Consider the following 230,686-nt stretch of genomic DNA (forward strand, 5'->3'; position numbering starts at 1 on the left):
TGGTATCTTCATCAATACACCAATGCAGACACCTTTCCGGTCGTGATGGGAAGTTTTTGGTATTTAAAAGTCTATTTTATCCTGACTGTTTTCGGCGTTTTAATTTTAAGATTCTTCCCGAAACATATCAATTGGCTCATTGGAATTTGTGTTGCTTTAACCTTGGTATTTAATCTTTTTCCTGAAATCTATCCGACAGGACAAGTGGGATACGTTTCATTTTACCTGGCCATTTTCCTGATTGCGAACAGAATGAGAGGTAAAAAAATCCCGAAGAAAATAATTCCCGTTTTATATGGAATTGTGGCAGCAGCTTTAATCTGGATGTTCTGGTATTATGGCAGTGAAATTTTCTTTAAAATCAATAAAAATAAATTTCCGCCGAAGATCCCTTATATTATATGGACCTTATTTTCACTGGTTACTTTATTTGTTTTTTACAACCGATTAAAGATCACCAAAGATAACTTCGTCACCTACATCGGTAAAAATGCCATCTTTTTCTATTTTGCACAGGGAATAAGTTCTTCTTTAGTCTATTTTCTGGTGGTTCCTCTGAAAGAACATATGCCTTGGTGGCTTTTGATGGTTTTAATTTATATCATTAATATCCTTTTAGCCTTCGTTATTTCATCCGTATTGAAGAAAATTGATGATCTGGGCTGGAATATTCTTGAGTTTTTAAGAAAAAAAACCGCTAATAACCAATCCTAAACTTACAGATCGAATTTTTTATTGAAAGGATGTGAAATATCAATCCGAAGTCCTAATGTAAAAACACTTTTTTCCCTTTCTCCAAGAGAATTTTTTCCCATGGAAATCCTCTGCTCACTATACATTTGAGCAAACCTGAACGGATGGTAACTGAGACCTAGGATAATGTCACTCCTTTTAAATCCAGGATCTAAACGGTAAGGTGTAGAAGTATTTTCATTTTTATGAAGATCCGGAATATAGAGGTTATAACCTGCCAGCACAGAAAATTTCTGAAACTTATACTTTCCCGACAATTCAACTCCTTTGGCATCAAAAACCATAGTGGACACAATTATTCCGAAGCTTGGATCAACATAGGAACTAGGCGAAAAATCACCGTTTTTCTTTAAAACCCCCAACACACTGAGGTCAAAGATTTTCCCGGTATATTTTGCACCGATAGAAAAATAAGTGGGCTGTCCACTGATTCCTATAGTAGCACCGTTGTTAACCAGTTTTTCACTTAAAAATGCCCTATTGAAAGCAGCCCCTATAATAATTCGTACTGAAGAGAAGCCCCAAATCCATCGATGAAATGATCATTATTACCTCCCCTCGCCTGAATTTGACCTCCAACGTAAAAATTTCCCATTCGATTTCTGTAAATTCGAGACTGATCCGCACGCCCTGTTCCGGTTTCTCCTCCATCCGTACCTCCGATAAAAGTAGCAGAGGCTCGCGCGCCGAATACGTTAAACCGATCTGTATAGGCGGTCACATCTCTGTAAACACTCCACTGCTTTCCAATGGTGACAACTCCAAATCTTCCGAAATCAATTCCCAGATATCCCAGTCTGTTTCCAAATACCTGTCTGTCTTGCGTAGATTCCACGGTAACAAATCCTCTGGAAAGATTTCCATCAACATTAAACGAGGTGCTGCCTCGAAACATATTCAGCTGTACTTCTCCACCTGCGATAAAGCTTAGCTCACCCTTTTTTATTTTCAGCTCCACCCCGATTCTCGACGCATTTTCCTGTAGCTCCATTTTATCATCAAAAAAAGCCATATTTCCGCGCAGACTTCCGTAAGGCTTCAACAAAACCTCGAGAGAATCGTTTACCTGCTGCCCACATACCGAAATAGTAAAAAAACTAAAAAATAAAACGTATGATGCTAAGAAATAGAGTGATCTGTTCATCATCATTAAGGATATTAGTTTTTAATTAAAGAAAGTAGCGTTCTGATTATACAAAAAACAACAGAAAATAAATTCTGTATCATCAGAAGTACAAAATATGTCTAATTTGTTTTAAATTTACAAAAATTTTATAAAATGTTCAAGTTGAAACTTCCTACTGATCCAAGGTGGGCCAATATTGCAGAAGGAAATCTTCAGGAAATTTTAACGGATCATGCGTGGTGCGAACAGAAAGCCGCTACAAACGCTATCGGGCTCATCACCATGCTACCTGAATATCCGGAAATCGTGACCGAACTTTTACTGATTGCCCAGGAAGAATTGGAACACTTTCAGCAGGTGCACGAGATCATCAAGAAAAGAGGCTATACTTTCGGACGTACCCGAAAAGATGATTACGTAAACGAGCTTGTCAATTTCATCCAAAAAGGGGGCAACAGGGATACTTTGATTATCGACAAAATGCTTTTCGCAGCAATGATTGAAGCAAGAAGCTGTGAAAGATTTAAAGTTTTAACCGAAAATATTAAAGACGAAGAACTGAAGACCTTTTACAGGGAGCTGATGATCTCAGAAGCCAATCATTACACCACTTTCATCAGTTTTGCAAGACAGCTTGGAGACGAAGAACAAGTGAATAAACGTTGGGAAGAATGGCTGGAATATGAAGCAAAAATTATTCAGTCTTACGGAAAAGGGGAATCTATCCACGGATAAAATAAAAAATAACAGATAAAATCGCAGTGAAAAAACTGACTTTTGAAAATATTGCCAACTTCTTTCTGAAAAATTTCTTTCAGGGCCTGGTAATTATTGGCCCCATCGGGTTAACCATTTTTGTCATTTATTATGTTGTCACTTCTATCGACAACATCATTCCTTCGGTGGCAAAGGAAATTCCGGGGCTGGTTTTTATTTCTACGATTTTAATAACGGCAATTTTAGGGTTTTTAGGAAACAAATTTGTAGTCGGAAAATTCTTTTTCGATTCTATGGATCGTTTGCTCGAAAAAACTCCCGGTGTAAAACATATTTACACCCCGACAAAAGACGTCATGTCTTCCTTTGTCGGCGATAAGAAAAAATTCAATGATCCGGTTTGGGTAAAGACGAATGAAAATCCGGAGATCTGGAGAATTGGATTTTTAACTCAGAAAGAAATGGCAGATGTTGATAAGCACAATTATGTGGCTGTTTATCTTCCTCATTCTTATGCAATTTCTGGCTGGGTGATTGTAACTGAAGAAAAAAACATCAAACCTGTAGTGGGAATGACCGCAGCTTCAGCAATGAAATTTGCTGTGAGTGGTGGTGTAGCAGGCTTCCATTCAGACGATAATATTTTTAAGGCACCTGAGTAATTCTTTAACTGCCTGATTCTTATTCACCGCAAAATAAACAAAAGACTATTAGAACATGTAAGTAAGTTTAAACGCTCATAAAAGCGTATTCGAAAATATACATTTACTTTTTGTGCCCTTTTAATGAACTATTTACCTGTTACAACTTTTGTGGTTAAAATAAAGCATTATCACGCATTACATTATTCCTTTTAAAAATACTTGATGAAATTTGAATGTATTTCAAATTAAGTTTTCTTTAAACAATCTAAAAAAAATATCATGAATTTACCGTACGCGGAACCTTTCCGTATTAAAATGGTGGAAGAAATCCACCAGTCTACAAGAGAACAAAGAGAAGAATGGCTAAAACAAGCGAACTATAATTTATTTAATCTAAAATCTTCACAGGTTTTCATCGACCTTTTAACCGATTCCGGAACCGGTGCCATGTCCGACAGACAATGGGGAGCCTTGATGATGGGAGATGAAAGCTACGCTGGATCTCGTTCATTCGAACAGTTACAAAATACCGTTGAGAAAATCACAGGTTTCAAATATTTATTACCAACTCACCAGGGAAGAGCTGCTGAAAACGTATTATTTTCAGTATTGGTTAAAGAAGGTGACGTAGTTCCGGGGAACTCTCACTTCGACACGACAAAAGGTCATATTGAGTTCAGAAAAGCACACGCCATCGACTGTACCATCGATGAAGCTTTTGACATCAATGATCTTCACCCTTTCAAAGGAAACATCAACCTTGAAAAATTAGAGGAAGTTTATAAAAGTCATCCAAAAGAAAGCATCCCTTTTTGCTTGATTACGATTACCTGCAACTCTTCAGGAGGACAGCCTGTTTCTTTGGAAAACATGAAAGCGGTAAGAGAATTATCTAATAAATACGGAGTTCCTGTATTTTTCGACTCTGCAAGATTCGCTGAAAATGCGTATTTCATCAAAAAAAGAGAAGCCGGACAGGAAAACAGAAGCATTAAAGATATCTGTAAAGAAATTTTCTCTTACGGAGACGGGATGACGATGAGCTCTAAAAAGGACGGACTGGTAAATATCGGTGGTTTCATCGCTTTGAATAGCGAGGAAGTTTTCAGAAAGGCATCTAATTTCACCATTATCTACGAAGGTTTCATTACTTACGGAGGTATGGCCGGAAGAGACATGGCTGCTTTGGCGGTTGGTCTTGATGAAGCGACTGACTTCGCTTATCTGGAAAGCAGAATTTCTCAGGTTGAATATTTAGGTCATAAATTAATTGAATACGGAATTCCGGTTCAGAAACCTATCGGAGGACACGCTGTTTTCATCGATTCCCTGAATTTCTTACCAAAAGTTGACCGTTCAGAATTTCCTGCGCAGACTTTAGGTCTTGAGATCTACAAAGAAGCTGGAATCAGAACGGTGGAAATCGGAACTTTATTGGCCGACAGAGACCCTGAAACGAGAGAAAACCGTTATCCTAAGTTGGAATTGGTACGTTTGGCGATTCCAAGAAGAACCTACACCAACAACCACATGGATTATATTGCAGCAGCCATCAAAAACGTTTACGAAAGACGTGAGGAAATTGCGAAAGGCTATAAAATCACATGGGAACCGGATTTATTGAGACACTTCACGGTTCAGCTGGAAGAAGCATAAAACAAACAAAAGGATTCAAATTAATTTTTGGATCCTTTTTTTATAAACATTTTCGATAATCGATGAATGGCCTTTTACATTTTTCAGGAGCTGTTTCCTGCTTTCCACTGTATCTTTTTCGCCAGCGCTTTTTTCAAGCCATTTCAGAAAAAGGATGCCGTTGCAATCAGGGCTAAGAATTTCAGACCTTCACAATCGAAGAAACCGACCAGAATCCTTGGAACCTTGTCAAGGTTTAAAACCTTGACAAGGATTATTAATTAAAATTTTATTCAAGACTTAATGATTCAATTTAAATTTTAAATAAAACTATGCCCTACATCTAATTATCATATTATTTATTAAATAAAAGTCAATTTTATTGATTATTTAAAAACAAAATTTAATATTTTTGATTAATCCATCAATTTACAAACCGATTAATATGAAAATTAAATACCTGAGCATTATTTTTCTTGGCACTTCCTCCATTTTATATTCACAGCAGATCAACGATACGATTTCTAAAGAAGCCAAAATTGAAGAAGTGTCCATTACAGGAAGCCGAAATAAGAAAAGAACCGTTGTGGATACTCCCGTCCCGATTGATGTCATCGATATCAAGCAGGTCAGTCAGTCGACCGGTCAGGTGGAAGTCAACCAGCTTTTACAATTTGCGGCCCCTTCTTTCAATTCCAATAAACAATCCGGTTCCGATGGTGCGGACGCGGTAGATCCCGCCACGTTGAGAGGTTTAGGTCCGGATCAGACCTTGCTGTTATTAAATGGAAAAAGGTATCACCAATCTTCATTAATTAATCTGTTCGGAACAAAAGGCCGTGGCAATACCGGTTCGGACATGAACACCATCCCGATTGGTGCCATAAAAAGAGTTGAAGTTCTTCGTGACGGCGCATCGGCACAATATGGTTCAGACGCCATTGCCGGCGTTATTAATGTAATTTTAAACGACCGTAATCACGGCTTTGAAGGAAATGCTTTTTACGGAGTTAATTTATTTAAAAGCCCCGGAGACCATGATGTGGTTTCAGACCGAAAAATAGACGGAAATACTTTTGATTTTTACGGAAATTACGGAACTAAAATAGGTTCTCAAGGAGGTTTTGGAAACTTTACCGCCGAATTCATTAATAAAGAATTCGCTATCCGAAATGCCAATCCTGAAAAATATGAGGCTCCAAGACAGAGATTTGGAGATGCAAAATCTCAGAATTTTTATTTCTTCGGAAATATTGAAGTTCCGTTATCCGATCAGATAAAGTTTTATTCAAGACAAGGATTTTCTCAAAGAAATACAGACGCTTATGCGTGGACGAGAAGTGCTGATGCAGACGGAAATATTCCTCAGGTTTACCCCAATGGTTTCAACCCGCTACAAGACACCAGCATTACCGATTTTACGTTTGATAATGGTTTAAAATTCAAAGTGGCAGATTGGGATGTCGATTTTTACAACGCTTTCGGAAATAATAGGTTTACCTACCAGATAGACAATACCATTAATGCAACATTGGGTATCAATTCTCCGACAAGCTTCAATGCGGGAGGCCATTCTTTATTGCAAAATACCACAGGTTTTAATGCTTCAAAACAGTTCAAAGTATTGGAAGGTTTAAATATTGCTTTCGGATCCGAATTCAGATATGAAAAATTCGACATTATTAAAGGAGAAGAAGCTTCTTACGCGATGTATGATATCAATGGAAATCTTGTAACGGCGAATACCAATCAGAATTTACTGGTGACCAATCCTTTAAGCGGAGAAATACGGCCGGGCGGATCTCAGGGATTTCCGGGATATTCTCAGGGAGTCAACAAAAGCAGAAATAATTTTGCGGCTTATATTGATACCGAACTCGATATTACCAAAAACTGGATGATCAGCATTGCCGGAAGATTCGAAAATTATAATGATTTCGGAAGTACCATGAACGGTAAATTTGCCACAAGATATAAAATAACGCCTCAGTTAGCTTTCCGGGGTTCTGTTTCTACAGGGTTCCGTGCGCCTTCTCTGGCTCAGAAATATTACAGTCTGCAGTTTACCAATTTTCAGGCAGGAAATCTGGTTACCATTCAGCTGGCTTCCAATGACAGTGATTTGGCAAAAGCAGTGGGCATTCCTCAACTGAAACAGGAGACTTCTCTTAATGGAAGTGCCGGATTTACTTTTAATACAGGAAAATTTACAGCTACCATTGATGGATATTATATTAAAGTGAAAGACAGAATCGTCTTAACAGGAAATTTCTCACAGGATGACGATGCCATCGGACAGATTTTAATTGATAATCATATCGATCAGGCGCAGTTTTTCACCAATGCTATTGACACCAAAACAAAAGGAGTTGATATTATTTTAAGTTATAATCAGAATATCGGAAAAGGAAAATTAACCACCACTCTGGCCGGAAATTATAATGAAATGGAAATTACCAAAGTCAATACTTCTGAAAGGCTGAAAGGAAAAGAAGACGTCTATCTGAGTCCTCGGGAAAGGGCTTTCATCTTAGCTTCAGCACCAAAAACCAAGATCAATTTAAATGTAAACTATAAGATCAGTAAATTCAATGCCAACCTACAATTGGTAAGATTCGACCGACTTACTTTAATTGGCTACAACGGCGCCGATGATTACCAGAATTACAGTCCGAAAGTAACGACAGACCTTTCTTTCGGTTATGAATTTTCAAAAAGTGTTACCTTAACGATTGGAAGTAAAAACATCTTCAACCGATATCCGACTTTACAAAAATCTGCCGTATCCGATGGGAATACCGAAGCCGGAGGTATTTTCGACCCTGTACAAATGGGATTTGCAGGAAGACAGGCTTTTGCAAGATTTAATTTTAGATTCTAAAAATGCAAACTCCTCAAATTTTTTTGACGCAAAGATTTTTACATTTTTCAATTCTAATTTTAAGGAGCATAGAATTAAAAGATAAATTTTTCTGATGAAGTAACTTCCTTACTATTGAAAAGCGAATCGGGCTCAAAACAATGTCTTGAGCCCGATTCTAATATAAAAGACTATTTTTTCGATATTTTATACAGTTTTCCGCTGTCCGTCACAGCATACAAATTTCCGTCGCTTCCATTCAGAACATCGCGGAATCTTTCTTTCTGGTCTGCCAGAAGCCGTTCCTCTCCTACCACTCTATTATCTTTCATTACAATCCTGTTGATGTGCTCGCCACTCAGGCAACCAATCATTAAATTACCTTTCCATTCCTCCATATTTCCGGTGTAGAAGGTAACTCCGCTTGGAGAAATTACCGGATCCCAGTAGTAGACAGGCTGTTCTGTGCCTTCTTTTTGAGTGGTTCCGTTATTTATTTTATCTCCTGAATATTCAATTCCATAAGTTACATCACCCCAACCGTAATTTTTTCCGGCTTGAATAAGATTAATTTCATCTCCTCCCCGCGGGCCCATTTCCACATCCCAAAGCGTACCGTTGGGATCAATCGCCAAACCTTGAGGATTTCTGATGCCATAAGCATAAATTTCAGGCTTAAATCCTGCCTTTCCAATAAAAGGATTTCCGGGAGCCGGCTTTCCGTCTTTAGTAATTTTTAAAATTTTCCCTAAATAATTATCTGTTTTTTGAGCATATACCCTTGTCTGTTTATCGGATCTCTCTCCGGTGCTCACGAATAAATTACCGTCTTTATCAAAAGCCAGTCGACTTCCGTAATGTTTGTCGCCATCATAAGTCGGGGTTGCTCTGAAAATCACGTTGACTTCAGAAATATTTTTTAAGTCGGCAGAAAGCTTTGCTTTGGCAACAGCCGTATGATTTCCTTTTTCGTAAGGTTCAGAAAAGCTGAAATAAATAATATTATTGGATTTAAAATCCGGATCTAAGGCAACATCCAGCATTCCTCCCTGGCCTTTCGAATCCACTTTCGGGAAGCCTTCTATTTTTGAAACTTGTTTTCCGTCTGCAGAAACCACATTCATGTGACCTCTTTTATCGGTAATTAAAAACTTTCCGTCCGGTAAATTGATGATTCCCCAAGGCCTACCTAAATCTTTATTTAAAATTTCAACATTGTAAGCTGTTGTTGTTTTTACTGCTTTAATTCTTGTCTGTCCGGCAAAAGCAGGTTTGTATTCAGGAGAGTTTGGTTTTTCTGTTTCCACGCTTCCATCTTTACCCACTTGCGCATGAGCCGTATTTTTTTGGCAAGATGAAAGAATTAAGAATAAACTGAAAGCTGAAATGTAAAAAGTATTGAATTTCATAGAAGTGCAATTTGGTGATTTTATAATGGAATGGAAAAATAATGCCATAAAATTTGCGGGTTCAAATTTTTATTCTACATTTGTAGAAACGAATAACAAAACGTAGAGCATGAAAGAAATAAAACTCACAGATTCTGAAAAAATGGTCATGGAAATTATCTGGGAAAAAGAAAAGGTTTTCATGAAAGATATTCTGGAATCTTATCCTGAGCCCAAACCTGCCACCACAACCATCGCCACGCTCCTGAAACGCATGCAGAATAAAGATTTGGTAGGTTATAAATTGTATGGAAATTCCCGCGAATACTTTGCAAAAGTAGCCAAAGGCGAATATTTCAAGGAAGAAATGACTTCTATGATTGACCGTTTTTTCAACAGTTCAGTAGCACAGTTTGCCTCTTTTTTTACATCCAATGCTAAACTATCTCAAAAGCAACTGAAAGAACTTCGTGAAATTATTGATGAACAGATAAAAGAATAAACCATGATTTTAATTCTTATTAAAATAATTCTCTGCTCCTCATTGCTCATCGCATTATATTATGCCTTTCTGGAAAAAGAGAAAATGTATCAGTTTAATCGGTTTTTCCTGATCTCAGCATTGATATTTTCCTGTCTTGCACCGTTGATATCCATTAAAACAGAAAGTCCGAAACCTACCGGTAATTCAAGAATTTTTTTTGAAAATGCAACTCAGCAGGTTTTAGATTTAAGTCAAAAAGAGGAAAATTTCAACTGGATAAATTTCATGTGGATTATTTATGGATTAGTAACCTTCATCTTTTTACTAAAAGCATTGAATTCAATCTTAATTATAAAAAGAATAAAAGGGAAAAAAATACTTTATCATAACCATCAGGTAATAGTGACCAAAGATCAACTTTCACCTTTTACATTTTGGAAAACAATTTATTTAAGTGAAAATTATCTGGTCGACAATACGATAGATTCGAGAGTGTTTCTTCATGAAAAGAGTCATTTAGAACAAAAACACAGTGTTGATCTTCTTTTTATTGAGTTTCTAAAAGTGATAATGTGGTGTAATCCTGCTTTTTATTTCTTCAAAAAAGCAATTATTACCAATCACGAATTTTTGGCGGATGAAGCTGTTTTGAAAAACGATTTTAATATAAAAGAATATCAGGAGCTGATTTTAGACGAAATTATTTCCGGACAAAACTATAACCTTACGCATACATTTAATTTTAACAACACCAAAAAACGATTTATTATGATGAACAGAAAAAAATCAAAACTAACGGGTTTCAAAAAAGTCATTAGCATTCCTATGTTAATCGTGGCTTTCGGATTATTTGTGCAAAAAATATACGCCAATGATCCCAAACCTAATCATGAATCCATTATTCAAAAAACGGAGCCTGAAAAAACACAACAGCCAACAGCATTTCAGCAAATTGTTGGCGACACCAAAGAACTGCTTGAAAACAAGATGGTAAACAACACAAATGACGAAAAAATGATTGCAGATACAATTCGTCCCAAAAGCAAAAGTTCTTCACAAGAAACCACTCTGCCTAAGCAGGAAATTGCAACAGCAGACACAGAGAATATTATTAATCCTGTTTATCCCGGCGGAATGAATCAGCTAAGATCTAAAGTTGCAAATACTTTTGATGGTTCAAAACTTGGATCAAGCAAAGCAACCCTGAGAACAGACATTGAATATGTTATTAACGAAGAAGGAACAGTTGAACATTTAATGGTGACAGGAGATAATGAAATCTTTAACAACGAAGCAAAAGCAGCCTTTATAAAGGCAAATGAAGGCATCAAATGGCAGCCGGCAACAAAAGACGGTGTTGCGGTTCGCTATACCTTAAGGCTTCCTTTAACCATGACCTTTCATTAGTTTTTATGAATAAATTTAACAAGAGTCCGATTCAGGACTCTTTTTTATTTCATAAATTTGATATATGGATTTTAAACTTCAATCAGAATATCAACCGACCGGCGATCAGCCACAAGCCATAAAAAAACTTACCGAGGGAATCGAAATTGGTGAAAAATACCAGACTTTATTGGGGGTAACGGGTTCCGGAAAAACATTTACCGTCGCTAATGTTGTTAACAACGTTCAGCGTCCAACATTGGTTTTGGCACATAACAAAACCCTGGCGGCTCAGCTTTTCATGGAGTTTAAAGAATTTTTTCCGGATAATGCCGTAGAATATTTTGTCAGTTACTACGACTATTACCAGCCGGAAGCCTATATTGCGACCACAGGAACTTATATTGAAAAAGACCTGAGCATCAACGAAGAAGTAGAAAAGCTCCGTCTATCTGCAACCGCAAGTTTGTTATCAGGAAGAAGAGATGTATTGATCGTTGCCTCAGTTTCCTGTATTTACGGTATCGGAAATCCTACAGAGTTTCATAAATCCTTAATCTCCCTTGCTATTGGTGAGAAAGTGACACGCACGGCACTCCTCCATTCTTTAGTAAGCGCACTGTATTCCAGAACCTTAAATGAATTCCAAAGAGGAACATTTCGTGTGAAAGGAGATGTAATCGATGTATTTCCTGCGTACGCCGACAATGCCGTCCGAATTCAGTTTTTTGGGGATGAAATTGAAAAAATCCAAACCTTTGATCCGGTTTCAGGAAATGTAACGGGATCTTTTGATCATATTCAAATTTATCCAGCGAATCTTTTTGTAACTTCCAAAGAGACTTTGAATAATGCGATTAAAGATATTCAGGATGATTTGGTAAATCAGGTTGATTTTTTCAGTGAAATAGGCAAACCTTTAGAAGCTAAAAGATTACAGGAACGAACAGAGCTCGACCTAGAAATGATTAAAGAATTGGGATATTGCTCTGGAATTGAAAATTACTCACGATATTTGGATGGAAGACTACCCGGATCCCGATCTTTCTGCCTTTTAGACTATTTCCCGAAAGATTTTTTAATGGTGATTGATGAGAGCCACGTAACCGTTCCTCAGGTTCACGCGATGTACGGAGGAGACAGAAGCAGAAAAGAAGCATTGGTAGAATACGGCTTCAGACTTCCTGCCGCGATGGACAACAGGCCTTTAAAATTCAATGAATTTGAGGATCTTCAGAATCAAGTCATCTATGTTTCTGCAACCCCTGCCGACTATGAAATGGAAAAAACTGGAGGTGACTATGTTGAACAGATCATTCGTCCTACCGGGCTTTTAGATCCAATCATTGAAATCAGGCCTTCATTGAATCAAATTGATGATCTGATGGAAGAAATTCAGAAAAGATCGGATGCTGACGAAAGGGTATTGGTGACCACTTTAACGAAGAAAATGGCGGAAGAGCTGACCAAATATTTTACAAAATTCGGAATCAGAACAAGATACATTCACTCGGATGTTGAAACGTTGGAGCGTATCCAGATCATGCAGGATCTGCGTGTGGGATTGTTCGATGTTCTGATTGGGGTAAACTTGTTGAGAGAAGGTCTCGATTTACCGGAAGTTTCTCTGGTTGCCATTTTGGATGCCGATAAAGAGGGAATGCTAAGAAGCAGAAGATCAATGATTCAGACAGTTGGTCGTGCAGCAAGAAACTTAAATGGAAAAGCGATTCTGTATGCTGATAAAATGACTAAATCTATGCAGGCAACGATTGATGAAACAGAATATCGTAGGGCAAAACAGATGAAATACAATGAAGACCATGGCAAAGTTCCTATGGCCTTAAATAAAAAAATATCTGAAAACTTAGTCGGAAGAAGTAAAGATTTTCCTGATGAAAAATATACTCAGAAACAAATTTTACAGCAGGTTGCAGAAACAAAAGCCACCTATGCCACAGAAGACATTGAAAAAATGATTGTGGAAAAGCAAAAACAAATGGAAGCGGCGGCAAAAAATCTGGATTTCATTAAAGCTGCTAAACTGAGAGATGAAATTGAGGCACTGAAAAGTTAATTTTAAAAACAAGCATAAAATGAAAAGAGTAACCGGCATCGGAGGTATTTTCTTCAAATGTAAAGATCCAAAAGCCTTAAAAGAATGGTACAAATCCCATCTCGGAATAGATGTAAATGAATACGGAGCAACATTCGACTGGCAGGAAATAGCAGATTCAAATCCAAAAGGTTCACTGACATGGAGCCCTTCTCCTGAAACAACAAAATATTTTGAACCTTCTGAGAGAGAATTTATGATCAACTATACTGTTGATAATCTCGAAGCTTTGGTGGGGGAATTAAATAAAGAAGGCGTTACCATTTTAGATGAAATAGCCACGTATGATTTCGGTAAATTCATCCATATTCTGGACCTGGAAGGAAATAAAGTTGAACTTTGGGAACCAAAATAATGATAAATATTTTCGGGGACCAATAAGCGTTCCCGAAAATTCCAAAATTTTATTTTTCCTTATCAGCAAGGTTTTCTTTATTGCATCATGATACAGAAATTGCTGTATTTCTTCTTTGTGCATTACCTTTATAAATAAACTGATAACGTGAGGTCTCTGATTCGCTCCAAACCATATTTCCGCTATCTGAAGTTAAAGTCTTTCAACGAAATTCTGCCATAAAGCATTACCCTCATCATTAGAACAAGGAAGCTGCTCAGAAAGACCTATACATTCAATCATTTTTTCATCATGAATCTTAGCTGTCATTTTCACCGCTTCATCCCAGCTAACACTCCTTTCACGCTGTACGGCTGATTGCCGATTACATGAAAAATAAAAAGCCTCCTTTATCCACGAAAACAGATCATTAGAGATACACATCAGATAAGCCCCTAATTCTTCCAGATTCTGCCTTATTTTCTTTCTTTTATAGAAGCTGGTATTATGTTTCAGAAAACAAATTAATGAGGCTAAATGCCGCCATAATTTTTCTTATACTATTTTCTTTTTGAATTTACCTTAACAAACCCTGAAGGGGTTAAATATCAGTAGCGTCGGGCTTCACCCGACGAACAAGTATTTAATGATGGTATAACCCCGTAGGGGTTGAATAATTTAAAGGAAATTTCAAAGATAAATGGTATTACATTATCTATTTTTACTTTTCTTTATAGTAACAGTTCGCTCCTACGGAGCTTTTTTGCCGGGGTCAACATCTGGAGCTATTAACAGATCGCCCCTCCGGGGCTTTCCCGCTTCTGGCTTCTAGCTTCTAGCTTCTAGCTTCTAGCTTCTAGCTTCTAGCTTCTAGCTTCTAGCAAAAATACAAGTATCAATGGGAAACAAAACAATTTTTTATCGCCACGAATTTTATATCGATGCTGATTTTTTATCTCCCACAAATTCCACGGATTTTCACAGATGATGCGGTTTTTGAGAGCCGCTAATGCACGAATTTTAAAATATTGATGTAGGCTTTATTTTTCTTGCTATTAACAGATCGCCCCTCCGGGGCTCTCCCGCTTCTAGCGTCTGGCATCTGGCATCTGGCATCTGGCATCTGGCATCTGGCATCTGGCATCTGGCATCTGGCATCTGGCAAAGGTAACTTTGTTTGAGTTTCGAGCAAAAAAAAAGTCTCATACTAATTAAAGTATGAGACTTTTTAATAAAAACTGGCGGCGACCTACTCTCCCGCGTTAGCAGTACCATCGGCGCTGGTGGGCTTAACTTCTGTGTTCGGAATGGGAACAGGTGAGCCCCACCGCTAAAACCACCCTAAATATGGTTTAATATAACAATGTAGTTAATGTAACAGTGTAACAATTAATTTTATTTCTTACAATTATTGTTACATTGGTTAAATGGTACATTCTTAAATTATATGTATCGGTAAATTTCATCACAAAGGCAAAACCAGTGGCGCACTTATAAGGCTTGTTTAATAGCAACCAATAGGCTATAAATCTACGGGTAATTAGTACTACTCGGCTATGCTGTTACCAACTTTACACCTGTAGCCTATCAACGTGGTCATCTCCCACGACCCTTAAAAGATGTCTCATCTTGAGGCGAGTTTCGCACTTATATGCTTTCAGTGCTTATCTCTTCCAAACGTAGCTACTCAGCGGTGCACCTGGCGGTACAACTGATACACCAGAGGTTTGTTCAATTCGGTCCTCTCGTACTAGAATCAAGCCCTCTCAAACATCTAACGCCCGCAATAGATAGAGACCGAACTGTCTCACGACGTTCTGAACCCAGCTCGCGTGCCACTTTAATGGGCGAACAGCCCAACCCTTGGGACCTTCTCCAGCCCCAGGATGTGACGAGCCGACATCGAGGTGCCGAACCTCCCCGTCGATGTGAGCTCTTGGGGGAGACTAGCCTGTTATCCCCGGAGTACCTTTTATCCTATGAGCGATGGCCCTTCCATACGGAACCACCGGATCACTATGTCCTGCTTTCGCACCTGATCGACTTGTTGGTCTCACAGTCAAGCACCCTTATGCCATTACACTCTACGCACGGTTACCAAGCGTGCTGAGGGTACCTTTGAAAGCCTCCGTTACTCTTTTGGAGGCGACCACCCCAGTCAAACTACCCACCACGCAATGTCCTTCTAAAAGAAGTTAGGCTCCAAGTAAGTAAAGGGTGGTATTTCAACGTTGACTCCACAAACACTAGCGTGCCTGCTTCAAAGTCTCCCACCTATCCTACACATTACTTACTCAAAGTCAATACGAAGTTATAGTAAAGGTTCACAGGGTCTTTTCGTCCCATTGCGGGTAATCGGCATCTTCACCGATACTACAATTTCACCGAGCTCGTGGCTGAGACAGTGCCCAGATCGTTACACCATTCGTGCAGGTCGGAACTTACCCGACAAGGAATTTCGCTACCTTAGGACCGTTATAGTTACGGCCGCCGTTTACTGGGGCTTCAGTCAAACGCTTCGCTTACGCTAACGCCCTTCCTTAACCTTCCAGCACCGGGCAGGTGTCAGACCCTATACAGCATCTTTCGATTTAGCAGAGTCCTGTGTTTTTGATAAACAGTCGCCTGGGCCTCTTCACTGCGGCCACCATTGCTGATGGCGTCTCTTCTTCCGAAGTTACGAGACTATTTTGCCTAGTTCCTTAGCCACGACTCACTCGAGCACCTTAGGATTCTCTCCTCGACTACCTGTGTCGGTTTTGGTACGGGTTGCTTCACTTCGGCTTTTCTTGGATCCGAGTTCACTACAGCAGCTTCGCCCGAAGGCTAGGCCTTGACTATTCCGTCAGTCTCCAGTAGCTACATCGAACCGTCCCCTTTTTAATGTGAGCAAGTATGGGAATATTAACCCATTGTCCATCCACTACCCCTTTCGGGTTCGCGTTAGGTCCCGACTAACCCTCAGCTGATTAGCATGGCTGAGGAAACCTTAGTCTTTCGGTGAGGGGGTTTCTCGCCCCCTTTATCGTTACTTATGCCTACATTTTCTTTTCTGTCCGCTCCACAATACCTCACGATACTGCTTCGGCGCAAACAGAATGCTCTCCTACCAGATGTAATAAATTACAAATCCATAGCTTCGGTAATATGTTTATGCCCGATTATTATCCATGCCGGACCGCTCGACTAGTGAGCTGTTACGCACTCTTTAAATGAATGGCTGCTTCCAAGCCAACATCCTAGCTGTCAATGCAGTCCAACCGCGTTGCTTCAACTTAACATATATTTGGGGACCTTAGCTGTTGGTCTGGGTTCTTTCCCTCTCGGACATGGACCTTAGCACCCATGCCCTCACTGCCGCAGAACATTTATTAGCATTCGGAGTTTGTCAGGAATTGGTAGGATTTGACTCCCCCGCATCCAATCAGTCGCTCTACCTCTAATAAACTTTTTTACGACGCTGCACCTAAATGCATTTCGGAGAGTACGAGCTATCTCCCAGTTTGATTGGCCTTTCACCCCTACCCACAGGTCATCCGAAGACTTTTCAACGTCAACCGGTTCGGTCCTCCACTTTGTGTTACCAAAGCTTCAACCTGCCCATGGGTAGATCACAAGGTTTCGCGTCTAATCCTACTAACTATGCGCCCTATTCAGACTCGCTTTCGCTCCGGCTCCGTAACTTAATTACTTAACCTCGCTAGTAAAATTAACTCGTAGGCTCATTATGCAAAAGGCACGCCGTCACCCAACTTGTGGGCTCCGACCGCTTGTAGGCGTACGGTTTCAGGTTCTATTTCACCCTTCTATTCGAAGTGCTTTTCACCTTTCCTTCACAGTACTTGTTCACTATCGGTCTTTCAGGAGTATTTAGCCTTGGAGGATGGTCCCCCCATATTCAGACAGGATTTCACGTGTCCCGCCATACTCATTTATCATCTTAATATACCTTTCGAATACCGGGCTATCACCGTCTATGGCTGTTCTTTCCAGAACATTCTTCTAAATATATAAAAACTTTTGGGCTAATCCGCTTTCGCTCGCCACTACTTACGGAATCTCTTCGATTTCTTTTCCTCAGGGTACTTAGATGTTTCAGTTCTCCTGGTTTGCTCCTCTTACGAGGTGACAGGTCTTCAACCTGCCGGGTTGCCCCATTCGGACATCTGCGGATCTATTCGTGTGTGCCAATCCCCGCAGCTTTTCGCAGCTTACCACGTCCTTCTTCGCCTCTGAAAGCCTAGGCATCCGCCATACGCCCTTAACGATTTCTTTCCTATTTTTAGGTTACTCAAGCACTTATAAGTGCTCGGTTTTCTCTTTGTGATGTCTTTACCGTTAATGTCAATGATCTTAATTTCTTCTCTTCCGTTTGATGAACAATTGTTGTTTTTGGCTCCAATCGTAACTTTTAAATCAAACTTCCAAAACTGTGGAGAATAAGGGAGTCGAACCCTTGACCTCCTGCGTGCAAGGCAGGCGCTCTAGCCAGCTGAGCTAATTCCCCCTCTAGTTGAGTGTATGAGTAGTAGTGTGGGAGAGTTTGAGCGTTAAACTCATATTCCCTTATACTCTAAAACTCTTATACTCAAAATTAGTAGTCTCGGGCAGGCTCGAACTGCCGACCTCTACATTATCAGTGTAGCGCTCTAACCAGCTGAGCTACGAGACTTCGTTATAATTTTAAATTTTAAATTGAAAATTTTAAATGCTTTTTAAATCTAAAATCTATAATTTATAATCTAAAATCTCTCTATCCCTATACTAATTTCTAGTGGGTTTTATATTTTTTATATAATCAACCAAACAAAAAACTAAAGCTTTACTTTAAGTAAGTACTTGTGTATCTTGCGATACTAATTTTGTTTAACGTCTAAAGACGCTCTAAAATGAGATGTTCCAGCCGCACCTTCCGGTACGGCTACCTTGTTACGACTTAGCCCTAGTTACCTGTTTTACCCTAGGCAGCTCCTGTTACGGTCACCGACTTCAGGTACCCCAGACTTCCATGGCTTGACGGGCGGTGTGTACAAGGCCCGGGAACGTATTCACCGCGCCATGGCTGATGCGCGATTACTAGCGATTCCAGCTTCATAGAGTCGAGTTGCAGACTCCAATCCGAACTGAGACCGGCTTTCGAGATTTGCATCCTATCGCTAGGTAGCTGCCCTCTGTACCGGCCATTGTATTACGTGTGTGGCCCAAGGCGTAAGGGCCGTGATGATTTGACGTCATCCCCACCTTCCTCTCTACTTGCGTAGGCAGTCTCACTAGAGTCCCCAACTTAATGATGGCAACTAGTGACAGGGGTTGCGCTCGTTGCAGGACTTAACCTAACACCTCACGGCACGAGCTGACGACAACCATGCAGCACCTTGAAAATTGTCCGAAGAAAAACACATTTCTGCGTCTGTCAATTCCCATTTAAGCCTTGGTAAGGTTCCTCGCGTATCATCGAATTAAACCACATAATCCACCGCTTGTGCGGGCCCCCGTCAATTCCTTTGAGTTTCAAACTTGCGTTCGTACTCCCCAGGTGGCTAACTTATCACTTTCGCTTAGTCTCTGAATCCGAAGACCCAAAAACGAGTTAGCATCGTTTACGGCGTGGACTACCAGGGTATCTAATCCTGTTCGCTCCCCACGCTTTCGTCCATCAGCGTCAGTTAAGACATAGTGACCTGCCTTCGCAATTGGTGTTCTAAGTAATATCTATGCATTTCACCGCTACACTACTTATTCCAGCCACTTCTACCTTACTCAAGAACTGCAGTATCAATGGCAGTTTCACAGTTAAGCTGTGAGATTTCACCACTGACTTACAGATCCGCCTACGGACCCTTTAAACCCAATAAATCCGGATAACGCTTGCACCCTCCGTATTACCGCGGCTGCTGGCACGGAGTTAGCCGGTGCTTATTCGTATAGTACCTTCAGCTACTCTCACGAGAGTAGGTTTATCCCTATACAAAAGAAGTTTACAACCCATAGGGCCGTCGTCCTTCACGCGGGATGGCTGGATCAGGCGCTAACCCATTGTCCAATATTCCTCACTGCTGCCTCCCGTAGGAGTCTGGTCCGTGTCTCAGTACCAGTGTGGGGGATCACCCTCTCAGGCCCCCTAAAGATCAATGACTTGGTAGGCCGTTACCCTACCAACTATCTAATCTTGCGCGTGCCCATCTCTATCCACCGGAGTTTTCAATATTAATTGATGCCAATCAATATATTATGGGGTATTAATCTTCCTTTCGAAAGGCTATCCCCCTGATAAAGGCAGGTTGCACACGTGTTCCGCACCCGTACGCCGCTCTCTCTGTCCCGAAAGACAAATACCGCTCGGCTTGCATGTGTTAGGCCTCCCGCTAGCGTTCATCCTGAGCCAGGATCAAACTCTCCATTGTATGTTTGTTCTGACTCACTCAAAGTTTTGACGCTTTAGTTTTTCCTTACTTGGTTGTTATATTATATTTCAATGAACTTCGTTCTTTCGCTTTTTTACCAGGACAATCTTTCTGTCAGTGTCGTCCCGTATTTGCGAGTGCAAAAGTAATAACTTATTTCTTATTGACCAAATTTTTATGAAGAAAATTTTAAAGTTTTTTGATGACCTTAACTCTTCGTTTATTATTTATCAACCTCACTCCTGCTCCCCGTTTTACCGGACTGCAAAGATACAAACTTTTTCTAAACTCGCAAGCTTTTATCTAATTTAATTTTGAAATTATTTTAAATTAAAAACTGGTAGTTTTTATTTGTTTATCTTAAAGTGATCTTTAATTTATTGCTTATTCAAAAGCTCTTCTGCGCTTACTGACATACTCTCGTTTTCAGTGGGGCAAAGATAAGGGCTTTGGACAATACAATCCTAATTTATTTAACATAATGTTTACTTTGAGTTCATATTTGAGCGTAACGAGCTGATTGATTGGGAGATTTTTTTTTGATTGAAAGGGTTTTCTGTGCGAGGATTTTGTATGCGTGGGTTGTAGAGTTTGAGGGGTCGGTGGGTTTGGGGGGAGTGGAGACCATGAAGTTGAAGATATGTAGAATGGGATTATGTTCTATTAGATAAGAAAAACTTATAGGTTTTGAAAACCTATAAGGTTGGGGGTTAAATGGTGGATGATGGCAAGGTTATGTTATCATATAGATGGGAGCAGCTTCGGAAGAACCACCTCGTCAAAAATTCTTTGAATTTTTGACACTCCTCCAGAGGAGGAGAATTTTTTAGAGTGGGGATCTGAGGGTGGGATATGCTTCAATTGAAAGTTTTTTTAGCTGATGTGAACTTGAAGGGCAATTCGGGTAAATCAGTACTCTGTCTTGTTGGATCTTTTTACTTCTTACTGTTTGCTTCCTGCTTCCTGCATTGCCTCATGTGAAAAAAGGGAGACTCCCCTAGCCCCGATTGCAGCGGCATCCTTTTTTGGCGAAGGATTGAAAAAAGAAGGGGGAAAAAAGATACAGTGGAAAGCGGGAAAAAGCTAATGAAAAAAATTCGAGAGGAAAGGCATTTGAGAGTTGGAGAGTTGGAGTTTATTAATTGAGAATTATGGCAAAAAAAATTCTGCAACATAAAAATGTTGCAGAAAATTATCTTAGAATTTATAAGTCTTGGGCTTGGGCTTCTCGTAATGCACAGCTCCACCGCGAATTGGAGTTAGCAAATCCATCAAACCATTTAACTTTATTTCATAAATCGTTGATAGCTGCATTCCCAATTTTCCGGGAGGCATCCCTTTTCGGTAGAACCATTCGAGATAGCTTATCGGTAAATCTGCCAAAACAGTGCCTTGGTATTTTCCAAAAGGCATTTTTACGACACAGATTTCATTTAATATTTCCGGGTTTATTCCTTCCACTTTTATACTATTATATCAATTTTATTTTCAAGATCGTCATCTTCTTTGTTTGGTAATGCTAAATCGGGCGTTTCATCATCAGAAAATTCATTTCTGTAAACCTGAATTAACAGAAGCGTAAGAGAAATCAGAATCGGACCGAAGATCAATCCCATGAAGCCGAACAAATTCATTCCCATAATAATTCCGAAAACGGTATTTAAAGGATGGATATCTTCCAATTTTTTCAAAAGCGTAAAACGCAAAACATTATCTGTTAAACCAACAACGATAATACAATACGCAGCCAATCCCAATCCTGTTCCAGTGTCGCCACTCGCTATCATATAAATACAAACCGGAACGTAGATAATCGCCGCTCCTACAACCGGAATCATAGATGCCGCCGCCGTTAATGCAAAAAGCAAAACCGGACTTGGTGCTCCAAAGATAAAATATCCGACAAGACCAACAAGACCCTGTCCAAGCGCCACGACAGGAATACCAATTGCATTGGCCATGATCAGTTTTCTCATCTTCTCTCCTATTAAAGAAACATTTGATCTTTTTAAAGGTGCTGAAGAAGCCAGAATTCTTTCAAAAAATCGTGGTCTTTCCAACATGAAGTAAAGAATAAAATACATGGACATGATTACCGTAAGCGTATTGAAAGTACTGCTTAAAGCTCTGGTAGAAAATTGCCCAACAGAACTTTTCAGCTTATCCATATTTTCTTTGCTGAGAATATCGAAACCAACTTTAGAATAAATATAGGTATGAATTTTTTCAAGAAATACATTAAACTTATCCATATAAGCCTGAGCATTTCCTAATTTTTCAATAATAAGATCGGCAATGAAATAAATCGGTAAAATAAGTATGATCAAACTGGCAAGCATTAAGATCAATGAGGACGCCCAAGGTTTCCATTTTTTTTCTTCCTGTAAATAGAAATTGTATTTTCGGCAGACCACATAAATTGTGATAGCTCCTAAAACCGATGGAATAAAAAGGGCTAGATTAAAACAGATCAATCCCGCCAACACTAAAATGATGGCAAGCAGAGAAACCTGTTTTATTTTAACGCTGCTAATTTGTTCTCCTTTGTTCATTATTGTTTATATAATATTTGTCTTGGTTTTCCTAAAAAGGCGCAGTAAAGAGAATACATTACTACCATGATGAATGGGGCGGTTACGATAATTCCGATTCCGCAAAGAATGATTCCTGCGAAGGAAATTAACAGACCTAAAAATGTTGCACCCAAAAACGTTCCATAATTTTCTTTAGCGATATTATAAGACTTCCCTAAAGCTTCGGTTGCTGAAGCATTTTCAAACAACAGAATAGGATATCCCAACATCAATAAAGGGAAAACGAAAAAGAACGGGATAAAGCACAACCACATTGAAATGGTTGAAATAATTCCCGAAAGAAGGCTATAAACCAAAATATTAACAAAATTCTGACGGTATCCTACAAACAAATCTGAAAACTCGATGGTATTTTTTGTGTTGAATTTATTGACAATAAAAATCAATCCTACATATAACGGCGCCAATAAAATATTCAACAAACCGGATAAAGTAAGATAGGTTGAAAATCCAGGTGCATTCCAATAACTGAAATCGGTAAAATCGCCTCCCGCATCTCTAATTTCTTCAGCAAAGCTAGCAGAATTAAAACCGCTGATGGTTTGTATTAAAAATCCGCCGACGAGATAAATAATCATCGCTACAATAGCATACAGAAAGATGCCTTTATACATCTCGAAAGCATGCGAAATAATAGAACCTGCATCTCTTGAAGGTACAGATCCCTGTTGATCGAATTCGTTAAAGTCAGACATAGTTTATATTTTAGTGATTTTACCAAATTTAGCTTTTTTTGATAAAATATTCAATAACCAGTCTGAAATTTAACTTTTCTCTGAAAAAACGGTTTTATATAATGAATAAATCATCGCATTCCAAAACGGAAAAGTAAATAATCCGCCTATTAAAAATAAGGCAAAACCGATATATTTAAAGAAAAAAGCCACCATTACACACACCAAAACTTCAACAAAGAACATTTTCAATGCTTTAAAGCTTAATGCGATGGCTTCAAAAGTCCCTTTTCCTGTATAAAACATCAAAGGCGCTGCAAAGACGGTTACCACAACCCAAACGACTGCCAAAATAATGGTTTGAGCCACTAAAAGGTAAGTAAACATCCAGAAAATATAGAATCCGATGTATTTGAAGAAATTAATTCCGTTGTAACCCGCAAAAATATCACCCAATTCCAACTTCTCCTTTAGATCAATCTTTCTGAAAATCTGGAAAAAGCCAAGATTTAAAGGATATAAAAAAATCAATGTTGCTAAAATTCCGTACGTAAAACTCTGATAACTTTCTGTGGCGCTTACTTCAGCAATCTGCTTCATATACTCCGTTGTGCTTATCTTGAAAGCGTCTGCCAATTGCTGATTCATCTCCCAAATTCCGTATCGGGAAGCGAGAAAGAAAAATGCTGTAAAAAATACCGCAAAATAGATGATGGAAAACACCAGTTGATAAACCAACGTCTTATTCCAGTAAAAAAAAGCCTGCTTTAGTATAAAATCAATTCCCGGTTTCTGAGGATATTTGTTCTGCATTAAAAAAAATTTATGCAAAAGTAAACATCTAATAATTATTTTTGCCGAATGTTTTCAGTGAATCATCAAAAATTTATGGAAATGGACGAACTTTCTCTTCAGAAGGTTCCCTATTTCTTCATCGTGGACTTCCTTACGGAGAATGTAGAGATCTTTAAAGAAGATGAAATAGAAAAATCAGGCTTATTAATTGATTTTCAAAACTTTTCAAGCTTAAAAAAGGAAGAAAAACTCCATAAAAATATCGAATGGAAATCGTTTCCGGAAACTATGGAAAGTTTTAAAACAGGTTTTGATGAAGTACAGAAAAATATTCGCTTAGGAAATTCTTATCTTGTAAATTATACTAGAAAAACGAAAATTGAGACAAATTTAACACTTGAGGAAATTTTTTATCATTCTACTGCAAAATACAAGGTTTTTTATAAAGATTTTTTTGTATTTTTTTCTCCTGAAACTTTTGTGAAAATCGTAGACGGCAAAATTTTGACTTATCCAATGAAAGGAACCATAGATGCGTCTTTGGAAAATGCAGCAGAAATTTTGAAGAACGACAAAAAGGAAAAAGCAGAACACTACACGGTGGTAGATTTGCTTCGAAACGATTTGAGCATGGTGGCAGATGATGTGAAGGTTGATCAATTTCAACACATCGACTTCATCAAAACACAGCAAAAAGATTTGTATGCCATGAGTTCTGAGATTTCAGGAACATTAAAACCTGAATTTGACGGAAAAGTGGGAAGCATTATGCAAAAACTGCTTCCTGCGGGCTCTATTTTAGGAGCTCCCAAGCCAAAAACGTTGGAAATAATCCTTAATGCCGAAGGATATGACAGAGGTTATTACACGGGAGTTTGCGGTTGGTTTGATGGTAAAAACGTAGACAGCTGTGTTATGATTCGTTTTATTGAAAAGGAAGGCGAAGATCTTTATTTCAAAAGCGGCGGCGGCATCACGCACATGAGTAAATTAGAAGACGAGTATCAGGAAATGAAAAATAAAATTTATGTCCCAATTCATTGAAAGCATTAAAGTAGAAGATCAGGAAATTTACCTGTTAGATTTTCATCAGAAGCGTGTAAATCAAACCTTTGCCCATTTTGGGAAGGAAGGTTCTATTGATTTAAAAAAAATATTTGAACATCTTGAGCATGATGAAGATGGGCTTTTCAAATTCAGAATTGTGTATGATCTGGATAAAAAAGTGCGTACCCAGATGATTCCTTATGCGATTCCGGAGATACAAGATTTTCAGCTAGTTGAAAACAACAGTTTTGATTATTCCTTCAAATTTGAAGACAGAAAAGAACTGGAAAAGATGAAAATGAAATCTAAAGCAGAGGAAATTATCATCGTGAAAAATAATCACATTACCGATACTTCTTTTTCTAATCTTTTATTTTTGAAAGGTAAAGAATGGTTTACACCCAACACTTATCTTTTGAATGGAGTTCAGAGACAGGATCTTTTAAAATCGAAAGATATTAAAGAAACTGAAATAACGCTGCAAAATCTGAAACAATTTTCACATTTTCAGCTTATTAACTCTTTAAATGATTTTGATGAAAACTTCATTTACCCAATAGCCCGAATTATCAACCTACCGGGTAATGAAGAATATTTAGATCTTTAATTTTCTTTCATGAATTCAAAATAACCTTTTAGAACGTCAGCACTATTTTTACCATAGGTGTTGACTTCTAATATTTTAGGCTGTGCATCTGGCTTGAAGAAATTTTCCAGCACTCTGTCCAGCGTTGGTTCGTCTTCCACTTTTGTGTAAGCAAAGCCGAAATGCTTGGCAATATGTTCTGCGTTTTTCTTATGCTTGGTCGCGATAAATTCGTCTAAAGTATTTGGATTTGCATTTCCTGGTCCCGGAATAATTTTGAAAATATTTCCTTCTCCATTGTTGAAAATAATAATTCTCACAAATGGCGGAATATATTGATTCCAAAGTCCGTTTACGTCATAGAAAAAGCTTAAATCACCTGTAATTAACAAAGTTGGGCTGGCATTTTTTATCGCAAAACCCATCGCTGTTGAAGTAGAACCGTCAATTCCGCTTGTTCCTCGGTTGCAATACATTTTTCTTTTCCCGAAATCGAACAACTGCGCATATCGAATTGCCGAACTGTTGCTGAAATGAATATTGTAGTTTTCAGGAATAGTTTGAGACGCTTTATTAAAAAAATAGAAATCTGAAAATTCAACTCTATTCAAATATAATTCGTGTTTCGCATCTTTTTTATCCCTCAAAACATCCCAAAGATTGAAATAAGGTTTAGGCTCAAGAGTTACGAAGTTTAATAATTTTGAAAAGAAAACTTCAGGCTTTACTTCAATTTTCTCCGTTAAAGCGAAATATGTATCCGGCTGCCAGACCTCATCCAAATGCCAATGTTGCTTTGGTCGTGCTTTTCTCAAAAACTGTTTTACTTTTTTAGAAACTACGTTTTGCCCAACAGTAATCAACAAATCGGGTGCATAGGTTTTAAAATCTTCTTCCGTGAAATTGTAAATATAACGGTCAATATGCTTAAAGAACTTTTCGTAATGCAAATTAGAATTCGCTTCACTCAAAACAACAACCGAATGATTTTTAACCAATTGAGTTAATTGATTTTCAAGTTCCGGACTGTAATTTCTGGTTCCGACTAACAATAAAATTCTTTGTGAAGTATTCCAATCTGCTACTAAATTAGACGGAATTTCATATTCTTTATTCTTGATCGTTTTTTCAACGCTTGGGAAAGTTGGAAGTTCTGAAACCAATTCATACAAAGGTTCTTCCAACGGAATATTAATATGTACCGGACCTTGTTTTTCAATACAGAGTTCGATCGCTTTTTTAATAATATCAAAATTGATGTCTTCTGCATTTTCCTTACTGTCTTCCAGCAACTGGAAATCTCCGTAAGAATGCTGATGAAAAAGTTGATTCTGTCTAATCGTCTGCCCATCAAAAATATCCACATAATCTGTCGGGCGGTCTGCCGTTAGCACCAAAAGCGGAATATTTGAATAAAATGCTTCTGTGATCGCCGGATAATAATTGGCCGCCGCCGAACCGCTGGTACACGTTATGGCCACAGGTTTTTTCTCACTAATCGACATTCCGAGGGCAACGAAAGCAGCACTTCTTTCATCCACAATACTAAAAGAATTGAAAACGCCTGCCATTTCCGAAAAATGAATCGCCAAAGGAGCATTTCGGGATCCCGGAGAGATCACTACATCTGAAATTCCATATTGCTGAAGAAGATGCGCAAGTATCTGAATACTTCTTTTAGAAGAATATTTTTTCATATCACAAATTTAGTTTATAAATACTTAATTCTAAAAACATTTAATTTAAAAAAAATGTAATTTTGCAGTCACGTTAAATTTCTAAAATGGACAAAATACCTAGTGTAGACCTGCGTGATTTCCTTTCGGGTACCCCGGAACGCAAACAGAAATTTGTAAATGAAATCGGAAAAGCTTATGAAGAAATTGGTTTTGTAGCCTTAAAAGGCCATTTTCTTGATGACAACCTTGTAGAAGATTTGTATGGAGAGGTGAAAAACTTTTTTGAACTTCCAACGGAAACGAAACTTAAGTATGAAATTCCCGGAATTGGTGGCCAAAGAGGTTATGTAGGATTTGGTAAAGAAACTGCAAAGGGTTTCAAAAAAGGAGATTTGAAGGAGTTTTGGCATTTCGGACAATATGTGTCTGATGATTCCCAATACAAAAGCGAATATCCTGACAACGTAATCGTGGATGAACTTCCAAAATTCAATGAAGTAGGCAAGGAAGCTTACCAGATGCTTGAAAAAACAGGACAGTATGTTTTAAGAGCATTGGCCATTTATCTTGGTCTGGATGAATTTTATTTTGACGACAAAATCGCAGAAGGAAATTCTATTCTTAGACCTATTCATTATCCGCCAATCACAGAAGAGCCTAATGATGCGGTAAGAGCAGCAGCTCACGGAGATATTAACCTCATTACTCTTTTAATGGGTTCTCAGGGGAAAGGTCTTCAGGTTCAGAATCACAACGGAGACTGGATCGATGCGATTGCAGAACCGGATGAATTGATGATCAACGTTGGAGATATGTTGTCGAGACATACCAACAACAGATTGAAATCTACGATTCACAGAGTGGTAAATCCGCCAAGAGAATTGTGGGGAACTTCAAGATATTCGATTCCTTTCTTTATGCACCCTGTAAGTTCAATGTCGTTAAATGCGCTTGAAAACTGTGTGGATGAAAACAATCCTAAATTGTATTCTGATACTACAGCCGGAGAATTTTTGCATGAAAGATTGGTAGAATTGGGATTGATAAAAATTTAACTGTAAAATATACCACAGTTATTTGAGTTAATCAAAAATTAATTATCTTTACTTAAGTATCAAATTTCTAATTAAAACATTATGAAAAATTTAAAAAAACTAAGTAAAGGCCAATTAAAATCTATTACCGGCGCAGGAGGTGTAAAACTTCCGGAACCAGAACTTTGTCTGTATGCCTGCAACGGCATTGTTGTATGTGTAGCTTGCAGCGACGATTTCAAATGTCCGGTAGATGATATGTAAGATCAAAAATCATACATGATAAAAAAGAACCGTTCCTTTGGGAGCGGTTTTTTGTTTTTGAAATCATTACAATAAATCTATTTCCAGCATATTATTATCTTTTTTAATTCTGTTTTTAAAAAGCTTCTCTTCATCTCTAAAAACCTGTTCGCCTGTCCTGAAATTTCCGTCACTATCTGTTTGATCCGGATATCTTCCGCGTAAATGCTTTAATGGATCTTTTCGATATTCAGTCAAAAGCTTTTTATATTCTTCCTGAGTAATCTGTTTAGTAGGTTTTGAATTTTCAGTTGATGGATATTCTTCATTATTTTTAGACTTTACAATCTGTATCGCAGTGAAAACATGATTTTTTTTATCATCTTCAATTTTTAGGATTAAACCCGGAAGCCCTTTAAATTTATAAGGTCCGTCCTGAATAGAAATATCGGAAGCAAACCACGCCGTCCAGTTTCTACCTCCAAAATTGGTTTCTGCGCTGGTAACAGAATGCCCTAAAATACTGCCTTTTCGATTGGTTATTTTCCAGTTTATTTTTCTTTTGTCTGAAACACCGTAAACTGTAGAACTAATTTTCGTCATCATATTCACTTCATTATTCTGAAGGTTTTTAATAATCCTGAAATTAATATATTCCCGATTGGGCGGCATATAAAACAAACCTTTCTTTTTATAAGCAACAGCAGTAGAATCTACATTATAATTTCTATAGCTGTAAAATTGCGATTCTTTTGGATGAATATCCAGAAACATATATTCCTTACTTATGACTTTTGGAAGTGTAGTGTCTGGCACAAATTCATATTGATAAATAAACCTTGTGGTCTGTGCTAATGAATAATTAAAAACAAAAAGTAAAATAATTAATAGTCTCATCAGGAATTATTTAGTACTAAAATACCAAAGAAATGAGAAAAATAAAAATTAATCAAACAATCTCAGCTGCTGATCTCTACTTCCCGTAAAATCTTTTACAGACAATTTCGGAAACTCTTTACCCTCAAAAAACTTCTTTTTCCCGATTTTGAAAGTTGTATGAATCATCTCTGCTATATTCCCCTCCCCTCTTTGTCGTTCAAAATATCTTTTGTCGCCCAATTTTCCGCCTCGCATCGAGCGAATAAGGTTAAGTACTTTTTGAGCGCGATCCGGAAAAGCCGCTTCAATCCATTTCACAAAAACAGGCTCCACTGTATCATTTAGCCTCACCAGCGTGTAACCAAAACTTTGGGCACCAGCTTCTGAAATAGACTTCAGAATATTCAGTGGCTCATCACTATTCAATCCGGGAATAACAGGTGCCACCATCACGTGAACAGGGATATTGTTTTCAGATAAGACCTCTATGGCTTTCATTTTATTTTTTGCGGAACTCGTGCGCGGCTCCATTTTTCTTCTGAGATCTTCATTAATTGTGGGAATGCTTAACGAAACGGAAACAAGATTCTTTTCCGCCATAGGTTTCAGAATATCAAGATCTCTTAAAACCATTGCATTTTTTGTCAGAATATTGACAGGATGTCTGTAGTCGAGACAAACTTGCAGTAATTTTCTGGTGATCTCAAACTGTCGTTCTGCAGGCTGATAACAATCCGTATTCCCGGAAAGTAAAATCGGTGCAGGCTGATAACCTCTTTTTTGAAAAAATTTTTCCAGCAATTCCGGTGCATTTTTCTTTACCATGATCTTTCTTTCGAAATCAATCCCGGCACTGTAGCCCCAATATTCGTGCGTGGGTCTGGCAAAACAGTAAGAACATCCATGCTCACACCCCTGATAAGGGTTCATGGAATATTCCATTGGAAGATCCTCACTTTTCACCTGGTTTACAATTGATTTTGGAAATACTTCCGTGAAAGAAGTTTTCACAGTTTCGAAATCTTCATCTTCAGGCTCATGAGTATATTTATCGAAACGGTTAATGACATTTCGTAGCGCTCCCTGACCTTTTATGATATTTTCGTTCTGCATTTCAGATGTAAAATTAGAGCGGAAATTTTGTAAAATAATGAGTTTTAACATTAAATTTTTCCACAAAAAAAATCCAACACCGTCACAGTGCTGGATTTAAACATAATTAATATATTTTTTTACTACTTCAGTGCGTAAAATTCCACTCCGTGATATTCATCCTCGTGGTTTTTTTCATCAAAGTGTCTGTGATAGTCTGAATAGCTATCACTATATTTTTTGTCTTTTTTGTGTAATATTTTCTTAATGCCTATGATACTTAATACTGCCAAAAGACCAACTCCTCCTGCCAGTAAAACTCCAACTTCTTTTTTCATATTTTGTCCGATTTATTAAAATGACTACTGCAAAAAGCATACCTATTTATTCCATGTCAATTATAATTTTTGTTAATATGCCCCGCCTTGCCAAGTAAAATGATTTAAATTTTCAAAACAAAAAATTTTAAAGCAAATTCGGATTATTATTTCTTTTCGAGTATCATTTTAATGAAAACAGAAAGTAGTAGGCATCCGGCTGCATAACAGAGAATATCGATCAGGGAAAATGAATTTCCGATTACAATATACATCAGACTACCTGGCTTGAAGCCAAGTTTTTCAGCGACATTAAGATATTGTGCAAACTCTACGAGGCAGGAGAAAACAAAAATACCGAGAATCAGTTGTAAGTTATTTTTTATTTCAAAAAAACATTTGATGAAAGTATAAATCAGCATCACCACAATTACATCGCCTAAATAGGCTCTTACGAAGAAAATATTTTTGAGTTTTGTGGCTATTAAAACTTCAATTAAGAAAATTATTATTGTTACAACGAAATATTTTAGATTGAATTTGAATTTCATCATTATTAATTTTTAGACATAAAAAATCGGTATTCAGACAAACACCGATTTTGTATGCACAAATATATTATTTCTTTACTTTCACGGTGCATCCAATAGCAACTGTTTTCGTCATTTTTATCGGTTCATTTTTAATCAAAGCATTTACCGCATCCTGCACATAATATTCAGAAACATCATTCGGGTTTTCGTAGTTATTGTCGATGGCACCAATGTATTTCACTATATTTTTACCATTCTCTTTCTGCAAAAGAAACACATGAGGCGTTTTTGTGGCTCCGTATTGAGGGAAAATTTTCTGTCTATCATCCACCAGATACGGAAAAGTAAAATTCTTCTGCTTGGCTCTTTCGATCATTTCCTTGTAACCGTCTTCAGGCTGCACATTGGGGTCATTTGGATTGATCGCAATTACCGGATAACCCTGAGATTTGAATTTCTTATCTAATTCAATAATTCGGTTTTCGTACTTTTTCGCATACGGACAATGGTTGCAGGTAAAAACAACGATAAACCCTTTTGCGGTTTTAAAATCTGCCAGTGATACCATTTTCCCATCTACATTTTTCAGTTTAAAATCTGTCGCTTCATCCCCAACTTCATAGCCTTTTACAGAAGATTTATCTCCCGATTCCGTTTCATTTTTATGATGATTTCCTGTTGTGAAACTCAATAAACCAAGCCCAAGAACAAAGGCAGTCAATATAACTTTAAAATTTTTCATAAATATTTGTTTATACGTTTTTTGCAATTACAGATTCCAGTTCATCTTTACTCATTTCACCATCATTAAAATGAACCTTCACTCCATTTTTATAGAAAATCGTTACCGGAATATTTCCATCCCAGTCTTTTTCAAATGTTGGAATCCAGGTATTCATCCTTTTAATATCATCCAGTAAAATGACTTCGGCAGTCAGGTTTTTATTTTTAATAAATTTAATCACTCTCTCTTTATCCATCAATCTGTCCAAAGAAACCAAGATCATTTTAAATTTCGGATTATCAGAATACTTTTTATTGATTTCCATAAAATGAGGAAGCTCTTTTACGCAGGGCGCACAGGTAGTTGACCAGAAATTAACTACTACAAGCTTCTCTTTTTCCTGTTGAATTCTCTTTTCAAGCTCTTCATATTTCACAGAAGGTAAGGTTGCTTGCTGAGCATTAACTATAGAAATAGAAAGGAGGATTAAAAAAAGGGCGATTAATTTTTTCATAGTCAAATTTAACTAAAATGAATATTTATACCTGACTATCAAAATGTTAAAATTTATTAAATTCCATAATTTTTTAATCACAATTAATTGATTTAATAAAAATAAGTGTACTTTAGCGGTCAATCAAATAAAAATTATCACTATGAAATCCACAAAAAATTTAAAAAAGAAGCTTACAAAAAATGAATTAAAAAACATTAAAGGAGCAGCAAAAGGACCTTGTTATGAGGGATTTTGTCGTAATGGTGCAGATGAAGAATGGAGATTGGGTGCAGGGGACAGAAATGGCTTCTGCTGCTAATTTCAATGTCATAAAATAATGAATGATTGAGGAGAAATCTTCAATCATTTTTTTATTCTTTCTTTAGGCTCCTTTTTTGCATGCATACATCTACCGTCAAATCCGTTTTATCATGAAAAAAGTACTTATTTTTCTGGTACTCCAGTTCAGTATCTTAGCATTCACGCAAACCGCTGAAACTTATATTCCTGAATTCAGTAGTGTAAAAAACATTCCCGACTATGGAATTCTTAGAACAAAAATGAAACTCAGTGATGTGGTTACTAAAGCAGAGATATCCCCCGAATTTCCCGGAGGCACAGAAGCATTCAAAAGGCAGTTTGCCGAAAAAATGGATGTTATAGATGTTAAATCAGATCAGATCAATACCCGTGTTTATTTTATTGTAGAAAAAAATGGTTATGTAAGGTTTGTGGCAGCCACCGGAGATAATAAAAAGCATTCCCAGGCCGCCGAAGTAGCAGTAAGAAGGCTATTCGTACGATGGAAACCAGCTACAAACAATGGAGAGCCTGTCCGCTTTTTATATACTTTCCCTTTGACCTTAAAGAAGTATGATTAAGCTTTAATAAGTTTATCTTTGTTAAAAATTTTCACCATGAAAAAAATCGCAAACTGTTATTGCCTGTTATTTTACTGTTTCATTTCGGCCCAGGAAGCCATAGCAGGATCTACCGATTTGAACGAATTGGTTTTAATAGAAAAAAATAACAACGTGACAGGAGACATTGAAAAAGCAGCCGAATTTCCTAAAGGGATTAATGTTTTTAGGCAAATGCTTTTAAAAAACTTTAGAGGCAAAAAAATAAAAGGAACTGAAAATATGAGTTGCGAACTTCTTTTTATTATTGACAAAACAGGCTCAATGACAGATATAAAAGCCACAGGAAACAATCAAAGCTTTAATGAAGAAGTGATTCGATCGGTTTCAAAAATTAAAGACAAATGGGTTCCTGCTGAAATTAATGGTCAAAAAGTCCGTTACAGAGTGAGGATTCCGTTACACTTCAACTTTGATTCACCAAAAAAATAGAATATATTACTTCCCAATCATCTTTTTAATCGCATTCAGCTTCATCAAAGCTTCAATCGGGGTCAGTGTATTAATATCAATTTTCGTCAGTTCTTCCCGAATACTTTCCAAAACGGGATCGTCCAACTGAAAGAAAGACAATTGCATATTTTCCTCAGTCACTTTTTTGATGCTTTCGGAAGAGCTTCCCTGAGTTCGGCTTGCTTCCAGTGTTTTCAGAATTTCGTTCGCTCTGTTCACTACTTTAGAAGGCATTCCCGCCAGTTTGGCCACGTGAATACCGAAGCTATGCTCACTGCCTCCCGGCACCAGTTTTCTAAGGAAAATAATATTTCCTTTGTTCTCCTGAATCGAAACATGGAAATTTTTTACCCGTTCAAAATTCACGGTCATTTCATTCAATTCATGATAATGTGTTGCAAATAAGGTCTTTGCCTGAGTCGGGTGCTGATGAAGATATTCCGCAATCGCCCAAGCGATAGAAACCCCGTCATAGGTTGAAGTTCCACGACCGATTTCATCTAATAAAATTAAACTTCGATCAGAAATATTATTCAGAATATTTGCTGCTTCATTCATTTCCACCATAAAAGTAGATTCGCCCGAAGAAATATTGTCTGTTGCCCCTACCCTTGTGAAAATTTTATCCAAAACACCGATTTCAGCGTGCTTTGCAGGCACAAAACTTCCAATTTGCGCTAAAAGACAAACAATCGCGGTCTGACGGAGAATTGCCGATTTACCTGCCATGTTCGGTCCGGTCACCATGATAATCTGTTGAGAATCTTTATCTAAGAAGATATCATTCGGGATATATTTTTCACCTAAAGGAAGTGCATTTTCGATAATCGGATGTCTTGCTTCTTTTAAATCGATCGCAAAAGTTTCCGTTAAAACAGGTTTTGTATAACTCTCAGAGACAGCTAATTCAGATAAACCAACCGCAACATCTAACTGAGCGATAATATTTGAATTTTCCTGAATCTGGTCGATGTAAATCATCGTTTCAGCACAAACATTTCTGTACAGCTGATTTTCTAAAACGCCGATTTTTTCTTCCGCTCCAAGAATCTGGCTTTCATACTCTTTCAGCTCTTCCGTAATGTAACGTTCGGCATTTACCAACGTCTGCTTTCGCAACCAGTCACCTGGAACTTTATCTTTATGGGTATTTCGAACCTCAATATAATATCCGAAAACATTGTTAAAATCAATTTTAAGGCTTGTAATTCCGGTTCTTTCAATTTCTCTTTGGCACATTTCATCCAGGAAACCGCGACCTTTGGATTGAAGCCCTCTTAATCTATCCAATTCTTCGGAAATCCCTTCTTTAATGACATTTCCTTTTGATAAATTAACCGGAAGTTCTTCATTTAAATGATTTTGAAGACATTTTATCAATTCATCCTGATCGTATAGAGGTTCCAGCCAAGCCAAAATATCGGCGTGAGGATGAAGCAATCCTTTAATCGTATGAATATTAATCAGACTCTGGCGAAGATATCCCAATTCTTTTGGAGAAATTTTTTCTGCCGCCAGTTTTCCCATTAATCGATCCAAATCAGAAATCGATTTTAATAATTGGAAAATTTCATATTTAAGATGATCGTTTTCGTTTAAAAAATCAATTAAAGAAAGCCTTCTGTTGATTTCGTTAACCGATTTTAAAGGTAAAATAATTCTTCGTCTCAACAATCTTCCTCCCATCGGAGTTGAAGTTTTGTCGATAATATCCAACAAAGATTTTCCCTGTGCATTGCTTGGATACACAATTTCAAGGTTTCTCAATGTGAAATTATCCATCATCAGAAAATCTTCCTGCGGAATCGTCTGAATTTTAGTGATGTGAGCCAATAAATTATGATGCGTATCTTCAACTAAATAGGCAAAAATTGCTCCTGCCGCCGTAATCGCCAATGGCTGATTTTCAACACCAAAACCCTTTAATGAATTGGTTTTAAAATGATTCGTCAGTTTTTCGTAGGCAAAATTATATTGATAAGCCCAATCTTCAAGCTTGAAAGCATTTTTATTTTTAATCTGTTCCGGAATCTGCACGCTTCGCTGATAAATAATTTCACTCGGATCAAAAGTATGAATGATGTGAAGCAATTTTTCTAAATTTCCCTCACTCACTAAAAATTCTCCCGTAGAAATATCAACCAAAGCAATCCCAAACTTCTCCTTTTCTTTATGAAGAGACAGCAGGAAATTATTCTTTTTTGAGTTTAAAACCTGATCGTTGAACGTAACTCCGGGCGTCACCAATTCGGTGACTCCCCTTTTTACGATTCCTTTCACCATTTTCGGATCTTCCAACTGGTCGCAAATCGCGACTCTCATTCCAGCTCTTACCAATTTTGGCAGGTAAGAATCTACCGAGTGATGCGGAAATCCGGCCAATTCGATATGACCTTCACCGTTGGCTCTTTTCGTTAAAACGATTCCTAAAATCTGAGAAGTTCTCACGGCATCCTGCCCGAAAGTTTCGTAAAAATCCCCCACTCTGAATAGTAAAAGTGCATCCGGGTACTTCGCCTTGATAGTGTTGTACTGTGTCATTAACGGGGTTTCTTTCTTTTCTTTCGTCGCCTTTGCCATTAAAAATCGGTCTTTAAAATTTAGGATGGTAAAAATATGAAATAAAGATGAGAAAGTATCCCGATTTAAAAAGTGTCATTTAACATTAAAGCGTTTAGCGGAAAGCCGGAAGAGTGAGGCTGGAAGTTCTTTATGATGTGATGATCATAAAAATTCAGAGAAAAATGGGCCGATTTTGATGTTATCACTTTACATAACCTCCAGCTTCCCAACTTCATTAAATAAACAAGTCTGTTATCCCGAATTCAGGTTAAACACAAACTTTGGTAGATTTTAACGTTAAATCTCGTTTTGAATCTTTCGCTTAACACATATTTAACTATAAATCAATCTATAAGGCTTACTATTTAGTCGCTCCTTAAAAAGCTGTTTTTTGACTTTGAAAATTATATTTGCCTAAAAAGATTCGGAGAACAAGTTCGAGCCAAAGAAGAATTTGTTGTTTGATTTGATTCAATCTCATCTTCAAATTGTATCCAATCCCTGCTAATAATGCATTATTAATATCTCCAGCCACTCCTTTCAGGAAGTTTAATCCTAAGGAGTGGTTTCTTTTTAAATGAGAGATACAAGGTTCTATGGCTGCTCTTGCCCGGAATCTTAATCTGGCTACTTGTTGCCCATATTTTGTTTTTTCTTTTTTTGCGGGAAGCAAAATTGCTGTTCCTTCCACTTCTTTGATTCCTTTAAATCCTCTGTCTGTAGTGGCTTTCGTAGGTCTTGTTCCGCCAACGGATTTTCTTACCCTCTCACTCTGTGCCAATGATTCTTCAAGAGTTTTACTATCGTGAGGATTGCCAGAAAATCTCTTTACCGAGCTGATGATCCCTGTTTTCCGACCTCTTACTACTGCTACTTTTGTCCCAAACTCGTATGCTTTTCCCGATTTTCCTTTCGCAATACACGCAACTTGTGGCTCGTGAAGACTGTAAATTTTATCTTTCGTGGTACGTTCTTGGGTGAGTGCTTTAAGGTAAATTTTAAAAACGTCTTCGTAGCCTTTCAAAACATCTTTAGGAAGTTTTCTTTCCAATTCCCGAAGAACTCTTTTACCAATCGTCCTGAGCTTTTTCCTCGCCATTTTTGCCTTCTTCTGTCTTCTGGGATGATGTCCAAAAAAAGCGTCCCGCAATAATTGTTTGCTCACTCTTCTGTAGCTTTGTCTTTGTACAACGCTCTCTTTTTCTGCTATTTTTCTACAATTGTCGATTACTTTTTTTGCTAATTTGGCATCGGTAGGAAAGGTAATGTTCTTCTCCTGAACCGTCGTATCTACCTGAACTTCATCTTCTGTTTTGGCTTTGGGATGGAGAGAAACGCTTTGTCCCAAAAGAAATTCCAAACCCTTATCTCCAATTCTTTTTCTGAAGTGTACAAAATTGCTCGGATCGAAAGGCTGCTCTGTCTGGAAAAAGGTTTCTCCGGTAAAATATTGCCAATACGCATTCTCAATCCATCTCTCTATTACACTTTCATCACTTTCTTTAAACATTTCCTTGAGCAAAAGCATTCCTGCTATTTTACGGATAGCAATAGAAGGTCTTCCGTTTTCTGAAAATAATTTCTCAAACTCTGACTCCATTTTATCCCAGGAAATCTCCCCAGCTAATTTTACCACCGGATGCTCCATATTAATAAGCTCCGTAAGCCTGGTCTTGAATAAATTCTGCTGTAAATCCTCTCTTATTTTGCCTAACATTTTGCCACTTTTTATATCCTAAAAATACAATTTATTGCAATTTTTTACAACGATTTTTTACGAAATATAAGTGCATAAAACTGATAATCAAAATATTACTTGGTTTTTAAGGAATGACTATTTAACAGAATTTAAAATCAAAATTCTGAAGCGATTATCTATTTTTGTGTCGTTAATAACACACTCTGATGAAAAAAAATTTTGGATACTAATTTCTGTACTAGTGTTAACTTCATGTTCCCAAGACAGTATGAACCACCAAGTGTTAATCATAGAAAATAGCCGTAAATTACCTACCCTCGTTGTTACTTTTGAGCTTGAAGACGGAAAAAAACCGCAAAAAACACTTTATTATCACGAACACAAGGACAATGGTGTAGAACTTCTGTATCAGCCGGACTTAGGCAAATATACCTATCTGGGAACTCCCGTAAAAAAAATTAATCTGGGCCATACTTCGGAGATCTCCTTTACCCCAAATAATGTGATTTATAAAGGTCTCGGACAGAAAGCTTATACGCTGATAAGGGACTATAATACCAACACCTGGGGATTATTCAATACCGTTGATCTTAAAGGAATAAACGACGGAGGTCCTTTACGTATCGAAACCATACGGGACGCCAATAATAAAAAAATAATCAAACTCCGAAGTTATCGCTAACAATTCCTATTCGCACCATTATTGTACAAACAAGAATCTCCGGGTTCTTGTTTACTTTTCTTTATTTAAAAACTGTTGCAATGCGGCTGTGCTTTTCTTAAACGCCCATTTTTGTTTATATGTTACCCATTTTGCTTTGAATATTTTTCGCATTAATTTATCTGTATATCGCATGATAAAAACGTGATACAGCATATTGGCAAATACATTCGGTTTATTGGGAAGTGCACGAAGCGACATCGAAAACCCAGGTTCTAAATAGCGGTTAAAATGCCAGAAAGCACCCGGAATAAAAAGTGCATCACCATGTTCCATGAAAATTTCAAATCCTTTGGCATGTTTCAGGGCAGGAAATTTTTCATAATCAGGATTTTCATAATCGATATCATAAATTGTATGAACCGACAACGGAACTTTATACAGAAAAGCAGACTGCTTTTGGTCGAACAATAAAATTCTTTTTTTTCCTTCAAAATGAATATGAAGAAAATCTCCCAGATCAACATCATAATGCATCAGGACGTGTGCTTCACTTCCTCCAAAAAACAAGGTTGGAAGACGCTTGAAAAATTTCATTCCTAAGTCAGGATATGTGAAGTTTTTCAGCAATTCAGGAAGCCGGTCGGTGATAATATAAAAGAAAATACGAAGGTCGGAGGGCTTGCTTTTAATGGTGTCGATATAATCCTTCATCTTCATTTTAATAACCGGAGCATCGCTACTTTTATTGGCATCCGCAGGTTTGTTATCATATAAAGGAACTTCCTGCTCACCTGCCTTCTCACGAATAAAATCAAAATTCCATTGATCAAAGGCTTCCCAGCGGCCGGCGAAATTCTTAATCAGAAGAGGTTTATGCTTTCTGAAATAGTTCTTCTGAAAATCTTCTTTGGTAATATCCGTTACAACATCTACGTTTTCGAGAATCATTTTGATTTGGTATTTAAAATGAGGACTAAAAATAGTCTTTTTTTGAATTTTGAGGAAATTTTAAAGTTAAATAATCTTTCACGGATTTTGAAAACAATTTTACTCCCAATAGCTATTATTTTATTTAAATGCAAAGCTTAATTTTCAATCCTTATTTCATTTCAGAAAGCAAAGGTAAATAAAATTTGCTCCACGAAGCTTGAAAATAATGCTTCATCAAATCAACTTGTTGATTATTCTTGACTCACTTAAATATTAAGAGTTTAAATAATACTTTGCGTCAAAAAAATAATCCTAATTTCAGATTTAAATCTAATTTAAAAAGCCCTTCAATCTTCAGATCAAAATGAAAATTTTATCTTTGTAACACCAAAAACATTTATGAGAGTTTACAACACCAAACATTTCCTGAAAATCCTTTTCAGTTTACATAAAAGTGATACTTTAAAGATCTTATTTCCGAGTATGGTTCTTGTAGGATTATATTCATGGGGGATTGAATATCTGGAACTGGAATATTTTCATTTAACTTCCAAATCAGGGATCAGCAATGTGGGAATGATCCATTCTTTATTAGGCTTTGTCCTTTCTTTGTTATTGGTTTTCAGAACCAATACAGCGTATGACCGATGGTGGGAAGGCAGAAAACTATGGGGGAAATTAGTGAATGACACCCGAAATTTTGCCATAAAAGTCAATACTATTCTTGGCGATGACAGACAGACTGCTGATCAGATGGCAAGATATCTTAAATTCTTTCCGCACTTTTTAGCAAAACATTTATCCAAAGAATCCACTAGGCTGGCTTTGGATGAAGATTATTCTGAACTGGAAAAAAAATTAACCAATCACGGGCCCAGCGAAATTGTCATTTTGATGAGTCATAAACTGAATCAATTAAAAAAAGAGGGGAAAATTTCGGATATTGAAATGCTGTATCTGGACAATCAGCTTTCAGGTTTTCTTGAAGTTTGCGGTGGTTGTGAAAGAATTAAAAATACACCTATTCCGTATTCTTATTCTTCGTTTATCAAGAAGTTCATTATTCTGTATGTCTTTGCTCTACCTATTGCCTACGTGATTAATATCGGGAACTTTATCATTCCGCTGACAGTTTTTATTTATTATGTTTTAATGAGTCTTGAACTCATTGCCGAGGAAATTGAAGATCCCTTCAACAATGACGAAAATGATATTCCCATGGAAACGATCGCTCAGAATATTGAGCGAAATGTGCATCAGATTATAAACGAAAAAAATAAAATCAAGCCTTAGAGCTTGATTTCTTTTATTTCGCCGTCCTGCTTTATTTCCACAAACTTACTTTCGCGATTTCCTGCGTTGTAACCATAGAAAAACGTTTGATAAATAGGGGTAGAATATAAATAACCACCATACGCATTATAAGCATCCGATTGTCCGGTTTGTTTCTGATAACTTGCGGTTGCTGTGAAATTAATGATGGTTTCCAGATAATATTTTCCGGGTTTTAGTTTTTCGAATTTAAATCTTCCGCGGTCGTCTGTTAAGGCTTCAATTCTGTATTTAAAAGCTTCTTCAGACATATAAACCGTTGTTTTTTTATTTTCATACTTCTTCCTCATGTCATAAAACTCCTCAAAATAAGGCGTTACCGGAAAAAGCATAATCACAGTTCCTTTTTTAGCATAATGTTTTTCTGCCAGCAAAGGTTTGATTCCCCAATTGTTTTTCTGTTTCGTGGAAGCCACCCCTTCAATGGTTGAGTTCCCGAAACCAATCATATTCTGAGCTAATTTTTTATCGAAAAAAGCTTGCGGATAGTATGTATTTTGTGCTTTGGTAAAAGTAAAAGCAGATACCATAGTCATTAAAACGAGTACATTTTTCATAGCTGATATTTTAGCCAAATATAGGTATTTTGTAAAATCGAATAAATACCCATATTTGGGGATAGAAATGTTAAAATTCTTCATGTATTCATGAACATGAATTTATATTATTTCAACAAATATTAATTTTAAACAAAAAAGAATTATGAAATATTCATTATTAATTGCATTGTGTACATTCGGAATCATGTCTGCCCAAAAACCATGCGGCTTCAAAGACGGATTACAGGAAGGAAGTTGTAAACAGTTTTACGAAAACGGACAGGTAAAAGAAATTGCAGAATGGAAAAAAGGAAAATTAGAAGGCGATGCTGTTTTCTATTATGATAACGGAAAAGTGCAGGCCAAAGGAGAATATAAGAAAGATTATAAGGTTAAAGAATGGTCTTACTTCAATAAAGAAGGTATTTTAACCTCAAAGGAAGTTTTTAGAAATGGCGAGAAAAATATTTATGACAACAGTTTGGTTGCCACTTTTTATAATTCTTCCGGAATTATTACTGAAATTTCAAATTTTAAATTTGGTAAATTGCAGGGCGAAAGTAAACTTTTTTATGATAATGGAAAATCTGTAAAGCAAATCGGATATTACGATAACGGAATTGCCACAGGAAAATGGAAAATGCTTTACCCGTCTGGAAAAATCCAAAGGGAAACGGAATTCGTAAATGATAAATGGAACGGAACCAGAGTTCATTACCGCGAAAACGGAAGCATAGAGAAAACAGAAGTTTACAAAGACGGAAAATTAATCTCAACAAAATAAGACATTGGTACACAAATTAAAACTGGAAAAACTCAACAGAATAGATGTAGAAACTTTTAAATCGGTTGAAAAAATTCCTTTGGTCGTGGTTTTAGACAACATCAGAAGTATGCATAATGTAGGGGCAACCTTCAGAACGGCAGATGCATTTTTGGTTCAGAAAATTATTCTTTGCGGAATTACGCCTCAGCCGCCACACCGTGAAATTCACAAAGCCGCTTTGGGAGCAACGGAAAGTGTAGACTGGAGCCACGAGAGTGATATTAATACAACCATTGCCGATTTAAAATCGCAGGGTTTTGAAGTTGTGGGTATTGAACAAACAACAAGCAGCCAAATGATTACTGATTTTACGATCGATAAATCGAAGAAATATGCGGTTATTTTAGGAAATGAAGTAGAAGGAATCAGCGATGAAGCGTTACCGAATATTGATTCTTTTATTGAAATTCCTCAATTGGGAACCAAGCATTCTTTGAATGTAAGCGTTTGCGGTGGAATTGTAATGTGGGAATTTGCGAAGGTTTTGGGAATAAAATAAAAAAGATTTCTAATTAGATCTCATGTGATCTTTGTTGAGTGAAACGCCTTTGTGAACTTACACGCATTTAGTAGTCAAAAAAAATACTTTGCGAACTTTGTGTTAAAATAAAATTGAAAAAGCTTTAAAATAAAAAAACTGCATGTGTCTAACAGACAGTGCAGTTTGAAATAAATCTAATAAAAAGTAAAAATGAAAGGCGACAAAGATACTTCTTTTTTCGACACGAACAAATTTTAATTTCTGTTTTTTAAAAATTCAAGAAAAAAAGTTTCATTTTCAGAAAAAGTTTCATTTAATTTTTTATAAATTAGCACCATGTTTATCAAGGACTATATCTCAAAAGACTTCCCATGCTTTAGCCTTACTGACTCGATAGAATCAGCAAGGAACATGTTAGAAGACTTTGGATATTCTCATATTTTCATTAAAAAATCCCACCACTTTTACGGTGCCCTTGCACAGGACTTTCTTTACGAAGAAGAAGGAACACTGAAGGATCTGGAACGCCAAATCGAACGTTTTGCCATTCCGGAAGATAATAATATTATGGACAGCATCCGGCTGTTTCATACCTTCAATGCCAACGTAGTCCCTGTGATCAATAAAGCGGAAAAGTATCTGGGATACATCAGTTGTGAAGATATTTTCCAGGATTTATCGAAATATGCATTATTTTCAGAATCGGGAGCTATTCTTACGGTGGAAACGCCTTCCAGAAAATACTCGATGACGGAGATCGCCAATATTGTGGAGAGCAACAACTCGAAATTTTATGGTGCGTTTATCAGTTTCATGTCCGATGAGGTGATCCATGTAACGATAAAGATCAGCAATGAAAATCTGAGCTCCATTGATGAAACATTCGACCGATATGATTACAGAATTGTAGAAAAATATTATTCTGATGAAAAGTCGGATTTGTTGAATGACAGATTCGGATTTTTCCAGAAATTTATAGAAATATAAACTAATGAAGGCAGCCATATATTCTCAGAAAAAAGATCTTGATACTTTTTTATATTTAAGCAAATTTATTTCCGAACTGGAAAACAGAGGCGTAAAATCTGTTTTGTATGATGAGATGGCTGAAGCCCTTCAGTTTTCAAAAATTTTCGAAACCTTTAACAGCAAAAAGGATCTTGTAGATAAAGAGGTCGATCTTTTCTTCACTTTTGGTGGTGACGGAACGATCGTAAATTCTTTAACTTTTATTGAAGATCTTGAAATCCCAATCGTTGGTGTAAATACCGGAAGATTAGGATTTTTGGCGAGTTTTACCAAAGAAGAAGCTTTTAAAGAGCTTGATTCTATTTTGAAAGGTGATGTAAAAACCAGCCGCCGATCTGTTATTCAAGTAGTTTCACCTGTTTTAGAAGATTTTTTTCCGTATGCTTTAAATGATGTTACCGTTTCCAGAAAAGAAACGACATCGATGGTAACGGTGGATTCTTATATTAATGATGAATTTTTAAATGTATTCTGGGGAGACGGTGTTATTGTTTCAACGCCTACCGGTTCTACGGCTTATTCATTAAGCTGTGGCGGCCCGATCATTTCTCCGAACAACGAAAACTTCGTCATCACACCTATCGCTCCTCACAATCTGAATGTAAGACCTTTGGTGGTGAACGATAGCGTGGAAATTAAATTCAGAGTTGAAAGCAGGGTTTCACAGTATTCCCTATCGCTGGATTCACGATTGATACATATAGAAACCGATAAAGAAATTGTAATTAAAAAGGCAGATTTCCAGATTTTACTGGTGCAGCCAAACAATTTGAGTTTCTACGAAACCATCCGCCAGAAGCTACTTTGGGGAAGGGATAAAAGAAATTAAGAATATTTTAAAAATTATTACCTTTACAGGAATTTTACAAACCCTAATAATTTATATTAAAACGTAAAACATGAGCAGAATTTTCCCGGCAGGAGTTGCCACAGGTCAGTTAGTGACTGATATTTTTCAGCACGCTAAAGAAAACAAATATGCATTGCCTGCAGTAAACGTAATTGGTTCAAGCAACACAAATGCAGTTTTGGAAACGGCAGCAAAATTAAACTCACCTGTTATTATTCAGTTCTCTAATGGTGGAGCTGCTTACAACGCAGGAAAAGGATTAAGCAATGATGGGCAAAAGTCTGCAATCTTAGGAGCTATTGCTGGTGCAAAACATATCCACACGCTTGCAGAAGCTTACGGAGCAACTGTAATTCTTCACACAGACCACGCGGCAAAGAAATTATTGCCTTGGATCGACGGATTGATGGATGCTAACGAAGAGTTCTTTAAACAAACAGGAAAATCTCTTTATTCTTCTCACATGCTGGATCTTTCTGAAGAATCTTTAGAAGAAAACTTAGAAATTTCTGCTAAATATTTCGAAAGAATGGCTAAAATCCAAATGACTCTTGAAGTAGAAATCGGAGTAACTGGAGGTGAAGAAGATGGTGTTGACAATTCTGATGTTGACAATTCAAAATTATATACTCAACCGGAAGATATCGCTTACACATACGAAAAGTTAAAAGCTATTTCTGATAACTTTACAATCGCTGCAGCTTTCGGAAACGTACACGGAGTTTACAAGCCAGGAAACGTGGTTCTTACACCAAAAATCCTTGATAATTCTCAGAAATATGTTCAGGAGAAATTCGGAACTGTTGAGAAGCCAATCAACTTCGTATTCCACGGAGGTTCTGGATCTACTGTAGAGGAGATCAGAGAGGCAATCGACTACGGTGTAATTAAAATGAACATTGATACTGACCTTCAGTTTGCTTACACAGAAGGTATCAGAGATTATATGGTAAACAATGTAGATTATTTAAGAACTCAAATCGGAAACCCTGAAGGTGAAGAAAAACCGAACAAAAAATTCTATGATCCAAGAGTTTGGGTAAGAAAAGGTGAGGAAACTTTCGCAGCAAGATTAGTTCAGGCATTTGAAGATTTAAATAACGTAAATACGCTTAAATAAATTATAATTGATAAGAGATGAATGATAGCTGATTTCTAAATCGCTTCTTTTATCTCTTATCATTTATCACACATCAATTATATACAATATGGCATTCGAGTGGTTTAAAAGAAAAGCACAAAATATTACGACATCTACTGATGAGAAAAAAGATGTTCCCAAAGGTCTTTGGCATCAGACTCCTTCAGGAAAAATTGTTGAGCATGACGAACTAAAGAGAAATAACTATGTTTCTCCGGAAGACGGATTTCATGTAAGAATAGGAAGTGCAGAGTTTTTTGATATCCTTTTTGATGAAGGTAAATTCACTGAATTGGATGCTAATGTTGAAAGTATTGACATCCTGAATTTCAAGGATACAAAACCTTATGCAGACCGTCTGAAAGAGGTAAAAGCAAAAACAAAACTGACAGATTCTATCAGAAATGCAGTAGGAACTGTAAAAGGAACTGAAATGGTAGTTTCTTGTATGGATTTCGCTTTTATCGGAGGTTCTCTAGGATCTGTAATGGGTGAAAAAATCAGAAGAGCGGTAGATTACTGTATCAAAAACAAACTTCCTTACATGATCATCTGCCAGTCTGGTGGAGCGAGAATGCAGGAAGCAACGTATTCTTTGATGCAGTTGGCAAAAGTTCAGGCTAAATTGGCTCAGCTTTCAGAAGCAGGACTTTTATATATCGCTTACCTTTGTGACCCTACTTTTGGTGGAATTACCGCTTCTTTCGCAATGACAGCCGATATTATTATGGCTGAACCAAAAGCATTGATCGGTTTTGCAGGACCAAGAGTTATCCGTGAAACGATCGGTAGAGACTTACCGGAAGGTTTCCAGACTTCGGAATTCCTTCAGGAAAAAGGTTTTGTAGATTTCATCGTGAAAAGAACTGAAATACAGGAAACCGTTGCTAAAACAGTAAAATTATTAGCAGTAAATGCTTAACGATTTGTAACAAAATACTACAATCTCTCTCTAATTAGGGAGAGATTTTTATTGATGAGAACTTTTAAAATATTTTTTAATACGATCCGAAGCATGAGCTTTAAAAAGATTTGTCGTCTTTTAGGGCTTGTTCTCCCCCATCCTATTTTCGCCATATTAAGTTTTCATGCTACCGTCCAGGCTTTTACCATTGCTCAGAAAAAGTTCCCGAAAACGGCTTCTAATAACGGAATAGGTAATGCTTTCAGACACGCACTTTGGTGCTGTTTTATTACGATGTACTGCTCAAAAGTTTCCTCTCCTGAGAAAGCTCTTGATTTCTGCAAAAAAATCACCGATATGCACGAAGAATTATTTCCCAACAAACCTTTGGAAACCAAAATGGATCTTCATAACAACGCATTCGGAATGAATTTTTACAGAGAATTATTGCCCGGAATTCACCGCCAGTTTTTTGAAAAAAGTTTTTTCATTGATGGATTGGAAAAGAAAATGAAAGAAGCCAAAGTTTTGAAAAATCTGGATGATAATTTTGAAGGATTTTTGGTTTATCTTGATGAAAAATAACCTATTTTCATATTCAATTATTCCTTTTCTTTCAACGTTTGTCTTTTCGGAGGAATCTAAGCTTTCCAATATTTATCATTTATTTTTGTTAGGTTTTGGCTAAAGCCAATTCTGATCCTCTATACTTGTTAAACGGGCTAAAGCCCGTTCCAATTGATATTAAAAGACAGCTTCATCATTTCATTCCTCGCAATAACTTAAAAATTCACCGTCTCTTTGTAATCTGAAGTTTTTTTGATAAGTTTAAACAATCTTAATTCAAACAAATGGTTCTCAGCAGAATTTGGTCGGCATTTATCATTATTGCCATTGCCATTGCCAGTATAAAATACGTCTCATCAAGCAACTACAAAACTATTTTCAATGATATGGTGGTAGGAAAAGGCGGCGATACGGTGAAAATTGCAACACAAAAAATGAATGTTGTTGCACCTATCGTGCGAGACAGTTTGATGAAAAAAAACAGTTTTGAAGACAACCGAATTTATTATAAAACCGATTCTTTAAAACAGGAAGTAAATGTCTACCGCGTTCAGGAAACAGACGGCGTGATCGGAACTTCCGAAACCGCAGTGAAAATCTGTCTGGGGCTGATTGGGATTATGGCTTTGTTCATGGGTTTCATGAGCATTGCAGAAAAAGCGGGCGGAATTAATCTTTTAAGTCGATTAATTCAACCATTTTTCTCAAAATTATTCCCTGAAATTCCGAAAAACCATCCCGCTTTTGGACATATGCTGATGAACTTCAGTGCCAATCTTCTGGGCTTGGATAATGCGGCAACTCCTTTTGGATTAAAAGCGATGGAAAGTCTTCAAAGTTTAAACCCGAATAAAGATACGGCGAGTAATTCTCAGATTATGTTTCTCTGCCTTCATGCCGGAGGAATGACGTTAATTCCGGTTTCGATCATTGCATTGAGATCTTCTGCAGGTTCTAAAAACCCGACGGATATTTTCCTGTACTGCATGATCGCTACTTTTGCAGCAACTTTAGCTGCGATGATTATCGTTTCAATTTATCAAAAAATAAATCTTTTAAAACCTGTTCTTTTAGCCTATATCGGAGGAATTTCGGCATTGATTGGTCTTCTCGTTTGGTATCTTACCGGTTTGAGTAAAGAAGCGTTGGATATATTCAGTCAGGTTTTAAGTAACGGACTTATTCTTTTTATTTTCGTGGCAATTGTATTGGGTGCAGTTTATAAAAAGATCAATGTTTTTGAAGCATTTGTGGACGGTGCAAAGGAAGGTTTTACAACAAGTGTGAAGATCATTCCTTATTTGGTGGGAATGTTGATCGCGATTTCACTTTTAAGAACTTCCGGCGTTTTTGAAGTCATTATTGACGGAATGAAATGGGTTGCCAATGCATCCAATTTAGATGCAAGATTTGTGGACGGACTTCCGACTGCTTTGATCAAACCATTATCTGGCTCAGGAGCCCGTGGAATGATGATGGATACGATGGCCACTTTCGGTCCGGATAGTTTTCAGGGGAAGTTGGCGGCAGTTCTTCAGGGAAGCTCAGATACGACGTTTTACGTGATTGCCGTTTATTTCGGAGCCGTAGCCGTCAAAAACACGAGATATACGGTAATTGCCATGCTTTTGGCTGATTTGGTAGGCGTTATTACTGCGATTGTGCTGGCGCATCTTTTCTTTGCTTAAAAGTGGGTGATGCTAGTTAATTGCTAGCTGGTGATGGATTATTCTAAATTAAAAACATAAAAATGGCGAAAAAATTATTTATAAAGGTACAAGATATTGAAATAGGAATAAAGAATATTGATAATCAAGATTATATTTGTCTTACTGACATTGCAAAAGGACAGGAAGGAGATGATCATATAAGGAATTGGATGCGAAATCGTAATACTCTTGAATATCTTGGAGTTTGGGAAGGTTTACATAATCCAGATTTTAAAGGTGTCGAATTCGACACCTTTAGGAAACAGTCTGGTTTAAACAGCTTTAACATGACTCCAAAAAAATGGGCTGATAGTACTGATGCTATTGGAATTATTTCAACCGCTGGAAAATATGGAGGAACCTATGCTCATAAAGATATTGCATTCAACTTCGCCATGTGGATCAGTCCGGTGTTTCAACTTTATATTATTAAAGAATATCAACGGTTAAAAGAAATTGAAAGTAATGAACATGGATTAGAATGGAATGTAAGACGAATTTTAACAAAAGCTAATTATACAATACATACAGACGCAGTAAAAAATTATATTATCCCAAAAACAAATTTCTCCAAAGCAAAAGAGTGGCTATTGTACGCCGGAGAAGCAGATCTACTGAATATCGCATTATTTGGATGTACAGCAAAAGAATGGCAAGAGGCAAACCCCGCCAGAGCATTGCAGGGTGAAAATATTAGAGATATGGCAAGTATCAATGAATTAGCGATCTTGTCTACAATAGAAAGCTTAAATGCAGCATTAATTAAAAATGGATTGGATAGAAAATCAAGGTTTCAAGTTTTACTTGAAACAGTTAAAGATCAAAAAGCTACGTTAGATAAAATCGACGTACTGAAATCTATCAAAAAAATATCCGAAACGACCTTTCTAGATTATAAAAAAAATAAAAACAATAATGATGAGAAGTAATTGAAGTCTCCGAATACACCTTCGCGATTTTATATACAACTCATTATAAAAATTAAACAAGCAAACCGATTATGATTACAGATAAAGAATTTACATTAAGATTAATACGTCAGTTAACTCAAGCGTTAGAAAAGCTGATTTTAGATAAACCTGAAGAAAGTTTAATGCAGAAAGAATTGGACTTCGAAACATTAATGAAAGACATTTTCAAATTTGATTTTACAACGCTTGCATCGAAATCAAAAGAAGAAATTATTGAAATCGTGAACGAAAGACAGGAAAGAGACCACAAAGATTATTACGAAATGCTGGGTAACCTTTTCTATTTTAATGGTAAAACTAGTCAGAATAATGAATTTTTAGGCAAAGCAAAAACATTCTACGAACTATATCTTCAGACCAGCGGAATATTTGCTCTTCCCGTTATCAACAGAATCAACGAAATAAAAAAAGCACTTGAATAAAGTGCTTTTGTATTTTTAGAAAGTAATTTTATAAGATCCGGTGGAAGAAACATTGGCTTTTTCAGCTTTTACATATTTCTTAACCCAAGCCACCGCGTTTGATGAGATACAAGGATCTGAAGTTCCACTAAGTCTTCTTGCAGAAACTACATTTCCGGCTTTATCTACGGTGTAGGCAACGGTAATTGTTCCGCTTGCCGTACAGCTGTTTGATGGTTGCGCTCCGCCTCTTCCCATTGTTCCGGGAATAAAGCCAACCAATTTTCTGTCGATTCCGACTTTACTGTCTCCGTTTCCGTCGCCTCCTAAAGGATCTCCTGCATTTCCTACTCCCGTTCCGTCACCTTGACTTCCCGCTTTCGTTCCTCTTCCTTTAATTAAATTTCCAATGGCTGCATTTCCCTTTCCGTCTCCGCTTCCGGTTTTAGAATTGGCAGTTGTAGCACCAGATTTTTTAGTATTCTTAGATGCTGATGTGCTTGTTGATGCTTTATCAGCTTTTTTAGATTCTTCTTTTTTAGATACGGAAACTTTAGAATTATTTCCCGTTAGTACTTTATCTGTCGGTTCAGATTTTTTTGCAACAGGTTCTGGTTTAGGTTCCGGCTTAATGACGGTTTTTGTTTCTGGAACAGGCGTTTCAATGGGTTCCGGAGTTACTTCTTCCGTCGCCGCAGCTAAACTTCCTTCCTGTTCGGCAGGCTCTTCAATTCCGTTACCATTTCTGTTGTCTCCGAAATTCACAAGCATAGTATTCACCACTTCGGGTTGCTTCTCTATTTCGGGTTTTAATTTATATAAAAAAACAAACAACAGGATGGCAGACCAAACCAGGATGGAAAGCAATGCACTTTTTACCCGATCTCTATTTTCCTCGTCTTTGTTTACAATATGGCTTCTCATCTTGAAATGATCCTTACCGGAAATTCCGGTTGTATTATTTATCTTTAACCGTTGCAATGGCGATATTAAATTTATTTTTTTCAGCAATTTCCATTACAAATACCACGTCTTTGTGCATCGTATTTTCATCTGCACGAATGGTAAAAGATTTGTTGGTCTGGTTGGCCAATTTACTTACCACCGTGGGTTCCAACTGATCTCTTGACACCGGATTATCATCTACAAAATAAGATCCGTCCGGCTTCACGCTTACCACCAAAGGATTAGGAACATTATCTGCCGCCGTATCTGCTTTTGGTAGTTTCACATCTATGGCACTCTGATTGGCCGCTGTAGATGTAATCATAAAGAATATCAGCATCAGCAAGATAACGTCTGTCATCGCTGCTAAACTGAATTCTGGATTCGCTTTATTTCTTCTCTGAATTTTCATCTGTTTTACTTTTATTGTTTTTAAATGGTCAGATGGAACCTTTCGGTTTCATAAGAAAAATTATAAAGGTTTATTGATAAGATCTAAAAATTCTCCAGACATATTTTGTGCCTTTAATACAAATTTATCAATTCTCGTTAATAAAATATTGTAGAAAAAGTTAGCCGGAATAGCCACTGCAAGACCCACCGCCGTTTGTCCTAAAGCCGTGTAAATACCTTCAGACAAAGTTTTTGGAGAGAAAGATCCTGTGGCATGGGATAGATTAAAGAACGCAATAATCATCCCGATTACCGTTCCCAATAGTCCCAACATTGGAGCGATACTTGGTACCACTGCCAAAAGATTCAGGTTTTTCTCCATATTGGCAACCTCCACCTGAGCCTGAGATTCCATTGCGCTTACAATATCTGAAACAGGACGCCCCAGTCTTGAAATTCCCTTTTCTAAAATCCTTCCTTCCGGAGAATTCTGTCTTTTGCAATAATCTGCTGCCGATTCTATTTTGCCTTCTTTAATGAAATCTTCAATATTATCCATAAAATTGGAATCTGTTTTCGAGGTTAATCTTTTAATAAAGAAAAAACGTTCAAAAAACAGATATACGGAAAATATACCCAATGCGATCACGGTAACCATCACTATTTTAGCGAAAGCCCCACCGTGGAACATGATCTTCCAAAATGAAAATTCTAAATCTTCTGCAGCCACTGCAGGTGTAGCAACTTGTGCAAACAACATCGTAGTAAGTTCCGTTAACAGCATTAATGTGTATTTTTATAAAAGTTTTAACGACAAAAATAATGGAATATTATTAATTCGTGTCTTAAAAATAGCTTAAAAACAACTTAAAAAATTGTTATTACTCAAAAATAGCAAATTTCTCTCCAAAACAGGTTTGAAAAGAAATCTGATCTATAAAAAAATAGGGAGGATGAAAATTAGAATTAATCTTCGTCTACCTCAATATCATCTTGCTTAAATTCGCATTTTAATCTGAAAGGAATCGGCGTATCAGATCCTGTATAGAAATCGTCAATTGTGCCTTTCCAGATCACCTGTAACTCTCCGTCTTCACTTTTTTCAAACAAAAGCTCATTATCATAGATAAAAGCCTCCTCGTCGTCAAAAAGATCTACCTCGGTGTAGGTATCCTCATCAGAATCGTTGATTGTGATTGTTTTTCCTTCTATTTCCGCGGAGTCGATAGGAAAATCGAAAACTTCCAGCGAAAGCTGAGGAAAATTGTACTGTAAAGAATCATCATCTACGTGATCCAAACCGTCATCCGTAGTAATTTCAACCTCTAAAAAATGCTGTTGGTTGCTGTAAACTGCCTTACAATAAGTATTTCTAATATTGTACTTTAGCGTTTCGTCCGGATGGTAAATTTTTAAAATCCCTTTCATTATTTCTTAAAAAAGAACTGTAATAGTATGATTGTTAAACGTTAGCAACAAAGATAAAAAATAGATTGAACGTGAAAAATATTTTGAAAAGTATTTTTAAAAAATCCGCTTTAATTATTAATTCGGCATATTCCAATAATACTTACTTTTGTTTTCATAAAGATTCTGAAAAATGAAAAACATTTTATCGAAAAGTATTTTAGGCGTAGGACTTATTATTGGTCTTGCTTCCTGCAAAAAGTCGGATTCGCCGCTCACGAAAGTTACGCCATCCAATCTCGATTCTATTGCGTCCAATTATTATGAGCAATATCTTAAATTATATCCTTTGGAAGCCACTTCACAAGGTGATTTGAGGTATAACGACCAATTGCCCATCAATATCGATAAAGATTTTATTTCCGGAGAAGTAGCCTTTTATAATTCTGTTCAGAAACAGCTGGATAATGTAGATTATAAAAGTCTTTCAGATGAAGATAAAGTGGTATACGATGTGCTGGATTTTACCCTAAAAGATAAAATTGAAGCTTACGCCTATCACCCGGAATATATCCCTTTCACACAGTTTGGAGGCCTTCCTCTGAATTTCCCTCTGTACGGAAGCGGAGAAGGTAGTCAGCCCTTTAAAACAGAAAAAGATTATAACGACTGGCTTCAAAGAATGGATAAATTTCCGGACTGGATGAATGCGGCTCAGGATAATTTCCGTGAAGGAATTACCAATAAAATGGTTTTACCTAAAAAACTGGTTATCAAAATGATTCCTCAGATGAGAGCGGAAGAAATTGTTTCTACCGATCCTGATAAAAATATTTTTTACGGACCAATTAAAAAGTTTCCGAAGAATTTTACTCAAGCTCAGAAAGATAAATTCTCAGCGCTTTACAAAGACGCCATCACTAAAAAAATCATCCCGGCTTACACTAAAATGGGTGATTTTTTAGAAAAGGAATATTTACCGAAAGGTCGTGATACCGATGGATACAACAGCCTTCCAAACGGAAAGGAAATCTATCAGTTTTATGCAAAAAGCTGGACGACCACCAATATTTCCACAGATGAGATCAATAAAATCGGACTTCAGCAAGTGGCAATGCTTCGTGCGGAAATGGAAAAAGTAAAACAACAGGTTGGTTTTACCGGAACGTTGGAAGAATTCATCAATTTCGTAAAAACGGATGAAAAAGCGATGCCTTATAAGACTTCAAAGGAAGTTTTAGCAGCATTTAATGGTGTTTTAACGAAGATTACTCCAAAGTTGAAAACCATGTTCAGTGTAACTCCGAAAACGAAATTTGAGATCAGACAAACGGAAAAATTCAGAGAAGCTAGTGCGAGTGCCGAATATATTCAGGGAACTCCAGATGGCAAAAGACCTGGGATTTTCTATGTTCCGCTTCCTGATCCCTCGAAATTCAATGTCACTTCAGGGATGGAATCTCTTTTCCTTCACGAGGCAATTCCGGGGCATCATTATCAGGTTTCTTTGCAACAGGAAAATACAAAACTTCCTAAGTTTATGAGATTCGGTTGGTTTGGAGCGTATGGCGAAGGTTGGGCGCATTATTGTGAAACTTTAGGTCCGGAATTCGGCTTATACACAGATCCTTATCAGAAAATGGGGTATCTGAGCGATCAGATGTTGAGAGCCGTAAGATTGGTTGTAGACACCGGAATTCATTCAGGAAAAATGTCTAGAGAAGAGGCTATTAAATATTTTTTAAGCAATATTTCTTATGATGAAGCGGGAGCAACTGCCGAAGTGGAAAGGTATATGGCGATGCCGGGACAGGCTTTAGGCTACAAAATCGGTTCGTTAAGAATTCGTGAGCTGAGAGAGAAATATCAAAAACAATTGGGTGCAAAATTCAATTTGGCAAGTTTTCACGATGAAGTGTTGAGCCAAGGATGCCTTCCTTTGGATGTTTTGAACAGAAAAATGGAACTTTGGGCTAAAAAACAGAAGTAATTTTAAATAAAATAAAGGTCACAAATTAATTTTTGTGACTTTTTACTTTAGATTTATACTTAAAATTTAATTAAAAATGATCACAGCAAGTCTACAATCTCTTTTCACGAGAGATTTAACTCAATTAAAAAAAGAAATTCAAGCCTATACCAACGAAGACGCTATCTGGAAAATAGATAAAAACATCTTGAATTCTGGTGGGAATTTATGTCTTCATCTGGTAGGAAATATCAATCATTTTATTGGTGCATACCTTGGAAACTCCGGTTATATACGAGATCGTGAGCTTGAATTTTCGTTAAAGAATATTCCGCGTGAAGAATTGATATCGCAAGTGGAAAAAACAATAGAAGTGGTAAATTCTTCCCTGGAAAAATTATCTGCTGAAGATCTTGAAAAAGAATATCCGCTGGAAGCTTTAGGTTACAAAATGACAACCGGATACTTTTTGATCCATCTTTTTGGACATTTAGGCTATCATTTAGGGCAAATCAATTACCATAGAAGACTGTTGGATATTTAAAAGAAAAAACAACCTTTAATCAGGTTGTTTTTATTTTATTTTTCAATGGAATTATCATTTTTCTGAAAATACTTTTTATAATCATCTGCCTGCTGACGCATTTTCATCATTACTTTTGAATCTTTATCAATATTCATCATTGCCTGCATAAATATCGGCATCGGATCTTGCATGATCATTTTTTTATTTTTAAGATAAGCTTCTTTGGAAACCTGCTGTTCGCCATCCATTGAGCCTTTAAGAGACAAATCTGCGTTAGGTATTTTCTTACTTCCAAGTAGCTTCCAATGATATTCGTCGGCAGAATCTTTAATATCAACAATCAATCCCGGAAGTCCCATAAAAACATACGGCCCATCCCATTGTGGAATATCTGGTACAAACCATGCGACCCAGGTTCTTCCGCCATAATTCACTTCGGCTTTTTGAGTTTGATATTGCTCAAAACTTCCTTTTTCCTGAGAGATTTTCCACGGAAACTCTACATTTTCCTTATAAGCAAGAATTCCAATAAAAAGATCATCCTTGAAAGAAACCGATTTATTCTTAATGTCTTTTAAAATCCTGAAATTCATCGTTCCGTAAGGCGTAATCGATTGTGTAAGCTCAGGATTAACCAAAAACAGAGAATCGGACTCTACTTTTTCTTTTCGCACAAAAACCGAAGTATTATCCTTTGTATCGAGATAAAAAATATCTTTCTTTAATTCAGGAGATTTTGTAGATGGCTTATAATTCAGCTCATAATAAAAACGGTGAATCTGACTTTTACAAATGCTGAAAACAACGAGAAATAACGAAATAATAATTTTGTTCATGAATAGGAATTTGATGTTTACTCAAATATATTCCTTTTTGCTGAATTTTAAAATTATTTCTCAAATAGCATTTTCGTAATAAAATCTTTCTCTCCCTTTCCTCTTGCTGGCGAATACTCTCTTCCGTAAAAGATAATCTGGAGATGAAGTTTATTCCAAACCTCTTCTTTCCATATTTTTTTAGCATCTTTTTCTGTTTCCACCACATTTTTACCGGAAGTCAGTTTCCACTGCGTCATCAATCTGTGAATATGCGTATCGACAGGAAAAGCAGGAAATCCAAAGCCCTGGCTCATTACCACAGAAGCCGTTTTGTGACCAACTCCGGGAAGGGCTTCCAGCTCTTCATAGGTTTGCGGCACCACTCCATCATGTCTTTCCAGAAGCAATTCTGCCATTCTTTTTAGATTTTTTGCCTTTGTATTGGCTAATCCGATTTCCTTGATCAGTTCTTTAATCTGAAACTCTTCCAGTTTTGCCATTCTTTGCGGCGTTCCGGCAACGGCAAAAAGATCAGGCGTTACCTGATTGACCTTTTTATCGGTTGTCTGTGCAGATAATGCGACTGCCACCATCAGCGTATAGGGATCGGTATGATCTAATGGAATAGGAACTTCCGGATATAGTTTTTCTAATTCTGACTGAACCAATTCTGCTCTTTGCTTTTTTGTCATGTAACCATTAAATTTGAACAAAAATAAATCATTATGTTGAAAGTTGGAGATCAATTACCTGAATTTGAAGGAATCAATCAGGATGGAAATACAATAGAATCATCAAAATTACTGGGTAAGAAACTGGTTGTTTTCTTTTATCCTCAGGCAAGCACACCGACTTGCACGGTGGAAGCCTGTAATTTAAGCGACAATTATTCAATGCTGGAAAAAGAAGGATTTCAGTTATTGGGAATAAGCGGTGATTCTGTAAAAAAGCAGAAAAATTTCCATAGCAAATTTGCTTTTCCTTATGACTTAATTGCTGATGAAAATCGTGATATTATTGAGAAATTCGGAGTTTGGAAAGAGAAAAAAACGTTCGGAAAAACCTATATGGGCATCGTAAGAACGACTTTTATCTTTGATGAAAACGGAATCTGTACAAGAGTTATCGAAAAAGTGACATCGAAAACAGCGGCAGCGCAAATTTTGGAAGGATAATTTTTTCTTGAAAACTAATTTCACAAATATTTTCACGAATAACACTGCTAGCGGTGAAGTTGGTGAAAATATTTGTGTGATTTGTGATTTAGTCTAATGTTTCGTAGTACATTAATTCTTCATTATCATCGGGAATCATCACCATTTTTTGATATTTCAAACCTAATTTTTCGATTAATTTCTGAGAAGAATAATTATCTTTTGAAGTAATCGCGGAAATTTTCTTTAATCCAAAATCATCCATTCCGATAGATTTTACTTTTAAGGCAGCTTCATAAGCGTAACCTTTTCCTTCAAACTCATCTAGTAAAGAAAATCCTATATCTACGATTTCCAAACCTTCCCTTTCGAAGATTCCTACTCCACCTATTTTATGATTTCCCTCTTTCGTTAAGATCAAATAATTGCCAAAGCCTAGCTTTTCAAACTGAGGCATAAACCGGTTTTTGATGTAATTTTCAGCATCAGCAACCGTTTTAATATTACGATCACCGATATATTGAATAAATTTCGGTCTGTTATACAAATCGAAAATAAATTCTCCATCTTTCAAAGACATCGGACGGAGGATCAATCGTTCTGTTTCGTAGGAATTATCTGCGGGTAGATCGGGTTGATTTTTTAGGTTCATTTTTTGGTTCTTCCTTTTTTTCGATTTTTAGAAGTCGAGGATTATTTGGGCATTTTTTGTTGTAAAGCTCAATATAAGTTCCGTTATCTTTTATGTCTTTTATCGTTCCGGCCGCTTTATTTACGGTTAAAGTAAAGTGTTTTTTCTGATATGGGCATTCTTTGGAAGTTAGTTTTCCCAAATCAAGATAATAATTCATTTTATCTTCAGAATAACTGGCCGCAATATCTTTGAATTCCTCATCAATAAGGTAACCATCGATTGTTGCTACAATAGCAGCCTCTTCAGCATTATCTATTTTACCGACAAACTTTCTTAAACCCTCAAAATCTGTTACATAATTGATATTTCCGCCCGATGAATAGACGACATAATAAAAGCTGTCTTCACTTGGAAACAAGTTAAATCCTGAAGTTTGAGGTGTATAATCTTTCTTTTTTCCGGAAGTTCTCACCTCATTATTTCTACCATATTCATTATGAACCAATACCCAAAAATCTACGCGCTCGTTGGGAATAATTCCGTTAAGAACACTTGAAATATTAGCAAACTTTTTGTTTTCCTGACTATACGCTAAAACACCTATAATCAAGAAAATAAACAATGTGAATTTGGATGTTATTTTTCTCATAGTCAAAAAACTTGGCAGAAGTTATGCCAATTATTTTACATGAATTTATCCCCTTTTTTGAAGTTTTTCAGATCGAGAACGTAGTCTTTGATCATTTGATCGTGACCTCTCGGACAAATTAAAAGAGCTTTATCGGTATCAACAATAATATAATCATCTAAACCATCGATAATTACAGCCTTATTATTGTTTTTTAAACGAATAATATTCCCTTTAGAATTGTAAGTTAAAAGATGCTTTAAATTGGCCGCATTTTCATTCTCATCTTTTTCCGCATTTTCATAAACGGAAGTCCATGTACCTAGGTCGCTCCAACCCAAATCTGCCGGAATTACATATACATTTTTAGCTTTTTCTAAAATTCCGTTATCAATAGAAACTTTTTGAACTTTAGGATAAATAAGTTCAATACAGCTCTGTTCATTTCCTGCGTTGTATTCACAAGCCATAAAATGCTGAGTCATCTCCGGAAGGTAAGTTTCAAAAGCATGATGAATGCTCTTCACGTTCCATATAAAAATCCCTGCATTCCACAGAAAATCGCCGCTTTCTAAAAAGCTTTTGGCAATTTCAAGAATGGGTTTTTCGGTAAAGGTTTTTACTTTATAATAATCGGAATCATGCTTATCTACAAACTGAATATATCCGTATCCCGTATCAGGACGCGTAGGAGTAATTCCTAATGTCACCAGATACTCGTGCTCTGCTGCTATTTTAAAGGCAATCTCAATTTTTTCTAAAAAAGTTTCCTCTTTTAAAATCAAATGATCTGCGGGTAATACCACCATGGTTGCATTAGGGTCAATCTCCGCAATTTTATTCGCCATATACAAATTGCAGGCAGAGGTATTTTTCATCAAGGGTTCACCTACAATATTCTCCTGTGGAATTTCCGGCAGTTGCTGATGAGAAAGCTCCACATATTCCTTATTCGTAATAACAAATATATTTTCCGTTGGAATTAGCTTATTGATTCTGTCATAGGTCTGCTGAATCATTGTGCGACCAACTCCTAAAATATCCTGAAATTGTTTTGGAAACTTCTGTGTACTCATTGGCCAGAATCGGCTTCCGATTCCTCCCGCCATTATCACACAGTATTTATCTGATTTTGACATTATTAAGCAAATTTTTCTACCCTCGCCAAAGGTTTGAAAGAATACTTTCTTCCGGTAGCCAGGTTCTGACAAAGATAGTTTTTTTTAATCAGACCTTCTAATAAATACTTTTCGTTGCGATAGATAAAGTGATCTCCTTTTTTTAATTCTTCAATAAAAACCGTGTTATCATCCTGTTTATCAATGTGAAAACACTTAACCAACTCGGGGCTCGACATGAAGTTCGCCTTTGGGGATTTTGAGAATTTAATGATAATTGGCCTCAGTTTTTCTTCATAAACACCGACACTTTGTAATAGCATCTTTCTGAAAGTATCTTTCCACTCATTACCGTGAGGAGAAATTCTTCTTCCGTATTTTTCGAAGGCAATAAGATGAGCCAGTTCGTGGGTTAAAACAAAGAAAAAAAGCTGTGGTACTAAAGTAGAATTTATCGTAATTTCATGGGAATTATCCGGGAGCTTCCGATAATCTCCCAATTTTGAATCTCTGTTTCGTGTTACTTTTATATGAATATAATAATCTGCAAACCAAATTTTTAAATATTGCAGTGTATTTTGGGGTAAATATTTTTCTAAAGACTGAATAGACATTTTACAAACTTAGTGGAATTCCCGCATAGAAATTCAATAATTTAAGACTGAAAAGATAATTAAATTTTGCCTGAGCCACAGAACCTTGTGCATTCGCGTAATTATTTCTCGCCACGTTCACATCATAAATCGTTGAGCGACCCGCTGCATAGCTTTTATCTGCAAACTCCAGTGCCAATTTTGTACTTTTCTCTGCTTCTACGGATGAAACGTAAATTTCATAGTTCGCATCAACGTCAAACTGTGCCTTCTGAACATTCTGTCTCACTGTTTGTTTCTGTTGCTCTAAAGTGATCTTCGCTGCACTTTCATTAATTCTCGACTGTTCAACCTGAAGCTTTGTAATTCCTTTATTAAAAACCGGGATGCTTAACGAAACAGCAGCCTGCTGACCAAAGTTATCTTTATATTGTGTAAAGAATCCTTTTTCAGGAATATATAACAATGCTGAACCAATATTATTTGTATTCAAAAGGTTATTATAGAAACTTCCAACTCCTGCACTTGCTGTAAGTGACGGATAAAAAGCTGTTTTATCCACTTCAATTTGCGCCTGTGCCGATCTTATTCTGCTTTCCGCAGCTTTTACCTGAGGTTGTGTTTCATAAGCCGTCGCTAAAACCTCATCAACTGATTTTAATTCAGGAGTCAACTGATCCGGAACAGAAACATCGTCCACATCAAAATCTTTGTATTCCTGCAGCTGTAACAATTGAGCCAACGCAAATAAACTTCGCCCGACATTGATCTCAGCCGTTTTTAGATTCTGTTTTTCTCTTGCCCACGCCGCTTCAGCTTCTGCCAATACCGTTTGAGCCGTTGTTCCCACCTGGGTTGTAATTTTCGCTCTGTCGAATTGCTTTTGAGCATTTTCAACCGCAGCCTCAGAAATTTTTACAATTTCTTTATTTAATAATGTCGTTAAATATTGCTGAGCAATCTGAAGAGAAATATCATTTTTGATGGTTTCAATATCATACTGGCTTGCTTCCACATCAAATTCTACTTTTCTAATTGTTTTTTCAAGCCTTCTGTTGTTGTATACCAGGATATCTGCACCAATATTAGAACTGTTGCTGAATCTGTCGTTTCTCAAACTTCCGGTTCCGAAGGAGGTCTGTCCGAAACTCACGGTATTTCCTACACTGGCCGAAACAGAGGGAAGATAGTTTTTCTTTGCGATTTTTAGGTTATTATCCTGGATTTGTTTTGAATATTCATTCTGGATCACCTGAAGATTATGCTGCGTGGCATAGTCTACACATTCCCTCAGAGACCACTTTTTTTGGGCACTTAAACCCAGACAAGTTAGTCCAAAAACAACAATCCAAACTTTTTTCATAGTAAGCTTTTTCCGAATTAGACGAACCAAATATAAAAAAGTTACAGTTTTAAAAAATTAATATTTTATTTTCAAAAACTTTTGACAAATTTGCACCATGACAAACGAACAATATCACGAGGCCGTAGAATGGCTTTTCGTGCAGGCACCCAACTATCAGAGGGACGGAGTAAATGCTTATAAACCGGGTTTAGAAAATATCACAAAACTGTGTGCCCTTTTTGATAATCCACAAGACAAAATAAAATGCATACATATCGGCGGAACTAATGGTAAGGGGTCTACCAGCAATATGCTGGCGTCGGTTCTTCAGGAAGCCGGATACAAGGTTGGGTTGTACAATTCTCCACATCTTATTGATTTTACAGAGCGTATAAAAGTAAACGGAAAACAGTCTGAAAGAGAGTTCATCTTCAATTTTATTCAGAAGCTTAAAAAACTTCCTGAAGAAATTCGTCCGTCATTTTTTGAATTTACAACCTTAATGGCTTTCGAATATTTTCGTCAGCAAAATGTCGATTTTGCGATTATTGAGGTAGGATTAGGAGGAAGACTTGATGCCACCAACATTATTAAACCCCTGGTTTCAGCCATTACCAATGTTCAGCTCGATCATCAAAATCTTTTAGGCGACACGATCGAAGAAATCGCAAGAGAAAAAGCAGGAATTATAAAAAACTCTATCCCCATCGTTTGCGGAGATGAAAATGAGGTTGTAAGAAGCATCATCAAAAATAAAGCAGCGCAAGAAAAAACTCCTTTTATTGATGCAACAGTGATACAATCTGATTTAAAATCCGACTTAAAAGGAGATTATCAGGCAAATAACATCAAAGTAGCAGTCGCTTTAGTTGAAGAATTAAAAAAATTAAATCTTACGATTTCCGATCAGAATATTGAGAATGGCTTGTCAAACGTTCACAAAAACACAGGATTTATCGGCCGTTGGTTTGAATTTTCAAAAAGCCCCTTGACGATTTGCGATACGGGACACAATCAGGCAGGCTTGGAGTATGTTTTTAATCAATTAAGAGGAATTGATAGGCATAAGCATATCATTTTGGGGTTCGTGAATGACAAGAAAATAGATGAGGTCATGAAATTATTACCTGAAAATTCTGATTTTTATTTTGCGAAACCAGCCATCAACAGAGGAAGACACCCAAAAGATTACGAGAATTTGCTAATCGAGGCAAAAATTTCTTATAAAATTTTCGATTCTGTACAGGAAGCGTATCTTTCTGCAAAAGAAGCTTCTACAAACGAAGAAATGATTTTTATCGGCGGAAGTAACTTTGTTGTGGGAGAATTTTTAGAAAAAAATTTGGAGGTTATAAAATAAGTCGTATATTTGCACCACTCTAAACGAGGATAACAAGTATAGAGGGCGATTAGCTCAGTTGGTTCAGAGCATCTGGTTTACACCCAGAGGGTCGGGGGTTCGAATCCCTCATCGCCCACAAAGGTTCCTAACACCTTTAAAAAATTTAGGGCTCTTAGCTCAGTTGGTTCAGAGCATCTGGTTTACACCCAGAGGGTCGGGGGTTCGAATCCCTCAGGGCCCACAAAAATCTCTCTTTTCTAAGGGAGATTTTTTTATTTTATACTACTTCTACTCTATTCATGGGATTTTTTTGCTCTCGCAGATTTTGCAGATGATGCAGATTCTTTTCCTTACACTTTACATATTGAATACGAAGCCCCGCCAAGTTTTTTGACAACTCCCGTTTTAAGTCTCACCAAACCTTTCTAGGATCAGGCGCAAAAGTTGGCGGCTAAGCAAAAAGTTTGGTTAATCTGAATATAAAGAAGTTTCTATCTTTGACTCCTCTGAGTTGCATTCTGAAGTTTTTTGGATCAAATACAAAAGTTGGGGACTAGGCAAAAAAGTTTAGATTATGTAAGGTGAAATTTTTTGCTCTCGCAGATTTTGCAAATGATGCAGATTCTTTTCCTTATACTTTACATATTGAACACAAAGCCACCCCTAGTTTTTTGACAACTCCCGTTTTAAATCTCACAAGACTGTTCTCCCTATAAAAGACCGCAAAGGTTAAACAAAGAAAATCAACGATATCATCTGTGGAAAATCTAAAGGCGATCTGTGGGAAATAAAAATATTCGAGCATCCGTGGCGATAATATGCAGCCCTCAATTTTATCTTTGATAAAATCCTTGCGACTTAAAAACATAAAGCATTAAAAAATATCTTTGCGGCTTTGCGAAAAACCAACAAATAGAGCAGCATCTGTTAAAATCTGCACGATCTGTGGGGAATAAAAATATTCGAGTATCTGTGGCGATAATATGCAGCCCTCAATTTTATCTTTGATAAAATCCTTGCGACTTAAAAACATAAAGCATTAAAAAATATCTTTGCAGCTTTGCGAAAAACCAACAAATAGAGCAGCATCTGTTAAAATCTGCACGATCTGTGGGGAATAAAAATATTCGAGTATCCGTGGCGATAATATGCAGCCCTCAATTTTATCTTTGATAAAATTCTTGCGACTTAAAAACATAAAGCATTAAAAAATATCTTTGCGGCTTTGCGAAAAACCAACAAATAGAGCAGCATCTGTTAAAATCTGCACGATCTGTGGGGAATAAAAATATTCGAGTATCTGTGGCGATAATATGCAGCCCTCAATTTTATCTTTGATAAAATCCTTGCGACTTAAAAACATAAAGCATTAAAAAATATCTTTGCAGCTTTGCGAAAAACCAACAAATAGAGCAGCATCTGTTAAAATCTGCACGATCTGTGGGGAATAAAAATATTCGAGTATCTGTGGCGATAATATGCAGCCCTCAATTTTATCTTTGATAAAATCCTTGCGACTTAAAAACATAAAGCATTAAAAAATATCTTTGCAGCTTTGCGAAAAACCAACAAATAGAGCAGCATCTGTTAAAATCTGCACGATCTGTGGGGAATAAAAATATTCGAGTATCTGTGGCGATAATATGCAGCCCTCAATTTTATCTTTGATAAAATCCTTGCGACTTAAAAACATAAAGCATTAAAAAATATCTTTGCAGCTTTGCGAAAAACCAACAAATAGAGCAGCATCTGTTAAAATCTGCACGATCTGTGGGGAATAAAAATATTCGAGTATCTGTGGCGATAATATGCAGCCCTCAATTTTATCTTTGATAAAATCCTTGCGACTTAAAAACATAAAGCATTAAAAAATATCTTTGCAGCTTTGCGAAAAACCAACAAATAGAGCAGCATCTGTTAAAATCTGCACGATCTGTGGGGAATAAAAATATTCGAGTATCTGTGGCGATAATATGCAGCCCTCAATTTTATCTTTGATAAAATCCTTGCGACTTAAAAACATAAAGCATTAAAAAATATCTTTGCAGCTTTGCGAAAAACCAACAAATAGAGCAGCATCTTTGAAAATCTGCACGATCTGTGGGGAATAAAAATATTCGAGTATCCGTGGCGATAATATGCAGCCCTCAATTTTATCTTTGATAAAATCCTTGCGGCTTAAAAACATAAAGCATTAAAAAATATCTTTGCGGCTTTGCGAAAAACCAACAAATAGAGCAGGATCTGTGGGGAATAAAAATATTCGTGCATTCGTGACAAAAAATACATCTAAACAATTTCTCCCCAAGTTTTGAAACTGATCCGAAATTTCCTATATCATCCTTATCAAGTATTGAAAATAAAAAAACCTCTCAAATAGAGAGGAATTTAACTATAAAATCTTTTCAATAATTTTCTGTACACTTAGCTCTTCCAGACAAGCCCAATCGCCCCGATAACACTCTTTGTCACCAAAAACAGAACAAGGCCTACAAGTAAGATCCTTTACCTGAATAACATCCTCTTCGCTTTGCCCGAAACCTAAGAAACCCGCATAAGGATGAGTAGATCCCCAAATAGAAATACATCTAGTTCCCACAAGGCTTGCAAGGTGCATATTTGCAGAATCCATAGAAATCATAAGCTCAAGTTCAGAAATTTTCTGAAGCTCTTCGCTTAAGCTTAATTTTCCAGATAAACTTTTAGTATTAGGAATCTCACTCTCCCACTTTTCAAGAGTTTCAGTTTCTTTTTTTCCGCCTCCAAAAAAATATACTGGATATTTTTTAGCTAAACCCCGAGCAAGTTCATAAGATTTCTCTAAAGGATACATTTTTCCTGTATGCTGTGCAAAAGGTGCAAACCCAATTCCGGATTTTTCACCTGATTTTGGTCTTAGCTGATGAGAAAGCTCTACTTTAAAACCCATTTCGCGAAAAACATCGGCATATCTTTCAACTGTTTTTTTCAACTGAACTTTATCCAGATTCCAGATATCCGTAAGCCTTTCCTTTTCTTCCTTTCCTTTATCTATTTTAAAGACTTTTAAACCTTTTCGTCTGTAAATTTTGTCTAAAATTTTGGTACGGATTACATCATGAAGATTCGCAATAAGATCCGGATTAAATTCTTTCACCAACTCGTTGGATAATCTTCTTAATCCAAAAAACCCTTTATAATCATCAAGGTTGATTCCTTTAAATATAACATTCGGAATATCTGCGAATAAATCCTCAAAATTACTACGGGAAACCATAATAATTTCCACATCAGGATTTTGCTCCAAAAATTCACGAAATACAGGTGCTGTCATTGCGACATCGCCAAAAGCGGAAAATCGATATGCTAAAATTCTGGTCACGACTAAGACTTCAGTTGATAAGCAACTGCGTAAAATTTAATTTGCTTTGTCATCGCCATCAAACCGTTGGCTCTGGAAGGAGAAAGAAACTCCTGCAATCCGATTTCGGCAATAAATTCGAAATCAGAATCTAAAATTTCCTGAGTAGAATGTCCGCTGTAAATGCTTACCAAAAGAGAAACAATTCCCTTTGGCAAAATACCGTCAGAATCTGCATCAAAAAATAATTTTCCATCTTTAAATTCAGCATCAATCCAAACTTTGCTTTGGCATCCTTTGATCAGGTTTTCATCGTTTTTTTTATCTTCCGCAAGGCCTTTCAGCTCTTTTCCAAGGTCGATAATATATTCATATTTCTGCTCCCAATCGTCAAGAAACGCAAATTCGTCGATAATTTCCTGCTGTTTTTCTTTAATGGTCATTTCTATACTTTCTTTGTGCAAAGATACTAAATTAGAAATTTTTCTTTTTTAATAATGAGTTGAAATATTTTCGGCTTCATTTACTTCATTATTACGATTTTCCATTCCGTTTTTCCATCTTCAAAGTTGCAGATCTTAAATTGATTCTTTTCTATTTTTAGTACTAAATCGCCGAATTCTACTTTATCTGGATCCTGAGTATTAATATCGAACATAGATCTTGCAATTTCATGCCAATAATTTTGTTTTAAACTAAATATTCTCAAGGATTTATATCTGCTTACACAACTTGAATAATAAATACCAATTTCATTAATTCCATCTTCATTAATATCATCAATTACAAACAAATTATCAGGATTACAGCAATAAGAATCTGTTAAAAGCCGAGGAATAGACTTGTCATAAAAAACATAAGACTCACCGTCATCACAATAATTAAATGAAGGAACAACAAAAACAGTATCTTGCTGAGCATTATTTCTGATATTCTTAATGATTTTTATTCCCTTAAAATTATCTTTCAGCTGCTTATTTGTATAATTTTGATTTCCACACTTTTCAGATTGATACTTTTCCAAATAATCTTCTAAAATATCATTATTAGCCATCAGTAAACTATCTGAAAAATATTTTATTGAAGATTGAATTTCCGAAACATTATTTTGAGCATCAACCTTTGTTTTATTAGAACAAGATGTGATAATTAATAGAATAAAAAAGAAAGCTGAGATGTTCAGGTTATTCATTTTACATGCTTAAAATGACATTGCCGCTTGCTCAAAAACCTGCAGCAGTTTCACTTCCTCATTTTCCCAGCAAAGTGTATTGGCTGCTTTTTCCAATTCAGACTGATAATTTATTCTTCCTTTATCTAAAACCTTTTGTATCGCCGCAGCAATACTTTCCGGCTCATGATCTTTAATGATCTCCCCCACATCAAACTGATCTTTGATATGCTGTAATTCCGGAAGACCAGATAAAATTAAAGGAACTCTTGCCTGGATACAATCCAAAACCTTATTGGGCAAAGAATAAAAATAGCTTTCTCCCCCATTCTCTTCAATGCTCATTCCGCAATCGGCAGCAATGGTGATATCTCGTAAATTTTCAGGTTTAAATTTTCCTATAAACTGAACTTTATCCTGAAGATTTTCCTGAATAACCAATTCCTGATATTCCTCTTTTTTAGGACCAAATCCGGCAATTTTAAATATGACATTATCTAAATGTTTCATCGCTAAAATAGCCTTATCAATCCCCCGAAAAGGATTAATTGCTCCTTGATATAAAAGAATTTTAGGATTATTTTCCTGAATTTCATGATCGAATTCAAATCTGCGAGGTGCATTTTGAATTACTATTGGATCTACATGATAATTTTTTTTGAACCATTTTGCATAGCTTCCACTGGCCGTAATCATGAATTTCATGTCAGGAATGAGCTTTTTTTCAAGGTAACGCCATAATTTTTGTGACATTTTGCCCTGAATCGCAGGCATTTCCGAAAAAATTTCGTGACTATCGAAAACTAGCGGAATATTCAGCTTTTTAGCAATTAAATAATTCGGAAGCAAAGCATCCACATCATTTGCGTGAAGAATGGTATTTTCATCCGCTCTTTTCTTTAATTCATGGTATAATTTCCAATTGAATTCGAAATAAGCAGTTTTTAAACTCTTGGAAATTAATTTAATCCTGGAAAAAGAATACGGTCGCGACATTTCTTCGGCTCCATTCCAGTCGTTTCCGATGAGATCGATCTCGTAGCCATTTTCATGTAACGTTCTGCAAACCTTTTCTATACGCTGGTCTGTGTATAAATTGCTGAAAGCAGAGGTAATAATTTTTTTTCTTTGCATTATTTCTTTTTAGCCACCAAAAGATGGTAAATTTGGATAAAGCAAATTAATCCGTTCGGGATAATTACCGGCCAAAGCATTCCGCTGAAGATACCATAGATGACAAAACAGATACAACCAATCATGTTGACAATTCTGATTTTTCTGATATCTTTCAATATGAAACTCAGCACGATGAAAAGTGAAGCGGAATATCCGATATAAGTAGCAATTTCGGGATTCATGAGAAAAAATTTGAGGATCACAAACTTAATCATTTTCAATAAGATAATAAAATTTTTTCTGCCATAAAGTCATTTATTGATTTTTGGTAAAATATTTGTAATTTAGATAATGAATAAATGGCAATGTTGCTTTTATTCTAATGAGATATATTATGGATTATAAGTTTTCACAAGGTTTGAGCCAGGTGTTCAAACAAAGCAAGAGCGAAGCAAAAAGGCTCAAAAGTGAATTTCTTAATACAGAACATCTACTTTTAGGTATTATAAAAACAGAAAACTCTGCAAAAGAAATCCTTCAAAACCTTAATGCGGATTTAACACAAATCAGAAGAAAAATTGAAACTTTAAATACAGCAAGTCTTAATCCTATTTCTGAGGAGGTTACCAATATTTCTTTCACGAAGATGGCAGATCATTCCATCAAGCGTGCAGAGTTAGAATGCAGACAATATAAAAGTAATGAGATTAATACCGTTCATTTGCTTTTAGGCATTCTTTATAAATATGAGGATCCTACTTCAAATATCTTAGGAGCTTACGACATCGATTATGAAGGAGTTTCAAGAGAGTACCAGACGATGCTTAAAAACTCAGGAGAAGCACCACAGATGAGTGCTTACGATGATGACGACGAAAGAGAGGAATTTGAGCAAATGAGAAAGCCTACAGGAAATTTAGGTTCTGCTAAAAGTAAAACGCCAACTTTGGATAACTTTGGTAGAGACTTAACTTCTTTGGCTAGAGACGGGAAATTAGACCCTGTAATCGGCCGTGAGAAAGAAATTGAAAGAGTTTCACAAATCTTATCGCGTAGAAAGAAAAACAATCCGCTTCTTATCGGGGAGCCGGGAGTTGGTAAATCTGCGATTGCGGAAGGTTTGGCATTAAGAATTCAACAGAAAAAAGTGTCTAGAGTTCTTTACGGAAAACGTGTGATCACTTTGGATTTGGCAAGTTTAGTTGCCGGAACAAAATACCGTGGTCAGTTTGAGGAAAGAATGAAAGCAATTATGACCGAGCTGGAGAAAAACAGAGATGTCATCTTATTTATTGATGAGCTTCATACCATTGTTGGTGCAGGAAGTTCAACAGGAAGTTTAGATGCTTCGAATATGTTTAAACCTGCTTTGGCCAGAGGTGAAATTCAATGCATCGGGGCTACTACTTTGGATGAATACCGTCAGTACATCGAGAAAGATGGTGCTTTGGAAAGAAGATTCCAGAAAGTAATGGTGGAACCGACTTCTATCGACGAAACGATTCAGATCTTAAATCAAATCAAAGATAAGTATGAAGAGCACCACAATGTAATTTATACTCCTGAAGCGATTGCAGCGTGTGTCAATTTGACATCAAGATATATTACAGACCGTTTCTTACCAGACAAAGCGATTGACGCGATGGATGAAGCCGGATCTCGTGTTTATATTAAAAACATGAAAGTTCCTACTGAAATCATTGATTTTGAAAAGAAAATCGAAGATATCAAGGAATTGAAACAAAAAGCAGTAAAAGCTCAGGATTATCTTGAAGCAAGAAAACTGAAAGATGAAGAGGAAAGACTTCAGATGGAGTTAAATTCTGCTCAGGATAAATGGGACAAAGATGTGAAGGAGAAAAAAGAAACCGTTTCTGAAGAGAATGTAGCAGAAGTAGTTTCTATGATGAGTGGTGTTCCTGTAACGAAAGTTGGCAAAAACGAACTTGATAAACTAGCCGGAATGGATAATAACCTGAACGGAAAAGTAATCGGTCAGGAAGACGCTGTGAAAAAAGTTGTTAAGGCAATTCAAAGAAACAGAGCGGGTCTTAAAGATCCGAACCGTCCGATTGGTACGTTTATTTTCTTAGGAACAACCGGAGTTGGTAAAACGGAGCTGGCTAAAGTAATGGCAAGAGAACTTTTCGAATCTGATGAATCTTTAATCAGAATCGATATGAGTGAATATATGGAGAAATTCGCAGTTTCAAGATTAGTTGGAGCGCCTCCGGGATACGTTGGATACGAGGAAGGTGGACAATTAACGGAAGCTGTAAGAAGAAAACCATATTCAGTTGTTCTTTTGGATGAGATTGAAAAAGCTCACCCTGATGTATTCAATATCTTATTGCAGATCTTGGATGAAGGGCACGTTACAGACAGTTTGGGAAGAAAAATTGATTTTAGAAATACAATCATTATCCTTACTTCAAATATCGGTACGAGAGATCTTAAAGATTTTGGAGACGGCGTAGGATTCGGAACTTCTGCGAAGAAAACAACTACGGATTCCAGAGCGAGAAGCACGATTGAAAATGCACTGAAAAAAGCATTCTCACCAGAATTCTTAAACAGAATTGATGATATTGTGATCTTCAACTCTCTTGAAAAAGAAGATATCAAGAAAATCATTGATCTTGAATTGAATAAACTTTACAGCAGACTTGAAAAATTAGGTTATAAAGTTGATTTAACTGATGAAGCTAAAGACTTTATTTCTGAAAAAGGATGGGACAAAGACTTCGGAGCAAGACCACTGAAAAGAGCGATCCAGAAATATATTGAAGATTTATTGGCGGAAATGCTGGTAAACAAGCAATTAAATGAAGGAGAAACGGTAGTTCTTGATCTGAATGAAGCAAAAGATGCTTTGGCAGGAAAAACTTCAAAGCCTAAGAAATCAGCAGCTGAGAAATCTTCTCAATCATAAATAAATAGTTTAATCATACTGAAAAAGCATCGGGAACTTTCTCGATGCTTTTTTTGTTTTTAGTAATTATTTTTTACCACGAATTCACCAATCTTTAAACATAATATTTTTAAATATTAGTGAATTTATGGCATATCAAAATTAAAGTCCTACAACAAACCCGATATTCGGAATCAAGCCACTTGAAAATATACTTGAATCTTCTTTCCAAAGCACATTATACATTAATCCGAGTTGCATGAAAGAATTATTCCCGATTCTCTGCATATAACCTCCGCCAAGATAGAGAGCATTTTCCTCGGTATTCATTCTGTAATCGTAATATTTATCTTTATAATTGATAAAATAATGCTGGTAATTGGCTCCTACATAGAACATTCGAGCAATATAATAATTCACAAACGGTCCCACTCCAAACATTGTTGATCGGTAAAAATCTGAGGTTTGCCACGAAACACTTCCCGTAACGCCACCTTCCAAATCATTAGTAAGCATATAACCCACTCTTGGTGAAGCAGATAAATTAAAAGAGCTATTGCTTCCAAAACCTAATCCGATGCCGCCACCGAAAGTCCAGCGATTCGCATTTTGTTGTGGTGCGCTTACCGAGACTTGAGAAAATACAAATCCTGAAACCAGTAAAAATAAAGGGATAATAAGTTTTTTCATATTAATATTGTTTTTGTCGATGTTTAAAATTATGATTTTTTTGCGAATTTATTTAGTTGTATTTTTGCGGCGTCAAACTAAGAACTCCCGTTAAGAGTTTCGTAAAATTGAAATACAATGAAAGTAGTAGTAGGCCTCTCAGGAGGTGTAGACTCGAGTGTAACAGCCTATTTGTTGCAGCAACAAGGTCATGAAGTAGTGGCTTTGTTTATGAGAAACTGGAATGATGCTTCGGTAACGTTGGAAGACGAATGCCCTTGGATTGAAGACAGTAATGATGCCTTAATGGTTGCTCAAAAGCTTGGAATTCCGTTTCAGGTAATCGACATGAGTGATCTTTACAAAGAAAGAATCGTTGATTATATGTTCGATGAATATCAGAAAGGAAGAACTCCCAATCCTGATGTTTTGTGCAACAGAGAAGTAAAATTCGATGTTTTTATGAAGACGGCGATGTCTTTGGGTGCGGATAAAGTGGCAACCGGACATTATGCAAGAGTAGATTCAACGATTGATGAAAATGGTAAAGAAATTTTCCATCTTTTGGCTGGAAAAGATAATAATAAAGATCAGTCATATTTCTTATGTCAATTAAGCCAGGATCAATTGTCTAAAGCTTTATTTCCGATTGGAGAATTAACAAAACCTCAGGTAAGAGAGATTGCAAAGGAAATCGGATTGGTAACGGCTGATAAAAAAGATTCTCAGGGATTGTGTTTTATCGGAAAAGTGAGTTTGCCTCAGTTTTTACAACAGCAATTGGTTCCGAAAGAAGGTGAAATTGTAGAAATTTTTAAAGATTCTCCACTTTTTGCTCAAGAAACGCCTGAATTTTCTTCAAAACAGGAAGAACTAGAATTTTTAAGTCAGAAAATCAATTATAAAAAAACGGACGGAAAAGTAATCGGAAAGCATCAGGGCGCCCAGTTTTTCACGATCGGTCAAAGTAAGGGATTAGGAATCGGCGGACATAAAGAAAGCTGTTTTATCATCTCCAGAGACATGGAAAACAATATTCTTTTCGTAGGAGAAGGTCATCAGTTTCCTGGATTGCTGAAAAGAGCCTTGAAAATTGATAATTCTGAATTGCATTGGGTTCGTGAAGATCTTAGGTTGAAAAACGGCGAATCGATGGATGTAATGGCAAGATTCAGATACAGACAGCCTTTGCAGAAAGCGACTTTGTATCAGTTTGAAGATGCTTTTTATGTAGAATTTGAAAATCCACAATCTGCGATTGCAGAAGGTCAGTTTGCTTCGTGGTACGATGGTGAAGAATTATTGGGAAGCGGCGTGATTGCATAGTTTTTTGATTAGTATGAATTATTTTGTCATCAGAAATGACAAATTTTATAGATTTAAACGTCATAGGTTTTTGAAACTTATGACGTTTTTTTATGACCATCCTCAATTCCTAGCCCATTGAGCGGTATGTTTGAGCTCTTTTCAAGTTTGGGCTCGGCGGCTTCGCCGCCGAGCCCAAACTTGAAAAAGCGAGTAGCGAAAGCGGGAAATAGCTTCAAATAAAAAATAAATTGAAACCTTTCAATCTAATCAAAATTAGCCTTTAAAAAACTTAATTTACGATTAGTCGATTAAATTTTATCATTCATCTATAAAAATGGCTTATACTTCTATAATCCATTGTTTATGGCGCTTTAAGGCATATCAATTGTTTATTCTAAAGCAAGAACAACGAAACAGAATATCAATTTAAAATTTAATTATTATGAAAAAATTAGTTTTGGCTTTAAGTATATTTTTCGCATTCACTGCCAATGCACAACAAGGAAGAAAAGAAGGTTTTAGAAACGAAAAACAAGAGTTTCACCAACAAAATGATAAAGGTTTTTCAGGGTTGAGGTTAACGGCTAAGCAGGAAAGAAAAATCAGCGATCTTTCGAGAGAACGTTTGTCTGCAAGAGAATATGATGCAAGAATCAGAAGAATTCTTTCTAAAGAACAATATGTACAATATCAAAGACATGGTTTTGATAAAGACAAAAAAGTAGCGATGAGCAAACCTTTCAGAAGATAAACGAATAGAGTCCGGGCATGTGTTTCGGACTTTTCTATTCAAAAGATAAAGTTTTCTGTAACATATTTTGAATTGTGATACTTACCTGATAAATAACAATTTAAAAAATATCATTATGAAAACGACTTTAAAAAACCAGTATGCTTTTGCCAACCAGATTTTAATCGCTGTGGTATCAGCAGTTTTTGGATATAACCTCTATCAGGCGATCGTTCATCCTGAAAATTCTCATCTTATTTTGAGCTTTGTTTTGGTAGCACTCACTTATATTGCTGTTGAAAAATACGGGCCGAAAATCGACAAAGAAAAGAAATAACTTAATCAGAATTTTTAAGACTTATTTATAATTAAATAGCTCAATCTGATTAAAGCATCAGTTTAAATAAAAAATGCCTGATATGACTGTAATATCAGGCTACTTAAAAAAATTTAACTATATAAAATATCTGGATGAATGAGTATACTCTACTCACCAAATTATTATTGAATGATAATATAACCAGTAGATACCGAATGAGCAGAAAAATACCCTAATGCCCCATTACTGATATTACTTACCGGATTTGCCGGAATTGAAATACCATCAGGATTATCTGCACTTGAATTGGGTAAAACTCTGAAATAATCAAAAATCGGTGTATCTACAGACCTCATCTCTACAACCACAGTATCGTTTTTCTTTAAGAAATAATTACTTAATAAAGAAAATGAAAGTTCTTCACCATTATCTAATTGATCCGAGAAAACATTATATACAGCTTTACCTTTAGATCCAACTTGGCTTCTGAACACATATCGGTTACCTAATGTGGAAGGATCTGTAAACCCTACGGATACAAGTATATTACCTTCTGTTACAGGATCTTTTTCCTGTTCCACATTATCAATTTCTACTAATTTTGGCATTGTACTGGTTGCTTTATATTCTTTCCCATCAACAGTAACCGAAAGTGTGTAAGTATCTCCTTCTTTAGTATGAAAATTGGTGGTTGTATATACTTTTTCCGTTGCATCATATACAAGCGTTTCAGTTTGACCATGATTGTCTGTAAGTACAACTTTTGCATTCGTAATGACCGGATAATCATTACTTCCGTTGGTGATTCCTAATGATTTTGATACTCTTATTTCATAAGGCCCATCTTCATCCGTTACATATCCTTCAATCACCACTTTGCCACTTCCATCTTTTAACGGAATATCTACTCCTCCGCCATCATCAATACTGCAGCTGAAAAGAAGCATAAATAAAGCACAACTTACTAATATTCTTTTATTTATCATCATTTATTATTTTAAAATTTAAAATTAAGCCCAATACTTGGTAGTGATCTGAAAAGAACTTCTTGTACCACATTTATCTTTCCAGGATTTTTTTGATCAGCTTCAAAATTCAGCATATAAGGATTAGATCTTCCATAAACGTTGTATATCCCGAAAGTAAGTGCCGCTTTGAATCTTCCTGTATTTTTAAATTCATAAGTCGCATTCAGATCCAATCTGTGATACGCCGGCATACGACTGCTGTTTCTTTCACCATACTCAAGCATGGTTTGCCCGTCAAGATTGTATTTGGCAATAGGAAAAGTAGCTGCATTTCCTGTAGCGTAAACAAAAGCTCCGGAAAGCGTCCATCTTGGACTTAATTCGTAATTAGTTACAATAGAAAGGTTATGTGTTTTATCAAACGTAGAATTATACCAATCTCCGTTATTAATTCCGTTGATTTTTCTTTCAGATTTAGACAAACTATACGCCAGCCATCCGGTGAATTTACCACTTGTTTTTTTTGCCATAAATTCTAAACCATACGCTCTACCAATTCCGCCAAATAACAAATTATCCTGAAAATCGGCCTCATAAAGAGCATTATTTACATCTACTCCATCTTTATAATCTGCAATGTTTTTCATTTTACGATAATACACATCTGCACTTAGCTCATACCCTTTTTTAAATTTCTTTACATAGCCCAAATTTACCTGATCCGAAACCTGAGGTTTAGCCAGATTGATCCAAATATCATTCAGCTGAGTCCCATCGCCGGAGCTTAACGTCTGAATTCCCTGCGAATTTCTGCTATAACTTGCATTAAAACTGTTAGAATTATTAAGTTCATAAGTTGCCATTACACGAGGCTCGATAAACACATTCGTTTTCCCGATTTCCTGAAACTTCTCTTTACCTTTACTTTTAGATTGATAGGCCGATGCTCTCAATCCGTAATTAACTGATAATTTGTCCGTAATCTTATAATCATCATTAATATAAACCGCATTTTCCCACATCGATCTAGATGTATTCAGGAACGGAGATTCTATATCTTTAGAAATATTTTTGGTATCAAAATAATAGTTAGAAATCTGGAATCCGTATTTTAAAGAATGTTTTGGATTAATAAAATGCGTGAAATCCTGTTTCAGCATTAAATCTTTGATGTTAGGATTAACATCAAATTTAACTGTCGGCGCATCCAACGAAATTCTGTAATCATAATTACTGAAAATCAACGATGTTTTTGAGAATAATTTATCTGAAATAATGCTGTTCCAGCTTAAAGAACCTACTTTATTTCCCCAGTTATTTTGAGCATTATCAAACTTTATAACATCTCGACCCATGTATCCGGATAAGTAAATGCTATTGTTTTTATTGATCTGAAAATTCAGTTTTGCATTCAGATCATAGAAATACAGCTTATCCTGTGATGTTTTTTTCTGCTCGCTACCGTCTTCATTTTGGTTATCTCCCATATAAAGCTCCATAAAAGAACGTCTTGCAGACACAATAAATGAAGATTTTCCTTTTTGAATCGGCCCTTCCACACTCATTCTTGCACCGATCGTACTGATTCCCCCGTTCACGCCAAATTTTTGATTGTTACCATCTTTCATTTTCACATCCACCACAGAAGAAAGTCTGCCGCCATATTGCGACGGAATATTTCCTTTGTAAATGCTTACATCCTTCAAAACATCGCTGTTAAACGTGCTTAAAAAGCCTAATAAATGAGAATTATTGATCACAGGCGCTTCATCCAGCAAAATAAGGTTTTGATCGCCGTTTCCTCCTCTTACGCTAAACCCGGAATTCCCTTCCCTTGAAGTAATTCCCGGTAAAAACTGCATAGTTTTGATAATATCACGCTCACCTAAAAGCATCGGAATTTTAGAAAGCCCCTGAACATCCAAAACTTCAGCTCCCATTTTATTTCTCGCAGAAACCGTGTTGGATCTTTTTTTATTATTGATCACAACTTCCTTAATCGTGGTTTCATTGTCCTTGTAAAGATCCCAATCCATTCGTTTGGTGGCATCCAGGTGAACTTCTTTAGAAATTTCGTGGTGTTTGCTGTAATTAATGATCAAAGTATAATCATTTTCCGGTAACGAAAGAGAATAGAAGCCATATTCATTGGTTTTGATACTGATTTCCGGAACCTCTTTTACAGTGATTACCGCTCCGGAGATAAGCTCGCCCGAATCCTTATCTTTTACAACACCATTGATGGAATAAGTACTTTGAGCATAGGAAAAAACTGACAAAAAAATTGCCATCGTTGTTAAACGTATCATTTGTGTCTATATTTTTTATTGTGTGTGTTTTCGATGCAAATATAAAAACATTCACAAATAAAAATTTTGCACTAGTTCAATTTAAAAATAATACAGAAAAGAATATTTTCAAGAAATTTTATCTTTAAATATTAAAAATCAGTCTAAATATGGCTATTTTTTTAATTTAATTAATGACTTTAAATCAATTTATAGATTAAGCCATTCATAATCATATTATATTTTTAATAAATATTTAACATTTCATTTCTGTGAAACTTTTATTAAACAGATATATTTATTTTTTTTCTGAATTTTTAAAGATAAAAACAACTGCAACTATCGCTTCAAAAATAAGTATTACAGATAAATAACCTATAGGTTTTTCTAAAATGAAACCCTTTGTCCACTTAATTATTCCTAAAATGAATATCAACATCATAAAATAGATGGAAGTTTTTGAAAATTGCTCTTTGAAGTATTTTAAACTGAAAATTGAAGTATAAAATCCGAAAATAAGAACTAAATAAAAGGAAAGAAAATAAGGCCCTTTTAAAGAAATCGGATTTAATGAATGATGGTTTGCCATAAGCCATAGAAAACTGAACAAAACCGGAACGGTGTGAATGAGTATCTTTTTCATAATTTCTATTTTTGAATTAATCTCCGCCGCCGCATCCTCCACAACCTCCACCGCAACTGCTTCCGCAAGATGAACTGCTGCAACTTGATGAGCTCCCGCCACAACTTCCGGAAGAGCCATTGTCATTTTTATGGCGATCTTTATTATTATCTTCTCCGAAAATTTTGGAGATTAAAAATGCAATCACGAAAATAAAAGGTCCAGCTATTGAGATCACAGTCAATAAATTATCTATTCCATCTGAACAGGAACTTAAAATAAAGAATGCCGATAAGATTGCTAGAATTTTAAAACTATTGAGCCAGAATTTTTTACGTTTTGGCTGTTCTTTTTTAATTAACCAAATTTCGTGAGGCGGCTTTTGCTGAAAGATCTTTTCATAATTGCTAAGCGCTTCTGAAAACCAGTTTTTGTGTTTTTTGTTTTCATTCTCGCCTCCGTTTGAAGGATGATGATGAAGTTTTTGCTGTAAAATATTGGGGCAAAACTCTTCCCAGTAATTCTGCGTGTAGATAAGATGCATATGCCAGACTTTATCTACAATTTCGCTCGGTGAAGCTCCGTTGGGTAAAACACAGCAGAGATAAACGAATTTTTTATACTCTTCTATTGCTTTTGCTGTAAATTCTTCCGTCCAGTTTTCTTCTTTTGCTAATTTCTTTGAGAAAGGAAAATTGGCATTTGGTTGATCTAAAGAAAATTCCTGAAGCCTTTTCCAAAGCGGATCATTTTGTATTAAAAATTTTGTTTCCATTGTTTTAACTTTTAGTTTCTACTCAAATATCTTTTGATTTTAGAATATAAAAGTCTTGCAATAGTCTTTTTTAGTTTTAAAATAATCTTAAATTAGTCTTACAAAATTAAAATACAATGAAAAAAGAAGATATTCTACATTTAGAGAAGTTGATGAATTTCTTAAGCATGCATTTTTTAAAGAAAAACCATTGGGAAGATGTCTCAAAAACTGAATGGTCATATATTGTGGCAGAGCTTAATGATTTAATTATCAATGACAATTCAGAAAAGAACATAAAAAAAAAACCCGACGTATTAGGTTCCAATTATTTATATGAACATTTGATTATCAACAAATTAAAAAAGTATTATCAAAACGAAAATGCTGTTTTAAGTAAACCCAATTTAGCAAAATTAAGCTTGATTGTCAAAGTTTTAGGCTATTCCAATTACATCGATTTTATCAATTCGAATACGGAATCATTTAACTTTAATGATCTCAGAATTGAAATGAATAATGTGAAACAAAATACGGATTTACTCGACAAGCTAGTCGGTTGTTGGTATTCCTACAACAGAAATCTTCCTGAGAATCCTTTACAAGCGAAAGAAGACCGCATTTGGCGTTCGGCCACGGAAATCTATAAATCTGAAACTTCAGGCGAATATTTCATTGAAAGAAGCGGTGGCGACCGTCATAAGTATTTTGGGAAAGTAACTTCCTATTCCGACTATGTCTTTATCATCATGAACAGCAATACGTTCATTCGCCAGCGTCATTTTATTTCAAGGATAAAAGATATCAAGGAAAAGCTGAAAAATCCAGAATATAAGCTCCATGAGTTGCATTTTATAAGTACATGTATCAGTTTTAATCAAGAGCCTATCGCTCTTTTCGAGATCTTTCAGAAAGCAGACCGGAAAACATTCATTCCCGATTCTTTAAGTTTCCCGATCGACAGCGAAGAAATTCCAAAATCTATTCTAAAACAACTTGAAGATACAGAAGCTAACCGTATTGATTATAAGTAATTTGGTTGTTAGTTGTTAGTTGATAGTTTATAATTGATGAGAACTTTATAAGTCTATTATCTTTTCTCTATCATCTTTATTCAAATTAGCAAACCAACCAATCTTTAAAATCTTTCACACGATCCCGGCTGACTGTGATGTCTTCCTGTGGCTGAAAGGTAAGATCAACTTTATAATTGGGAGAAGTATGAATATTTTTAATATAATCTGAGTTAATGATGAATTGTCTATTCACACGGAAGAACTTTTTCTCGTCCAAGATATCTTCAAGCTCGTCCAGCGTAAAATCCGAAGGATACGTTCTTTCCGAAGTCTGAAGATAAACGATCTTGTTTTCGCTGAAAAAACAGCTTACCTCCTGTGTCTGAACAATTTTAAGATTATACCCGATTTTAACTAAAATTCTTGAAAGCGTAGATTTATCTTTTTTAATCAACTGTTTAATTTCCTTCGAACTCACCGAATTATCTGAAGGCAAAAAAGACTTGAATTTTTCAATCGCTCCCACCAGATCTTCATCTAAAATGGGTTTTAAAAGATAATCTATACTGTTCAGCTTAAAAGCTTTTAAAGTATACTGGTCAAAAGCGGTCGTATAAATGATGAAACCTTTGCTGGGCACTTTTTCAAAAATATCAAATGATAAACCGTCACCCAACACGATGTCCGAAAAAATAAGCTGCGGATGTTCATTTTCAGAGAACCACTGTATGCCCTCTTCCACCGATTCTATTTTCGCAACCACTTCTATTTCAGGAAATTCATTAAGCATTCTTTCCAATTTCCTTGAAGCCGGTTTTTCGTCTTCGATAATCACAGTTTTTATCATTGAATTCCTGATTTTTAGTTTAAATTTCGAATAAAATTAAGTAAAATTGATCAATTTTTAAAATTGAATCGGTTCTTTTGATTTCTGCATTTCCTCTTTCATCATTCTATTTTCCCATCCCGAATTTAAGATGAATAATTTTACGGCTTTCACCACTAAAACAATTGCCCAAATCGTTAAAATAAAAGATCCGTGAAATAGAGAAACATCAATTTTTCCATGTCTGAAAATATCTCTTCCGTAGATGATCGCAGCTACGATTCCGAACCAAAGAAGGTTTTTGTAAAATTTCTTTAGACTCTGTACTCTTTCCTGTGCCTGATAATAGTTCATTGTATTAATTTTTAACAGATTAGTGATAATTAATTAAAGTGATTTTAAATCTCCAAATTCATGATCCATTAATTCCTGAATTTTGCGGTTTTCCCATTTTCTTCCTGTAAAAACATAGATTGCATAGCTTAGAAGACTGACTGAAAAGCCTGATAAAGGAAACCAAAACCAATGAAATTCGGGCGTTTTAGTTAAATTAATAAAGATCAGATAGGGTGAAAGTAAAACACATCCAAAGAGCATGAAGTAAAAGTATTTTATTTCTTTCATCCTCCTTTTGGCCCGTCTGTATTTTAATTTTTGTAGATTATTTTCCATGGCAAATTACCTTTTGAAGTTTCTTTGATCTTCATTCATCAGCTCCTTGATCTTTCTGCTTTCCCAATTTCTGCCGAATAGAAAAGTCGGTAAAAAAATACTCATCCCATGTATCGCTACACCAACTCCCCATAGAGCAGGAAGTTCCAATAAATCCCAACTCCAGAATTTTTCATTTTGATCTAAATCCACAGCCTGTAAGCCGATAATAAACAGATTTACACACACATAAACTATTAAATGAATATAAAATCCTTTGATCTGTTTTACCTGTTTCTGAGCTTCCAGATAGTTCATTGTATTGTTTTGAAGAATTTCCATGAGGTTAGTTTTTAATTAAATTGATTTTGTATTTCTTCTCTCCTCCTCCATCAGTTGTTTGATTTTTTTCTCTTCCCAGTCTTTACCAATTCCGAAAGTACTGATTCCGTGCGCAGCCAATCCCATTCCCCATCCTAACATGGGCCAGAAGAACCATAAATGTCCCGGTGAAGTCAAAAGATTTAAGATAACCAAAAACGGGATTACCAGGCAATAAGAAGTAAGATTTCCGTAGAATCCTTTAATGTCCTTTACTCTCTTTGCTGCTTTTCTGTAAGCCTGATCTTCTTTGTTGATGTAAGTTTCCATAATTTTTATTTTTAAGATTGAGTTGTTTGTTTTTGTTGATACAAATGTAAGTCAGGAAAACCCCTCCAATCAATTTTATATTACTGAACCGTAGAATATGGATACCGAATGGTAAATATATTGTATTTTGTGGATGAGATTGATGTATCTTGATCATAATTTTGCTTAAAACACAAACGGAATCAGCTTTTTCGTCTGCTTTTTATACTGAATATATTCATCCCCAAATTGTTGAATCAGGGCATTTTCTTCCGTTTTAATTCGGTCAATAATCATCAAAAACATTGGAGTAAACGCTAAAAGAAGAGAAATCCAGTTATTCAGATACAAACCGGAACCTATTAAACCCAATAAAACGCCTGTGTAAGAAGGATGTCTTACCAACGCATAAAAGCCATGTCTGATAAGTTGATGATCTTTTTTAATGGCGAGTTCCACCGTAAAATATTTACCCAAAAAACGGATGACTGAAAGCCTTAAAATAATTCCTGAAATAAGAAATAAAACGCCTAAAATATGAATCCACTCAAAATTTAAAATGGGTAAATAAGAATAATAAGCAACAAAGATTGGTGTGAAGAAGCAAAAGGTAAAAAGAATCCAAATTTTAGTCAAATTCATTCGAATTTTCACTTTTTGATCGGTTTTTCCAGCTTTTAGCTTTAAAGAATAATAAATTTCTGAGCAAAACCAGAAAATCATCAGCGTATAGTATACGATTTCTAAAGTATTCATGCGTGTTAGTTTTTGCGATTTGTGTAAAACATCATCATTAAAAACAACTTCATTTAATACAGTCAACAAATATAAAAGGAAAACAGAATACGTAAACGATTATTTAAAAAATCAATAAAAAAAAACCTGACCTATTACGATCAGGATCAATATTTTATTGCCTATTTTCTTTGTCCATCAATTCTTTTATTTTTTTCTCTTCCCAATTGTTACCCAGAATAAATCCGGAGAAAAAAACATTCATTCCGTAGCAGATTAAACCAACTCCCCAAAAGAAAGGCAGTGAGAAATATTTTAACTGCCAAATACTTTCTCCTCCTTTTAATCCTGAATAATTCAGATAAAGAATAAAAAGATTGACAGCGAAATAAACAAAAGTAAAAACATAAAAGCTCTTTATTTTTTTCACTCTCCGCGCAGCTGCTTTGTAGCGGATTTCGTTTTCATTAGTATTTTCCATCTTGATGTATTTTTTATTGCCTGTTTTGTTTTTCTAATATTTCTCTGATTTTTCTTTCTTCCCAGTTTTTCCCAATGGCAAAAACACTCATTCCGTGCGCTGCTAAGCCAATTCCCCAGCCTAACATTGGAAAAATAAACCAGATATTTCTTGGGCTTGTGGCAAGATTAATGATAATCAATGCAGGGATTACTACACAATAAGAAATCAGGTTTCCGTAGAAACTTTTGATTTCTTTTACTCTTTTCTGAGCTCTCTCATATGCTTTATCCTGATCTTCAGTTTTTATACTGACAATATTGGGTTTACTTTCTAATATCGGAAGTTTTACTTTAAAATAATCTTCAGATTTTTCAATGAAAACATTCCTTTTCGTAAGCAGCGCATAACGTTGAACAATATTCGCCAAACCAATTCCTGAGCTTTCTTTTATCTGCTCCCGAACCTGTAGATTATTCTCTATGCAAAGTGTATTATTTTCAGAATAAATTGTAATCATTAAAGGCTTTGAAGAAGTCGCAAAATTATGCTTGATACAGTTCTCTAACAACAACTGCAATGAAAGCGGAACCACAAATTCCCGAAAATCTTCTTTTCTGACATCAAAAACAAAATCTACACTGTCTTCAAATCTTGTTTTAAGCAAATCACAATAGGTTTTAGCAAATTCGAGTTCATCTTCAACGGTGACCAATTCTTTATCTTTCTGTTCCAAAACATATCGGTAAATCTTTGACATTGAGGCCGTAAACTTCTGCGCCTGTTTTGGATTTTCGTCAATTAATGAACTTAAAACATTCAATGAATTAAAAAGAAAATGCGGATCCAGCTGATTTTTAAGACTTTCAAACTGTGCATTGGCAGATTTCGCAATCAATTTCTGCTCTACCACTTCTTTTTTCGACGTCTTTTTCAGTTCTTCCATGAAACCTCTTGCATGGAGAAAAGCAGAGATTAAAAGTGCAATATTAATCGTAAACCAGTTGATAAAATTATACTTCCCCGAAAAATATTCCTGAGTGGTTGCTCCTCGCTGAATAAGTACAAAGTTTACATAATTGCAGAAATAGACCAGAATAATATTGGCAATTAATATTGAAATAATACTTATAACAGCTCTTTTAGTAGTTGCCTCAGACCAGGGAAATTTTTTATTCAGAAACTCGTTCAAAAAACCATTTCCAAGTCCCAGAAAAAAAGAATACATAAAGGAAACTAGTACTGTCAGCATAAAATTCTCTAGGGATTTCTGCTCTGTAAATACCAAAAAGAAAAACATAGAGGTACCCAGCGATACCCAAAATAAGGGAATTAAATTCTTACGTTTCATGATTGATTTTCTTGGTTCAAAATTAGTTTAAAATAAAAGTATTAAAAATAAATGTTTACTGAACAGTCAATTTTCAAGTCTGAATGGTACAAATAAACCTTCGCTTTTGGAAGGTTTATTTATTATTTAAAGATTATTTTGTAGAGCCCTGACTCAGGAAATATTCTGCTTCTGCTTTCCCCCAATTCGGATCCAGCGATGTTTTTGGTTTAAAAGCATTGAATTTATCCAACGCTGTTTTAAACTGTTCCAGACCCTTTACCTTGCTTCCTCCATATTGCTCAGGAGTGAAATAGGTGTCTTCCGCTTTAATCAAAAACACTCTTGGATTGGTCGGATCCAGCTTTTCGGCAGTTTTCAATTCCTCAATCGCCTTCGCGCCATCCGTCATGTATCTTTCGGCAGGATTTTCCATCATTCTTAGAGAATAAGCCATTTTTTTAAGCAAATGAATCTCAGAATTGTTATTTCCGGCAATTTTTTCAGCCTGATCTAAATAATTAAAAGCAGCATTTGCCTGAGCAGAAAGTTCGGTCATTTTGCCTTCCCTCATCAAAAGTCTGCCTTTCTGAATATAGGAAAATGCGGCGTAATAAGAAGGCAGCCATTGCGTCGTTTCTTTCTTGGCAACTCGGTCGAAATCGTTGGCTAATGCCTGAAATTCATCGGTGGTTTTACACGCTTCCAGTTTAGTCATTTTTTCAGCCATTACTTTTTCGTAATTAGACTGAGCAAAAGCCGTTAAACTCATCAAACCTAAAGCAAAAGTTAAGAAATATTTTTTCATTTTTTCTAATTTTTTAACGTTGATATTGGATTAAATAAAGATCAATTTTTAGTGGAATAAAATCTGTTTTTATAAATTATTATTGATAGCATCTTCGGTTTTATCTACTCCAAAGCTGATGAATGCGCCGACAAAGACAAAGGTATTCACAGGTGGAACCACGGCAGCACTTCTCATTCCGTTTTGAGAAAAATTGTAGCCGTAGATATTTTTTGATCCTAAAATATTGGAAACACTCAAGACAAAAATGGTAAATGCTTTGGCATCTTTTTTTCCTAAATTGGGCAAATAATTCAGACTGAAATTCAAGGCATTATAATCTTTTAAATGACCTTCATTTCGGGTGAAATTAATGACTTTATCACTTTCTGTTTTTGTTGCAATATCGTAATAAGGTCTGCCTTTTGCGTACGTGTATGAAAGATTTACACCTAATTTCCATTCAGGGATGAAACGTTTGGCAACGGCAGAAAGGGTATGATTAGAAGCAAAATTAGGCTGCAAACTCATCGGATAATTCATAAAATCACGCTTAGAATCCAAATAAGAATAACTGAGCCAGTAATCGATATCTTTAAATGTCTTTTTATCTCTCCAGAACAATTCCAGCCCTTTTGCATAACCGAATCCGGCATTATTTAACGCAGACTGAACCTGCTGATTTTGATTTTCCTGAGGATTGATGGTGAATGTTTTAATCAGCTGATCATATTTTTTATAAAATGCTTCCAGCCTCAAACTTCTACCTTCGGAACTTCTCTGAATCTGAAAAATATAATGTTGAGATTGCTGAAAATCTAAATTTGAAGGCCCGTTGATATATTTACTTTCAGGATTTTGATAAAATAATCCATACGCAAAAGAAGTCGTCCAGTCTTTCGCCAAGCGATAAGCCAAGGCAAAACGCGGAGCAATATTACTTTTATCTAAGTAAGAAGAATGTTCAGCCCTCGCTCCTATTTTTGCTGAAAAACGATTGCTGAACCCAAGATCTGTTTCCACGAAAACGGCAGAAATCAAATCCTGATAATGTTTATTGACTTGCTGAAAATCAAGCTTTTCATCGGTATTATTGAATTCAAAACCACCACGAATAGCGCTGATCTTGTTCACCTTTCTTTCTAAAACCGCTTTGAAATTCAGATAATTGCCATCATTTAACAGTTGGGATTTTTCACCTTCTGTTTCATTTTTTTCTGTGGAGAAATTCAAATCGGATTGATTGTAAGAATAAGAGGCTCCGGCATTGAATAGATATTTCCCGAATTTTTGCTTAAATGATAAATTATGATAGGTATTTTTACCTTTTAACCTGATCAGATTAAACGCATTATCCTCTTCAAGACTTTGCGTTTTCACCCCCATTTTGTTGGAATTATACATTCCGTAATATTTGAAAAAACCACCTGATTTCGTTTTGATCCTGAAATTAAAATCTCCATTCAGACCTTGGGGAGCATCCATAAAATCGGTATTAAAAGGAATAACTTTCTGCATTAAGCTCAACAAAGAATATCCTAAAGTGGCTCCGTAAGAATGATTTTTATTTTCACTCAACTTTTGAAAACCGGCACTTAAAAAGATTGGAGAAATCCCGAAATCATAAGAACTTTGATCCGGTAAATCTACACTTTCCAACATCAGAGCGCCCGAAAGTGCCTGACCGTACAAGGCAGAATAGCCGCCACTTGAAAAAATATTGCCTTTAAAAAGTGAGGTGTTAAATCTGTCTCGCCCCGCAATTCCGGGAATAGAATTGGAAAAATAATTATTGATTAAGCTTCCATCCATAAAAATTTTGGATTCTGTTCCGGTTCCACCGCGGATGAACAAACCTTCTGTTTCGCCGACTTTCTGCACGCCGGGAAGATAGTTTAAAGCCGAAGAAATCTGTCCGTCTGCACCAGCCGTGGTATAAATATCGATAGGCGTTAAAAGTGCCGTGGCGCGCTTTTTATCACTAGCTTCAATAGAACCCGCCGAAACCACGACCGCATCAATTTCATTTATTTGTTCTTTCAGATCGGCATTTACAGAAATATCCTGATTTTCAATGAAAATTGATTTTTCTGTTTCTATGTATTTTGGATGAGTAAAAATAAGCTGATGGTTTCCTTTTTCTGAGGTTTCAAAAGAGAAGTTTCCGCCGGCGTCAGTTGTTGCGCCATCATAGGTATCTTTCAGCGTAACATTGACTTCGCTAATGCCTTTATTTCTAAAACTGACTTTCCCTGAAATTTTGGTCTGGGCAAAATTCAGACTAAAAATAAAGAAAGCGATCAAAAGCAGAAATTGTTGTCCTTGAGTTTTCATGGGGTTTAATTTTCGATTCAAAATTATATCTAAAATGTGCTTCTGCTTAATTTTTCTGACCGAAGGGTTATTTTTCAGTTCTGAACGGTTATCGTTTTTTACAATTCATTTTGACACCCGCAATGGTTGTGTAATCAGACCTAAATGAGTTTTAATAAAGCTGTTTTTTATTCCTGTTCAGAAAAAACGACCCGAATCATAAAGCGTTTCGGAAAATCTTTTTTAAATTTAACCTAAAATCATTTTAAATCATTAAAAAAATGAAAGGAAAAACATTAGCATTATTAGCGGGATGTACACTTTTTGCCGTTTCTTGCGGAACAACAAATACGTACCAGATCCTATCTAAAAGCGACACCCAAACCGGAGGAACGGCAAAGTTTACTCAAAAAGGAGATGAAGTGATCATGAAATTGGATGTAACCAATCTAACTCCGGGAATCCACGCCGTACACATCCACGAAAAAGGAGACTGTTCAGCAGCTGACGGAACTTCTACAGGAGGACACTGGAATCCATCGAAAAACGATCATGGAAAATGGGGTGCTGAGCATTTCCACATGGGAGATATCGGAAACCTTGTCGCCAATCAAGACGGTGTTGCTACGTTGACATTTAAAACTAATAAATGGTGTCTTGGATGTACAGATGAGTCTAAAAACATCATCGGAAAAGGGCTTATCGTACACGCTGCTGCAGACGATTTCCATACGCAACCAACGGGTAACGCCGGAGGAAGAGTGGGATGTGTTGAGATTAAATAATCTTACGATTTTGCATAAAAAAACCGCTGATTTTTTTTATTAGCGGTTTTTTAAGTTATTAACAATCATATTTTTGCCATACTTCCTTCCGATTATTCAGGTAATTTACCTTTTATATCCTCTACAATTTTATCAAAATCAGATTTATATTCTCTGTCCTGAATGATTCTGAATTTTTCATATTCATTTTCTGCCAATTGCCTGGCTATAGATGCGGAGACTTTTCCTAAGTCTTTTAAAACCTCATATTCATTGAATGAAAGAAAACCGTCAAGCTTCACAATCCAATTAGACATTTTCATTTGTTTATGCCTTCTTGCCATATTTTCAGCAAAATCAAGATACATGGTGACCACTCTGTTCAATTCTATAATCTCTTCTTCATTCAAATAATTTTTAGCAATAGAAATATCTGTTTTTAGTATTTTCCCATTCTTTTTGTCATTCTTCCAAGACGTTAATCCCATATTGGGTCTATTTGAATCGGCTCTTAATTGAATGAGTTCAGCCGCAGTATGTCTGTGAATAGCCCAATGAAGTTTATTTTGAACTGTTGCATAAAATTCTTTTGTAACAGGAGAATGAATATCATAATCGATAGACGTGGAATAAATATCTGTAATCTTCTGATAAAAAAGTCTTTCACTTGCCCGAATTTCACGAATTCAGCAAAATAGTCTTTCCCAAATAGCTGATTGCCTTGCTTCAATCTCTCATCATCCAGTACAAATCCTTTAATTAAATATTCCCTTAAAACCGATGTTGCCCACTTTCTGAATTGGGTTGCCCGAAGAGAATTTACCCGATAACCTATTGAAATAATAACATCTAGATTATAAAATTCTATATTTCTTTGAACATCTCTCTTTCCTTCTTTTTGAACCGTCAAAATTTCTTTGACAGTTGAATCTCTATTAAGTTCTCCTTCTCTAAAAATATTGTTGAGATGATAACTTACAGTTTGCTTCGAAGTACTTAAAATTTCAGCTATAGAATTTTGTGAAGCCCATATCGTTTCACTTTCATTATCAATAATGACCTGTACATTTACTTTACCGTCCTCAGCCTGATAAAATAAAAAATCAGAAAAATTGTCTTTGTTATTTTCCATCGTTTGTCTTTTATTTAATCATTAAATGTAAAGAATTTATTGAAATAAAATGGCGAAAAAAAACCGCCAAATTTTCATTTAGCGGCTCTATTTCGTTCTTATTTTTCTAAGATTTTGCACCCATGTCTGCAACGATATTCATTGCTTCCTGAAGGTATGGGTCTTTCTTAAGACCTTTCACCCAGATTTCAGATTTTTTCTTGAATGCTTCGTCTTTTTTCTCTCTTTCAACCTCTGCCGGATACATGATAAACTGAAGGCCGTTTTCGAATTTACTCAACGCTTTGAATTTCTCGATCTGCGCTTTTCTTTCTTTCATTACCTGATTGAATTTATTGATATTCAATGTAATGCTTTCTTCTTTATCTAATTTTTCTCTCCACTGGGCAGATTCTAATAACAACTGATAATTTTTATTATTAGCCATTCTCGCTGCACTTGCTTTTTCAAGCGCTACCGCATTGAAAATATTTAATTTATCAAATTTTGAAGAAGGAATTTTATCCCAAGCCAATGCAAAATCATCATATCTCTCTCCGATTTCAGCATAAGTAAAGAAGTCTTTCATCTGAATATCAGACACAATTCCTTTTCTCTGGTTAGACTCTCCCGTTACTCTATAGAACTTCTGAATGGTAAGTTTTAAAGATCCGAAATCATCTTCTGTATTTAAGAATCTGTTCAGATCCACAAAAGTCTGAACCGTTCCTTTTCCGAAAGACTGTGGTGATCCGATAATCATCGCTCTTCCATAATCCTGCATTGCACCAGCCAGGATCTCAGAAGCCGAAGCCGAAAGTTCGTTTTGCATAATCACCAACGGACCAGTCCAAATCGGAGTTTCCTGCTTGTTTTTTAACGTTTGAATCTTTCCGTTTCCGTCTTTTACCTGAACATAAGGCCCTGCATTCATGAATAATCCCATGATGTCACCCACTTCCGTTAATGAACCACCACCGTTATTTCTAAGGTCTAAAACAATCCCTTCGATATTTTGAGATTTAAGCTTAATGACCTCATTTTTAATATCATCTGAGGCATTTCTTCCGTTAGGATTCTCAAAATCTGCGTTAAAGCTTGGTAAATTAATGAAACCATATTTTTTACCGTTCGGAGAGTTTACCACAATACTTCTCGCGAAAGTATCTTCAATAGCAACCTCTTCACGAATCATCGTAACGTCCTTTATTGTTCCGTCTTTTTTCTGAACCGTTAAAGTAACCGGTGTTCCTTTTTCACCTCTGATTAAACGTACCGCCTCATCAGAAAGCATTCCCACAACGTTTACTGCATCTTCTTTCGGTTTAGATTTTACCTTCAAAATCTTATCACCTTCTGAAAGCTGCTTGGACTTCCATGCCGGAGCCCCAATCGTTAAAGCCCCCAGGAAAAGATTTCCTTTTTTCTCCTGAATAATAGCTCCGATCCCGATCACTTTCCCAACGAATTGAGTATCAAAATCTTCTTTATCTTTTGGAGAATAATAGTTGGTATGCGGATCGAAAACTTCTGTGTAAGAATTCATATACACCGTGAACCAGTCCATTTTTTTTCTCTTTTTAAATCTTGTAAATGTTTCTTTTACAAGATCTTTCACTTCATCAGTCGCTTTTTTAATCTTCTGATCCGGGGATAGAGGCTGATATTTAATTGTATCCTTTAACTTAAATTTCTGAACAGAATCTTTCTTGATCTTTTGAGCTTCCTCTTTACTGTTCATAGACTCCACTTCCTGAAGAATATTGTACTTGATAAATTTTTTCCACTCGTTGTACTGCTCCTGCTTGTTGGCAGGGATTTTTTTCAACTTAGGTTCAAGAGTTAATGTTTCATCTTCCTCCAAATTAATCGGTTTACTGAAAATATCCTGAGTAATCTTATCGATTTCATCCACTCTTTGGTACAATCTGTCAACAGTAAGCTTGTAAAAAGTAAGATCTCCCAGATTCAGATAATCATCAAGCTTCGTTGCATGCTTGCCGAATTCATCCATATCAGACTGAAGGAAGTATCTTTTGGCCGGATCCACCATCTCAAAATAATGCTTATACACGTCTTTCGAGTAGGCATCATTGATTGGCTTCGGACTATAATGTAGATAAGAAAGTGTATTCTTTACGCTCACCATTATCGTCTGCATCTTTTCGTCATCATTCTTTGGCGAGTTGAAACAAAACATTAGACTTGTTAATGGAATTAGGAGTAAAAATTTATTTAGCTTGAAATTTTTCCACATAAATCTGTAATGTATTTTTATTATTTTCTTAAAAGTATTTTAATTAGTAGTAATTTTTAATTTACTGTTACAAACTATCAAATTTAATACCTTATTTACAAATATCAGGTACTTTTAAGATTTTTTATTAAAAGAAGTTTTATGTTATCCACTCGCTAAAATGCAAGCCTTGAAAAATGCCATAATTTTCTTAAAAAAAATAAAAATGGTATGGTTTATTCATTACCGAAAATAATTATAAACATCAGATCATGAACTTCACAGAAGCAAAAAAATACAAAAAGAATGCGGTGAAAAACGCCGATGAATATGTTTTAAAAAACTTTCATGTCATCATAGCTCCTCTTAAAACAGATGAAAGCGCGAAATACATTGAAGATTTTTTAAAGAAACCCCAATCATTTAATGACGAAAGTTGTAAGGACTACTGCTCAAATAACGAGTATGAAGTGGTAAGTTTTCAAAAAGAAAAAGAATAATTGGTATTTTTTCGGAGTCATGATTATAACTAACTTTTTACTAAAAACAGAAAATCCGCTCCTTTCATCCGAAGGATGATATTACAACGTGGTCAAAATTTCAGGAGATTTTATCCTTTGGTTATTTAGACTTATGTGCTCTTTTAATTAAACAAAAAAGGTCATTTATCTCTTTTTCGGTTAAGTTTAAAATGGATGTAAACGTACTTTCTAATTAAAATTTAAGTGTGAATACGAATAATTGTATATTTGTTACAATTAAATTATTTCTATGGAAAGACCACTTATTCTGGTAACAAATGACGACGGAATTACAGCACCCGGTATCAGAAATCTTGTCACGTTTATGAACGAAATCGGAGATGTAGTGGTGGTAGCACCCAACTCTCCACAAAGCGGTAAAGGTCATGCTATTACCATCAATTCTACCCTAAGTTACGAAGAAGTACAGCTTGAAGGGCCACAAACCGATTATTCATGCAGCGGAACCCCTGTAGACTGCGTAAAAATGGCTTTGGATAAAATTTTACCGAGAAGACCGGATATTGTCGTTTCAGGAATCAACCACGGAGCGAATTCTTCCATTAACGTGATCTATTCAGGAACAATGTCTGCCGCTGTGGAAGCAGGTGTAGAAAACCTTCCGGCGATCGGATTTTCTTTACTGGATTTTAGCTGGGAAGCAGATTTTACACAGGCTAAAGAGTATATTCAGAATATCGTAAGAAGAACTTTGGAGAAGCCAATGCCCAAAGGTATTGTTTTGAATGTAAATATCCCCAAGCTTCCGAAAGAAGACATCAAAGGAATTAAAGTCTGCAAACAGGCTCACGCAAAATGGGAAGAAAGCTTTGAGGAAAGACTAAGTCCACACGGTAAAAAATATTATTGGCTCACAGGCTATTTTAATAATATGGATGAATCTCCCGATGCTGATGAAACGGCTTTGGCGAATGGATATATTTCCATTGTTCCCGTAAAGTTTGATTTAACAGCTTACGAGTACATGAAAACTTTGGAAGAGGTAATGAACTTTGATTAACATTGAATATTGAGGCGTAACGTGGTTTACGCCTTATTTTTTTATTAAATGTCCTTTTGTCTTGAAACAAAAGAACGAAAAATTGCCTCCATAAAGTCGGCGAATGTTATTTCAAGACTTGGAATCTGAATGCTAAAAATTAAAATTTAATCCTAAAATTCCCAAAATTTGCGCGAATTGAAAGTTTGTTCTTCGATTTAAGATTTGTCTCGCGCTCAAACAGTGGGAATTTCTTAACGTATTAATTTTTAATTTTCTTAACGCTTCCGATGTCGATTTTGGATACGTTAAAAGTTTAAACTTAAAAAATCTGCGCAATCTGCAAAATCAGCGAGAGAATCTTTTATTAAACTTTTTATAAAATCCATTATTTTAAAACTTTCCTTAAATCTTTTTCATAATTTTAAGTAAAATAATTTTCCAAATTATGCGAATAGAATATGATATAAAGCTCGGATTTAAGGATGTAATGTTCCGTCCGAAACGTTCAACTCTGAAATCCCGTTCGGAGGTTGATCTTGAAAGAGAATTTACTTTTAAACATACTCAAAAAAAATGGAAAGGCACCCCGATTATCGCCGCCAATATGGATACGGTGGGGACTTTCGAAATGGCTGTAGAATTAGCCAAAGACAAAATCATCACTGCTGTACACAAACACTATACTCCCGAACAGTGGTCTGAGTTTTTAAACAGCCAACCGGAAGAAATTCATCAATATATCGCTTTAAGCACCGGAACCGGAAAAGCAGATGAAGAAAAAATAAGAATGATCCTCGAAAAGCATCCGAAAATAGAGTTTCTCTGCATCGATGTTGCCAATGGCTATTCTGAGCACTTCGTGGAGTTTGTGAAGAAGGCAAGAGCCAATTTTCCGGATAAAATTATCATCGCCGGCAATGTGGTTACAGGCGAAATGGTAGAAGAGCTGCTTTTGGTGGGTGCTGATATTATTAAAGTTGGGATTGGTCCCGGCTCTGTTTGTACGACACGCGTAAAAACAGGGGTTGGATATCCTCAACTTTCCGCTATTATAGAATGTTCTGACGCAGCCCATGGCTTGGGCGGTCACATCATTGCAGATGGGGGTTGTAAAGTTCCAGGAGATGTCGCAAAAGCCTTTGGTGGCGGAGCAGATTTTGTGATGTTAGGCGGAATGTTTGCCGGTCATGACGAAAGCGGCGGTGAGATCATTGAAGAAAATGGTAAAAAATTCCGTTCTTTTTATGGCATGAGTTCTAAAACAGCAATGGATAAACATTCCGGAGGCGTTGCAGAATACAGAGCTTCCGAAGGTAAAACTGTGAAAGTTCCTTACAAAGGGCCGGTTTCCGAGACCGTAAAAGATATTTTGGGCGGTGTTCGCTCTACCTGTACGTATGTTGGGGCTTCAAAACTAAAGGAATTGTCCAAAAGAACTACTTTTATTCGGGTTCAGGAACAGGAAAACCAGGTTTTCAATTAACGGTTGAAAGCTGTAGAGAGGCTGGAAGTCATAGAGTCAGTCTAAAAGATAAAGTACAGTTACATTTTTTTTGAAACCATTTTCATTATAATTATACTGTTTTCTTTTTGAATTTACCTTAATAAACCCTGAAAGGATTAAATATCAGTAGCGTCGGGTAAAACCCGATGAATACGTATTCAATGATGTTATAACCCCGCAGGGGTTGAATAATGCAAAGGAGATCTCAAAGATAAAATGGTATTAGGACTGCTAAAAATGATACGACAATCATAACATCGTCCCGCTTCCAACCTTATTAACATAAAAGCCGAATCGCAATGATTCGGCTTTCATTATATTTTAAAATTTTAATTCAAAATTAAGGCATCAGCATTCCTCCGTCCACATTTAATGTCTGACCGGTTATATAGGCAGACATATCACTGGCAAAGAATACACATGCATTAGCAATATCTTCAGGAGTTCCTCCTCTTTTCATCGGAATTCCGTCTCTCCAGTACTGCACCGTTTTCTCGTCCAGAGCAGCGGTCATTTCAGTTTCAATGAACCCAGGAGCAATTGCATTGCAACGGATATTTCTTGACCCTAATTCTAATGCCACAGATTTAGTAAATCCTAGTACTCCTGCTTTTGTTGCTGCATAGTTGGCCTGTCCTGCATTTCCTTTTAATCCCACAACAGAGCTCATATTGATAATAGATCCGGATTTAGCCTTCATCATTGGCTTAATAACGGCCTTTGTAAGGTTGAATACAGAATCCAGATTCACTTTAATAATTGTATCCCAGTCATCCTTAGACATTCTCAACAGCAGATTATCCTTTGTAATTCCTGCATTGTTCACTAAAATATCAATTTTACCGAACTCAGCCATGACATCATCCACTAATTTTTGAGCCGCATCAAAGTCCGATGCATCCGACTGATAACCTTTAATTTGAGTTACAGAACTTAAAGCCGCTTCTAATTCTTTCGCTTTGTCTACAGAACCTGCGTAAGTAAACGCCACTTTTGCTCCCTGCTGAGCAAAAATTTCAGCGATTCCTTTTCCGATTCCTCTTGTAGCTCCCGTAATTAGCGCTACTTTTCCTTCTAATAGTTTCATATTTCTTGACAATTATTTCTTTACAATTAGCTAGCCTTTTGAAAGTTGGCTAATTTATATTGTTTAATTTTTTCTAAATTAAACGGTGCGCAAAGATATTATAAATTGTTATTCAATACATTTTAAACCATTATTTTAGCAAAAATTTATGACTGTTTTTTATCATGTGTCAATTATTGAGGAACTTTTTCGCCTACAAGATCGGTAAAGAACAGATATTCCGACGTTTGTCCTGCTGTAAGTTTTATCCCCTGTTTATCGACAGAATAGGTATCGTAAATCACCTCTTTCAAAGGTTCATTTTCATAATTGGTAACTCCAAACTTATCTCCTTTTTTTACAACAATTTCATTTTCAGAGATAAAAGTGAAAATATCATCGTAAGTAAAGGGAACAATTTCCTTACCATTTTCGTCAAGAATTCCGAAAAGACCTTCGTTATTTTGAGCCACAATGGCAGGATAAACTGTTTCCGTATAATAAAATACTCCGTTTTCCTTTAATGAGATAATATTTTTCAGCTCTTCATACTGTTTTTCCTTTACAGAAAATCTATACAAAATACCAGCTTTTTTCAAAATAAGGGTATTCGGTAAAATTCTCTCAATCTGATAGCCAGGCTCCAGAACATCCTTCAGGTCTTTATCCAGAAATCTCTGCTCACTTCCTTTCGTTAAATACACAAAATTTTCGCCCGAAACCTTTACCCCCTCAATACTGTCATATTCTTTAGGAATCAGAATCTCTCCCTGAATATTTATAACAGCAACAGACGGACTTTTTAAGGTCTTTTGTGTCGTAAACATAGTATTAAACAAAGACTTTACGTAACTGAATTCTGTTGGAAAAAGCTGTTTTGCTTCTTTGGAAAATATACTTACTTTATCTTTTTTTATAAGATAAATATACCTTGTACCCAGAAAAATTTCATCATAAATATCTTCGGTCACCGGATTTTCTTCGGCATCAATAATTCCGTATTTTTTACTCTTGTTCTTCGTAATCAGAAAAGGATACGAGCCTATATTATCTACTTCATTATGAGTGATAGTGTTTAAAACTATACCATTATTATCTACAATTTCTCCCTGTTTCGGGCCGGTACTAATGTATACTCTGTTTTTATAGAAATAGAGATTTTTTTCAAATTTTTTATCCGAAACCTTCTCTCCATCGGCATTGTAAATATACCACCCGTCTTCATTTTTAACAAAAAAGCGGTTTTGTCCGGCAAATTTCACCTTTTCAGAATAAGGAATAACCTGTTTGCCATTGTAATCAAATACCCCCTCCTTACCTTCCTTGGCCGCAATAATTCTTTCGTTAATACTCCATGAAACATCAAGTTTTTGATTATCTAAAGGAATTAATTCTTTTCCTTTTCCATCAATCAGTGCCACTTGATCCTTTCTTTCTCCGTCTTTTATTTTTAAAATAAATCTATTTCTGAATAAATGTGAAATTTCATTTTTTTCAGGCGAATCAAAAGTAATCACTCCCAGGGAGTCTACAATGTTTGTTTTATCTGCTTCAGGATCAAGAATAAGCCCATAACCTTTAGAATAAGAACGTACTTCCTTACCCAGTTTTTTAGACAGCAGAATTTGTTTGTATTGATCCGTCTGTCCTAAACAAACCGACGAAACCAATACGAAAATTAACTTTTTCAATTAAATAGAATTATTTACGATGAGAACAATCTCGCCTTTTAAAGTTTTGCTTTTTGAAAATTCAATTAACTCATTGATTGTTCCTCGTTTAGTTTCTTCGAATTTTTTCGAAATTTCACGACTTAGGCTTACCTTGGTTTCTTCACCAAAGAATTCTTTGATCTGCTCCAACGTCGTATTGATCTTATGTGGACTTTCGTATAATACGATGGTCTTTTTCTCTTCTGCAAGCTGTTTTAGCTTCGTTTGCCTGCCTTTTTTCTGAGGTAAAAATCCCGCAAATAAAAATTCATTGTTAGGTAATCCTGAAACCACCAAAGCCGGAACAAAAGCTGTTGCTCCAGGTAAACAAATCATTTCAATATTATTATCAGAGCCCGCTTTTGAAAGCAAATAACCCGGATCTGAAATTCCGGGAGTTCCCGCATCGGTAATGATGGCAATATTCTGACCGTTTTTAAGGTCTGTGATCACCTTTTCCGTTGCCTGATGCTCATTGTGCAAATGATAAGATTTTAAAGGCTTAGAGATCTCGAAATGCTTCAAAAGAATTCCGGAAGTTCTCGTGTCTTCGCATAAAATATAGTCCACCTCTTTCAGTACATTCACCGCCCTGAAAGTCATATCTTCCAAGTTCCCGACCGGTGTGGGAACAAAATAAAGAATTCCGCTCAAAATTTAGTTTATAAAAATTTATTTTCTACCAATATCCAAAGTCTCTGTGCATATTCATCCACTTTATTCCACTTCCTTTCGTAGTAAAGATCGCTCAGATATTCTTTTGCTTCTTCAAGATTCTTAAATCTGTTCAAAACAGAAACAACATCATTCAGATCAGACTGGCTGCCTCCGAACAACATTTTTGAAAACGCAATTCTATCGTTCAGATCCAACTTAAATTCAGGTTTCGGTTTTGCCGCTTCCATAAATTGAGTCGGAATATTGGTCTTCAAAATACTTCCTGTTTCCTCTTTTATCACAGGTTCCTGCTTCTTCTCAACAGGAATTTCTCTTTCCAAAGGATCATCATCAAAAAGAGTCTGAACACCTTTTAATCCTTTGATATTGGCTAATTTTATTTTTCTCTCCTGATGATATTCGTCTGTATTTTCAAAACTTTCATCTGAAGGATGTTTTTCTTTTAATTCAGGTTCTGGCTTGTCGATTTCTACAATTTCACGTCTGATATTAGCCTCAGAACTGTAAGCTTCCTCCTGTTTTTCGTCTAACTGAGCTTCATTTTTAATTTCACTCAAAATATTTTCAACATTAGAAGTTTCAGACGCCATTTCCCCCTGACTGATATTGATGTTGGAAGCTACAAATTGCTCTTCCGTTTCTTCAATTAAAATTTCCTCTTCATCATCCACAATTTCCGGATCAAAAATACTCGGAATTGTTTCCGTAATTACTGAAGCTTCATTGAAAGTCTTTTCTTCTGATTTTACTTCCGGTTCAAAACTAAACTGAATTTTCTCTTCTTCCTGAAAATTATTCAGATTATTTCCCTGATTATCAGAAATTTCATTTTCTAATTCATCAATTTCATTCAGTTGATTATTAAAAATTGCTTCTTCTTCTGTTGTTTTTTGATTAAACATTTCTTCATGAATGTTTTCATCATTATCAGGTTCAGAATCAGCAAGAATTCTTTCTTCATCAACGAAATTCACATTAGTTTCAACATTTTCAGAAGGTTGATTTTCTTCAATTTCACTCAACTGATCATTAAAACTTTTTTCAGAATTAATATTTTGATTATCAATATCATTACGAGCAGTTTCAGCTGCTTGAAGCTCTTTATCTTCTTCAACAAAGTTTACAAAATTCTCGTGAAATTCATTCTCAACAATTTCATTCAGCTGATTATTAAAAATCGCTTCTTCTTCCTCATTTTCATCAATTTCGTTCAATTCATTATTGAAAATTGCTTCTTCTTCCGTTACTTCATTATTTTTTGAATCGTGAGAATCCAAATCATGAGCAGTGAAAGAAACATTTTCCTGATTTTCAAAAACCTGAGAAACGTTTTGCGGAATAAAATATTCGATATTTTTCTCCAGCAATCTCAAAAAAGAAATCCTGTTAGCAAGCTCATCCACAAGATCTTGCTTGGAAAGTAACTCGTCGACATTGTTTATTTTATCCAGATTATCAATGATATTCTTGGATTCAAAAAAAATTTTTTCCTTTAAATCTTGGATATTCTGCATATAAGAATCTTGTTAAAATTGCTTACTTTTGATGATAGAAATATACGGCTAATTTAACAAATGTTTTTAGAAAATACAATTAATCATTCCAAACAAAGCGGTTGGATGGAAGTTATTTGTGGCTCAATGTTTTCCGGAAAAACAGAAGAGCTTATCAGAAGGCTCAGAAGAGCAGAAATGGCGGGACAGAATGTAGAGATTTTTAAGCCTAAACTGGATATTCGATATTCGGAGGAGGATGTGGTGTCTCATAATCAAAATAAGATCCGAAGTACGGCAGTAGAAAATCCGAATGAAATTCTTTTGCTGGCTTCCAACTGTGATGTGGTTGCGATAGATGAAGCTCAGTTTTTCGATGAAAGTATTGTGGATGTGGCCAATCAATTAGCCAATAGCGGAATTCGTGTGGTAATCGCCGGACTGGATATGGACTTTTTAGGAAGGCCTTTCGGACCGATGCCCAATCTGATGGCCACTGCTGAGTATGTAACGAAAGTACACGCCATCTGCAGAAGAACCGGAAATCTGGCTAATTATTCAATGAGAACCTCCCAAGGAAAGGATCTTGTAGAACTCGGAGAAACAGAATCTTACGATGCGGTGAGCCGAAGGGTTTTTGTTGATGAAGTTTTGAATAAAAAAGAACTTTAGTATCAGATTTATTTTTAAATTTGTTTATAATTTAATAGTAAAAACTATCAAAAAATGATATTAGAAATCAAAAATTATATAAAGATCAGCAATTCTATTGATGAGATTTTGAAAAATTCGCCCTTCAAAATGAAATATATCATTGAGAAAAGCGGGATTTCTGAACCTACATTTTTTAGAAAGATGAAAGAGAAAAAATTTCTTCCTGAGGAATTGTTGAAGATTGCGGAGATTATTGAGCCGGAAAAATCTCTTTTAAATTCATTGGAAGAAGCTGAAAGCGATTTTGAGAATGACATTTATTATTCTCATGATGATGTTATGAAAATTTCCGAAGAACGTTTCTTAAAGAAATATGGAAATAAGGTGGTCTAAATTTGCACTCCAGGATTTGGAGCAAATAGAGGATTATATCGGGAATAGATTTACCTTTAGAGAATATCAAAACTTTATGAATATACTAAATCATAAAATAGGATTGATTCTCGACAAAAAAGTAGGATTTCAAAAGCTGGAAAAATTTCCTGATTATCACAAGCTTTTGATTACCGAACAAACAACTCTAATCTACCGATTAGAATCAAAATATCTGAAAATATTCCGTTTATATAATAATTATCAAGACGAAGACAAAAAATTTATAATAGACGATTTATAAATGAACTATACAGTAGAAGACATTGCCAGAATCACCAATGCGAATATCATTGGCGACAAAGAATTAGTTATCAAAAACATCGCTTTTGACAGCCGGATTATTTATTCTACGAAAAATGCGGCTTTTATTGCCATCAATACCCATAAAAATTCGGGTGAAAAATTCATTGAAGCGGCTATTGACAGAGGTATAAATGTCATTATTTCCGAGCATCATTTTCCTCAGTTTGAAAATATAACGTGGATTATTGTTGAAAATTCTGTGGAGTTTCTTCAAAAATTAGCTAAATATCATTTCGAAAATTCACATTTAAAATCTATCGGAATTACAGGAAGTAACGGAAAAACGATCTTAAAAGAATGGTTGTACCAATGTCTTTGGAATGAATTTTCGACCGTGAAAAGTCCGAAAAGTTTCAATTCTCAGATTGGTCTTCCCCTTTCTTTGCTTCAGATAAATGATTCTCATCAACTGGGAATTTTCGAAGTCGGAATTTCCGAGCCTCATGAAATGGAAAAACTTGAACATATTTTCCATCCTCAAATTGGTTTGCTGACTCACATCGGAACTGCCCATCTTGCCAACTTCAAATCGGAAGAAGAATTGATTGATGAAAAAATCAAACTATTCAAAAATTCCGAAGTTGTCATTTATAACGGTGACAATTCTACAGTGGACAAAAAAATTAAAAATTTATATTCAGATAAAAAACTAATTTCTTACGGATTTAAAAATCACAATCATGTTTTCTTTAAAAATAATATTTCGAAAAATGAAGATGTTATTGTGCAATATTTTGATGAAGAAATCACTTTTCCTGTTCATCAGAGAGACGAAGCGACATTAACTAATGCTCTGGCGCTTGTAACCATCTTAAAGGAACTGGGAGTCAAAAATAAAAAGATCGTTGAAAAAATCAACGCTCTGAAGGCCGTTGAAATGAGACTTGAAGCCATCGAAGGAATTAAGAGCAATATTGTCATCAATGATTCTTTTAATCTTGACCTCGATTCTTTGAAAACTGCTCTTCAATTTCTTAATGAATATAATAAGCCGAAGAAATCTTTGGTCTTAACAGATATCGTCGGCGTCAATTCAAATTCAAAAGAATTGTATGAAGAAGTTTCTGATTTGGTAAACGAACAAAAATTTGATTCTGTTTTCTTAATCGGGAATGAAATATCAAATTTTAGTGAATTATTTAAAGCTAAAACATTTACTTTTATTGATACGAAAGAATTAATTGAAAGTAAACATCTTACCGAACTCGAAAATCAGATCATTCTTTTAAAAGGAGCCAGAAAGTTTGAAATCGAAAGGCTTAAAGATATCCTTGAACTTAGAAAACATGATACCGTTTTAGAAATCAATCTCAACGCGATTCTTCATAACATCAATTATCATAAATCTTTGCTTAAACCAACCACAAAAATGATGGCAATGGTAAAAGCAAATTCTTACGGATTAGGAAGTTATGAAATTTCAGAATTTCTACAGCATCATCATATTGATTATTTAGGCGTTGCTTTTGTTGATGAAGGCGTTGAACTCCGAAAAAAAGGTATTACGGTTCCTATCGTTGTGATGAATCCTGAACAGCATAGTTACGAAACCGTTATTCAATATAATTTAGAACCGGAAATTTACAGTTTCCGAGTATTGGAATTGTTTTATGAAGCCGTTCAGAAATCGGGTTACGATAAAAAATATCCTGTTCATATCAAATTGGAGACAGGAATGCACAGGCTTGGTTTTAAAGGTTTTGAATTAGATCAATTGAGTGAAACCTTAAATACCATGAATGTAAAAGTTCAAAGTATTTTCAGCCATCTTTCGTCTTCAGATATACCGGAAGAAAAAGAATTTACTTTACATCAACTGGAAACATTTGAAAAAAATTCAAGCCATTTGATCGAAAAATTAGGCTACACTCCTATCCGACATATTTTGAATTCCTCAGGAATTACAAGCTATACCAATCATCAGTATGATATGGTAAGAATCGGTATCGGAATGCTAGGGGAATCACAAAACAGTGAAATACAAAAACAATTACGATCTGTTGTAAGCTTTAAAACCGTAATTTCACAAATCTCTTTAGTAGAAAACGGAGAATCTGTGGGTTACAGCAGAAGATTTAAAGCAGATCATAATACAAAAATTGCCACTATTCCCGTTGGATATGCAGACGGAATTCCAAGGTTGATTGGAAATCAGGTTGGAAATGTTGGCGTAAATAAAACCTTAGCTCCTATTGTTGGAAGCATTTGCATGGATATGATGATGATTAACGTCGATCATATTCCGAATGTAAAAGAAGGCGATACCGTAACCGTTTTTAATGCAAAACCAAGTTTAAAAGAATTCGCAGACTACTGCAAAACGATAACCTATGAAGTATTAACTTCCATTTCGCCCCGTGTGAAACGGATCTATATAAAAGATTAACACCTATGAGAAAACTCCTGACTCTATTATTTGTATTTCAATTGCTTTTGATCCATGCTCAGGTAAAGAAGGATTTAGTGATTCCAAAAAATCCTAAAATCGGCCTCTCCCTGGCCGGTGGCGGTGCTAAAGGATTTTCTCATGTCGGAGTACTTAAAGTATTGGATTCTTTAGGAGTAAAGGTAGATTATATTGCCGGAACGAGTATGGGTGCCATCGTGGGCGGTCTGTATGCTTCAGGATATTCAGGAAAGGAGATTGAAAAAATTGTGATGGATACCGATTTCTATTCCTTAATTATGGATCCGAAATCTAAAAGACAGGAAACTACTTTTTTCAATAAATCTGTTGATAAATATCTTTTATCGATTCCGCTTCAAAACGGAAAAATCACACTACCCTCTTCCATCAGTTCGGGACAGAAAAATGTTTATCTCTTAAAAGAATTATTTAAGAATGTTTCGAATATAAATGATTTTTCAAAACTTCCGATTCCTTTCATGTGTGTAGCTACAAATCTTGAAAGTGGCAATATGGAAATTTTTGAAAAAGGAGATTTGGTGCAATCCATCATGGCAAGTTCTGCATTTCCTTCTTTAATGGATCCCGTTAAAATTGGAGACAGCATTTATATCGATGGCGCGATGACGGTAAATTATCCTTCCAAACCATTAAAAGATAAAGGCATCGATATTGTCATAGGTGTTGATCTTAATCAGGACCTTTCAAAAAGAGAAGATCTGAACAATATTATTTCGATCCTGAATCAGGTCATCGATTTTGGAATTAAAAAAGATACCCGCAGACAGTATAAATATACCGACATTAATATAAAACCCAATCTAAAAGGGATGACCGCCACAAGCTACGATGATAAGAAGAAAATCCTCGACAGTGGTTATGCTGAAGGTTTAAAATATATGAAGACATTAGATGAACTGCCTAAGAGACCTTTTGACCGCATCAGACAGCGCATAAACCCCATCTATTCCAATGTCTATAAGATAGACAGTATTGCAATAGACGGAGGGAAAATTTACGGAAAAAACTATATTTTAGGGAAAATGGGACTTCGTCTTCCTTCTCTTCAGACCTACGGAAGTATTAATAAAAAAATAGATAAGCTGATTGCTACAAACAATTACCGGTTTATTAATTATGATATTATCTCAGACCATGAGGGTAATTATCTGAAGCTTTATGTCACAGAAGATGAGGCCAGGCATTTCCTAAAATTCGGTTTACATTATGATGAAATATTTAAAACCGGGTTGCTTCTCAATTACTCTGCCAAGCGACTTCTATTTAAAAATACCAATCTTTCCCTCGATGTGGTTGTAGGAGATAAACCAAGGTATTATTTAAATTATTTTATTGATAATGGATACATTCCGGGATTTGGGATCTACTCTTCCGGAATGGGATTCGATCTGAGAAATGACAATAATCAAACCTACGAATCGTGGAAATGGTTCAGAAATGAGGCCTACATTCAATCCATCTGGAGAGATAAATTTGCGATAGGAGGCGGAATCAGTCACGATTATTTTGAATCAGACATCAATGGTGAAAGCAGAAGATACAGCCGCTTTCTGAATCCCTATGTATTTCTAAAGAGTGATACCCAGAATGACAGGGATTTCCCCACTAAAGGAATCTATTTTTCTGCGGAAGGAAAAGTAGTGGATCTGTTAAGCTCTGAGGTTGAAAAAAGGCCGGTTCAGATTAAGGCAGATATCAGAATTAACATTCCGTTATCCAGACAATTTACCTACAGACTCAACCTGTATGGCGGCGTTACACTCGGTGATGAACTGCCCAACTATTATAGATATAAGCTGGGCGGAATTCTTGAACAAAATCTGGTCAATTTCAGAACTTTTGGAGGTTTTTATTTTGCTCAGCTCAACACCAATAATGTTGTTCTGATCTCTAATGATCTTCAGTTCAAATTTAACAAAAACTACTTTCTAAGCGGGAACTTTTCCTTTGCCAATCTCTCAGACGATATTACTTTTGAAGACGCAGCTAAGTTAAATTACAGTTCCCTTGGAATGACAGCAGGATATAAATCTCCGTTTGGACAGATCAGAATCAACTTCAGTCACTCACTAAAAAATAATCAAAAAGGTATATTCAGTGTTATTTTAGGACACTGGTTTTAATAAAAATATGATACAGTTCTTTTACGAAAACTTACCGGATACGGTAAATACAGAATACAAAAAATGGCTGGAAGACATCATTCTTTCAGAAGAAAAAAAGTTGGGCGAGATCAATTATATTTTCTGCGATGATGAATATTTATTGAAGGTAAATCAGGATTATTTACAGCATGATTACTATACAGATATCATCACTTTTGACTATGTAAAAGGAAAGACTATAAGCGGAGAGATTTTTGTATCTTTGCAGCGGATTTCCGATAACGCTTCTACTCTATCCCGAGAATACGAAGAAGAATTAAGAAGGGTTCTGGCCCACGGTATTCTTCATCTCTCCGGATACAAAGATAAAACCGAGGAAGAAGAAAAGTTGATGCGAAGTAAAGAAGATCATTATTTAGCAAAATACGAATAAAGAAATTGGAGATTCAGAGACAGAGAAATTATTACATTTCAAAACCTCTAAATCTCTATTTTTTTTGGAGCTATTTCCCGCTCTCCGCACTCGCTGTTTTCTTTTTTTTTCAAAAAGAAAACGAGCTCAAACAATTGCTGCGATCGGGGCTAGATAAAGCACATTAAAAGAGATTTTAGACCATAAAATTTACAAATGTTTCACGTGAAACATTTGTAAATTAAATTAAAAATTAAGGCTTAAAACAAGCAATAAAAAATGATTTCAGAAATATATGATGTAATCGTAGTAGGTGCCGGTCACGCAGGATGTGAGGCAGCCGCTGCAGCCGCAAACTTAGGCTCAAGAACGCTGCTCGTTACGATGAATATGCAAACTATCGGACAGATGAGTTGCAACCCCGCGATGGGAGGAATCGCCAAAGGACAGATCGTAAGAGAGATCGATGCAATGGGTGGTTATTCAGGAATTGTGGCAGATAAATCAGCGATACAGTTCAAGATGCTTAACCTTTCAAAAGGTCCTGCAATGTGGTCTCCAAGAACACAAAATGACAGAATGCTTTTCGCAGAAGAATGGCGTCTTGCATTAGAAAATACACCTAACCTTGATTTCTTCCAGGATATGGTAAAGCAGCTTATTATCGAAAATGGTAAAGCTGTCGGTGTAGTCACTTCTTTAGGAATAGAGATAAGATCCAACTCTGTAGTTCTTACAAATGGTACTTTCTTAAATGGTTTGATCCACGTTGGAGATAAGCAATTGGGAGGTGGAAGAATGGGTGAACCGAGAGCTTTTGGAATCACAGAGCAATTGGTTTCTTTAGGTTTTGAAGCAGGAAGAATGAAGACCGGTACCCCACCCCGCGTAGACGGAAGAAGTCTTGATTATTCCAAAATGGAAGAACAGAAAGGCGATGAAAATCCTCAAAAGTTCAGCTATCTTGACACTCCGAAATTGACAAAACAATTAAGCTGTCATATCGTTTATACCAATGAAACAGTACACGATATTTTACGTGAAGGATTCGACAGAAGTCCAATGTTTAATGGTACGATTCAAAGTTTAGGACCAAGGTATTGTCCAAGTATTGAAGATAAGATCAATCGTTTTGCAGAGAGAAACAGGCACCAGTTATTTGTAGAACCTGAAGGCTGGAAAACCGTGGAAATCTACGTTAACGGATTCAGCTCTTCTCTTCCGGAGGATGTTCAGATCAAAGCAATGAAACATATTCCGGGATTTGAGAATGTAAAAGTTTTCCGCCCCGGCTATGCGATTGAATATGATTACTTCCCTCCTACCCAACTAAAGCATACCTTAGAGACAAAATTGATCGATAATTTATACTTTGCCGGGCAGATTAACGGAACAACAGGATATGAAGAAGCAGCAGGACAAGGGTTGATTGCTGGGATTAACGCTCACAATAAAGTACACGAAAAAGACGAATTTATTTTAAACAGAGATGAAGCCTATATTGGTGTTTTAGTAGACGATTTGATTACGAAAGGTACAGAAGAACCTTACAGAATGTTTACTTCAAGAGCAGAATACAGACTTCTTTTGAGACAGGATAATGCAGATATCAGACTTACCCAAAGAGCTTTTGATCTAGGTTTAGCGAAAGAAGACCGATTAAAAAGAGTTGAAGAGAAAGTATCTAAAAGTCAGGAACTTGAGTCCTTTTTACGAGAAACTTCTTTAAAGCCAGGAGTAATTAACCCAATTTTAGAAACCATTGAAAGCAGTCCTGTGGATCAGGCTTACAGAGCCGCTCAGATCCTGACAAGACCTAATATGACGTTGGAAAAACTGGATGAAATTGATTTTATCAAAGAATTTTCTTCTAGTTATGACGACGAAATAAGAGAACAGGCTGAAGTAAATATTAAATACAAAGGCTATATCGAAAAGGAAAAAGAAAATGTTGCCAAGCTAAATCGTTTGGAAAATATTAAAATTCCTGAAGATTTTGATTATAAAGCGATATCCAGTCTTTCTGCAGAAGCCAAACAGAAGATGTCCAATGTAAGACCAAAAACGATAGCCCAAGCCGGAAGAATCAGTGGGGTTTCTCCCGCAGATATTAATGTTTTATTGGTCTATTTAGGAAGATAAATTTAAAATGTTTCACGTGAAACATTGCTAAAAACAACAATTAAAATTAAGATATTTATGAGTTTGATTTGAATTCTGAATATCTTAATTTTTTATATAGAAATAAACAAATTCAATGAAAATAAAAGATCATTTTCTTTCACAGGAAATATTTGAAATTAAAGAAACAGATACTAAAGGAGTTTTCAAGACCTCCCCTATTCCACCGAATATTTCAAAATATTACGAAAGTGAAGATTATATTTCCCATCATCAGGATTCAGGAAGTTTAAAAGAAAAGCTTTATAAATTTTTACAGTCATTCAATTTACAGTATAAAAAAACGATACTTTTAGACAGAATAAAAAAAGGTTCAAGAGTATTAGACTATGGTTGTGGCGCAGGAGAATTTGTAAAATATATAGAAAATGACTTTGAAACATTCGGATTTGAACCGGATGCTGATGCAAGAAAAGCTGCTCAGAATAAAATTTCAAAAGCAACAATTCTGGATAATATTAATCTTATTGAAGATCACAGTTTAGATGCTATTACCTTATGGCATGTATTTGAGCATGTAGAAAATCAGGATGAGATGCTTGAGATCTTTAATAGAAAATTAAAAGAAAAAGGATTGCTTATTATTGCTGTTCCCAATCCAACTTCTTACGATGCAAAACACTATAAAGAATATTGGGCTGCTTATGATGTACCGAGACACATCTACCATTTTTCTAAAAAAGGAATGGAAAACTTAATTTCTAAGAAGCCCAACTGGAAAATGAGAAAAATAAAACCCTTGATTCTCGATTCCTATTATATCTCTATGTTGAGCGAAAAATATAAAAAATCACCACTTTTTTGGCTAAAAGCGACGATCTACGGAACGATTTCTAACATAAAAGCCCTTTTTTCTAGCGAATTTTCAAGTTTGATATACATTATCGAAAAAAAATAGAAAATCGATTTTTAAGCCATTTCTGGAGGTCAGTTTTCGCTATTTTGATCAAAAATCTACAAACTCGGGAACTTTCTCGAGTTTTTTTTATTCTGTAGAACTCCCCTACTCCGTCCATAATTCTGTGTAGAAAAATAAAAGAATAGAAAATCTATCGTCGTTTATTTAAATTTGTTAATAAAAAGTGGATAAGTACATTTTTCTCGCTAAACTTTCAAAAATAACAAAATCGAAAATATTTTAAGCTTTCAAAAAAGTAGAAAAACAGAGATAGATGATTTTATATTTATCTTCAAGCGTAAGAAAAATATTCTAAAAAGAAATCTAATAAATGATTTTAAAAATTTTGATATTATATTATAATACAAATTAAAAATCAATTCTAAAAAATTGAACTGCAAAAAAATTAAAAGATAATTTTTGCTGCCAAGAATATACGAATGAAAATTTGATCATTCTATTTCCGATATACTTTTCTTTTCACATTTAAATCGTAGGTAAGAAATTACATGATTGTCAAAATCTAAATAAGCAATAAAAAATAAGAAACTACAATAAATCATCACATAGAAAAAAAATTAAGATCAAATCAGCTGTCGTAAAAAAATGTAAGATTTTATTAATGATATAAAATTTTCAAAAAATAAAATCACAAAAAAAGTCTGCCAAAAATTTCAGCAGACTTAATTTTTATAATTTCAAAAAAATTACTTATTTATCGCAGCAACTCCCGGAAGTTCCAAACCTTCCAAACTTTCCAGCATGGCTCCCCCACCGGTAGAAACATAACTTACTTTTTCTGCATAACCGAATTGTTTTACAAAAGCAACACTATCCCCTCCACCAACTAAAGAGAAAGCTCCTTGTCTTGTTGCTTCAGCAATACTCTCACCAAGAGCAACCGTTCCTGCTGAGAAATTAGACATTTCGAAAACACCAATCGGACCGTTCCACAGAATCGTTCTTGAATTCAATAATACATCATTGAACTGATCTCTCGATTTTGGACCAGCATCCAATCCCATCCATCCTTCCGGAATGGCATAAATATCTTCTTCTCTTCTTTCAGAATCATTGCTGAAAGTCTCAGTAATAATAGTATCTGAAGGAAGATATACTTTTACATTATGTTCTTTAGCTTTTCCTAAAATTTCAAGAGCTAAAGGCAATTTGTCTTCTTCCACCAATGAAGTTCCGATCTTACCGCCTAGAGCTTTAATAAATGTGAAAGCCATTCCACCACCGATGATTAAATTATCAATCGCAGGAAGTATATTTTCTATAATGGTGATTTTAGTTGAAACTTTGGAGCCACCGAGAATAGCTGTTACAGGCCTTTCACCATTTTTCAATACTTTATCAATTGCCTGAAGTTCTTTACCCATCAATAAACCGAAAAATTTAGTTGAAGGAAAGAATTTAGCAATTACAGCTGTAGAAGCATGTGCTCTATGCGCTGTACCAAAAGCATCATTCACATAAGCATCTGCTAATTGAGAAAGTTGCTCAGCAAAAGCTTCATCACCTTTTTCTTCTTCATTATGAAAACGAAGATTTTCCAATAAAAGAATTTCACCCGCTTTAAGCTCAGCAGCTGCCTGTTGAGCCTTCTCCCCTACACATTCATCCACAAACTTCACTTCCTGTCCTAAAACATCAGAAACTTCGGTTAGAATGTGTTTCAGTGAGAATTCATCTTTCACCTCTCCTTTTGGTCTTCCCAGGTGAGCCATTAAGATTACAGAACCACCGTCCTTAAGAATCTTGTCTACGGTAGGTTTCACAGCCGCAATTCTCGTGTTGTCTGTCACTTTCAGCTGATCATCCTGCGGAACATTGAAATCCACTCTTACAAGAGCTTTCTTTTCATTAAAATTGAAATCATTGATTGTTTTCATATGTACATCTTATTTTTTCTTCGTGATCCGTAATCAACCATGGAAAGCATTACAAAAATTTCGGCCAGGTCGATTTCATAATGATCATAGAATTTTCGTTTCACAAATGTAAGATTTTAAAATTCTCAATAAGCTGCAACCCTTTAAAAGTTTTCAAAAAGTTTCCCCCACTCAACTCATTCAATAATCAACATAATTTCTTTCTCTTTAAAAAAAAGAAAATGATATTGTTGTTAAGTATTGTTAGTTTAGGGGATAAGTTTTAGGTTTAATTTTGATAACAAAAGATTGTGACTGATTTCACAACTTATCTACAATGTAAAATACTGTATATAGAGCTATTACCATACTTATTCACAAATGTTGATAATTTTCTGAAATTCCTATCATTAATAACTATTCTATGGAAAAGCTAACAATTACTCTCAGAAAACTTTTTCAAAATTGTGGGGAAAAAATTTGGAGCTGATTTCCATTACAAATTTTTCCAATGTTACGAAACATTTACTTTCAAACATTTTTCCACACTTACTAACATTACATTTCACAATTAATACCCAAAAATTTAAGACTTATCCACATTATACTTACATTTGTGAGGAAATAAATCTAAACAGGCTTAATACAAGAATTATGAAAAGAAAAATTGCTATTGCCGCTGACCATGCAGGTTACGAGTATAAGGAGATTGTTAAGAACTATCTTTCGGAAAGGTTTGAAGTTCAGGATTTTGGAACGTTTTCCACAGACAGTGTGGATTATCCGGACTTTGTACACCCTGCTGCAACATCTGTTGAGAATGGAGAAAATGAATTGGGGATTTTACTTTGCGGAAGTGGAAATGGTGTTCAGATCACGGCGAACAAGCATCAGAAGATTCGTTGTGCACTTTGCTGGATGCCCGAGATTGCAGTACTGGCGAGACAACATAACGATGCCAATATGATTTCTATCCCGGCAAGGTTTATATCTAAGGAAATGGCCATGGAAATTGCAGACAAATTTCTTTCCACAGATTTTGAAGGCGGAAGACATCAGAACAGAGTAGACAAAATAGCATTTTGTTAAAGTATAAAGGCTTGTAAATCACATTACAAGCCTTATTTATTTTTTAATTTGTATCTTTGCCACGTCCAATAGATTTTACCAATCTATTCTTCTCCCATTTAACCTATGTAAATAGTAAAACATATTTAATAAAAGGTTTTTCTCCATTCTTCTCCATATTTGTATTAAATTTATACAAAACTAAAATTTCCGTTGTAATAGTTGGAAGGAAAATTGATGCTAATTATTAGATATTAATGAGAATAAAGTTATCTGTAATACTGTTGTTTGTATTAAGTTGTTTCCAAGCCCAGGAAATAGTAGATAAAAATGCTTTTAAAAAATGTTTAAAAGAAAATAGCAGAAGAATTTGTTTATCAGACAAAGATAAAGACGGAGTTCCTTTTTATTTAGATATTTGCTCGGAAGTTCCAGGTTTACCAGAATTTAATGGTTGTCCGGATACTGACGGTGACGGGATACCTGATAAAGATGATCGATGTGCTGATGTTTCAGGACCTTCAGAAAATCAAGGTTGCCCTTGGCCCGACAGTGATGGTGATGGTATTCGGGATATAGATGATGCTTGTCCGAACAATATTGGTCCGACTGAAAACCATGGTTGCCCTTGGCCAGATACTGATGGTGATGGGGTTTTAGATAAAGATGATGCATGTCCCACAGTCCCAGGTTCGGCTAAATATAATGGTTGCTATCAAAAAGATTGTGATAAAGAGATTATTGAGGAAAAGGAAAGAATTAGTAAATTTAAAGAAGATTCTAAAAATGTTGATTATAATAAATTGACAGATGAGATATTAAAAAGTATTGATAAAAAAAGTATTGATAATGATAATTTATTGGTTAGTACTCAATTTGTTTTATACATTGAAGCAGGAGGTTGTAGTTTTATAAAAAACCAAAGTCCTATGTATAATAACAGCAATATTTGGTCTTTGGAAGCGCTCAAAAAAATATCAGTATTGTTAAATAAGAATATAATTATTGCCGGAACTTCTCAAAGTGTACATTCTTCAAAAATGGGTCTTGAAGGTGTATACGGTTATGGTTTAAAAAAAATTGTAAATGTTAATTATCATGATCAAAAAATAGCTTTACAGGCAATTAAGTATTTTAAAGAGATACCTAAAGATTTAAAGAACTATGGAATGCTGATGATTAGCTTTAAAAATGAATTAGGAAATATTGTAAAAACAGAAATTTCTTATTTCATGATTAAAAATGCTTCACCAATTAATGTAAAAACATATAATATTACCTATCAATATGTAAATGATAATTGGAATATTATCGAAAAAGGATAATCTAAATATGAAGATTATTTTAAATTAAAAATAAATTAAAATGCCAAAAAAAAGAAAATATATAAGTCAAAAAAATGATCATAAACTGATGGAGATCGGAAGATTGATCCTGCGTTTTATGAACGAAAATTCTACGAAGATCTATAATTACAAACAGATCTCGGATGGAATTGATTATAAAAACCCAAGACAGAGAGAGCTGGTGATTCAGGCTTTGCATAAACTTCAGGCTTCTGAAAGAATCAAAGAAACTGAAAAAGGAAAATATATTATCAACCTTAATATAAAAGGAACATTAACCGGTGTGATTGATTTTAATCAATCCGGAAATGCTTATGTAAAAGTGGAAGGTTTAGAAAATGATGTATTTATTCATTCCAAAAACGTAAAAGATGCGTTGCAGGGCGATAAAGTTTTAATCGTAACCTATACTTATAAAGGTAAAAAGCTGGAAGGTTCGGTTTTGGAAGTTTTGGAAAGAACAAGAACGGAATTTGTAGGAACTCTTCAGGTTGTTACTCATAAAGATTTTGGGTTTGTGGTGTGTGATAAAAAGACAATCAATACTGATATTTTTATTCCAAAAGGGAAATTCGGAGGTGCCGAAGATGGTGATAAAGTCATTGTAAAGATGACAGAATGGAAGCCGGGAGATAAAAATCCTGAAGGTGAAATTATTCAGGTTTTGGGTGCTCCGGGAGAACACGAAACGGAAATTCACTCTATTCTGGCTGAATACGGTTTGCCTTATCAATTCCCTGAAGAAGTGGAAAGAGATGCTGATAAAATTGATAGAAGTATCAACGATGAAGAAGTGGCAAAACGTTGGGATATGCGTGGAATTACTACTTTTACCATTGACCCTAAAGATGCTAAAGATTTTGATGATGCCTTATCGATCAGACAATTAGAAAACGGAAACTGGGAAATCGGCGTTCATATTGCAGATGTTTCGCATTATGTTGTTCCGGGAACGATTTTAGATGATGAAGCGTATCAAAGAGCAACGTCAGTATATCTTGTAGATCGTGTTGTACCCATGCTTCCGGAGGTTTTGAGTAATGATGTATGTTCGCTTCGTCCGCATGAAGATAAGTTCACGTTCTCGGCAGTTTTTGAATTGAATGATCAGGCTGAAATCCAAAAACAATGGTTTGGAAGAACGGTTATTCATTCCGACAGAAGGTTTACCTACGAGGAAGCTCAGGAAAGAATTGAAGGACAGGATGGAGATTACAAAGAAGAAATTTTAGTTTTGGATAAACTGGCGAAAATCATGCGTCAGAAAAGAATTAAAGATGGAGCGATTACTTTTGACCGAAGTGAAGTTCGATTCAATTTAGATGAAAACAATCAGCCGATCGGAGTTTATTTTAAAATCAGTAAAGATTCCAACCATTTGATTGAAGAATTCATGCTTTTGGCAAATAAAAAAGTGTCTGAATTTGTTTCATTAAATAAAAAAGGAGGAATCAGTGATAATACCTTTATTTATAGAGTTCACGATGATCCGGATCCTGCGAAATTAGAATCTTTGAGAGATTTTGTTTCAACTTTCGGATATAAAATGGATCTTGCCAATACCAAAAAAGTGGCGGAATCTTTAAACAGATTATTGCATGACGTAAAAGGTAAAGGCGAAGAAAATATGATTGAAACCTTAGCAATGAGAAGCATGAGTAAAGCGGTTTATTCTACAGAACCGATCGGTCACTACGGTCTTGGTTTTGATTATTACAGCCACTTCACCTCTCCTATCCGTCGTTATCCGGATTTAATTGCGCACAGATTGTTGCAACATTATCTGGACGGTGGAAAATCTCCGAGCAGACCTGAATTGGAAGAGAAAGCAAAACATTGCAGTTCAATGGAAAGATTGGCCGCTGATGCGGAAAGAGATTCCATTAAGTACATGCAGGTGAAATTCATGGAAAAACATTTGGGAGAAACTTTCAATGGCGTAATTTCCGGAGTTGCAGAATTCGGTTTCTGGGTTGAAATTCCTGAAAACGGTGCCGAAGGTTTGATTAAGTTGAGAGATCTTGTAGACGATTCTTATACGTATGATGCCAAAACTCACGCAGTATACGGATCCAGACACGGAAAAAGATATCAGTTGGGAGATCAGGTTCAGATAAAAGTGGTAAAAGCAAACTTGATTCAAAAACAGTTGGATTTCAAGATAGTTGATTAATTAAAACATAAAGTTTACTTTTGTATAAAATGAAGTGAAACCAAGTGTTTCATTTTAAATACCATTTAAATGTTTGAACTTATATTATCTGCTGTTGGACTTGGCTTTATGTTAAGTTTAGTGTTCATAGGACCAATCTTTTTTCTTTTGATAGAAACAAGCTTTTCACGCGGTCCAAAACATGCTCTCTCACTTGATTTGGGGGTAATTACGGCAGATATAATATGCATTATAGGATCTTATTATGCAATAAAAAGATATTCTAGTAAAGAATTATCAGAAGTGATGGATAGTCATCCTGTCTTTTATTGGGTGACTTCTGTACTTATATTTGTATATGGGATTTACATGATACTTTCTAAAACTAAAATGCATGTACAAAATGAAAACAACCTTATTAGTCAAAATTATTTAAAAACCTTTTTTAATGGCTTTCTTTTTAATTTCTTGAATATTGGTGTTTTATTATTCTGGTTAGTAACTGTAATAACAGTAAGAAAAGAATATCCTAATAATCATCATTTTGTACTGTATTTAGCAATTATTATATTAACTTACTTTACAATAGACTTAGTAAAGATTTTTTTGGCAAAGCAGTTTCATTACAAACTTACCCAAAATGTTGCTAATAACATCAGAAAAATAGTTGGTTGTGTACTAATCTTATTTAGTATTTTTATTTTTTTGCAAAGCTTCCCTAGATTCAATCAGTTTGATAAAAGACTGGAAGAAGCAGAAAAAACTGAAATAAAATATCAAAAGAACAAATGACAAAAATAATCTTTCCAAAATCCCTTAAAAAAGGTGATAAAATAGCTGTAATTTCCCCTGCAGGAGCCGTTGAAGCTTCTCAGCTGGAAAAGGGAATAAATAGGATTAAAAGCAAAGGATATGAGCCTGTTTTGGGTGAGCATCTTTACACTAAATTCTCCAACGGATACCATTATGCCGGAACAGAAAAGGAAAGATTAAAAGACCTCAATTGGGCTTTGAACGATAATGAAATTTCTGCCGTTTGGGCTTCGAGAGGAGGCTATGGATGTCAGCATCTGTTGCAGGAATTAAATCTGAAAAAATTTGTTAAAAACCCGAAATGGTATATTGGATATTCTGACAATACAGTAATCCAAAGTTATTTGTTGAAAAAAGGTTTTGCTTCCATTCATGGGCAAACCATTAAAACTTCAAGTTTTGGCGTAACGAAGGAAAGCTATGAATTGATTTTTGATATTCTAAAAGGAAAGACGCCAAAATATACAATTGCTTCCCATCAATTAGATAAAAAAGGAAGTATTAAAGGAGAATTGATTGGCGGAAATCTGGCGTTGATCTATGCTCTTTTAGGAACAAAATACTCTTTCGATTTCAAAGACAAAATTCTTTTCATTGAAGATATTGGCGAAAATTTTTATGCGCTTGACCGAATGATTATGAGTCTTGAATTAGCAGGAGTTTTCAATAAGATATCAGGGTTAATCGTTGGCGGAATGACCAATATGGGCGACGAAAAAGATAATAAACAATATGGAGAAAGCTTTGATGAATTTGCTTATCAATTGATTTCAGATAGAATTTCTAAGTATCGGTTTCCTGTTGTTTTTGGTTTCCCAAATGGGCATATTAAAGATAATCGTCCTTTGATTATCGGAAGTCAAATAAAGGTTAAGATTGAAAATAAGGTTAAGATTGAGTTTTAAATTCTCCTACTCTCAAACCCTCAAACACAAGTATGGCAGATCACAATGACTTCGGAAAATTAGCAGAGGATTTGGCAGTTGATTATTTAAATAAAAACGGGTATAAAATTCTGGTGCGGAACTTTCGTTTTCAAAAAGCGGAAGTTGATATTATTGCCGAAAGAGATGATCTGACTATTGTGGTAGAGGTAAAAGCAAGATCTACGGATTTTTTCATTTTGCCTCAGGAGGCCATTACAAAAGCTAAAATACGATCTATAGTTTCCGCGACCGATTATTTTATGGAAAAATCCGCAAGAGATCAGGAGGTGAGGTTTGATATTATCTCTTTACTTCCGGATGAAAACGGAAATTTAGTAATTGAACATATTCCCGATGCCTTCGAAGCATTTGATGCTAATTAATAAAAGGCATACTAACGAAATAAAAGATTTAGAAATTACAGAAATGATTAACATCAACTGTTTGTTTAGTTTTTAATATTAACTAAGTATTTAGTTTTAATATTATTTCTGTTAATATAAATTTTACAGTTAATACATACAAAATTATGAAAACAATATTGATAACCGGTGCTACTTCCGGAATTGGAAAATCTACTGCAGAAATTTTGGCTAAACAGGGAAACAGGATTATTATCTGTGGAAGAAGAACTGAAGTTTTAGATTCTGTAAAAACTGAACTTTCCGTATACACCGATGTATTTAGTTTAAAATTTGATGTTAGAAATTTAGTTGAAGTAGAAACTGCGATCGATTCTTTGCCTGAAGAGTGGAAAGATATTGATGTTTTAATCAATAATGCAGGAAATGCTCATGGGCTGGATCCATTATCAGCAGGAAAAACGGATGACTGGGACTCTATGATCGATGGAAATGTGAAAGGCCTTTTGTATGTTTCCAAGATGATTATCCCAGGAATGAAAGAGAAAAAAGCGGGGCATATTGTCAACATCAGTTCTGTGGCGGCGAGACAAACTTATGCTAATGGCGTTGTGTATTGTGCAACCAAAAAAGCAGTGGACGTAATTTCTGAAGGGATGAGGATAGAATTAACCGAATTTGGAATTAAAGTAACCAATATTCAGCCAGGAGCTGTAGAAACCGATTTTTCCATGGTAAGATTCAAGGGGGATAGTGAAAAAGCTTCTACGGTATATGCCGGATATGAGCCTTTAAAAGCGGAAGATATTGCAGATTCTATTGCTTATTGCATAAACGCTCCTAAACACGTTTGTATTTCTGATATGACCATTTACCCTTCTGCTCAGGCAGAACCAAGAACAATTTACAGAAAATAGTCTCAAAATAATGGTTTAACTTTGCAGGAATAGCAGCATTTATCATCGGTAAATTAGCTGAAACTGTTAATTATTACATTAAAAATGAAAATCTTATACCTCGAAACGTCTTCAAAAAACTGTTCTGTAGCTATTTCTGACAATGAAGAGTTGCTGTGTCTAACTGAGGAAGTTTCTGAAAATTATAAACAGTCTGAAAGCCTTCACACTTTTGTGGAATGGGCTTTAGAAGGTGCCGGAATCTCAATGAAAGAGATCGAAGCGGTATCTTTGGGAAAAGGCCCGGGATCTTATACCGGACTGAGAATTGGTGCGTCTTCTGCTAAAGGTTTTTGCTACGGCTTAAAGATTCCATTGGTTGCCGTCAATTCTTTAGAAAGTATGATAGAGCCTTTTTTAAGGCAAAACTACGACTTTGTAATACCTTTGATCGATGCGAGGAGAATGGAGGTTTATACGGCAGTTTATGACGGTTCAACAGGAGAAGAAGTATCATCAACTGAAGCAAAGGTATTGGATGAAACTTCTTTTGAAGAATTTAAAGATAAAAAAGTGATATTCGTGGGAGACGGAGCAAAAAAAGCTCAGGAAATTTTACGGCTTCCAAATGCTGATTATAATGATACCATCTACCCTTCTGCACAGTATTTAATCAATAAATCCCTTGAAAAAATCGGTAATAAGGAGTTTGAAGATATTGCGTACTTCGAACCTTTTTATCTGAAAGACTTTCATGGAGTAAAGAAAAAGAAAAGCGAAGATTAGATTCTTCGCTTTTTTTATGATGCCTTACTGAGCTTTCGGTGCTTGTGAATTTGGATTTAGGGGTACTTTTTTACTTTTTTTCTGTTCCGGCACAGGTTGCGGTGCTGCATTCAGATCATCAATAAGCAAATTGGAATTATTCTGAATGACTTGCTGTGGCTGTTGTTTATTTTGATTCTGAACAGAACTGCTCGTCTTAATATTGGAAGATTTTTTATTATTTCCCTGAACCGCAGATTGTGAAGGCATAAGGTTTCCTCCCTCTCCAGGCGTTTGCGGTATTGAATTTCCTTTGTTATCTGTCGCCTGGAATGCAAGGTCACTTTTCAGATAATTAAGCATTTCTTTGGCCTTTAAACCTTCAGGTGTCTTGGCATAGTTCAGAACGATCTGTTCCAACTGAAGAATCATAACCTCCTTCCCACTCGATTTTCCGGCGTTGAAAGCATTTAGCAAAGATAATTTCGGTACCAATGCATCTTTTGGATTTTTCTGAATAGCCTGATCCAGAATATCTTTACTTTCTGTAAATTTTTCGGACTCGTAAAGAGCATACGCCTTTTTGTATTCATTTTCAGTTTCTTCTGATGATTTTACAAAGGTGTTACTCTTGGGGTTCCTTGCAAATTCAGCAAATGACGAATAAGGATAATCTTTCAGAAGTATACTTTTCGCTCTTTCAGAAGCCGCAGGATTTTTCTCGTGATTCATGGCAAAAATCTCATACAAAGCCTGTAACATTACTTTTTCTTCAGGCTGAACATCTACCAGGTCATAAAGCGTTTTTGTGGCTAAAGGAGTATTGGTAAAGTAATTCTGATACATAATTCCCAATCCTAAGGAAGCAGTATCCCTGTCTTTTTTTAGCTGAGATAATTTTCCTGCATCCGTCGGGATCTGTTCGATGTAGAAAGCAGGTTCAAAACGTCTCGGATTAGGAGCCGCCGTCTGTCCTAAAGCCTCATTTTTCATGTCGTCAAGTGAGGAGCCCATCTTCTTGGAGTAACGCCAGTTATCTACCAATGCTCTGTCTCCCCATACCTGCTTAAATGAAGAACTTCCCTTAGCTACGGTTCCTGTATTACCAAAATAAAAGCCTTTGGATACCGTTCCGAAATCTTCAAAAGAATTGGAGCTGTTGGCAAATAATGATGTAGAACTGTAGTCACCCGTATCAAAGCCTTTTTCTCTTTCCGCACGGCGTCTTTCAAGCTCTTCCTTTTCCTCTTTTACTTTTAATTTGGCAATATATTTATTGAAAAAATCGGTTTTCTGCTCTGTGCTCATTTTTGCAAGGCTAAGAATACTGTCATTTTTCTTAATTAAATAATAATTTTTTGAGATCTTTTTAATGTTGGTAGACTGGTCTTTCAGGAGTACTTTGGAAGGTTCATAAGTCATCACTGCCAAAGCTGAATCATAATAAGTTCCGGCTCCTATATAATCATTTTTAGAGAGATAACCCTGCCCTATTTCATAATACGCCAGTCCGCGAATCTGCGGATCTGAGATCTTTTCCAGCAGAGATTTTCTGAACAGCTGTTGTGCTTCTTCTTTTTTACCGGCTTTATCCGCCATTAAGCCCAACGCATATAAAAATTCATTTTTTCTGGAACCGTATGTTCCTTTCTTACTGATTCCTTCAAGGTATTTTTTACCCCCTTCATAATCCCCTTTTCCATTAAATGTTTTAGCGACTTCGATTTGTGATTTTACCTCGAATTCAAAATCATTGGCATATTTATAGGCAGCCATAAAACTTTCCCGCGCTTTGTCACTTTGTCCTGAATTTTGTAAAACCTGACCTCTCAGAAAAGCAATTCTGCTTTTGAGTTTTCTGTTGGAATTAAGCTCAAATGCCCGATCCAGTTCTTTTATGGCCTCATCTTTTTTATTGGCATCCAAAAGAGATTCAGCATAATAGATGCTTAATAATTTCTGATAAGTTTTGCTGATTTTTTCATCCTGAAGCTTAGCAAAAGTTTCGTGAGCTTTGTGATAGTCTTTGAGCTGTGCGTAGGCCAGTCCCTGATAAATTCTGGCTAAAGGAATTCTTTTATCTTCTTTCATGTGGCTGAAAACGTAGTTCAGCGCATCCAGTGCTTCCAATGATTTTCCTCTGTAAATTCTGGATTGTGCGAGAATCATATAGGCCTCGAAAATCTGTTTATTTTTCTCTTCTCCATTTCTGATCACAGAGTATTTATTAATGGATTTCAATGCCTTTGCTTCGGCAATTTCAAGAGCGGTAGCCCCTTGAGGGGCAGCTTGTTCAGTTTCCTTTGTTGATTTTCCAAATGAGTTCGTACTAGCCCCGGAAAGCCCCGGCATCCCCGGCATTCCGGGCATTTTTACGGTGTTTCCAGCGGCAGGAGTTCTGTTGATCTCTGCCATTTTCATAGAATTCTCGGCGAAAGCTGATGATTGGCCCAGATCGCTTCCCAAAGGCTGATCTTCATAGGTTAAAATAGGAATATAAGGAGCATAAAAGTTATCTTTATGGCTCTTATCTCTGGTTTCAAACTCCGTATTTAATGCATCTTTTGCATTAAACAAGGTGTTGTAATATGTGGTAAACCCTTTCATGAACTTGGATCGCTGTTCCGGCCTTTTTACTTTCGTTCCGCACGAAATAACGATACACGCCACTAAAAGGAATAAAATATTCTTTTTCATTATTCAATATAACTCGCTAATCTGCTTTTTATTATCAGAAGCTTTGATGATTTTGTAAAAATAATAAAATTTTATATTGAAACTCTTTATATTTCTTTCAAAATTTTGTAAACCAAATGGGTAGGAAGTCCCATAATGGTATAAAAGCTGCCATTCATTTTCTTGATCTTCGCCATTCCGAGCCATTCTTGTATCCCATAGCTTCCGGCTTTATCGAAAGGTTTGTAATTTTGAATGTAATACGTGATTTCTTCATCAGAAATAATATCAAATTCTACGTCGGCAACGTCGGTTTCGGTAATGGTTTTATCTAAAGTTTTAATGGTAATTCCCGTGTAAACCTGATGGGTCTTCCCTGAAAGCAGTCTCAGCATATTTCGCGCATCTTCTTCATCTCTGGGTTTTCCAAGGAACTGGTTATCAATAGCTACGACTGTGTCAGCCGTTAATAACACTTCTCCTTCTTCTAAATTTCGGAATGCATTTGCTTTTAATTCAGATAAATAGGCAGCAGACTCTCCTACTTTGATATGTTCAGGAACAATTTCTTCACAATCAATTTTTACCACTTCAAACTCAAATCCTAAATGGGTTAAAAGTTCTTTCCTTCTTGGAGATTGTGATGCTAATAATAATTTCATTTTCAGTTAATTAAATAGATTGTGTGTTGTCTTCATGCCAATTTCCCTGAACTTTCATGACCTGCTCAATAACATCGCGTACTGCTCCACTTCCTCCTTTAATGGGTGAGATATAAGAGGCTATTCCTTTCACTTCAGGAACCGCATTTTCAGGACATGCCGCAATAGCTGAGTTTTTCATCATCGGGATGTCCGGAAGATCGTCGCCCATGGTTAAGATTTCCTCATTTTTAAGATTGTATTTCTTCTTGAAATCCTCATAGTCAACCATTTTATTATGAGATTTCGGATAATAATCCTCAATTCCGAGATAATTGATTCTGTGTTTTACCATTTCATCATTTCCACCTGTAATAACACCGATCAAATAATCGTTTTTCAATGCTTTTACAACGGCATAACCGTCTAAAACATTCATCACTCTCGACATATTTCCACCGGGCATCAAATACACACTTCCGTCTGTGAAAACGCCGTCTACATCAAATACAAATGCTTTTATATCTTTTAATTTCTCTTTATAGCTCATACATTTTTTGAATTGAATGATTCATTGTTTTATAAATTTCAAGACTTTCGTCTTGCAATAATTGCTCATGTAATTCCAGAATTCTTTTGTCATTTCTTACTGCCGGACCGGTTTGTGCCGATTTAGGTTCAATTTCATGAACTTTTTGAATCGTCTCATCAATTATAGGTAAAAAATAATCAAACGGAATTTCCTGAGAATCCGAAATTTCTTTGGCTCTTGAAAAAAGATGATTCACAAAATTGCAGGCAAAAACAGCTGTTAAGTGAATATATTTTCTCTTCTCATGAGTACTTTCCATTACATTTCTGGAAATTTTTGAAGCGATTTCAAATAAGATTTTTTTATCATCTTCATTTTCGGTTTCAATGAAAAAAGGAATGTTTGAATAATCCAGTTCTTTTGATTTTGAAAACGTCTGCAAAGGATAAAAACTTGCCTTTCGGTAATTGCCTTGCAAAATTTCTTTAGGAAGAGACCCTGAAGTATGTACCACAAGTGCGTCTTTTTTTTGAATTAGTTTTGAAACATCTTCCACAGAGTGGTCGCTGACACAAATAACATATAAATCCGAATCGACTAAATTTTTAGTTGAATAAGAAATGTTTAATTCTTCTGAAATTTTTTGAAGTTCAGGTTCATTCCTTCCAAAAATCTGGGCTAAAGGAATATTATTCTGAACAAAAGCTTTTGCCATGTGATACGCCACATTTCCGGAACCGATAATTACAACTTGCATAAAACAAAGATAAGATTTTTAGATAGGAAGATAGGAGAGGGGAGTTGGAAGTTTTATTATTTTAGGTTTTAATTTTAAACTTTTTACCACAGAAAAAGCAAAAGATTTTTACACTTTAATTATGTTAAATAGTTAAACGCAAAAAAGAACAGATAATACCGTTTTCTTTTTGAATTTACCTTAATAAACCCTGAAGGGGTTGAATACTGAAAAGGAAATTTCAAAGATAAAATGGTATAAGTAAATAAAATCAAAGATTTTTTTTCTTTTGCAGACTTTTGAACTCCTTTAAATAAACACAGTAAAGTCTTTTGTTTCTTTCGCGGTTACTTTTAAAATTGGTTTAAACAGATTTTTTTATTTTGAATAATCCTTTTAACATAATTCTGCTAAAGTTTGGCCACGGAAATAGGCGCTTTTTGGTGGACAAGATTTTACTTATCCTATACTATATCTTTTGTTATATTTAAAATCCTCTTAAAGAGTGAGATTTAAACATAAATTTAAAGATTAAGTATTTTTTAATCAATTTATTATCAATTTATCAATGGAAAATGATGGAAAAAAATGGTGTTGAATTATACTCAGATAGGTGATGTTATCACTGTACAGTAAAGAGATTGGTATGGTTTTTAGTTAATTTCCTTGTATAAAAAATTGATCTAAATTTGAGAATCATTCTTATATTTGATTAAGATATCCGAAATGAAAATTAAAAAAGTAATTTAACTTTCTGTTATTTTTGTAATCCAAAACAATGAAAGCATCTTATGAAGATTAAGGACGCAGAAATTATTTCGTTGATGCAAGATCCACGGACTCAGGAAAAAGGAGTTCGTGCATTAATGGACGCTTACCAAAGCAGACTGTATTGGCACATCAGGAGAATTATTGTGGACGGAGATCTTGCGCAGGATACTTTGCAGGAAACTTTTATAAAAGCTTATCAGAATTTTCATCAGTTTAAGAATGATAGTCAGCTATATACCTGGCTGTACAGAATAGCCACCAATGAAGCCTTGCAGCAGGTAAATAAACTGAAGAAGATGCAAAAATCTGATGAAGATCCGGAGTATCATATGCAGAATCTCGTGGCAGATAACACGGCAGGAGATGCGGAAGAGATACAGGTATTGCTGCAGAACGCTATACAAAGCCTGCCCGAAAAGCAGAAACTGGTATTTATGATGCGGTATTATGATGATTTACCTTACGAAGAGATATCAAAGATTGTAGATATGTCTGTGGGGACTTTAAAAACAAATTATCATTATGCCAAACAGAAAATAGAAGAATATATCAAAGAGAATTACGAAAGATAATTTTTGAGAAACCACAACATGAAAGATTTTGATCTGGAGAAATTAGAACGCAAGAACATTTACAAAGTTCCTGAAAACTTGTTTGAAAGTGTTCAGGGAAAGGTATTGAGCGAGATAAACGATTTTGATCTGGAAAAATTAGAACGTAAGAACATTTATAGTGTCCCTGAAAATTTATTTGAACAAGTTCAGGAGAATGTAATGAATACGGTATTACCCCGTAAAAAATCCCCGATTTTTAATATGAACTGGGCATACGCAGCAGCTGCTTCTGTAGCTTTGATTTTTGGAACAACTTTCGTTCTGAATAATGATAACTCTAATACTTCAGGAGAACCTGATAAGCTTGCGCTTGTTGATCAGAAGCCGAAGACCGAAAGCGAAATGGCTTATGAAACTCTGGAATCTGATTTATCTTCTGTTGAGGAGAATACTAAGACAGCCAGAGTTCAAGAAAATAAAAAGTCTTTTTATGCGAATAATAAGGCTAATCTAAAGGCGAAGAACGAAGTAAAAACTCAAACGGTAAAGCCGGTATCAAAACAGACAGAAACCCAGATGAACGAATATCTGGATGCTTTCTCAAATTCCGAAATTTCGGATTTGGCAAGCAATTCCACTCAGGATGTTTATCTGGATATATACAACTAATATAGGAAGATGAAAAAGATATTATTTACACTTTTTATTATTTATGGTTTTGGCTTAAATGCCCAAAGGACGGATTATGACTGGAAAAAAATGGACCCTAAGCAAAGAAAAGAGGTAATAAACAATCTTTCTCCCGAAGAAAGAAAAGCACTTCTTACCAAGTTCAGGAACAATATGGTCATGGATAATCTGGAAATTGATGCCAATGATAAGGCAGAATTTACACAGATCTATAATGAGTATCTTGAAAACCAAAAACAAATTAAAAACCAGTTTAATTCCAACTTTAATCCCGAGACGCTTTCTGATGATGAAGCAAAAGCGAAGCTGCAGCAAAGTTTCGAAGTAGGGCAAAAATTGCTGGATAACAGAAAGAAATATGCTGATAAGATGCAGGAGATTATTCCCTGCCAGAAGGTTCTGAAACTGTTCCAATCTGAGAAAATGATGAAGGATAAGATGGATGAGAGAAAACCTCAGGGGAACCATAGCAATGGCCGACAAAAATAAAACCCATAATAGTTTATTTTTTTAATGTTGGACGACTCTTACAATTATTTTGTGAGAGTCGTTTGATTTTAATGGAATGCTTAGTTTTGTAAAAAATAAAAAAGCATTATGAAAAAAATAATCTTGTTTCTTTTCTTCTCAATTACTCTTCTGGCACAGGAAAAAGAAAAAATCTCTTTGAATAAGTCGATTAAAGATCCTAATTCTTCATTTAAAAGCATTACTATAATTGATCATAGGGATAGTAAAGATGTGGGGAGTGTGATGTATCATAAAGATCAGATTGATCTCGTTTTCGAAAGTGATAATGCAGATGCTGATATCAAAAACTGGTTTTATAAATACAATCCGGCAAAAGGTAAAGATGATTTTGTATTGTTGTTGGAAGATGTTAGGGTTAATGAAGACAAAAAAGAAAAATTTTCAATAGGGAATCTTCATTTTAGAGCAAGTACTTTTATCAAAAAAGAAGACGGCTATCATTTCATCACCAGAAAAGATACATTGGCAAATGTTTCATCACGTGTCACGCCTTATATGGCACAAAGTCTGGCAAAGAAGATCACGCTTATTTTTACGGATTTGTTTAAAGATTCTTATAAAACCAGAGCTTGGGAATTTGGTATTTCTGAAAATGATCTTTCAGATTATACTTCTGTATTAAGAGACAGGCTTGATATTTTTAAAGCAGATACTTTGAAAGAAGGTGTTTACAAAGATTCATATAGCTTTTTTATGCACAAGCCGGAACCTGGATTTGTTATTCAGACGAACAGTAAGGGTATTGTAACAAAAGCTGTAAATGGAGAAGAAAAGATACCTTTAAGAAATATGTATGCATTTGTACACCAAGGTATACCTTATAAGGTAATTCCTGTGGGGTATACAGAGGTTTTTAAAGATGATAAAGGACTTTCTATTGAAGCTACAAGTGCAGATCTTTTCCCGGAAACATCTACAAGTGGCGTTGCGATTGGTGCTGCCGCAGGTGGCCTGGTGGGCGGAATGATAGGTGCAGTTGTAGATGTAAGTCTGGGAGCTGGAAAACGAAAAACCAACAGTGGTTCTCAGGTTTATCTTGATCCTTTTACTGGAAATTATATTTTACCCGAAAATTTTGGTAAATCAAAATAAGCAAAAGAGAGACACGCCGTCTCTCTTTTTGTTTTATTTTTTATCCGTAGAATAAGAATAAGGAAAATCTTTTTCTTTGGTTCCCCGGTTCTTATTGGGCTTATTTTCCATGTTGAATTGCAATGTTGCCCCTTTCATTAAGTCAGCATGACTCAGCCAGTTTTTAGAATAGGTTTGGCCATTCATAAGTAATGATTTCACATAACGGTTTTCGTCGCTGTTATGATCGGCTTTAATCTCAATTGTTTTTCCGTTTTCTAAATGAACTTTGGCATTTTTAAACAAAGGCGCACCCAAAACATATTGATCCGTTGCCGGAGTTACAGGGTAAAAACCAAGTGCCGAGAAAATATACCAAGCTGAAGTTTGGCCGTTATCTTCATCGCCACAATAACCGTCCGGAGTTGGCTGATACATACGATTCATCGTTTCGCGTACCCAATATTGTGTTTTCCAGGGCTCTCCGGAATAATTGTATAAATAAATAATATGCTGTGCCGGCTGATTTCCATGAGCATATTGCCCCATGTTTGCATTCACCATTTCCTGAATTTCATGAATGGTTGAACCATAATAAGAATCATCATAAACAGGAGGAAGCTCAAATATTTTATCTAGATTTTTCGAAAACTCTTTTCTTCCGCCCATCAGTTTTGCCAGCCCGTCAATATCCTGAAAAACCGACCATGTATAATGCCATGAATTTCCTTCCGTAAAAGCATCTCCCCATTTAAACGGATTAAAAGGATCCTGAAAACTTCCGTCCTGATTTCTTCCGCGAGCCAATTTCGTTTCCGGATCAATTACTTTTTGGAAATTCTGGGAACGTTTATAATACTCTTTCCATTCAGATTCAGGTTTTCCTAAAGCTTTTCCCAATTGAGCGATCGCAAAATCATCATAAGCGTATTCCAAAGTTCTCGCTGCATTTTCATTGATTTTTACATCATAAGGAACGTAGCCTAATTTTTTATAATATTCAATTCCGAGTCTTCCTGTTGCTTGCGGACCTTCATTATTCGCACCGTGTAGCAAAGCCTGATATAATGTTTCAATATTATAACCCCGCAATCCTTTCATATAAGCATCTGCAACCACCGAAGCAGAATTATTTCCAATCATAATATCAGAATATGACGGGCTCGACCATTCCGGCAACCAACCGCCTTCTTTATAATCATTAATCAATCCTTTTTGCATTTCAACATTAATGCTTGGATAAACTAAATTCAGGAAAGGGTAGAGCGCTCTGAACGTATCCCAAAAACCAGTTCCTGCAAAACGATATCCCGCTTCAGTTTTTCCTGAATACGGACTGTAATGAACAACTTCTCCAGCCTTATTTATTTCGTACATTTTATGTGGAAAACAAAGCATTCTGTATAAACAAGAGTAGAAGGTTCTCATTTGATCAATAGTTCCGCCTGCCACTTCAACTCTTTTTAATTTTTCCTTCCATGCCGTTTTGGCTTTGGCTAAAGTCTGATCAAATGAATCTTTGCTCAGTTCTCTTTGTAAATTCAATTCTGCCTGTTCTAAACTGATGAATGATGAAGCCACTCTTAAATTTACTTTTTCGCCTTTTTTAGTGGCAAAACCGACTACAGCGCCACAATGATCTCCTGTAATTTCCAAAGCATCTTTTATAAAATCTTTGTCTTTCCAGGTTGAATATTTAGTGAAAGGTTTATCAGCATAAATCACAAAATAATTTTTAAAATTGGTCAGTTTCCCTCTTGAATATCTCGTTGAATACCCCACAATTTTATTTTGAGAGGGAATAATGGTAATGCTCGAACCTTTATCAAAAGCATCCACCACGAACCATGAGTTTTCAGAATCTGGATAGGTTAAACGTAACTGAGCAGCTCTCTCTGTTGGAGCCAATTCTGCCGTTACATTATGATCCGCCAGATAAACACTGTAATAATAAGGTTTTGAAACTTCCGATTTATGTGAAAACCAGCTTTGCCTTTCTTCTTCATTAAAACGCATTTTTCCGGTTATGGGCATAATCGAAAACATTCCGTAATCGTTCATCCAGGGGGAAGGTTGATGCGTTTGTTTAATCCCTCTGATTTTATCAGCATCGTAAGTATATTGCCATCCATTTCCGTTTTTTCCGGTTTGAGGCGTCCAGAGGTTCATTCCGTGAGGAACGGCAACTGCCGGATAGGTATTTCCATTAGAAAGTGAAGGTTTGGAAAGTGAACCAATTAACGGGTTGACAAATTCTTCAGGATTTTGGGGTGCATTTTCAATCCACTGCGATTGGAATGGAGCAAAAGAAATAATGAAAAGTAATAAAAAAGTTTTTTTCATGACTTAAAATAAGTTTGGGCTACTCTAACCACAAAGATCACTAATAATTTCAAAAATCACACAGATTAGAGAATAAAGTTTTTGAAGCATTAAGATAATTTAAGTTTTTAAGATTAATTAAGGCAGTTGCTAAAAGCGAAGGCATCAGATATTCTAAACTTCTTACCAAAAATCTTAATGGGCTACATTAAATCCGAAGATTTTCATAGGTGCTTTTAGTGTTAAAAATTTGTGCTATTTGTGTTTAAATCAGATTTAAAATTAAGAATGAGGATTTATCCTGCATTTTCTTATCTTTGCAAATTACAAGGTTCTTAAATGAAAAACATACGAAATTTTTGCATAATCGCTCATATCGACCACGGTAAAAGTACTTTGGCGGATCGTCTTTTGGAGTATACCAATACGGTGACTCAAAGAGAATTACAGTCTCAGACGCTAGATGATATGGATTTGGAGAAAGAACGTGGGATTACGATTAAGTCTCATGCCATCCAAATGGATTATGAATATAAAGGCGAAAAATTTATATTAAACTTAATTGATACACCGGGACACGTTGATTTTTCTTACGAAGTTTCCCGTTCAATTGCTGCTTGTGAAGGAGCACTTCTTATTGTGGATGCTGCACAAAGTATTCAGGCACAGACAATTAGTAATTTGTATTTGGCGTTGGAAAATGATTTAACGATCATTCCGATTTTGAATAAAATTGACCTTCCTTCTGCAAATCCTGAGGAAGTAACTGATGAAATCATGAATTTGATCGGTTGCGAATATGAGGATGTTCTAAGAGTTTCAGGAAAAACAGGTGAAGGTGTTCATAATTTGTTAGAGCAAATTGTTAACAGAATTCCAGCTCCGGTTGGAGATCCAGACGCACCGCTTCAGGCTTTGGTTTTTGATTCGGTTTATAATCCGTTCAGGGGGATTGAAGCCTATTTTAAAGTAGTAAACGGAAGTATTTCTAAAAACGAGAAAATCAAATTTTTTGCTACCGGAAAAGAATATGGAGCAGATGAGGTTGGTACTTTAAAGCTGAAACAGGTTCCGAAAAAAACAATTGGATGTGGTGATGTAGGATATTTAATTTCAGGTATTAAGGATGCAAGAGAGGTAAAAGTAGGTGATACCATTACTTCATTTGAAAATCCTGCTGCAGGACCAATTGATGGATTTGAGGAAGTAAAACCAATGGTTTTTGCCGGTATTTATCCAATTGAGTCTGAGGATTTTGAGGAATTAAGATTCTCACTTGAAAAATTAAGACTAAATGATGCTTCTTTGGTTTTCGAACCGGAAAGTTCAGCAGCTCTTGGTTTCGGTTTCCGTTGCGGATTTCTTGGAATGCTTCACATGGAAATTGTTCAGGAAAGGCTTGATAGAGAGTTCAATATGAACGTGATTACAACGGTTCCGAACGTTTCTTATTTTGGTTATTCTAAAAAAGAACCGGAAGTTCCGATCCTGATCAACAACCCGTCTGAAATGATGGATCCTTCAACCATGGACAGAGTAGAAGAGCCATATATCAAGGCTTCTATTATTACAAAATCTGATTTCGTAGGTGCAGTAATGACGCTTTGTATCGAAAAAAGAGGAGAAATCGTTAACCAGAGTTATTTAACATCAGAAAGAGTAGAATTAATCTTCAATATGCCTTTGGCTGAGGTTGTTTTCGACTTCTATGACCGATTAAAATCTATTTCTAAAGGATATGCTTCATTCGATTATCACCCAATCGGATTTAGGGCCTCTAAATTGGTGAAAATGGATATCCTGATCAACGGCGATATGGTAGATGCTCTATCTTCTTTGATTCACGATTCTAACGCTTATTATATTGGTAAAAGAATGTGTGAAAAACTTCGTGAACTAATCCCGAGACAGCAGTTTGATATTGCGGTTCAGGCAGCATTAGGAGCGAAAGTTATTGCGAGAGAAACGATTAAAGCATTAAGAAAAGACGTTACTGCAAAATGTTACGGAGGGGATATTTCCAGAAAGCGTAAACTTTTGGAGAAGCAGAAAGAAGGTAAGAAAAAAATGAAGCAGATTGGTAGGGTAGAAGTACCGCAGTCCGCATTCATGGCCGTTTTAAAGCTTAATGATTAGAAGATAACCAATAAAGGTCAAAAGATATAAGTAAAATCCGCAGAAATAATCTGCGGATTTTTTTATGAAATGATTTTCAATAAATTTTTGAAATAAAAAATTTTGTCATAGATTTGTGTATTCATAACGCAAATTATTTCAATGAGCATTCCAAAGAAATTACAAGACATAAAAGTGGCGGTAGATGCCGTTATTTTCGGATATTTTGATAAAAAAGATCTTCAGCTTCTGTTGATTAAAAGAAATATTGAACCTTTTAAAGGGGGTTGGGCACTTCCGGGCGGTTTGGTTTTGGATGATGAAAATCTGGATGATGCGGTAAGAAGAGAGCTTCACGAAGAAGCAGGCATAAAGCCTGATTTTTTAGAGCAATTGTATAGTTTTGGAAACGTAGGTCGTGATCCTCGGAATAGGGTGGTTTCTGTGGCTTATTTAGGGCTGGTGAATCCTTCTTATCACGAATTGTTTGCTGATTCTGATGCAGACGATGCCCAATGGTTCAGTGTCAACAAGCTTCCAAAACTGGCTTTCGATCATCAGACTATTATTGATATGGCGTTGAAAAGGCTTCGTACAAAACTTCAGTATCAACCGATCGGATTTAATCTTCTGAATGAAGAATTTGCTTTTTCTGATTTAGAAAATTTGTATAAAACGATTATCGGTAAAGAAATCGACCGCCGAAATTTCCGAAAAAAAATTATGAGCTACGGATTGTTAAATGATACCAATACCTTAAAAAAAGAAGGTAGCGGCAGACCCGGAAAACTCTTCACTTTCAATCAGGAGAAGTATAAAGAGCTTGAAGAGCAGGGTTTTTATTTTGAAATTAAATAGTAGTTTACCTTCTTTTTTTAGTAAAGCCAAAAAGTATTTTCCTAAAGTCATTTGTACGTTTCATAAAGTAGTCTGGTTGTCTTTTTTTTAATTGATTTTTCTTTGTTCATCATAATCAAGAAAATTAAATATCATGAGACGCTTACTACTTTTTTTTTCTGCTATTGTAGCATTAAATGTTGCTGCACAGCTTCCTGCTCCAGCCTACGAAGCGACCTTTAACGGTGCGAACTGGGATACAGCAACAGGATTTACCATAAATACAACTAACGGAACTACTTCCGGAGCTGATATTTTTAATACTCCGTATTCGGCATATAATTTTTATTCTCTTAATGGCAAACTTCAGTTGGATGCTGTTTCCCAAACCGGATTGAGAGAGAAGGGGACAATTTCTTTCTTTGCCAAATACAACAATACACAAACATCATTAACACCCATAGGATTTACTTATCCCATATTTTATCTCAATAATGGATTGACAAGTTGGTCTGAAGGCCTGATGCTGGGCTTTGAAATAGTGGCAGGAGCTCCAAAGCTGATGATGAAAAGCTATTCGGCTCAGTATACAGGTTTTAGTGAGCAGCTAAACAATGCTGTTTCTAATACAGATTGGCATCATTATATTATTTCCTATAAATTTGGGAACGGTGGATATATTAATGTTTATCAGGATGGGAAGTTGGTTTTAACTAAAGATATAAGTCATTCTTTAAGTAATCTAACGAAGCCTTTTGAGTTTTTCAGCCATACCTCGGGTTCTGTTTTTAATCGTTCGGCAACAGGTTTTGTAGATGAAATCCGAGCTTATACAGAACCTTTTAATACAGCGCAAGCAAAGGAAATTTATGCCTCTTATTTAAAAATAAACAGCGGCAGTACCATTGCAAAATATAGTTTTGATGATGATCTTACCGAGCATTTTGGAAATTATCAGCCTTTAAATTCTTTTTTTGGTTTCAACAGATATATTGCAACCGTCTCCCAAGGAGGTAATAACACCTATGTTGGTAATATGGTTGTAGGTGCTACCGCAGAATTACCGATTGGAGTAGGCTCTATTCTCAGCGAAGGTTCTTACACAATTTCTCTTGCTGCTATCGTCACTGGATTTACCAATAATGACAATGGCGAAATAATGGCAACAGTGCTTTCCATACCCAATACAACCGGAGGTGATTTTCTGAAAATCGGAATGCATAAAGGAACTAAAGTGTTAAGGTTTGAAATAAACGAATCCTCAGCAGTATCTGTTAACGGGACTTCTTTAGAAAACTGGCAGCATATTGTATTTAGTGCTAATAATCAAAATAATACGCTTAGTATTTATGTAAATGGAGCTCTGGCTGCTACGGCGGTTTACAATAAACACCAGTTTTTAAATACACTGCAAAATATATTACTTGGTAAAAACAGAAAGCCTACCCCGACTTATGCCGTCTGTGCAGTAGATGATCTTGTGATTGATCGTAAAACATATAATGCTGTTGAGGCCGCGAAAGCCTATAGACAGTGGAAAACCGCAGTAACCAGCTATGATACAACCTATTCTACTTTAGGGGTTGATCATATTCAAAAAACACAAAATAATATAAAGGTTTACCCTAATCCAACTACAGATTTTGTAAAACTTTCGCAAAAAGCAGACGCAGAGGTTTACGATCTGTCTGGAAAATTAGTGGGTAGCTACAAAAATGCTGAAATGCTTGATCTTTCGACTTACCAGCAAGGAATTTATCTGTTGAAATTATCTAATTCTAAAGGAACACATTCTGTCAAAATCATTAAAAAGTAACCCATTTAAAAATTATTAAATCATGAAAAAAATATTTCTGCTGTACAGTATTGTTATTACCCAAATGGCAATAGCACAGGTACTTTCAGCTCCTGTATACGAATATATGGGAACAACGACTTCGTCTGAATTTTCTGCAGGCTCCGGGATAACACCAACGACTGATATAACCGGTGTAGGGAATGGTGCCGTTAATCTTGCTGCCAATCATGGTCCATTGAAATTAAACCTTACGACTCACAAAGCCTCTTTGATGAGTGAAGGAACAGTTTCGATGTGGTTTAAATATAGCAGCAGCGGAACGAGTGCTTTCGGAAGCGACAAACCCTTAGTTTTCTGGTCAAACGGAGCCGGTTCTTATTCCGAAGGTATTATGATGGGGTTATCAGGAAGTAAACTGATTGCGCGTTCTTATACATCAGGAAGCGTTGGGGTAGGAGATACTAGTAACGAGAATTTTGGAACGGCAGGTACATGGAAACACTTTATCGTTACTTGGAAAATGGGGAGTGGTGGCTTTTTGAAAGCGTATATGAACGGCGCATTGGTCATCAACAGACCGTTAACACATTCTTTGCCGTCTGGAACTTTATCAACAATGTATTTTACAGGTTTTAACGATACCTTTTCGAGTGCAATAAACGGAGCAATAGATGAGATAAAAGTGTACACGCAATCCGTAACAGATGCCCAAGCATGGTCTATTTATAGCCCTGCAACACCATATTGTGTGGTGCATATTCCTGATGCAAATTTTAAATATGCTTTACTAAATCATTCTCCAATTATCGATACCAATGCCAATGGAGTTATCGAATGTGCAGAAGCTGCTGCATTTACAGGAATTCTTAATCTTTATAATAAAAATATTTCCAACCTTACAGGGATTGAAGCTTTTACTAATCTTACGAAGCTTTACTGTGGTAAAAATTATTTAACAAGCCTGGATGTAAGTGCCAATACTGCATTAAAAGAACTCTCTTTTACCAATAATCAAATAACGAATATCAATCTGAATACTAATACAGAACTTAGTATTTTGGATACGAGTTACAACCTTCTTACAAGTTTAGATGTAAGTGCTAATACCTTATTAACCAAGTTGTACTGTAATAATTCTTCTTTAACAAGCTTAAACGTAAATGGCAGTACTCTATTATCAGATCTATTTTGTAACAATAATCAATTAACCAATTTGGATGTGAGTACAAATTCGGCATTATACAGATTCTATTGTTTTAGTAATAATTTAGCGAGTCTTGATACAAGTTCTAATACCACATTATATCAACTGCTTTGTAATGACAATCAATTAACGAGTTTAAACATTGCAAATGGAAATAATGGATTTCTCAATTATTTAAGATCCAGAGAAAACCCTAACCTTACTTGCGTTCAGGTAGATAATGCAAATTGGAGCAATACAAACTGGACAGGTTACAATTATGAAATTCCTTTGGGAGCGTCCTATAGCCAAAACTGTTCTGGAATTCTCAGTACATCAGATCATCCAAAAATACTGAAAATGGAGGCTTATCCAAATCCAACAAGTGGGCTGGTAAATCTTTCAGAAATGGCAAATGTTATAATATGCGATGCTCAGGGAAGAAAAATTCTTGAAATCAAAAACACAAATTCTTTTGATTTATCTGCTCAGACTGCAGGAATATATACGGCTCAAATAACAAATGAAAAAGGGATAAAAACAGTGAAAATCATAAAAAAATAGACTTTTTATCCGAAAAATAAACTTTAAAAATGTAAAACCATGAAAAAAATAACCACAATCTGCTTAGTCGCTTTTATAACCACGGCAGTACAAGTTCAGGCTCAGGGACTATTGGGTAGACTTGCCAATAAATTAGAACAGGCTTCCTCCGGAAATGGGGAATCTGGTAGTAATGAAAAAGAAGTAAAAAAAGATGTGGAGTCCACTGTTTTAGATGGTAAACCCATTCATAAAGACAGCCGTAATCTGAGTGGGATTTACTTTGCAAAATATCCAATCAGAATAGGACAGGGCGGAACCGGAAAATATAGCTATGCAAAGAAATTCTTAGTGAATTATGAGGAAGGTGAAAAGCAGGAAATTGAGTTTATTTCTCGCTATTATTTTGAAAACAGAAAGGATATTCCGCCATTGGTATATGCTCCTGCTCCGGGAACTCCGGATTATTTTCCGGTAACGACCAGTAAAAAAATGGGGCATTTGTATTTAGACGGTATCAGCAATAAAAAGTACGGAGGAAATGCGACTTCCAATTATGCTTCTCTAACCCGTTATATAGATTTTTTTGCTCCGGATGGAAACTATTCGAGACAGGAAACAATGGCGTTCAATTATGAAGGGCTCTTGGAGCTGGAAGAAGGAATTTTAGTGATAGGCCGTTTAGATTATATTCCTAAAGCAAATACTCCTGAGAAATATAAATTTTTACAGGAAAAAGGAAGTTATAATTTATTCTACAAAAAAGATAAAGAAGCTAAAGCTTTAGCCATGACAGATGCACAGGTTTGGGACAGGATGAAAGCATTTTACGATCCGTATTATAAAGCCTTTAAAGCGGCAGAAGGCGGTAATGTAGAATTGGTAAAACCTGTCGGAAAGTTTAAAGATGAACCTAAAAATGGTGACTTAGTGCAAGCTGCTAATGACAGAATGAAGTCGATGCCCCATTTTTCTGAAGAGCTTGTTTATCTGTATCCGGTAACCACCTGGGAAAACCGTTTTGAAAATATAGGTTTAATGGGAAAAACTCTTACACACCGTGTTTTGCAGGCACAGGCTGTTTTGAAGAAAGGAAACGAATGCCAGATTACTCAGTTTTTAATCCGCCAGGACAATACCTACAGAGGAGGTTCAAACGCAGAAAACTTTACAGGTAATCCCGTAAAAGCAGTAGGAGACATTGGAAAAACAGTGATAAGCTGTAGTAATGCCATGAAGTATAAAAAGTAAATGAAGTAAGTTTTCTTTATCATACTGGCTATACAATCTTGTCAAGGTGCTGAACTTTGGCAAGATTTTGTAAATTTAATCATGACTTTACGAGTAAAATGAGAAGAAAAAACAAAAAAGAATTTATTTTTAATCATTAAATAATTTTTTAGAAATGCTGATGAGGGAATCCGAAATAAAATACATTTTACTGAATTTTTTATTCTTATCCTGTGTTTTTACACAGGCTCAGCAGCCATATGCCTTGTCTCTCAGAAATATCAGCGAATTGCCAGATGAAAGTATTTACAGCATCCATCAGGATAAAAAAGGTCTTATTTGGATGGCAACAGATGAAGGCTTACTACAATATGATGGATTTCGTTACACTTCTTATAAGTCCGAAAAGCAAACCTCAATTTCAGGAAGTAATATAAAGGAAGATAAATTTGGAAGAATCTGGTATCAGAATTTTGACGGATATCTTTATTACGTTTCTGAGGGTAAACTTAAACACCTGCGGCAAAATCCACCACCTGGTTTTATTTCCTACGGAATTACGGATCGCTATCTCTTTGTCGTTCAGAAAAAAGGGGTTGATATTTTTGATCTTAAGTCTTTGAAATTAATTAAAACAATTTTCATTTCGATAGAAAAAATTGAAAGCTCAGCGGTACTAGGTCAGGATATTTACCTTATTTCAGATGATATTATTTACAAAATAGACGAATGCTTTAATCTTGTGTCCAATCATTTCTTTGTGGGAAAGAACCTTCATATCAAATATATTTTTCCGTATAAAAACAAGCTTTATGTCATTTCAAAATTGAATGAGACGAAGCGTCTTTATTTTTTTGATAATCAATTGAACTTTATCAAAAGCTTTCCTATTTCTAAAATTTCTCAAATTCAGGGAAGTGATGTTATTGATGAAAATATTTGGTTACATACTCCACAGGGTACTTTGATAATTGATGAAAACGGAAGGGATAAAACGGAGAAAGTCTTGTTCCCGGAAAACAGCAGCTCTAAAGTAATTAAAGATTATCAGGATAATTATTGGTTTTCATCAGTGAACAACGGTATTTATATTGTTCCCGACTTAGAGGACAAGATGTACAGTCTTGCTCCTTTTTATCCCAAAACCTTCATGAAAACTCGCGAAGGTTATTTGTCAGGAACTGAAAACGGAGAACTTATTATTTCAGATTCAACATTTGGGAATAAGAAAATTCTGTATTCCAATAAAAATAAATTACCCATTTACTATCTGTATTATGACAAAACAGATCAGAACATCATTTTTTCGGATAATGGTTTTTCTGTCATTAATGAAAAAAAATCAGCCACAAAGCATTTTGATATGGCGCTGAAAGAAGCAGTGCGTCTTGATCAAAAATATTATGCAATAGCTGTAAGCGGTTTTTTCGGGTTGCTTCTGAACCCTAATGCCAATGAAAAGGAACCTTCGGCTTGGGATGATTTATTTTATAAAAACAGAGATAAAAAAGAACCTCAGATTGCGCAATTGAAAAAAGGGCTAAGAGCAAAATCTGTTGCCTTTTTACCGGAAAGAAAGCAATTGATTTTTGCAACCAATGTAGGGACGTATAGTGTACATCCAAATGCGGAAAAAGAACTGAGAAGATACAGCTTGCCATTGTATTCCAACAGCCTTGTTACTTTTGAAAATGCTATTTATTTGCTTGATACGAAAGGAAATATTTCTCGTTTAAAAGCCGGTCAAAAGCTGGACGATATGAATGTGAAATGGAAAATTCCGGTGGGAAACATCCGAAAAATGAAATGTACAGATGATAAGCTGATTCTATTAAGTACAAATTCTGTTTACAGTTTTAGCAATGAAAAGTTGGAGAAATTCAATCTTCCGGTAAAAAATAGCAGTATTAAAGATTTTTGGTTAGAAGAAAGTTCCATTATTTTACTGAATAATGAAAATATTCTCACGTTTTCCCAAAAAACTCAAAAAAATCCAAAAAATATCAGATTTCAAATAGATCATTTCTTGGTGAATGCTATTTCCAGAGATTCACGAAAATTTCAAGAATTCAATTATAATGAAAATAATATTTCGGTTCAGTTTTCGGTCTTAGAATTTGTTAACAATCATCCTGAGGTGTATTACAGAATCAACGGAAACCGTTGGGTTTTAATCAATAAAGAAAGCAGAACTGTAGAGTTTCCTTCCCTTTCTGCAGGAAATTATCTGATAGAATTTAAACTTCAGGATATGGTAAGCGATCAGAAAATTCAGTTTGAAATTTTGCTTCCTTTCTGGAAAAAATGGTGGTTTTATCTGGCCGTTTGTAGTTTGAGTGCGGCATTAATTTTCCTTTACTTCAGAAGACAGTCCAAAATAATGCAGCAACAGATCGAATTACTGGATGAAAAATTACTTCTGGAAAAAAGCCTCAGAAAATCGGTGTTGGTTTCAATAAAATCACAAATGAACCCTCATTTTTTCTATAATGCACTCAATACTATTCAGGCTTATATTTTTACTAATGATAAAAAACGCGCAAGCAATTACCTGTCTAAGTTCTCTAAGCTTACCCGCATTATTCTTGAAATGTCTGAGAAAGAAATAATTTCACTTAGTGAAGAACTAGTCGCTATCGAACTTTATCTGGATTTGGAAAGAATGCGTTTTTCGGATAATTTCACTTACAAAATCTCCATCGATGATAACATTGACAAAGATGAGGTTACATTTCCTCCCATGCTGCTGCAACCTTATATTGAAAACGCTGTAAAACATGGTCTTTTACATCAACGTGGAGCAAAATATCTTCATATTTCATTTGAGCAGAAAAAGGATCTGCTTTATATTTCTGTTGATGATAATGGGGTTGGGCGTAAACGTGCGATGGAGCTTAGTGCGATTAAAAATAAAAATCACAAATCTTTTTCTACTCAGGCAAATGAAAAGCGGTTGGAAATGCTGAATAAGGAAAGATCCCAAAAAATTACGGTAGAAATTACGGATCAGTATGATTCAGACGGAAAAGCTGCAGGAACTTTAGTTCAACTGGTAATCCCGATAAAATAAAAAAACATGTATAAAGCGATTATTATTGATGATGAAGAAATGGCGAGAATGCTCTTAAAGGGTATGGTTAAAGAATTCTGCCCGGATGTAGACATCGCAGATCTTTGTTGTGACTTGCCCAATGGGATAAAATCCATCCGAAAACATAAACCGGATATTGTATTTCTTGATATCGAAATGCCCGGTCACAGTGGTCTGGAATTATTGGATTTCTTCGACGAAAATGAGATTGATTTCTCTATTATTTTTGTCACGGCGTATCATCAGTATGCCATTCAGGCATTTAAATTATCTGCGGTTGATTATCTTTTAAAACCTATTGATGACAGAGATCTTGTGAATGCAGTTTCTTCCTTCAAAAAGCGAAAAAATAGCAGGACGGATTATTCTTTACTGAAAGAAAACCTCAATTCTCCGACAAAGAAGATTGCGTTAAGTGTTGCCAACTCAGTTTTATTTGTTCCTCTGGAGGACATTTTGTTTTTTAAAGCAGATGGTTCTTATACCCACGTTATTTTGAGAAATGGGGAAACTATTCTGACAAGCAGAAATCTAAAATATTACGAGGAGACTCTGTTTTCAGACAACAGCTTTTACAGATGTCATAAGTCGTTTATTGTCAATATCAGCCATATTACGGAGTATGTAAAATCTGATGGAGGATATCTGAAAGTAGGTGAACATTGTGTAAATGTGTCTTCTGATAAAGTTTCTTTAATTTTTGATAAACTGAAAATATAAAAAGCTTTAAAAACAATAGTTTTTATATATTTTAATTACTGAATAACAGTGTTTTATATTTTTTTAGCGTAAAATTAACACAAATAAATTTGGAAGATAAAATTATATTCTTTTATATTTGTGTAATAATAACGCAATAATGAAATACACATTACAAAATATAATTGAAAGATTTCAGAAGAAAGAAAAATTAAAATTTTTATTCTTTTGGGGACATACAGTAAAAGATGAAATCACAAAATCATGTTTCAGTCAATGGTTTCCTTTTCAGTTTGAAGAAAACGGAATAAAATACAAAACGGCGGAACATTATATGATGGCCGGAAAAGCGAAACTATTCAATGATGAAGAAATTTTAGAAAAGATTTTAAATGCAGGCTCTCCTAATCAGGCGAAAAGTTTAGGTAGAAAAGTCAAAAATTTTGATGCAAAATCTGGGATGAACATAAATATGAAATCGTAAAACAGGGAAATCTGTTGAAGTTTTCTCAAAACGAAAAGTTTAAAGAATTTCTTTTGTCCACAAATAATAAAATTCTGGTAGAAGCGAGTCCTTATGATAAAATCTGGGGAATCGGAATGCTGGAATCAGATTCAAGAGCGGAAAACCCATTATTGTGGAACGGTGAAAATCTGTTGGGATTCGCTTTAATGGAAGTGAGAGATTTGCTTAAAAAATAAATCAATTCGCTGATAATCATTCAAAACTATGTCTTTTTTAATTAGCGTAATATCAACACAAACAAAAAATAATATGGAAGAAGACCTAAAACCCAGATTTATTGAGTCATTACAGAGAAATAATGACCAGATCAGAGAAGATCGTGCCCGGATTATCGGTGAAGATGCCGAGCTGATCTATAAAAGAAGAGTAGAAGATATCGAACTGAAAATCAAAAGACTGGAAAGAGAACAGGAAGGGTTAACGGATGTGAGTCCTTTAGATAAAAACAGTCTTACTTTCGTAGATTTTCAGCCGGAAGCATTTGTTCAGAAAGACATAGAATTATCATTAACAATCAGAAATTTAAATATTCAGCTAGAATTAACAAGAAATAGATTTGAGTATTTATTTGGCAAAAAAATTTAAGTTATGGGAGGTACAAGATACGATATGGACGCTCGTTTTGACAGAGCAAAGAAAGCAGGTTATGCATCAAAATCTGCAGGAGAGATCTTTACACAGAATGCAAAAAGAAAAGCACATGAATCGATGAATCCTCATGGGATTTCTTTCAGAGAATCAAGAGATTCAGACGTTCACCCGAATTCAGTTCCTATTATTTTAGGATTGGATGTAACGGGAAGTATGGGGCATATTCCTTATGATCTGATTCAGGAAGGATTACCCAAATTAATGGGCGGAATTATTCAGGGTGGTGTTCCCGATCCGGCACTTTTATTCCTGGGAATCGGCGATCATGAATGCGACAGTTATCCTTTGCAGGTCGGTCAGTTTGAATCCGGAGATGAAGAGCTTGATATGTGGTTAACAAGAACTTATATCGAATCGGGCGGTGGAGGAAATGCAGGCGAAAGTTATTTACTGGCTTGGTATTTTGCCGCTTTTCACACAAGAACAGATGCTTTTGAAAAGAGAAATCAAAAGGGATTATTGTTCACGGTGGGTGATGAGCCTTGTCTGAAAACACTTCCGGCATCTGCGATCAGAGAATTGATGGGAACGGGCCAGCAAACCTTTAAACATACAGAGCTCCTGGCAGAAGCGCAAAAGAAATATGAGGTTTTTCACATCAGCGTTTTACATTCCGGACAGGCAGTGAATGCAGATGCAGGCTGGAAAGATCTGTTGGGGCAAAACTGTTTATCTATTGAAGATTACAAAGATGTTCCCAAGGTTATTAAGGAAGTGGTTTGCGGAAGATTTAAAGATCAGGCGACCAGAACAACAGGATTAAACGGATTCGATACTATTCAAATGTATTAAAAAATGAAAACAGCACAAATAGTTATAGGCTTAGGATTTGGGGATGAAGGTAAAGGGATTACCACCGATTTTCTGGCTCAGCAACATCCTGAGTCTGTCATTATTCGGTTTTCAGGAGGTCAGCAGGCAGCGCATACGGTGATGATCGATGATAAAAAGCACATTCATTCCAGCTTTGGAAGTGGAGCGTTGCGCGGTCTGCCTTCCTATTTTACAGAACATTGCACGATTCATCCGACCTTTTTATTCAACGAAAGAGAAGAATTGATTCAGAAAAACGGAAATATTGAACTTACGATTCATCCTTTGGCAAAAGTGACCACGCCTTTTGATGTTTTATACAACAGGAAAAATATCAAAAATCTCGAACACGGAACCTGCGGAAAAGGAGTCGGCGCTACGATGAAACGAAATGAAAGTCCGTTTAAATTATTTGCTGTTGATTTAATTGCTCCACGAGCGATGTTGATTGAGAAATTAAAAGGAATCGCCAATTATTATGGTTTTGAAGAAGATGAAGAAATTACAAATGCATTGCAGGATTTTTTAGAAGCCATCGATGAAATTGATTGGAAAATAGAAGGTTATGAGTATTTAAAAAACTTTGATCATCTTATTTTTGAAGGCAGTCAGGGAATTTTGCTCGATATGGATCACGGAGTTTTTCCGAATGTAACCTTTGCGAACACAACTTCAAAAAATGCGTATGAAGTTTGTAAGCAATTAAAAATTGAAGATATAGAAATGTTTTACGTGACAAGAAACTACGCAACCCGTCACGGAAGTGGATGGATGAGCAATGAAAAATCGTTAACATTAAAGAATAATGACGAAGAAACCTGTATTTTTAATGAATATCAAAAAGATTTACGTTTCGGAGATTTAGATTATGATTTGTTGAATTATGCATTGAAAGTGGATGAAGCGTATGTTGTTGCTCAAAAGAAAAATCTTGTGGTAACTTGTCTTGATCAAATTTATGAGGAATTTAAAACAGAAAATCTAAAGGTGAAATTTGATGCTGTATTTGGATCTTATTCGCCTTATTCAAAAGATTTTAGAAAAATTAATTGATATAAAGAGATTGATTAAATTTAAAAATAATTAAAACACAACTATCATATCAATAGTAATGGGCTTTAGCCCATTTACATCATAAAAATAAGTCCACAGGCTTTAGCCAAAACTTAAAATATTAATAACAACCATGAAAACCATAACATATTTAAAAGGCGATGCAACAAACCCTCAAATTGAAGGGAATAAAATCATTACCCATATCTGCAACTATATCGGAGGTTGGGGAAAAGGTTTTGTTTTGGCAATTTCAAATCGATGGAAGAAGCCTGAAAATGAATACAGAAAATGGTTTCAAAATGGGAATAATTTTAACCTTGGCGAAATTCAAATGGTTCAGGTTGAAGACAAACTTTGGGTTTGCAACATGATTGGGCAGCATAAAATTATTACCAATTCAAAAGGAGTTCCGCCGATCAGATATGAAGCTGTTGAAGTGTGTTTGGAGAAACTTTCTGCTGAAGCTTTACAGTTAAATGCAAGTATTCACATGCCAAGAATCGGATGCGGTTTGGCAGGTGGAAAATGGGAAGAAATTGAACTAATTATTGATAGAACCTTGCTGAAAAATAATGTAGAGGTATATGTTTATGATTTTTGATAAAATGAAATAACAATGAAGGAATTTGAAATAAGAGCAGATTATAAAAACGAAACTTTGGTTGTATATCAGGCCTATAACAAAGCCATTGCAAAATCGGCGGTAGAAAATCAAAAATTTTGTTCTCCATTTTCATTTGCAAGAATGACTTGGATAAAACCTTCTTTTCTTTGGATGATGGAACGTAGCAATTATGGCCAGAAATCTAACCAGGAATGTACTCTTGCGTTGCATATTAAACGAGATGCATGGGAAAATGCGCTACAGAAAGCGATTCTTACTTCACCGGAGAAAAGAGTTTATTCCGATCCAAGTTTATGGGAAAAAGAGTTTGAAAATGCTGAGGTATATGTGCAATGGGATCCTGAAAGAAATATCAAAGGAGCAAAGCTTAATTATCGGTCTATTCAGGTTGGAATAAGTCGTTATCTGATTGAGGAGTTTAATGAAGACTGGATTGTGAAAATAGAAGATTATTCTCCTTTGGTTAAGAAAATACTGAATCTTACAAAATCAGGGGATTTTAGCAAAGCAAAAAAATTATTGCCTGTCGAAAAAAATTATCCTTTATCAGAGAAACTCGCTCATAGGATTGGGGCGGATATTTAATTAATTATTAACCATTCGAAATGAAAACAAAAATACTATACAGACCCGTCGGAGAAAAAGAAATGCTTTTAATTATAGAAAGCAATTACAAAAAGTTTCCTCCAAGGCTGAAATGGCAACCGATTTTCTATCCCGTTTTGAATGAAGATTATGCTTCCGAAATTGCAGAAAAATGGAACACAAGAGATGAAGCTGGAAATTATTTAGGTTTGGTGACGAAGTTTGAAGTGTTGGAGGAAGTTGTCAATCAATATCCTTCACAAAATGTTGGCGCGAGAAATCATAATGAATTGTGGGTTCCTTCAGAAGAATTGGAAATATTTAATCAGGCAATCGTTGGAAATATTGAAGTGACAAAAGTTTTCATGGGAAAAGATTTCAAAAAAGCGGCAAATGAAGCGATAGAAAATTTATTATTAAACATTAAAAACTAACAATGACCAATAAAGGAATGGCAAAAGATACATTGGAAATCTTAGCCAAGAAATATTATATAAACGAACACAACGAAAAAATCAGCATAGAAAATGAAATGGAAATCTGTACGAAAGAAACCGTTTTATTTTCATCCGAAAAATTGTCTGAAATGACAAAAAATGAGCTTCCTGACACCAATTTCGAAACACAATTTGAAGTCTGGAAATGCAGTTCTTTAAAAGCAATTTTACAATTAGCCGAAGAAGAAGATCAGGAAAAACTGATGTGTCTGAATTTTGCATCAGCAAAAAATCCGGGCGGTGGCTTTATCAACGGAGCCGAAGCGCAGGAAGAAAGTCTGGCGAGAACTTCGGGACTTCACGACAGTTTGCTTCAGGGTTGGGAATATTACGATACCCATCGCGCAATGGAGTCTTGTTTTTATACCGATATGATGATTTACAGCCCGAAAGTTCCGGTTTTCAGAAAGGATAAAGGTGAATTGTTGCCGAAACCTGTTTTGTGCAATTTCATCACTTCTCCGGCGGTTAATGCAGGAGTTGTAAAACGTCAGGAACCGGAAAGAGAAGGTGAAATTTTCGGAGCAATGGATATTAGAACAGATAAAATGCTGTCTTTGGCTTTAAGTCAGGGAAATGAAACCTTGATTTTGGGAGCTTGGGGATGCGGAGTTTTTAGAAATGATCCGAAAGAAATTGCCGAATTATTCAAAAAGCATCTTCACGGGAAGTATAAAAATAAATTTAAAAGAGTGGTTTTTGCAATTCTCACGAAGAAGGAGGAAATGATACAACCGTTCGAGGAAATATAATGGAACTCAAATTAAAAAAATATAGAGAACAACTACAAGATTGGCCTGAAAAAGGACATCACATCATGGCTCAATATGATGATGAAAAAATAATTGTGTATCAATCATACCGAAAAGAAATTGGTGGATTTGCTGTTGAAAATCAATATTTTGGCGGAGCATTCAGCCTGGAAAGAATGACATGGATTAAACCTAATTTCCTTTGGATGATGTACCGAAACGGTTGGGGAAGAAAAGAAGATCAGGAATCAGTTTTGGCAATTCATTTGAAAATGGAAGCGTTCAAAAAATATCTAGAAAACGCAGTGTATTCTTCCTATAATGAACGATTGGGAATTTCAAGAGAAAAATGGCAAGATCAAGTGAAAGAATCTTCTGTAAGATTGCAATGGGATCCGGATCATGATCCTTTTGGAAATAAATTGGAAAGAAGAGCGATCCAGATTGGTTTAAGAAATGATTTCGTTAAAACTTTTACTAAAGAAGATCTAATTTTAATTGAAGATATTTCGGAATTTGTAAAAGAACAACATCAATTTGTATTGAATGACGATTTGGATCAATTAATTCTTCCTGAAGAAAAATCGTTGTTGTTTGATGATGAAGATTTAAATAAAAAATTAAGGTTAAAGTAATGAAAGATAAACTCTTACTCGCTTCAAAATCCTTGACAGGAATTTCCATTGGTGATGCTTTTGGAGAAAGTTTCTTTGGTGAAGAAAGCTTGATTAAAACCCATATTCATCAAAGAATTATTCCTGAAAGTTCTATGGATTTTACGGATGATACAATTATGGCGATTGCTGTTTTTAAGTCTTTGGAGAAATTCGGAGAAATTAGTCAGGATTTTTTGGCAGAAGAGTTTACAAAAAATTATTATTTGGATATCAACCGAGGTTATGGACCTTCGATGCATCAATATTTCAGAGAGATAAAAAGCGGGGAAAATTGGAAAAATGTTTCTTATTCAAAATTTGAAGGACAAGGTTCAATGGGGAATGGAGGAGCAATGAGAGCAGCTTTAATTGGAGCTTATTTTTATGATGATTTAGTTCAGCTTAAAAGAAATGCAGAACTTTCCTGCGAAGTTACTCACGCAAACAAAGAAGCAATCGAAGGAACAAAAGCCATTGCTTTGGCGGCGGCTTTTGCAGTTCAGGAAAAATTGGGATTAATACAATTGAATCAACAGGATTTTATTCAAAAAGTTCAAAATGAATTGGATGATTCTGATATGAAGAGCAAATTGAATAAGGCACTATATTTAGATGGAAATCCAAGTATCGAATTATTGGTGAAAACTCTTGGAAACGGCACAAAAATGACTGCTCAGGATACTGTCCCGATCGTCATCTGGATGCTTTCCAGATACAGAAAAAATTTTGAAGAATGTCTTTGGAATACTATTTCTGCTTTAGGCGACAGAGATACAACATGTGCAATGTCGGGAGGAATTAGCATTTTATGTTGTGATGAAAATACAATTCCGAACTGGATAAAAAATGTTGAAAATTTGAAAAACAGCAAATTTTATGAAAATTGAATTAATAAAAGTAGACATCACCAAAATAAAAGCAGATGCCATCGTCAACGCAGCCAATTCTTCCTTGCTCGGTAGAGGCGGTGTTGATGGAGCGATTCATCGGGCAGGAGGAAAACAAATTCTTGATGAATGCATTGAAATCAGAAACCGACAAGGCAAATGTAAAACAGGAGAAGCCGTGGTAACAACTGCCGGAAATCTTCCTGCAAAATATGTCATTCATACAGTCGGTCCGGTTTGGAATGGAGACGACGAAAAATGTTCACAATTATTGGCAAATTGTTATCAAAATTCCTTAAAATTAGCGGAAAGTCTGGATATTAAAACGATTGCTTTTCCCAATATCAGTACAGGAATTTACAGGTTTCCAAAAGAATTGGCTGGAAAGATTGCTGTGGATGAGGTAAAGAAATTTAATTCAGATATCATCGAAAAAATTATTTTCGTCTGTTTTGATGATGAAAATGTAGAAATTTATAAAAAATTATTGGAATAATTTAAGACTGTTTAAATTATAAAGAGTTTATTTTAACGCAAAGTTTTAATTTAAATGTTAAAAATATTCAAGTGAGCAAAGAAGAATCAACCAATTGATTTGATATAGCTTGTTTTCAAGCCTCGCGAAGTCAATTCATTTGCCTTCTAAAAATAAGCAGAAAGAAATAAAATCTTTGTGTTAAAAAGATAGCATATTTTACCATTTAACATGATATAAGCTAAAACATTTTAAAATGCTAAACGCTCTTAAAGTATTCCGTCAGAGAATAGTGTAATTTTCCAGATTAAAAATCTGTGCAATTTGCTAAATCTGCGAGAGATTAAAAAATAAAACAAATGAAAAAACTAACCATATTAACCGGCGCAGGAATTAGTGCCGAAAGCGGAATAAAAACCTTCAGAGACGGAGATGGTCTTTGGGAAAATCATAGCATCACAGATGTTGCAAGTCCGGAAGGATGGCGAAAAGACAGAGCGTTGGTATTGGAGTTTTACAACCAGAGACGTCGTCAGCTTCATGAAGTGGAACCCAATGATGCGCACAGACTATTGGCAGAATTAGAAAAACATTTCGAGGTTCAGATCATCACGCAAAACATTGATGATTTGCACGAAAGAGCAGGTTCTACGAATATCATCCACATTCACGGAGAATTATTCAAGTCGTGTTCATGCAATAATAAAAACCTGATCTATGAAGAAAAAGGGGACATCAACATCGGGGATAAGGCGGAAGACGGCGCTCAGTTGCGACCTTTTATAGTTTGGTTCGGAGAAGATGTTCCGTTGATGAAAGAAGCGATTAAAAAAACAAAAGAGGCCGATATTTTTCTGGTAATCGGAACGTCTTTGCAGGTGTATCCGGCAGCGGGATTATTGCACGATATTAAAGATGATTGTCTGTTAATCGTTATCAATCCTAATGAAACGGGATTTGGATACGGGCAAAGAGCGGTTGTAATGAAAGAAACGGCAACTAACGGAATGAAATTGCTGTTTGATAAATTGGTAAATCTTGCCTAATGGAAAATGTTGTAAAAGCAGGAATTTTCGGGGTTTGCATTGGTGATGCTCTGGGTGTTCCGGTGGAATTCAAAAGCAGAGAAACTTTGAAAAGTTTTCCTGTCGCAACCATGCAGGAATTCGGATCCTGGAACCAGCCAAAAGGAACCTGGAGCGATGACAGTTCGTTAACTCTTTGTATTGCAGAACAATTAACCAAAGGATATGACTTGGAAAAGATTGGAGAAAGCTTTGTAAAATGGGTAAAATATGGACATTGGACGGCTCACGGAAGACTTTTTGATATTGGCGGAACAACCCGGCATTCCATTGCAAGATTAATTAAAGGGGAAAGTGCCAGGTTTTCAGGAAATATTTTTGAAGAAGATAATGGGAACGGTTCTTTAATGCGAACTCTTCCCCTGGCTTTTTATCTTAAAGATGAAGAAAATATTGAAAAATTATATCAAACGGTAAAGGAAGTTTCATCGATTACTCACGGACATTTTCGTTCGGTTTTCGCATGCTTTATCTATGTGATTTTTGCCATTGAATTAATTAAAGGGAAAGATAAAAAAGAAGCCTATCAGCGTACTCAAAAAATAGCCTTAGAATTTGCAGAAATTCAGGGTTTTAACCCCAAAGCGATTCAGCTTTTTGATAGAATTTTAAAGAATGATATTTCAAAATATCATGAAGATGAAATTAGTTCAGGAGGTTATGTTCTTCACAGTTTAGAAGCCTCATTATGGTGCTTTCTAAACTCTGAAAGTTATGCTGAAGCAGTATTGAAAGCGGTCAATTTAGGAGAAGATACCGATACAACAGGAGCCATCACAGGCGGAATTGCCGGAATTTATTATGGTTTTGATAATATTCCTGAAGAATGGGTTGAGGTGTTGGTAAGGAAAGTGGATATTGAAAAGCTGTGTGAAAAATTAGATAAAAAAATAATGAAATAAAAAACACAAACCATGAACGAACAACAAAAGAAAAAAATAAGCAAATTTCTAAGCCTGGTTCTTAGACATAAACCCGAAGTTATCAATCTGACTTTGGATGAAAACGGCTGGACAAGCGTTGATGAATTACTTACAAAATCAAAAAGAGATGTTCATCAGGGCTTGACCTTTGAGGAACTCGATGAAATTGTGGAAACCAATGATAAAAAACGTTTTGTTTTTAATGAAGATAAAACCAGAATCAGAGCCAATCAAGGGCATTCGATTGATATTGATTTGGCATTGAAACCACAACAACCGCCTGAGTTTTTGTATCACGGAACGGCCGAAAGTAATATCGACTCCATTTTAGAAAAAGGAATTGAAAAAAGAAACCGACAACATGTTCATTTGAGTCAGGATAAAGAAACCGCTACCAAAGTAGGAATGCGTCACGGAAAACCTGTTATCCTGAGCATTAAAACTACAGAAATGTCTGAAGACGGAATTCTGTTTTATCTTTCAGAAAATAATGTTTGGTTAACGGATTTTGTGGATGCTAAATATATTTTAAAGTAAATGAAAAGAACATTAGCAATAGGTGACATTCACGGAGGGTTCGGAGCATTGAAACAGGTTTTGGAAAGAGCCAATGTAACCGAAAATGATACCTTAATTTTCCTCGGCGATTATGTCGATGGCTGGAGTGAATCTGCCCAAACCATGAAGTTTTTAATCGAACTTTCCAAAAAGCAGGAATGTATTTTCATTAAAGGAAATCATGATGCATGGACGGAAGATTGGCTTTCTTTCGGAAATGCTCCTGATGTCTGGCTTTTCAATGGCGGACAAAGCACAGTCGACAGCTATTCGGAATATTCTCCGGAAGATCTTGAAATCCATTTAACGTTTTTTGAAAGGATGAAAAACTATTATGTAGACGAAGAAAACCGCTTGTTTATTCATGCCGGTTATTCTTCTATGCATGGACCTGAAAAAGAGGTGTATTCCAGCAATTACCGTTGGGACAGAACGCTTTGGGAAACTGCGGTTGCGATGGATAAAAAATTAGACAAAAACTCAGAACTTTATCCAAAAAGATTGCTTTTATATAAAGAAATTTTCATCGGTCACACCCCGACTTTGTATTTGGGAAGTAAAGAGCCGATAAACAAAGCCAATGTCTGGAATTTAGATACCGGAGCCGCTTTCACGGGAGCATTGACGATTATGGATGTCAATACCAAAGAATTCTGGCAAAGCGATCCGCTTCCGAATTTATATCCTGATGAAAAAGGCAGAAATAATGATAGTTTAAGACAAAAAAACAGCTGAAATATCTTCTCTGAAAAAAGGAAGATATTTTTTCGACATAAAAAATCTGCATCATCTGCAAAATCTGCGCGAATAAAAATATACGTCCAATTTGTCATTCCGTAGGAATCTCGGCGGTTACTCTAAAAAAATAGATTCCACGCTCCTCTTCGTTCCGCTCTGAATGACAAGCTGAATGTACATTTTGTTGAATTTCTTTGTTGAGTGAAACGCCCTTGCGAACGAAAAATATGCAGAACAATTGTAAATAAAATCTTTGCGGGCTTTGCGTTAAAAATAATCAATCAGTTTCGTAATTTTAAAGCTCGAAATATCACTTCAATGAAACTGAAATATCTTTTATTTTCTTTCGCTTCATCCTTGTTTTTTGGTCAAACGCAATTTCAGACGCCTTTTGAAAAAGGAAATGGAAATCAGACCGTTACTTATGGCGAGATGAACGCGTATTATCAAAATTTAGCTGAAAATTTCAATACCATTCAATATTTAAAAAAAGGAGAAGACGATAACGGAAAACCTATTTATGTGGTCGTTTACAATCCTTTTCCTGAAAAAGATCTGAATCAGTTAAGAAAAGACAAGGCGATTTTGTTTGTCAATAACGGAATTCATCCTGGCGAACCGGACGGAATTGATGCTACAATGATGCTGATGAGAGATTTAGCAACGAAGAAAATAAAAATACCTCAGAATTTTATTATTGCAGCGATTTCGGCTTATAATATTAGCGGAATGCTGAATCGTGGTTCTTTTTCAAGAGCAAATCAAAACGGTCCTGAACAATATGGTTTCAGAGGAAATGCCCGGAATTATGATTTGAATCGAGATTTTATTAAAGCGGATACAAAAAATGCGAAAAGTTTTCAGGAGATTTATCAATGGCTGAAACCGGATGTTTTCATTGATAATCATGTGAGTAACGGGGCAGATTATCAATACACCTTCACTTATATTTCGACGTTTAAAGAACGATTAGGAAATGTTTTGGGTGAATATTTTTACAACAATTATCAGGCAAAAAATCTTGAAGATCTAAAGAAATTAGGATACGAAAGCACACCTTATGTGAATATTCATGGTGATGTTCCGGAGGTTGGTTTTGCTTCGTTTGAGGATTCGCCGAGATATTCTACGGGTTATACGACGTTGTTCAATTCTTTAGGAACCGTTCCTGAAACACACATGTTGAAGCCTTATGACAAAAGGGTGGACGCCACGTACCAATATATGCTGGTCAATCTTCAAAATTTGGATAAGGATTATAAAAAGATCAAACAGCTTAGAATTGAAAATTTAAAGCAATATCAGGCCGGAAAACAGTACGGCATTCGTTGGAAAATAGATTCTACGAAATATTCTACAATGGATTTTAAAGGATATGAAGGAAAATATAAGCCAAGCGAAATTTCCGGAAAGCCAAGATTGTACTACGACAGAAATAAACCTTTCACGAAAAATATAAAACTGTTCACAACAGCGATTCCGACAGGTTATATCACGATTCCGAAATATTATGTAATTCCACAGTCGCAATATCGCGTGATTGAAGAATTTAAAAGAAACCAGATTCAGATGAAACCTATTCAGAAAGATAGTCTGATTACAGTGGAGTCTTATAAAATTAATGATTTTAAAACGGTAAAAAGCCCTTACGAAGGTCATTATTCACATTTTGAAACAACGATTGATAAATCAAATAAAAAACTGACATTTGCTGCAGGAGATTACCTTGTTCCAACGAATCAGGATGGCGTAAAATATATCATAGAAACGCTTGAACCGGAAGCTTTGGACTCTTTCTTCAACTGGAATTTTTTCGACGGAATTTTAGCTCAAAAAGAATATTATTCAGCGTATATTTTTGAAGATACGGCGGCTGAGTTACTGAAAAATAATAAAGAGTTAAAAGAGAGATTTGAATCCAAAAAAGCATCTGATAAAAAATTCTCAGATGATGGAACAGCTCAATTGGATTGGGTGTATAAAAATTCGCCTTACTTCGAAGAAAAAACATTTAAACAATATCCGATTTACAGGATTTTATAAAACAAAAAAGACGTTTCAATTAGAAACGTCTTTTCATTTTATCTTCTAGGTAACCCCTTTTTCAAAGCGAGTTCTGCTCTTTCGACTGCTTTTTTCTCTTTCCAGTCCATGTATTTCTTCTTGAAATTCTTCTTCATAATATCATCAAACTTACGTTGGAAAGTAAGATTCCACAAAGAATGCGCTTTTACTGCCCAAGATTTATCCCAAGCTCTTAAAGAAATAGAGAAACTTCCGTCCAGATACTTCATCCAGTGCCACCAACCTGTTGGCATAAACAGCGTATCGCCATGCTCAAGATAACATTCAATACCTTCTACGCCATCTAAGGCAGGGAATTTTGTAAAATCCGGATTTTCAATATCATAATCTTCCAGAGCATACGTTGCATAAGGAATCTGGTATAATCTTTCTCTCCATTTGTAGTCAAAAAGGAGAACGTGCTTTCTTCCGTTGAAGTGGGTATGGAAAATATGCGCCATATCGATATCGTAGTGAAGAAAAGTTACAGAACCTTTTCCCCCAAAAAACATGGAAGGGTATTTATCTAAAAAACCACCCATTAAATCTTTTGGAGAGATATAATCATCTAATAATTTTTTAGCATGTTTTATAGGATCAAAAAAGAATATTCTAAGATCAGTAGGTTCTCTCTGGATAAGATCGATATAATCCTTGAACATCATTTTAGCTGCAGAAGCATTGATGGGAGCAGCGGGGTCAGCCTTGGAACTGTCGTATAACGGAACTTCTACATCTCCAACTACTTCTTTCATATACTCCATTGTCCATTTCTGGTAAGCAGGCCACTTTTTTGCCATATTTTTAATGACAACGGGCTTCCTGGGCTTTAGATATTTTTCTATGAATTCTTCTTGAGTAATATCATCTACAATATCTATAGGCTTTAAATTAATTCCCATCTTATAAATTTTATGTTACAAAATTATTAAATAAATACTTAGGTTGTAGCGTTTAAGTTTTTTTTAATCTATGATTCAAATCACTATTTTAAATATTTAGACTAAATAAAATTAAATAATTCGTTGTTTTTATTTATGGAAATATTTTTTTCTTAAATGTTGAAATTTATAACTATGTTTGTAGTGATAATAATTTGATTTAACTTTAGAGATCAAATAACATCTTTACTAAAAGTGTAACAAAAACTTAAAACCGCAAACTAATTACACAAATAATGATTATGAAAAAGAAGATTTCTTTGTTTTTGATGATATTTTTCTCGGTATTGTCTTTTGCCCAAAAAACAGTTTCGGGGAAAATTACAGATGAGGACGGAGTGGCGATTCCCAGCGCAAGTGTGACCATTGAGGAACCTGGAAAAGATGCAATTCTGGCATACGGAATTACCAATTCTAAAGGGGAATATAAGGTGACTTTTACCACGGCTGAGCCCAATGTAGATTTGAAGGTAAAGGCTTTCAACCAAAAACCATTAACAAAGCAAATCAGCAATAGCGATCAGAGTTTGAGTTTTAAACTTCAGTCTGAAGCTACCGAAATTAAAGAAGTTCAGCTGAAAACGAAGATGATTACTTCAAGAGGAGACACCATTGCTTATGATCTGAAGGCCTTTGACAGTAAAAGCGACAGAACATTGGCGGATGTCATGAAAAAAATTCCGGGTATTGAGGTAAATGCAGACGGAAGTATTCTCTATCAGGGAAATGCGATCAATAAATTTTATGTTAATGGTAAAGATTTAATGGAAGGCGGGTATGGAACAATTAATAACTCGCTTCCCAAGGATGCTGTACAAAAAGTGGAAGTTCTTGAAAATCATCAACCGGTAAAGATTCTTTCAGGTAAGGTTCCCTCTGATCAGGCGGCTATTAATATCAAATTAAAAAATGCCGTTACCATGACGGGGCGTGGCGAAGTGGGAACGGGATTCGGTGATCCTTGGTTATGGAATGTGAAGTTAACCCCTATGTTTTTCGGGCAGAAAAGTCAGTGGGTAGTCAACTATAAAACCAATAATATGGGCGAACAGGTTGAAAATGAAGGGAATATTCTGGCATTTGGAAGCGCCTGGGAGGGAAGAAGGATTAATGCCTCCCAAAATGACTGGCTGAATGTAGAAACGGCAAGTACTCCGAATACGCCGGTGAAAAGATATTTGATGAATAACGTCCATTATTTATCAGCCAATTACCTTACCAATATTGATAATAAGAAGGAATGGGAGCTGAAAGTAAGTGCCAATTATACCAATAATGCGGTAGAAAGAGAGGACTATAGGGAGACGACCTACCTTGACGGCTCTAAAATTATCAACAGTACAAGAAATAATTTTTTTACAGATAAAATTAAAGGAGAATTAATTTTTACTAAGAATGCGAAGAAAGGCTTCTTTAAGAATACAACGAGTTTCAGCCAATTCTGGAACGGTGATAGGGCTTTTGTCGTCCGCGACGGAAGAACAGGAGGGCAATCGGTACAGTCGCCGACATCATCTTTTCAAAACTCATTGAGTACCATTATTCCCTGGAAAGAAAAGATGGTTAATTTTAAGTCCTATATTAATTATCAGGATGACAGCCAGGTACTTGAGGTCTCACCAGCAAGCTATCTGCTGATTCCTTATAAAGAAAATGAAAATTCTCCTGTGGGAACTATTAATTTTGCGCCGGGAACTATCGCTCAACAGGCATTCAGACTTAAAACTTTAGACACTTCCCACTCTGCAAATATAAGTTTTTCAACTAAAGGATGGACATTTACTCCACAGGTCGGTTTCGATTTCTCCTCGGATAAATTAACAACCAATTTTGATGGGCAGGCTACTTCCGGAAGTCCTGACTTCAGTTCTGCGGCTTACGAAAATAATCTCCGCTTCACAGAAATCAACCCCAATGCATCAGTAGGCGTCAACTATAAATCGGAGAGTTGGAGTTTATTTGCCAATTTTCCTGTAAACTTTAATAACATTAAGGCGGAAGACGATATGAGAGGAGTTTCGAAATCGCTAAGTAAAGCTACTTTTACGCCAAATGTCTTTGCCCAGTATACATTTGCCTCTTTCTGGAAGGCAAGTGTAAATGGAAATATTAGCAATAATTTCGGAGACGTTAAATCTGCTTATGCTGGCTATATGCTTTTATCTCCGACAGGATTTAATGTAATGGATCCCCGAAATCCGATTCCGCAAACAACAACTTCAAGCGGTGGTGCCCGAATTGAATATAGAAACCCACTGAATAATCTTTTCTTTAATATCAATTATTCCCTGTCAGACAGTAAGCGAAACCTTCTGAGTTCACCGATTTTGGATCCTACCACAGGATTTACGCTTATGCAGTACAGAGACCAGGAGAACCATTCGAAAAATAACAGATTCAGTGCTGAGGTCGGAAAGTATTTCCCTAAATTTAAAACGAATGCGTCTGTAAGCTACGGAAATACCACTTCAATATCTGATGCTTTCCTTGATGAGCAGCAGTTCAAAAATAAAAATAATGCCCAGAATTATGGTTTTAAAATCAACAATACCTATTTCAGCTGGATGAGTGTGGATTATAATATGACGATCTCAAGAACGAAGCAGGACAGCCGTGGAGGCTCATTAGGAATGAATAAAGGGTATAATCATAATCTTGGGGTATTCTTTTACCCGATTGAAAACCATACTGTAGGATTTAACTGGGATCAGGTTAATACGGTGAACGGAGAAAATAAGTACAATAACCCCTTTTATGATATTTCCTACCAGTTTACGTGGTCTAAAAAGAAAATTGATTTCGAGCTGAAATGGATGAATATCGGAAACCGTAAAGTATTTGAAACCTATAATCTGGATGGTAACCTCGGAGCACTTACCTATACAAGGATTCAGCTTCGTCCAAGTCAGGTCATGTTTACCGTAAAATTCAACTTTAAATAAAATCAAAGCCAACCCCAACAGGTTGGTTTTTTATTTCCCCGGATATTCCCCATATTTTCGATGCCATCAGTTTGAAATCCGGGCGAAACTGTTCTATTGCTGAAAAATGGTGGTAAAGTTTATTTTTACTTAGAGGCTGTTTAAATTTTATTGCTAAAAATTTTTATAGCTATTTTGAGATGGATTTTTTGCTTCGTGTTTGCAGATTTAGCGGGCTAAATCAAAAATAGGAAGTGAAAAATACGCTCAAAAGAGCATCAAAATGGAGCAAAGATCAACTTCATTAAGGATAATAAATAAAACGGTAAAATTTTAAACAGGCTCTTAAAAAAGTTAAAAAAATAATGAACTGACGTTTATCATGTTATGGATTTCAATGAATTGGTTATCAGTGGTTAATTTATTTATTTCCTGCATCAAAAAAAATAAGTCAAAAAAACTGTAACAAAAAATACGAACCACTAACTAATTATATAAACCTTTCGAAATGAAAAAACTTTTCTCTATATTTTTACTGACCGCTATTTTTTTTGCAAACGCTCAGGAAAAGGAAACCGCCAACCGTTTCTTTTATGAATTGACATTTAAACCAAAGAAAGATTCAGCAAAGCTTGATAAAGTAATTACAATTCTGGATATTACGAGTAAAAAATCAATCTATCAGGATTACACAATACCGGCTCAGGACTCGATCTTAAAATTGACGGTAGAAGAGATGGAAAAAACAAAAACTTGGAAAGATGTAACCAAGTTGATAAAGATGCCTAAATTCTCTTTTAAAATTATCAAGACCTATCCAGATATGAAAGAGCAGTATGTTGACAGAATCAGCATGAATTTATTTGGATATGAGGATGACGTGAAATATAATTGGAATATTTTACCAGATAAAGAGAAAATAGGTGAATATAATACTCAAAAAGCATATGCTGAATTTGGAGGCAGAAAATGGACAGCATGGTTCAGTACCGATATTCCTTTTCAGGACGGACCTTATAAATTCTATGGTCTTCCGGGTCTCATTGTTAAAATTGAAGATTCTGAAAAAAACTATTCTTGGAAACTAAGTGGGAATAAAAAGATTGAAAATTATGATGAATTGTCCTATTCTGATAAAATAAACGCAAAATATGGAATTTCTCAAACGGTTACTCCGACAACAAAAGATAAGTTTGAAAAAGCCTATATTGCTTTTAAACAAGATCCGATGGCAGAATTCCGAAGCAAAGTTACTCCGGAAATGATGAATATGAAAATGCCGGGTTCAGATACTACCATTGGTGAAATGGCAAAAAAACAGGAAAAAATGGCTAAAGATTTCCTGAGTGCAAATGATAATCCAATAGAAATAAAATCACAGATATCCGAGAAGAAAAAATAAGCTTCATATCAACTAAATTATATTTATAAATCAACCTAAATACAGAATGGTATTTAGGTTGATTTTTTATATTTTGTGATAATCAGATGATGCTTTAACTTGTTTTATTTCAATAAAATAATTCATCGCTATTTGATATTTGCAATTTCTTTCCTATTTTAGCCTAAACAATAATTTACAACCATGAACAAATTTTTTTTAACTCTACTCGTAGGATCGTCTACTTTATTATTTGCTAATACAGAGAAGCCTAAAGAGAATCATCCTTTAAATGATCAAAATAATAAAGTTTTGATCGCTAAAAAAACAATAGAGACAGAAGAAACTGTAAAAAAAGAACCAATTACTTTAAAAAAGATAGGTAATCTTTCTTCTGATGCATGCTATATTGCGATGTCACAAGTTACCCCTCCGGCATTCCCTGATTATAGCCTTTGTGCGGCTTTAGCAGAAGCAGGGTATTAATTTGGCATCCTATTCTATTTTAATTTTAAAACTTTAGCGAATGATATTTTAATCATTCATCAACTAAATGATATTTATAAACCAACCCAGATACACCCACGTATCTGGGTTGATTTCTTTCATAGAAACCTGTTATTTAGATTAAATTTAAATAACGTATATTTGCATATACAAAAAAGTAGGCTTTGAAAGAGAAGGATTTACATAAGTTGAGCGGATTTCCCCAAAAAAAAATGGGGAAGATTGTAGGGTATGATAATGACAGTCTGAAAATGCCCAACAAGATCATTGAAATGGGGCTTCTTCCCGAAACTTTTTTTAGGATTTTGTATCAGGCGCCTTTCAACGGACCAATGTATGTGGAGTTTGGGGATGAAAAAAGCCGAATTGCTCTTCGTGAGGAAGAAGGAGATTATATCATTGTTGAAGAATTGAATTAATGCAGGACACTCAAAAAAAACAGGTACTTTTAGTAGGGAACCCGAACGTAGGAAAATCAACGGTTTTTAATGCGCTCAGCAACAAAAAGCAGAAAACCGGAAACTATGCAGGGGTTACCGTAGCCAGCCATTCAGGGAATTATACGTATAAAAACGAGGAAGTTGAGATTATTGATCTGCCGGGTTCTTATAGCTTGTATCCAAGTTCAGAAGACGAAGCTATCTTTTCGAAATATTTAATTGATAATCAGAAAGATTACGCCGGGGTTATTTATATTCTTGAAGCGCTAAGCTTAAAAAGAGGTCTTCTTTTATTCCAGCAGATTCAGGACTTGGGAATCCCAATGATTTTGGTTGTCAATCAGATCGATCAGGCAGAAAGAAGAGGAATTGACATTGATATCCAGAAATTTTCTGAAGCATTAGGCATAAAAATTATTCAGACTAACGCTAAAGAGTATCTTGGCATTGATGAAATAAAAGAAGCTGTCTTTCAAAACGAATTTCTAAAAATAGATCACCTTTCTTTTGAAACACCAACAGAGCACAAAGATTTCATCCAGAAATTAGCTGCTCACAAGGGGTTTGATAGTGAATATAAGGCCTGGTTGAGCCTTTCTTTAGGAACGGATCTCGGTAGGATTGACAGCATCACAGGTTTAATGAATGAGCCTGATGCTAAAAGTTTAGTTCCGAAAAGATTACAGGTTCAGGAAACCGTAAGAAGATATCAGAAAGTAGATAAGGTTTTATCCAATGTAATTACCAAAAAACCGCAGTTCAAAGAATTGCTGACGGAAAAGCTGGATAAGGTTTTAGTTCATAAATTCTGGGGATATGTAGTTTTCCTTTTCATCTTGTTAATTATCTTCCAGTGTGTTTTCTTCCTGGCAGCGTATCCAATGGATGGAATCGACTGGCTTTTTGGTGAGCTTGGTGCTTTCGCATCAGAATATTTGCCGGAAGGACCTGTCAATTCTTTGATTTCCAACGGAATTATTCCGGGAGTCGGAGGAATTGTCATTTTTGCCCCTCAAATCGGGATTTTACTTTATTTCCTGTATCTTTTGGAAGATTCCGGATACATGGCGAGGGTTGTCTTCCTGATGGACAGGCTACTTCGACCGTTTGGGCTAAATGGTAAAAGTATTGTTCCGCTGGTTTCGGGGACTGCGTGCGCCATTCCTGCGGTGATCTCTACGAGAAATATTGAAAACTTAAGGGAAAGATTGCTTACCATTTTGGTAACGCCTTTTATGACCTGCTCGGCGAGGCTTCCTGTGTACAGTATTATCATTGGATTAATTATTTCAGATAAAACATTCTTCGGAATACAGTATAAAGCCTTGGTTTTGATGGGAATGTATCTGTTAGGTTTTGCCGTAGCATTGCTTTCTGCTGCCATTCTTAAAGGTTTTATTAAAGATAAAGGAAAAACCTATCTTGTGATGGATTTGCCTACGTATAAAAAACCACTGTTCTTATATGATTTTAAAATGGTTTTGGGAAAAGTGTGGGACTTTATTACAGGAGCCGGAAAGATTATTTTCATTGTAAGTATCATCATTTGGTTTCTGAGTTATTTCGGACCCAAACAGCAGCCGGATCAGTTGGTGGCAACCAATGTTGAGCTCGATCATTCTTATTTGGCTAAAATGGGTAAAGGAATCGAGCCCGTTATTGCACCATTGGGATACGACTGGAAAATGGGCGTTGGAATCCTGACAAGTTTCGTCGCAAGAGAAGTGTTTGTAGGAACCATGTCAACGCTTTACAGCTTAGATGATGATGCTCCTGAAGTGAAAGTGATTGATAAAATGAGAAGAGATATAAAACCGAATGGCGAGAAGGTCTTCAGTTTTGCAACCGGTGTTTCGGTACTCTTGTTTTATGCGTTTGCAATGCAGTGTATTTCTACACTTGCAGTAGTCTACAGAGAAACCAAAAGCTGGAAATGGACTGGCTTACAGGTAGCGATGATGACAGGTTTGGCATACTTTGTGTCGATGATAGCATATCAGATATTAAAATAATGGACTCTTCATTAATTTTACAATACGTAATTGTTCTGCTAATCGTTGCATTCGCCTGTTACTCTTTATTTAAGGTACTCAGAAAGAATTTTGCACCGAAAAAGTTTAGCTCAAAAAGAACCAACTGCGATAAGGATTGCGGTTGTTCATAAATTTATAACGTTCCTTGTGGAAAACTAAACGAGTAGATTGATTTTATTTTTTCTAATTTTGTAAAAAACTACAGATGAAATTAGAAACAGTAGAATCATTAACTAACTCGTTTGAAGACTTTTCTCATACTACAGAAGAAGGAATCGAATTTTGGTTTGCAAGGGATTTACAACATTTATTAGGCTATTCTGAATGGAGAAACTTCAATAATGTAATTATTAAAGCTAAAACCTCTTGTGAGGTAAGTGATAATAAGATTTCAGACCATTTTGTTGATATCAACAAAATGGTAACACTAGGATCGGGATCCCAAAGAGAAATTGAAGATATTATGTTGACGAGGTATGCTTGTTACTTAATTGCTCAAAATGGAGATCCTCAAAAAGAACCCATTGCATTTGCTCAAAGTTATTTCGCAATTCAAACGAGAAAATTTGAAGAAATTCAAAAAAGAATAAAAGAATGTGAAAGACTTCAGGCAAGACAAAAGTTTAGTCTTTCAGAAAAAGAACTTTCAGGTCTTATTTACGAGAAAACAGGAAATGACAAGGATTTTGGGATCATTAGAAGTAAAGGAGATTTGGCACTTTTTGGCAAAACAACCCAACAAATGAAAGACATTCTAAATATTCCTCAAAACAGACCTTTAGCAGATTTCCTTCCAACAATTACTATTAAAGCGAAAGATTTTGCAACAGAAATCACAATCTTTAATACAAAAGATAAGGATTTGAAAACTGAAAATGCTATTTCATCTGAACATGTAACAAACAATAAATCGGTTCGTGAAATTTTATTACAAAGAGGGATTGTACCCGAAAATTTACCTCCTGAAGAGGATATTAAAAAGCTGGAAAGGAGAGTAAATTCAGAAAGTAAGAAAATAGAAAAGAATCCAAAGAAATTAAAGTAAATTATGTCATTAATAAAAAGTATTTCAGGAATCCGAGGAACCATTGGCGGTAAAGTAAATGATAACTTAACGCCGTTGGACGTGGTCAAGTTTGCTTCGGCATTCGGAACCTGGCTTCAGACTCAAAAAAATAAAAAAGATTTAACGTTGATCATCGGAAGAGACGCCAGAATTTCTGGGCAAATGGTTTCTTCTTTGGTGACAGCAACGTTACAAGGTCTTGGAATCAACGTAGTTGATTTGGGACTTTCTACCACTCCGACCGTTGAAATTATGGTTCCGGAACTTAAAGCAGACGGTGGAATTATCCTTACCGCTTCTCATAATCCTAAACAATGGAACGCTCTGAAATTATTGAATGATAAAGGAGAGTTCATTAGTGGTGAAAATGGGGCAGAAGTTTTGGCTTTGGCTGAAAGCGAAGACTTCAACTATGCTGAGGTGGACGATTTAGGAAATTATGAAACCAGAGACGATGCTTTCGATATTCATATTCAGCAAATTCTAGACTTGCCGATGGTAGATGTTGAAGCGATTAAGTCTAAAAACTTTAAAGTGGTTTTAGATGCTGTAAACTCTACGGGAGGTATCGCAATTCCAATGCTGTTGGATAAATTGGGTTGTGAGACAGTAAAATTATATTGCGAGCCGACAGGTCATTTCCCACATAATCCTGAACCGTTAAAGGAACATTTGGGAGACATCTGTGAATTGGTGAAAAAAGAAGGCGCAGACTTCGGAATCGTTGTAGATCCGGATGTTGACAGATTAGCATTGATCGATGAAAAAGGCGAAATGTTTGGGGAAGAATATACGTTGGTTGCCGTTGCAGATTATTTATTGAAACATAAAAATGGCGTGGCAATTTCCAACCTTTCTTCAAGCCGTGCTTTGAGAGATATTGCTAAAACTCACAATTCAGAATATTTTGCAAGTGCTGTAGGAGAAGTAAACGTGGTTACTTTGATGAAGGAGAAAAATGCAGTAATTGGTGGTGAAGGAAACGGAGGAATTATTTACCCTGAGCTACATTACGGAAGAGATTCTCTAGTGGGTGTTGCTCTATTTTTAACACATTTAGCAAAGGAAAATAAAACTGTTTCTGAGTTGAGAGCAGGATATCCGAGCTATTTTATGGGTAAAAAGAAAATTGAGCTGACTCCGGAAATTAATGTGGATGATATTTTAACCAAAATGGAAAAAGAATATCAAAATGAAGAGGTTTCTACGGTAGATGGCGTAAAAATAGATTTTGAAAACAATTGGGTTCACCTTAGAAAATCTAATACAGAACCGATTATCAGAATCTATACAGAGGCTAAATCTCAGGAAGAAGCCGACAAATTGGGTGATGATATAATAGCTAAAATCAATAGTTTGATTTAAAAAAATTTAACAGCTAATTCATCATTCTAAAAAAAATAATTATTAAATTTATAGTACTAAGATTTTCAGAACAGAGTATTTGTATATCTCATCTCTCAAGTCTTAAATCTTAAAACTGGTTTATATTGGAAGAATATTTTGGAAATGAACTTGTAAAAAAGTTCGAAGAAATGATGGAAACTCATGATGAATTATACTTTGATACAGAAGAGTTAGAAGACATTATTGTTTATTATCTGGAGCTTGGAGACTTTAATTATGCCGATACAGCGGTTACTTACGGTTTAAAGCTTCATCCCAATTCTTTAGATATCAAGATCAAAAAACTTGAGATTCTTCTGGAATGGGAAGAGTATAATACAGCAAAAGACCTTATTGATGAGCTGAAAGGTTCTTCTATGGAAAGCACAGACTTTTTGGTGTGCTACGCGAAGTATTATTCGAATTTAGGAAATCCGAGAAAATCCATTGAAATATGTAAAAAAGCGCTGGAACTGAAAGAAGAAGAGAACTTCCTTCACAATTTTATCGCGGATGAATATGTGAATCTTGGAGATCCTTTTAACGCGCTTAAACATTACAGAAAAGCACTTAAAGAAGATCCTACGGACGAGTATTCTTTAGAAAATTCCATGATTTGTTTTTCTGAACTGAATAAGAGCGAGGAGGCAATTGCCTTTCTTAATGAATATTTGGATGAATTTGCCTATTCAGAAATTGCCTGGTTTGAATACGGACAGTTTTATTTCAACAGAAAGAATTATGAAGAAGCCATAAAAGGTTATGATTACCTGTTGGCCATCAATTCAAGCTCTGTTGGGGTATATGCCAATAAAGCGGCTTGTTATGAAGCGCTGGGACAGTATAAAAAGGCCATTGAAGTGTATGAGGAAATGTTGGAGTTAGAATACACCAAAGCCTTTACATTTTATAAAATAGGCCTTTGTTATAAGGCTTTAAAGCAGCCCACTGTTTCATTAAACTTTTTTCAGAAATCATTGAGAGAAGATCCTCAGTTCTATCTGGCGATGATGGAACAGTCTTATCTTTACGAAGAAATGGGCGGTATGACGGAAGCTCTACATTTTGCAAAAGAAGCGACCTTTCTGAATGGAAGTAATCTCGATTATCAGAAAAGGCTGGCATTTTTATTCATTGATTCAGGAAGCTTTGAAGAAAGTCTTTCCTGTCTGAAGATATTGGTAGAGGCTGAACCGGCGAGATTTTATAATTGGTATGCGTATTCTGAGGTGCTAATGCTATTGGGGGAATATGAAGAAGCCATTATGATTTTAAATAAAGCGGTAAAAGCACATCATAGAGCCGAATTATTTTATCAGCTAAGCAACTGTTATCTAAATCTTAAAGAACAGCAAAAAGGGATAGAATCACTTCAGAAAGCTTTAGAACTGGATTCTTCATTGGTTTCGGATATGCAGAAAAAATATCCGTTTATTAAAGATGAAGTGAAAAAAGTAAAAGCTAAAGTAAAAAAGAAGAATTAATCTTAAATAAAAAGAAAATCCTGCGGAGATGCAGGATTTTTTTATTGTATTGTTTTTGGTTTAGATCTTAAAAATATTAATCCAGCAATGATAATTCCCGCACCTACGAATTGCATTGATGTTAATTTCTCACCATCCAAAAATCCCCAAATAATAGCAACGATCGGCATTACCAAAGTTACAGTTGAAGCAAAAAGAGGAGTGGATACTTTTAACAATCGATAATTCATCATCATCGCCAATCCGGTTCCGAAAATTGAAAGTAAACTAACAAATAGTAATCCCGTTAAATTATTTTCATTAAAACTAAAGGTCGAAAAAAATCCTGAAAAAGCCAACGCAATTACCGATGGTAAAAATAAAACGAAAGAAAATACAAAAGCCGACAAAACTGTTGAAGAAACTTCCATTAATTTAGATTTTACCGTTGTTGTGCTCAAGGCGTAACAAAAAGTAGCTAAAAGCAATAACAAAATCGGCAGTAATTTAAATGAACCGCCTTCTCCGTCACCACCACCAAAAGCCAGTAAACAAACACCTGTAAAGCTTATTAAAGTCCCGATAATCTGTTGTTTTGTGGTTTCAAACTTCCAGATCAAAGAGCCGACAATAATCACAAAAATAGGCATCATTGAGTTGATAATTCCTGCAATACTGCTGCTCACCTGTGTTTCAGCAATCGGAAATAAAAACATCGGAATAAAATTACCCGTAAATGCTGCTAAGATTAACCATTTTAAGTGCTTTTTCGGAAACAGTTTATATTTTGAGATCGCTACAGGCATTAAAATAATTCCGGCAATCAAAACACGCAAAGCTCCTACCTGATAAGGATTGAAATGTTCTAAAGATTTTTTAATTAAAATAAAAGAAGATCCCCAGATAATACTCAAAACAATCAGAAGAATCCATTTTTCTTTATCTGCGTTCATTGTTTTTGTGTAAAATTTTTAAAAATTCTCTTTTGGGAATCATTTTCGCACCAAGACTTTCGAGATGTTCTGTATGAGACTGACAATCAATTAATGAAAGGTTATTTTTATTACTTTCAACAAAATGAATAAAGCCAGCTTTGGAAGCATTGCTTACCTTGGCAAACATACTTTCTCCACAAAAAACATCGCCAACCTGCAAACCATAAAATCCACCAACCAGGTCTCCGTTTTGCCATACTTCAATGCTTTTTGCCAAACCATATTCATGAAGCTGAATGAAAGATTCCATCAATTCATCAGAAAGCCAAGTTCCTGTTTGTCCTCTTCGGCTAATTTCCTGACAATTTTGAATAACCTCCCTGAAATGTTGATTTTCGGTAAAACTGAAAACATTCCGAGCCAATATTTTTTTCATCGATTTTGAAATCTTCAATTCCTCAGGAACCAATACAAATCGAGGATCGGGGCACCACCAAAGAATTTCTTCATCAGGATTATACCAAGGGAAAATTCCTAACTGATAGGCAAACCAAAGCCTTTCGATGGACAAATCTCCACCAAAGGCAATTACTCCTTCGTGCCCGTCATACAATTCCGGATCGGGAAATGAAATTTCGTTTTCGTCTAATCGAACCATTGTTAGAAAAAAAATCCCACTTCATAAAAAGTAGGATTTGTATTTGATTGTATTCTTTAATTAAAAAGGTAAATCGTCATCATCATCTCCTGCGAAAGGATTTTCGTTGGATACTGAAGATGCAGATTGAGAAGGTGCTGCCTGTGTAGGCTCTGAAGCGTTATCAAAAACTTTTTCTACTCTCCATCCTGTAATAGAGTTGAAGTATTTAGTTTCACCCTGAGGAGAAACCCATTCTCTTCCTCTGATGTTGATTCCCACCTTTACATTTTCACCTTCTTTCAAATTATCCAATAAACTAATCTTATCAGACAAAAATTCTATGTTTATCGGTTGTGGATACTGTTCCTGAGTTAAAATAACCATTTCTCTCTTTTGGAAACCGCTCGCAAATGTTTGAGCATCAAATATTTTCTTTACCGTTCCTTGTAATTCCATATCGTAATTATTAACGTGGTAAAAGTAAGAAAATCAATCGTAATAAAGGGTACGAGAAAAAAAAAATGTAAAAATTTTAATTTTTTTTGCTGAAAAGTTTGGAGGTAAAAGAATTTATCCTATCTTTGCACCACTGAAAACGGAAAACGATACAAGTTCTTTAAGAAATAAGTTTTCAGAATAGACAACGCGGATGTGGTGTAATTGGTAGCCACGCCAGACTTAGGATCTGGTGCCGAGAGGCGTGGGGGTTCGAGTCCCTTCATCCGCACAGTATGCGAAAATAGCTCAGCTGGTAGAGCACAACCTTGCCAAGGTTGGGGTCGCGGGTTCGAATCCCGTTTTTCGCTCCACTCCATGCCCTGGTGGTGGAACTGGTAGACACGCAGGACTTAAAATCCTGTGCCTCTTTTGGCGTGCGGGTTCAAGTCCCGCCCGGGGTACTAAAACCCTCTGTAATTTATTACGGAGGGTTTTTTGTTTTATATCTTAAAATTTTTAGCTATCTATGGATCAAGCGCAAAATTTGGGGACTAAGCAAAAAGTTTAACTCATCAGAACGTTTTTTTTGTTACTCTCGCAGATTTTGCAAATGATGCAGATTTTTTCCTTGCACTTTACATATTGAACACTATGTTCTCCAAGGTTTTTGACAACTACTAATCGTTGACAGGCTTACCAGGCCATTCTACTTATCAGAGATCACTAAGATTAAACAAAAAAATATCAGCAGCATCATCTGTGAGAATCCGTATATCTGTGGGAAATAAAAATATAGGTGCATTCGTGGCAAAAAAGATACTTCAACAATTTCTCCCCAGGTTTTGAAACTGATCCTTCATCTTCCTTCTTCCAAGACAAATAAATTTTCTATTTTTGTGAAATTCCTTATTTCAAATGAAAAAGATTATCCTTATTGAAGACGAGACAAGTGTGGTGTCCTTTATTAAAAAGGGGCTTCAGGAGAATGGATACGAAATTTCTGTGGCTTTTGACGGGCGTACAGGTGTCCGGCTTGTACAAACCAATGATTTTGATCTGGTAATTTTGGATATTATGCTGCCCGAAATGAATGGTCTGGATGTCTGTAAGGAGATTCGAAAAACCAATCAGCATGTTCCGATTTTATTTCTGACTGCCTTGGGAACGTCTGAAAATATCGTTCTCGGATTGGAAAGTGGAGGGGATGACTATTTGGTTAAACCTTTTAAATTTATCGAGTTGGTAGCCCGTGTGAAGTCTTTGCTGAGGAGGAGTCATAACGGAGGATCTGTTCCTGAAATTATAGAGCCAGAAGTAGACAACAAGCATGTTTTTCAGTTTTCAGATTTGGTGTTGAATGATTATACTAAAAAAGTGACGCGCTCCGGAGAGGAGATTTCGCTAACTTCAACGGAGTATAAATTGCTTTTATATTTTCTAAATAATCCCGAAAAAGTAATTTCCCGAGCTGAAATTTTAGATGCCGTCTGGGGAGTGAATTATGAGCTGGGAACAAATGTAGTAGATGTGTATGTGAATTATTTAAGGAAAAAATTAGATCATCAGGATGATAATAAATTAATCCATACCGTGATAGGAATGGGGTATGTGCTTAAAAAACCGTAATGAATGTTTAATAAAGTAATCACAAATCAAACTAAAACGATGGTGCTTTTGATGTTGGTATTTACCGCCATCATATTGCTGTTCAGTGGATTGGTTTATTTTTCGATTGTTAATTTTTCGCATCAGAGGTTTTATGAGTTATTAAAGATTCGTACCACAACCATTGTTCAGATTGAAAAAAGTAAGGATGATCTGGATATTCCTGAAAATTATATTCTGAACAGTTTAAATGATGAAGAGTTGCCAATGGAGCGCGATTATGTTTTTGCGATTCCGGCAGATTCTAATTATAAAAAAATTTCCCATGAAGTTCATATTCCGGATTATTTTTTCAAGAGTATTGTGAAAAAAGGTGAAGCCAATTATAATGATAAAGAGTTTTACTATATCGGGCAAACCTTTAAACATGATAACAAAGATTATATTGCGATAGCTTCCGCCAAAAACCACTATGTGGTTTATTATTTGGGCTTTTTAAAGCGAACTTTAATTACCTGCATCGTACTTTCTCTGTTTTTTAGTATGATTTTTTCTTTTTATCTGTCTAAAACTTTATTTAAACCGATCTTAAAAATTACGGGTAAAGTAAAAGAAATCAGTTCTGAAAACCTGCATTTACGCCTTGAGCCACAACCGGATAATAAAGAGTTAAATGAGTTGGTCGATACTTTCAACGGAATGTTGAATCGTATTGAAACTTCTTTTGAGACTCAAAATCATTTGATTGGAAATGTTTCCCACGAATTGAGAACGCCTTTAACATCCATTATGGGCGAGGCAGATGTGGCGCTTTCCATCAGCAGGACGAATGAGGAATACAAGGAGACGCTGGGGATTATTCTGGATGAGGCTGAAAAGCTCGATAAAAAAATTAAAGCTTTATTAATGATCGCTCAAACCGGATTCGACGGTAAGATTCAGAAAATGGATAAGGTGAGAATGGATCAGTTGCTTTGGGATGTGATTGAAACATTGAGAAGAATAGATTCACGAAATAATATCTATCTCGACATCAGTATGTTGCCTGATAATCCCAAGAAGTTAAAGGTTCAGGGTAATGAACAGTTGTTGCATCTCGCCGCGGCAAATATTATCAGTAATGGCTGTAAGTATTCTAATTTCCAGCAGGTTAAAGTTTCTCTGGGAGCTACGGATTCAGATGTTTATCTGATCGTAAAAGACAATGGAATCGGGATTCCGAAAGAAGAAATGAATAAAATTTATGATCCCTTTTTCAGGGCTTCCAATACCAAAAATTACGAAGGCTACGGAATCGGACTTCCTTTGGCGAGAAATATTGTAAGAATGCACCGGGGAGAACTGATTGTAAGCTCTCATGAAAATGAAGGAACTACTGTGCAGCTTCGTTTTCCTAATTTTTACAGTGTCCAGCAGGAGGAAAAGTTGGATTAATTTAAAGTAAAAAGGTAAAGGTAAAAAGAGCTAAGTAGCTGAGGGCAAGGTCGAGAAAGAGGGGCCATTTGTATTACATTTTATATCACACGTTACTTTAGTCTTATTGAATATCAAGCAGGTATCGTCGATTCTTGACAGATAAAACTTCCGACCTCCGGCTTCCTGCTTCCATCAGATGAACCGAATTTCCACTTCATATTAACGTGGATTTGATGGTATTTCCCTTGTTTTCAATTTGTTAAAATTAATGAGTAGTGAATAGTGAATTTTGATGCACAAGTGAATTTTATGTATGGTTAAGATTGATCATTGACTCGAAGAAATTCACGATTCACAATTCATCAACCCTCATCTGTGGGTCTTAAAAGGCTGCTTTTTCGTTCTGTTGACAATAAAACTTCCAGCCTCCAACTTCTATCTTCCAGCTCTTTAACTAATGTTTTTTTTTCATCGAATTCATGTATATTAATTTCCATTAACAATTTTCTAATCTCATTTTAATCTCTTTAATGACATTTTAATTCTATTCCAAAGAGCTTCTAATTTGGTCGTTCTAGTTTTGTATTATCAAAATAAGATAACGAAACTAAATCTTAATACTATGACCAAAACGATTTTAATTGCCACAGATTACTCTCTTGAGTCTTTAAATATTTTGAAGAAAGTGCTTAAAGAGAAGGATGCTTCTGAAGACCAAAATCAGTATAATATTCTTTTGGTTTCAGGATACGATATGGGAGACTCTATCAGAGATCTTCTGTTCAAGACAAAAAGTACGATTTTCAGTAAAATAAAATCCAGGGAATTCAGCGATGCTTACGGAATTATAAAGAACAAATATCCACATCTCATCAATAGGATCGTGTGTGATGTTTTCACAGGAAGCTTCCAGCGTACCTTCAATAACTTTGTGAAAGCGGAAAATATTGAGGAGGCATATTACTCTTCGTCCATTAAAAGTAAAGGGAAAGGAAAGTTTGACATCGTTCCTTATATCAAAAAATGCAAGGATTTAGAATGTCACGAAATTACTGTCGAGATGCCGGAGAGACTTCCTGAAAAAGGAAGGCTGGCAGAGATCTTTGTGGAGGCTTAGAGTAGATTAATTATTAAAAAACAAAGAAAATGTTAAGGAATTATAGTAACAGCAGGACTTTGGGAGACAACATCAGGTTGGGGACGCTGACTGCCTTTACGGCAGGTACTATAAATATAGCATCCCTATTGATATTCCTCTCTTTTACCTCAAACGTAACAGGGCATTACGCCATTTTAGCAGCGGAAATAAGTAAAGGAAACTGGGGGCAGGTAGCTGTTGTCGGGCTATGGATTTTCCTGTTTTTTTTCGGAGGCTTTGTGTCGAATTTTATTGTTATTAATTTCAATAAAAGAAGTAAATATTTTGCCCATGCAATGCCTTTAATCTTAGAAATCATCTGTCTATTGTTTGTCGGAATTTACGGGCAGTTTTATTATCAGAAAACTCTGGAAGAAACGGAATATCTGGTAGCACTCATGTTATTCGCAACCGGTTTACAGAATGGTTTAACGGCAAGTATTTCCAATTTTTCGGTGAAAACAACCCACCTTACAGGTACCACAACCGATTTGGGTATTTTGGTTTCCATGTTTACTCAGAAAAAATTCCGAAAGAATGGTGAATTGGTGGCAAGAGCAAAATTACTTTCGAGCATAATGTTTGCCTATGTTTTGGGTGCGGTTTTCTCGGGATTAACTTATTATTATCTTGAATTCAGAGTGTTTTATGTGATCAGTTTGTGCTTATTGGTTGTTATCGGATATGACGCTTATAAAATTCATATCAGGCACTTTAATACGCAATACAGATACAGTAAAATCTATAAGAAACCGAACATCCTGGCTTATCTGTATGATAAGATTCACGGTATTCCTGAAATTAAAGAAAAGCGGGAGAAAAAGAGAAAGCTTGTATTTGAAGATTAATTAAATACTAACGATGAATATATGCGACGGAATGTATTTTTAGAACAGACCATGTAATAAGAGATATAAATATCAGTATTAATTTTGTGTAAACTAGCTGTGAAACACCCCTGATCTGTAATGGAAAAGGGGTGTTATTTTAGAAATACACCAGGTTGTAAAGCCGTCGAAAAATGGGAAAAGCGGAAAAAATGTTAATAATTAAATTTTAATTCACCGTTTTACTATTTTTATTCTTAATCCGAATGACTATTTTTGTAAGTTGATTAACCAATTTATGTCAGATATTATTCAGCTTTTACCGGATCATGTAGCCAATCAAATAGCAGCAGGAGAGGTGGTGCAGAGGCCTGCATCCATTGTGAAAGAACTTTTGGAAAATTCCATAGATGCGGAGGCTACTAAAATAGAACTGATTATACGGGATGCCGGCAAAAATCTGATTCAGGTTGTAGACGATGGAAAAGGAATGTCTGAGACGGATGCGAGAATGGCGTTTGAAAGGCATGCTACTTCCAAGATCCGCGGGACTGAAGATATTTTTAAGATTGCTACCAAGGGATTCCGGGGGGAAGCTCTGGCTTCCATTGCAGCAGTCTCACAAGTAGAGCTGAAAACAAAACAGAAAAATACTGAAGTGGGAACCAATATCTATATTGAAGGGGGCGTTTTCCAGTTTCAGGATCCTGTACAAACGGCAGACGGGTGTAATTTTTTAGTTAAAAACCTCTTTTACAACGTTCCGGCAAGAAGAAAGTTTCTTAAAAATAATAATGTTGAATTCAGACATGTTATCGATGAATTTCAGCGTGTCGCTTTAGCGCATGAGAGTCTTGAGTTTTCACTTTTCCATGATGATGAGGCTGTTTTCAGGTTAAGAAAAGGAAGCCAGATGCAGCGTATTGTAGATATTTTCGGAAGAAAGCTACAACCCCTGTTGATTCCTATTAAAGAAGATATCATCTGGTGCAAGCTCCACGGATTTGTAGCCAAACCTGAAGGGGCAAAGAAAACCAGAGGCGAGCAGTTTCTTTTCGTAAACGGGAGGTATTTTAAAAGTCCGTATTTTAATAAAGCAGTTCAGGAAGCCTTTGAAGGTCTGCTTTTACCGGGATATGTGCCCTCTTTCTTTTTGTTTTTAAATCTGGATCCTGAAAAGATTGACGTTAATATCCATCCGCAAAAAACCGAAGTGAAATTTGAAGATGAGCATCTTATTTTTGCCTTACTTCGTTCAACCATAAAAAGGTCATTGGGAATCTATAATGTAGCACCAAGTCTTGATTTTGAAAGAGATCCGGAATTGGATAGTATGATGAATTCTTCACCAAGCAAAAACAACAGCAGCGGTGGAATGATTAAAATGCCTGAAATTATTGTTGATAAAGATTATAATCCGTTTTTGGAGGAAAGAGAAGTTGCACAAGCAGAATTTCAGAACCTTACGGAAATGTATCATCAGAATATCACAGCAGAACCATCTAAGATTAATTTGTTCGAAGAGGAAGATTTTGATGAAGATTTAATGAGGCTTCCAAACGGCTACTGGCTGTTTAATAAAGGAGACAGTACATTAATGCTTGACTTGGGTAGAATGCACAGGCTGGTGGTTGCCGAGAATAATAAAAGCTCAAAAAAAACCACTACCAATAGCCATTCATTACTGTTTTCTCTGGAATATCACATGAATGAAATTGAACATGTAAAGTATAAATCTTTTAAAAAATACCTTCCTGGCCTGGGATTTGAAACAACAACCGCTCATGGAAATGTATTGAGAATAGACGCGGTTCCGGAAGGTATGAAAGAGACTCAGGTGATAAAATTTCTGGAGAATCTTTTTGAAATATTAGAATATAAAACGGAAGAAGAATTTATGCAACATTATCAAAATCAGTGGGGTAAGATGAATTCTAAATCTCGATTCGATTTTATTTATAAAGCCGATGCTGAGCAGTTAATTAAAGATTTCACCGCATTAGGCTTTCCGGAATTTTTACCAACAGGAAAAAGATGCTTCTTTGAAGTTCCTTTCAATGATTTTAAAAATAAATTTTAACTCAATGTTTAACAATATACCGCCGATTACAAGAAATATCATCATCATCAATGCGATCGTATTTGTGGTGGCTAATTTTATCTTTAAAGATCAACTTATAGAGGCTTTGGCAGGCTTTTATCCTTTTTCTCCCTTTTTCAAATCATGGCAGGTGATTACGCATATGTTTATGCACGGGAGTATAATGCATATTCTTTTTAATATGCTGACTTTGTTCAGTTTCGGCCCTATTTTGGAGCACGCATTAGGGGAAAAGAGATATTTGATTCTGTATTTTGCCAGCGGTTTGGGAGCATTTGCCCTGTTCAATCTCTGGAATTTTGTTGAGGTTCAGCAGATTACATCGGCTTTAAATGAATTGGGATTTAATACCAATGCTTATCTGGCGGGGGCTGAAGTTCATTTTTCGGGATCATCAGAAGCTATTGTAAAGCAGCAGGAGCTGGTGGAAAACTTGAAGAATATCGTTGCAACACCTATGGTGGGAGCTTCAGGTGCTATTTTTGGTGTCGTTGCTGCATTTGCGACTCTGTATCCCGATGCGAAGATTGCCATGATGTTTATTCCCGTTCCTATGAAGGTTAAATATTTAATGCCTGTTCTTATTGTAATTTCAGTATTTTTGGGTGTTTCAGGAAATGTTGGAGGGATTGCCCATCTGGCTCATGTGGGTGGGGCTCTGGTTGGTTTTATTTTGGCATGGAGCTGGAGAAAGCATTTGTATAGATTTAATTAAAATTCTGTGAAAGTTGTTCGCCTGATACTTTTAGTTTTGCATTTTGGAATTTTATTTCTTTTGCTCTGTACGTTGCTGAATGCTTACGTTCCGCCAAAAGTATTTCCATGGTTTAATTTACTTTCATTAGGTTTCCCGGTTTTAATAATCTCCTATTTTCTCTTAATTTTTTTCTGGATATTTTCATGGAAAAAAAGGGCTTTTGTTTTTCTGTTCTGTAGTCTGGCATTCATTAATCCAATAAAAAGATGGATTAATTATTCTCCTGAAAGCAAAGAAACTCCTGATTTGAAAGTGATTTCTTTTAATACTAAAGGAGCAGAATTTGGACAAAAAAATATTGAAGATTATATTAACTCAAAAAATGCTGATGTTGTATTGCTTCAAGAAGATGGAGATAAGGATTATAAGTTTGGAGAATTAAAAAAATCCAACTTAGAGAGAATGTATATTGTTTCTTTATTTACGAAACATAAAATTGTTGGTCATAAAATTTTAATATTGGGGAATTATGATGATTTAAATGCCTATGCCGATCAAAATGATATCGAAATAAAAGGAAAAACTTATCGTTTCATCAATCTTTATTTACAACCATTTAAATTTGAAAAAAAGATGGTTAAGCTGGATGGCAACAGTGATGAAGATAAGCAAAAAATTAAAAATGTGGTGAAAAGACTGATTCCCACGTTTAAAATGCATCAGGAGCAGGTTGCGATGATCAGAAAAGCAATTGACGCATCACCTTATCCCGTTTTTGTTACGGGAGATTTCAACTCGGTTCCGAATTCCTACGAATATTATCATTTGTCTGAAGGTTTAAAGGATGCTTTTGTAGAATCGGGGCGTGGAAGCGGGACCAGTTTTCACGATTATAAATTTCCTTTGAGAATAGATTATATTTTTACTTCTCCTTCCATAAAACCAATTAGTTATCAGGTAGATCGCTCGGTGCACCTGTCAGACCACTTTCCGGTTATTTCCACTTTTTATCTTCAAAAATAGAAATCATAAAATTCGTTAAAATCTACTTTATTGGTAGGGTTTTTGCTAAAGAAGATGCGGAACTAGTAAAGTTTATTTTATGAAGCCGAGCCGGATTGTACTGTTTTTTCACTTCACCGTTATTTTCTTATTGTTGTGTACTTTTGCAAACGCCTGGGTTCCTCCTAATTATTTCAGCAAACTCAATCTCCTCTCCCTCGGGTTCCCCTATCTTATGTTCGTTCACGTTCTGCTCACGGTAATTTGGATTATCAGCCGTAAAAAGTTCGCTCTCTTTTTTGTTTTAACAACGTTTATATTTTACAATCCCATTCGAAGGTGGATTAATTTTTCTCCTCAGACTCCAAATACCGGCAAAACGAAAAATGATATTAAGGTATTGACCTTTAATGTGAAATATGGCAGCGTAGGAGGTTGGCCGACGGTAAAGAAGTATATTACAGATCAGAATGCGGATATTATTTTAGTTCAGGAGAAAGATACCAACACATCGATAAAAGAAAATCTCGTAAAATATCCCACAGTTATTCTGAAAACCAAGCATAAAATCGTCAGGCAGCAAGAACTTATTAATGACGGATCCAGAGGAAATTCTTTTTATGCAGATATCGATATCAACGGGAAGATTGTTCGGGTCATCAATGTATATCTTGAGCCTTTCAGGCTGCACAAATCAATGATGGAATTCAATGGAGTGTCGAATGAGACCAATAAATTAGGGATGATTTTTTCGCGTTTAATTCCGACTTTCAGGGCGCATGAAGATCAGATAAAAAAAATAAGAAAGGCCGTAGACGGCTCTCCCTATCCGGTTATCTTAGCCGGCGATTTTAATTCTGTGCCCAATTCCTATGAATATTATAATTTAGGAAAAAACCTGGAAGATGCTTTTGTTAAGGCAGGTAACGGGATATCTACCAGTTTTCATGAATACAGCGTTCCCTTGCGTATCGATTATATTTTTACTTCCAGTTCCATCGTCCCTGTAAGCTATAAAGTAGATCATTCTGTAAAATTATCAGATCACTATCCGGTAATTGCAGAATTTCTATTAAATTAGTTCCATGAAAAATTTCCTATTCGGGATAGGGGTGTTCTCTTTATCGTTTACGGCATGTTCCAAGAAAGAACCTGTAGATCTTTATCCTGTGGACAGCCCAAAGGCTCCATATGATACGATTGCAAAAGATTCTTTTGCCAACGGGTCGACTTCTATAGATATTGTAAGGCAGATCAGAATGTCATCACAGAAATATCAGGATTCGATTAAACAGGCTCTGAAAGTTCAGGCCGAGGAGAAACGTATTCAGGCTGAATTGGAAAAAGAAAATAAAAAGAAAGCCGAAGAAGAGAAAAAGAAACTGGAGGAGGAAAAGAGAAGACAAAAGGCGGCAGAAACTTCAGCGGGTACTGAAACAACCAATTAATGAACATTTAAAAAATATAAAAAGTATGAAAAAACAAATTTTAGCAGCGGCAATCATTTCTCTTGCCGTAGTATCCTGCAAAAAATCTGTAACTAAAACCGAAAGCGTTGAAAACCCTGACGGGTCTGTAACTACCACCACAACAACGGAAACAAGCAATACAGACCTGGTGGACAGTGCTAAGATCGACGAGGCGAAAGCCAACGTAAAAAACAAGGTAGATGAGGCCGGAAATAAAATAGATGATGCCGCTCAAAAAGCGAAAGAGAAAATCGATGCTACGGCAGATAAAACCAAACAAGATCTTCACAAAGCCGGACAGGATATTAAATCTGAAGCCGATAAAGTAGGTAAAGATGCTAAAGAAGCAGCTAAAAAAGGAGCTTCTAAAGTAGAAGATGCCGCTAAAAAACTAAAAGAAGATCTAAGCAAATAAAAAACAAACCGCAGTTGTCGCTGCGGTTTTCGTTATTTATAATTAAGATCTAGCAAGGGCTCTATATATTCTCTGTCATTGCTTAGTCTGGGAACCTTATTTTGGCCTCCGAGCTTTCCTTTTGACTCTAACCATGAGTAAAATAAATTAGGCTTCGCAACATGCACTATCGGCCTTTTTAAGGTCATGTTATTATAACGCTTAGCTTCGTAATCGGAATTAATGGACTTCAAATGCTGATCAAAAATATCGATAAAACTTTCGATATCGTCTGGTTTCTTACAGAATTCAAAAATCCACTCGTGGGCACCCCCTTCATTTTCCTTCATAAAAACTGGAGCTCCGGTAAAATCGGTTACAGACGCTTGGGTTTCATTACAGGCTTTGGAAAGGGCAGATTCTACATTGGTAATCATTAATTCTTCTCCAAAAGCATTGATATAATGTTTCGTACGACCCGTAATTTTTATTCTGAAAGGATTTACTGAGGTAAAAATGACGGTATCTCCAATTAAATACCTCCAAAGTCCACCATTGGTCGTAATCACCATGGCATAATTTTTACCTGCTTCCACGTCTTCCAGGCTTACGACTTTCGGATGGGAATAGTGAAATTGATCCATCGGGATAAACTCGTAAAAAATGCCATAATCCAACATCAAAAGCATTTCATCACTATTTGGTCTGTCCTGGATTCCAAAAAAGCCTTCGGAAGCATTATAGATTTCGTAATAATTGATGTTTTTTCCGATAATCTGCTTGAACTGTTCCTTGTAAGGTTTAAAACTGATTCCGCCATGAAAGAAAACTTCGAGGTTGGGCCACAATTCAGAAACACTGTCTACATCGGTTTCTTTCAAAACGCGTTGAAGCAAAACCATCATCCAGCTCGGAACGCCTAAAATACTTCCGACATCTTCATTTTTAACTTCAGATGTAATTGCATTAAGTTTACTTTCCCATTCTCCCATCAGAGAAACCTTTTTGCTTGGCGTGGTGGTGATCTCCACCCAAAACGGAAGGTTATCAATCAAAATAGCAGATAGATCCCCGAATTTGGTATTAAAGTCGGCGTATAATTCAGAACTTCCTCCTAAACGTAAATTTTTATAATTGAATAACTGATTTTCAGGATGATTATTGGCATAAATGGAAACCATGTCCTTTCCTGCTTTCATATGGCAATATTCAAGGCTTTCTGCGGAAATAGGGATGAATTTGCTCTTTGCATTGGTTGTGCCCGAAGACTTTGCAAAATGCTTGATGTATCCTGGCCAGGTGACATCCTTTTGCCCTTGTCTTGCCTTTTCAATATAAGGTTCAAAATCTTCGTAGGTAACGATAGGAACTTTATTTTTAAAATCCTCATAGCTCGAAATAGAATTAAAACCATATTTTCTGCCGTATTCAGTATCCTCAGCATGAAACAGTTGTGAAAATAAAATTCCCTTCTGTGTTTCAATGGGATGATCCATAAAATTCTGTATCTGATCTATCCTTTGGCGGATAAACCAGTTGACCACAGTATTGAAAAGTGCTTTCGTTGCCATATCCAAATATAATAATATTTGCCTTTTTAGAGAATATTTTATTAGTTAAATAAAAAAACCGCTACAATAGTGCAGCGGTCGTGTATCTGAAATGATTGTGCTCTTAGCAATACTCGTCATAAGCAGCCTGAAGGTTGGCAGCAATTGCTCCTGCAGGGTTTCCTTCGATGTGGTGTCTTTCAAGCATATGAACCAATTCTCCGTCTTTAAAAAGAGCCACACATGGTGAGCTTGGAGGGAATGGTGCTAAATGCTTTCTCGCTTCTACAACTGCCTCAGTATCGAAACCAGCGAAAACAGTCGTTAAATGATCAGGTTTTTTCTCACCTGTCAAAGAATATACAACTCCCGGTCTTGCAGCTCCGGCAGCACATCCGCATACAGAGTTGATCACCAGTAGAGTGGTTCCCGATTGTTTTAATGCTTCTTCTACCTGCGTTGGTGTCGTTAAGTCTTCGAAGCCTTTATCTGTAAGTTCAGCCTTCATAGGCAGTACTAAATCTTGTGGATACATATTTTTGTTTTTTTTGATCTATGCAAATTTAAGCAATTAATTACGTTTCTTCAATACATAAAAACTATCAAAGCTTTTGGGAAAGAAAATGAACTGATTATTAATTGTATATAAATATTCTAAAAATTGTGAATTAAAATGATGGATAAGTGATTTTTTTTACTAAATTTGAAATGATTCTAAAAACAAGAGCCTTTTGAAAAAACATTACCCTTTCCCTCTAATGAAAGAATGCCAATAATTTAATGCGAGATTATTGATATGCAAGAAATAACAAGAAGCCCTGAACTAATGTTCAGGGCTTCTTTAATCAAATCGATATGCAAAGGTTGAATATCCTTTTTTAATGGTTGATGGTTTTTTGGTTGTTAGTTGATAGTTTAATACCTATCGGTGGACAACAATTAACCAACGATTAAGAAAGCAGCTTTTTCGCCATCTCGGAAATACTTTTTCCGTCAGATTTTCCGGCTAATGTTTTTGAGGCTACTCCCATTACTTTTCCTAAATCTTTCACAGATTCAGCGCCAGTTTCAGCAATAATATTTTTCATTTCTGCTTCCAACTCTTCAGCAGAAAGTTGCTTTGGTAAAAATTGCTCAATAATTTTCATCTGAGCATCTTCTACTTCCGCAAGGTCATTTCTTCCCTGCGCGGTAAACTGATCGTAAGAATCTTTACGCTGTTTTACCATTCTCTGAAGAATAGCAATTTCCTGTTCTGCTGTTACTTCTGCACCTCTGGCTTCAGTTTGCAGCAATAATATTTGAGATTTTACAGCACGAAGAGAGTCCAAAGCAACTCTGTCTTTTGCTCTCATTGCTGTTTTTATAGCTTCGCTTATGGTATGTTCTAAACTCATTTTAATTAATTTACCAATGTAAAAGTGTATCAATGTATCAATAATGCGTAATATAAAAATTGTTACATTATTTAGATTGATACATTGTTACATGATTAGTCTACGTCTTTATTTAAAAATCTATTCTCTCTGATCTGCATATTTCCATCGTTATCAGATAAATAGGTGTTGATATTCTGATCTGATGCATTGGTTCCTTCAATAGAAATATTCTTTCTTTTGAATGCAGGGATCGATTCAAATTCACTGGTGCTGTCAAAATTCTGATAACGCGAATTGAATTCTTTTAATTTATTTCTTCTTTCAATGACTCTTTCCTGATCAACGGTTTTATTCACAAACGTGAATTCTTCTTCAGTTTTCTGAGCTTCTGTTTGAGGTTTTGTTTCTGCTACAGGCTCTTCTTTCAAATGCTGAAAGAAATGTTCTACTTTCTGAAGCGGTTCCTCTGTTAGCTGATTTACCTCACCGGCTGTTGCCAATTCTGCTTTAGGCTGCCCGAAATCAGATTTGGGCTCATTTCTTGTGGGTTCATTCACAAAAAAACTAAATTCCACAGGCTTTTCCTGAGAATAAGAATTATTGAATGAATTCGATTGTGGCTCATCTTTTTTATTATCAAAATCAAACTTGAAAGATTCAATTTCAAGATCATTAGGATCATCTATATCATCTTCAGAAGTGAAAAGACTGTAAGACTCTTCGTTTTCTTCCTGATTTTTCCAACTTTGAGCATCTTCTTCTCTGTCGGTAAACTTTATTTCAGCTCTTCTTTCTTCCTGCTCGATAATCATCTTTTTCTCTGCAGATGCAGCAGCTCCGTAATGATGAGTATCATTTTCTTCATCATCTAATCTGAAAAGATTTTTCCCTCCAAAATCATGAGATCCCGTAGTTTGTCTTTCTTCTCTTGTTTTGAAAGGTGAAGCTTTTGGAGAATCGAAACTATCATTTAAGCTAATTTTGATTTTCTCAGTCGGTCCGGCAAATTTTTTATTGTCATTAGAAAAACCTGTTGCAATAACAAGAACGCTTACAGAATCTCCTAATTCTTCATCAGCACCCACCCCGAAAATAATATCCGCGGTGTTTCCTGCCTCTTTCTGGATGTGGTCCATAATGATACCGATCTCGTCCATCGTTACTTCTTCAGCACCACTTCTGATCAACAATAGAACGTTTTTCGCGCCCGTAATTTTGTTGTCATTCAATAGAGGTGAGTCTAATGCCTTTCTTACCGCTTCTTCTGCTTTATTTTCGCCGGAAGCAATACCTGTAGACATCAACGCTGTACCGGAATTCTGAAGCACAGATTTAGCATCTCTAAAGTCAATGTTGACATCAAAGTAACCTGTAATAACTTCTGCCATTCCTTTAGCAGCATTTGTCAACACTTCATCGGCCTTTGAGAATCCTTGTTTGAATCCTAGATTTCCGAATTGTTGTCTTAGTTTATCATTATTGATTACAATAAGTGAATCAACATTATTTCTTAATTTATCAAGACCGTTTTCCGCTTGTTCTAATCTTCTTTTACCTTCAAAACTAAAAGGAACGGTAACAATACCCACGGTAAGAATTCCCATGTCTTTTGCCACCTTAGCGATTACAGGAGCAGCACCGGTACCTGTACCACCACCCATTCCGGCAGTGATGAATACCATTTTGGTGTTTTGCCCCATTGCAGCTTTGATGTCTTCGATGCTTTCGATAGCAGATTTTTCACCTACTTCCGGATCGGCACCTGCACCAAGACCTTCTGTAATGGTGGTTCCCAACTGTACTTTGTTGGCAACCGGGTTATTATCTAGAGTTTGAGCATCCGTATTACAAATTACGAAGTCTACCCCGTAAATTCCTTTCTCGTACATGTGCTTCAGCGCGTTGTTTCCACCGCCACCTACACCGATAACTTTGATGATCGATGAATTTCCCTTTGGCAAATCAAATGAAAATCCTTGTGTACCTATATTTTCCATAACTGTTTTTTTAATAATTGATAATCGATTTCATGATAATTGATAACAAGACATTTTATCGATTACCATTCACCATTTATATTTTTTACTCTACTTCTTCAAAGAATTTTTTAACTTTCTCCATAAGCGACTGGCCGAATGTCAACTTTGCCGCCCTCTTGCTTTCCTGTGGCTGAGGAACAACTTCCTGTTCCTGAATAGGCGCAATTTGCTGAACTACTGGTTGTGCAGTTTCAACAGGTGCTTTTGCTGCTTCCTGCTTTGGTTTTTCGGGAACAATTTCTTCTTCCGCCAAAGCGTTCTGCTTTTTGTCGCGAATTTTTAAACTTTCCATCAACAATCCAATGGAAGTAGCAAATTCCGGACCTTTAAGATACTGGTTTTTATCATTCGCAATGTATTCATTTGCAAAACCAATTCTGCTGTCGAAACCTGTTGTATAATTGGCTAGCTGACGAAGATGCTTCAGATTAGAACCACCACCCGTCAAAACAATTCCTGCAATCAGTTTTTTCTTTTGTTCAAACGCACCATAAGCTTTTAATTCTGTATTTACCATTTCAAGGATTTCTTCAACTCTCGCATTGATGATCTGTGCTAAAGTTTTTAACGAAATCTCTTTGTCAGGTCTTCCATGAAGCCCCGGAATGGTCACATACGTACTGTCTTTTTCAAGCTCAGGAACTGCAGAACCGAATTTTACCTTCAGTTGTTCTGCATGTTTTTCGATGATCGAACAGCCTTCTTTAATGTCTTCCGTGATAATTCCACCTCCGTAAGGGATCACACACGTATGACGAATAATATTATCTTTGAATATAGCAATATCCGTAGTACCACCACCAATGTCTACGATGGCCACTCCGGCTTCTTTTTCTTCTTTTGTCAATACAGCTTCAGATGATGCTAAAGGTTCCAAGGTAAGAGCTTCCATTTCCAGACCTGCTTCACGAACGCATCTTGCGATGTTTCGGATGCTTCCCATTTGTCCTACAACAACGTGGAAATTAGCCTCCAAACGTTTCCCATGCATTCCCACAGGCTCCTGAATTTCACCTTCAGAATCTACCTTATACTCCTGAGGAAGTACGTGGATGATTTCTTCACCGGGAAGCATGACCAGCTTTTTTACCTGATCTTTTAACGCTTCAATGTCGTCATCGGTAATGAACTTATCCGGATGTTCACGCATAATATAATCAGAGTGCTGTAGAGAACGAATATGTTTTCCTGCAATTCCTACCGTAACTTTGCGGATAGGAACACCAGCACTTGACTGTGCTTCAGACACAGCTGCTTTGATTGAATTAATGGTTTGCGAAATATTGTTCACAATCCCTTTATGAACCCCAAGACTTTTGGCCTTACCAACACCGAGAACTTCTATTTTCCCGTGTGCATTCCTCCTTCCGACAATGGCGACAATCTTCGTTGTCCCAATGTCCAGACCTACTGAATACTCTTGATTTTCCATTTTTTATATCGATTTGATTTTTTTATTCTATTTTAACCTTTGCTTTAGTCTTCGGTTTTGCGGCCGTGGGTTTCTTCTCTGTTTTTGGGTTCTCCTTGGGTTTGGGTTTAGTTTTTGGTTTTATACTTTCCTTCGGTTTTGCCGAAGCAGAGCTAGGTTTTTTAGTTTCTTTTTTGGTCTCGGTTGTTTTCTTTACAGCGGTTGGAGTAGGAACTTTTGCGAGTTCTTTATTTCCAGCCTTTAAAATACTGTCATTTTCTTTAAAATAAGGATTTAAAGTGGTTACAATCTGATTTTGATATTTCACCGAAACCATATTGTACTTTTGAGGATCCTGAAATACAAGGTATTTTTCGACAAATGTTTTAAAGCCTTTTACTTTAAAATCAATATTATCCAGATCACCAATTTCCACTCTGTAGTTTCCTTCACTGGTCAAAAGATTAAAATCTCCGTTCCGGTCTTTTGAAACACCAATAAAGAATTTTTTACTGAAATCATCTTTATCAATTTTTTCAACCAACTCTGCCAGTTTTGCATATTCCTCTCTCTTCACCTTTCCTGTTACCAACATACAGGGGTGGGAATAGGTTTTCGATATAGGAAACTCAATCCCTTTTTCATCTACATAGAAATCTTTTCCATCATAATTCAATCTGAAAACCGGAATTCTCTGCTTAATATCTAAATTCAATTTTCCATTTAAATTTAAATAAACATTGGCACTGTCAACAGCCGGAAGCGCATTTATTTTCTTTTCCAGTGTCGGAATATCAATATCTCCAACTTTACCCGACGGATTTTCTTTTTTTACAATCTCGCGAATGTCTTTTTCATCAACAAAATAAACAGGTGTCTTCTCATTCATCTTTACAGAAATTTTATTGTCAGTAATCGTCTGACCATTGAATTTCTTCAAAGAGAAACTCAACAGAAACCCAAGGATGATTACTGTGATGGCAATTTTTAATATTCTGTATTTATTTTTCATTATTTTAAGATGACAGATTTTAGACGTCAGATTTCAGACATTTAAAACTGTTTTAATATTTTCATTAATGCTTTATTTATTTTCCATCAATTCACAAATAGGATCATACAGCGTATCAATATTTCCTGCACCTACTGTAAGAATGATATCAAAATCTTTTTCTTTTATTTTATCGAAAGCTTCACTTAATGTTGAAACTTCCTTTTTATCTAAATTAACTTTTTTTATTAACCAATCTGAAGTAATTCCTTCAAAATTTTCCTGAAGTTCTCTCGCAGGATAAATATCAAGCAAAATCAATTCATCAGCCTGACTTAAACTTTCTGCAAATCCGTCTGCGAAATCTCTCGTTCTGCTGAAAAGATGAGGTTGAAAAACCACCAATAATTTCTTTTCAGGGTAAAAAGTCCGGATCGAGCTCATCACCGCATTGATTTCCGTTGGATGATGCGCGTAATCGTCGATGTAAATTTTACCGTTTTCGTATCTGTGCTTGGTATATCTTCTTTTAATTCCTTTAAAATTGGCAATTGCTTTTTTCAGGGTTTCGAAATCAACGCCCAAATTGCTTAAAATGGCTAATGCAACCGTTGCATTTTCCACATTATGAATTCCGGGAACATCCCAAACAAAATCTTTAATCGTTTCTGTTGGAGTATGGAAATCAAAATAATTTTGATCGCCTTCCATTCTTAGGTTATCCGCGTAATAATCAGCTACTTCATTTACTGCATACGTGATATGGGGTCTTCCGATCTCAATTCCTTTTCTTACAAAAAGCTGTTTGTCATTCGGAACTAAGGCTGCAAATTGTCGGAAACCTTCTTCAATGGTATTTTTATCACCATAAATATCCAAATGATCTGCATCTGTGGAAGTTACTACCGCCCAATCCGGAGAAAGGTTAAGGAAACTTCTGTCATATTCATCTGCTTCAACAACAGAATATTGCGAACCATTATAAAGGAAATTCGATTTAAAATTCTCGGAAATTCCACCTAAAAAACATGAGAAAGGCAAATCTGCTTCTTTGCACAAGTGCGAAACTAGGGTAGAAGTCGTTGTTTTTCCATGAGTTCCGGCAACAGCAATACAATCTGTATTTTCTGTAATTAAACCTAGAACTTTTGCTCTTTTTAAAACTTCAAACTGATGATCATTAAAATAATCTAAAATCCTTAAAACCTTGATGGCAGGAGTATAAATTACTAATGTATTTTCCTTCTGAAGCGAAGTGATTCTTTCATCAATAACATCTTCAAAAACAATATCAATTCCCTCACTCATTAAAGTCTGAGTAAGTTTGGTGTTGGTTTTATCATAGCCAGAAACTTTCTTGCCTGAAGCATGGAAATAACGTGCTAAAGCACTCATTCCGATACCTCCGATTCCAACGAAGTAAAAATTTTGATATGTTTCTAAAACTTTCATTATTTAATTAAAATATTTAAAGATTAAATGATTAAAAAATTAATTCAGATTATCTTACTTTATCACTTTAAAAATCTCATCTACAATCTCTTTTGCGGCATTCGGCTTGGCAAAATATTTCAGATTGTCGGACATTTCTTTTCTTATATTTTCATTTTCGCAGATTTCTGAAAGCATATTCCAGAATTTTTCCTGCATTTCGGAGTCTTTTACCATTCTGGCTGCATTTTTTTCAACCAGATTCATCGCATTTTTGGTTTGATGATCTTCCGCTGCAAAAGGGAAAGGAACCAATAAAACAGGCTTTTGCGCTACCGCCAACTCTGAAATGGCAATCGCTCCCGCTCTCGAAACAATCACATCTGCTGCAGAATAGGCTGTTTCCATGTCTTTGATGAATTCCTTGATTTTTATCTGGTTGTTGGTTGCTGGTTGCTGGTTTTTTCCATCAACTGTCAACTGAAAACCATCAACAATTTCTTTATAATCCAGTTTTCCTGTTTGCCAGATCAATTGATACCCTTTTTCTTTTAGGTTTTCAAGGTTTTCTTTCCACCCGTTGTTTAATGTTCTTGAGCCTAAAGATCCGCCGACTGATAAAATCGTCAGCTTTTCTTTATCCAAGCCCATTTTTTCTTTTGCCTGAGATGTTTCCTGCATTCCTGAAACTATAGTTGAACGAATCGGATTCCCCAGAAATTTTATTTTTTCAGCCGGAAAGCCTTCCACTTTCGGATAGGCTGTAAACACGGCTTTAGCTTTTTTACTTAATATTTTATTCGTGACTCCTGCATGGGCATTCTGCTCCTGAATAAAAATCGGAATTCCCATTTTGCTGGCTTCATACAAAGCCGGTCCGCTTGCGAAACCACCAGTTCCCACCGCGAAATCCGGAGCAAAATTTTTAATGATTCTTTTAGATTTAGATAAACTTTTTAAAATCTTAAAGGGTAGCCCTAAATTCGACAGCATATTTCCTCTGTCGATTCCGGCAATATCAATTCCTTCAATCTTATAACCTGCCTGCGGAACTTTTTCCATTTCCATTTTTCCGTTGGCTCCGATGAACAAAAACTCTGCATCAGGAAATCTCTTTCTGATTTCGTCTGCAATAGCAATGGCAGGGAAGATGTGACCTCCTGTTCCTCCACCCGATAGTAAAACGCGGATGGCTTTTGGCTTTTGGCTATTGGATGATTGATTGTTCATTTTTTTTAGTCTTGTTTCTTTATTTTTCTAATGTTAAGCGATGTCGTTAATTTCGACGATGCTTTGTTTTTTGCCCATGCCTTCTTCATCGTAAATCTGAATTCTGGAGCTGATATTCAGGATAATTCCTAACTGCAAATATGTTACCAGCATTGAGGTACCTCCGTAACTTATCAATGGCAGCGGCTGCCCGGTAACAGGGATTAAATTGACCGCAACTGCAATATTTACAGAGAGTTGTATAAAAATCATCACACCGAGACTGAGAACGAGCAACGATCCGAAAAATGCGGGCATCTTACTGGCTATCATTACGATACGAATCATCATAATTAAATATAAACTAATCAGAAAAACTGCACCAATTACTCCATATTCTTCAACAATGACTGCGAAAATGAAGTCGGAGGCGGATTGTGGAAGCATTTGCTTTAACGCGCTCTTCCCTGGTCCCATCCCTGTAATTCCGCCGTGAACAATGGCTGCTTTCGCCTGCATCACCTGATAATTCTTGGCTTTTACACTTTCATCATCTACATCGGCCGTTTTTGCTTTGCTTGATGTAAAAGTTTCGATACGGCTCATCCATGTGTGAACACGGTTTCCGCCGATCATATTGGTATTTAAAGCAATCAATAAAAAGAAAACAATTGCCACGAATGATGCAGAAATAAATCCTGCAATATATTTCCAGTGCAATTGGCCTATAACCAAAACAACTACGGAAACCATTAAGATCATTAATGCCGTAGAACCGTTATCTTTTGCAACCAAAACGAAAACCAATAAAATAGGTCCGAAAATGTACATAATGTTCTCAATCGGAAGCCGTTCTCTGGTTATTTTTTTAGTTAAATATCTACAGAGATAAATAATCAACATTAAAAACGCAAACGAAGATGGCTGGAAGGAAATAGGCGTTCCCGGAATTTTCAACCAACGGGAAGCACTCGCTCCGTCAATGGTCTGCCCGGTAAACATGGTGACAATCAGCAAAACAATCATTAAGCCGAGCAAAATACTGCTGAGCTTTCCGATATATTCGTATTTCACCATTCCTACTACTCTCATGATTCCCAAACCTAAGACTACGAAGAACATATGCTTGATCACGTGACCTGTTGTGGTCCCGTTATTTACAATATATTCCAGATTCGAACTTGCAGAATAAACAGGGAAAATAGAGAAAATGGAGATCACAAGAATGACCATCCAAAGTACTTTATCGCCCTTCAGGAATTCAAATCTGTTTTCTGTATCGTGTTCGTTCATATGTTCTGCTATTGGCTATAGCTAATTGCCATTGGCTTTTAATACTTGCTCTTTAAACTGTCGACCTCTGTCTTCATAGCTTTTGAAAAGATCAAAACTTGCACAACAAGGAGAAAGTAAAATCGTATCTCCTTTTTTAGCCAAAGATTTTGAAATCTCAACTGCTTTTTCCATGCTCGAGGTGTCGTAAATGAACTCTTTCTTATCTTTAAAGAAATTGATAATTTTCTCATTATCAATTCCTAAGCATACAATTGCCTTTACTTTTCTTTTAACTAAATCTTCAATTTCGGTATAGTCATTTCCTTTATCTAAGCCACCAACAATCCAAACGGTCGGGGTTTTCATACTTTCCAACGCATAATAAGTGGCATTCACGTTGGTTGCTTTGCTGTCATTGATGTATTTTATGCCATCAATTTCAGTGACCAGCTCTAATCTGTGTTCAACCGCCTGAAAAGTCATTAATGAATTTCTTATGCTTTCATTGTTGATTTTCAAAATCTTACCGGCTATTGATGCAGCCAGGCTATTCGCCACATTATGAGTTCCAATTAATGATAACTCGTCAATTTTCATTGAGAAATCATCCTTTAATTTAACCTCTATTTTATCATCATTAATAAAACCTCCTTCCGCTAAATGCTCTTTTGTTGAAAAAGGAATCATTTTCGCTTTAATTTCTAATTTTTCCAGCAGATTTTTACTCATTTCATCATCTTTATTGTAGATGAAGAAATTATCATTCTCCTGATTTTCAGTAATTCTGAATTTAGCTAAAGCATATTCTTCATAATTGTAATTGTACTGATCCAAATGATCCTGAGACAAATTCAACAATAAAGAAATATATGGTCTAAAATTCTGAATATCATCTAATTGGAAAGAACTAACCTCTAATACATAATATTCGTGGTTTTCATCGGCCACCTGCTTTGCAAAACTGTACCCGATGTTTCCGCCTAAACCTACATTTAATCCGTCATTTTTCAAGATATAATAGATTAAAGACGTAGTTGTTGTTTTCCCGTTACTTCCTGTAATCGCGATGATTTTAGCATCAGTAAACTCCGAAGCAAATTCAATTTCAGAAGAAAGCCTGATGCCTTTCTCATGAATCTTTTTAATCATTTCCGCTTTTTTCGGAATTCCCGGACTTTTTACAATCCAGTCTGCATTTAAAATTCTTTCTTCATTGTGGTTCTCTTCCTCAAACTCAATTCCGTTTTCAACAAGAAATTGCTTATAATTATCCTTAATGGCTCCCTTGTCTGAAAGAAAAACTTCCATACCTTTCTTTTTAGCCAAATAAGCAGCACCACAACCGCTTTCTCCTCCTCCTAGAACAACTATTTTCATACTTTTTGCTTTATGCCGTAGGCTCTAAGCTTTAAGCCCAATGCTTACCGCTTATTGCTTATTGCAGTTTTTTTATCTCATCTTCAGTGTTATCAGACAAACAATCGCCAGAATTACCCCGATAATTATCATTCTGTTTACGATCTTACTTTCGTGGAAACCGCCTTTCTGATAATGATGGTGTAATGGTGACATTCTGAATAATCTATTGTTTTGGGCATATTCCAACCCATACTTTCTTTTTCTGTACTTGAAAACCACAACCTGTAACATGACAGATAAGTTTTCTATTAAAAAGATTCCGCATAATACAGGAATCAGTAATTCTTTTCTTAAAATAACTGCTAAAACAGCAATGACGCCTCCCAACATGAGACTTCCCGTATCGCCCATAAAAACCTGAGCCGGATAGGTATTGTACCAGAAAAATCCGATAACGGCACCTACCATTGCTACGGCAAAAATGGTGGTTTCCCCCATATTCGGAAGGAACATGATATTGAGATAATCTGCAAAAATGATATTTCCCGAAACGTAGGCAAATAAAGCCAAGACAAGAAGTATTACAACACTTGTTCCGGCGGCGAGACCATCAATGCCATCCGTAATATTTGCTCCATTTGAAACGGCTGTTACGATGAAAATTACAATCGGAATGAAAACGATCCATGCCCATTCGTGAGCATCTTTATCATTCATCCAGAATAAAATTCCGCTGTAATCAAATTCGTTATTTTTAGCAAAAGGAACCGTGGAAACCGTGATTTTTTCTGTAGGCATAAAATTCTGTTCTACATTATTTCTGTTCACTACTTTTGCATCTGCATACTTTCTTTTAACCGTAATATCAGGGTGGAAATACATTGTTACTCCGATGATTAACCCTAATCCAACCTGTCCGATAATTTTAAATTTACCACTTAAACCATCTTTGTTTTTCTTTATTTTCTTTAAATAATCGTCCACAAAACCAATAGCGCCCATCCAAAGCATGGAAACCAATAGAAGAACGATGTAAACATTTGTAATTCTGGTAAATAGCAATACCGGAATGATCGTAGCCAAAATAATGATAAGACCTCCCATCGTAGGAGTTCCTTCTTTTTGTTTTTGACCGTCTAATCCAAGATCACGAACCAATTCACCCATCTGTTTTGCTCTCAGATAGTTAATGATTCTCTTACCGTATACAAGAGCAATGATCAAAGAAAATAAAACTGCCATCCCTGCTCGGAAGGAAATGTATTTCAACATTCCCAATCCGGGAACGTGAATTCCGTGGGCGGTTAAATATTCGTATAGATAGTATAACATGTATTCTTTATTTAAAAATTTAATTTATTTAATGATTTAAAGACTGTGGTCTCTCAATATTTTCACTCAAATATTTAATGAAATTTGAAATATTAGAAGATACTTCTCGTGATAAATTAATGATTTCCTCGGCTTTATTTTCATTCCCCAGCTTTAATCTTTTACTTACCATCATCATACTTCTAACTTCGGCACAGCTGCCTTTTGCAATTTTTAAATATCTAATAAATTGTCTGTTATTATTATATTCTGAGCCTTCCTCAATATTATTTGATATTGATAAACTCGCTCTTTTTATTTGGTTATTAAATTCAAACTCTTTTTCAAAACTTCGCTCTTGAAGGAATTGATATACCTTTTCAATCAAATCTAAACTTTTGATATACACCGGAAAATTTTCAAAATTCTTTGTCATCATCAAATTTTTAAATTTTTAAATCAATTCAATCTTGAAATTAATAATCTACTTACTCATTAATTTCCAAAGCTCATTAATCGTCTCTTTGTCGTCAAAATGATGTTTTACACCATTAATCTCCTGATATGTTTCGTGTCCTTTTCCGGCTACGAGAACAATATCTTTCGGTTCTGCAAACTTAATCGCCATTTTGATGGCCTCTCTTCTGTCTGGAATTGAAGTGTACTTGCTGAAGTTCTGAGGTTCAACACCCGCTTCAATTTCCTTTATGATAACAGCCGGATCTTCCGTTCTCGGATTGTCTGAAGTGATAATTGCCAGCGTTGATTTTTTCGTAGCAATATTTCCCATTTCAGGTCTTTTGGAGTGATCTCTGTCGCCTCCGCATCCGAAAACAGTGATTAACCTTTCGTTTTTGGTTCTGATATCATTAATGCTGTCCAGGATATTTTCTAAAGCATCCGGAGTATGTGCATAATCTACAATGAAGAAAATACCGCCATCTGACTTGAATGTTTCAAATCTTCCGGAAACTCTTTTTAACTGACTGATCGCCCGCAAAATTTCATCCTGCTCAAAACCAAGTTCAGAAGCGATTCCGAAAACCAATAATAAATTGTACACATTGAATTTTCCAGTCAGTGTCGTCCAGAATTCTTTGCCATTGAAATTCAATAACATTCCGTTGAAATCAACTTCCAAAGATTTTCCGTGATAATCTGCCATTGTTTTCAAAGCATAAGACCTTTTTGTGGCCTTTGTGTTTTGAAGCATGACATTTCCGTTTTTATCATCTACATTCGTGATGGCAATGGCTGTATCTTCCAGCTGATCAAAAAATCTTTTCTTCGTTTTTAAATACTCGTCAAACGTTTTATGATAATCTAAATGATCGTGCGTTAAATTCGTGAAACCTGCCACTTTAAAATGAAGCCCTTCGATTCTGTTTTGAGCAATTCCGTGAGAACTCACTTCCATGAAAGCAAATTCACAACCTTCCTCAACCGCTTGGGCTAAGATTTTATTAATGGTAATAACATCCGGGGTCGTATGTGTTGCCGGAATAACCTGATCTCCGATTCTGATCTCCACCGTTGAAAGTAACGCGGAATCATAACCTAGGTTTTTAAATACATCAAAAAGCAGGGTAGAAACAGAAGTTTTTCCGTTGGTTCCTGTAACGCCGATTAATTTTAATTTTTCAGAAGGATTTCCGAAGAAATTAGAAGCTAACTGACCCAACGTTTTAGATGAATCTTTTACCTTAACATAAGTCACATTTTCATCCAGATTTTCAGGAAATTCTTCGCAAACAATTACTGTTGCTCCTTTTTCAACCGAAGATGCAATAAATGAATGCCCATCCACAACCGTTCCTCTCATTGCGATGTACAAAGAGTTTTCCGTAACCTTTCTGCTGTCGAAAACCAATTCTGAAACCTCACGAGTATCATCACCGTGAATTTCCAACACTGGAATTCTTTTTAATAATTCATTTAACTGCATTTCTTTGATGCTTTATATTTTTTAATCGTTCCTTCTTATTCTATAAGTCCATAAGTTTAACTTACGGCTATTAATATTGAACCCTTTGGGTTCGTTATTACATTTTGTTGAATAGGATTTTCATCCTATCCTGTTTTAAATCGTCCTTTCAGGACTCTTCTTTTTTAATTCTGCAGAGACAAATAAATTCTCTGGTTTTTACTGATCGTTGTACCTTCCAGCGGGAATTGTTCGGTAATTCTTCCAACGCCTTTAAAGTCTACACGATATCCTAAATTTTCCAGTTGTGGGATTACGTTTTTACCGATTAACCCGACTACACTTGGCATTTGTTTATTGTTAACTGCTATTTTTACATTAGGTTCCACCATTTTGCTAAGGTTTACCTTTCTGTCTACAAGCATTTCTTTTTCAATGTTTTGTGGTGTTTTCAGGAATGTTTTTCCTGCAATTTCTTTAAACACCGGCGCAGAAACTGTTCCTCCGTAAAAACTTTTCGCTGTATTCGGTTCGCTGATCATAACATAACAGGTATATTTCGGATTATCAGCCGGATAGAACCCTGCGAATGATGCGCGATACTTCATCGGACCAGGCAACCAATATTCAAATCTTGCCGTTCCTGTTTTTCCTGCCATTTTTAAATTTGGTGTGAAAATGCTTCGTCCTGTTCCTTTTTCCACGGCTTTTGTTAAAGCATTGGTCATCATTTTAATCGCCTTTTCAGACGCCATTCTGTTGACCATTACTTCAGGTTTTGCCTCATACATTACTTTGCCGTCTTTCATGATTTTATCGATGAATAAAGGCTTTAGCATTTTACCATTATTAGCAACTCCGTTATAGAAAGTTGCTAATTGTAATAAGTTGATGTTGGTGGAATATCCGTAAGCGATTGACGCTAATGTGGCGGCATTCCATCTTTTATTTTGAGGAGTTACGATTTTCGGTTTGGTAATTCCCGGAAGCTCGATTTCCATTTTATCAAATAATTTCCAGCGTTTCAGGTGATCCAGAAAAATCTGAGGCTTTTCAGCATAATATTTTGTGATCAGTTTGGCGGTTCCCACGTTACTGGATTTAGCCAAAACATCACTGATGTCATATGTTCCGCCTCCGTGACCATCCGAAATTCTCTGCTTTGCATAGGTCCAGACCCCGTTTCCGACGTTTACCGTGGTATTTTCATCAATGAAACCATCATCCATGGCAGCCAAAAGGGATATTGTTTTAAAAGTAGATCCAGGTTCGATATTATCTTTTAAGGCGTAGTTATAAGAATCTACATAGTTGCCATCGTCATCTCTTCTTAAATTAACCAAAGCACGCACTTTTCCGGTTTCAACTTCCATCACAACCACGGTGCCGTGTTTTGCTTCGAAATTAATCAGCTGCTTCTGCAAAGCGGAGTGTGCAATATCCTGAATTCTAAGGTCTAAAGTCGTATACACATCTTCACCATCCACAGGTTCCTGAACTTTCCAGAAATCAATAGGCTTCCACTGAGAAGAGTTGATTCTCTGTTCTAATCTTTTGCCATCGGTTCCTCTTAAATATTTAGAAAAGGCACCCTCAAGACCTGCGGTATGTTCGCCATCATCCATTCCGATGGTTCCGGCTCCGATTTCGGAAGTTGCCAATTCTCTCTTGTAGTTTCTGTCAACGATAAAACCTCCTTTATTTTTACCTTTATTAAAAATCGGGAAATTTCTGATTCTGTCATACTGATCAAAGTCAAGACCTTTTACCAAAGTGTAATATTGGTTTTTCTTTTTTCTCTGTTCGTCAAATTTCTTTCTGAATTCAATTTTCGATTTTCCGAACATTTTACCTAAAGAATCCGTTAAGGCTCCAACGTTGTTCGTGTAAATTGTATCTTTCATCGTTTTGAAATCCAGATAGATATCATAACGCATTACCGTTGTTGCCAGAATAGATCCGTCTGAAGCGAATAAATTTCCACGAGCGGCTTTCAGGGTTGCTTCGCGGTAATTTTTATTGATATAGTCGTCTTTAATTTCTTGAACATTAGTATTTTGAAGAATGACAATTCTCGCGAGGAACATGACAAATACGCACAAAGCTACCACTGTGAAGAGGTAGCCCCACCTTAAGGTATTTTTACGCTTGTTATCGTATTCACTTGGCTTTTGCATCTGTTCCGTCCAGTTTTATGAGTAATTTATGTGGATGGTTTTCCAGGGTCATCAGAGAGTCTTTTGCTACTTCTTTCCCCAGTTCCGATTCCATTTTTACTTTTATCAGCTTACTTTGGGCGTAAGCATTTCTCGATTTATATTCTTCTGTTTCTTCTTTTAATGTATTTACGATTTTGATCTTTTTATTCACCAAATGATTGGTGTAGATCATCGCCATCATTAGCACAAACAACAATAAAAAATACTTGTAATGTACTTTTATCTCATCACGATTCAGGAAATTACCTTTTATAATGTCTATAAAAGTTAATTTCTTCTGAGGGCGATTTGTTGTTGCTCTTTTTGCCATTTTGGTTGTTGGTTACTGGTTGTTTGTTGCTAGACTAAAAACTATCAACTATCAACCAAAAACTAAACTTTAATTCCTGTTCTCATTTTAGCACTTCTGGCTCTTGAGTTTTCTTCGATTTCCTTATCGTCAGGGATAATCGCTTTGCTCTTTACCAATTCGAATGCTTTTTTATAATTTCCGTAAATGTCTCTTTCGGGCTCGCCTTCAAACATTCCGTTTTTCAAAAATCTTTTTACCAATCTGTCTTCCAAAGAGTGGTAAGAAATGACAACCAGTCTTCCTTCAGATTTTAAAACATTGTAAGCCTGAACCAGCATTTCTTTTAAAACTTCCAGTTCCTGATTCACTTCAATTCTAATGGACTGAAACAATTGAGCATAAAATTTATTCACTTTATGCGGTGGAAGATAACTGAATAATTTTTTCAGATCCTCTGTTGTTTCGATGCTTTTCGTTTTTCTGTGATGAACGATGTCTCTCGCCAACTTTCTTGCTTCTCTCAATTCACCGTAATAGTAAAAAATATCCGCAAGCTGCTCCTCATCGTAATCATTGATCACTCTTTTGGCATCCAATCCCTGCATAACATTCATTCTCATATCCAGCGGGGCATTGCTTCTTGTAGAGAAACCTCTGTCAGCCTCATCAAACTGGTGAGAAGATACACCAAGGTCTGCCAAAACTCCGTCTACCTTAGGAACTCCATACATCAGCAGGGAGTTTTCCAGAAATCTGAAGTTCTGATTGATCAGCGTAAATCTCGGATCATCAATTGCATTCTCAAGAGCGTCCAAATCCTGGTCAAAGCTGAACAATCTTCCTTTATCGGAAAGTCTGCTCAGGATCTCTCTTGAATGGCCACCGCCACCAAAAGTACAGTCCACGTATGTTCCGTCTGGATTCGTTACCAAATCATCAACACTTTGCTTCAACAAAACGGGGTTATGATACATGTCTAATTGTGTTTTTTAACGCTTTTCAATCGCGTGGTTATTCTTCCTCGAATGAGCCCATAACATCTTCGGCGAGGCCAGCAAAATCTATTTCATCGGCAGAAATTACTTTCTCGTACGCTTCTTTATCCCAAATTTCAAATAATTCTCCTGCGCTGGTAATCACAATATCTTTCTGAAGATGTGCGAAAACCATAAGGTCTTTTGAAATCTGTAATCTTCCCGCATTATCCAACTCTACAGTTTTTACGCCTGCCGTAAACATTCTAATGAAATCAGCATTCTTTTTAATGAACCTGTTCAGTTTATTAATTTTGCCCATCATTTTATCCCAGGCATTCATGGGATAGACTTCCAGACAAGGTTGGAACACAGATCTTTTGACTACAAACGCCTTGTCGTCGAAGTTTTCCATCTGCTTAATTAGAGATGAAGGAACTTTTAAGCGGCCTTTGTCGTCAATTTTACACTCATATGTCCCAATGAAACTTTTCATTTGGAGCAAATTTATATAATAATTTCCAAAATTTCCCACTTTTTCCCACTTTTTCCCTTAATGTTAATAAGTTTTATTAAAGATTTAAGGTAAACGCTGTAATCTATTGATATTTTGGAGGTTGTCAGAATTGCTATTTAGCCCATAATAAAGAGATTTTCAAAAAAAAAGTTAAAAAGCGGATTATTATATTATTTTTATTTTAAATTAGGGTAATCAAAATATTTTTGAGGTTTAATTTGTATTTTTGCAAGGCTTTATTACAGGCATTATATGATATTTAGTACAAAAAAAGAAAAGAAATATACTTTTGTTGAGGCGGGAGAAGGACATCCATTGGTGCTGTTGCACGGGTTAATGGGTGGTTTGAGTAATTTCGATAAGATGGTAGATTTTTTTTCAGACAGAGGTTTCAAAGTATATGTTCCTCAGTTGCCGATCTACGATTTGCCGGTACTCAATACGAATCTTACGACGATAGCGAAATATATTATCAAGTTTATAGAGAGCCAGATAGAAGGGCCGGTTACTATTGTGGGAAACTCAATGGGTGGTCATGTCGGGCTAATTTTAACATTGGCAAGACAGGATTTGGTTAAAAATCTTGTTCTTACAGGAAGCTCTGGTTTATACGAAAGAACTTTCGGAGATAGTTTTCCGAGAAAGAATGACCGTTCGTATATCAGAAAAAAGACGGAAGAAGTTTTTTATGATCCTGCGGTAGCGACTGAAGATTTGGTAGATGAAGTTTTCGGTGTGGTAAACGACAGAATGAAGGGAATTAAAACCGTTATGCTGGCCAGAAGTGCCATCAAGCACAATATGCTGAACGATTTGCCTAAAATTACGACACCAACGTGTCTTATTTGGGGGAAACAGGATAATGTGACGCCTCCTGAGGTTGCGGAAGACATGCACAAATTTATTCCGAATTCGGATCTGTTCTGGATTGATAAATGCGGGCATGCAGCGATGATGGAAAAACCAGATGAATTCAACGAAATTCTCTACAACTGGGTAAAAGATAAAGTTTAAAATTAAAATATAAATGACCATTAAGAGCTTTTCTTAATGGTTTATTTTTCTAAAAAATAGTCAAATGGTTATTAAAACAGCAACGTTTGTAAAGAGCAGCGGAAAATGGCAGGAATGCCCAGACCCGAATCTTCCGGAATACGCATTTATCGGAAGATCTAATGTGGGGAAATCATCGCTGATCAATGCAATGATGAATCATAAAGATCTGGCCAAAACTTCCGGAACGCCTGGAAAAACTCAGCTTATTAATCATTTTTTAGTGAATGAGACCTGGTATCTTACCGATTTACCGGGGTATGGATATGCGAAGGTTTCAAAATCCATCAGAAAAGATTTCGAAAAACTGATTACCAATTATATTCTGAACAGAAGAAATCTGGTGAATCTTTTTGTACTGGTAGATTCGAGACATAAGCCACAAACCATCGATTTGGAATTTATCCAATGGTGTGGAGAAAGTGGAGTGCCGTTTTCTATCGTGTTTACAAAAGCAGACAAGCTGAAACCGAATGTGGTTATTAAGAATGTTGAGGATTATAAAGCTGAACTTCATAAAACCTGGGAAGATCTTCCGGAATTGTATGTAACTTCTGCAGAGAAAAAGGAGGGAGGTGATAAAATCCTTGATTTTATTCAGAAAACGAATGAGTTTTTAACAAATAACAGCGTAAGTTTTGATGAGTAATATTGTTTGGAAGATCAATACTTTTGATGAATTTACCGTTCCTGAATTATACAATGTTTTAAAAGCCAGAATTGATGTTTTTGTGATCGAGCAAAATTGTCCTTATCCCGATTTGGATAATTATGATCAGAAAGCCATTCACATTTGGGCAGAACAGGATGGGGAAGTGCTTGCTAACTGCCGGATTTTCGATAAAGGAATAAAATATCCTGAGGCTTCTATCGGAAGAGTTTTAACAACCGAAGCAGCGAGAGGAAAAAGTTTAGGAAAACAATTGATACAATATGCTGTAGAAACCATTGAAAACCGTTTTCATACTTCGGAAATCAGGATTTCTGCACAGGATTATCTGTTGAGATTTTACGGAGACTTTGGTTTTGAAGATACCGGAAAAAAATATTTAGAAGATAATATTCCGCACACGGAAATGTTGAGAAAATAAAAAAACGCGAGGAGAAATCTGAGGGCACTGAAAAAGTAAACTTCATTAAAAAAATAAGCAAAACTTTTAAAGTTTTGCTTATTTTTTTATCTTCAATGTAAATTTCAATAGCAAAGCAAATGTTAATACAGCAAGAAAAACTTCCGTTGAGTGCCTATTCCGGTTTGTATGATTTAATTGTACCGAAGGAAAACCTTCTTAGAAAAATTAATGAGCTGATTGATTTTTCTTTCATCTATGATGAGCTTTTGAGCAAATACTGCTTAAACAATGGTCGCAATGCTGAAAGTCCGGTACGGATGTTTAAATACCTGCTTTTAAAAAGTATTTATACAGTTTCTGATGTAGATGTGGTAGAGCGTTCCCGGTATGATATGTCCTTTAAATATTTCTTGGATATGACTCCGGAAGAAGATGTAATCAATCCCAGTTCCCTTACAAAATTCAGAAAACTGCGTTTGAAAGATAGTGATCTTTTAAGCTTGCTCATTGGTAAAACCGTGAGTATTGCGATTGAAAAAGGCATCATCAAATCCAGATCCATCATTGTAGATGCCACTCACACCTTGTCGATGAGCAATCCTTTTTCAACGATAGAAGTATTGCGGGAGCGCTCAAAACTGCTTCGCAAGACCGTTTATCAGTTTGATGAAGAATTTAAAACTAAAATGCCCTCAAAAAATATTGAAAATGATTTAAACAAAGAATTGGATTATTGCAGAGAACTCGAAAAACGCATTGAAAACGAAGCTTCTATCAGGGAGATTCCTGCTGTAAAGGAGAAGCTGAATCTTTTGAAGGAAACAGTGAGAGACACCGGGGAGCAGATGGTTTTTTCAAAAGATGCCGACGCTAAAACGGGTCACAAATCGGCTGACAGTTCTTTTTTCGGATACAAAACGCACTTGGCGATGAGCGAAGAGCGGATTATTACGGCGGCCGTGGTAACTTCGGGAGAAAAAGGCGACGGCCCGGAACTGCCAAAATTACTGCAGATGAGCCAGGACAACGGGATGGAGGTAGATGCCATCATTGGTGACGCTGCTTACAGCGGAAAAGAAAATCTGAAAATTGCGGGCGAACAAAATATTAAAATAGTAGCCAGACTTAATCCTTCCATCACCCAGGGTTTTCGAAAAGATGAAGACCGTTTTGATTACAATAAAGATGCCGACCGTTTTGTGTGTCCTGCAGGGCATTTGGCGATTCGCAAAGCTCGTGGCGGGAAGAAACACGTAGGCGGAAATCAAGTGGATACCTATTATTTTGATATTGAAAAATGCAAGGTTTGCCCATTAAAAGAAGGATGTTATAAAGAAGGAGCAAAATCTAAAACTTATTCGGTTTCCATAAAATCAGACTTACATAAGGAGCAAATGATTTTTCAGGAAAGCGATTATTACAAAGAAAAATCGAAACACCGCTATAAAATCGAAGCCAAAAACAGCGAGCTTAAAAACGTACACGGCTACGACAGGGCGATTGCAAATGGTATTGAAAATATGCAAATGCAGGGTGCAATGGCTATTTTCACTGTCAATTTGAAGAGAATCCTGAAATTAATATAGAGAAATCGATCTATACTCCGTCTTTTATAAACATCGCAGGCGTGGCGCAATATCAATCCCGTTAAACCTCAAAAATTTGATACTGAAAAAAAGAAAAAAAGCTTATTACGAAGGTTTAATTTTCGTAATAAACTCTTAATTCTAACTCCAAATCAATTGGTAATTCTATATGAACGGGGTTTTTCAGTGCCCTCAGAAATCTTCGCGTTTTTTTGGTAATGTATATGAAGTGTTTTTTTATGGTTTTTAGTTTTAATAATGATTAATTGCAGCCTGAACAGTAAGCCCTGTCAACATACTGTTTGCTGCTTCCTGTGTAATAATAACAGCCGCCTCTTTTCCCAACATATAATTGGTGTCCATTGTAGGTGCATCCTTTGCTGCTGCTTTTAGAATATGATTTTGATGATTGACTTTTCTTAGATTTCTTCGTTTTTTTCTTAGGGTTTTTGTTGGCATACTCTGCTACCGAAGTTGTACTTTTTTCAGCCGCCGAAAAAGTAGTTGGTAATAATAATCCTAGACCTAAAAGGCTTGTAAATAGTAGTTTTTTCATGGTTATTAGTTTTTATCGATTATATTTTAAATTGAACTTAGGATTAGACATGAATAAAAAGGCAAAAAAATCTATTATGGCAATACATAAAGGAATGAAGGTCCATGAGAATAGTAAATATAAAATTCCTAATATGGGCTGTCCTAAGTAGAATCTGTGAATTCCTAAACCACCGATTAAAAAAGCTAAAATTGCGGCTGTATTTTTATCTTTATGAGATTTGATACTATTAGAAGGAGTATTGCTTTGGAGTGTTTTTACATTTTCTGTTTGTTGAAGTTTTAATTTGAGAATATCTTCAGCCGACATTGAAACTAGTTGAGCAATATGATTAACAATTTTTACAATGTGATCATTTGCATTTGTTACCTCATGAGACTCATTAAAAGTTCCTATTTTTCGTCTGATCTCAATAGTAATTTCAGTTTTATTTTCAGATAAAGAATTTAAATTGATGTCAATAAAAACTCCTAAGCTTAAAAATTCGTAAGATTCATAAGTGTATTGATTAAAAATTTCATTAGATGAATTAAATTTATATTTCGGATTTACAAGCGAAATATTTTTAACACTGTCTTTTACTCTTTCAATAGGAAAGTCGACACTGAGGTTTTTCTTCGGATTTGGAATTGCAAAAACAGCCATACGTATTATTTTAACACGTCAAAAATAGAACGATAAAAAAAGTATTCCTTACGTGAAACCGTAAAAACAAAAAACCTTTCAAAAATATTGAAAGGCTATGTAAAAAAAACTTGTTTAAAAATTAATCAAAATAAACTTCAGGTTGGTTTTCGCAAAGAGACAAAGTTATTTATACAGTAGTACGCTTTAAGGCGCAAGGATTTTATCTACGATAAAATTGATAATCTACATTATAAAAGAAAATCAAAGATTTTCTCCTTGTGTCTTAAAAACAGAAAACTTTTATTAAACTTTGCGCCTTTGTGTTTTTCCAATAAATTTATGCAGACTTTAAGAATTTAAATAATCCCCAAATCTTTACAAAAAGCAATCAATTGCTCATTGCTGGTAACTTCCAGATCTTCTTTTAAACTGTTTAATCTTTTTTCAACGCTGCTTAAACTGTTAGGTCTAATGTTATTCGCTTTAAGGTAAACGGGAATATTTTTAAGCAAAACACCCTGCGAAAGGAGAGAAACTAAAATAATATCATACTCTGTAAACTCGTAGCTGTTGAGTTTTTTGACATCCTGTTTAAGATCAAGAGAAAGGTAGGTTTCATCTTCATAAACGGATGCGATTGCTTTTTTCAAATCTTTAGAATCATTTCGGGCTTTTCTTACATAGCCGTTGATTTTAGTTTCATTAAACAAAGAATAGATAACGCCGGATTTATATTCCGCAGAAAAAACGATTACTTTTAATTCCGGTTGAAGTTTTCGAACCTCTTCCACCAATTCTTTTCCGTCTTTGATGTTTTGCGGATGATGATCTTCCTCATAATATAGATCGGTGATCAGCAAATCATAAGACTCATTTTCACGAATCGATTTCTGAATCTTTGCTAAGGCATCGTCACAATAATATACATGATCCACGGTAGGAATATTCAGCTCCTCTAATGTTTTCTGTACTGAAATACTGATGCTTTCGTGGTCTTCGGCGATTAAAATTTTTTTGAACATTTTTGGTCTTTTTTTAAGATGTAGGGAGAGAAATATAAATCTTCAATCCTTTTTCGATATTGGTTTCAAAAATAATTTTTCCCTGGATAGCTTCAATACGGGTTCCCGTATTTGTCAGTCCATTTTTGCGGATAAAATCTCCGGAAATACCAATCCCGTTATCAGTATATTGAATGGTGATGGAATCATTCAGCTTTTCAAATTTAAAAGCAACTGTGGTTGCCTGGCTGTGTTTTTTCATATTCACGAGTAATTCCCGAATGATTTGATATACCTCATCTTTTGAAGAAGCGGGTAAATTTTCCCAAATAGCTTTTCCGTTTCCGGCAATATAGGTTTTCACTGTATCATTTTTGAAAGAAGCAATAAGCACGGAAATTTTTTCATCAAAAGGCTGGGTATCTTTAATTTCATTCTTTTCGTAAGAAATATCCCTGGATTTTTCATAAACGTATTCCAGCTCATCCAGCGCTTTATCTTTATCAAAATGTTCCTGATTTTCAATTTTTGTCATTACCTGATAAATGCCGTTGGCAACTACGTCGTGAACTTTTTTAGACATTTTCAGCTGGGTGTTTTTGACTTCGAGTTCTTTTTCCTGCTTTAATTTTAGTTGCCTTCTTCTATACCAAACGGTAATAATAATAATGATGACAATTAAGATAGCAGTTCCTATGTATAATCTCAGGATACTATTTTGATCCTCTATTTTATCATTTCTTAACCTTTGGTTATCAACTTCTTTTTTCTCACTGTCATATTTTATATAAGCAAAGCTCTTTCGGTCATCATTTCTGCTCCTTTGGATACTATCTGCAAGAATTTTATAATCCATAAAATTCTTAGTAGAATGAATTGGATTATCCACAAAAAGTATTCGTTCCAAAGCTTCCAGGCGGTCTTCCGGACTTTTAATTATAATCGCATTTTGAAGCATTCTTTTTGCATAATAAAGAGATTTTTCTTTATTCTTCAATTGATTGATTTCTGCTAAATGAGAATAGCTGGAATTGGCTCCCCAAAGATCATCTTCTTTTATTTTATTAATTAATAACTTCTCAAACTCTTCTTCGGCAGGATGGCTTTTATTTTCGAGCCAATTAATATATATAGCATTTTCTTTGATTCTATTGATGAGATATAGATCAGATATTTTTGCCATATCTATTGCTTTGAGAGTGTTTTTGGCTTCGACAAATTTACCTTGTCTATATTCGGCTGCTGATTTATTATTGATGAGATTCGCTCTTTCTTCGTACGACTCAAAGTTTTCAGAAAGCGCCTTTTTAAACCAATTTTCTGCTTCAATATATTCTTTTTGATCATATTTTATATTTCCTAAACTTCCAAAAACTGAATAGTAACTTTTATCCCCTTCTTTCATATAGGTTAACGCTTCTACCAAAGAGGATTCCGCTCCGAGAATATCTCCTGTGTAATTTTGAGCAATAGATTGATAAATTAAACTTTTGGCAACTTTTGAAGAGTCTTTTTGTTTATTGTAATAGCTAATGGCTTGTTGAAACTTCGAGTACGCTTGAATATTATCTTTTTGAATTAATTCTTCACCTTCTTCATAATATTTATTTCCTTCTGATAGATTATTGGATATAAGTTCTTTTTGTTCGCAAGAAATTATAACAAAAAGTAAAAAAAATAATAGAAAATTTCTCATTTTACTAAATTAAAAAAACCACTCTAAAAAAGAGTGGTTAAATATATTAATTTTTGGGTGGTCGAACTGGTCCTGTATCTCCACCTGTGTCTCCTTCGCTTCCCCCCGGATCTACACCGCCTCCCGGATTACTCGGTCCGCTCTGCACGGTTACTGGGTTCTGGTGACATGTTGCTGTATTGGCGTTATTATTTCCGAATGCTAAACCTAATAGCATTAATATAAATTGGATCATTTCCTTTAAAATTTGAAGTTGAAATTGTTTTTCTTCCTCTCACGATCTATTAATCGCAAGCTGTACACGTTTAAAATTTCGAAGCGCTTCTAAAATTTTTTGGGAAGTGAACCTTCAAAAACGGAGGAGAAACATCTGCTTCCCAACCCGGAGTTTTACCTCCGTTTTATCGGGTGTTTTTAAAATCAGTTTTGTAAATTTGTTTTTATAATGTTTTGTTTATCACTGATTTTGTTATGGCAAAGATGGAGCATAAAGGCAGGCAAGGGTTAGACAAAACATGGACATCGATGGACATCAAATGGACAGGAATTGTGTTACGGAAAACCGTAATGCGACACGGTCAAGAATTTATTATTTTGTAATGCCCTTTAAAAATTAATTATGTCCAAAAGAAAACTACTAATTCGTGAAGTATTTAAAGAAATTAAAAGGAGTTCCGATAAGGATACTAAGTATGGCTGGGCGGGAGATCTTTCTGATGAACTTGAAAAAAAACTGAGTTTTCATATATCTACAAAGACTCTCTCTAGATACTATGATTCATTTGTTACAGAAACAAAAGAAGAGACGGGTATTGAAACGTTAGTTTTAAATAAACTAAGTGAGTATTTAGATTATGATGATTTCACAGATTTTTCCAGAACGTTTATAAAGAAAGATGAAGAAGCCAATAAAACAACGGTGAAAATAAGCGTTGACCAAGATGAAGAATCTCTGGCTGAAAAACTTTCGAATATCATCATCAATATTACCAATGAACAGCATTTCAAAATGCCGGATTTCATGAAGAAAAATGGTATGGGCATTGTAGAAATTGCATTTTTACTATGTTTGGCCAGTGGAAGCGTGATGTTTTCCAAGAAACCCAAAGGGGCTGGATTTGCAGGGATTTTAAATTCGGGTCCGCATTGTATGTATTGGGATCAAAGTGAATATAAACCTGTTGATTGTGACGATAAAAACCCGATTTATGGTCAGAAAATTCCCTTTGATTATGAAATGATGGAATATTTTAAAAGGATCGAACGAAAAGATACCTTAACGGTGGAGAATGCCGCGGGAAAGGTTTGGTATTCAAAATATAACGGTGAAGTTGAATTTTTTACCAATGACGGGATTGATCCCAATAACGGCAGGGAATTAAGAAGGGCTACCCCTTTTATGATTGATAAATATGCAGGTAAACAAAATGTTGTGATAGAGGAAGTAGAATAATTTTTCATAATTAATTAAAACTGGCGTAAAACACTTCATTTCAGAAACGCCTAATTTCGTTTTATTTTACAATGAATAAAGGGATATTCTCATTGCTGTTTTTTGCGGCAATATTATTTTCGGCACAAAAACCTGTACAAATTGCTTTTCTTTCTGATGTGCATTTTCAGGATTTATACGGAAGTTTTTCGGATAATGATTTTAAAGGAATTACAAATCCTAAAAACGGAAAGCCAACCATTTTACGAACAATGGATTCTCAGTTGCATTCCACGCGAATTTTCAATGAAAACTATTTTGCTTTTCTGAAAGCTTTGGATGATATTGCCGCTAAAGGGATCAAAATTGTAGCCATGCCTGGTGATTTTTCGGATGACGGACAGGCGTATAATCTCCGCGGACTTCATCTTATTTTAAATCAATATCATCAGAAATATGGGATGAATTTTTATTTAACGACAGGAAATCACGATCCGGTCGGTCCTTATCGAAACGAAGGCGGGAAAGATGACTTTTTGGGAAAAGATGGCAATCCTTTAGGGATTTACAGCAAAGAAAACCTTGGAAAAACAGATAATAAAATCATTACGAAAGACATTGCGGAATCAGGATATTTAGAAATTTTAAATGAACTGAAAGACTTTGGTTTCTATCCAAAAAAAGAAGATTTATTCTGGAGTACGCCTTTTGGTTCAGAAGTTTTTAAAAATTATTCCTATAAAAAAGCGTTGCAGTCAGCAGATTACTCCAAAAGAATGTATGAAGTGGCGAAAGGTTTTTCTGTTCCGGAATTAAGTTATGTGGTGGAACCTGTAAAAGGAGTCTGGATGATTGCCATCGACGGAAATACATATATTCCGAAAAATTTTAATGAAAATCCTCAAAATACTTCCAATTATAAAGGAGCGAGTATTGGCTATAATAATGTACTTACCAATAAAAAACACCTCATCCAATGGGTAAAGAAGATTGCAGATGATGCGAAAAAAAATAATAAAGTTCTGATTGCGTTTACCCACTATCCAATGATTGATTTTAATGATGGTGCAACGACTGATATTAAAAATCTGCTTGGAGAGAAAAAGTGGCAACTAGAGCGTGTTCCCCAGGAAGAAGTCGCAAAAGTTTTTGCAGATGCAGGTTTGCAGATTCACTTTGCGGGGCATATGCATATTAATGACACGGGGATTCGTAAAATAGGAGATAATATGTTGGTAAATGTTCAGGTTCCTTCGCTGGCGGCTTATTTACCGGGGTATAAAATTCTCACAATTCAATCCTCGGATAAAGTAGAAGTGGAAACAAAAATTTTAGATGAGGTTCCGAATTTTGATGAATTATTTCCTTTATATGAAAAAGAGTACGAAGCTTTGCAGAAAGATCAGCCTAAAATGCTTTGGAATAAAGATATTCTGAAAACAAAATCCTATCATGATTTTATGCTTTTCCATTTGAAAGAGCTGGTTCGTTTGCGAATGATTCCGAGCGACTGGCCAAAAGATTTTATTCAGAAAGGAAGTACGTTAAATGGTGAAGATTTGCTGCTGTTAGTTCAAAATAAAAGTCAATTAAAGGAAAAAGGTATTGCTTTAGAATCTTTTAAAAAATGGACTTTTGATGATTTATTATTGGATGTTTACAAATTTCAATCGGCAGACGAATTGGCAAAGAAAGATATTCCTGCAGAGCGATTAGAGCAATATCAGGTATTGGAAAAATTGTTTATTGAAAATCAATCTCAAGATGCTTTCGTGCTTCAATTGAAATCTTTATTTAAAATTTTATCCTTATTATCAAACGGAGATCCGGCCGATCATTTTGAAATAGATTTGAAGAGCAAAGAAGTCAAAAGATTATAGTTCTTTGCTTGTTACGAATGCCCAGATTTTATTTTACCGCAAAAGATTCAAAAGTAATTGAATAGCTTTACGATTAAGGATTGCAAAAGTGAACAAAACGTTCGTTTTTAATTCTTATGGTTCTTACTGATTATACAGGTTTTCACAGTAAAAACTTTTGATATTTGCCACTAATCCACGAATAATTTCTTTAAGCACACTGGCTAAAAGATCCTATTTAAAAATCTGCGTTATCTGCAAAATCAGCGAGAGAATAATGGTGTCATTTGTGAAAAATATTTTTGAGATTAGTGTTTAGATAAAAACAGAAAGACCATCACAAATGCAACGGCCTTTCCTTTCAAAATCTAATTATAAAAGTGTTTATTTTCCATTGACAGGGTTCTTTCTCTCATACGTATTATTATCAAAACTTACCTTGTAATTCGATTTGAATAATTTGCTGGGATAATAGTAATCTGTAGTAATTATTTGCGCGCCGCTTTCTTTTGCTTTTTCAAACCTCGAATAATCTTCATTTCTTGCTTCCATAGTATCGGCATCGGCTCTGGTTCGGATGATGTAGCCCTGTTTTACCAGTTCTTTAATTTTAGAGTTATCTTTCGGTTCATTCATAAATAAGACCGCAGATTCCGGAGTTCCGGGTGTGGAATTGGTAAAGATCATTCTTCCTTTTAATGAAGGATGCCCTTTAGCATACAGATCTCTGTTCTCACTGTTATTATCAAGAACAAAAAGAAATTTGCCTTTCGAGTCTTTTACCTTTGGCCAGTTTTTATTCAAGACAGCTTCGTTCAATGTTTTATAAGAACCGCGAATATCATCGGGTGTGATGATTTTATCTTTTCCTAAGAATTTTTTCAACTCATTATCCAAATCGTCGAAAAGTTTTGAAGTATAATGTTCGGGTTCTGTTCCGTATTGATTGGCTTTTCCGTCCTTTGGTTCAAGTGTGATAAACACAGGATCGTGATCAGGATGTGCATCAGACCATTTTTTTAAATCTTTTAAACAATCTTCCAGCGTATAATACCATGTTTGATAGTCAATATCGGTAATATGAATCATTTTATAACCCGGTTTTTTCATTTTACCAGTCGGGTCAAAAGGTTCCGTCGTTTTTACCAGGTCCAAAATTTTCGGATGGGCATATTTTCCCCCTTTGCTGTCGGCATATACGTCAATTTCCAGATTTCTCAGCCCAAGATCCAATTGTTGGGGAATAGGGATGTGTTCATACTGAATCCTTGGTAAAAGATGTAAAGTATCTTTCTTTTCCAAATAACTGTAAACTTCTGGAAGAATTGCCTTTTTATAAGAATTGTGTGAACCAATTACCTGAATTTCGTTGATTTTTAAATCATTAAGGTTTTGAGATTGTGACCAAAATAAATGGAATGTAGATAAATATAAGCCAAAGAAAACTGCCTTTTTCATGTCGTCGAATTTTGTACATGCGAAATTAGCGACTCTTCGCTGGCCGCTGTTTATATATTATGTTAAGTGTTTTTTAAGCTTTTGTAAATGATGAAAATTGTCCGTTTATAAGTAGTTGATAATTAATATTATTCTATTTTCTCATTTATAACTATTGATGTTTTATTGATTTTAAGATAATATTATGTTAAAATGAATTCGTGGTAGATGCTTTTACTTTGTATGCCGAAAAATAAAAACTAGCGATTGACTGAAAACAAAACCACTGTTGCGGGAACAACAGCGGCTTTTGAATAAGCAATGTAACGTCGTGCAATTACTTTACTTATTGATATGTACCACAAAATTAATTTTTTTAAGTTTAAAAAGCTAATTCCTATTGCATTACTTTTTTTGGTGGCCAACCAAGCTAATGCTGAAGGGCTTACTTCAAACTATCCTGTCTTTTCACAGGTGAACGAAACCATTTCCGGGAATGTAACGGATCAGGACGGTTCAACCATTGAAGGTGCCAAAATCACCGTTGTGGAAACCGGAGACACAGCAACTACCGATGCATCCGGAAACTTTACCATTTCTGCAGCTATCGGGCAAACTTTATCCATTTCTTATGACGGATATGCCGTACAGATGGTGAAAATTACCGGAACTTCAGTTTTCGTGAAACTACAATCTAAAAAAGAAGCCACTTCTATTGAAGAGGTCACTTTGGTAGGTTACGGATCTCAGAAAAAATCTGACTTAACGGGTGCCGTGAGCCAATTGAAAGCTGAAAATTTCAAAGAGGGAATGAATATTTCTGTTGATAATCTGATGCAGGGTAAAATTGCGGGGGTTCGTATTGTTCAGACCAGTGGAGAGCCCGGAGCCGGAGTGAATGTTTCGATCAGAGGAATCGGTTCCATCAGAAATGGAAGTACGCCTTTGTTCGTTGTAGACGGAGTTCCGTTGAGTAATGATGCTGTAAGTGCTTCCGGTCCGAATGTCGGTTTAGGAAATGCTCAGGCAAAAAACCCGTTAAACTTTTTGAATACGAGTGATATTGAATCGATCACGGTGTTAAAAGATGCTTCTGCCGCTGCTATTTATGGAGCAAGAGGTTCTAACGGGGTAGTTTTGGTAACCACGAAAAGAGGTAAGAAGGGAGATCCTTTGTTTACGTATGATACGTATTTAGGTTTTTCTTCGGTGATTAAAAAATTAGACCTGATGACCGCTGACGAATACAGAGGGGCAGGAATTGATAAATTATACGACCACGGAGGAAGTACAGACTGGCAGGATGAGATTTACAGAAATGCAGTTTCTCAGAATCATTCGGTTTCCTTCTCAAAATCTACGGAATCGGGAAATTATTTTGCATCCCTTTCTCACATGGATCAGGATGGTATCGTTTTAAACAGTGGCTTTAAAAGAACAACAGCCCGTTTAAATGCTGAGGAATCTTTCTTCGATAATAAAAGATTAAAAATTAAATTAAACCTTACCGCAAGTGATATCAGGGAAACCGGAATTCCAAACGGTGCCAATGCAGGATCAGACGGGCAGGTGATTATCCACGCTTTAATGGCGAATCCTACACGTTCGGTGTACGATCAAAACGGAAATTATACCAACTTCAACATGAATGCTCACTACAATCCTTTGTATCTGTTGAGCAAGTATGAAGACAAAACCAATACCACAAGGATATTGGGGAACACAGAAGCGACGTTGAGAATCTTACCGGGGTTAAATTATAAATTCAATTTAGGGATTGATAAAACGGTATCGGAAAGAAATACGACCATGTATCCTAACCTTACCGACAGAACACCGAAAGGAGTATATGTTCAGGCTAATCTGGATTCTTACAATGTGCTTTTGGAACATTATTTAACATATGATTTAAGCTTAAATAAACATAATTTCAGTTTATTGGGAGGTTTCTCTTATCAGAAATTTAAATCGACTGGAACGTATTTCGGCGTAAAGGATATTGCCGATAAAGGAGCGGGCATTTCACCGGATATTAACCCTGGATATTCAGGAACAGCATTTGTTCCGGGAGCAGGTTATGCACAGGAAAATGAGCTGCAATCGTACTTCGGAAGGGTAAATTATAACTTTGATAAGAAATATTTGTTAACCGCTTCATTAAGAGCTGATGGTTCTACACGTTTCGGAGATAACAATAAATACGGATATTTCCCTTCTGTGGCTGTGGGCTGGACGATTTCTAACGAAAACTTTCTGCAAGATTCTCAGTTTGTCAATGAATTAAAATTGAGAGGAAGCTGGGGGCAAACCGGTAATCAGGAGGTACCAAACAAAATTACAAAGGCGAGTTATTCACTGGCGCCGTCTACAGGTTATTATTTATATGACAACTTGGATTTGGTCAATGGAATTTTGATTAACAGAACTGCCAATCCTGATTTGAAATGGGAAACCGTAGAGCAATCCAATATAGGAGTAGATTTCAGTTTATGGAAAAATAAATTGTACGGATCATTAGAATATTACCGCAAGACAACGAAAAATCCTATTTTGAATATCCCTCCTGGACCGTTGAGTCCTACGAATAGTGTCTGGAAAAATGTAGAAGGAGAGATTGTGAATAAAGGTTTTGAATTCTCTGTAGGTTCAGAAATTATTAAAAACGAAAACTTCACATGGAATTTTGATGTGAACGGAGCAACGGTAAACAATAAAATACAGAATCTTCCGGTTTCTGCGGTTTATTCTGGAGAGGTTTCCGGGCCTGGATTTTCGGGAGTTACGGCCAACATCTATAAAAATGGATATGAAGCAGGATCTTTCTATATGCTGAATTATCAGGGAATTGATGCCAACGGAAAATATATTTATGAAGATGTAAACGGAGACGGAAGAATTGACCAAAGTGACAGAAAAATCTTCGAAGGAGCAATTCCTAATTTCACTTTCGGGATCAATTCTTATATGAAGTATAAAAAGTTTGATTTTTCATTCTCATTCATCGGACAGACAGGTGGATATCTGGTAAACAATACGGCATTAAATTTAAATATCAACAACCTGGCTTCGGACAGAAACGTATTGAAAAACTTCTACGATTCAGGCGCAAGTTTTACCAATCAGCCGCAATTGTCTTCTTTGTATCTTGAAAAATCAGATTTTATCCGTCTGAATAATGTGAGATTAGGCTATACTTTCGATATGAATCAGTTAAAATTTCTGAGAAGTATCAATCTGTATATAAGTGCTCAGAATTTATTTACCATCACCAACTATACTGGCTATGATCCGTTGGTGGATACCAGCAAGGCATCCGGAGGAAACCAGTCTTTGGGAATAGATTATACAACGTATCCATCTGCTAAAACCTTTATCCTGGGCGCAACTGTTAAATTTTAATTTAAGCTAAAGAAATAATGAAATCTACACTTTTAAATATTAATAAAATAGTTTTATCCGTTGCTGCATTGGCTTTAATGGGATGTACCAATCTGGATGAGAAATTGATCGATGAAGTACCGTCAAGTGAAAATGCAGATCCTCTAGCCTCTTTAGCTGCAGCATACAGCCAGCTGGGTGAAGGAACTTTCGTAGACCACGGAAACGTATTTGCACTACAGGAATATTCTACAGATGAGGCTTTGCTGCCAACGAGAGGAAGTGACTGGGGAGATGGCGGAAAATGGAGAGCCATGCATGAATTTACCTGGGATGCCGGCAATGATGTGGTAAAAACAACATGGAATAACCTTAATTTCGGAATTACAAGGTCTTTAACGGCCATTTCAAGTATCGAAAAGAGCAATGATATGAATAAAGCGATGTTTTTGGCAGAAGCAAAAGGATTATTGGCTTACTATACTTATACAACACTCGATCTTTTCGGGCAGGCGCCTTACAGAGATCCGGGAAACCTAAGTGCTCCGATTGAGATAAAAAAAGCAGCAACTTCTATCGATGCTTTAATTACTGAAGTTGAAGGCCTTATTCCGGCATTAGCAGATATTAAAACACAGAATACCCACGCGGGAAGATTTACCAAGCAAGCAGCTTACGCTTTATTGGCAGATATGTATCTGAACAGAGCGGTATTAAAGGATAAAACATCAAGTAATTTCAACTTTTTGGAGCAAGCCGTGAATGGAAGCGGAACGGATATGGATAAGGTGATTGAGTATTCTAATTTACTAATCAATAATGCGAATTTCAGTTTAGAATCTAATTATTTCCACAATTTTGATATCAATAATGATACAAGTAAAGAGATGATCTTTACAGTGGTTCAGAAGAAGTTGAATAATACAGATAAAGGTTCTGATAATGATTTAGCGTATATGTCGATGGAGAGAATTCAGAAACCTTCTCCTGATAACAGAGGAACGAATGCCAACTGTGTGACCCCTGAATTCTATTATTCATGGAATGGAAATTTCAACGATCCGCGTTTCCACAGAACGTATCAGTATGAAGACGGAACTTGGTTCAAAAATGACGGATCGGATGTAAGCGTACCGGCAACCAGTAAAGTGGAAGGAACAGGAAAACCTTGGTTCCATTTCAACAGAGGATTGCAGGTGGGGCAGCAATACGGACCAAAGATCGTTGATGGTAATTTTGAAATGACATCAGACGGAAGAATTAAGGTATTTAAATTATTCACAGAAAAAAATACGACGCTGGCGGCAGATTTTACTCCGGAACTGAATTTTGATAATCCTTCGGAAGCCGTTTTCACGCAGTCTCAGATCAACAGAGGAGTGAGAAACTTCAAATTTGAGTTCGATCCGGGTTACGGAAACAACGGAACAAGCGGTTACGACGTACCATTATACCGTTTGGGAACCATTTATATCATGAGAGCGGAAGCGTATTTCAGAAACGGAAATGTAGCGGCAGCTCTGGCGGATGTTAATAAGCTGAGAACAAGCAGAACTCGTGAAGCGTTGTATGGAAATGCTCCGGGAACTTCGATTGCCTCTTTGGATGCAAATACTTTGTTTAAAGAATCGGGATATGAGTTGTATTGGGAAATGTACAGAAGAAAGGCGATGATCAGATTCGGAAAATTTGATCTTGCAGGGACGGCAAAACCTGCTTCTCAGCCTTACAGAAGAATCTTCCCGATTCCTCAGGCTACGTTGGATGCTTCAAAAGATTTCACACAAAATCCGGGATATTAATATCTTCATATCAAATTAATTTTTTGTCCAAAAAAAAGCGAAGAGATTCATTTCTCTTCGCTTTTATTTTTTACTGATATCAATAGAAATGGACTTTAGCCAAAACCTAAATGACTACAAATCATTCAACATTCCCAATTCTCCGAAATGTTTTTTAAACTTCTGGATTTTCGGTCCTACTACAGCGCTGCAATACGGCTGAGTCGGGTTTTCATTATAATATCCCTGGTGATATTGTTCAGCAGCCCAGAATTTCTCAAATTTCGTTAATTCTGTCACATACGTTCCTGCCCATCTTCCTGACTCCTGAGATGTTTTGATGGCTTGTTCTGCTTTTGCTTTTTCAGCATCATCTTTATAATAAATCACAGAACGGTATTGCGTTCCGATATCATTTCCCTGTCTGTTTAATTGAGTAGGATCGTGAAGGAAGAAGAAAACATCCATTAATTGCTCATAAGAGATAATTGTAGGATCATAAGTGATCTGAACCACTTCTGCGTGCCCTGTTTCTCCTGTGCAAACTTCCTGATAGGTCGGGTTGTCTTTATGACCGCCGGAATATCCTGAGATTGCAGATTCTACCCCTTTCAGCATATTAAAGCAGCTTTCCACACACCAGAAACATCCGCCACCGAAAGTAATTTGCTCTAAGTTATTTTTATCCATTGTAAGGTTGATTATTTTTTGTCAATATTGTTCTTTTTCCGATTTCTGAATTTAGTCTTCGTCACTTTGAGTAGATTTTTGAAGAACATCGTATCGAGAATTTTTCGATTGATAAACAGTCATTTATTCACTGCTTCTCGATACATTTCTCTCCGCTCTGCTTCGAGAAAGACTCGAACTGACGATAACCGAAAAAAGACGATCAAAAGTATGAAAAAGTTTTTCATTCGAGCACAGTTTAATCCTTTAAACGTAAATGATAATGATAGATGAGACAAATTTATTTTAAACAGAAATGGATAGAGATCCTTCGACTGCTTCACGATGAGGTTGGCACCGCTAAAAATTAACCGTTAAAATCAAACCGTTAGTATTAGCGCTGTCATGCTGAGCTTGTCGAAGCATTATTATTAAATCAAAAAAAGCACCCTAAAAAGGATGCTTGATATTATTTAAAATAGCTTTCGATTATTTTTCCCAAACCAAAGCACTTGCGCCTAAAATGGCAGCATCTGCTTCGTCCAGCTCACTGAAAACCAATTTTACTTTATTTCTGAAAATCGGAAGAAGGTTTCTTTCCATGTGAAGTTTTGCAGGTTTTAAAATAAAGTCTCCCGCCTTAATAACTCCTCCAAACAAAAGAATCGCCTCCGGTGAAGAGAACATTACGAAATTTGCCAATGCTTCACCTAATTTCTGACCTGTATATCTGAATACCTCAATCGCAATAGGATCTCCTTTTAAAGCACATTCGTGAACTGTTTTAGAGTTGATGGCTTCTTCAGGATATTGGCTTAGCATAGATTCCGGAAATTCGGCTCTCATTTTCTTTGCTGTGATCGCAATTCCCGTTGCTGATGCATATGCTTCAAGACAACCTTCAGAACCTGTGCTCCAGTGTTTTCTTCCGCCTGGCTTTACAATGGTATGACCCAATTCTCCGGCAAAACCGTCGTGTCCGTAGATCAATTTTCCACCAGATACAATTCCGCTTCCTACGCCTGTTCCCAAAGTGATCATGATAAAATCTTTCATGCCTCTTGCTGCTCCGAAAAGCATTTCACCAATTGCCGCTGCATTCGCATCATTGGTAATGGTACATGGCATGTGGAATTTATTTTTCATCAATTCACCGAAAGGAATAACACCTTTCCAAGGTAAATTGGGAGCCTGCTCAATAGTTCCTGTGTAATAGTTTCCGTTGGGAGCCCCAACGCCTATTCCGTCAAAATTATCTTCAGTACCAAATTTTTCAATCAGGGGATGTACGGCTTCATACAGGGCATCGATAAAATCTTCTACCTTATCATAAGCATCTGTACGCAGATTGCCCTTTTCAAGAACTTCACCTCTATGGTTTACTACCCCAAATTTTGTATTCGTCCCGCCGATATCAATTCCAAGGGCTACATGTTTTGATAAATCTATTAATGACATTGTCTATTGTTAAATTCTAAAGGGATAAAATTATAAAAAAGATTGTATTAATAGCTTATTCTTAAACATTTATTTAAAAAAATATTTTATGCTGTTTTTGGAGTTTTCTTTTTTCTTCTACCCCACCAGATGAGGAATCCGGTTACTGGTAATGAGGCACATATCAAACTTACAATGAAGGCAATGATCTTAGTAGGCAGCCCTAAAATAGAACCGACATGGATATCATAATTTGCCCCTACTGTTTTTTCACCAAAATTTTTGTCTTTCATGTCGTGTGTATGAAGCAATTCACCGGAATTTTCATCAAAGATCAAACTGCTGCTTTTATGATAAGAGTAAGACAAATGTTTTACATATACTTCAAAGTTCGGGTGCTCATGATCGTCCATATGCTCATGACCTAAATCTATTGAGAAACCGTAAGAATCCGGATATTTTGCTTTTACGGTATTGCTGATTTTATCTAAAGTACCCTCGGTTCTTAATTCGATCGGTGCTTTAGTTTTGATGGCTGAAAAATCAGGATATGCTGTTTCTCCACCTGAAAACACAAAATAAATCGCTGCCTGAACCACGAAAAATGCATAAAACAGACCTGTAATTGCGAAAACCAAAGCGAAAATGGAAGAGTAGAAGCCTAAGACATTATGAAGGTCGTAGTTTTTTCTTTTCCAGCTTTTTACATTTTGCCATTTGAATGAGAAACGCTGTTTTCTTGCTGCTTTATTTTTAGGCCACCAAAGGATGATTCCTGAGATAAGCATAATCACGAAGATAAGTACAGGAATTCCGGTAAGATAAGTTCCCCACGATTGTCTCAGCAAATAACTCCAGTGGATCATTTTTACGATCTGAAAGAAACCGTTCTTTTCGTCGTAGGTTCTTAGTACTTTTCCGTTGTAAGGGTTTACATAGGCTGCTTTATAAATAGGAAACTCGGTAAAGTAATTCCAGCCGCTGGGATCGTGTTCGTACCAATAAAAAAGATAAGACATCTTTTTATCAATCGGAATGTTTACCCAATGAATAGGATATTTTTCCTTCACCTGCTCATCTACCGCCTTTTCCAATATACGAATCGGAAGAACCTGCTTCTGATCGATATTAGCTTCGTTATGGTAAATGACATCTTTTCGGGTAACGTTTTCAATTTCGTCTTTAAAAACGTACAATGCTCCGGTGATCGAGATGATGAAAATTAGAAATCCTACACCCAGGCCTAACCACAAATGCAGTTTTCCTGTCCATTTTTTGAATACGCTGGGCTTCTTTTTATGATGATGCTGTTTCTTCATTGTTTCCTTAAGTTGCGCAAAGATAGTTTTTTAATTTTATTTAGAATGTTTATAAATTGTTAGAGGGGAATTTTCATTGCCAAGGGTCTCTTCGTCTTTTTTTAATGACTTAAATGAAAAGACAATTGCCCCTAGCCCCGATTGAGCGGCATGTTTGAGCTCTTTTCCAGGCTTTTGCCAAATGGCTGAGCCGCTGGGCAGAGGCCTGGAAAAAGCGAGTAGCGAAAGCGGGAAAAAGCTTCATATAAAAATGAATATTGCTTTTCGAGGTAATCAATCAGCTACAAAAAATGCTCTTAAAATTTATATTCCACCATCAATGTTCCTCTCATTCCCAAAGCATTGATGAAGTCGGTATCTCTGGCTCCCCACCACGAAATGGCAGGTTGATAATTTTTGTTGAATACATTTTCGATACCTAAAGAAACTTTCCAGTTTTGATTAACATCGTAGCTTGATTTCAGATTAAAAACCGTGTATTCAGGAACTCTTCCTTCGCCGTATACATAGAGCCCTTTGGCATTGGGCTCAAATCTGTTTTGAGCGAAAGAATGAAGCATATCTAACCCAACAGATAAGTTCTGCGTAGGTCTTACCTGAACATACGCTAATACTTTAGGAGCCGAAATTCTGCTGTTATTGATTTTTGCTGAATAATCGCCGTCATCTTTAGGAGAGGTAACGCCTTCCATCCAGCTGTAGCTTCCTCCGAAATTGATCCATTTTGTAGGGGTAAAATGTAAAAATCCTTCTACACCATAAATAATTTCCGGAGCACGCTGAACGGTAAATGCATTGTTGACTCCCTGTACATAAGAGTAACCCAGTTTTGAAGTGCTCACATAAGAAGTCACTTCATAGTTTAGCCATTTGGTAATTTGTCCGGTTACTCCCAATTCATAATTGTTGACGATAATAGGTTTTGTCTCTATTTTGTCTATGGTGCTTTCTGTAGCATCTCTTAGCGTCCTTCCCAGCTCATTGATCGAGAATGACTGGGAGAAACTTCCGAAGATATTAATAAGCGGCTCTATATTATATCGGATTCCGACATTGCCGACCAAACTGTTGAAATTCAGGTCTCCTCCTTTTACAAAAATACTTTCGGGGAAAGTTCCGTCATTTTTAATTCTTGGAAGCGTGTTGAAATCACTTACATTCACCTTCATGTTTTCATAACGGAAACCTCCTTTGATGGTTAATTTTTTAAACAGATCTATTTTCACCAAAGCAAAAGGAGCGATGTTGGTCATGCTCATTTCGGGAGTCCAGAAACGTCCGTCTTCCAGCTTTTGAGCCGTTTTGTCATTCAGAACATCTAAACCGTAAATAACTTCCGCCTGAGAATTAGAAGCACTCCACAACTGAGTGTCTAAATTAATCCTTGCTCCTCCTTTCTTTGAAACGATATTAGACTGGCCGCCATTCAGGAACGTATTGCTGTAGCCATATACCGTTCTGAAATCTTGGTAATAAAGATTGATGTTTAAAGCTGTTCCGCTCCAAAGATTTTTATTGTCATAGCTTAATTTATAATTGTGATTTCTCGGAGTTCCCTGCGGCGTTGTTTCCAATCCTTTTCCTATACCTTCACCAATTGTTGGGGTAACACCGTATTTACCCGTTACTAATCCTAAATTCAGGTCAGATTTTGAAGCATACCCAATGTAAGACGCCTCAATTCTCTGATTATCATTAATATTATAGCCTAACTTTAACATTCCGTTATAGTTATCCATTTTTGCGGTGCTGTAAGTCGGGCTTAGATTATCACCATTGGCATCTTTCATATAGCCGGTTCTTTCATAAGCGAATGCAGCTACATAGTCGAATTTTTTAGCAAAACTTCCCGACAAAAGCTGACTGGCTCTTACGCCCAACGTTCCGCCATAAGGCTGTCCCGTGATGCCAACCTGTGTGATTCCGGAGATCTTTTTATCAGATTTGTTTCTTCTTGTAATATAATTGATAATTCCTCCGTCGGCTCCGTTTCCATAAATAGAAGAAGCTCCTTTGATGACCTCAACTCTTTCAATCGCGGAAGGATCTATTACTCTTAAATCTCGGGCGCCATTTCTAAGTGGCGTAGATTGTGGAATCCCATCGATAAGGACTAAAACCTGTCGGCCTCTCAATGTTTGCCCGGTGTTGGATGTTTGCCCTGAGCTCGTTGCCAAACTGGGAACCGTATATTGAAGAATACTTGTGATGTCTGAATTAACCGTTAACTGTGACTGAATCTGCTTTTCATTAACGATGGTGACAGAACTTGGAATTTCCTTGATGTTTTCCTTTTTTCGGGAAGCGGTAAGGATTACTTCTTCAACATTTTTGGTCTGTAAAGTATCTTTAACCTGAGCAAAAACAGTAACTGTACCCAGACAAGCGACTGATAAAAGTGCCTTTTTCATTATATTTTTTTCTTTCCTTTTTTTTGTTTTCCCCACCAGACTAGAAATCCGGTTACAGGGAGTGATGTGCAGATTAATCCTGCTAAAAACCAGACAATTTTACCGAATAAGCCAAAATAAGATCCTGTGTGAATGTCATAGTTGGCAAGTGCGTATTTTTCGGCGTTATTTAAGTTTTTATGAGCTTTATTTGATAATAGTTTCCCTGAATATTTATCGAAGGAAACCTGACTTCTGTGGCTGTGTCTTCCTTCTTTTTCGTAAACGATAACAGGAATATTTTTTAATTCTTTCCCTTTTTTATTTTTTCCGTTAAGCGGAATTCTGAAGCTTGATGATTCGGGATATTGTTTTTTTGTTTCTAAAGCTACCCAATCATAAACCGAAGCATTTTTCACCAATAAAGAATCGGGAGATTTAATTTCCTTATCTTTTGGAAGTTCCAGAGAACCTGATAAAGTAACGTTAAAAGCATTTTTTACCCAGGGATAAGCGAAATAAATTCCGGAAAGGCTCATAATTAAAGCAACAAATGAAGCATAAAACCCGAGAATATTATGAAGATCGTAGTTTTTACGTTTCCAGGTTTTTACATTTTTCCAGTCGAAGGTAAGACGGCTTTTTCTTACTTTTTTATTGATGGGCCACCAAAGAACAATTCCTGTAATCAGCAAAATAATAAAAAGAACCACCGGAATTCCGACCACATATTTTCCCCAGTCTGCTTTTAACAACAAACTCCAGTGAATGGATTTCAAGATAGGGAAGAGGTCGTATTTTTCGTTGTAAATACCTAAAATTTCCCCAGTGTACTGATTAACGTAGACTGCTTTGTAAATCTTAATTTCCTGAAAGTAATTCCAGCCTTTTTTGTCTCTTGCGAGATACACAAATTCATAAGATTTGTTTTTATCCAAAGGAATTTCTACCGTGCTAATAGGAAATTTTTCATTGACTTCCAGAGAAATTTTTTCCTTTAAAACTTCAATGGCTAATGGCTGTTGTGTGATGGTTTCAGGTTTTACCCAGATCGCCTCTTTTCGGAGAACGCCCTGTATTTCATCCATAAAAACATACATTGTGCCCGTTAAAGACACAATAAACACAATAAGACCAACGGATAAACCAAACCACAAATGCAGTTTGGCGGACCATTTTTTTGTCAGTGAAGGCTTCTTCTTATGATGATGCTTTTTCTTCATGTCGAAAAGCTAACCCCTGAGGAGGTTAGCTTTTAATTATTTAAAATTTATATCCTATTGAAAGTCTGAAGTTTCTTGGAGCTTCTGCCTGGTAATAGTAGTAGCTTCCGTATGGAGAACCAGAGTATAAATATCTGTTGAATACATTAAATACATTCAGACCTACTCGGAATTTTGTATTTTCCCAAGAAGCACCCGCATCGAATTTTACATAATCACCCATATTTTGTTGGTTACCTGTATTAGCCCAATTCCAGCTGCTTCTTCCCGCAAGGTAAGTTCCTCCAAAGCTTAGCCCGAAACCTTCTAAAATATTATCTGTAAATGTATAGTTTAACCAACCGTTAGCCGTATGTTTTGCATAACCCGGAACTTTCATTCCTACTGGATTATTTACCGGATCATTAGATTCTGTTACTTTGTTCTCTGTAAATGCATAGTTGAAGATCACATTAAATCCTCTGGTGATCTCTCCTTTTAAATCAAATTCGACTCCCTGAACTCTGGTCTTACCCAGAAGAATTGAAAACGGTTCGCCTGGAGCGTTAGTTGGATCACTCACTGTAGCATTGTTTTTAATGATATTATATGCAGAGAAGGTCGTATTCCATTTTCCTCCGAACCAGTCTTTTTTCACCCCAATTTCCATATTGTTTCCGGTAATTGGCTTTACTGTGCTTCCATCTCTGAAAACAGCAGCCTGAGGAACAAATGACTGATCATATAAACCATAAACGGATAGATTTTCGTCAATAGAATAACTAATACCCACACGAGGCGTTATTTTGTCTGCTTCAGATTTCGTTCCGTAGTTTACTTCCTTAACGTTCGTATAACGAGCTGCTAATGTTACTCTTAAAGCATCATTGAAAAATCCTAATTCATCCTGCAAATATAGACCTGTATAATTTTGCTCAATAGAACTTCCAGATCCTGCTCTTACAGAAAGAGGAGTACTTTTGTCGAAAGGTTTATAAGTGCTTGAATTATTAGGACCATAGTACGCTCCAGTACCGTTGATATCATAATTATTTGTATTCAGATTATACCAATACCTGTAATCGGCAACTGTATTTCCTGGATCTGTTGCTGTTGGAGCTCTGTAATCTCCGTCAGCATTAAATTTATCAAGATTATATCCCTGAGACCAGTCCGCCATATATTTTTTGCTTCCCAAATCCAAGCCAGCTAAGATTTTATGAGAAACAACACCTGTTTTTACAGAACCGTTTAAGAAAACCTGACCAAATTTCATGGTATTATCGCCTTCCCAATATCCTAAACGACGGATCATATAGTTTCCTTCAAAACTGCTTGGCCAAAGGTTGCTTCCCATCGTGTATTCATTCACATACGTTAATTGGGAAGTCAGTTTCCAGTTTTCGTTGAATTTATGCTGTAAATTGATATTTACGGTATTATTGTCAACTTTCGTAGGTTCAATTCCCGGATCTGTTTGCGTATAGCTTTGAGGTCTCGTTGCATACCCGTCATAGCTGAAAACATAAGCAGAACCTACCTCTGACATTTTTGCCTTTTGGTAGATATATTCAGCTGTTAAAGTTGTTTTGTCAGTAAGATTTACTTTTAATGAAGGATTAATGATATATCTGTCATTGAATTCATAGTCTCTGAAACTGTTTCTGTTCTGAGCCATTAAGTTCAGTCTGAAAGCTACTTTATCCGTGATTTTAGAATCAATATCTGCCTCACCTCTGTACATATTGTAGCTTCCAAGTGTTACTCTTGCCGTTCCATTCAGCGCTTGCCCGGTTGGTTTTTTGGTAACAATATTATAAATACCACTTGGCTCTCCGTTTGACATTAAGAATCCTGATGGTCCTTTAATGAATTCGATATGATCTACGAAAGACATATCTTCACTTAGAGGTCCCCAGTTAGAGGTAACGTTTACCCCATTCATGAATGCTGCAGCTCTGGAACCTCTCATGTTTACTCTCGTATACATATCTCCCCAGTGCTCTAATCTCTGAGCTCCTGCCACGTTTCTCAAAACACCGTCGCTCAAAGTGGTTACCTGCTGATCTTCTAATGCCCTGGCTGTAATAATTGAAATATTTTGAGGTATTTTAATTAAAGCTTCGTCAAGTCGCATAGAAGAAGAACCTTCTTTTTCTACATATTTTTTGTAATATTTCCCGCTGACAACAACCTCTTCAATATTAGAAGATTTTACAGTATCTTTTTCTTGGGCAAAAGACAAAACGGTTGTAAGCAAAGCAGCACCAATGATAATTTTCTTCATGGGGTATAAGAGATATATTTAATTTTTAGAATTTATAAGCGATTGTTCCTAAGAAGTTGGCCAGTTTTTGCGGATTCGCTGTAGAATATCCTGTCCAATAATGCTCGTTGGTGAAATTATCAACCTTAACTCCGATTCTGAACTTCTTTGCATCGTAAAATGCATTGGCATTCAAAACGAAATATTTTGGTAAAATGAAATCTCCTGTTACATTATTATCACTCGCATAATTTCCTCCAAATCCGAAACCAAGACCTTTTATTTTTCCGTCAACAAATTGATATGCCAGGTTGAAATTTGCATTCCAGAAAGAACCTGCTGTTGTTGGTCTTAAACCTGTACCTTCATCCACGGTATCGTTGTAAGCCAAACCTCCGACTAAAGAGAAACCTTTTACTAAGTATGCATTAACTTCCAATTCAAAACCTTTACTCAATGTAGAAGCCGCCTGTTTTTGAACTGAAACAAAATTTGGGGCATATTCTCCGGTGTAAAGCAATTGGTTTTTCACTTTAATATTATAGTAAGAAACCGTTGCATTGAATCTGTTGTTGAATAAACTTGCTTTTAAACCTCCTTCAAACTGATTGCCTCTTTCAGCATCTGATAAAGTGGTATTTCCGGCTGTATCAGAAGTGTAATATCCGTTTGATTTGAATGAGTTTTGGTAATTTCCGAAAACTGAGAATTTATCTTTTACAATTTCGTAAACAATACCTGCTTTTGGAGAAAATGCAGACTGGTTGAATGCTTTCTCTGCATTTGGTCCAGCCATTCCTCCCAAGAAATCGTTGTTTTCATAACGAAGTCCTGCCATAATGTGCAAGTTCGCAATCGGAGTAAATAAGTTGGAAATATATCCTGAATAGGTATTCAAATCTCTTAAATAATCGTAAGTTGAAAATTTACCTGCATCTGCATACATTGCAGACAAAGCCGCGTTATTCATTCCTGAATAATCTGCACCTGAAGCTGCTACTGTATCAAAATTACCGTTCAGATATTTGTATTTCAATCGCTCTGTAGTTCTCATATAATCAAAACCAACAACCGTTTTGTTTTTCATTCCGTTGGAAAAATCATAATTAAAGTTGAAGTTTTGTTGAATTTGGAACCAAGATTTTTTGCTGCCATTGGTGGATTGATCTGCTCTTGCAACATTATAAGAAGAAGATGCAGCATCATAAGCAACCGAAAAATAAGGATTGTAACCGTCTGAATAAGAATCAGAATTATTAATATAAGTATTTGAGGTAATATTATCGTTGATTTTCCATTTTGCGTTTCCAAAAACATTGGAGTTTCTCGCCGTCATGTACAAATCATTTCCGGTGTAAGATTCTTTATAATTCAAGCCTGCCGCTTTTTCCAAATCTTTCATATTATCAATTCCGTTCAATGTTTTAGGAGAAAGATAGAAGAAGTAAGGGTTTGCCGTTACTCGGTTATCGAATAATTCATAATCAACATTCAACTGAACTTTGTCGGAAACATTCCAAGTCAAGCTCGGTGCAAATGTGGTGTATTGATTTTTCGCGTCGGTTTTTGTGAAGTTTCCTTCATTTGTATAGGCCGTATTTACACGGAAAAGTAAGTCTTTTGTAATGGGAGCATTAATATCTGCCGTTGTTCTGTACGTATTGTAACTTCCTGCAGAAGCTGAAACTGCACCAAAGAAGTGGGACTGTGGTTTTTTGGTAACTCTGTTAATAAGACCACCATAAGATGCTACTGTACTTCCGTAAAGCGTTCCCACAGGACCTTTTAGGAATTCTAATGTCTCCACATTTATGGCATCAATTGTAGAGGTAACGGGAGCCACTACACCATTTCTTGTAGAAGCCTGCGAAGGAAAACCTCTCAAAACGAAGAAAGAACCTCCATCTCCGGCTCTTCCTGTAGGGTTCCACATTTTCTGTAAACCTGTTACGTTTCTGTAGGCATCATCCACTGTAAAAATGTTTTCATTTTCTAAAATCCCTTTATCGATAGATGAATAAACTTGTGGATTTTCTATGAATTTCACTGGCATTTTGTTGGAAGATTCTGTATCTAGTTTTTTCACCATTCTATTGATGATCACTTCTTCTATATTTTTAGAATTAACAGTATCCTTTTTTTCCTGGGCAAAAGTGAGCATAGAACCCAACAAAGAGGCACAGATCAGTACATTTTTCATGAAAGTCAAATTTTCTGCAAATATATTGTTTTTAATTATTCTAAATTAGAAATGAAATTGATATTTATCATATAAATGTTATACAGTGAATAACAAAAAACCGCTCCAAGTAGTATTGAAGCGGTTTTATATGGTTTAAATTAATTTAAAACTTATGCAGGAATTTCTCCTTTATATAAGAATGAAATAATTTCTTTGTTTAATTTGTCGATCATTTCACTGAATAAGTGGAAAGATTCTTGTTTGTAAATCACCAACGGATCTTTCTGTTCGTAAACAGCACCTTGAGAGGATCTTCTTAAATCATCCATTTCACGAAGGTGAAGTTTCCAGTTTTCATCAATGATAGATAAAGTGATATTCTTTTCAAAATCATTAATTAAACTTTCACACTGCGTTTCGTAAGCTTCTTTAAGATCTGCCACGATAGTCATTGTTTTATGACCGTCTGTAAAAGGAACCTGAATCATTTTGAACATTGAACCTTGATTTTGATACACATTCTCAATAATAGGGAATGATTTCTCTTTCAATAAGTTCAGTTTCATATTGTAGTCTTCCTGAGCAGCTTTAAATAAAATATTCGTTAAATCCTGAACATTTTTATTGTTGAAGTCGTTTTGAGAAACAGGAGATTCCATCGTAAAAGTCTTGATGATCTCGTATTCAAAATCTTTATAGTTTCCTGTAGCTTTTCCTTTCGCAACGATAGAATTGGCAACATCAAAGATCATGTTTGTAATATCATACTTCAGGTGATCTCCGAACAAAGCGTTCTTTCTTCTCTTGTAGATTACGTCACGCTGTTTGTTCATTACGTCATCGTATTCAAGAAGTCTCTTTCTTGTTCCGAAGTTGTTTTCTTCTACTTTTTTCTGCGCTCTTTCGATAGATTTAGAGATCATAGAATGCTGAATTACTTCACCATCTTTATGCCCCATTCTGTCCATCATTTTAGCAATTCTTTCAGAACCGAATAAACGCATCAAATTATCTTCCAAAGAAACATAGAACTGAGAACTTCCCGGATCTCCCTGACGTCCCGCTCTACCTCTCAACTGTCTGTCAACACGTCTAGAATCGTGTCTTTCTGTACCAATAATCGCTAAACCTCCGGATTCTTTTACTTCTTTAGAAAGCTTAATATCCGTACCACGACCTGCCATGTTGGTTGCGATTGTAACCACTCCCGGCTGACCTGCTCCAGCGACGATTTCTGCTTCTTTTTTGTGAAGTTTCGCGTTAAGAACCTGGTGATTAATTTTTCTTAATTGAAGTGCTTTTGATAATAATTGAGAAATTTCAACTGAAGTTGTACCCACCAAAACAGGTCTTCCTGCAGCAGTTAATTTTTCAATTTCCTCGATTACAGCGTTATATTTTTCTCTGTTAGTTTTGAAAACTAAATCCTGTCTGTCATGTCTTAAAATCTGACGGTTGGTAGGAATGACCACTACGTCTAATTTGTAGATTTCCCAAAGCTCGCCCGCTTCTGTCTCTGCAGTACCCGTCATCCCCGCAAGCTTGTTGTACATACGGAAATAGTTCTGTAGTGTAACCGTTGCAAAAGTCTGAGTTGCCGCTTCGATTTTTACGTTTTCTTTTGCTTCGATCGCTTGGTGAAGACCGTCAGAATAACGTCTTCCTTCCATGATACGACCTGTTTGCTCGTCAACGATTTTTACTTCACCATCAATTACTACATATTCATCATCTTTTTCGAATAATGTATATGCTTTCAATAATTGACTCATCGTGTGAACTCTTTCAGATTTTTCAGCAAAATCAGAGAAAAGTCTTTCTTTAGCTTCGAATTCTTCTTCTTTAGATAAATTTTTAGCCTCCAATTCTGCGATTTCAGTTCCGATATCAGGAAGTACGAAGAAGTTGTTGTCTTCATTTCCTTGAGACATGTATTCAACCCCTTTATCTGTCAAGTCAACCTGATTGTTCTTCTCTTCGATGACGAAATAAAGATCTTTATCTACAATTGGCATGTCACGGTTGTTGTCCTGCATGTATTGAGCCTCAACTTTCTGAAGCAATGCACGGTTTCCGCTTTCCGATAAGAATTTAATTAATTGTCTGT

At 35.9% G+C, this 230,686-nt stretch carries 204 protein-coding genes, 7 tRNA genes, 3 rRNA genes and 3 pseudogenes (2 of these 217 running past the window's edge); 115 read left to right on the plus strand and 102 right to left on the minus strand.

Going from position 1 to position 230,686, the window contains the following annotated elements; translation table 11 throughout:
• On the plus strand, positions 1-714 hold the 3' portion of the coding sequence (locus VUJ46_RS14435; protein ID WP_326981445.1) for an acyltransferase family protein. It extends 384 nt beyond the left edge of the window; only the last 714 of its 1,098 coding nucleotides appear in the window; the start codon falls outside the window, past its left edge; it ends in the stop codon at positions 712-714.
• A 2-nt stretch (positions 715-716) separates the two neighbouring features.
• Here the strand turns inward: VUJ46_RS14435 and VUJ46_RS14440 are convergent, their stop codons facing one another.
• A complete protein-coding gene (locus tag VUJ46_RS14440; protein ID WP_326981446.1) occupies positions 717-1,118 on the minus strand; it encodes a hypothetical protein in 402 nt (133 codons plus the stop codon).
• 128 nt (positions 1,119-1,246) lie between these two features.
• Positions 1,247-1,903 carry a porin gene (locus VUJ46_RS14445; RefSeq protein ID WP_326981447.1) on the minus strand — a complete coding sequence of 219 codons (657 nt, stop codon included), beginning with the start codon at positions 1,901-1,903 and terminating at the stop codon, positions 1,247-1,249.
• 129 nt (positions 1,904-2,032) lie between these two features.
• Here VUJ46_RS14445 and VUJ46_RS14450 point away from each other — a divergent pair, with 129 nt between their 5' ends.
• The 4 genes from VUJ46_RS14450 (at position 2,033) to VUJ46_RS14465 (ending at position 7,756) form a co-directional block, all read left to right on the plus strand.
• Positions 2,033-2,614, plus strand: a complete 582-nt coding sequence (locus VUJ46_RS14450) for a tRNA-(ms[2]io[6]A)-hydroxylase (protein WP_326981448.1) — start codon at positions 2,033-2,035, stop codon at positions 2,612-2,614.
• 26 nt (positions 2,615-2,640) lie between these two features.
• Positions 2,641-3,258, plus strand: coding sequence for a DUF502 domain-containing protein (locus tag VUJ46_RS14455; protein WP_267404833.1), 618 nt, complete (start codon positions 2,641-2,643; stop codon positions 3,256-3,258).
• 261 nt (positions 3,259-3,519) lie between these two features.
• Complete coding sequence (locus VUJ46_RS14460) at positions 3,520-4,896, plus strand: tryptophanase (RefSeq protein ID WP_326981449.1); 1,377 nt, start codon at positions 3,520-3,522, stop codon at positions 4,894-4,896.
• Between the two features lie 424 nt (positions 4,897-5,320).
• Positions 5,321-7,756, plus strand: a complete 2,436-nt coding sequence (locus VUJ46_RS14465; RefSeq protein WP_326981450.1) for a TonB-dependent receptor plug domain-containing protein — start codon at positions 5,321-5,323, stop codon at positions 7,754-7,756.
• A 170-nt stretch (positions 7,757-7,926) separates the two neighbouring features.
• Here VUJ46_RS14465 and VUJ46_RS14470 read toward each other — a convergent pair whose 3' ends face one another.
• The gene (locus tag VUJ46_RS14470) at positions 7,927-9,144 is read right to left on the minus strand and encodes a PQQ-dependent sugar dehydrogenase (RefSeq protein ID WP_326981451.1); all 1,218 of its coding nucleotides are present in this window, start codon (positions 9,142-9,144) and stop codon (positions 7,927-7,929) included.
• 109 nt (positions 9,145-9,253) lie between these two features.
• On the opposite strand from VUJ46_RS14470, the gene VUJ46_RS14475 reads away from it, so the two are divergent.
• From VUJ46_RS14475 to VUJ46_RS14490, 4 genes are all read left to right on the plus strand, one after another.
• Entirely contained in the window at positions 9,254-9,625 is a 372-nt protein-coding gene (locus tag VUJ46_RS14475) for a BlaI/MecI/CopY family transcriptional regulator (protein ID WP_326981452.1), read from the plus strand.
• A 3-nt stretch (positions 9,626-9,628) separates the two neighbouring features.
• Entirely contained in the window at positions 9,629-11,014 is a 1,386-nt protein-coding gene (locus VUJ46_RS14480) for a M56 family metallopeptidase (RefSeq protein WP_326981453.1), read from the plus strand.
• 64 nt (positions 11,015-11,078) lie between these two features.
• Positions 11,079-13,070, plus strand: a complete 1,992-nt coding sequence (uvrB, locus tag VUJ46_RS14485; RefSeq protein ID WP_326981454.1) for an excinuclease ABC subunit UvrB — start codon at positions 11,079-11,081, stop codon at positions 13,068-13,070.
• Positions 13,071-13,089: 19 nt separating this feature from the next.
• Complete coding sequence (locus tag VUJ46_RS14490; protein WP_326981455.1) at positions 13,090-13,464, plus strand: VOC family protein; 375 nt, start codon at positions 13,090-13,092, stop codon at positions 13,462-13,464.
• Positions 13,465-13,656: 192 nt separating this feature from the next.
• Here the strand turns inward: VUJ46_RS14490 and VUJ46_RS23005 are convergent, their stop codons facing one another.
• The 10 genes from VUJ46_RS23005 to VUJ46_RS14535 all read right to left on the minus strand — a co-directional run bounded on the left by VUJ46_RS23005 (position 13,657) and on the right by VUJ46_RS14535 (position 23,928).
• A complete protein-coding gene (locus VUJ46_RS23005; protein ID WP_442784956.1) occupies positions 13,657-13,968 on the minus strand; it encodes a terpene synthase family protein in 312 nt (103 codons plus the stop codon).
• Between the two features lie 711 nt (positions 13,969-14,679).
• Positions 14,680-14,787, minus strand: a 5S ribosomal RNA gene (gene rrf / locus VUJ46_RS14495).
• Positions 14,788-14,963: 176 nt separating this feature from the next.
• Positions 14,964-17,718, minus strand: a 23S ribosomal RNA gene (locus tag VUJ46_RS14500).
• Positions 17,719-17,876: 158 nt separating this feature from the next.
• Positions 17,877-17,950 (minus strand) — tRNA-Ala (locus VUJ46_RS14505).
• A gap of 91 nt (positions 17,951-18,041) precedes the next feature.
• A tRNA-Ile gene (locus tag VUJ46_RS14510) sits at positions 18,042-18,115 on the minus strand.
• A gap of 215 nt (positions 18,116-18,330) precedes the next feature.
• A 16S ribosomal RNA gene (locus VUJ46_RS14515) occupies positions 18,331-19,847 on the minus strand.
• Together the 16S, 23S and 5S rRNA genes with 2 tRNA genes alongside form the textbook arrangement of a ribosomal RNA operon.
• Before the next feature lie 1,197 nt (positions 19,848-21,044).
• On the minus strand, positions 21,045-21,299 hold the full coding sequence (locus VUJ46_RS14520) for a DUF3820 family protein (protein ID WP_326985108.1): 255 nt from the start codon (positions 21,297-21,299) through the stop codon (positions 21,045-21,047).
• An 11-nt stretch (positions 21,300-21,310) separates the two neighbouring features.
• Positions 21,311-22,399, minus strand: a complete 1,089-nt coding sequence (locus VUJ46_RS14525; RefSeq protein WP_326981456.1) for an AI-2E family transporter — start codon at positions 22,397-22,399, stop codon at positions 21,311-21,313.
• Positions 22,399-23,136: a beta-carotene 15,15'-monooxygenase gene (locus tag VUJ46_RS14530; RefSeq protein ID WP_326981457.1), complete on the minus strand. Its 738-nt coding sequence runs from the start codon at positions 23,134-23,136 to the stop codon at positions 22,399-22,401. The genes VUJ46_RS14525 and VUJ46_RS14530 overlap by 1 nt, the downstream gene beginning before the upstream one ends.
• A gap of 69 nt (positions 23,137-23,205) precedes the next feature.
• Entirely contained in the window at positions 23,206-23,928 is a 723-nt protein-coding gene (locus tag VUJ46_RS14535; RefSeq protein ID WP_326981458.1) for a hypothetical protein, read from the minus strand.
• Positions 23,929-23,976: 48 nt separating this feature from the next.
• Here VUJ46_RS14535 and VUJ46_RS14540 point away from each other — a divergent pair, with 48 nt between their 5' ends.
• Entirely contained in the window at positions 23,977-24,954 is a 978-nt protein-coding gene (locus VUJ46_RS14540; protein WP_326981459.1) for an aminodeoxychorismate synthase component I, read from the plus strand.
• Complete coding sequence (locus tag VUJ46_RS14545; protein WP_326981460.1) at positions 24,938-25,564, plus strand: aminotransferase class IV; 627 nt, start codon at positions 24,938-24,940, stop codon at positions 25,562-25,564. Before VUJ46_RS14540 ends, VUJ46_RS14545 begins: the two co-directional genes overlap by 17 nt.
• Here VUJ46_RS14545 and menD read toward each other — a convergent pair.
• On the minus strand, positions 25,561-27,240 hold the full coding sequence (menD, locus tag VUJ46_RS14550; protein ID WP_326981461.1) for a 2-succinyl-5-enolpyruvyl-6-hydroxy-3-cyclohexene-1-carboxylic-acid synthase: 1,680 nt from the start codon (positions 27,238-27,240) through the stop codon (positions 25,561-25,563). The two genes, VUJ46_RS14545 and menD, sit on opposite strands and share 4 nt — an antisense overlap.
• Positions 27,241-27,326: 86 nt before the next feature.
• Here menD and VUJ46_RS14555 point away from each other — a divergent pair, with 86 nt between their 5' ends.
• Positions 27,327-28,277 (plus strand): isopenicillin N synthase family dioxygenase, encoded by a 951-nt coding sequence (locus VUJ46_RS14555; RefSeq protein ID WP_326981462.1) that lies wholly within the window; start codon positions 27,327-27,329, stop codon positions 28,275-28,277.
• Between the two features lie 81 nt (positions 28,278-28,358).
• Positions 28,359-28,520: a bacteriocin-like protein gene (locus tag VUJ46_RS14560; protein ID WP_326981463.1), complete on the plus strand. Its 162-nt coding sequence runs from the start codon at positions 28,359-28,361 to the stop codon at positions 28,518-28,520.
• A gap of 66 nt (positions 28,521-28,586) precedes the next feature.
• On the opposite strand, the gene VUJ46_RS14565 is transcribed toward VUJ46_RS14560, so the two are convergent.
• The 6 genes from VUJ46_RS14565 to VUJ46_RS14590 all read right to left on the minus strand — a co-directional run bounded on the left by VUJ46_RS14565 (position 28,587) and on the right by VUJ46_RS14590 (position 32,558).
• Positions 28,587-29,396, minus strand: a complete 810-nt coding sequence (locus VUJ46_RS14565) for a GLPGLI family protein (RefSeq protein WP_326981464.1) — start codon at positions 29,394-29,396, stop codon at positions 28,587-28,589.
• A 48-nt stretch (positions 29,397-29,444) separates the two neighbouring features.
• Positions 29,445-30,491: a PA0069 family radical SAM protein gene (locus VUJ46_RS14570; protein WP_326981465.1), complete on the minus strand. Its 1,047-nt coding sequence runs from the start codon at positions 30,489-30,491 to the stop codon at positions 29,445-29,447.
• A 122-nt stretch (positions 30,492-30,613) separates the two neighbouring features.
• Positions 30,614-30,808, minus strand: a complete 195-nt coding sequence (locus VUJ46_RS14575) for a hypothetical protein (RefSeq protein WP_326981466.1) — start codon at positions 30,806-30,808, stop codon at positions 30,614-30,616.
• 146 nt (positions 30,809-30,954) lie between these two features.
• The gene (locus VUJ46_RS14580; protein ID WP_326985109.1) at positions 30,955-31,338 is read right to left on the minus strand and encodes a ribosomal maturation YjgA family protein; all 384 of its coding nucleotides are present in this window, start codon (positions 31,336-31,338) and stop codon (positions 30,955-30,957) included.
• 67 nt (positions 31,339-31,405) lie between these two features.
• A complete protein-coding gene (locus VUJ46_RS14585; RefSeq protein ID WP_326981467.1) occupies positions 31,406-32,062 on the minus strand; it encodes a thioredoxin family protein in 657 nt (218 codons plus the stop codon).
• A 10-nt stretch (positions 32,063-32,072) separates the two neighbouring features.
• Positions 32,073-32,558: a TlpA family protein disulfide reductase gene (locus VUJ46_RS14590; protein WP_326981468.1), complete on the minus strand. Its 486-nt coding sequence runs from the start codon at positions 32,556-32,558 to the stop codon at positions 32,073-32,075.
• A 142-nt stretch (positions 32,559-32,700) separates the two neighbouring features.
• On the opposite strand from VUJ46_RS14590, the gene VUJ46_RS14595 reads away from it, so the two are divergent.
• The 3 genes from VUJ46_RS14595 to VUJ46_RS14605 all read left to right on the plus strand — a co-directional run bounded on the left by VUJ46_RS14595 (position 32,701) and on the right by VUJ46_RS14605 (position 33,892).
• Positions 32,701-32,859, plus strand: a complete 159-nt coding sequence (locus tag VUJ46_RS14595; RefSeq protein ID WP_326981469.1) for a hypothetical protein — start codon at positions 32,701-32,703, stop codon at positions 32,857-32,859.
• A 112-nt stretch (positions 32,860-32,971) separates the two neighbouring features.
• Entirely contained in the window at positions 32,972-33,421 is a 450-nt protein-coding gene (locus VUJ46_RS14600) for an energy transducer TonB (protein ID WP_326981470.1), read from the plus strand.
• Between the two features lie 36 nt (positions 33,422-33,457).
• Entirely contained in the window at positions 33,458-33,892 is a 435-nt protein-coding gene (locus VUJ46_RS14605) for an energy transducer TonB (protein WP_326981471.1), read from the plus strand.
• 6 nt (positions 33,893-33,898) lie between these two features.
• Here the strand turns inward: VUJ46_RS14605 and mutS are convergent, their stop codons facing one another.
• Both mutS and VUJ46_RS14615 read right to left on the minus strand, forming a co-directional pair.
• Positions 33,899-36,493 (minus strand): DNA mismatch repair protein MutS, encoded by a 2,595-nt coding sequence (gene mutS / locus VUJ46_RS14610; RefSeq protein WP_326981472.1) that lies wholly within the window; start codon positions 36,491-36,493, stop codon positions 33,899-33,901.
• 358 nt (positions 36,494-36,851) lie between these two features.
• Positions 36,852-38,192, minus strand: coding sequence for an IS5 family transposase (locus VUJ46_RS14615; protein WP_326981209.1), 1,341 nt, complete (start codon positions 38,190-38,192; stop codon positions 36,852-36,854).
• A 250-nt stretch (positions 38,193-38,442) separates the two neighbouring features.
• On the opposite strand from VUJ46_RS14615, the gene VUJ46_RS14620 reads away from it, so the two are divergent.
• Entirely contained in the window at positions 38,443-38,856 is a 414-nt protein-coding gene (locus tag VUJ46_RS14620; RefSeq protein WP_326981473.1) for a hypothetical protein, read from the plus strand.
• A 51-nt stretch (positions 38,857-38,907) separates the two neighbouring features.
• On the opposite strand, the gene VUJ46_RS14625 is transcribed toward VUJ46_RS14620, so the two are convergent.
• Positions 38,908-39,786 (minus strand): cupin-like domain-containing protein, encoded by an 879-nt coding sequence (locus VUJ46_RS14625; RefSeq protein ID WP_326981474.1) that lies wholly within the window; start codon positions 39,784-39,786, stop codon positions 38,908-38,910.
• Between the two features lie 381 nt (positions 39,787-40,167).
• On the opposite strand from VUJ46_RS14625, the gene VUJ46_RS14630 reads away from it, so the two are divergent.
• Positions 40,168-41,061, plus strand: coding sequence for a bestrophin family protein (locus VUJ46_RS14630; protein WP_326981475.1), 894 nt, complete (start codon positions 40,168-40,170; stop codon positions 41,059-41,061).
• On the opposite strand, the gene VUJ46_RS14635 is transcribed toward VUJ46_RS14630, so the two are convergent.
• Entirely contained in the window at positions 41,058-41,657 is a 600-nt protein-coding gene (locus VUJ46_RS14635) for a hypothetical protein (RefSeq protein ID WP_326981476.1), read from the minus strand. The genes VUJ46_RS14630 and VUJ46_RS14635 overlap by 4 nt on opposite strands.
• Positions 41,658-41,802: 145 nt before the next feature.
• Here VUJ46_RS14635 and VUJ46_RS14640 point away from each other — a divergent pair, with 145 nt between their 5' ends.
• The 10 genes from VUJ46_RS14640 (at position 41,803) to VUJ46_RS14685 (ending at position 50,539) form a co-directional block, all read left to right on the plus strand.
• On the plus strand, positions 41,803-42,423 hold the full coding sequence (locus VUJ46_RS14640) for a toxin-antitoxin system YwqK family antitoxin (protein WP_326981477.1): 621 nt from the start codon (positions 41,803-41,805) through the stop codon (positions 42,421-42,423).
• Between the two features lie 4 nt (positions 42,424-42,427).
• Positions 42,428-42,964, plus strand: coding sequence for an RNA methyltransferase (locus VUJ46_RS14645; RefSeq protein ID WP_326981478.1), 537 nt, complete (start codon positions 42,428-42,430; stop codon positions 42,962-42,964).
• Between the two features lie 393 nt (positions 42,965-43,357).
• Positions 43,358-43,933: a CBS domain-containing protein gene (locus VUJ46_RS14650; protein ID WP_326981479.1), complete on the plus strand. Its 576-nt coding sequence runs from the start codon at positions 43,358-43,360 to the stop codon at positions 43,931-43,933.
• A 4-nt stretch (positions 43,934-43,937) separates the two neighbouring features.
• Complete coding sequence (locus VUJ46_RS14655) at positions 43,938-44,804, plus strand: NAD kinase (protein ID WP_326981480.1); 867 nt, start codon at positions 43,938-43,940, stop codon at positions 44,802-44,804.
• A gap of 70 nt (positions 44,805-44,874) precedes the next feature.
• The gene (gene fbaA, locus VUJ46_RS14660) at positions 44,875-45,945 is read left to right on the plus strand and encodes a class II fructose-bisphosphate aldolase (RefSeq protein WP_326981481.1); all 1,071 of its coding nucleotides are present in this window, start codon (positions 44,875-44,877) and stop codon (positions 45,943-45,945) included.
• 88 nt (positions 45,946-46,033) lie between these two features.
• Positions 46,034-46,888: an acetyl-CoA carboxylase, carboxyltransferase subunit beta gene (gene accD / locus VUJ46_RS14665; RefSeq protein WP_267403490.1), complete on the plus strand. Its 855-nt coding sequence runs from the start codon at positions 46,034-46,036 to the stop codon at positions 46,886-46,888.
• Positions 46,889-46,942: 54 nt separating this feature from the next.
• Positions 46,943-47,455: a DUF6973 domain-containing protein gene (locus VUJ46_RS14670; RefSeq protein ID WP_326981482.1), complete on the plus strand. Its 513-nt coding sequence runs from the start codon at positions 46,943-46,945 to the stop codon at positions 47,453-47,455.
• 266 nt (positions 47,456-47,721) lie between these two features.
• Positions 47,722-49,125, plus strand: a complete 1,404-nt coding sequence (locus VUJ46_RS14675) for a nucleoside recognition domain-containing protein (RefSeq protein WP_326981483.1) — start codon at positions 47,722-47,724, stop codon at positions 49,123-49,125.
• Between the two features lie 62 nt (positions 49,126-49,187).
• Positions 49,188-50,075, plus strand: a complete 888-nt coding sequence (locus VUJ46_RS14680; protein ID WP_326981484.1) for a KilA-N domain-containing protein — start codon at positions 49,188-49,190, stop codon at positions 50,073-50,075.
• A 71-nt stretch (positions 50,076-50,146) separates the two neighbouring features.
• Complete coding sequence (locus tag VUJ46_RS14685) at positions 50,147-50,539, plus strand: hypothetical protein (RefSeq protein WP_326981485.1); 393 nt, start codon at positions 50,147-50,149, stop codon at positions 50,537-50,539.
• Between the two features lie 15 nt (positions 50,540-50,554).
• On the opposite strand, the gene VUJ46_RS14690 is transcribed toward VUJ46_RS14685, so the two are convergent.
• The 4 genes from VUJ46_RS14690 to VUJ46_RS14705 all read right to left on the minus strand — a co-directional run bounded on the left by VUJ46_RS14690 (position 50,555) and on the right by VUJ46_RS14705 (position 53,284).
• Entirely contained in the window at positions 50,555-51,442 is an 888-nt protein-coding gene (locus tag VUJ46_RS14690; protein WP_326985110.1) for a ferric siderophore ABC transporter substrate-binding protein, read from the minus strand.
• Positions 51,443-51,476: 34 nt separating this feature from the next.
• Positions 51,477-51,875, minus strand: a complete 399-nt coding sequence (locus tag VUJ46_RS14695) for an ExbD/TolR family protein (protein ID WP_267403500.1) — start codon at positions 51,873-51,875, stop codon at positions 51,477-51,479.
• A 60-nt stretch (positions 51,876-51,935) separates the two neighbouring features.
• Positions 51,936-52,640 carry a MotA/TolQ/ExbB proton channel family protein gene (locus VUJ46_RS14700; protein ID WP_267403502.1) on the minus strand — a complete coding sequence of 235 codons (705 nt, stop codon included), beginning with the start codon at positions 52,638-52,640 and terminating at the stop codon, positions 51,936-51,938.
• Positions 52,641-52,822: 182 nt separating this feature from the next.
• Complete coding sequence (locus VUJ46_RS14705; RefSeq protein ID WP_326981486.1) at positions 52,823-53,284, minus strand: hypothetical protein; 462 nt, start codon at positions 53,282-53,284, stop codon at positions 52,823-52,825.
• Between the two features lie 172 nt (positions 53,285-53,456).
• On the opposite strand from VUJ46_RS14705, the gene VUJ46_RS14710 reads away from it, so the two are divergent.
• A complete protein-coding gene (locus tag VUJ46_RS14710) occupies positions 53,457-55,253 on the plus strand; it encodes a DUF885 domain-containing protein (RefSeq protein ID WP_326981487.1) in 1,797 nt (598 codons plus the stop codon).
• A gap of 76 nt (positions 55,254-55,329) precedes the next feature.
• Positions 55,330-55,776, plus strand: a complete 447-nt coding sequence (locus VUJ46_RS14715) for a DinB family protein (RefSeq protein WP_326981488.1) — start codon at positions 55,330-55,332, stop codon at positions 55,774-55,776.
• Positions 55,777-55,811: 35 nt separating this feature from the next.
• Here VUJ46_RS14715 and VUJ46_RS14720 read toward each other — a convergent pair whose 3' ends face one another.
• Both VUJ46_RS14720 and VUJ46_RS14725 read right to left on the minus strand, forming a co-directional pair.
• Positions 55,812-56,594, minus strand: coding sequence for a GLPGLI family protein (locus VUJ46_RS14720; protein ID WP_326981489.1), 783 nt, complete (start codon positions 56,592-56,594; stop codon positions 55,812-55,814).
• A gap of 53 nt (positions 56,595-56,647) precedes the next feature.
• The gene (locus VUJ46_RS14725; RefSeq protein WP_326981490.1) at positions 56,648-57,268 is read right to left on the minus strand and encodes an endonuclease III domain-containing protein; all 621 of its coding nucleotides are present in this window, start codon (positions 57,266-57,268) and stop codon (positions 56,648-56,650) included.
• A 33-nt stretch (positions 57,269-57,301) separates the two neighbouring features.
• On the opposite strand from VUJ46_RS14725, the gene bcp reads away from it, so the two are divergent.
• On the plus strand, positions 57,302-57,751 hold the full coding sequence (bcp, locus tag VUJ46_RS14730; RefSeq protein ID WP_326981491.1) for a thioredoxin-dependent thiol peroxidase: 450 nt from the start codon (positions 57,302-57,304) through the stop codon (positions 57,749-57,751).
• An 88-nt stretch (positions 57,752-57,839) separates the two neighbouring features.
• Here bcp and VUJ46_RS14735 read toward each other — a convergent pair whose 3' ends face one another.
• From VUJ46_RS14735 to VUJ46_RS14755, 5 genes are read right to left on the minus strand one after another with little or no spacing between them, the layout of a single operon-like run.
• Positions 57,840-58,382, minus strand: a complete 543-nt coding sequence (locus tag VUJ46_RS14735) for a GNAT family N-acetyltransferase (RefSeq protein WP_326981492.1) — start codon at positions 58,380-58,382, stop codon at positions 57,840-57,842.
• Entirely contained in the window at positions 58,345-59,013 is a 669-nt protein-coding gene (locus VUJ46_RS14740; protein ID WP_326981493.1) for a hypothetical protein, read from the minus strand. The genes VUJ46_RS14735 and VUJ46_RS14740 overlap by 38 nt, the downstream gene beginning before the upstream one ends.
• Positions 59,014-59,048: 35 nt before the next feature.
• Entirely contained in the window at positions 59,049-60,131 is a 1,083-nt protein-coding gene (locus VUJ46_RS14745; RefSeq protein WP_326981494.1) for a mannose-1-phosphate guanylyltransferase, read from the minus strand.
• A 2-nt stretch (positions 60,132-60,133) separates the two neighbouring features.
• Complete coding sequence (locus VUJ46_RS14750) at positions 60,134-60,724, minus strand: SprT-like domain-containing protein (RefSeq protein WP_326981496.1); 591 nt, start codon at positions 60,722-60,724, stop codon at positions 60,134-60,136.
• A gap of 1 nt (position 60,725) precedes the next feature.
• On the minus strand, positions 60,726-62,066 hold the full coding sequence (locus tag VUJ46_RS14755; protein ID WP_326981497.1) for a TolC family protein: 1,341 nt from the start codon (positions 62,064-62,066) through the stop codon (positions 60,726-60,728).
• Positions 62,067-62,163: 97 nt separating this feature from the next.
• On the opposite strand from VUJ46_RS14755, the gene VUJ46_RS14760 reads away from it, so the two are divergent.
• From VUJ46_RS14760 to VUJ46_RS14770, 3 genes are all read left to right on the plus strand, one after another.
• The gene (locus tag VUJ46_RS14760; RefSeq protein ID WP_326981498.1) at positions 62,164-63,408 is read left to right on the plus strand and encodes a bifunctional folylpolyglutamate synthase/dihydrofolate synthase; all 1,245 of its coding nucleotides are present in this window, start codon (positions 62,164-62,166) and stop codon (positions 63,406-63,408) included.
• A 43-nt stretch (positions 63,409-63,451) separates the two neighbouring features.
• Positions 63,452-63,526, plus strand: a tRNA-Val gene (locus VUJ46_RS14765).
• 30 nt (positions 63,527-63,556) lie between these two features.
• A tRNA-Val gene (locus VUJ46_RS14770) sits at positions 63,557-63,631 on the plus strand.
• A gap of 2,151 nt (positions 63,632-65,782) precedes the next feature.
• Here the strand turns inward: VUJ46_RS14770 and VUJ46_RS14775 are convergent.
• From VUJ46_RS14775 to VUJ46_RS14795, 5 genes are all read right to left on the minus strand, one after another.
• Complete coding sequence (locus VUJ46_RS14775; protein ID WP_326981499.1) at positions 65,783-66,751, minus strand: glycosyltransferase family 9 protein; 969 nt, start codon at positions 66,749-66,751, stop codon at positions 65,783-65,785.
• Positions 66,752-66,753: 2 nt separating this feature from the next.
• On the minus strand, positions 66,754-67,173 hold the full coding sequence (locus VUJ46_RS14780) for a SufE family protein (protein WP_326981500.1): 420 nt from the start codon (positions 67,171-67,173) through the stop codon (positions 66,754-66,756).
• A gap of 80 nt (positions 67,174-67,253) precedes the next feature.
• Positions 67,254-67,922 (minus strand): hypothetical protein, encoded by a 669-nt coding sequence (locus tag VUJ46_RS14785; RefSeq protein WP_326981501.1) that lies wholly within the window; start codon positions 67,920-67,922, stop codon positions 67,254-67,256.
• 9 nt (positions 67,923-67,931) lie between these two features.
• Positions 67,932-69,035, minus strand: a complete 1,104-nt coding sequence (locus VUJ46_RS14790; RefSeq protein WP_326981502.1) for a glycosyltransferase — start codon at positions 69,033-69,035, stop codon at positions 67,932-67,934.
• Positions 69,035-69,259, minus strand: coding sequence for a uroporphyrinogen decarboxylase (locus VUJ46_RS14795; protein ID WP_326981503.1), 225 nt, complete (start codon positions 69,257-69,259; stop codon positions 69,035-69,037). The genes VUJ46_RS14790 and VUJ46_RS14795 overlap by 1 nt, the downstream gene beginning before the upstream one ends.
• A 152-nt stretch (positions 69,260-69,411) precedes the next feature.
• Between VUJ46_RS14795 and VUJ46_RS14800 the strand changes: the two genes are divergently transcribed.
• On the plus strand, positions 69,412-71,949 hold the full coding sequence (locus tag VUJ46_RS14800; protein WP_326981504.1) for an ATP-dependent Clp protease ATP-binding subunit: 2,538 nt from the start codon (positions 69,412-69,414) through the stop codon (positions 71,947-71,949).
• A 141-nt stretch (positions 71,950-72,090) separates the two neighbouring features.
• Here VUJ46_RS14800 and VUJ46_RS14805 read toward each other — a convergent pair whose 3' ends face one another.
• Positions 72,091-72,618, minus strand: a complete 528-nt coding sequence (locus VUJ46_RS14805; RefSeq protein WP_326981505.1) for a hypothetical protein — start codon at positions 72,616-72,618, stop codon at positions 72,091-72,093.
• 117 nt (positions 72,619-72,735) lie between these two features.
• Here VUJ46_RS14805 and mnmA point away from each other — a divergent pair, with 117 nt between their 5' ends.
• From mnmA to VUJ46_RS14820, 3 genes are all read left to right on the plus strand, one after another.
• A complete protein-coding gene (gene mnmA / locus VUJ46_RS14810) occupies positions 72,736-73,923 on the plus strand; it encodes a tRNA 2-thiouridine(34) synthase MnmA (RefSeq protein WP_326981506.1) in 1,188 nt (395 codons plus the stop codon).
• Between the two features lie 424 nt (positions 73,924-74,347).
• Positions 74,348-74,656, plus strand: coding sequence for a hypothetical protein (locus VUJ46_RS14815; RefSeq protein ID WP_326981507.1), 309 nt, complete (start codon positions 74,348-74,350; stop codon positions 74,654-74,656).
• Between the two features lie 115 nt (positions 74,657-74,771).
• On the plus strand, positions 74,772-74,972 hold the full coding sequence (locus VUJ46_RS14820) for a hypothetical protein (RefSeq protein WP_326981508.1): 201 nt from the start codon (positions 74,772-74,774) through the stop codon (positions 74,970-74,972).
• Between the two features lie 164 nt (positions 74,973-75,136).
• Here the strand turns inward: VUJ46_RS14820 and VUJ46_RS14825 are convergent, their stop codons facing one another.
• The 4 genes from VUJ46_RS14825 to VUJ46_RS14840 form a co-directional block, all read right to left on the minus strand.
• Entirely contained in the window at positions 75,137-75,943 is an 807-nt protein-coding gene (locus VUJ46_RS14825; protein WP_326981509.1) for a DUF4249 domain-containing protein, read from the minus strand.
• A gap of 8 nt (positions 75,944-75,951) precedes the next feature.
• Complete coding sequence (locus tag VUJ46_RS14830; RefSeq protein WP_326981510.1) at positions 75,952-78,231, minus strand: TonB-dependent receptor; 2,280 nt, start codon at positions 78,229-78,231, stop codon at positions 75,952-75,954.
• A 277-nt stretch (positions 78,232-78,508) separates the two neighbouring features.
• Entirely contained in the window at positions 78,509-78,853 is a 345-nt protein-coding gene (locus VUJ46_RS14835; RefSeq protein ID WP_326981511.1) for a hypothetical protein, read from the minus strand.
• 16 nt (positions 78,854-78,869) lie between these two features.
• Entirely contained in the window at positions 78,870-79,607 is a 738-nt protein-coding gene (locus tag VUJ46_RS14840) for a glycine-rich domain-containing protein (RefSeq protein WP_326981512.1), read from the minus strand.
• Positions 79,608-79,723: 116 nt separating this feature from the next.
• Here VUJ46_RS14840 and VUJ46_RS14845 point away from each other — a divergent pair, with 116 nt between their 5' ends.
• Complete coding sequence (locus VUJ46_RS14845) at positions 79,724-80,620, plus strand: hypothetical protein (RefSeq protein ID WP_326981513.1); 897 nt, start codon at positions 79,724-79,726, stop codon at positions 80,618-80,620.
• An 85-nt stretch (positions 80,621-80,705) separates the two neighbouring features.
• Here VUJ46_RS14845 and VUJ46_RS14850 read toward each other — a convergent pair whose 3' ends face one another.
• From VUJ46_RS14850 to VUJ46_RS14895, 10 genes are all read right to left on the minus strand, one after another.
• On the minus strand, positions 80,706-81,449 hold the full coding sequence (locus VUJ46_RS14850; RefSeq protein WP_326981514.1) for a LytR/AlgR family response regulator transcription factor: 744 nt from the start codon (positions 81,447-81,449) through the stop codon (positions 80,706-80,708).
• A gap of 57 nt (positions 81,450-81,506) precedes the next feature.
• Positions 81,507-81,782 carry a 2TM domain-containing protein gene (locus VUJ46_RS14855; protein WP_326981515.1) on the minus strand — a complete coding sequence of 92 codons (276 nt, stop codon included), beginning with the start codon at positions 81,780-81,782 and terminating at the stop codon, positions 81,507-81,509.
• Positions 81,783-81,815: 33 nt separating this feature from the next.
• Positions 81,816-82,100 (minus strand): 2TM domain-containing protein, encoded by a 285-nt coding sequence (locus tag VUJ46_RS14860; RefSeq protein ID WP_326981516.1) that lies wholly within the window; start codon positions 82,098-82,100, stop codon positions 81,816-81,818.
• A gap of 6 nt (positions 82,101-82,106) precedes the next feature.
• On the minus strand, positions 82,107-82,421 hold the full coding sequence (locus VUJ46_RS14865; RefSeq protein WP_326981517.1) for a 2TM domain-containing protein: 315 nt from the start codon (positions 82,419-82,421) through the stop codon (positions 82,107-82,109).
• A 15-nt stretch (positions 82,422-82,436) separates the two neighbouring features.
• Positions 82,437-82,730: a 2TM domain-containing protein gene (locus VUJ46_RS14870; protein WP_326981518.1), complete on the minus strand. Its 294-nt coding sequence runs from the start codon at positions 82,728-82,730 to the stop codon at positions 82,437-82,439.
• Between the two features lie 165 nt (positions 82,731-82,895).
• Entirely contained in the window at positions 82,896-83,465 is a 570-nt protein-coding gene (locus VUJ46_RS14875; RefSeq protein WP_326981519.1) for a methyltransferase family protein, read from the minus strand.
• 154 nt (positions 83,466-83,619) lie between these two features.
• The gene (locus VUJ46_RS14880) at positions 83,620-83,925 is read right to left on the minus strand and encodes a 2TM domain-containing protein (RefSeq protein WP_326981520.1); all 306 of its coding nucleotides are present in this window, start codon (positions 83,923-83,925) and stop codon (positions 83,620-83,622) included.
• A 13-nt stretch (positions 83,926-83,938) separates the two neighbouring features.
• On the minus strand, positions 83,939-85,156 hold the full coding sequence (locus VUJ46_RS14885) for a 2TM domain-containing protein (protein ID WP_442784934.1): 1,218 nt from the start codon (positions 85,154-85,156) through the stop codon (positions 83,939-83,941).
• A 232-nt stretch (positions 85,157-85,388) separates the two neighbouring features.
• The gene (locus tag VUJ46_RS14890; RefSeq protein ID WP_326981522.1) at positions 85,389-86,042 is read right to left on the minus strand and encodes a hypothetical protein; all 654 of its coding nucleotides are present in this window, start codon (positions 86,040-86,042) and stop codon (positions 85,389-85,391) included.
• Between the two features lie 69 nt (positions 86,043-86,111).
• Positions 86,112-88,355, minus strand: coding sequence for a TonB-dependent receptor (locus tag VUJ46_RS14895; RefSeq protein ID WP_326981523.1), 2,244 nt, complete (start codon positions 88,353-88,355; stop codon positions 86,112-86,114).
• Positions 88,356-88,615: 260 nt separating this feature from the next.
• On the opposite strand from VUJ46_RS14895, the gene VUJ46_RS14900 reads away from it, so the two are divergent.
• Positions 88,616-89,119 carry a superoxide dismutase family protein gene (locus VUJ46_RS14900; RefSeq protein ID WP_326981524.1) on the plus strand — a complete coding sequence of 168 codons (504 nt, stop codon included), beginning with the start codon at positions 88,616-88,618 and terminating at the stop codon, positions 89,117-89,119.
• Between the two features lie 92 nt (positions 89,120-89,211).
• Here the strand turns inward: VUJ46_RS14900 and VUJ46_RS14905 are convergent.
• Both VUJ46_RS14905 and VUJ46_RS14910 read right to left on the minus strand, forming a co-directional pair.
• A pseudogene (locus VUJ46_RS14905) lies at positions 89,212-90,230 on the minus strand (virulence RhuM family protein).
• A gap of 106 nt (positions 90,231-90,336) precedes the next feature.
• Positions 90,337-92,466 (minus strand): carboxy terminal-processing peptidase, encoded by a 2,130-nt coding sequence (locus VUJ46_RS14910; RefSeq protein WP_326981525.1) that lies wholly within the window; start codon positions 92,464-92,466, stop codon positions 90,337-90,339.
• A 251-nt stretch (positions 92,467-92,717) separates the two neighbouring features.
• On the opposite strand from VUJ46_RS14910, the gene VUJ46_RS14915 reads away from it, so the two are divergent.
• The 3 genes from VUJ46_RS14915 to VUJ46_RS14925 all read left to right on the plus strand — a co-directional run bounded on the left by VUJ46_RS14915 (position 92,718) and on the right by VUJ46_RS14925 (position 95,452).
• The gene (locus tag VUJ46_RS14915) at positions 92,718-92,945 is read left to right on the plus strand and encodes a hypothetical protein (protein WP_326981526.1); all 228 of its coding nucleotides are present in this window, start codon (positions 92,718-92,720) and stop codon (positions 92,943-92,945) included.
• 271 nt (positions 92,946-93,216) lie between these two features.
• Positions 93,217-93,987: a 5'/3'-nucleotidase SurE gene (gene surE / locus VUJ46_RS14920; protein ID WP_326981527.1), complete on the plus strand. Its 771-nt coding sequence runs from the start codon at positions 93,217-93,219 to the stop codon at positions 93,985-93,987.
• Between the two features lie 427 nt (positions 93,988-94,414).
• Positions 94,415-95,452 carry a GMP reductase gene (locus tag VUJ46_RS14925; RefSeq protein ID WP_326981528.1) on the plus strand — a complete coding sequence of 346 codons (1,038 nt, stop codon included), beginning with the start codon at positions 94,415-94,417 and terminating at the stop codon, positions 95,450-95,452.
• Positions 95,453-95,813: 361 nt separating this feature from the next.
• On the opposite strand, the gene fabG is transcribed toward VUJ46_RS14925, so the two are convergent.
• The 4 genes from fabG to VUJ46_RS14945 form a co-directional block, all read right to left on the minus strand.
• A complete protein-coding gene (fabG, locus tag VUJ46_RS14930; RefSeq protein WP_326981529.1) occupies positions 95,814-96,560 on the minus strand; it encodes a 3-oxoacyl-[acyl-carrier-protein] reductase in 747 nt (248 codons plus the stop codon).
• A 173-nt stretch (positions 96,561-96,733) separates the two neighbouring features.
• Positions 96,734-98,230 (minus strand): WG repeat-containing protein, encoded by a 1,497-nt coding sequence (locus tag VUJ46_RS14935; protein WP_326981530.1) that lies wholly within the window; start codon positions 98,228-98,230, stop codon positions 96,734-96,736.
• Positions 98,231-98,905, minus strand: coding sequence for a 16S rRNA (cytidine(1402)-2'-O)-methyltransferase (rsmI, locus tag VUJ46_RS14940; RefSeq protein ID WP_312389626.1), 675 nt, complete (start codon positions 98,903-98,905; stop codon positions 98,231-98,233).
• 8 nt (positions 98,906-98,913) lie between these two features.
• Entirely contained in the window at positions 98,914-100,443 is a 1,530-nt protein-coding gene (locus VUJ46_RS14945) for a hypothetical protein (RefSeq protein WP_326981531.1), read from the minus strand.
• Positions 100,444-100,503: 60 nt separating this feature from the next.
• Here VUJ46_RS14945 and VUJ46_RS14950 point away from each other — a divergent pair, with 60 nt between their 5' ends.
• The 8 genes from VUJ46_RS14950 to VUJ46_RS14985 all read left to right on the plus strand — a co-directional run bounded on the left by VUJ46_RS14950 (position 100,504) and on the right by VUJ46_RS14985 (position 109,838).
• Positions 100,504-101,094 carry a thymidine kinase gene (locus tag VUJ46_RS14950; RefSeq protein ID WP_326981532.1) on the plus strand — a complete coding sequence of 197 codons (591 nt, stop codon included), beginning with the start codon at positions 100,504-100,506 and terminating at the stop codon, positions 101,092-101,094.
• Between the two features lie 54 nt (positions 101,095-101,148).
• Positions 101,149-101,469, plus strand: a complete 321-nt coding sequence (locus VUJ46_RS14955; protein WP_326981533.1) for a hypothetical protein — start codon at positions 101,149-101,151, stop codon at positions 101,467-101,469.
• A 76-nt stretch (positions 101,470-101,545) separates the two neighbouring features.
• On the plus strand, positions 101,546-101,752 hold the full coding sequence (locus tag VUJ46_RS14960) for a hypothetical protein (RefSeq protein ID WP_326981534.1): 207 nt from the start codon (positions 101,546-101,548) through the stop codon (positions 101,750-101,752).
• Positions 101,753-104,200: a bifunctional UDP-N-acetylmuramoyl-tripeptide:D-alanyl-D-alanine ligase/alanine racemase gene (locus tag VUJ46_RS14965; protein WP_326981535.1), complete on the plus strand. Its 2,448-nt coding sequence runs from the start codon at positions 101,753-101,755 to the stop codon at positions 104,198-104,200. It begins immediately after the preceding gene.
• A gap of 5 nt (positions 104,201-104,205) precedes the next feature.
• A complete protein-coding gene (locus VUJ46_RS14970; RefSeq protein ID WP_326981536.1) occupies positions 104,206-106,365 on the plus strand; it encodes a patatin-like phospholipase family protein in 2,160 nt (719 codons plus the stop codon).
• Positions 106,366-106,372: 7 nt separating this feature from the next.
• A complete protein-coding gene (gene ybeY / locus VUJ46_RS14975) occupies positions 106,373-106,780 on the plus strand; it encodes an rRNA maturation RNase YbeY (RefSeq protein WP_326981537.1) in 408 nt (135 codons plus the stop codon).
• A gap of 258 nt (positions 106,781-107,038) precedes the next feature.
• A complete protein-coding gene (gene mnmG / locus VUJ46_RS14980) occupies positions 107,039-108,901 on the plus strand; it encodes a tRNA uridine-5-carboxymethylaminomethyl(34) synthesis enzyme MnmG (RefSeq protein WP_326981538.1) in 1,863 nt (620 codons plus the stop codon).
• Between the two features lie 115 nt (positions 108,902-109,016).
• Positions 109,017-109,838: a class I SAM-dependent methyltransferase gene (locus VUJ46_RS14985; protein ID WP_326981539.1), complete on the plus strand. Its 822-nt coding sequence runs from the start codon at positions 109,017-109,019 to the stop codon at positions 109,836-109,838.
• A gap of 707 nt (positions 109,839-110,545) precedes the next feature.
• Here the strand turns inward: VUJ46_RS14985 and VUJ46_RS14990 are convergent.
• Positions 110,546-111,736 carry a phosphoglycerate kinase gene (locus VUJ46_RS14990; protein ID WP_326981540.1) on the minus strand — a complete coding sequence of 397 codons (1,191 nt, stop codon included), beginning with the start codon at positions 111,734-111,736 and terminating at the stop codon, positions 110,546-110,548.
• Positions 111,737-112,369: 633 nt separating this feature from the next.
• On the opposite strand from VUJ46_RS14990, the gene rpiB reads away from it, so the two are divergent.
• The 8 genes and pseudogenes from rpiB (at position 112,370) to tsaB (ending at position 120,064) form a co-directional block, all read left to right on the plus strand.
• On the plus strand, positions 112,370-112,804 hold the full coding sequence (rpiB, locus tag VUJ46_RS14995; protein WP_326981541.1) for a ribose 5-phosphate isomerase B: 435 nt from the start codon (positions 112,370-112,372) through the stop codon (positions 112,802-112,804).
• Between the two features lie 359 nt (positions 112,805-113,163).
• Positions 113,164-113,496, plus strand: a pseudogene (locus tag VUJ46_RS15000) (thrombospondin type 3 repeat-containing protein); the annotation flags it as partial.
• A 652-nt stretch (positions 113,497-114,148) separates the two neighbouring features.
• Positions 114,149-116,302, plus strand: coding sequence for a ribonuclease R (gene rnr, locus VUJ46_RS15005; RefSeq protein ID WP_326981542.1), 2,154 nt, complete (start codon positions 114,149-114,151; stop codon positions 116,300-116,302).
• Positions 116,303-116,371: 69 nt separating this feature from the next.
• On the plus strand, positions 116,372-117,073 hold the full coding sequence (locus tag VUJ46_RS15010) for a LysE family translocator (RefSeq protein WP_326981543.1): 702 nt from the start codon (positions 116,372-116,374) through the stop codon (positions 117,071-117,073).
• Positions 117,070-117,999: a S66 peptidase family protein gene (locus VUJ46_RS15015; RefSeq protein WP_326981544.1), complete on the plus strand. Its 930-nt coding sequence runs from the start codon at positions 117,070-117,072 to the stop codon at positions 117,997-117,999. The genes VUJ46_RS15010 and VUJ46_RS15015 overlap by 4 nt, the downstream gene beginning before the upstream one ends.
• Positions 118,000-118,031: 32 nt before the next feature.
• The gene (locus tag VUJ46_RS15020) at positions 118,032-118,403 is read left to right on the plus strand and encodes a YraN family protein (protein ID WP_326981545.1); all 372 of its coding nucleotides are present in this window, start codon (positions 118,032-118,034) and stop codon (positions 118,401-118,403) included.
• A gap of 146 nt (positions 118,404-118,549) precedes the next feature.
• Entirely contained in the window at positions 118,550-119,299 is a 750-nt protein-coding gene (locus VUJ46_RS15025) for an SDR family NAD(P)-dependent oxidoreductase (RefSeq protein ID WP_326981546.1), read from the plus strand.
• A gap of 84 nt (positions 119,300-119,383) precedes the next feature.
• Positions 119,384-120,064 (plus strand): tRNA (adenosine(37)-N6)-threonylcarbamoyltransferase complex dimerization subunit type 1 TsaB, encoded by a 681-nt coding sequence (gene tsaB / locus VUJ46_RS15030; protein WP_326981547.1) that lies wholly within the window; start codon positions 119,384-119,386, stop codon positions 120,062-120,064.
• 24 nt (positions 120,065-120,088) lie between these two features.
• Here the strand turns inward: tsaB and porW are convergent, their stop codons facing one another.
• The 4 genes from porW to VUJ46_RS15050 form a co-directional block, all read right to left on the minus strand.
• Positions 120,089-122,740, minus strand: a complete 2,652-nt coding sequence (gene porW / locus VUJ46_RS15035) for a type IX secretion system periplasmic lipoprotein PorW/SprE (RefSeq protein WP_326981548.1) — start codon at positions 122,738-122,740, stop codon at positions 120,089-120,091.
• 86 nt (positions 122,741-122,826) lie between these two features.
• Positions 122,827-123,381: a Maf family protein gene (locus tag VUJ46_RS15040; protein ID WP_326981549.1), complete on the minus strand. Its 555-nt coding sequence runs from the start codon at positions 123,379-123,381 to the stop codon at positions 122,827-122,829.
• Between the two features lie 10 nt (positions 123,382-123,391).
• Positions 123,392-123,910, minus strand: a complete 519-nt coding sequence (locus VUJ46_RS15045) for a KdsC family phosphatase (protein WP_326981550.1) — start codon at positions 123,908-123,910, stop codon at positions 123,392-123,394.
• Positions 123,900-124,649: a Rossmann-like and DUF2520 domain-containing protein gene (locus VUJ46_RS15050; RefSeq protein WP_326981551.1), complete on the minus strand. Its 750-nt coding sequence runs from the start codon at positions 124,647-124,649 to the stop codon at positions 123,900-123,902. The genes VUJ46_RS15045 and VUJ46_RS15050 overlap by 11 nt, the downstream gene beginning before the upstream one ends.
• Positions 124,650-125,419: 770 nt before the next feature.
• Between VUJ46_RS15050 and VUJ46_RS15055 the strand changes: the two genes are divergently transcribed.
• The 4 genes from VUJ46_RS15055 (at position 125,420) to VUJ46_RS15070 (ending at position 128,266) form a co-directional block, all read left to right on the plus strand.
• Complete coding sequence (locus VUJ46_RS15055) at positions 125,420-125,971, plus strand: RNA polymerase sigma factor (RefSeq protein WP_326981552.1); 552 nt, start codon at positions 125,420-125,422, stop codon at positions 125,969-125,971.
• An 18-nt stretch (positions 125,972-125,989) separates the two neighbouring features.
• Entirely contained in the window at positions 125,990-126,622 is a 633-nt protein-coding gene (locus tag VUJ46_RS15060) for a hypothetical protein (RefSeq protein WP_326981553.1), read from the plus strand.
• 9 nt (positions 126,623-126,631) lie between these two features.
• Positions 126,632-127,132, plus strand: a complete 501-nt coding sequence (locus tag VUJ46_RS15065) for a hypothetical protein (RefSeq protein WP_326981554.1) — start codon at positions 126,632-126,634, stop codon at positions 127,130-127,132.
• A gap of 108 nt (positions 127,133-127,240) precedes the next feature.
• Positions 127,241-128,266 (plus strand): hypothetical protein, encoded by a 1,026-nt coding sequence (locus tag VUJ46_RS15070; RefSeq protein WP_326981555.1) that lies wholly within the window; start codon positions 127,241-127,243, stop codon positions 128,264-128,266.
• 33 nt (positions 128,267-128,299) lie between these two features.
• On the opposite strand, the gene VUJ46_RS15075 is transcribed toward VUJ46_RS15070, so the two are convergent.
• On the minus strand, positions 128,300-130,588 hold the full coding sequence (locus VUJ46_RS15075; RefSeq protein ID WP_326981556.1) for a GH92 family glycosyl hydrolase: 2,289 nt from the start codon (positions 130,586-130,588) through the stop codon (positions 128,300-128,302).
• A 318-nt stretch (positions 130,589-130,906) separates the two neighbouring features.
• Here VUJ46_RS15075 and lepA point away from each other — a divergent pair, with 318 nt between their 5' ends.
• The 23 genes and pseudogenes from lepA to VUJ46_RS15190 all read left to right on the plus strand — a co-directional run bounded on the left by lepA (position 130,907) and on the right by VUJ46_RS15190 (position 154,933).
• On the plus strand, positions 130,907-132,703 hold the full coding sequence (gene lepA, locus VUJ46_RS15080) for a translation elongation factor 4 (protein WP_326981557.1): 1,797 nt from the start codon (positions 130,907-130,909) through the stop codon (positions 132,701-132,703).
• A 141-nt stretch (positions 132,704-132,844) separates the two neighbouring features.
• Positions 132,845-133,540 (plus strand): NUDIX hydrolase, encoded by a 696-nt coding sequence (locus VUJ46_RS15085; protein ID WP_326981558.1) that lies wholly within the window; start codon positions 132,845-132,847, stop codon positions 133,538-133,540.
• A gap of 133 nt (positions 133,541-133,673) precedes the next feature.
• A complete protein-coding gene (locus tag VUJ46_RS15090) occupies positions 133,674-135,335 on the plus strand; it encodes a LamG-like jellyroll fold domain-containing protein (RefSeq protein ID WP_326981559.1) in 1,662 nt (553 codons plus the stop codon).
• Positions 135,336-135,357: 22 nt separating this feature from the next.
• Positions 135,358-137,064 (plus strand): LamG-like jellyroll fold domain-containing protein, encoded by a 1,707-nt coding sequence (locus VUJ46_RS15095; RefSeq protein WP_326981560.1) that lies wholly within the window; start codon positions 135,358-135,360, stop codon positions 137,062-137,064.
• Between the two features lie 39 nt (positions 137,065-137,103).
• Positions 137,104-138,294 carry a hypothetical protein gene (locus VUJ46_RS15100; protein WP_326981561.1) on the plus strand — a complete coding sequence of 397 codons (1,191 nt, stop codon included), beginning with the start codon at positions 137,104-137,106 and terminating at the stop codon, positions 138,292-138,294.
• Positions 138,295-138,454: 160 nt separating this feature from the next.
• Positions 138,455-141,343, plus strand: a complete 2,889-nt coding sequence (locus tag VUJ46_RS15105; RefSeq protein ID WP_326981562.1) for a sensor histidine kinase — start codon at positions 138,455-138,457, stop codon at positions 141,341-141,343.
• A 6-nt stretch (positions 141,344-141,349) separates the two neighbouring features.
• A complete protein-coding gene (locus VUJ46_RS15110; protein ID WP_326981563.1) occupies positions 141,350-142,084 on the plus strand; it encodes a LytR/AlgR family response regulator transcription factor in 735 nt (244 codons plus the stop codon).
• Between the two features lie 139 nt (positions 142,085-142,223).
• Positions 142,224-142,765, plus strand: a pseudogene (locus VUJ46_RS15115) (NADAR family protein).
• Positions 142,766-142,838: 73 nt separating this feature from the next.
• The gene (locus tag VUJ46_RS15120; RefSeq protein WP_326981564.1) at positions 142,839-143,174 is read left to right on the plus strand and encodes a hypothetical protein; all 336 of its coding nucleotides are present in this window, start codon (positions 142,839-142,841) and stop codon (positions 143,172-143,174) included.
• Positions 143,175-143,177: 3 nt separating this feature from the next.
• On the plus strand, positions 143,178-144,032 hold the full coding sequence (locus VUJ46_RS15125) for a hypothetical protein (RefSeq protein ID WP_326981565.1): 855 nt from the start codon (positions 143,178-143,180) through the stop codon (positions 144,030-144,032).
• A gap of 3 nt (positions 144,033-144,035) precedes the next feature.
• Positions 144,036-145,106, plus strand: coding sequence for an adenylosuccinate synthetase (locus VUJ46_RS15130; protein WP_326981566.1), 1,071 nt, complete (start codon positions 144,036-144,038; stop codon positions 145,104-145,106).
• 133 nt (positions 145,107-145,239) lie between these two features.
• Entirely contained in the window at positions 145,240-145,710 is a 471-nt protein-coding gene (locus VUJ46_RS15135) for a macro domain-containing protein (protein WP_326981567.1), read from the plus strand.
• Between the two features lie 15 nt (positions 145,711-145,725).
• Positions 145,726-146,319, plus strand: a complete 594-nt coding sequence (locus tag VUJ46_RS15140; RefSeq protein ID WP_326981568.1) for a DUF4291 domain-containing protein — start codon at positions 145,726-145,728, stop codon at positions 146,317-146,319.
• A gap of 20 nt (positions 146,320-146,339) precedes the next feature.
• A complete protein-coding gene (locus tag VUJ46_RS15145; protein WP_326981569.1) occupies positions 146,340-146,753 on the plus strand; it encodes an ADP-ribosylation/crystallin J1 in 414 nt (137 codons plus the stop codon).
• A gap of 2 nt (positions 146,754-146,755) precedes the next feature.
• Complete coding sequence (locus VUJ46_RS15150) at positions 146,756-147,568, plus strand: TIGR02452 family protein (RefSeq protein WP_326981570.1); 813 nt, start codon at positions 146,756-146,758, stop codon at positions 147,566-147,568.
• Positions 147,568-148,203 (plus strand): DUF4291 domain-containing protein, encoded by a 636-nt coding sequence (locus tag VUJ46_RS15155; RefSeq protein ID WP_326981571.1) that lies wholly within the window; start codon positions 147,568-147,570, stop codon positions 148,201-148,203. The genes VUJ46_RS15150 and VUJ46_RS15155 overlap by 1 nt, the downstream gene beginning before the upstream one ends.
• The gene (locus VUJ46_RS15160; protein ID WP_326981572.1) at positions 148,203-149,111 is read left to right on the plus strand and encodes an ADP-ribosylglycohydrolase family protein; all 909 of its coding nucleotides are present in this window, start codon (positions 148,203-148,205) and stop codon (positions 149,109-149,111) included. Before VUJ46_RS15155 ends, VUJ46_RS15160 begins: the two co-directional genes overlap by 1 nt.
• A complete protein-coding gene (locus VUJ46_RS15165; protein WP_326981573.1) occupies positions 149,101-149,607 on the plus strand; it encodes an O-acetyl-ADP-ribose deacetylase in 507 nt (168 codons plus the stop codon). The genes VUJ46_RS15160 and VUJ46_RS15165 overlap by 11 nt, the downstream gene beginning before the upstream one ends.
• 338 nt (positions 149,608-149,945) lie before the next feature.
• Positions 149,946-150,632 (plus strand): SIR2 family NAD-dependent protein deacylase, encoded by a 687-nt coding sequence (locus VUJ46_RS15170; protein ID WP_326981574.1) that lies wholly within the window; start codon positions 149,946-149,948, stop codon positions 150,630-150,632.
• A complete protein-coding gene (locus VUJ46_RS15175; protein WP_326981575.1) occupies positions 150,632-151,573 on the plus strand; it encodes an ADP-ribosylglycohydrolase family protein in 942 nt (313 codons plus the stop codon). Before VUJ46_RS15170 ends, VUJ46_RS15175 begins: the two co-directional genes overlap by 1 nt.
• Positions 151,574-151,585: 12 nt before the next feature.
• The gene (locus VUJ46_RS15180) at positions 151,586-152,131 is read left to right on the plus strand and encodes an RNA 2'-phosphotransferase (protein WP_326981576.1); all 546 of its coding nucleotides are present in this window, start codon (positions 151,586-151,588) and stop codon (positions 152,129-152,131) included.
• Positions 152,132-152,887: a metallophosphoesterase family protein gene (locus VUJ46_RS15185; RefSeq protein ID WP_326981577.1), complete on the plus strand. Its 756-nt coding sequence runs from the start codon at positions 152,132-152,134 to the stop codon at positions 152,885-152,887. It abuts the gene before it with no gap.
• A 321-nt stretch (positions 152,888-153,208) separates the two neighbouring features.
• Positions 153,209-154,933 carry a hypothetical protein gene (locus VUJ46_RS15190; RefSeq protein ID WP_326981578.1) on the plus strand — a complete coding sequence of 575 codons (1,725 nt, stop codon included), beginning with the start codon at positions 153,209-153,211 and terminating at the stop codon, positions 154,931-154,933.
• Positions 154,934-154,971: 38 nt separating this feature from the next.
• Here the strand turns inward: VUJ46_RS15190 and VUJ46_RS15195 are convergent, their stop codons facing one another.
• A complete protein-coding gene (locus VUJ46_RS15195; protein WP_326981579.1) occupies positions 154,972-155,856 on the minus strand; it encodes a cupin-like domain-containing protein in 885 nt (294 codons plus the stop codon).
• A 281-nt stretch (positions 155,857-156,137) separates the two neighbouring features.
• Here VUJ46_RS15195 and VUJ46_RS15200 point away from each other — a divergent pair, with 281 nt between their 5' ends.
• The 8 genes from VUJ46_RS15200 to VUJ46_RS15235 all read left to right on the plus strand — a co-directional run bounded on the left by VUJ46_RS15200 (position 156,138) and on the right by VUJ46_RS15235 (position 167,113).
• Positions 156,138-158,837, plus strand: coding sequence for a TonB-dependent receptor (locus tag VUJ46_RS15200; protein WP_326981580.1), 2,700 nt, complete (start codon positions 156,138-156,140; stop codon positions 158,835-158,837).
• Between the two features lie 487 nt (positions 158,838-159,324).
• Positions 159,325-160,218 (plus strand): GLPGLI family protein, encoded by an 894-nt coding sequence (locus tag VUJ46_RS15205; RefSeq protein WP_326981581.1) that lies wholly within the window; start codon positions 159,325-159,327, stop codon positions 160,216-160,218.
• Positions 160,219-160,401: 183 nt separating this feature from the next.
• Positions 160,402-160,683: a hypothetical protein gene (locus VUJ46_RS15210; protein WP_326981582.1), complete on the plus strand. Its 282-nt coding sequence runs from the start codon at positions 160,402-160,404 to the stop codon at positions 160,681-160,683.
• Between the two features lie 185 nt (positions 160,684-160,868).
• The gene (locus tag VUJ46_RS15215) at positions 160,869-161,123 is read left to right on the plus strand and encodes a FeoA family protein (RefSeq protein ID WP_326981583.1); all 255 of its coding nucleotides are present in this window, start codon (positions 160,869-160,871) and stop codon (positions 161,121-161,123) included.
• A complete protein-coding gene (gene feoB / locus VUJ46_RS15220) occupies positions 161,123-163,156 on the plus strand; it encodes a ferrous iron transport protein B (protein ID WP_326981584.1) in 2,034 nt (677 codons plus the stop codon). Before VUJ46_RS15215 ends, feoB begins: the two co-directional genes overlap by 1 nt.
• A gap of 226 nt (positions 163,157-163,382) precedes the next feature.
• The gene (gene dinD, locus VUJ46_RS15225; RefSeq protein WP_326981585.1) at positions 163,383-164,222 is read left to right on the plus strand and encodes a DNA damage-inducible protein D; all 840 of its coding nucleotides are present in this window, start codon (positions 163,383-163,385) and stop codon (positions 164,220-164,222) included.
• 3 nt (positions 164,223-164,225) lie between these two features.
• Positions 164,226-165,608, plus strand: a complete 1,383-nt coding sequence (gene glmM / locus VUJ46_RS15230; protein WP_326981586.1) for a phosphoglucosamine mutase — start codon at positions 164,226-164,228, stop codon at positions 165,606-165,608.
• Between the two features lie 125 nt (positions 165,609-165,733).
• The gene (locus tag VUJ46_RS15235) at positions 165,734-167,113 is read left to right on the plus strand and encodes a tetratricopeptide repeat protein (protein WP_326981587.1); all 1,380 of its coding nucleotides are present in this window, start codon (positions 165,734-165,736) and stop codon (positions 167,111-167,113) included.
• A 41-nt stretch (positions 167,114-167,154) separates the two neighbouring features.
• Here the strand turns inward: VUJ46_RS15235 and VUJ46_RS15240 are convergent, their stop codons facing one another.
• The 3 genes from VUJ46_RS15240 to VUJ46_RS15250 are packed head-to-tail and all read right to left on the minus strand — an operon-like array spanning position 167,155 to position 169,123.
• Positions 167,155-168,045, minus strand: coding sequence for a DMT family transporter (locus VUJ46_RS15240; protein ID WP_326981588.1), 891 nt, complete (start codon positions 168,043-168,045; stop codon positions 167,155-167,157).
• Positions 168,032-168,685: a leucyl/phenylalanyl-tRNA--protein transferase gene (gene aat, locus VUJ46_RS15245; protein ID WP_326981589.1), complete on the minus strand. Its 654-nt coding sequence runs from the start codon at positions 168,683-168,685 to the stop codon at positions 168,032-168,034. The genes VUJ46_RS15240 and aat overlap by 14 nt, the downstream gene beginning before the upstream one ends.
• Positions 168,686-168,745: 60 nt before the next feature.
• Positions 168,746-169,123 carry a DUF3127 domain-containing protein gene (locus VUJ46_RS15250; RefSeq protein WP_326981590.1) on the minus strand — a complete coding sequence of 126 codons (378 nt, stop codon included), beginning with the start codon at positions 169,121-169,123 and terminating at the stop codon, positions 168,746-168,748.
• 189 nt (positions 169,124-169,312) lie between these two features.
• Between VUJ46_RS15250 and VUJ46_RS15255 the strand changes: the two genes are divergently transcribed.
• The 13 genes from VUJ46_RS15255 (at position 169,313) to VUJ46_RS15315 (ending at position 179,775) form a co-directional block, all read left to right on the plus strand.
• Positions 169,313-169,394 (plus strand) — tRNA-Leu (locus VUJ46_RS15255).
• A 6-nt stretch (positions 169,395-169,400) separates the two neighbouring features.
• Positions 169,401-169,476 (plus strand) — tRNA-Gly (locus VUJ46_RS15260).
• 6 nt (positions 169,477-169,482) lie between these two features.
• Positions 169,483-169,566, plus strand: a tRNA-Leu gene (locus VUJ46_RS15265).
• A 454-nt stretch (positions 169,567-170,020) separates the two neighbouring features.
• Positions 170,021-170,731, plus strand: coding sequence for a response regulator transcription factor (locus VUJ46_RS15270; RefSeq protein ID WP_326981591.1), 711 nt, complete (start codon positions 170,021-170,023; stop codon positions 170,729-170,731).
• Between the two features lie 3 nt (positions 170,732-170,734).
• Positions 170,735-172,144, plus strand: a complete 1,410-nt coding sequence (locus VUJ46_RS15275; protein ID WP_326981592.1) for a sensor histidine kinase — start codon at positions 170,735-170,737, stop codon at positions 172,142-172,144.
• Positions 172,145-172,748: 604 nt separating this feature from the next.
• On the plus strand, positions 172,749-173,243 hold the full coding sequence (locus VUJ46_RS15280; protein ID WP_326981593.1) for a hypothetical protein: 495 nt from the start codon (positions 172,749-172,751) through the stop codon (positions 173,241-173,243).
• Between the two features lie 29 nt (positions 173,244-173,272).
• Complete coding sequence (locus VUJ46_RS15285) at positions 173,273-174,112, plus strand: YoaK family protein (RefSeq protein ID WP_326981594.1); 840 nt, start codon at positions 173,273-173,275, stop codon at positions 174,110-174,112.
• A gap of 277 nt (positions 174,113-174,389) precedes the next feature.
• Positions 174,390-176,171, plus strand: a complete 1,782-nt coding sequence (gene mutL, locus VUJ46_RS15290; protein ID WP_326981595.1) for a DNA mismatch repair endonuclease MutL — start codon at positions 174,390-174,392, stop codon at positions 176,169-176,171.
• A gap of 4 nt (positions 176,172-176,175) precedes the next feature.
• On the plus strand, positions 176,176-176,907 hold the full coding sequence (locus VUJ46_RS15295) for a rhomboid family intramembrane serine protease (protein WP_326981596.1): 732 nt from the start codon (positions 176,176-176,178) through the stop codon (positions 176,905-176,907).
• A 6-nt stretch (positions 176,908-176,913) separates the two neighbouring features.
• Positions 176,914-177,912: an endonuclease/exonuclease/phosphatase family protein gene (locus VUJ46_RS15300; RefSeq protein ID WP_326981597.1), complete on the plus strand. Its 999-nt coding sequence runs from the start codon at positions 176,914-176,916 to the stop codon at positions 177,910-177,912.
• Between the two features lie 379 nt (positions 177,913-178,291).
• Positions 178,292-178,972: an endonuclease/exonuclease/phosphatase family protein gene (locus tag VUJ46_RS15305; protein ID WP_326981598.1), complete on the plus strand. Its 681-nt coding sequence runs from the start codon at positions 178,292-178,294 to the stop codon at positions 178,970-178,972.
• Positions 178,973-178,976: 4 nt separating this feature from the next.
• Entirely contained in the window at positions 178,977-179,339 is a 363-nt protein-coding gene (locus VUJ46_RS15310) for a hypothetical protein (RefSeq protein WP_326981599.1), read from the plus strand.
• Positions 179,340-179,364: 25 nt separating this feature from the next.
• A complete protein-coding gene (locus VUJ46_RS15315; RefSeq protein WP_326981600.1) occupies positions 179,365-179,775 on the plus strand; it encodes a hypothetical protein in 411 nt (136 codons plus the stop codon).
• A gap of 32 nt (positions 179,776-179,807) precedes the next feature.
• Here the strand turns inward: VUJ46_RS15315 and VUJ46_RS15320 are convergent, their stop codons facing one another.
• The 17 genes from VUJ46_RS15320 to mraZ all read right to left on the minus strand — a co-directional run bounded on the left by VUJ46_RS15320 (position 179,808) and on the right by mraZ (position 199,614).
• Positions 179,808-181,325, minus strand: a complete 1,518-nt coding sequence (locus VUJ46_RS15320; RefSeq protein WP_326981601.1) for a GH3 auxin-responsive promoter family protein — start codon at positions 181,323-181,325, stop codon at positions 179,808-179,810.
• Between the two features lie 103 nt (positions 181,326-181,428).
• Positions 181,429-181,839, minus strand: a complete 411-nt coding sequence (locus VUJ46_RS15325; protein WP_326981602.1) for a BrxA/BrxB family bacilliredoxin — start codon at positions 181,837-181,839, stop codon at positions 181,429-181,431.
• Positions 181,840-182,254: 415 nt separating this feature from the next.
• Positions 182,255-182,701 (minus strand): GatB/YqeY domain-containing protein, encoded by a 447-nt coding sequence (locus VUJ46_RS15330; protein ID WP_326981603.1) that lies wholly within the window; start codon positions 182,699-182,701, stop codon positions 182,255-182,257.
• A 95-nt stretch (positions 182,702-182,796) separates the two neighbouring features.
• A complete protein-coding gene (ftsZ, locus tag VUJ46_RS15335; protein ID WP_326981604.1) occupies positions 182,797-184,680 on the minus strand; it encodes a cell division protein FtsZ in 1,884 nt (627 codons plus the stop codon).
• An 85-nt stretch (positions 184,681-184,765) separates the two neighbouring features.
• Positions 184,766-186,154 carry a cell division protein FtsA gene (gene ftsA, locus VUJ46_RS15340; protein WP_326981605.1) on the minus strand — a complete coding sequence of 463 codons (1,389 nt, stop codon included), beginning with the start codon at positions 186,152-186,154 and terminating at the stop codon, positions 184,766-184,768.
• A 22-nt stretch (positions 186,155-186,176) separates the two neighbouring features.
• Positions 186,177-187,145 carry a cell division protein FtsQ/DivIB gene (locus VUJ46_RS15345; protein WP_326981606.1) on the minus strand — a complete coding sequence of 323 codons (969 nt, stop codon included), beginning with the start codon at positions 187,143-187,145 and terminating at the stop codon, positions 186,177-186,179.
• Positions 187,146-187,217: 72 nt separating this feature from the next.
• Positions 187,218-188,576 (minus strand): UDP-N-acetylmuramate--L-alanine ligase, encoded by a 1,359-nt coding sequence (gene murC, locus VUJ46_RS15350; RefSeq protein WP_326981607.1) that lies wholly within the window; start codon positions 188,574-188,576, stop codon positions 187,218-187,220.
• Between the two features lie 54 nt (positions 188,577-188,630).
• Positions 188,631-189,785: an undecaprenyldiphospho-muramoylpentapeptide beta-N-acetylglucosaminyltransferase gene (gene murG, locus VUJ46_RS15355; RefSeq protein WP_326981608.1), complete on the minus strand. Its 1,155-nt coding sequence runs from the start codon at positions 189,783-189,785 to the stop codon at positions 188,631-188,633.
• A 33-nt stretch (positions 189,786-189,818) separates the two neighbouring features.
• Positions 189,819-191,057, minus strand: coding sequence for an FtsW/RodA/SpoVE family cell cycle protein (locus VUJ46_RS15360; protein ID WP_326981609.1), 1,239 nt, complete (start codon positions 191,055-191,057; stop codon positions 189,819-189,821).
• Positions 191,058-191,078: 21 nt separating this feature from the next.
• The gene (gene murD, locus VUJ46_RS15365) at positions 191,079-192,416 is read right to left on the minus strand and encodes a UDP-N-acetylmuramoyl-L-alanine--D-glutamate ligase (protein WP_326981610.1); all 1,338 of its coding nucleotides are present in this window, start codon (positions 192,414-192,416) and stop codon (positions 191,079-191,081) included.
• 72 nt (positions 192,417-192,488) lie between these two features.
• Positions 192,489-193,730, minus strand: coding sequence for a phospho-N-acetylmuramoyl-pentapeptide-transferase (gene mraY, locus VUJ46_RS15370; protein ID WP_326981611.1), 1,242 nt, complete (start codon positions 193,728-193,730; stop codon positions 192,489-192,491).
• A 28-nt stretch (positions 193,731-193,758) separates the two neighbouring features.
• Positions 193,759-194,145 carry a four helix bundle protein gene (locus VUJ46_RS15375; RefSeq protein ID WP_326981612.1) on the minus strand — a complete coding sequence of 129 codons (387 nt, stop codon included), beginning with the start codon at positions 194,143-194,145 and terminating at the stop codon, positions 193,759-193,761.
• 48 nt (positions 194,146-194,193) lie between these two features.
• Positions 194,194-195,654: a UDP-N-acetylmuramoyl-L-alanyl-D-glutamate--2,6-diaminopimelate ligase gene (locus VUJ46_RS15380; protein WP_326981613.1), complete on the minus strand. Its 1,461-nt coding sequence runs from the start codon at positions 195,652-195,654 to the stop codon at positions 194,194-194,196.
• A 164-nt stretch (positions 195,655-195,818) separates the two neighbouring features.
• Complete coding sequence (locus tag VUJ46_RS15385; protein WP_326981614.1) at positions 195,819-197,810, minus strand: penicillin-binding transpeptidase domain-containing protein; 1,992 nt, start codon at positions 197,808-197,810, stop codon at positions 195,819-195,821.
• Positions 197,794-198,162, minus strand: a complete 369-nt coding sequence (locus VUJ46_RS15390) for an FtsL-like putative cell division protein (protein WP_326981615.1) — start codon at positions 198,160-198,162, stop codon at positions 197,794-197,796. Before VUJ46_RS15390 ends, VUJ46_RS15385 begins: the two co-directional genes overlap by 17 nt.
• Positions 198,163-198,224: 62 nt before the next feature.
• Positions 198,225-199,118, minus strand: coding sequence for a 16S rRNA (cytosine(1402)-N(4))-methyltransferase RsmH (gene rsmH, locus VUJ46_RS15395; protein ID WP_326981616.1), 894 nt, complete (start codon positions 199,116-199,118; stop codon positions 198,225-198,227).
• A gap of 37 nt (positions 199,119-199,155) precedes the next feature.
• A complete protein-coding gene (gene mraZ / locus VUJ46_RS15400) occupies positions 199,156-199,614 on the minus strand; it encodes a division/cell wall cluster transcriptional repressor MraZ (RefSeq protein WP_326981617.1) in 459 nt (152 codons plus the stop codon).
• Positions 199,615-199,887: 273 nt separating this feature from the next.
• Between mraZ and VUJ46_RS15405 the strand changes: the two genes are divergently transcribed.
• The 4 genes from VUJ46_RS15405 to VUJ46_RS15420 all read left to right on the plus strand — a co-directional run bounded on the left by VUJ46_RS15405 (position 199,888) and on the right by VUJ46_RS15420 (position 203,347).
• On the plus strand, positions 199,888-200,649 hold the full coding sequence (locus VUJ46_RS15405; RefSeq protein ID WP_326981618.1) for an alpha/beta fold hydrolase: 762 nt from the start codon (positions 199,888-199,890) through the stop codon (positions 200,647-200,649).
• A gap of 64 nt (positions 200,650-200,713) precedes the next feature.
• The gene (gene yihA, locus VUJ46_RS15410; protein WP_326981619.1) at positions 200,714-201,337 is read left to right on the plus strand and encodes a ribosome biogenesis GTP-binding protein YihA/YsxC; all 624 of its coding nucleotides are present in this window, start codon (positions 200,714-200,716) and stop codon (positions 201,335-201,337) included.
• Complete coding sequence (locus VUJ46_RS15415) at positions 201,330-201,779, plus strand: GNAT family N-acetyltransferase (RefSeq protein WP_326981620.1); 450 nt, start codon at positions 201,330-201,332, stop codon at positions 201,777-201,779. Before yihA ends, VUJ46_RS15415 begins: the two co-directional genes overlap by 8 nt.
• A gap of 119 nt (positions 201,780-201,898) precedes the next feature.
• Complete coding sequence (locus tag VUJ46_RS15420; protein WP_326980898.1) at positions 201,899-203,347, plus strand: IS1182 family transposase; 1,449 nt, start codon at positions 201,899-201,901, stop codon at positions 203,345-203,347.
• Positions 203,348-203,609: 262 nt separating this feature from the next.
• Here VUJ46_RS15420 and VUJ46_RS15425 read toward each other — a convergent pair whose 3' ends face one another.
• The 5 genes from VUJ46_RS15425 to VUJ46_RS15445 all read right to left on the minus strand — a co-directional run bounded on the left by VUJ46_RS15425 (position 203,610) and on the right by VUJ46_RS15445 (position 207,462).
• Positions 203,610-203,903: a hypothetical protein gene (locus VUJ46_RS15425; protein WP_326981621.1), complete on the minus strand. Its 294-nt coding sequence runs from the start codon at positions 203,901-203,903 to the stop codon at positions 203,610-203,612.
• Between the two features lie 12 nt (positions 203,904-203,915).
• On the minus strand, positions 203,916-204,548 hold the full coding sequence (locus tag VUJ46_RS15430; protein WP_326981622.1) for a TM2 domain-containing protein: 633 nt from the start codon (positions 204,546-204,548) through the stop codon (positions 203,916-203,918).
• Positions 204,549-204,886: 338 nt separating this feature from the next.
• A complete protein-coding gene (locus tag VUJ46_RS15435) occupies positions 204,887-205,552 on the minus strand; it encodes a response regulator (RefSeq protein WP_326981623.1) in 666 nt (221 codons plus the stop codon).
• Positions 205,553-205,565: 13 nt separating this feature from the next.
• Positions 205,566-207,227, minus strand: a complete 1,662-nt coding sequence (locus VUJ46_RS15440; protein WP_326981624.1) for a tetratricopeptide repeat-containing sensor histidine kinase — start codon at positions 207,225-207,227, stop codon at positions 205,566-205,568.
• A gap of 46 nt (positions 207,228-207,273) precedes the next feature.
• Positions 207,274-207,462 (minus strand): hypothetical protein, encoded by a 189-nt coding sequence (locus VUJ46_RS15445; protein WP_326981625.1) that lies wholly within the window; start codon positions 207,460-207,462, stop codon positions 207,274-207,276.
• Between the two features lie 384 nt (positions 207,463-207,846).
• On the opposite strand from VUJ46_RS15445, the gene VUJ46_RS15450 reads away from it, so the two are divergent.
• Positions 207,847-208,680 carry a hypothetical protein gene (locus tag VUJ46_RS15450; protein WP_326981626.1) on the plus strand — a complete coding sequence of 278 codons (834 nt, stop codon included), beginning with the start codon at positions 207,847-207,849 and terminating at the stop codon, positions 208,678-208,680.
• Between the two features lie 71 nt (positions 208,681-208,751).
• Positions 208,752-210,539, plus strand: a complete 1,788-nt coding sequence (locus VUJ46_RS15455; protein WP_326981627.1) for a metallophosphoesterase family protein — start codon at positions 208,752-208,754, stop codon at positions 210,537-210,539.
• 363 nt (positions 210,540-210,902) lie between these two features.
• Here the strand turns inward: VUJ46_RS15455 and VUJ46_RS15460 are convergent, their stop codons facing one another.
• A complete protein-coding gene (locus tag VUJ46_RS15460; protein ID WP_326981628.1) occupies positions 210,903-211,976 on the minus strand; it encodes a phosphatidylinositol-specific phospholipase C1-like protein in 1,074 nt (357 codons plus the stop codon).
• Positions 211,977-212,309: 333 nt separating this feature from the next.
• Between VUJ46_RS15460 and VUJ46_RS15465 the strand changes: the two genes are divergently transcribed.
• On the plus strand, positions 212,310-215,354 hold the full coding sequence (locus tag VUJ46_RS15465; RefSeq protein ID WP_326981629.1) for a SusC/RagA family TonB-linked outer membrane protein: 3,045 nt from the start codon (positions 212,310-212,312) through the stop codon (positions 215,352-215,354).
• A 17-nt stretch (positions 215,355-215,371) separates the two neighbouring features.
• The gene (locus VUJ46_RS15470) at positions 215,372-217,135 is read left to right on the plus strand and encodes a RagB/SusD family nutrient uptake outer membrane protein (protein ID WP_326981630.1); all 1,764 of its coding nucleotides are present in this window, start codon (positions 215,372-215,374) and stop codon (positions 217,133-217,135) included.
• A 114-nt stretch (positions 217,136-217,249) separates the two neighbouring features.
• On the opposite strand, the gene msrA is transcribed toward VUJ46_RS15470, so the two are convergent.
• The 8 genes from msrA to secA form a co-directional block, all read right to left on the minus strand.
• A complete protein-coding gene (gene msrA, locus VUJ46_RS15475) occupies positions 217,250-217,804 on the minus strand; it encodes a peptide-methionine (S)-S-oxide reductase MsrA (RefSeq protein ID WP_326981631.1) in 555 nt (184 codons plus the stop codon).
• Positions 217,805-218,272: 468 nt separating this feature from the next.
• Complete coding sequence (locus VUJ46_RS15480; RefSeq protein WP_326981632.1) at positions 218,273-219,241, minus strand: ROK family protein; 969 nt, start codon at positions 219,239-219,241, stop codon at positions 218,273-218,275.
• Positions 219,242-219,327: 86 nt separating this feature from the next.
• On the minus strand, positions 219,328-220,539 hold the full coding sequence (locus VUJ46_RS15485; RefSeq protein WP_326981633.1) for a PepSY-associated TM helix domain-containing protein: 1,212 nt from the start codon (positions 220,537-220,539) through the stop codon (positions 219,328-219,330).
• A 296-nt stretch (positions 220,540-220,835) separates the two neighbouring features.
• Positions 220,836-222,950, minus strand: coding sequence for a TonB-dependent receptor (locus VUJ46_RS15490; RefSeq protein ID WP_326981634.1), 2,115 nt, complete (start codon positions 222,948-222,950; stop codon positions 220,836-220,838).
• Positions 222,950-224,152, minus strand: a complete 1,203-nt coding sequence (locus tag VUJ46_RS15495) for a PepSY-associated TM helix domain-containing protein (RefSeq protein ID WP_326981635.1) — start codon at positions 224,150-224,152, stop codon at positions 222,950-222,952. The genes VUJ46_RS15490 and VUJ46_RS15495 overlap by 1 nt, the downstream gene beginning before the upstream one ends.
• Before the next feature lie 40 nt (positions 224,153-224,192).
• On the minus strand, positions 224,193-226,418 hold the full coding sequence (locus VUJ46_RS15500) for a TonB-dependent siderophore receptor (protein ID WP_326981636.1): 2,226 nt from the start codon (positions 226,416-226,418) through the stop codon (positions 224,193-224,195).
• A gap of 25 nt (positions 226,419-226,443) precedes the next feature.
• Positions 226,444-228,597, minus strand: a complete 2,154-nt coding sequence (locus tag VUJ46_RS15505) for a TonB-dependent siderophore receptor (RefSeq protein ID WP_326981637.1) — start codon at positions 228,595-228,597, stop codon at positions 226,444-226,446.
• Between the two features lie 152 nt (positions 228,598-228,749).
• Positions 228,750-230,686 carry the 3' portion of a preprotein translocase subunit SecA gene (secA, locus tag VUJ46_RS15510; RefSeq protein ID WP_326981638.1) on the minus strand. It continues 1,138 nt past the right edge of the window, so the window shows 1,937 of its 3,075 coding nt (coding positions 1,139-3,075); its start codon lies off the right edge, out of view; the stop codon is at positions 228,750-228,752.

Source organism: Chryseobacterium sp. MYb264 (genome assembly GCF_035974275.1).
Lineage (GTDB): Bacteria > Bacteroidota > Bacteroidia > Flavobacteriales > Weeksellaceae > Chryseobacterium.

Bases quoted from the DNA above. Each gene is read 5' to 3' on its own strand.
- VUJ46_RS15190 (WP_326981578.1), top strand. From the start codon at position 153,209: ATGAAACTGAAATATCTTTTATTTTCTTTCGCTTCATCCTTGTTTTTT.
- VUJ46_RS14750 (WP_326981496.1), bottom strand. From the start codon at position 60,724: ATGTCTATTCAGTCTTTAGAAAAATATTTACCCCAAAATACACTGCAA.
- VUJ46_RS14600 (WP_326981470.1), top strand. From the start codon at position 32,972: ATGAAAAAAGTACTTATTTTTCTGGTACTCCAGTTCAGTATCTTAGCA.
- VUJ46_RS14845 (WP_326981513.1), top strand. From the start codon at position 79,724: ATGAAAAAAGAAGATATTCTACATTTAGAGAAGTTGATGAATTTCTTA.
- VUJ46_RS15045 (WP_326981550.1), bottom strand. From the start codon at position 123,910: ATGAGCTATAAAGAGAAATTAAAAGATATAAAAGCATTTGTATTTGAT.
- VUJ46_RS14720 (WP_326981489.1), bottom strand. From the start codon at position 56,594: ATGAACAAAATTATTATTTCGTTATTTCTCGTTGTTTTCAGCATTTGT.
- VUJ46_RS15390 (WP_326981615.1), bottom strand. From the start codon at position 198,162: ATGGCAAAAAGAGCAACAACAAATCGCCCTCAGAAGAAATTAACTTTT.
- msrA (WP_326981631.1), bottom strand. From the start codon at position 217,804: ATGGATAAAAATAACTTAGAGCAAATTACTTTCGGTGGCGGATGTTTC.
- VUJ46_RS14870 (WP_326981518.1), bottom strand. From the start codon at position 82,730: ATGGAAACTTACATCAACAAAGAAGATCAGGCTTACAGAAAAGCAGCA.
- VUJ46_RS14650 (WP_326981479.1), top strand. From the start codon at position 43,358: ATGTTAGAAGACTTTGGATATTCTCATATTTTCATTAAAAAATCCCAC.
- lepA (WP_326981557.1), top strand. From the start codon at position 130,907: ATGAAAAACATACGAAATTTTTGCATAATCGCTCATATCGACCACGGT.
- aat (WP_326981589.1), bottom strand. From the start codon at position 168,685: ATGGTTCGATTAGACGAAAACGAAATTTCATTTCCCGATCCGGAATTG.
- VUJ46_RS14740 (WP_326981493.1), bottom strand. From the start codon at position 59,013: ATGAGAAAAATAACATCCAAATTCACATTGTTTATTTTCTTGATTATA.
- VUJ46_RS14825 (WP_326981509.1), bottom strand. From the start codon at position 75,943: ATGATGATAAATAAAAGAATATTAGTAAGTTGTGCTTTATTTATGCTT.
- VUJ46_RS15100 (WP_326981561.1), top strand. From the start codon at position 137,104: ATGAAAAAAATAACCACAATCTGCTTAGTCGCTTTTATAACCACGGCA.
- VUJ46_RS15105 (WP_326981562.1), top strand. From the start codon at position 138,455: ATGAGGGAATCCGAAATAAAATACATTTTACTGAATTTTTTATTCTTA.
- VUJ46_RS15440 (WP_326981624.1), bottom strand. From the start codon at position 207,227: ATGAGAAATTTTCTATTATTTTTTTTACTTTTTGTTATAATTTCTTGC.
- tsaB (WP_326981547.1), top strand. From the start codon at position 119,384: ATGAAAATCTTATACCTCGAAACGTCTTCAAAAAACTGTTCTGTAGCT.
- VUJ46_RS15125 (WP_326981565.1), top strand. From the start codon at position 143,178: ATGGGAGGTACAAGATACGATATGGACGCTCGTTTTGACAGAGCAAAG.
- VUJ46_RS15145 (WP_326981569.1), top strand. From the start codon at position 146,340: ATGAAAACAAAAATACTATACAGACCCGTCGGAGAAAAAGAAATGCTT.
- VUJ46_RS15135 (WP_326981567.1), top strand. From the start codon at position 145,240: ATGAAAACCATAACATATTTAAAAGGCGATGCAACAAACCCTCAAATT.
- VUJ46_RS14925 (WP_326981528.1), top strand. From the start codon at position 94,415: ATGCGAATAGAATATGATATAAAGCTCGGATTTAAGGATGTAATGTTC.
- VUJ46_RS14635 (WP_326981476.1), bottom strand. From the start codon at position 41,657: ATGAAAAATGTACTCGTTTTAATGACTATGGTATCTGCTTTTACTTTT.
- VUJ46_RS15415 (WP_326981620.1), top strand. From the start codon at position 201,330: ATGAGTAATATTGTTTGGAAGATCAATACTTTTGATGAATTTACCGTT.
- mutS (WP_326981472.1), bottom strand. From the start codon at position 36,493: ATGGCAAAGGCGACGAAAGAAAAGAAAGAAACCCCGTTAATGACACAG.
- VUJ46_RS15140 (WP_326981568.1), top strand. From the start codon at position 145,726: ATGAAGGAATTTGAAATAAGAGCAGATTATAAAAACGAAACTTTGGTT.
- VUJ46_RS14865 (WP_326981517.1), bottom strand. From the start codon at position 82,421: ATGGAAATTCTTCAAAACAATACAATGAACTATCTGGAAGCTCAGAAA.
- yihA (WP_326981619.1), top strand. From the start codon at position 200,714: ATGGTTATTAAAACAGCAACGTTTGTAAAGAGCAGCGGAAAATGGCAG.
- VUJ46_RS14605 (WP_326981471.1), top strand. From the start codon at position 33,458: ATGAAAAAAATCGCAAACTGTTATTGCCTGTTATTTTACTGTTTCATT.
- VUJ46_RS15270 (WP_326981591.1), top strand. From the start codon at position 170,021: ATGAAAAAGATTATCCTTATTGAAGACGAGACAAGTGTGGTGTCCTTT.
- bcp (WP_326981491.1), top strand. From the start codon at position 57,302: ATGTTGAAAGTTGGAGATCAATTACCTGAATTTGAAGGAATCAATCAG.
- VUJ46_RS14565 (WP_326981464.1), bottom strand. From the start codon at position 29,396: ATGAGACTATTAATTATTTTACTTTTTGTTTTTAATTATTCATTAGCA.
- ftsA (WP_326981605.1), bottom strand. From the start codon at position 186,154: ATGGAAAATCAAGAGTATTCAGTAGGTCTGGACATTGGGACAACGAAG.
- mnmG (WP_326981538.1), top strand. From the start codon at position 107,039: ATGATTTCAGAAATATATGATGTAATCGTAGTAGGTGCCGGTCACGCA.
- VUJ46_RS15275 (WP_326981592.1), top strand. From the start codon at position 170,735: ATGTTTAATAAAGTAATCACAAATCAAACTAAAACGATGGTGCTTTTG.
- VUJ46_RS14970 (WP_326981536.1), top strand. From the start codon at position 104,206: ATGAGAAAACTCCTGACTCTATTATTTGTATTTCAATTGCTTTTGATC.
- VUJ46_RS14725 (WP_326981490.1), bottom strand. From the start codon at position 57,268: ATGACAAAAAAGCAAAGAGCAGAATTGGTTCAGTCAGAATTAGAAAAA.
- VUJ46_RS14705 (WP_326981486.1), bottom strand. From the start codon at position 53,284: ATGAAAGGGATTTTAAAAATTTACCATCCGGACGAAACGCTAAAGTAC.
- uvrB (WP_326981454.1), top strand. From the start codon at position 11,079: ATGGATTTTAAACTTCAATCAGAATATCAACCGACCGGCGATCAGCCA.
- VUJ46_RS15060 (WP_326981553.1), top strand. From the start codon at position 125,990: ATGAAAGATTTTGATCTGGAGAAATTAGAACGCAAGAACATTTACAAA.
- VUJ46_RS15195 (WP_326981579.1), bottom strand. From the start codon at position 155,856: ATGGGAATTAATTTAAAGCCTATAGATATTGTAGATGATATTACTCAA.
- VUJ46_RS15480 (WP_326981632.1), bottom strand. From the start codon at position 219,241: ATGTCATTAATAGATTTATCAAAACATGTAGCCCTTGGAATTGATATC.
- VUJ46_RS15015 (WP_326981544.1), top strand. From the start codon at position 117,070: ATGACAAAAATAATCTTTCCAAAATCCCTTAAAAAAGGTGATAAAATA.
- VUJ46_RS14460 (WP_326981449.1), top strand. From the start codon at position 3,520: ATGAATTTACCGTACGCGGAACCTTTCCGTATTAAAATGGTGGAAGAA.
- VUJ46_RS14795 (WP_326981503.1), bottom strand. From the start codon at position 69,259: ATGAATCCCGAAATTGCTACTTATATCGGATATTCCGCTTCACTTTTC.
- VUJ46_RS14465 (WP_326981450.1), top strand. From the start codon at position 5,321: ATGAAAATTAAATACCTGAGCATTATTTTTCTTGGCACTTCCTCCATT.
- murG (WP_326981608.1), bottom strand. From the start codon at position 189,785: ATGAACAATCAATCATCCAATAGCCAAAAGCCAAAAGCCATCCGCGTT.
- VUJ46_RS14655 (WP_326981480.1), top strand. From the start codon at position 43,938: ATGAAGGCAGCCATATATTCTCAGAAAAAAGATCTTGATACTTTTTTA.
- VUJ46_RS14615 (WP_326981209.1), bottom strand. From the start codon at position 38,192: ATGTTAGGCAAAATAAGAGAGGATTTACAGCAGAATTTATTCAAGACC.
- ftsZ (WP_326981604.1), bottom strand. From the start codon at position 184,680: ATGGAAAATATAGGTACACAAGGATTTTCATTTGATTTGCCAAAGGGA.
- VUJ46_RS15010 (WP_326981543.1), top strand. From the start codon at position 116,372: ATGTTTGAACTTATATTATCTGCTGTTGGACTTGGCTTTATGTTAAGT.
- VUJ46_RS14545 (WP_326981460.1), top strand. From the start codon at position 24,938: ATGTCCCAATTCATTGAAAGCATTAAAGTAGAAGATCAGGAAATTTAC.
- VUJ46_RS14755 (WP_326981497.1), bottom strand. From the start codon at position 62,066: ATGAAAAAAGTTTGGATTGTTGTTTTTGGACTAACTTGTCTGGGTTTA.
- VUJ46_RS15210 (WP_326981582.1), top strand. From the start codon at position 160,402: ATGAACAAATTTTTTTTAACTCTACTCGTAGGATCGTCTACTTTATTA.
- VUJ46_RS14885 (WP_442784934.1), bottom strand. From the start codon at position 85,156: ATGCTGACAGTACTAGTTTCCTTTATGTATTCTTTTTTTCTGGGACTT.
- VUJ46_RS15280 (WP_326981593.1), top strand. From the start codon at position 172,749: ATGACCAAAACGATTTTAATTGCCACAGATTACTCTCTTGAGTCTTTA.
- VUJ46_RS14630 (WP_326981475.1), top strand. From the start codon at position 40,168: ATGAGAGTTTACAACACCAAACATTTCCTGAAAATCCTTTTCAGTTTA.
- VUJ46_RS14985 (WP_326981539.1), top strand. From the start codon at position 109,017: ATGAAAATAAAAGATCATTTTCTTTCACAGGAAATATTTGAAATTAAA.
- mnmA (WP_326981506.1), top strand. From the start codon at position 72,736: ATGAAAGTAGTAGTAGGCCTCTCAGGAGGTGTAGACTCGAGTGTAACA.
- murC (WP_326981607.1), bottom strand. From the start codon at position 188,576: ATGAAAGTTTTAGAAACATATCAAAATTTTTACTTCGTTGGAATCGGA.
- VUJ46_RS15450 (WP_326981626.1), top strand. From the start codon at position 207,847: ATGTCCAAAAGAAAACTACTAATTCGTGAAGTATTTAAAGAAATTAAA.
- VUJ46_RS14785 (WP_326981501.1), bottom strand. From the start codon at position 67,922: ATGAATAACCTGAACATCTCAGCTTTCTTTTTTATTCTATTAATTATC.
- rpiB (WP_326981541.1), top strand. From the start codon at position 112,370: ATGAAAAGAAAAATTGCTATTGCCGCTGACCATGCAGGTTACGAGTAT.
- porW (WP_326981548.1), bottom strand. From the start codon at position 122,740: ATGAAAAAGAATATTTTATTCCTTTTAGTGGCGTGTATCGTTATTTCG.
- VUJ46_RS15070 (WP_326981555.1), top strand. From the start codon at position 127,241: ATGAAAAAAATAATCTTGTTTCTTTTCTTCTCAATTACTCTTCTGGCA.
- VUJ46_RS14745 (WP_326981494.1), bottom strand. From the start codon at position 60,131: ATGTCAAAATCAGATAAATACTGTGTGATAATGGCGGGAGGAATCGGA.
- VUJ46_RS14875 (WP_326981519.1), bottom strand. From the start codon at position 83,465: ATGAATACTTTAGAAATCGTATACTATACGCTGATGATTTTCTGGTTT.
- VUJ46_RS15185 (WP_326981577.1), top strand. From the start codon at position 152,132: ATGAAAAGAACATTAGCAATAGGTGACATTCACGGAGGGTTCGGAGCA.
- VUJ46_RS15310 (WP_326981599.1), top strand. From the start codon at position 178,977: ATGAAAAATTTCCTATTCGGGATAGGGGTGTTCTCTTTATCGTTTACG.
- VUJ46_RS14670 (WP_326981482.1), top strand. From the start codon at position 46,943: ATGAGAACTTTTAAAATATTTTTTAATACGATCCGAAGCATGAGCTTT.
- VUJ46_RS14900 (WP_326981524.1), top strand. From the start codon at position 88,616: ATGAAAGGAAAAACATTAGCATTATTAGCGGGATGTACACTTTTTGCC.
- VUJ46_RS14850 (WP_326981514.1), bottom strand. From the start codon at position 81,449: ATGATAAAAACTGTGATTATCGAAGACGAAAAACCGGCTTCAAGGAAA.
- VUJ46_RS14710 (WP_326981487.1), top strand. From the start codon at position 53,457: ATGAAAAACATTTTATCGAAAAGTATTTTAGGCGTAGGACTTATTATT.
- surE (WP_326981527.1), top strand. From the start codon at position 93,217: ATGGAAAGACCACTTATTCTGGTAACAAATGACGACGGAATTACAGCA.
- VUJ46_RS14450 (WP_326981448.1), top strand. From the start codon at position 2,033: ATGTTCAAGTTGAAACTTCCTACTGATCCAAGGTGGGCCAATATTGCA.
- rsmH (WP_326981616.1), bottom strand. From the start codon at position 199,118: ATGTATCATAACCCCGTTTTGTTGAAGCAAAGTGTTGATGATTTGGTA.
- VUJ46_RS14735 (WP_326981492.1), bottom strand. From the start codon at position 58,382: ATGAACCTAAAAAATCAACCCGATCTACCCGCAGATAATTCCTACGAA.
- VUJ46_RS14915 (WP_326981526.1), top strand. From the start codon at position 92,718: ATGAACTTCACAGAAGCAAAAAAATACAAAAAGAATGCGGTGAAAAAC.
- VUJ46_RS14695 (WP_267403500.1), bottom strand. From the start codon at position 51,875: ATGAAAATTCAGAGAAGAAATAAAGCGAATCCAGAATTCAGTTTAGCA.
- VUJ46_RS14540 (WP_326981459.1), top strand. From the start codon at position 23,977: ATGTTTTCAGTGAATCATCAAAAATTTATGGAAATGGACGAACTTTCT.
- VUJ46_RS14480 (WP_326981453.1), top strand. From the start codon at position 9,629: ATGATTTTAATTCTTATTAAAATAATTCTCTGCTCCTCATTGCTCATC.
- VUJ46_RS15150 (WP_326981570.1), top strand. From the start codon at position 146,756: ATGACCAATAAAGGAATGGCAAAAGATACATTGGAAATCTTAGCCAAG.
- VUJ46_RS14475 (WP_326981452.1), top strand. From the start codon at position 9,254: ATGAAAGAAATAAAACTCACAGATTCTGAAAAAATGGTCATGGAAATT.
- VUJ46_RS15500 (WP_326981636.1), bottom strand. From the start codon at position 226,418: ATGAAGAAAATTATCATTGGTGCTGCTTTGCTTACAACCGTTTTGTCT.
- VUJ46_RS15385 (WP_326981614.1), bottom strand. From the start codon at position 197,810: ATGCAAAAGCCAAGTGAATACGATAACAAGCGTAAAAATACCTTAAGG.
- VUJ46_RS15170 (WP_326981574.1), top strand. From the start codon at position 149,946: ATGAAAAAACTAACCATATTAACCGGCGCAGGAATTAGTGCCGAAAGC.
- feoB (WP_326981584.1), top strand. From the start codon at position 161,123: ATGCAGGACACTCAAAAAAAACAGGTACTTTTAGTAGGGAACCCGAAC.
- VUJ46_RS14530 (WP_326981457.1), bottom strand. From the start codon at position 23,136: ATGTCTGACTTTAACGAATTCGATCAACAGGGATCTGTACCTTCAAGA.
- VUJ46_RS15375 (WP_326981612.1), bottom strand. From the start codon at position 194,145: ATGACAAAGAATTTTGAAAATTTTCCGGTGTATATCAAAAGTTTAGAT.
- fabG (WP_326981529.1), bottom strand. From the start codon at position 96,560: ATGAAACTATTAGAAGGAAAAGTAGCGCTAATTACGGGAGCTACAAGA.
- VUJ46_RS15155 (WP_326981571.1), top strand. From the start codon at position 147,568: ATGGAACTCAAATTAAAAAAATATAGAGAACAACTACAAGATTGGCCT.
- VUJ46_RS15490 (WP_326981634.1), bottom strand. From the start codon at position 222,950: ATGAAAAAGGCACTTTTATCAGTCGCTTGTCTGGGTACAGTTACTGTT.
- VUJ46_RS14585 (WP_326981467.1), bottom strand. From the start codon at position 32,062: ATGAAAAATTTTAAAGTTATATTGACTGCCTTTGTTCTTGGGCTTGGT.
- VUJ46_RS15285 (WP_326981594.1), top strand. From the start codon at position 173,273: ATGTTAAGGAATTATAGTAACAGCAGGACTTTGGGAGACAACATCAGG.
- VUJ46_RS14840 (WP_326981512.1), bottom strand. From the start codon at position 79,607: ATGGAAACAAAATTTTTAATACAAAATGATCCGCTTTGGAAAAGGCTT.
- mraY (WP_326981611.1), bottom strand. From the start codon at position 193,730: ATGTTATACTATCTATACGAATATTTAACCGCCCACGGAATTCACGTT.
- VUJ46_RS14675 (WP_326981483.1), top strand. From the start codon at position 47,722: ATGGTTCTCAGCAGAATTTGGTCGGCATTTATCATTATTGCCATTGCC.
- VUJ46_RS15110 (WP_326981563.1), top strand. From the start codon at position 141,350: ATGTATAAAGCGATTATTATTGATGATGAAGAAATGGCGAGAATGCTC.
- VUJ46_RS15330 (WP_326981603.1), bottom strand. From the start codon at position 182,701: ATGAGTTTAGAACATACCATAAGCGAAGCTATAAAAACAGCAATGAGA.
- VUJ46_RS14590 (WP_326981468.1), bottom strand. From the start codon at position 32,558: ATGAAAAAATTAATCGCCCTTTTTTTAATCCTCCTTTCTATTTCTATA.
- VUJ46_RS14890 (WP_326981522.1), bottom strand. From the start codon at position 86,042: ATGAAAAAATATTTCTTAACTTTTGCTTTAGGTTTGATGAGTTTAACG.
- VUJ46_RS15025 (WP_326981546.1), top strand. From the start codon at position 118,550: ATGAAAACAATATTGATAACCGGTGCTACTTCCGGAATTGGAAAATCT.
- VUJ46_RS15130 (WP_326981566.1), top strand. From the start codon at position 144,036: ATGAAAACAGCACAAATAGTTATAGGCTTAGGATTTGGGGATGAAGGT.
- VUJ46_RS15165 (WP_326981573.1), top strand. From the start codon at position 149,101: ATGAAAATTGAATTAATAAAAGTAGACATCACCAAAATAAAAGCAGAT.
- VUJ46_RS14625 (WP_326981474.1), bottom strand. From the start codon at position 39,786: ATGATTCTCGAAAACGTAGATGTTGTAACGGATATTACCAAAGAAGAT.
- VUJ46_RS14760 (WP_326981498.1), top strand. From the start codon at position 62,164: ATGACAAACGAACAATATCACGAGGCCGTAGAATGGCTTTTCGTGCAG.
- VUJ46_RS15430 (WP_326981622.1), bottom strand. From the start codon at position 204,548: ATGGCTGTTTTTGCAATTCCAAATCCGAAGAAAAACCTCAGTGTCGAC.
- accD (WP_267403490.1), top strand. From the start codon at position 46,034: ATGGCATTCGAGTGGTTTAAAAGAAAAGCACAAAATATTACGACATCT.
- VUJ46_RS15435 (WP_326981623.1), bottom strand. From the start codon at position 205,552: ATGTTCAAAAAAATTTTAATCGCCGAAGACCACGAAAGCATCAGTATT.
- VUJ46_RS14860 (WP_326981516.1), bottom strand. From the start codon at position 82,100: ATGGAAAATAATCTACAAAAATTAAAATACAGACGGGCCAAAAGGAGG.
- VUJ46_RS14965 (WP_326981535.1), top strand. From the start codon at position 101,753: ATGAACTATACAGTAGAAGACATTGCCAGAATCACCAATGCGAATATC.
- VUJ46_RS15075 (WP_326981556.1), bottom strand. From the start codon at position 130,588: ATGAAAAAAACTTTTTTATTACTTTTCATTATTTCTTTTGCTCCATTC.
- VUJ46_RS15455 (WP_326981627.1), top strand. From the start codon at position 208,752: ATGAATAAAGGGATATTCTCATTGCTGTTTTTTGCGGCAATATTATTT.
- VUJ46_RS14620 (WP_326981473.1), top strand. From the start codon at position 38,443: ATGAACCACCAAGTGTTAATCATAGAAAATAGCCGTAAATTACCTACC.
- VUJ46_RS14580 (WP_326985109.1), bottom strand. From the start codon at position 31,338: ATGAAATTCAAATTCAATCTAAAATATTTCGTTGTAACAATAATAATT.
- VUJ46_RS14945 (WP_326981531.1), bottom strand. From the start codon at position 100,443: ATGCAGAATATCCAAGATTTAAAGGAAAAAATTTTTTTTGAATCCAAG.
- VUJ46_RS15320 (WP_326981601.1), bottom strand. From the start codon at position 181,325: ATGGCAACGAAAGCACTTTTCAATACTGTGGTCAACTGGTTTATCCGC.
- VUJ46_RS15090 (WP_326981559.1), top strand. From the start codon at position 133,674: ATGAGACGCTTACTACTTTTTTTTTCTGCTATTGTAGCATTAAATGTT.
- VUJ46_RS15470 (WP_326981630.1), top strand. From the start codon at position 215,372: ATGAAATCTACACTTTTAAATATTAATAAAATAGTTTTATCCGTTGCT.
- VUJ46_RS14680 (WP_326981484.1), top strand. From the start codon at position 49,188: ATGGCGAAAAAATTATTTATAAAGGTACAAGATATTGAAATAGGAATA.
- VUJ46_RS15465 (WP_326981629.1), top strand. From the start codon at position 212,310: ATGTACCACAAAATTAATTTTTTTAAGTTTAAAAAGCTAATTCCTATT.
- VUJ46_RS14570 (WP_326981465.1), bottom strand. From the start codon at position 30,491: ATGCAGAACGAAAATATCATAAAAGGTCAGGGAGCGCTACGAAATGTC.
- VUJ46_RS15325 (WP_326981602.1), bottom strand. From the start codon at position 181,839: ATGTATCCACAAGATTTAGTACTGCCTATGAAGGCTGAACTTACAGAT.
- mraZ (WP_326981617.1), bottom strand. From the start codon at position 199,614: ATGAAAAGTTTCATTGGGACATATGAGTGTAAAATTGACGACAAAGGC.
- VUJ46_RS15315 (WP_326981600.1), top strand. From the start codon at position 179,365: ATGAAAAAACAAATTTTAGCAGCGGCAATCATTTCTCTTGCCGTAGTA.
- VUJ46_RS14790 (WP_326981502.1), bottom strand. From the start codon at position 69,035: ATGCAAAGAAAAAAAATTATTACCTCTGCTTTCAGCAATTTATACACA.
- VUJ46_RS14640 (WP_326981477.1), top strand. From the start codon at position 41,803: ATGAAATATTCATTATTAATTGCATTGTGTACATTCGGAATCATGTCT.
- VUJ46_RS15405 (WP_326981618.1), top strand. From the start codon at position 199,888: ATGATATTTAGTACAAAAAAAGAAAAGAAATATACTTTTGTTGAGGCG.
- VUJ46_RS15020 (WP_326981545.1), top strand. From the start codon at position 118,032: ATGGCAGATCACAATGACTTCGGAAAATTAGCAGAGGATTTGGCAGTT.
- VUJ46_RS15495 (WP_326981635.1), bottom strand. From the start codon at position 224,152: ATGAAGAAAAAGCATCATCATAAGAAGAAGCCTTCACTGACAAAAAAA.
- VUJ46_RS14955 (WP_326981533.1), top strand. From the start codon at position 101,149: ATGATATTAGAAATCAAAAATTATATAAAGATCAGCAATTCTATTGAT.
- VUJ46_RS14800 (WP_326981504.1), top strand. From the start codon at position 69,412: ATGGATTATAAGTTTTCACAAGGTTTGAGCCAGGTGTTCAAACAAAGC.
- VUJ46_RS15505 (WP_326981637.1), bottom strand. From the start codon at position 228,597: ATGAAAAATGTACTGATCTGTGCCTCTTTGTTGGGTTCTATGCTCACT.
- VUJ46_RS15085 (WP_326981558.1), top strand. From the start codon at position 132,845: ATGAGCATTCCAAAGAAATTACAAGACATAAAAGTGGCGGTAGATGCC.
- VUJ46_RS15050 (WP_326981551.1), bottom strand. From the start codon at position 124,649: ATGCAAGTTGTAATTATCGGTTCCGGAAATGTGGCGTATCACATGGCA.
- VUJ46_RS15445 (WP_326981625.1), bottom strand. From the start codon at position 207,462: ATGATCCAATTTATATTAATGCTATTAGGTTTAGCATTCGGAAATAAT.
- VUJ46_RS14960 (WP_326981534.1), top strand. From the start codon at position 101,546: ATGAATATACTAAATCATAAAATAGGATTGATTCTCGACAAAAAAGTA.
- VUJ46_RS14835 (WP_326981511.1), bottom strand. From the start codon at position 78,853: ATGAAAAAGATACTCATTCACACCGTTCCGGTTTTGTTCAGTTTTCTA.
- VUJ46_RS15360 (WP_326981609.1), bottom strand. From the start codon at position 191,057: ATGAACGAACACGATACAGAAAACAGATTTGAATTCCTGAAGGGCGAT.
- VUJ46_RS15380 (WP_326981613.1), bottom strand. From the start codon at position 195,654: ATGCAGTTAAATGAATTATTAAAAAGAATTCCAGTGTTGGAAATTCAC.
- VUJ46_RS15240 (WP_326981588.1), bottom strand. From the start codon at position 168,045: ATGAACGCAGATAAAGAAAAATGGATTCTTCTGATTGTTTTGAGTATT.
- VUJ46_RS14685 (WP_326981485.1), top strand. From the start codon at position 50,147: ATGATTACAGATAAAGAATTTACATTAAGATTAATACGTCAGTTAACT.
- VUJ46_RS14820 (WP_326981508.1), top strand. From the start codon at position 74,772: ATGAAAACGACTTTAAAAAACCAGTATGCTTTTGCCAACCAGATTTTA.
- VUJ46_RS14535 (WP_326981458.1), bottom strand. From the start codon at position 23,928: ATGCAGAACAAATATCCTCAGAAACCGGGAATTGATTTTATACTAAAG.
- VUJ46_RS14780 (WP_326981500.1), bottom strand. From the start codon at position 67,173: ATGACCATTAAAGAAAAACAGCAGGAAATTATCGACGAATTTGCGTTT.
- VUJ46_RS14950 (WP_326981532.1), top strand. From the start codon at position 100,504: ATGTTTTTAGAAAATACAATTAATCATTCCAAACAAAGCGGTTGGATG.
- VUJ46_RS14560 (WP_326981463.1), top strand. From the start codon at position 28,359: ATGAAAAATTTAAAAAAACTAAGTAAAGGCCAATTAAAATCTATTACC.
- dinD (WP_326981585.1), top strand. From the start codon at position 163,383: ATGAAATTAGAAACAGTAGAATCATTAACTAACTCGTTTGAAGACTTT.
- VUJ46_RS15120 (WP_326981564.1), top strand. From the start codon at position 142,839: ATGGAAGAAGACCTAAAACCCAGATTTATTGAGTCATTACAGAGAAAT.
- VUJ46_RS14815 (WP_326981507.1), top strand. From the start codon at position 74,348: ATGAAAAAATTAGTTTTGGCTTTAAGTATATTTTTCGCATTCACTGCC.
- rnr (WP_326981542.1), top strand. From the start codon at position 114,149: ATGCCAAAAAAAAGAAAATATATAAGTCAAAAAAATGATCATAAACTG.
- VUJ46_RS14805 (WP_326981505.1), bottom strand. From the start codon at position 72,618: ATGAAAAAACTTATTATCCCTTTATTTTTACTGGTTTCAGGATTTGTA.
- VUJ46_RS14830 (WP_326981510.1), bottom strand. From the start codon at position 78,231: ATGATACGTTTAACAACGATGGCAATTTTTTTGTCAGTTTTTTCCTAT.
- VUJ46_RS15160 (WP_326981572.1), top strand. From the start codon at position 148,203: ATGAAAGATAAACTCTTACTCGCTTCAAAATCCTTGACAGGAATTTCC.
- VUJ46_RS14700 (WP_267403502.1), bottom strand. From the start codon at position 52,640: ATGCTGTTAACGGAACTTACTACGATGTTGTTTGCACAAGTTGCTACA.
- VUJ46_RS15425 (WP_326981621.1), bottom strand. From the start codon at position 203,903: ATGAAAAAACTACTATTTACAAGCCTTTTAGGTCTAGGATTATTATTA.
- VUJ46_RS15250 (WP_326981590.1), bottom strand. From the start codon at position 169,123: ATGGAATTACAAGGAACGGTAAAGAAAATATTTGATGCTCAAACATTT.
- VUJ46_RS14715 (WP_326981488.1), top strand. From the start codon at position 55,330: ATGATCACAGCAAGTCTACAATCTCTTTTCACGAGAGATTTAACTCAA.
- glmM (WP_326981586.1), top strand. From the start codon at position 164,226: ATGTCATTAATAAAAAGTATTTCAGGAATCCGAGGAACCATTGGCGGT.
- VUJ46_RS15205 (WP_326981581.1), top strand. From the start codon at position 159,325: ATGAAAAAACTTTTCTCTATATTTTTACTGACCGCTATTTTTTTTGCA.
- VUJ46_RS15175 (WP_326981575.1), top strand. From the start codon at position 150,632: ATGGAAAATGTTGTAAAAGCAGGAATTTTCGGGGTTTGCATTGGTGAT.
- VUJ46_RS15040 (WP_326981549.1), bottom strand. From the start codon at position 123,381: ATGAAATTATTATTAGCATCACAATCTCCAAGAAGGAAAGAACTTTTA.
- VUJ46_RS15485 (WP_326981633.1), bottom strand. From the start codon at position 220,539: ATGAAGAAACAGCATCATCATAAAAAGAAGCCCAGCGTATTCAAAAAA.
- VUJ46_RS14575 (WP_326981466.1), bottom strand. From the start codon at position 30,808: ATGAAAAAAGAAGTTGGAGTTTTACTGGCAGGAGGAGTTGGTCTTTTG.
- VUJ46_RS14895 (WP_326981523.1), bottom strand. From the start codon at position 88,355: ATGAAAACTCAAGGACAACAATTTCTGCTTTTGATCGCTTTCTTTATT.
- VUJ46_RS14690 (WP_326985110.1), bottom strand. From the start codon at position 51,442: ATGAGAAGCCATATTGTAAACAAAGACGAGGAAAATAGAGATCGGGTA.
- VUJ46_RS15065 (WP_326981554.1), top strand. From the start codon at position 126,632: ATGAAAAAGATATTATTTACACTTTTTATTATTTATGGTTTTGGCTTA.
- VUJ46_RS14490 (WP_326981455.1), top strand. From the start codon at position 13,090: ATGAAAAGAGTAACCGGCATCGGAGGTATTTTCTTCAAATGTAAAGAT.
- VUJ46_RS15055 (WP_326981552.1), top strand. From the start codon at position 125,420: ATGAAGATTAAGGACGCAGAAATTATTTCGTTGATGCAAGATCCACGG.
- VUJ46_RS14910 (WP_326981525.1), bottom strand. From the start codon at position 92,466: ATGTGGAAAAATTTCAAGCTAAATAAATTTTTACTCCTAATTCCATTA.
- VUJ46_RS14555 (WP_326981462.1), top strand. From the start codon at position 27,327: ATGGACAAAATACCTAGTGTAGACCTGCGTGATTTCCTTTCGGGTACC.
- murD (WP_326981610.1), bottom strand. From the start codon at position 192,416: ATGAAAATAGTTGTTCTAGGAGGAGGAGAAAGCGGTTGTGGTGCTGCT.
- VUJ46_RS14855 (WP_326981515.1), bottom strand. From the start codon at position 81,782: ATGAACTATTATCAGGCACAGGAAAGAGTACAGAGTCTAAAGAAATTT.
- VUJ46_RS14445 (WP_326981447.1), bottom strand. From the start codon at position 1,903: ATGATGATGAACAGATCACTCTATTTCTTAGCATCATACGTTTTATTT.
- VUJ46_RS15345 (WP_326981606.1), bottom strand. From the start codon at position 187,145: ATGAAAAATAAATACAGAATATTAAAAATTGCCATCACAGTAATCATC.
- VUJ46_RS14880 (WP_326981520.1), bottom strand. From the start codon at position 83,925: ATGGAAAATACTAATGAAAACGAAATCCGCTACAAAGCAGCTGCGCGG.
- VUJ46_RS15420 (WP_326980898.1), top strand. From the start codon at position 201,899: ATGTTAATACAGCAAGAAAAACTTCCGTTGAGTGCCTATTCCGGTTTG.
- VUJ46_RS14990 (WP_326981540.1), bottom strand. From the start codon at position 111,736: ATGAAAACAATCAATGATTTCAATTTTAATGAAAAGAAAGCTCTTGTA.
- VUJ46_RS14525 (WP_326981456.1), bottom strand. From the start codon at position 22,399: ATGAACAAAGGAGAACAAATTAGCAGCGTTAAAATAAAACAGGTTTCT.
- VUJ46_RS15295 (WP_326981596.1), top strand. From the start codon at position 176,176: ATGTTTAACAATATACCGCCGATTACAAGAAATATCATCATCATCAAT.
- VUJ46_RS15180 (WP_326981576.1), top strand. From the start codon at position 151,586: ATGAACGAACAACAAAAGAAAAAAATAAGCAAATTTCTAAGCCTGGTT.
- VUJ46_RS14470 (WP_326981451.1), bottom strand. From the start codon at position 9,144: ATGAAATTCAATACTTTTTACATTTCAGCTTTCAGTTTATTCTTAATT.
- VUJ46_RS15460 (WP_326981628.1), bottom strand. From the start codon at position 211,976: ATGAAAAAGGCAGTTTTCTTTGGCTTATATTTATCTACATTCCATTTA.
- VUJ46_RS15200 (WP_326981580.1), top strand. From the start codon at position 156,138: ATGAAAAAGAAGATTTCTTTGTTTTTGATGATATTTTTCTCGGTATTG.
- ybeY (WP_326981537.1), top strand. From the start codon at position 106,373: ATGATACAGTTCTTTTACGAAAACTTACCGGATACGGTAAATACAGAA.
- VUJ46_RS14595 (WP_326981469.1), top strand. From the start codon at position 32,701: ATGAAATCCACAAAAAATTTAAAAAAGAAGCTTACAAAAAATGAATTA.
- VUJ46_RS15095 (WP_326981560.1), top strand. From the start codon at position 135,358: ATGAAAAAAATATTTCTGCTGTACAGTATTGTTATTACCCAAATGGCA.
- mutL (WP_326981595.1), top strand. From the start codon at position 174,390: ATGTCAGATATTATTCAGCTTTTACCGGATCATGTAGCCAATCAAATA.
- menD (WP_326981461.1), bottom strand. From the start codon at position 27,240: ATGAAAAAATATTCTTCTAAAAGAAGTATTCAGATACTTGCGCATCTT.
- fbaA (WP_326981481.1), top strand. From the start codon at position 44,875: ATGAGCAGAATTTTCCCGGCAGGAGTTGCCACAGGTCAGTTAGTGACT.